Origin of the sequence: Deinococcus malanensis, assembly GCF_014647655.1 — a bacterium.
Lineage (GTDB): Bacteria > Deinococcota > Deinococci > Deinococcales > Deinococcaceae > Deinococcus > Deinococcus malanensis.
Map to the genome: position 1 here is coordinate 1 of NZ_BMPP01000007.1, position 219,304 is coordinate 219,304.

A 219,304-nucleotide genomic window follows, 5' to 3' on the forward strand; every position below is an offset into this window, starting at 1 on the left:
TCGACCTGATCAAGCCCATCGCCATGGAAGAAGGTCTGCGCTTCGCCATCCGCGAAGGTGGCCGTACCGTCGGCGCCGGCGTCGTCTCCAAGGTCCTGGAGTAAAAACCCACGTTTCAAGGGGAGGCCATCATGGCCTCCCTTTGTGCTGCCCTGGAAGTACCATCAGCCATGGCGAAACAGCTTCCGGCACTGTCCGATCATCTACGCAAGTTCATCGAACAGCAGCACATTTTCTTTGTCGGGACTGCGGCGCCAGAAGGACGCGTCAACGTCTCCCCCAAAGGTATGGACAGCCTGCGGGTGCTCACGCCCAATCAGCTGGCGTGGCTGAACGTGACCGGGAGCGGCAACGAAACAGCGGCCCATCTGCTGCGCTCGTCCCGCATGACCCTGATGTTCTGCTCGTTTGATGGTCCGCCACTGATTCTGCGTCTGTACGGTCGGGCCCGGATGGTCGAGCCGGGCAGTGAGGCCTGGCCGGCGCTGGTCTTCCTCTTTCCCCCGCTGCCCGGCGCACGCCAGATCTATGTCCTGGATATAGACCTTGTACAGACCTCCTGCGGCATGGCTGTTCCTTACATGGCGTACCAGACCGACCGGGAGGACCTGAACGGCGTGCACCGCCGGATGAGCCAGGACCAGATCACCGAGTACTGGCAACGCAAAAATACTCGTAGCATCGACGGATTCCCTACCGGTATGGCTACTGCAGTGGACACCTGAGGTCCAGGTGCCTATAATCGGAATGTTGCCCGCCAGAAGGCGGGCTTTTACCAGCGAAGGATCGTGCCGCAAAGGCGGACGCTGGGAGCAGGATTCCGCCCTGAGGCGGCCTGCGAAAGGAGCATCACATGGCTAAGGACGGCCCCCGCATCATCGTGAAAATGGAAAGCACCGCAGGCACGGGCTTCTACTACACCACCACCAAAAACCGCCGCAACACGCAGGCCAAGATGGAACTGCGCAAGTACGACCCCGTGGCCAAGAAGCACGTGGTCTTCAAAGAGAAGAAGGTCTGATTTCAGGCCAACGTGCTGCCCCCTGAGGGGCAGTGTGGCCCTGGCATCCAATCTCTCCTTCTCTTGATCCAGGTGACTTCATGAACTTGATTCAGTACTTCCGGGATTCCCGCGCGGAACTCTCGCGCGTGTCTTGGCCCAGCCGGCAGCAGGTGCTGGATGGCACGCAGGCCGTGCTGATCTTCGTCGTGGCCCTGACGCTGATCGTTTTCGCGCTGGACCTGATCTTCAGCAACCTGATCAAGGTGGTGCTGGCATGAGTATCGAATGGTATGCCGTGCACACGTACGTGGGTCAGGAAGACCGCGTGGAACAGCACCTGATGGAACGTGCCGGCAAGCTTGGCATGCGCGGCACCAAGATCTTTCAGGTGCTTCAGCCCACTGAGCAAGCGGTGGAACTGCGCGACGGCGGCAAAAAGGAAACCGTTCAGCGCAAGCTGTTTCCCGGATACGTCTTTGTGCAGATGGACGTCGAAGACGACGACGCGCCCGGCGAGCTGGGCGAGTCGTGGGAAGTGGTGCGCGGGACCAGCGGTGTCACCGGCTTTGTTGGCACAGCCACCCGTCCTGTTCCCCTGTCCACCCAGGAAGTCGACCGCCTGCTGGCTTCGGTTGGTGTAGCCACCCAGGCTCCGGTGGAAGAAGCTCCACGCGTGAAAATCGACCTCAAGGCCGGCGATATGGTGCGCGTCACCAGTGGTCCGTTTGCCGATTTCAGCGGCGTGGTCAGTGAGGTCAATCTGCCGCAGGCAAAGGTCAAGGTGCTGGTCAGCATCTTTGGCCGCGAAACGCCCGTGGAGCTGGACTTCTCGCAAGTCAGCAAGTAATTGCCTGCTGGTTCCTGCCCCGGGTTGTTACCTCTTGGCAAAGGGCCGGGCAGGCAGTACAGTAGAAAAGTTGCCGCTGCGACATGTGTCATGTCGTGATCGGAACTTAGCGTCAGCACCCCGCTCCGTACCCTGTGTACCGAGTTCCGGGGGAGCTAAGGAGGAAATGCATGAAGAAAGTAACCGGGATTGTCAAACTGCAACTCCCCGCCGGGAAGGCCACACCGGCCCCGCCCGTTGGTCCTGCGCTCGGTCAGTACGGCGCGAACATCATGGAGTTCACCAAGGCGTTCAACGCCCAGACCGCCGATAAGGGTGATGCGATTATTCCTGTGGAGATCACCATCTTCGCGGACCGCTCCTTTACCTTCATCACCAAGACGCCTCCCATGAGCTACCTGATCCGCAAGGCCGCTGGCCTTTCGAAGGGCAGCGCCACGCCGAACAAGGCCAAAGTGGGCAAGCTGAACTGGGACCAGGTTCTGGAAATCGCCCGGACCAAAATGCCTGACCTGAACGCCGGCAGTGTGGAAGCCGCCGCCAACACCGTGGCGGGCACTGCGCGCAGCATGGGCGTCACCATCGAGGGGGCCCCCAATGCCTAAGCACGGCAAGCGCTACCGCGCACTGATTGACAAAGTCGACCGTAACAAGCAGTACACCATTGACGAAGCCGCCGCTCTGGTCAAGGACCTCGCCACCGCGAAGTTCGACGAGACCGTGGAAGTGCACTTCCGTCTGGGCATCGACCCCCGCAAGAGCGACCAGAACGTCCGTGGGACCGTTGCGCTGCCTCACGGCACCGGCCGCACTGTGCGCGTGGCTGTGATCACTAAGGGTGACAACGTTACTGCCGCCGAAGCAGCTGGCGCTGATGTGGTCGGCAGCGACGAGCTGATCGAGCGCATCGCCGGCGGCTTCATGGAGTTCGACGCCGTGGTGGCTACCCCCGACATGATGGCGGCCGTGGGCCAGAAGCTCGCGCGTCTGCTCGGGCCCCGTGGCCTCCTGCCCAACCCCAAGAGCGGCACCGTCGGCCCCGACGTGACCGGCATGGTTCGTGGTCTCAAGGCTGGCCGCATTGAATTCCGTAATGACAAGACCGGCGTCGTTCACGCCCCTATCGGCAAGGCCAGCTTTGATCCCAGCAACCTGAGCGCCAACTACGGCGCGCTGATCAGTGCGCTGGAAGCTGCCAAGCCCGGCAATGCCAAGGGTGTGTTTCTGCGCAGCGCATACCTGACCACCACCATGGGTCCCAGCATTCCGCTGACCCTGAGTGGCGGCGCGCTGGCCTAAGGGCCTTCGGGGTCCGGGAAAGACAACCGTTCCCGGACCCACTTAACATCAGCACCCCGGTGCACCTCGCACCTTCTCAATAGGCCCCAATTCCGGCACCCAAGACAGCGGGGACCCTTGCCAGGTTTAAACATCCCGCCGAGTTGTCAGGCTGCGAACGTGCACCTGGACTTGTCCACCAGCAAAGGAGGTTCACTGCATGGCGAACGAAAAGAACCAGCAGACCCTCAGCGCCCTCACGGGCAGCCTTCAGGGCATTGAGACGTTTTACGTCGTCAATTACCAGGGCCTGACCGCCGGCCAGCTGAGCGAACTGCGCAAGAGCATCCGCGAGAAGGGTGGGCAGCTGATTGTTGCCAAGAACACCCTGATCAACCTCGCCCTTCAGGAAGGTGGCCGTGACTTCGGCGACGCCCTGAAAGGCCCCAGCGCCCTCGTGCTGGCCCAGGAGGACCCCGCCGGGGTCGCCAAGGCCCTGAGCGACGCGGCCAAGGGCAACGACAAAGGCATTCCTGCTATCAAGGGCGGCTTTGTCGAAGGCAACAAGGTCGACGTGAAAGTCGTCGAGCGCCTGGCCAGCCTGGGCAGCAAGCAGAGCCTGCAGGCCGAACTGGTCGGCGTGCTCAGCGCGCACCTCAGCAACTTCGTCGGAGTTCTCGAAGCGTACCGCGAGAAGCTTGAAGGCGAGAGCGCCTAATCCAAAGCACTGTCTGGCGCGCCCCAGGTGCGCCACCCACAAATTCAATTTCGGAGGAAACAATCATGGCTTACGACAAACAGGCTCTTATCGACCAGCTCGGCCAGCTCACCATCATGGAACTCGCGGACCTCATTGACGGTCTGAAGGACACCTGGGGCGTGACCGCTGCTGTCGCTGCCGGCCCCGCCGCTGCCGCCGCTGCTCCCGTTGAAGAGAAGACCGAGTTCGACGTCGTTCTGGTTGACGCCGGTGCCAGCAAGATCAACGTCATTAAGGAAATCCGCGCCATCACCGGCCTGGGCCTGAAAGAAGCCAAGGACATGAGCGAGAAGGGCGGCGTCCTGAAGGAAGGCATCAGCAAGGACGATGCCGAGAAGATCAAGGCCCAGCTCGAAGGCGCTGGAGCCAAGGTCGAGCTGAAGTAAGCCAGCCCCGGCTCCCTGAAGCCGACGGCCTGCTTTTTCACTACACCGGAGTGCACCCCTGACCTGAACAGTCAGGGGCTTTTTTAATGCCCGGGGTACAGCTCCCCTAGTAAAGCGGCAGGGACACCGAACAGCCTGTCTTTTGGTCTCAGTAAAGGCTTACTGAGAAGACTCTGGGAAGGCGTCTGCTGCTAGCCGCTGCGTATGCTGCCGGATATCTTCAGGCCAGGAGTTCAAGATGGTCTTGAATTTCGGCTCGTCACCTGCGTAGAGAGCTCGGCTGGCCTCCTCCGCTCCAGGGAGGTCGCCGGCCATGACCATCAGGAAACGGTCGGCCCGTGTACGTGAGAGCCTCATCCGTTCAGCGGCTGGGGCGGCCCTGCGCGCCTCGTCGACCAGACGGCGCAGGGCCGCCGACACTCCGGCAGGCTGGCTTTCAAGCCATTCCCAGTGACGGGGGAGCAGGGTGACTTCCCTTGCCACAACGCCCAGTCTGGGACGTCCTGGGCCTGGCCGGGCTGGAAGGGGCGCCTCACGCTCAAGCATCTCCGCCAGCGAACCGTGCAGGCTGAGATCCACGCTGCGTCCTGTCTGGTCACTGAAAACCAGCAGGGAGGCATGAGGATCAGGGGACAGCTTCCAGAGCTGGGTCAGCAGTTCCCGCAGAGAGCCATTGCCCACCCGACGGTTACCACGAAATGCTGTGTAGGTCTCGTTTTCGTCCATGCCTGATATTACCCGGGGCAAAATGATTCTGGCAATATCACCCGGATAATACAAATGGCTGAGAAGAGATCCGCACTACTTCAGGTCACGGCGCAGGCCTGCGGCCAGCTGAAACCACTCCCGCTCCTGGCGACGGTAGAACGCCGTCGCGCGCTGTTCAGTCCGGGCCAGTCCATCGAGCACAGGCCGGGCCTCCTCTACCCTGCCCTGCCGGACCAGATACGCTGCGTAGCGGGCACGAGGTTCCTCGGTGGTGGCGCCCTGAATGGCTTGTTGATAGGTCTCAGCAGTTTCCGGTTTGCCCTGGGCCTCCTGCGCCCGGGCCAGCAGGGTCAAACTGCGGGTGCGGGTGGCCGCGCTGGTCCGCAGGTCTACCCGGTTCAGCTTGGCCTCCGCGTCGGCCGCCTGACCGCGCTGAAGGTCCAGTTCTGCGCTGGTCAGCAGCACCACCGGGTCGTCGGCATAGATACCCCGCAGCAGAGGGTCAAGCACGTTCTGAGCCTCTGCCTGGCGCCCGGCACGGGAGAGCAGGGCAGCCAGGTCGGCCCTGTTCTGCAGGGTGTCGCTTTCGTCCAGCCGCGCCTGCGCTTCCCGGATCCGAGTGTCGAGCGGCTTGATAGCCTCGACGCCGCGCTGCACCGCGACACCTGCCGCGCGCCGGCTGCCACGGAGGCCGGGCAGGAACTCCATGAAGAAGTACAGCAGGGTGGCCAGAAAGCCGCCAAACATCAGGTTGATCCCCAGAAAGACGATCCACAGTACGCCGCGCCGGGTCGCGACCGCGTGAATCAGACAGATGATGTTCAGGACGTAGAACAGCGTGAATAGCCACGGCGCCTGCGCGAAGATGGACCCAGGAGTCATGCCCTGAGAGTACGTGAAGACAGATGGGGAGCACCTGTCGTGTCCAGCGTGTGTACTCTGCTATGCTCCACTCCAGCATTCAGCGACCTGCACCGCCAGCCGCGTTTGACGGGCCACGCCTTTCAGATGTAGACTGGTCTGTGGCCGACCATGATGGGTTGGGCAGGAGTTCCTTGCAGGAAGCTGGACTTCACAACTGAGTCTGAACAAGCGGAACGCGACCGGAGAGGTTGCGTTCCCAGCCGCGTCTTTTTCAGCCCCGGAGAGACGCGAGTGCATGTAGGGAGCACGCAAGCGAGGTGTGCATGAGTTTCAACGGTATCGAACCCCGCATTGAGCGTTTCGGTGACATCAAGGAAGTCATCCCGCTCCCCAATCTGACCGAAGTACAGGTGAACTCCTTCCGGGCGTTCCTGCAGGCTGACCGCGCCCCGGACCGCCGTGAAGACGCCGGACTCCAGAGTGCCTTCAAAGAAGTCTTCCCGATTGACGAAACCGAGAAGGGGCGCTCGACCGGTCTGGTGCTCGACTACCTGGAGTACCGCTTGGGCGATCCGCCCTACAGCCCCGAAGAGTGCCGCGAGAAGGATCTGACCTATCAGGCCCCCATGTACGCCAAGCTCCAGCTGATCCACAAGGACAGCGGTCTGATCAAGGAAGACCAGGTGTTCCTGGGCGACCTGCCGCTGATGACCGAGGATGGCTCCTTCGTGATCAACGGTGCCGACCGCGTGGTGATTTCTCAGATCCACCGCAGCCCCGGCGTGTACTTCACGAGCTCCTACAAGGGCATCAAGAAGATGTACACCGGCGCGATCATCCCCATGCCCAAGCGCGGCCCCTGGATCGAACTGGAGTTCGCCGGCGGCGTGCTGGAAATGAAAGTCAACAAGCGCAAGTTCCCCGTGGCGCTGCTGCTGCGTGTGCTGGGCTACGACGACGCCCAATTGCGCGCCCTGTTCACCGAGTTCGAGCCCGACGTGGAACTGCCCGAGGACAAGAGCGCCGGCATGGGCGCCGACGAGGCGCTCCTGCGCCTGTTCACGGTGCTGCGTCCCGGTGATCCGCCCAAGCGCGACAAGGCGACCCAGTACCTCTACGGCCTGCTGGCCGACCCCCGCCGCTACGACCTGGGCGAGCCCGGCCGCTTCAAGATGAACACCAAGCTGGGCGTCAACCGCCCCGAGCGCACCCTGCTGAAGTTCGAGGACGGCAAATTCAGCGACGCCGGTCTGGTGGACACCATCCGCTACCTGATGGCACTGCAGCAGGGTCTTGAGACCGTGCAGATGGTCGACGAGGACGGTGTGGTGACCGACGTGCCAGTGGGCGAGGACGACATCGACCACCTCGGCAACCGCCGCGTGCGCACCGTGGGCGAGCTGCTCGCCGACCAGCTGCGCGTGGGCATGGGCCGTATGGCGCGTGGCGTGCGCGAGCGCATGCTGCTGGGTAACCCCGACGCCGCGACCCCCACCAAGCTGGTCAACAACCGTCCCATCGTGGCGGCCATGCGTGAGTTCTTCGGCCGCAGCCAGCTCTCACAGTTCAAGGACCAGACCAACCCCCTGTCGGACTTGCGTCACAAGCGCCGTATCTCCGCGCTGGGGCCGGGCGGTCTGACCCGCGAGCGCGCCGGCTTCGACGTGCGTGACGTGCACCGTACCCACTACGGCCGCATCTGCCCAATCGAAACGCCCGAAGGCGCCAACATCGGTCTGATCTCCTCGCTGTCCTCGTACTCCAAGGTCAACGACCTGGGCTTTATCGAGGCGCCCTACCGCCGCGTCGAGAACGGCCGCGTGACCGACGACGTGGTGTACATGACGGCCGACATTGAGGACCGCTACACCATCGCCCAGGCCAACAGCCCGCTGAACGACGACAACACCTTCGCCGACGAGCGTGTGCTGGCCCGCCGCAAGGGTGACCCGCTGTGGTACACCCCCGAAGAAGTGGACTTCATGGACGTGAGTCCGAAGCAGATCGTCTCGATCAACACCTCCCTGATTCCCTTCCTGGAGCACGACGACGCCAACCGCGCGCTGATGGGTTCCAACATGCAGTCGCAGGCCGTGCCGCTGGTGCGCGCCGACAGCCCCGCCGTGGGCACCGGTGTGGAGCGCCGCGTGGTGACCGACTCGGGCACCAGCGTGGTCAGCGACGTGACCGGCCGCGTGACCTACGTGGACGCCCGCGCCATTCAGATCACCCTCAGCGAGGACAGCGCCGAGGCCGGTATGGTCCGGGGCAACGTCCGCACCTTCGAGCTGGTGCGCTTCACCCGCTCCAACCAGGGCACCAATCTCGACCAGGCGCCTATTGTGAACGTGGGTGACGAAGTGGTGGCCGGACAGGTCATCGCCGATGGTCCCGCCTCCGACCTGGGCCGCCTCGCGCTGGGCCAGAACATCACCATCGCGATCATGCCCTTCGACGGCTTCAATTTCGAAGACGCGATCTGCATCAGCGAGGGCCTGGTTCAGAAGGACTTCTACACCAGCGTCCACATCGAAAAAGACGAGATCGACGCGCGCGACACCAAGCTCGGGCCGGAGAAGATCACCCGCGACATCCCGGGCCTCAGCGAAGCCGCGCTGCGCGACCTCGACGAGGACGGCATCGTGCGCGTGGGCGCCGAGGTCAAGCCCGGCGACATCCTGGTCGGCAAGACCAGCTTCAAGGGCGAGTCTGAACCCACCCCCGAAGAGCGTCTGCTGCGCTCGATCTTCGGTGAGAAGGCCCGCGAAGTGAAGGACACCAGCCTGCGCGTCATGTCGGGCCAGGGCGGCATTGTCGTGAAGACCGTGCGCTTCCGCCGCGGCGACGAGGGCGTGGACCTCAAACCCGGTGTGCGTGAAATGGTGCGCGTGTACGTGGCTCAGAAGCGACAGCTGCAGGTGGGCGACAAGGTCGCCAACCGCCACGGGAACAAGGGCGTGGTCTCCAAGATCATGCGCCCCGAGGACATGCCCTACCTGGAAGACGGCACCCCCGTGGACTTGGTGTTCAACCCGCTCGGCGTCCCCAGCCGCATGAACCTGGGCCAGATTCTCGAAACCCACCTCGGTGAAGTGGCCCGCCTGACCGGCCAGAAGTTCGAGACCCCGGTGTTTGACTCGGTTACTGAGGCGACCATCAAGGAAATGCTGGAAGTGGCGGCTGCCGAGAGGCTGCAGGCCCGCAAGGACGAGGGCTTCGAGCTCGACAAGCGCGAGCAGGAAGTGCTGGACCGCGCCGGCAAGCTGGGCGTCATCGACACTCCGGGCAGTGACTACGAGCGCGCCCAGATGCAGTTGGCCCGCACCGGCAAGAGCATCCTGTACGACGGCCGCAGTGGCGAGCCCATCAGTGGGCCTGTGGTCGTGGGCACCATGTACGTCATGAAGCTCTACCACATGGTGGAAGACAAGCTGCACGCCCGCTCCACTGGCCCGTACAGCCTGATTACCCAGCAGCCGCTGGGTGGTAAGGCCCAGAACGGTGGTCAGCGCTTCGGGGAAATGGAAGTGTGGGCGCTTGAGGCTTACGGCGCGGCGCACACCCTGCAGGAAATGCTGACGATCAAGTCCGATGATATCGATGGCCGCGACGCCGCGTACCAGAGCATCGTCAAGGGCGAGGAAGTCTCGGGCAGCACCATCCCCGAAAGCTTCAAGGTGCTGCTCAAGGAGCTGCACTCGCTGGGCCTGGACGTCGAGGTGCTCGACAATGGCGACCGCGCCGTCGACATCTTCGAAGGCATGATGCCCAAGCGCTAAAGCGCTCAGGGGAGGATATTCGCCCTCCCCTGCCCCCGGCTCAGCCCGCTTTGACCCCGACAACAAGCCTCTCTCACAGGAGAAGCCGTGAAAGATTTCAGCAAAGTCCGTATCGCCATTGCCAGCCCGGAGAAAATCCGCGAGTGGAGCTTTGGCGAGGTCGAGAAACCCGAGACCATCAACTACCGCACCCTGAAGCCCGAGCGTGAAGGTCTGTTCGACGAGCGCATCTTCGGGCCGATCAAGGACTACGAGTGCGCCTGCGGCAAGTACAAGCGCCAGCGCTACGAGGGCAAGGTCTGCGAGCGCTGTGGTGTGGAAGTCACCTCCAGCAAGGTGCGCCGCTACCGCATGGGCCACATTGACCTGGCCACGCCCGCCGCGCACATCTGGTACGTCAAGGACACGCCCAGCAAGATCGGCACGCTGCTTGACCTGTCGGCCGGCCAGCTGGAGAAGGTGCTGTATTTCAGCTCCTTCCTGGTTACCCAGCCGCTGAACGCCCAGAAGGACGGCCGCCCACTCAAGCGCGGTGAACTGCTGAGCGACGACGAGTACCGCGAGTTGCGCTACGGGCGTCAGGAAACCTACGCCCTGCCCAGCGGCACCGAAGCCGTGATCCGTGACGGCGAGTACGTCACGCGTGGTCAGATTCTGGGCGGCAACGTCGTGGCCAAGATGGACGGCCTGGCGCAGTACCGTTTCCCCCGCCGCGCCGAGATCGCCTACGCCGAACAGGTCGAGGCCAGCCTGCCTGTGCCGGCCGACGCCCTGGTGCAGCAGGACACCTTCCGCGCCGGTGAGATCCTGGCCGAGCTGGAAGCCGACGTGCAGATCACCGCTCCGGTGGACGGCACCGCCTTCCTGCACGACATGGGCGAGGACAGCGTGATGGTCGAGTTGCGCGAGTCTGTAACCAGCGACAGCGAAGACGAGACCCCCGCCCTGGGTGAAGTGCTCGCGCGGGTGTACATCCCGCACGGCATGAACGTGCAGGTTGCCCACGGCGAGATCGTGGAAGCCGGCGCGGTGCTGGCTGACGCCAGTGCGGGCGACCGCCTGCGCCTGAGCCGCGACAGCCGCCTGTCGGGCGTGACCTTCCCCAAAAAGGGCGACGTGAAGGTCACGGCCCACTGGACCCGCCGCGCCGAGTACCCCATCAACCCCACCATGCACGTGCTGGTTGGGGACGGCTCTGAAGTCCGCAAGGGCCAGAAGGTCGTGGGGGCCATCGACAAGGAAGAGGAGATCATCGCGGAAGCTGACGGTGTGATCACGTTGCACACCCCAGCTAGCATCATCGTCTCCAAAGCCAAGGTCTACCCCTACCAGGACGAGCCTCTGGTGGTCATCGGTGACCGCGTCGAACCCGGCGACGAGCTGGCAGACAGCGGCAATGTCCGCAGCGAGATCAGTGGCCGCATCGAGATCGACCTGGTGCGCAAACAGGTCCGTGTTATCGAGTCCTACGACTTCGAGGCCAAGATGGGCGCCGAAGCTGTCAAGGAACTGCTCGACGAGCTGAACCTCGACGAACTGGCGGCCGAACTGGGCGAGCAGATGAAGGACTCCTCACGCCACAAGCGCGCCAAGGCCCGCAAGCGGCTGGAAGTCACCCGCAGCTTCAAGCGCAGCGGCAACAACCCCAGCTGGATGATCCTCAACACCGTGCCGGTGATGCCACCGGATCTGCGTCCCATGGTGCAGGTGGACGGCGGACGCTTCGCGACCTCGGACCTCAACGACCTGTACCGCCGCCTGATCAACCGCAACAACCGCCTCAAGAAGCTGATGAACCAGGGCGCGCCCGACATGATCATCCGCAACGAGAAGCGCATGCTGCAGGAAGCGGTGGACGCGTTGATCGACAACGGCCGCCGGGGCAGCCCCGTGACCAACCCCGGTTCGGACCGCAGCCTGCGCAGCCTTACCGACCTGCTGGGCGGCAAGCAGGGCCGGTTCCGCCAGAACCTGCTCGGTAAGCGCGTGGACTACTCCGGCCGCTCGGTGATCGTGGTCGGTCCACAGCTCAAGCTGCACCAGTGTGGTGTGCCCAAGCGGATGGCGCTCGAACTCTTCAAGCCGTTCCTGTTCAAGGTGCTCGAAGAGAAGGGCGAAGTCACCAACATCAAGCAGGCCCGCAAGATGCTCGAGCGCTACCGCGACACCCGCGACAGTGTGTGGGACGCTCTGGAAGAAGTGATCGAGGACAAGGTCGTGCTGCTCAACCGCGCGCCCACCCTGCACCGACTGGGCATCCAGGCTTTCGAGCCGGTGCTGGTCGAGGGTCAGTCCATCCAGCTGCACCCGCTGGTCTGTGAAGCCTTCAACGCCGACTTCGACGGCGACCAGATGGCCATTCACGTCCCCCTCTCCGCGCAGGCGCAGGCCGAAGCCCGCATCCAGATGCTGGCCTCGCACAACCTGCTGTCGCCCGCCAACGGTGAGCCGAACGTCAAGCCCAGCCGCGACATCATCCTGGGGATCTTCACCCTGACCCAGCTGCGCAAGGACAACCTGGGCGCCGGCACTGCGTTCACCAGCGAGCAGGACGTGCTGGCCGCGCTGGAAAACGGCACCATCGCCCTGAACAGCGCTGTGACGCTGGGCGGCGAAAGCATCACCCCCGGCCTGATTAAGTACGTCTTCTCCAACCCCGACGAGGCCATCATGGCTGTCGAGCGCGGCGAGATCGACTATCAGGACCATGTGCGCATCCGTCTGAACGGCGTGACCCACAACACCAGCGCCGGCCGCGTGATGTTCCGCCGGATCGTGCAGGAGGCCCTGGGTGCCCAGGCCAACCTGGTCGACACGCTGATGAACCTCGACACCGCCTACGAGAAGGACAACCTCAAGGACATGGTTATGGCCTGCTTCAAGGAGCTGGGCATTGAGGCGACCGCCGGTCTGCTCGACGCGCTGAAATCCAGCGGCTTCAAGCTGTCCACTTCCTCGGGCATCACCATCGGCATCGACGACATCGTCATTCCGCCAAACAAGCCCGAGATCCTGGCGGCGGCCGACGAGAAGCAGCGGTCCATCGAACAGAACTACGAGTTCGGCTTCATGACCGAAGACGAGCGCTACAAGCAGATCGTGCAGCTGTGGAACGACACCACCGACGAGGTCAAGAGCGCGGTGTTCGAGAACTTCAGCCAGAACTACCCCTTCAACCCGCTGTGGATTATGAGCCAGTCGGGTGCCCGTGGTAACCCGCAGCAGGTGCGTCAGCTGGCCGGTATGCGCGGCCTGATGGCCCGCCCGGACGGCAGCACCATCGAGGTGCCGATCCGCGCGAACTTCCGTGAAGGCCTGACCGTGCTGGAGTACTTCATCTCCACCCACGGCGCCCGTAAGGGTGGGGCCGACACCGCGCTGCGTACCGCCGACTCCGGCTACCTGACCCGTAAGCTGGTCGACGTGGCCCACGAAGTCGTCGTGCGCGACGTGGATTGCGGCAGCACCGACTACACGGTGATGGCGCTGGGCGCGACCGACGAGCGCACCGGCGAGTGGCGCACCCGCAAGGGCAGCGAGATCGAGACCAGCATCTACGGCCGGACCCTGACCGCCGATGTGGAGCTCAGTGACGGACGCACCATCCGCGAAGGCGAGATGCTGAGCCTGGAAGATGTCAAGGCCATCACCAAAGACGCCAAGGCGCTGGGAGAAGTCTTTGTCCGCACCCCGCTGAACTGCCGCGTCAAGAGTGGCGTGTGTCAGAAGTGCTACGGCTACGACCTGTCGCAGGCCAAGCCAGTCAGCATGGGTGAAGCCGTGGGCGTTGTGGCAGCCGAGTCCATCGGTGAGCCCGGTACCCAGCTGACCATGCGTACCTTCCACACCGGCGGGATCGCCGGCGGCGGCGACATCACCATGGGTCTGCCCCGCGTGATCGAGCTGTTCGAGGCCCGCAAGCCCAAGGTGCCCGCACTGATCGCCGACACCACCGGCACCATCCACATCACCGAAGAGGAAGAGCGTTACCTCATCAAGGTGGAAGCGGACGACGCGCAGTACAGCGGCAAGCTCCACAAGGTGAGCCGCGCGACCCGCCTGCTGCCCGAGATCAAGGACGGCGCACGCGTGGAAGCTGGTCAGCAGCTGACCCGCGGGGCCGTCAACCCCCACGACCTGCTGGAACACAAGGACAACGAGTCCGCCCAGAAGTACCTGGTGGACGAAGTGCAGCGCGTGTACCGCAGCCAGGGCGTGAAGGTCCACGACAAGCACATCGAGGTTATCATCCGCCAGATGCTGCGCTACGTGGAAATCGTGGACGGCGGCGACACTGACCTGCTTGAAGGCCAGACCGTCGAGCGCTGGGAAGTGGACCAGGCCAACAGCGCCCTGGCTGAAGGCCAGACCCCCTCGAGTTGGAAGCCGGTGCTGCTGGGCATCACCAAGAGCAGCCTGACCACCAAGTCCTGGCTGTCAGCCGCGAGCTTCCAGCACACCACCCACGTGCTGACCGAGGCCAGCATGAAGGGTCAGGTCGACGACCTGATCGGTCTGAAGGAAAACGTCATCCTCGGGAAGCTGATTCCCGCCGGCACCGGCCTGCAGACCGTGCGCGACATGCAGGTTGCTGACGACCGCACGCTGGAGAAGTACGGCGAGGGCAGCACCAGCACCGATTCGGTGACGGGCAACCGCTCCTACGACGACACCCGCCCCGGCGTGGTGAACGACAACGTGACGTATACCAGCTAAAGCCCCCTTCTGTTTCCCTCTGCCTGTGTACAGGCAGAGGGATTTTCTTTGGCTTCTAACGAGTGGCTTTGGTGGCGGTTGATTTGTGTTTCAGGGTGTTTGCCCCACCCCCAACTCCCTACCCCAGAGTGGCAGGGGGAGCTTTTCCGCTGCGCTCGGCAAGAGAGTTGACTGAGGTCGTGGTACTGCTGATCCCGTTCTCCATTCCTGCCTCGACGCCATCCTCCGAGTACGCAGAATGGCCCGCCCGCTTCGCACACGACGGCCCGGGTTGCTACAACGGTAGAGGGGCCAGCCAGCTTGGAGCGAGCGGCAAGGTTACTTTGAACTTGGCTTATGCATAAGCCAAAAAATCTGGGCCTCTTTGATTGGTCAAGTTGGCTTGCCCGTATACAAGCCGGGCAACGGAAGCCGTCGTGCCCGCAGGGCGCGGGCTCTTCCACCGCTGCGGGAAGGGCGACCCGACCCGACGCGCGACGGAGATCAGCCACCCTTACAACGCCCGCCACCTCCTTGCCCAGTGCCAACGGAAGCTCCCCCTGCCCCTGTGGGGTAGGGGGCTGGGGGGCGGGGCATAAGAGCCAATACCCAGACCTATTGCCCAGCTCAGGCATCTGGCCTCTCCTTTCAGCGCCCCTGCCGAAACTCCAGGCGCAGGGTCACCTGATCTCCTTCCTGCACACCCTCCGCCTTACGAACACTGGCACGGATGGGCACAATGTAGCGGCCGCCTTTCTCAAACAGCGAGGTGGGCCAGACGGTATTGCCGAGCTGTACCCGTACGGGAATCATGCCCCAGCCATACGTCACCAAGCTGGCAAGGGCTTTCAATTCTTCGGATTCGCGTTCCGGCACGGTGACGAAGTGGTGTGGTGCCGGACCACGCCAGGTCCAGATATCGCCGCTAAATTCCAGAGTCATGCCGGGCAACCTCCTTCCCGTCTCTTTCGGTGTACAGCCCGGCGTAATGTTCGCCCAGGCCCACCAGAAACTGCATCTCCTCCCGCGTGGTGCGGGCACTCAGGCGCGTCTCGAAACTCAGCAGGAGCGCCCCGTAGGCCAGCGAAGCCGCGCCGGCAATGGCGAGCAGCACCGGGGCCGGGCCAGGGGGCCGGTCGAGCAGCGCGGCACTACCGATCAGGATGCTGGTCAATACCAGCAGGGCCACTGCCAGATACAGCGCGGTCATGGCGCGCACGATCATGCGGCTGCGCCGGGCCAGCTTGGGCAGCTGCTGAACGATCATGCGTTTTTCCTCACGAGCCAGCGGCTCGAGCTGACCTTCCGGCGTGACCAGCACCTTGAAGCGGGCGGTCAGGTGCCGCACCCGGTCTGTGACACGGCCAAGGCGGCTGCTGGTGCTCATCAGCAGGGTGCCCGCCCCGCTGATCAGCACGGCGGGCGTGATCATGGCGGTCAGAACCTGCAAGCTGGCGTCGGCCATATCTTTCAGGGTACGCGCTGCCACACTGGCCTAGTGGCCCCTGCCCACTCAGGTCACAGGCGACTCGCGGTTGCTAGGCTGAGCAGCATGTGGGCTTCACAGCGGGCAGCAGCGGTGCCGGGAAGCGTCTTTGCCTTGATGGACGCCGCGAAGGGCCGGGCACGGGCGACCGGACTGCAGATTATCGACCTTAGCATCGGCAGCAGCGACCTGTCGCCGCCAGAAGTCGTCCTGGCCGAGTTGCGCGAGGCGACCCGTGATCGGGCTACTTACCGCTATCCGCTGTTTTCCGACACGGCCCCGCTGCGCGAGGCGGCTGCCGCGTATCTGCACCGGCGCTTCGGGGTGCAGGTCGACCCCCAGACCGAGGTGCTGCCACTGATCGGGGCGCAGGAGGGTCTGGCTCACCTGTTGCTGGCCGTCACGGACCCAGGCGATACGTTGCTGCTGCCTGATCCCGGGTACCCGCCCTATCTGGGCGCGGCAGCGGTGGCCGGGCTTCAAGTGGAACCGCTGCCGCTGCGTTCCGAGCGCGGCTTTCTGCCGGACCTGGAGGCGCTGCCGCAGGATCTGGCGGTGCGGGCGCTGCTGCTGAACTATCCGAACAACCCGACCTCCGCCGTGGCGGACCGGGCCTTTTTCAAGCACGCGGCAAACTGGTGCCGCTCCATGGGCGCCCTGCTGATTCACGACCATCCGTATGCCGAGCTGACCTTCGGGAGCTACCGCGCACCCAGCGCACTGGAAGCCGGACTGAGCGGCGTGGTCGAACTGCACTCACTCAGCAAGACCCACCATATGGGTGGCTTCCGCGTGGGCTTTGCCGCCGGGGACGCAGCCGTCATTGCTGCGCTGGCACGGGTGAAGGGCGCGGTGGACTTTCACCCCTACCTGGGAATCCAGCGTGCAGCAGCACTGGCGCTGAGCCTGCCCGACGAAGTGGGACGTGCTGGAGCGGCCGAGTTCCAGTCACGGCGCGACGCGCTGGTCCCATCTCTGCGTGATCTGGGGTGGGAGGTCGCGATGCCTCAGGCGAGCATGTACACCTGGGCACGCGTGCCGGGGCTGACCGACAGCGGGGCGTTCGCAGTCCGGGCCGCGGAGCAGACCGGCGTGGCGCTCAGCCCGGGGCGCGCCTTCGGGAAGCTGGGCGAGGGCTTCGTGCGCTTCGCCCTGGTGCAGCCGCCTGAGGTGCTGCGCGAGGCCGCCCGCCTGCTGGGTACAGTGGCCACCGCGTGACACACGATTGAAACAGCCCGGCTTGCAGCCTTCGAACCGGAAACGAGGCCATCCCAGGTTCCTTTCGTACGGAGTCATGCAGAGCAGAGCTGGCTCTACTTAGGCAGCCAGTCACGACAAGCCATACAGCACCAGCGCCGTCCTCACTCCAGAGGACGGCGCCAGCCTGTTGCGATGCTACCCGAGTGACTTACGGGTCCTCCCTCAGGCCGGAGGTGTAGCCGCCAGCCTCTCCAGGACCCCCGGATCTTCGAGGGTGCTGGTGTCACCCTGAATTTCCTGCCCTGCGGCGATCTGACGCAGGAAGCGGCGCATGATCTTGCCGCTGCGGGTCTTGGGCAGGGCGTCGGACACAATAATGGCGTCCGGACGGGCCAGGGCGCCGATTTCCCGGGTGACGTGCGCGCGCAACTCGGTAGGGTCCACCGTATAGCCGTCCTGCACCAGCACGAACGCCACCACGCTCTCGCCCTTGACCGCGTCGGGCTTGCCGACCACGGCGGCCTCGGACACGCTGGGATGGGCCACCAGGGCCGACTCGATCTCCATGGTGCCCAGGCGGTGGCCGCTGACATTCAGCACGTCATCCACGCGTCCGACGATGGTGTAGTACCCATCGGCGTCACGGCGCGCCCCGTCACCAGCGAAGTACACGCCCTTGATTTCACCCCAGTAGCTCTTTCGGTAGCGCTCGTCGTCTCCGTAAACCGTGCGCAGCATGCTGGGCCAGGGCCGCTTGATGACCAGCAGGCCGCCGTCGTCCGCTCCCAGTTCCTCGCCGTCGTGGGTCATCAGGGCCGGTTCCACCCCATACATCGGCAGGCCTGCACTGCCGGGCTTGCTGGGAAAGGCGCCGGGCAGTGTGGTCAGCATGATTGAGCCGGTCTCGGTCTGCCACCAGGTATCCACCACCGGGCAGCGCCCGCCGCCGATGACCCGCCAGTACCACATCCAGGCCTCGGGGTTGATCGGTTCACCCACCGAGCCCAGCAGGCGCAGGCTGCTCAGGTCGTAACGCCCTGGGATCTCGTCACCGTGCTGCATAAACGCCCGGATGGCGGTGGGCGCGGTGTACAGGATGGTCACGCGGTGCTTCTGGATAATTTCCCAGAAACGGCCCCAGTCCGGCTGGTTGGGCGCACCCTCGTACATCACCACGGTCGCGCCGTTAAGCAGCGGCCCGTAAACGCTATAGCTGTGCCCGGTAACCCAGCCCACGTCGGCGGTGCACCAGTAGACATCGTCGTCGCGCAGATCGAAGACGGCCTGGGTGGTCAGATAGGTGCCGACCATATAGCCGCCAGTGGTGTGCTGCACCCCCTTGGGCTTGCCTGTGCTGCCGGACGTGTACAGGATGAACAGCGGGTGCTCGCTGTCCAGCGGTGCGGCCTCGTGCTCGCCGCTGGCGGCCTCGACGGCCTCGTGCCACCACACGTCGCGCTCCGGCTGCCAGTCCACCGGGGTGCCGACCCGGCGCACCACCAGCATCTTCTCCAGGGTGGGGGTCTTCTGCGCGGCCTCGTCGGCATTTTTCTTCAGGGGGACCGGCTGGCCCCGGCGGTAGCCGCCGTCCGCGGTGATCAGCACCTTGCTCTGGGCGTCGTTGATACGGTCTGACAGCGCCGACACCGAGAAACCACCGAACACTACACTGTGTACCGCACCGATCCGGGCGCAGGCCAGCATGGCGACGGCCGCCTCGGGGATCAGAGGCATGTACAGGGTCACCCGGTCGCCCGGCTGTACACCCAGACCCAGCAGCGCGTTGGCGGCCTTCTTGACCTCGCGCAGCAGCTCGGCATACGTGTAGGTGCGGACCTCGCCGTCCTCTCCTTCCCAGACGATGGCGCGCTTCTCGCCCAGGCCGTGCTGCACGTTACGGTCCAGCGCGTTGTAGGCCACATTAGTCTGTCCTCCCACGAACCACTGGGCGTGTGGCTCCTGCCAGTCCAGCACCTGCTCCCAGCGTTTCATCCAGTACAGTTCACCAGCCACCTCACTCCAGAACTCGTCGGGATGCTCCAGGCTCTGGCGGTACCGCCGCTCATACTCCTCGCGCGTCACGCGCGCGCGCGCCTGAAATTCCTCGCTGGGAGCGATGACGCGGGTCTCGTGCAGCATCGCGTCGATGTGATCTTGCTGGTTCGTGTGGGGCATAGGATGACCTCCGGGAGAACAGGGCCGGACCTGCCGGACGCAGGACGAGGGGATCACGCTGGGGTGTGGCACGGATTTTACGCCTCCGGCAGCCAGGCGCGGGTGTCGTTACCAGAGAGGTACTGAACCGGGTTCAAGGTTCAGGGCTGCTTCCGACAGCCAGGACGCCGCGCAGACGCATGGATTTCGCTTCCTCTTCCCTACCGCGGCGTGGGCCTTGCCTGTACAGATGGTCGCTGCGGGGTCGGCTGGCTTACCCTAGGCCACTCCCCTTTTCGACTGGAGGCCACGCCATGCTCGGACACGCCAGTCAGGCTGGGCTGCATGACCACGAGCGTTTTCTGCGCGCCTATCCGCCCTACGGCACGCTGGACCGGGTTGCAGGCACTGGTGGGTGCCTGCCTCTTTCTGGTCCTGGCACATGAGCTTGAAGCCCGCGGGCCAGGGCGCATGCTGCGGGATCTGGTCCGGCGCAGCAGGCACAGGAGACTACTCGGGCTGTTCGGCTCAGGAGCTTTCTTGCAGGCAGGACCGTGCGCCCATTGTTTCTTACCGGGCTCGGGTCACGGCAGAAAAATCCCCGGCGCCAGAAGCTGCCGGGGGATTCGGGCCCAAATGACTCAGTCGTGTGCGGCGACAGTGCCGTCCACACCGGCGCCGGTGTAGGCACGGTACTGCATTTCCTCGAAGTCGCGCTCGTCCTGCTCGCGGCGGCGGCCCAGCAGGGTGCCCAGTGCCGCCAGCGCGAAGCCGGCGGGAATGCTGATGATGCCAGGGTTTTCCAGCGGGAAGATCGCGTTGGCCTGAATGGGACGGCGGGCCGTGGTTTTCTCCGGCGGATCGATGCCCATGATGTTGGGACTGATGGCGATCAGGGCGAGGGTGACCGTCAGACCGCCGATAATGCCCCACACCGCACCGGTGGCGTTGAAGCGGCGCCAGAACAGCGTGAACAGGATCACCGGCAGGTTGGCGCTGGCGGCGATAGCAAAGGCTAGGGCGACCAGGAAGGCCACGTTCTGATTCTTGGCCAGCAGACCCAGCAGGATGGATACCATGCCCACCGCCACGGTCGCCAGACGGGCCACGCGGAACTGCTGCGCCTCGCTGGCCTGTCCGCCCCGCATCACACCGTTGTAGATGTCGTGGGTGAAGCTGGTGCTGGCCGCAATGGTCAGGCCCGCCACTACCGCCAGAATGGTGGCGAAGGCCACGGCCGTGACGAAGGCCAGCCCGAACTCACCGCCGGTGGTCCCCGGTCCACCAAAGAGGTACTGCGCCAGCATAGGTGCGGCCATGTTGCCGGCGGCGTTCGCCTCGACAATACGCTCCTTGCCGACCAGCACGTTGGCGGCATTGCCCATGAAGGCAGTCATCACGTAGAAGGCCCCGATCAGGACCATGGCCCATACCACGCTCTTGCGGGCGTCCTGCGCGGTGGGTACGGTGAAGAAGCGCACCAGGATGTGCGGCAGGCCGGCCGTGCCCAGCACCAGCGCCAGGCCCAGGCTGATCAGGTCCAGCGGGTTCTTGTACTTCACGCCTGCGCCCAGGTACTCCACGCCGTTGCGGGCCTCGACCTGACCCAGCAGGTTGCTGAACGAGAACCCAAAGCGCGCCAGGATGAACACGGTCATCACGATGGTGGCAAACATCAGCAACACGGCCTTGATGATCTGCACCCAGGTGGTGGCCAGCATACCGCCCACCACGACGTAGATGATCATCAGTACACCGACCAGCGGAATGGCCACTTCGGCTCTCAGAGCGCCGCCCGACAGCAGACTGATCAGGCTGCCGGCGCCCACGACCTGAGCGATCATGTAGAAGGTGCTGACCGTGATGGTCGAGAGCGCCGCGTAGAAGCGGACCTTGGGGTCCTTGAGACGGTAGACCAGCATGTCGGCCAGGGTGTACTTGCCCAGGTTGCGCAGCGGCTCGGCCACGATAAAGAGCACGGTCAGGTAGGCGATGAACCAGCCCACCGAGTACATGAAGCCGTCGTAGCCGTTCAGGGCAATCAGGCCGGTAATGCCGAGGAAACTGGCGGCGCTCATGTAGTCGCCGGCGATGGCAATGCCGTTCTGGGTGGCGCTGATCTTGCCCCCCGCAACGTAGAAGTCCGAGGCGCTGGTGTTGCGCTTGCTGGCCCAGAAGGTGACGCCCAGGGTAATGGCGACTATCACAGCCGCGAGCAGAAGGGTCATTGCTGGGCCTCCAGTGCGAGTCGGTCAAAGGTACGCGCCTTGACGACATAGATATAGGCCATAACCCAGCCCATCACGAATTCCAGGAACGCCAGGATGTACCCGAACGTCACGTTCCCCAGCACCTTCTGTGCCATCAGAGGCTTGTTGTAGCCGGCCAGCACAGGCAGCAGAAAATACAACACCAGGAAGGTCAGGGTCATGGTGATGGTAAAGCGGGTCCGCTGCGCCACCAGTTCCTTGTATGCGGCATTGCGGACATGGGGCGGAGAGCCTGCAGGCGCTCGGGACGCGGTCATACGAACCTCCGGGGCAGGTCAGCTGAAGAACAGCTGAATGCGGGCGCGGGGACAGACAGGAGGTCTGTCGGGACGGACGGTCAGCACTGAACTGGGGTTGGGCCAGATGCAGAGTAGAAGCGCTTCCGGACAAAATCAATAAACCCGGTGCAACGCTTGCGTTCCTGACGCGCAGACGCCTAGACGCGCGCCTCAGCCCCCAACCGGTGGTCACGGTGTGTTGCGTGGCTAAGGCGTATGCTGCGGCCCATGCTGGTGGACCAACTGGGACGACCCCTGCGTGACCTGCGCATCAGCGTGACGGACCGCTGCAATCTGCGCTGCACGTACTGCATGCCGGCCTCGGTCTTTGGTCCGGATTATGCCTTCGTGCCGCGCTCGGACCTGTTGACCTTCGAGGAAATCGAGCGGCTGGCGCGCCTGTTCGTCTCGCTGGGAGTGCGCAAGTTGCGGCTGACTGGCGGCGAGCCCACCCTGAGGCGCGACCTGAGCGACCTGGTTGCCCGCCTCGCCAGGCTTGAGGGTGTACAGGACCTCGCCATGACCACCAATGGCCTGCTGCTGCCCCGTCTGGCCCCGGACCTCAAGGCCGCCGGACTGCGCCGAGTCACGGTCAGTTTGGACAGTCTCGACCCCCAGGTATTCGGACAGATGAATGGGCTGGGGATTCACCCACAGCAGGTTCTGGACGGCATCGAGGCGGCGCTGCAGGCAGGTCTGGGTGTGAAGATCAACACGGTGGTGCAGCGCGGAGTCAACGACCAGGGCCTGCGCGAGCTGTGGCTGGCCCTGCGTGCGCAGGCACCAGTGCGGTTTATCGAGTTTATGGATGTAGGTAACCACAACGGCTGGAATATGGACAGTGTGGTGCCGTCGAGTGAGGTGCTGGCCCGTCTGGGTGCAGACAGTGAAACGCCGGTCTTCGATTCCCTTGTCCCCGACTACCGCGGCGAGGTGGCTGCCCGTCACCGTGACGCGCAGGGACACGAGGTGGGGCTGATCTCTTCGGTGACGGCTCCGTTCTGCGGCGACTGCTCACGGGCACGGATCTCGGCGGTAGGAGCTCTGTACACCTGCCTGTTTGCCTCCTCGGGGACCGATTTGCGCGCGCCCCTGCGTGGTGGGGCCAGCGACGCCGAGTTGCTGACCCTACTGTCAGGAGTGTGGGGCAGACGGACCGACCGTTACAGCGAGGAGCGCGGAGAGCAGACCCGCCAGACCAAGGTGGAGATGTCCTATATCGGGGGGTAACGGCCCGCCGACCTTCTCATATCTAGATTGCTGGGTGCCCTGTTTGGACAGGGACGTTTAAACTTTTTTCACCAAATTCAGGGCCTTTTCGTGGCATTTCTCGTTGTCTCGCACCAGGAGGCAGCGGACATCAGCTTGTGTGCCGCGTACACAAACCCCTAAGATGAGCCCACAGCGGCCCCTGCCCGCCAGCGGGACCGTTTGGAGGGATGCATGGCGAAGTACCCGCTCATCAAGACCACCCTGAAAGACCGCCTGCTCGGTGGGCATTACACCGAAGGGTTACCGCTGCCCAGCGAACCTCAACTCGCCCGTGAATTTGAAGTTTCGCGCATGACTGCCCGGCGTGCCATCGACGAGCTGGAACGCGAAGGTTATGTCTACCGTGTGCAGGGCGCAGGCACTTTTCCTACAGGCAAACGCTTCCGACAGGGAATGTTCCGGGTCCGGCCGTTCAAGGAGTGGGCCCGCCACCCCGACCACCGCACCACCGTGCTGCGTGCCATGGAAATTGAAGCCACCCCGGAAATTGCTATCGTGCTGCAGATTCAACCGGGCGACCCGGTGATTTTCATTCACCGTCTGCGTATGGCCGGAGACGAAGCCCTGGTGATCGAGAAGCGCTATATCAATGCGGCGCTGGTTCCTACCCTGCTCGACCACAACCTCAGCACCGAGAGCATCCATGAAACGATGGTCAGTCTGGGCGTTCCGCTGGCCCGGGTCGAACAGAATCTTGAAGCTGTGAACCTGCGCCAGGAGGAATCCGATCTGCTGCGGGTCCCGCTGGGCACGGCCGCCTTCCTGCTGCGCCGCACCACCTACAGCGGTCAGAAGCGTGCCAGCTATGTGAACTACTGGGTACGCGGGGACCGCTATGCCTTTCAGGACACCTTCGAGCCCTGATTCTGCCTTTGTCACAGGGGCCAGAGCGCAGAATGCTCTGGCCCCTGTGTTTTCCTGCCACTGTTCCGCCTTCCATCTGCAACGATGACAACCAAAAAAACCGCCCTCACTTGGGAGGGCGGCCTGAATAGTGGATCTGTCCGGCTTACTTGCCGTTCTTGGCGGCGTCCACCAGGGCCTTGAAGGCCTCGGGCTCGCGCGCGGCGATGTCGGCCAGTACCTTGCGGTTAAGGTCGACTCCGGCACGCTTGAGGCCACCGATGAAGGTGCTGTAGTTCATGCCGTGCAGGCGGGCGCCGGCATTGATGCGCTGAATCCACAGGCGACGGAAGTCACGCTTCTTGTTGCGACGGTCGCGGTACTCGTAGGTGGCGGCGTTCAGCAGCGTCTGGAAGGCGTTGCGGTACTGCCTGCTGCGGCTGCCCCAGAAACCCTTGGCGCGCTTCAGGACCTTCTTGTGACGACGACGACGGACGGTGCCGGTCTTAACGCGTGGCATCTATCTCACTTCCCCTTCGGCAGCATGAGTTTCATGCGGGCCCATTCGCTCTTGGCGAGCACGAAGCCCTTGCCTTTGCCGCGGATCTCGTCGCCGCTCTTGCCAGTGTTCTGGTGGCGCTTGCCACTCTTGAACGCCATCACCTTGCCCGTGCCGGTGATCTTGATCCGGCGCGAGGCGCTTTTCAGAGTCTTCATCTTGGGCATGGAGCCCTCCTTCGTAGTCCAGTCACACGCCTGTGGCGGCTTCTGTCTGGGATGCGGGCCGCCTGCTGGAGGCTGTTGGTCGCCCTGCCCCACTTGACCAAGCAGAAATTGTACGCGCAGTGAGGGGTCCAGGTCAAGGCCGGCAGCGGTTGTGCCCTCCATACCCGGGCTTCAGCGCCGCCGCCTCAGAGTTCGGTGAGCCACATCGCCCGGTAGGGCTCCAGACGCACCGTCGGGCGCGCGAAGGTCAGGCGCCCGCCGCTGAGGCGGTCCTCAGCCTGCTCGCCCAGGTGCTCTCTCAGGGCTGAGGTGGGGAAGCTCACGTCCTCGTGGCTGAAGTTGTATATGCCCAGCATGGTCCCCAGCGGGTGGTCGCGGCGCAGCATCAACACGCGGTTGTCGGGACTGTGAACGGCGCGGCTTTCGACGCTGGCATGCAGGTGGGGCGTGGCTGCACGCGCCTGCACCAGCTTCTGCAGCCACGCATACATGCGCCCAGCCGGACTGTTGACGTCGTGGCGGGCCTGCTCGGCCAGGGTCCAGTTCATCTGCGGGCGATGCACCCAGCGGTTGTCGGGGGCGTGCTCAGGCTCGGTCTCGAAGCCATAGTCATTGAGCATGGCCAGTTCGTCGCCCATGTACAGCAGCGGCACGCCCCCGAAACCCAGCACCACGGCGTGCAGCAGGCGCAAGCGGGCAATCGAGGTGCTGATGCCCACCTCGTCCCCGGTCTCCAGCGCCGCTTCCAGCCCGGCGAGGCTGGCGGCCATGCCACTGATGCGGCGGTCGCCGGTGGCCGGGTTGTACTGGAACACCAGCCCGCGTGCAAAGGTCCCCGGGAACGTGCCGCTGTAGAAGTCGCTCAGAAAGCGGCGGTGCGCGTCTCCATTCAGACCCGCGCGGGCAGCGTCCTCATCGCTGATGGCCCAGCCGATGTCGTCGTGACAGCGGGCGTACAGGCCCCAGGTGGCGGTCGCCGGCTTGGGTGGGAAGGCCTGCAGCGCCTCCCGGAACAGCGTGGTGTCGCGCGAGGCGAGGCTGCTCCACAGCTGCACCATCAGGCTGTTGTGGTAGGCCATGTCGCTGACCTTGCCGTGATGCACCCGGCTGCCCAGGTAGTGAATGAGCTGCGCAGGAGCCACGATGGCCTCGGCCTTGAAAGCCACAGCGGGTGCCACGATCCGGGTGGCGGCGCGCAGGGCGCGGGTCAGCCAGTGCACTTCCGGCTGGTTCTGGCTGTCGGTGCCCAGGCGCTTCCAGATAAAGGCGATGGCATCCAGGCGGAATACCTCCACCCCACGGTTGGCGAGGTACAGGATGATGTCCAGAAACTCCTGGAAGACCTGCGGATTAGACCAGTTCACGTCCCACTGATAGGTATTGAAGGTGGTCCACACCCAGCCACCTGCTCCATTCTCCCCGGCCGCGTCGTCCCAGGTAAAGTTGCCGGGCGCGAAGTCCGGGAAGACCTCGGGAAGCGTGGCCTCAAAGGCGTCGGGCTGCGTGCGGTCCGGGTAGATATGAAAGTAGGCGCGGTAGCGGGGGTCACCGGCGCGCGCCTTTTCGGCCCACTCGTGCTCGCGGGCCACGTGGTTGAGCACGAGGTCCAGCACCAGGCTGATGCCCTGGCCGCGCAGGTCACGGGCCAGCGCGGAAAGGTCATCCATGCTGCCCAGGTCAGGTCGCACCGCGCGGTAGTCCTGAACCGCGTAACCGCCGTCGTTCTCGCCTTCGCGGGGCTTGAGCAGCGGCATCAGGTGCAGGTACTTCACGCTTAGGCCACGCAGATAGTCGAGCTTGCCGCGTACTCCTTGCAGGTTCCCGGCGAAGCGGTCCGTGTAGGCGACATACCCAATCATGTCCGGGGACTGTAACCAGTCCGGGCGCAGCAGCCGTGCCTCGTCAAGCCGGCGCAGGTCCGGGGGCCGGTTGTGGAACGCATGCAGCATGACCTCGATCAGCCCGTCAAGCAGCGCGGGAGCCTGATCGCCGTAGACCTGCGTAAGGCTCTCGACCAGGTCGGGGCCGTACCGTTCCAGGCGTAGCAGGAAGGTATCCGCGTCACGGTCGTCATCAAAAGCGGTGCGCAGATGCGAGGCCAGTTCCGTGTGCAGCATGTCTCCCAGAATAGGCCAGATGCAGATGCTGGAACCGTTTCCAAGGTCCGTATCTAGATTCACATGTCAGGAGGTTTCTGACAACCTTAACCCGGTGCGCCTGAAAGAGCCTCGTCTATCAGGCGCCGCAGGGTACTGGTCTCCCCTGCTTCCAGGCCCAGCCGAACCCGGCGAATAAAGTCGCCGGAGACTCTCGGCAGGGCCCCCGCTCGCAGCAGGGCACCCTTTTCGTTCAGCAGCCAGACCCGGTGGCGGGCACACAGAACCTGCACACAGGCCATCACCGCCTGATAGGCACACCCCTGCGCGTAATGCCGGTCTCCACGGCGCAGCCCCTTGTCGGTCGCGTCCAACCAGAAGCCGGGCTGCCAGCTGTAGTGCGCCTCCAGGGCCTGTGCCAGAGCTTCCGGATAGGGCTGAATCTGGGCCTGGAGCCGTTCCAGTTCGCCTTGCGGGTCTGCCAGCAACCAGCATGAGGCCAGTTCAGCCGCGTAGTGATGCGCGTGAATGCCATGTGGGTGGCCTGTCTGGGTAAACAGCTCCACCCGCCCTGCACACGCGTCCTGAACGCTGCGGGCCACGCGGCCCATCTCGCGGTAGATCACGTCGACCTGCTGGCCCTCTACAGTCAGCCAGGCGCCGCCATCCACCCAGGGTCCCCATCCACCCGGTGGGCATGCCTGCGCCTGGCCTGAGTCGTCTAACTTCCGGCACAGGGCATTCAGAGCGTCCAGATCAAAGGGCCGCCGGGCGTCATAAGCCAGGCACAGGTCTATATCCGAACCAGCCACGGCGGTGCCCGTCACATGCGACCCGCCCAGAGCCACGCCGAGCACACCCGGCACTTCCATCAGGCGGGCGGCCACCACTGAAGCCAGTTCGGGAACAGACATGAGGCCCATTGTGCGGCCAGAACAGCGCCTATCGTCCACCCGGCCTAGCTCCCGGTGCAGAAGTGGCCCATAGCCCCGGGTGTCCAAGCGGGGCTATCCTGCCGGGGATGACTCAAGACAGCGGGAAAAAGGACAAAGGGGCGGCGCAGGGCAAGGCTGCACAGTACGGCGTGACGCCCCAGAGCGTGGATTTCAACGACTGGTACAACGAGGTCGTAAAAAAGGCTGACCTGGCCGACAACAGTCCCGTGGCGGGCGCCATGGTCGTGCGGCCGTACGGCTCGGCTCTGTGGGAGAACATCGTGCGATGGCTCGACGACCGCTTCAAGGCCACCGGCCACGAGTCGCTGGTCTTCCCCACCCTGATTCCCATGGGCTTCATCATGAAAGAGGCTGATCACGTCGAGGGCTTCGCGCCCGAGCTGTTTACGGTCAGCAAGATCGGCACCGAGGAACTCGCCGAGCCCTACGTGATGCGCCCCACCAGCGAGACCATCATCGGGCACATGTGGAGCGGCTGGCTCAACAGCTACCGCGACCTGCCCTTCCTGCACTACCAGTGGGGCAGCGTGTTCCGCGCCGAGCTGCGCACCAAGGCATTCCTGCGCACCAGTGAGTTCTTCTGGCACGAGGGCCACACCGCCCACGCCGATGAGCCCGAGGCCAGGGGCGAGGTACGCCAGATGCTCGACATCTACCACGAGTTCTGCCGTGACGTGCTGGCCCTGCCGGTGGTGCGCGGCGAGAAGACCGCCAGCGAGCGCTTTGCCGGTGCGGTCGCCACCTACTCCATCGAGGGCATGATGCGCGACGGCAAGGCGCTGCAGTCGGGGACCTCGCACTACCTGGGCCAGAACTTCAGCCGGGCTTTCGACGTGAAGTTCCAGACCCGCGAGCAGAAGGAAGAGTACGCGCACACCACGTCCTGGGCCATTTCCAGCCGTATCATCGGGGCGATCATCATGACGCACGGCGACGACTTCGGGCTGATCATGCCGCCCCGCATCGCGCCCGTTCAGGTGGTCGTCATTCCCGTGGGTCGCAAGGACAACTTCGACGCCATGGTGAAGGAAGGCGAGGGGCTGGCCGCCGAACTGCGGGCGCTTGGACTGCGCGTCAAGGTCGACAGGCGCGACGGGGTGACCAACGGCTTCAAGTACAACGACTGGGAACTCAAGGGCGTGCCGGTGCGCATCGAACTTGGCCCTCGGGATCTGGAGCAGGGCGTGGTCGTGGTCAAGAACCGCAACAGCGAAGCGAAGGAGACTCTGCAACGCGCTGAAGCGGTCACCGGGATGCCCACGCGCCTTGACGGTATTCACCACTGGCTGCTGGAACGTGCAACCAGCTTCATGCTGGAACGCACCCTGAACGTGGACACCTACGACGCCTTTCAGGAAGCCATCGAGGCAGGCAACTGGGTGCGCGCCTATCACTGCGCCCAGGCCGACTGCGAGAAGGCCATCAAGGATGACACCAAGGCCACCACGCGCAATGTGCCCCTGGACGACGCCGAGTTCTTCAACGAGCGCGGCGAGGGCCAGTGCGTGAAGTGCGGCCAGCCCAGTGCCTACGGCAAGCGTGTGATTTTCGGACGACAGTACTGAGGTAAAGAAGGGGGGCCGCCTATTTAGCAAAGGCGGCCCCCCTTCTTCGATTCCGAAAGGCAGCACAAAAAACCCCGCTTATCGCGGGGCCTTTCTTGGTGGCGATGCGCGGACTTGAACCGCGGACCTAACGATTATGAGTCGTTCGCTCTAACCAGCTGAGCTACATCGCCATATAAGTTGCCCCGGTTTGACCCGGGGCTTATGCTTGGTGGAGCTGAGGGGATTCGAACCCCTGACCTTCTGAATGCCATTCAGACGCGCTCCCAACTGCGCCACAGCCCCTTTTTTCCTTGGTGCGCCTCTTTCAAGGCTCAGCTAGGTTACCAGCGACCTTCAGGGATGTCAACGGGGGGCCGAAAGATGCTTCGAGGCCAGGTCGACATACCCCTCAATGAGGTGAATGATGACGGGATTGTGTGTGTGAACGCCGTGCGCCTCTCCACTGCCTCCCTCCTCGATAAAGTGAGCAATCAGCGCGGCTTCGCCGTCGCGGGCCAGCAGGAAAGCGCGCTGTCCCTGTGCAGCAATAGCCGGCAGATCGGTAAGGTGGGTGCGGTGCAGCGTGACCCCCCTGGGCGTGAGCCGTTCGAGCATGTCGCCGACTGCTGGCTCGCCCGCCATATAGATATGCTGGCGGGCATTCAGCGTGAGGTCTTCGCACAGACTGCGGATGGCTGCTTCCCCGTACAGGTGATAGACCGCCTCCGGCGCCGGGTCAGGGGCTAGGCGCGAGAGGTCACGGTCCAGGGCGCCCAGCCGGTCGTCAAAGGAGCGGCGGGCCCGCGCCAGATACTCACGCGCACTCAGCGGGGCGTATTCAAGGGGGTTCTGGCCTACTTTGGCCGCCAGGCCACGACCTTCCAGACGCTCAAGCGTCTCGTAGATCTTGGGGCGGGGAATGCCGGCCTGACGGGCCACGCGGGCCGGCACGGCGCGTCCCAGAGCCAGCAAGGCAGTGTAGGCGCGGGCTTCATACTCGGTGAGGCCCAGCGCTTGAAGGTGAATCACGGCACTCATCTGCTGTCCAGCATAAGGGATGAACCGAACACAGCCTGGGAGTGGCATCTCTTTGGCACCGCACTCTGTCTCCAGCGCAAGACGACATTGATCCCATTTGTGAGCACCAATGGCGCCGACGACACCAAGTTGCTGCACCATAAATACACCTTCAGGCGCACTCCAGCCCCGGCTTACCCTGTCTGACTATGCTGTACCGGGGCACCTATGGCAGAGCTCACCAGCCAGCAACGCGATGACCTGAGCGACAGCAAATTTGCGTACATCGACACGAAAGGCGGCCGTCACCTTCCCATTCACGATGAGGAGCACATTCGGAATGCCGCCGCCCGCTTCAACCAGACCCATTTTGAAAGCGCCAAGGCAAGGCAGCAGGCCGCGCGACAGATTCAGGTTGCAGCCACGAAGCACGGGGTACACCTTGATGACGATGACGCTGTGATTGAGGCAACCAGGTAGACCACTGGGGAGCAGATATCTGGCTCCGATTCACGACAGATACCGCTCTACCCTCAGGGAACTCATCCTTAGGCAGCCTTCATCCCGACCCAGGCCACGTCCTCTCAGGCCATAACGATCATTAAGTTAAAAGAAAGGATTTTGGAGTAGATTTCACATACGACCATGCTGACTGTGAAACTGCACTTAGCCGGCGGCGACATCATCGCCTTGGACATCACCCCATCGCAAAAAGACCGCCTGAGCAGGACCATCAATCAGGCACATTTGCCTACCCTGCCTTTCACAGCCAGCATCGGTGGCGTAGACGTGGAAATTCCCTGGCGTTCCATTTCGTACATCTCTTCGTATCCACAGGTTCAGGTTGCTGCGGTGCTCCGCGAAGCCGCTGTCTGATTTTTCGTTGATGCGGCCCCGCCTGGTGCGGGGTTTTTGTTGTTTAATTTGTCCTCCTGCTCTTCTGGCAGAGCCAACATACATCCCTGACCACTCGAAGGGGGCGACAAACAGAACACCCGGCACGAAACCGGGTGTTCTGTCTTCCTGCATGTGGTGGAGGCTTGGGGATTCGAACCCCAGACCCTCCGCTTGCAAAGACGTGCTGGCACTTCTAACGCATTCCAGTACTCTCCACCGCGCTACGGATGAATGCCGTCCCAAAAGATAAATAACACCCAGATTCGTCCATGCGACCCCATGCGATTCCAGGGTAATAGTCAGTCCTACTACACTGCTACTACACCGCGCTAACCGACTGGAAAACCAATGTCAACCGCTCTTTTCTGGCGCGAGTGCTTTTGGCGACAGCCCACTGAACACGTGCGAGCGCCCCTGCGTTTCTCCATTGGCTTACCGCACACCTGGCACTGCCGCACCGGGTCAACTGCAAATAGCTCGGCGAGTTCGTGAAAGCCCCAGGCCATCGCCCCACAACGGAGATAAGCCCCTACGCTCTCCCTTGACCGTATTCCCTTCGCAACCTGGCGCGGCGCGTACCCAAAGTCCCCCTCCACATGTTCTTGTCTCAGGAAATCGGCAAGTTCCCGCCGAAGGGTGCGCAAAGGGAAGGCGGAATACTTGGCCAGACTGGCTGCTACAGCGACAAAATGGGCTGCTGGGAGCGAGGGAGTGCCCATCACGAGGGCGGCGCTTCTGTAAATCTTCGACTGGCAATATGCTTCGTTCCACTGGGCGACCAGGGACTCAGGATCTCGAAATTCCTTATCCTTAGGGCTTACTCCATGCAGGTGCCGGTAGGTCTCTCGCAGGTAGTGAAACCCCAGGCTGCATTTCTGCCACTCAAACAGCGTGTCCCCCCACTTAGGATTGAGCATGGCGTACCGATGGGCGAGGTCAATGACGCCGCTTCGAAAAGCCGCCTCATCTGGAATCTTGCGTGCGAGATTCGCAATGTCTGCGTAAACCTTGAGGTTCTTTGGAGGCCATGACTCCTCAACCAGTGAGGGTTTCCCAGGATCATCAGCGAGTGGTCGCACGGCCCTTGAGTCGCCGGGCCAAGCTCTGACCAAGCGTGGGAAGGGAGGGCCGTCGTCAAACACACTCTCTTGGCCGGAGCGGTTCTCTTGAACCAGCGTGCGCCAGAGCGGCCCACGCTGCTGCCAACTTGACCCGTAGCCACCCCACTGCCGAGCCACTTGTTCCCATCGTTCCCGATCTTGAGTCGGCAGGTCGGCCATATCCTCAAGAATCGGAAAGTCAGGGTGTTCTTCACGTGGGCCGAACTCGGGAAGCTTGACCAATTCACCGGTATGCCACACGTCCCAAAGCGGAACTTCCTTTTCACACTCAGCCCAACGAACCGCAAAACGACGGGGACGCCATGTCACATTTATCGTCACATTTAAGGGCTTAGACACATGGGCAGGTTAACAGCATTCTTGAGGCATGACGAATCAAAAAAGCCTTCTTGGAATCGGGCAGATACGCGAGGAATACTCTCTGGGGCGTGAGCTTGCCACACGCTTGGCTGCCGCGATGCCCCACATTGTCGTGGGGCGTACCGGGACCGGGCCCCGGCGGCTTGTACACCGCACCGACCTGGAGAACGTGCTCATGCAAGCAAGCACGACCCAGACAGACCTTTGGCAGTTGGTAAGACAGGAGAATGCGGGAACCGTCATACGGTCCTGGCTCCATACCAACCAGAAGGAGACCAACTGATGAGCGTTCTCGGACTGCTGCACGCCGATGGAACGCCCATTACGGTGGAGTGCTGCGTGCGCCTGGCGCATCAACTGACCATCGAGTACACAGGGTTGCTCTCCGAGAGGAACGAACTCCGCAAGTCCTGCGCGGATGACCAGAGAGAAGCCGCCCTCCTCCGAGAGATCGAGAGGGATCTGGATCGTACTTGGGCAGTTGTCGAAGCGTGGATGGCGCTTGCTCGTGCTGGTGGGCTGGAGACGCAATGAATGGGCGTGAACTGCTGAGAGCCGTGAATCTCCCGGACCTGATTTCCATGCTGGCTGGGTCTGACGCAATGCGAGGTCTGACACGTGAACGGGGAGGCTTGATCTGTGATCCACGGCCCGGCTTCACCGAGCGGCACCCCTCCTTCAGCGTGTACCGGCAGGGCCTAGTCTGGCTCTGGAAGCGACACGGGGGCGATGAGGGCAGCGGCTCTGCCTATGACCTCCTGCTGGCCTATGGCTACTCGCCTGCAGCTGCCTGGGAGGAACTGGCGAGACTGGCCGGCGTTCCCCTCAATGCCTGGACACCTGATGCACCGCGGCACACTGCCACAGCCCGTGACCCGCTGGCCAACGTGCGGTCAGCGTTGGAACGGTGCGCACCGTTTGCCGACAACGAAGTCTGGCGGGCAACGTCGCTGGTGTCCTCCATTCAAGAAGGCGACAGTGCCGCCTGTGAACTCATGACGCGGGGCCTGTACGGCTGGGATGGACTGGAAGCCGGGAAGTTGCGCCGCTCCGTTTCCAGATCAGACGGGAAGCGGCTGGCCCATCCCGGAGCATTGGTATTCACCGTGCGGGGACCGGATGGCCGGCCCTGGGGGCTAAAGGTGCGGAATGCGGGAAGTGCTGACCGGCTGAAGGACCTAGGTCTCGACCGATACGTGTATGCAGTCTGGGGGCATGGTTCCCCGGCATGGTGCTCGCCGGGGTACGGCAGCGGGGAAGCGGTACTGATCGTGGAAGGCGAACTCAACGGGGCTGCAGCATCACGCGCCTTGATGCTGGCCGGCTTACAGCTGGATGTACAGGGGCTGGCCGGGGCTGGTGGTGCTCCATTCCTCGACGGTCTGACGGGGAAAGTCGTGTACCTGTATGCCGACCCGGATGAAGCTGGTACAGCCTGTCTGGAACGGCTGGCAAGGATCGCCAGGGGTGCAGGCGCGGCCGCTGTCCGAATCCTGGCGCCGCTGCCTGATGGGGACTTCTGCGATATCGCCGGAACGGAAGGACTGGCGAGGCTTGGCCGGGTGCTCAAGGACCTCTTGGCACATTCCACCATTCACCACACCGTTTCACCATCTGGTGAAAGCGTGGTGCCGGTTACACCACACCACCATTTCCCTAGAGGTGGTGTGGTGGTGGAAGCAGGGCTGAGCAAGTATCGGGCCAAACTCGACAAGAAATTGGGCGGTTCACGATGACGGGCCCCACTGGACCTCGACCTCTGCAGGTCTTCACTGGACTCAATGCACCTGACGTCAAGCCAGTGGAGTGGTTGGTGGAAAAGTTCCTGGCGCGCGGTGCCGGCACTTTGCTCTTCGGTCAACCTGGTGTAAGCAAGACCGTCCATGCCGCGCATCTCATGGCATGCCTCATTGCCGGGGTTCCCTTCGCCCACCTGAAGACTGTGCGGCGTGGTCTGCGAGTGCTGTACCTGGACTTCGACGGCTCGTGGGAATGGAACCGGGAATTGTTCGTGGCAGCTTTCCGAGGTGTAGGCGTTGAAGGTATCCCGGAGAGTTTTATCTACTACAGCCCAAACACCGAGGAATGCACCCGGCACGGGGAAGAAGCGGGGCTTCAAACGCTCGAATCCCTGGGACCGTCCCTCGCCGCCACGGTGAAGGAAATGCGCGTGGATGTGGTGGTGTGTGACTCCCTGGGGCAGATGATGGTGGGTGACACGAACAGCGGTCAGGACGTGGCACTGGCGCTGCGACTGGGGCTCAACCCAGCCCGCAAAGCAGGCGCGGCGGTCCTCGTCATCGATCACGCCACCAAGTCGGCCGCTGGTGGCTTTGGAGTCCCTACGCCGATGGGCAGCCAGCAGAAACGGGCCTGGGCACGCGTGTCTGTAGCTCTGGAACGCGACGAAAACGAGGACGGGCTTGTGACCCGCTGGAGTGTGGACAAGAGCAACACGGCACCCTTTGAGCCCTTCCTGACTCGCACCACTTTCACCAACGATGGTGAGGTGTTGAGCACGGTGGAACTCGACTTCATTGGAGAGGCTGGGCCACGTGTGCCGCCCCGTGAACGCCTCGACCGTGGGGCCGAAGCACAGCGCGACATTCTGGACGCTTTGCAGGATGGCCCGCTGCCACGCGCCAAACTGGGGAAAGGCGGCACGTTCGACCGGGCGCTGAAGTCATTGGAACAGACCGGCCACGTGGTGCGACTCGACCGGGGACTGTACGCCCTGCCGGACCCGGAATCCATTGCACCACCACACCAACCCCTGGGAAGTGGTGGTGTGGTGAAAGTGGTAGCAGTCGTTCGGGGGGCAGACGGGGAGGAGTTGGGCGCATGGTGACCCACGAACTGCTACGGGAACTGGAAGGCCGAGGAGTCCGCCTGGTGGTGCAGGGAGACCGGTTGGTGGCCCGGGGTCCTGCGGGCGCCATCACCCCTGACCTGTCGGAGAAAATCAAGGCGCAGAAAGCCGAACTCTTGCGGCAGTTGAAGAAGGGGGGCCGTGCGCCCCTCTCTGCTTTGCCTGAACCCCTGGTCCGGTTGGTGGCAGCGGCGGCTGGAGACCACCTGAACCGCCCCGCTTTTCTCCCTGGTGGAATGGTGAGCAATCTGGGCAGCTACGTTCTGGCTTGTGCCGCCCTGTACGCCTGTGGACGTGAGCCTGACAGGCAGCTGGCTGATTTGTGGAACGCGCATGCGGTCTGGGCTCATTGAAGTGCTTGAGGCCCCTTGCGCGCGTGAGGGTGAAAAGAGCAGAGCCCCCACACTCCCCATCCGTCCCAGTCGTGTCGTGCGCACGCGTTGCCCCTTTGCAAACTATGCGCTTCCAGACCTCAAATGGTCGGGCTCAACAAAGGTTGGTCGATACGCACAGATGATGGCCAAGGTAGGAACAGCCTATTTGCCGGAACGCTGTGAGCAACCGTGGCGTACCAGCAGCATGGGCCTGTTCTCGCAACCTCAACCTGAACCTGTGGAGATTAACAGCATTCAACTCCGCTGCCATCATTGCCAGCATGACTCCTTTTGGGAGCGAGAAGGACAATTGAATACGATGGGTGCGACGCTCCTCAATCTTGATTGGATGAACAGAAGTGCCAGAGTGTTCGTCTGCGCTTCGTGTGGGCACCTGCACTGGTTCCTCGAACCTTGAGGCGATCAACCCACTGTCATCTTTATCAGAGCGAGGTGGACCGTGGATCAGGAGTCATCAGCGTCTATCGTGCGCTCTCTCAGCTGCCGTAATTTCTGCTGCTGCAGGTTCCTGTGCCGATCACGGTCTGCGTTGACCACTTGGACCATGTGATTCACGGTCTGAGTGGTCTCGACCTTCTGAAAATCACCGTACTGCGGCCGGTCCCAGGCCTTCATTAGGAACTCGTTCGCACGTACAGAAGCCATGGCCATTTTGGGGTCTGTGCTGTTCGCGATCCGGTACATGTTTTCTTCGAGCTTGGCCACGCGGGTCTGGTTCATGAACCTGGTTACAGCTTCCTCAAACACTGGGTACTGTTCACGCCACCGCCATACGGTGGTGATGTTCACGCCACTCGCGGTGCAGGCGGCCAGCAGCATGCCTTCGTCCTGTAGGGCTCGCAGGAAGGCACACATGCGCTCGTGACGGGTCTTCTGCGCGGGAGTCCAGTCGGCAGGGTCGCCGGGCAGTAGAGGGGCCTGGGCCTGTTCGTCAATGGTCAGGGCAGTCATACCCTCACCTTGTCAGAGCGTACGCAGGGAGATGGCACGCTTATTCCAGTAACGTCGGTTATCGTTGGAAAGACCCAAAATCTGCCCTTTGGATCAGGGCATCTCGGTCAAGGTAAGAAGTGAATCCGAGCAACCGCTTGTATCGTTCAGGGCATGATCTCTGAGTTCTGGCTTCGCTTCCTGGTCCTTCTCGCGCTGGCTATTCCATTCGGACTCTGGCTGAGAACACGTGACTTCCAGAAGTGGGAACGCAGATTTCTGGAATTTGTGTTTATGCTGGCTGTCTTCGTCCTTTTTGATGCGCTGCGCGGCAACTTGTCCTAAAGCCTCCTCGTGCGCAGGGCCAGTGGTCTGAAACGTCTGATGTACAGGAATTGAGCGTTCTACCGTCTATAACGTCGGCCATCACCGCTTACGCCTGTGGAGGCCAGTTGCCCTGGCGATATATAGACCTACCAGACCACTCACAACACCAACGATGGAAGTAACCCAATCAATGTCAAATTCAGTGTCACCCCTCCATAGGTACTGAATCCCTTCAAGCAGGAACCAGATTCCAAAAAAAGCGACAACAAAGGTGGCAATCCTCTTCAGCATGCAGCCAGCAGACCACAGCTACAGGGTTGACATGGACGCATATCAGCCTTGACCACAACGGGATGACTGACGGCATGCTGGTGCACTCCTATGAGGTCGGCAGACAGCACGGCGTGAACCTCAATGCGAAAACATAATCTAGGACATGGAGCCACGAAGAAAGCTGACCTTTTTAATCCACACCTTGAAGACCTCTGGCGGTATGGAACGTGTGGCAGCGACGGTTGCGGGCGGCCTGACAACACGCGGTTTTGACGTGGAGATTCTGACCCTGTGGGGGGACACGAGTGCCTATCCGCTCCCCTCGGAGGTGCGGCTGACCACACTGGGACTCTCCACAGACGTCCTCGAGGTGAGGAAGAAGATGCCACAAGTCATCCGAGCCATCCGTCAGCACCTCAAACGCCGCCGGCCGGACACACTGATCGTCACTGACACCTTTCTCAGCCTCTTCGCCACTCCTGCCGCGTTCGGCCTGCGGGTACGGCAGGTCGCCTGGGAGCATTTCAACTTTCATTTCTCCTTCGGGATGCGCTCGCGGCAGCTTGCCCGGGGGATAGCTGCCCATCTGGCGCAGGATGTGGTGACGCTGACCCAGCGCGACGTGGCGCAGTGGCGCAGTGCCTTCCCCCGAGCCCGCGCCAGGTTGCAGAGCATTACCAACCCGATGCCGTTTCCCTCCCTGACCGACAATCCCTACGCACTGGACAGTCGGACCGTGCTGGCAGTGGGCTGGCTGGACCGCCGCAAAGGCTTTGACCTGCTGCTGGAAGCGTGGGCGCGGGTGCAGGGAGACTTCCCTGGATGGTCGCTGAAGATCATCGGCACGGGCGAAGAAGAGGAGGCACTGCGAGCGCAGGCCGCGAGTCTGGGCCTGGAGCGTTGGGCATTGGCGCCGCAGACCTCTCACATTGAGCAGGAGTACCGGAATGCAGGCGTATTTGTCCTGCCCTCGCGTTTCGAGGGATTACCAATGGTACTGATCGAGTCGCAGGCGCACGGGGTGCCAGCAGTGGCCTTTGACTGCCTGACTGGACCGGCAGAGATATTCGAGACCGGGGGAGGAGTGCTGGTGCCACTGGAGGACGTGGAGGGCTTTGCGCGGGAACTGGGAGGCCTGATGGCGGACACAGCCGCCCGACAGGGTTTGAGCGAGCGGGCCTTCCAAGGCACGAAAAGGTACGAGCGGGAGCGTGTGCTCGACCACTGGATGACTTTGCTGGGAGCACGGTAGGCACGAATCAAGGCGGCCTTCGGGTCGCCTTCTTCGTTGCCAAGCGAACCTTACACGGGATTTTCGGCGGTGAAAAAAGAAGAGGGTACAGGGTAGTAGTAGACCCCCCATACCCCCAAAGGCCACCCCTGGGATGGTGACTATCCGAGACACCGAATTGCTGTCTGGCCGGAAAGTGCACCAGCCCACTGATGATTCGGAGCCCGGCCGCGCCACTGAACTCCTCCATTACCTGCCGATTGGAGAGTGGGCACCAGGTGCCTCACACTGCTGGACATCACTGAGTGCTACTCGTACAGGAGTTTCATTCTTCAGCTTGGAGTAGATGGAGGTATCGTGAAAGCGCAGGATCAACGGTTATGTACCGACCTCATAGTCCAGATTTACCATTGAATATGGTACGGATTATCTTACTATTGGCCTCTCTGGTCACTATGACCGGATGCACGACTTCTTCTCCAACTGCCAATGTCTTGAGTAACTGCGTCAACGAAACGACTACTGACCTTCATACAGGTGGCACGCCACCGAGCGGCTTGCAAACGCACATGGTGTGGACCCACTGTCAAGATCGACACGTGGAGGAGGACAAGTAGGTCAAGGACGGCGATACGCCATCAGGCTATTGCAGCCGGGCTGATGTTCTTACATTTTAGCCCGGAGGGGTAGGGCGAAGGGAAGTCGACATGAGGCGCCACGGTCATTCAGCGGAGTCGGTATCTGGCGACTGCTTGGGCCATGTATGCCCGGTACTCATTGATCATGCCCGAGGTGAAGGTAGCGTCAATACGTGGTGACCAGCCGGCAGGCCGGATCCAGATGGTGGCCTGATCAACCGTCTGATTCACTGTGTTGGTGGCCTCTGCTTCCAGGAGGAGGAGGGTCTTGTTGGCAGTCTTCAGCGCGTAGCCTCTGGTGTTCAGGAAGGCGAGCGACTGGTCGTACAGGTACTCTGACGGGACGTGATCCCATGTGATAATCCGCACGGTCACTGGCGCGCAGGAAGCAATGAGCAGTCCGGTCGCAACAAACAGGAACGGGTGCTGTTTCATGGCCCTAGAGTGACATGACTGCTGTCGGAGATGTTGGAATCAGTAGGATCGAAGGGAGCTGCCATTCTCAGAGGTTCTTGCAGGCCACACGCAAGACGTTCGGGCTCTCACACGGAGCAGACCGAGGCTGGCGCTGACTCCACCATGTCTAATGGCAAAACCCCCAGGACACACCTTGGGGGCAGACGGGCAGGTGGTCTTAGTGCGCTTCAGTAAACAGGCCTTCCACGAATTGCTGGTGCCGGCTTTTGCCTCCCCCGTTCAGCTCCTCAAAGACAGATTCCATAACATCTGCCAGTTCATCAACGAGAAGCTGTGATGCCCAGTGCATCACCCACGGCTTCATCGCTTCGCGCATCAGCACCTCCAGGTGATCGTGTGCGGCGTCAAGCCGAATGGAGTCTCCAAAGCATTTGGTGCACAGCAGTTCGTGTGAGCTCCTGTGGGGCATGGCGGGTGTCGCACCGCAACTGGTGCAGGACTGAGCGAAAAGTTGGGTCTGCATGGTAGTTCTCCTTTGGAGTGGGGGCCAGGTGGCCCCCGTAGATCAGGCGGCGTGGGTGTGGCGCTGTTGCTGTGCGTAGGCCAGTACGTCGCGGGTTTCCTGTCGGCAGAGTTCGGTGAGGCTTGTGACAGGGACGCCACAGATGAACGAGGCAAATGCGTAGTGGTCCTGGACGCCTGCATGGGCCAGGGCTTTGTGGAGGTCGTGGGCTTCTGTCTTGCTGATCGTCACCGAGGGGGTGAAGATCACTCCTTCCAGGTAGGTCAGTTCGTGGGCCACGTGGGCAGCTGCCAGGGATGTAACGTGCTGGGCTTCACCGGAGTGAGTGAGGCTGACCATACGGCCGTCTTTCCAGTGGGTCACGATTTCCGCGCCTGTCATGGGTGCGGGGTAGATGTAGAAGCCGTCTGCGGGAATACTGTTCATGCTTTCACCTGTAGGGGAGGAAGTCAGTCGGGGACGCGGAAACTTGCCGGTCGAAGCGCCCCTTTCTGCTGTCGCTAGTTTACCGGATTCCGGTTAGATTGGCAACCGTATTCCGGTAATAACCGGAATATGTTAAGGTGCTTGTATGAACGATGAAATACGAGCCGCCGTGGACGCCCGACTGCAGGACAAGGGGTTGAGCAGGTCAGACCTTGCCCGTGCCATAGGGAAAACGCCACAGGCCATAACCCGTGCTCTTAACGGCGGAAAGGATGGGGGCGGGCAGGTGCCCGGTATCTGGGCTGCAATTCTCGAAACCTTGGATCTGGAACTCGTGGCGCAACCCAAGCAGGACGGCTGACATGACGGGTGAGCGTACGAAGAAAGCGGAGAAGAAGACGAAGGCGCGTGGCAACGGTGAGGGCACAGTCTGGAAAGAAGGCGACGTGTACCGCTGGCAAGTCACTCTCGGGTACAAGACGGACGGCAAGCGAATCACCCGGTCAGGTCGTGCAGCCAGTAAGAAGGCGGCCCACGACGCCATGAACAAAGTTCAGGCGGACTACTCGCGCGGGCTGATTGGGGAACCTGCAAAAGTGACGGTGGCCGAGTACGCAGGCCGCTGGCAACGGCGACAATTACAAGTCACGCCCAGAACGGCGAACCAGTACGGGGAGGAGCTGGCCTATGCGCTGGAATACATCGGAGACATGCGTCTTCAGGATGTGCGTCCCCATCACATGAAAGACCTCATGGTGACGCTCTCCAAACGCCAGATGCATGGGGGCACGGTCATGTCTCCCCGCACTCAGGCGCGCGTGCTGACCCGGCTGCGCTCTGTCTTTCGGGAAGCGGTCACGGATCAGATCATCTACGTCAACCCGATGGAGGGCGTGCGGCAGGTCAAGGCGACACGGGCAGCTTCAGCAGGAGAGGCGCTGGACTTTGACCAGGCGTCACGACTGCACACCATTGGGACAGCCCTGCATGCGGCTGGGCTGTGTCGCCAGTGGCCCGCCATTTTCACGGCGGTCAGCATCGGTCTGAGGCGTGGCGAAGTCATGGGCCTGACCTGGCAGGACATAGACCTTGAGCGGGGCGTGTTGCGCATCAGGCAAACGCGGGTTATGGGCCTGGAAGAAATCGAGATGGGCGACCCCAAGACGGTCAACTCACGGCGGGACGTTCACCTTCCCCCGTCACTGGTGGCCGTGCTGCTGGACCACCGGGCTGCACAGGAGAAGGAGCGTCAGGCAGCAGGCAGCGCGTGGGCCGGAACGGGCGCGGTCTTCGCGACGGCACTAGGCGACTGGACCCACCCAGCCAATATGGAACGGGGCGTCAAGCTGCTGGTGGACTGGTCAGACCCGGAGCGGCTGGATCAGCAGTCGGGGAAGCGCACTGTCTGGCAGGGAGTCCCACGTGAGAAGCGGGCCGCTCTGATGGCAGCTGTGCAGGCGGGAGAGAAGTTGCCCAGTATTTCGCCCCATGACCTGCGCCACACCTATGCCACGCTGGCCCTGCGTCGGGGTGTGCCGGTGGAAGTAGTGTCGAAGGTGCTGGGACATGCGCGGGTGTCGATCACCCTGGATGTGTACCGGCATGTGATGGACAACGAGAGGCGGGCGCTGGTGGTGGACCTCTTCGATGCGTTACCCACCACGCCAGCCATCACCCTCCCCGCGCTGAATTGAGCGCCTATTACACTGCTACTACACCGGGGAGTGAAAAAATGGACACTCTCAGATCGCAAGCAAAAAAGAAACACCGTACTAGACGGTGTTTTCTTTGGTGGAGGCTTGGGGATTCGAACCCCAGACCCTCCGCTTGCAAAGCGGATGCTCTCCCGCTGAGCTAAGCCCCCTCAGCGCTGGGAAGCTTAGCAGAGCACGGCGCATCTGGCAAGGCTTGATAGCCTATATAAGGCTGCGCCCAGGAAAAACCACGGTCCAGCAGCGAGCCGGGCCTCTCCGGCAGTACTTCCCTGCCTGCCGCACGGCTCGTGAAACTGTCCAGAAGCCGGCGCAGCTTTTAGGCCACAAGGCGCACGGAAGGCAGCCATCGGGGCCGCTAGCATAGGCTCATGTTCCGCTGTCGCCCGCCGCTTCCATCGTTTCCACCCGGTGCGCTGCTGGTCGGTGGTGCAGCACGTGACTGGCTGCGTGGGGTGGCGCCCAAGGATTTTGACTGGGCCACGCCGGACCCGGCCGGGGCCGCAGCGCAGCTTGCTCAGGCAACGGGCGGAGCCGTTTTCCCGCTGGATGAAGCCCGCGGCTACTGGCGGGTGCATACTCCAGACGGGGTACAGCACGACTTTGTGCCTCTTCCAGCTGAGGTGGCGTCGGACCTGCTCCGGCGCGATTTCACAGTCAATGCATTGGCCCTCACGTCCGACCGGCAGGTGCTCGACCTGGCACAGGGCCAGAAGGATCTGCGTGCCAAGCGGCTGAGGATGGTGTCGGCAGCAAACCTGTGGGATGACCCCTTGCGGGCCTGGCGTGCAGCGCGGTTTGAAGTCACCCTAGGGTTCCGCCTGGACTCCATGACCGAAAGCGTGGTCCGTGAGGTGGCAGGTGCTCTCGCCTCCAGTGACCTTGCGCTCCCAGCCTCCGAGCGGGTCCGCGACGAACTACACGCCTTGCTGGCTCACCCAAATGCTGCACGCGGCATTGGGCGCCTGGAAGACCTGGGGCTGCTGAGCCTGACTGTTCCTGAGTTGCGCGAAGGACGCGGTCTGGAGCAGGGCGGATTTCACCATCTGGACGTCTTTGACCACGGCGTAGAAGCCCTGCATCAGCTGCTGGCCCGTCGCCCGGAGGCGGAGCTGCCGCTGCGGTGGGCCGCCCTGCTGCACGACGTGGGCAAGCCACGCACCCGGGCCACTGATCCCGACACCGGACGCACCACGTTCTATGGACATGACCGGCAGGGCGCTGAGCTCACAAATGGGATTCTGACGCGGCTAAAGCTACCGGGAGAGGACGTGCGGCGGGCCGCCGCCCTGGTAGGTGCACACATGGTGCCGCTCCCGTCCACAGAGCGTGAAGCGAGGCGCTTTGTCCACTGGCGGCGCGAGTTGCTGCCTGACCTGCTGAGTCTCATGCTTGCTGACCGCGAGGCAGCGCGGGGCCCCATGAGCAGTCCAGCCAGCCGTCGGGCCTACGCGCAGGGCATGGACCGGGTGCTCGCCGCCCTGGAGGAGCAACCAGCGCCACCGCCACCCCTGCTGACCGGCCAGGAGGTCATGGTCCTGCTGGGTGCAGGACCCGGACCCCGCGTGGGGGAGGCCCTGCGTGCCGTGGCCGAAGCCGCAGCCATGGGAGAGGTACGCACTGCCCAGGAAGCGCGGGACTTTGTGGCGGCCTGGAACACGCACTCGCCGTGACATTCCTGTAGGCGGTTCCCGCTATGCTGCCGCCCGATGACCCCGCAGGACCATACGCATGATGCCCACCCCCTGACACCCGACTGGGTCAAGGACGCCGTGTTCTACCAGATCTTCCCGGACCGTTTCGCGCGAAGTGGCCGCGTTACAGGACTTAACCTCCAGTCCTGGGGAGATGCGCCTCATTTCAACAAATACATGGGGGGCGACCTGTGGGGCGTGCTGGAGCGGCTGGACTACATCCAGAGCCTGGGCGTCAATGCCATCTACTTCTGCCCGGTGTTTCAGTCGGCCAGCAACCACCGCTACCACACGCACGACTACTATCAGGTGGACCCCATGCTGGGGGGTAACGAGGCGCTGCGGGCCCTGATCGACGCGGCTCATGCACGCGGTATCCGGGTGGTGCTCGACGGCGTGTTTAACCATGCCAGTCGTGGTTTTTTCCAGTTCAACGACCTGCTGGAACAGGGCGACGCCAGCGCCTACCGCGACTGGTTCCATGTGGAGGGCTGGCCGCTGCGTCCCTACGACGATTCCCGGCCGGCCAACTACGCGGCGTGGTGGGGCAACCCGGCGCTTCCCAAGTTCAACACCAACAATGTGGCAGTGCGGAACTTCCTGTGGAACGTGGCCGAGCACTGGATCCGCTTCGGGATCGACGGCTGGCGCCTGGACGTGCCCAACGAGATCGACGACGACAGCTTCTGGCAGGAGTTCCGCCGGCGTGTCAAGGCCCTGAATCCTGACGCCTACATCGTTGGAGAGATCTGGGGCGACGCCCACCGCTGGCTGGCTGGCGACCAGTTCGACGCGGTCATGAACTACCACTTCACGCGGCCGTGCCTGGCATTTTTTGGCGCCGGCACCCTGGATCACGCGATGAATGAACGCAGTGGGACCGGTCTGGTCGCCCCTATGACCGCCGAAGCTTTTGCAGCGCGCATGGACGAGGTCACGCGGATGTACCACCCAGAGGTGGTGCGGGCACAGCTGAACCTGCTCGACTCCCACGACACGGCCCGCTACCTGAGCGCCGTGGGCGGCGACGCCAGCGCCCACCGGCTGGCCCTGATCTTCCTGATGACCTATGTGGGAGCCCCATGCCTGTACTACGGCGACGAGATCGGCCTGCCCGGGGGTCCTGACCCGGACTGCCGGCGGGCGTTCCCCTGGAACGAGGGTACCTGGGACCACGTCACGCTGAATCTGACGCGCCGGCTGACGGCCGCGCGCCACGCCAGCACGGCCCTGCAACGCGGCGACTTCCGGGTCACCCACGCCTGCGGCCAGCATCTGGTGTTTGCCCGCGAGCATGCCTCCGGCAGCGCGTACGTGGCGTTGAACTGCGCTTCCTTGCCCGCTCGCCTGCCGGTTCAGGCGCAGCCTGGTGACTACCGTGATGCCCTCAGCGGCCAGATCTGCACGCTTGACGCCCAGGGTGAAGTCAATATTCCGGCGCGCGGCGCCGTGGTGCTCCTGCCTGTCTAAAGCTATTTCGGGCAGCCGCTGCCCTGGAGCGTCCGCTAAAGCAGAATCACATCCACGTCGTCGCCGGCTTTGACCGTTTGACCTTCTGGAACCACCACCAAGGCGTTGGCCTCGCTGAGAGACCGCAGCATGCCGCTGCCCTGGGCACCGTAATCCCGCACTTCGCCGGAGTCGATCACGCCGCGCCAGAAGGCAGTCTTGTCGGGCAGGGTCCGGAAGGTGGTTGCGGCCCGCAGGCGCAAGGTCCGCACTGCCTGACCAGTCAGGGCCGGGCGCACGATCACGTGGAAGACCACCAGGCTGCTGACCGGGTTGCCAGGAAGTCCGAAAATGGGCAGGCCATGCCAGCCCCCCAGAATCGCCGGACCCCCTGGCCGCATGCGCACCTTCCAGAAGGCGACCTGCCCTTCCCCGATCAGCAGGTCACGCAGCAGGTCGTAGCGTCCCATACTGACCCCACCTGACGTCAGCAGCAGGTCCGCGCCTCCCGCCTGGTCCAGGGCACCTTGCAGGGCTGCCGGGGTATCTGCCGCATGGTCCAGCGCAATGACCTCACAGCCGCATTCGAGCAACATGGCGTGCAGGCCGACCCGGTTGCTGTCATAGACCTGCCCCCGCGCCAGGGGCAGGCCCGGCGCGACCAGCTCGTCTCCGGTGCTCAGCAGCGCCACTCGCAGCGCACGCCGGACGGTAACCTCCGCGTGGCCCAGGGCAGCAGCCAGCGCAAGTCTCGGTGCGGTCAACCTCAGCCCAGCGGGCAGGACTGTCTCGCCGGTCATAAAATCGCCGCCTTCATGACGTACGTCCTCGGGGCGGGCCGGGCGGCGCAGCCACACGTGGTCTGGTCCGCCGTCATCGAGCTGTTCGACCGGGCAGATCGCATCTGTCCCGGGCGGCAGAGGCGCACCGGTGTAGATCCGCACGCATTCGCCGGCATTTACCTGGGCCGAATGGGTCAGGCCGGCCCGACTCTCTCCTACCACGCGCAGCCGCACCGGGGTTTCAGAGGAAGCGGACCGCGTATCTGCCTCGCGACAGGCAATGCCGTCCAGGGCACTCTCGGTGGCACTGGGATGACTGACACGCGCTTCCAGGGTCTGTACCAGGGTCCGGCCATATGCCGCAGCCAGCGGCAGGGTCTCGGTTCCGGGGTCCGGCAGCAGGGCACGCAACAGGTCACGCGCTTCCGGCACGCCAACAAACATGGGAAACCCGCCTTGCGGATGGGTGGTGGTCATAAAGGCAGCATAGAGGCCGCCTTGACCCAGCCGCTGGCCAGGCCCTCTTAAGCTGTGCACATGATGTGGAGCCGGGCCTTGCGGGCGGTGGGCTGGACAGCAGGACTGCTTCTGATCGGTGTGCTGGCAATGGGCTGGGCTGGCTGGCTGCCGCACATTCCCTTATTCGCGTCGTGGGGCGCAGCAGGGTCTGCACCGCCGCACAATCAACACGGTCCGGCGGCTGATCCAGCGCCTCAACCTGCAGATATCGTTTCGCCCGACCCTTCCGGGGTGGCTCCTGGGCCGGAGGCTACCTCCCCCATCTCCCCTGCGCCATCGACGCTCCCGGATCAGCCGTCAGTCCCCGAACCCACCCCGGATCTCCCGTCCGCTCCGCGGGCGGCCACGTCTCCTCTTCCCCCGCAGCAGCACCCGTCCGCGGCCCTGGCCAGCCTGAACGCGGTCCGCGCCCTGGCGCAGTTGCCTGCCGTGGGCTGGCAGGACGACTGGGCCGCGCAATGCGCCGCACACGCCCGGTATCTGGTGCGTGCAGACCGTGCCGAGCACCGCCAGGATCGGTCCAGCCCCCATCACTCGGAGGCCGGCGAAGCCTGCGCCCATGGCCACTACTTCGTGTCGTCACAGCCTCCCTCCGGGCCGGAGCGCGCCATGGGCTACTGGGCCACCGGACCGTTTCACCTGCCGCAGCTGCTTGACCCCCGCCTGAAGGTGGTTGCTTTTGGAGAGGCCCATGACCCCGCCGGGGCCATGAGGTCGGCAGGGGTGCTCGACGTGCGCCGAGGGCTGTTGGGACAGGCGGCGTACCCGGTACGATTCCCGGCACCCGGCACCGTCACACCGTACCGGGAGGCTGCCCGGTACGAGTGGCCCGACCCGCTGCCCGGCTGCCGGTACCGTGCGCCAGCCGGCGCGCCGGTGGCCCTGCTCGCCGGTTCCGACGTCACCGTGTCGGCCGCGGCCCTCAAGGTCAACGGACAGGCTGTGGACGCATGCCTGCTGACCGCGCAGACTTTCCAGGGCACTTCTCCAGGCGACACCCAGGCCGGGCGTGGGGTGCTGGCGGCCCAGGGGGGTGCCGTCCTGCTGCCACGCGAACCGCTTCCCGCTGGAGCCCACGTGCAGGTCAGTCTGCGGACGTCGCAGGGGCGCCAGAACTGGTCGTTCCAGGTGGGCGGCGCGGAGGCAGACTGAGGCGACAGCTCCAGCAGCGCTCCTGCGCGTGGGGTCACAGGGTAGACTTCTGTGGCACCAGCCGCGCGGCCTCACCTTTCACCCCGGCTTTGCCGGGCGCGCGGGGAACGGAGACTGCCATGAACATTACCCAGGACAAGGTTGTTGAACTCGATTACAAGCTCACTGTGGACGGCGAGGTTATCGACCAGAGCGAGCCCGGTGAACCACTGACCTACCTGCACGGTCACAGCAACATCATTCCCGGGCTGGAAAAGGCGCTGGAAGGCAAGTCTGCCGGCGACGCCCTGCAGGTGACCGTGCAGCCCGAGGAAGGCTACGGCGAGCGTGACGAGGACAATACCGACGAACTCGACCGCGCCGACTTCGACGACGACATTGAAGTTGGTGCCACCTACTACGCACAGTCAGAGGACGGCAGCGTGATTCCCTTCACGGTGCTGACCGTCGACGGCGAGAAAGTCACCGTGGACTTCAACCCCCCATTGGCCGGCATGACCCTGAACTTCGACGTGAAGGTTCTGAACGTCCGTGATGCCACCGGCGAGGAACTTGATCATGGGCACGCGCACGCCGCCGGCGCACACGACCACGAGTAGGCGCTGAAGAAAAATCAGGGCTGCCCCTGTCACGCTTGGGCGGCCCTGGTTTTTTGCCTTCAGGCAGATTCCCGTGAGCCATTCTCCAGACCACTCTGGGCAAGGCTCCGTCACAGCGGCCTGACACAACTGGCCACCCCATCCAGTTGCCAGAAGAACCAGCCACCTGTCAGACCCACTACTCCAGGTCGTCGTAATGATGCAGCAGGGTTGCCTCTGGATCGCCTACCGGATGGTGGTGCCGGGCCACGAGCCGGGCCACCCGCGGACGCGCGCCGGCATGGGCCAGCAGCCTCGCCCCGAGTTCAGGATGGCTGGCACGGATGCCGATTGCCCCTACCGGAGGCAGCAGCCTGGTCAGCCGGTTGGGAATCAGGCCCACCAGCACCCGCTCTATCAGGTAATAACGCCGCACACTTTTGCCACAGTCGTGCAGCAGCGCGGCTGCAATCAGTTCTGGTTCCGAGCCGGGGTAATCGCGCAGCAGGTGCCGGGCGACGCGGCAGGCGTGCTCCCGGTCGCGGGCATCCATGCTGTCGTACACGCGGCGTTCCTCAGGCGTCAGAAACGTGCCGGCCCAGGTGTCATCGGGATGGGCGTCGGTTTCCCGCAGGCTGCGCAGCAGTCGGCCCACCTTGCCCAGGTAGCTGCGTGCCTTGCGCAGGACGCGGGCCGGTGGAGACAGGTGCAGCATGCCCCGAGCATACGAAAAGAACGCCGGCCCTCGGGTAGGGGCGCGGCGTTCCTCAAGAATTGCTGAGTGACCGGAATTTCAGGCTGAGCCGGCGGGGGTCTGATTCTCGCACTCAGTCGGCAGCGGTTTCGGTCTCGACTTCAAGGGCGGCAAGCGAACGCTCTACGGTCATGGCCGCCCGGGTGCCCGCCCCGACGCTGGTCGCCAGCTGACGGTAGACGTAGTCGCTGATGTCACCAGCGGCAAACAGCATGGGCACGCTGGTGTAAATCTCTTCAGTCACGTCCACGTAGCCGTCGGGACGGAGCTTAACAGTGTCCTTGACAAACTCCGTGTTCGGCACGTGACCGATAAAGACGAAGACCCCATCGGTGGCCATCTCGCTGGCCTCTCCGGTCTTGAGGTTGATCAGGCGCACGCCAGTCACATGGTCCTCGCCCTGAATCTCATCCACGGCCGTGTCCCAGATGAACTTCATCTTGGGGTTGGAAAACGCACGCGCCTGGGCCACCTTGTTGGCGCGCAGGGTGTCACGGCGGTGAATCAGGGTGACCTCTTCGGCGAACTTGGTCAGGAAAAGGCCCTCTTCGACAGCCGCGTCACCGCCGCCAACCACCACCACCTTCTTACCACGGTAAAAGAAGCCGTCACACGTGGCGCAGGTGCTGACCCCCTTGCCCCAGAACAGTTCCTCGCCGGGAATGCCCAGCCGCTTGGGGTTGGCTCCGGTGGCCAGAATCACGGCCTTGGCGCGGTAACTTCCGCCGTAGCCCTGCACGGTAAAGGGATAGTGGTGGTCGTGCTCGTTGCGGGTGATGCCCTGCACTTCTTCCATCTCGATCCTGGCACCGAACTTTTCGGCCTGCTGCTGCATCCGGCTGGCCAGTTCCATGCCGGGAATAGGCTCGGGGAAGCCCGGGTAGTTTTCGACTTCCTCGGTCTGGGCGATCTGGCCACCGGGCAGCCCTTTTTCGAGGATCAGGGTACTCAGACTGGCGCGGCCGGTATAGATCGCAGCGGTCAATCCGGCGGGGCCGCCGCCGACGATCACGACGTCATAGTCCTGGGTCTGGGGGGTGTGGGCCGTCATGAACCAAGCGTACCACTGCACACGTTTGCCGAAAGTCAGGCAGGCACGCTTTACTTTCTAAAGCAGGAGTGCCGGCAATCCGCATCCTGCCAACCAACGAAAAACACCCCCACAGAATGTGAAGGTGTTTGACTGGCTGGGGCACTAGGACTCGAACCTAGATTAACGGTGTCAGAGACCGTCGTCCTGCCATTAGACGATGCCCCAACGCGTACTCTGACTGCTTCCACAGGGGAAGCGTGAGGGAGTATAGCGGTCACCCCCATGTCCGTCAACACCTCCCCCCCGACGCGCTTGAGGACAAAAACCGCATCACATGGAATGAACTGCGTTTACAGCGCGCTCTTTACGCTTGCCCCCGCTTGTCCCAGGGTGCTACAGTGTGGTGTTGCCACGCCGCAGCCACCCCCGGCCACGCAGAGCGAGAGACTGGGGGTGGCGTGCGAGCAGGTATCAGGCAGGCGAAGCGGTATGCCAAGTGCCGCGCGCCAGGAGGACAGGAGTTCATGGAAGACAACACCCAGACCCCCGCCCAGATGGACGGGATTCAGCCCACGACGGGCACCGACACGATCAAGCCGGTCGCCGCCCCCGCCCCTGCTGCTCAGCCCGAGGAGCGCGAGTACCCCGAGATGACCATGGAAGACATCCTCGCCAGTGAAGCGGCGCAGGAGCACCAGAGCGTTTCGCGCGGGGACATCGTGGACGGCACCATCGTCTTCATCGGCCAGGACGGCATTGCCGTGGACATCGGCGCCAAGGTCGAGGGCGTTATTCCCCTCAACCAGATCGGCGACGAGCCCGTCACGCTGGAACAGGCCCAGGAGATGTACAAGGCCGGCGATACCATTGAGGCGTACGTCGTGCGCGTTGACCTGCCCAACAGCCAGATCGTGCTGAGCAAGAAGCGCGCCGATCAGGACAAGGGCTGGCGCGTCCTGGAGAAGATGCAGGAAGCCGACGAAGCCTTCGAGGTGGACGTGCTGGAAAAAGTGCGTGGCGGTCTCGTCGCGCAGGTCGAGGGCATCCGTGCCTTCCTGCCCGCCTCCCAGGTGGACACCCGCCGGGTCAACGACCTGGATCCCTATGTGGGCAAGCCGCTGCAGGTCAAGCTGATCGAGCTCAACCGCAAGCGCAACCGCGTGATCATCAGCCACCGCGCGATCATGGAAGCCCAGAAGGCCAAGGCCCGCGAGGCCACTGTCGGTCAGCTGGAAGCCGGCGCGCAGTTTGAAGGTGAGGTCGTGGAAATCACCGACTTCGGCGTGTTCGTGAACCTGGGCGGCATCGACGGTCTGGTTCACCGCAGTGAGCTGACCTACGGCCGCTTCAACCACCCCCGCGACGTGGTCAAGGTGGGCGACAAGGTTCAGGTGCAGGTTCTCGACGTGGATGACGGCCGCGAGCGCATCAACCTGAGCATGAAGGCCCTGACCCAGGATCCCTGGGAAGGTGCCACCGAGCGTTACAGCATCGGCCAGAAGGTTACCGGTAAGGTCACCAATCTCACCAACTTCGGCGCTTTCGTGGAGCTCGAAAGCGGCCTGGAAGGTCTGGTCCATGTCAGCGAGATGAGCTGGACCAAGCGCGTGCGTCACCCCAACGAAGTCATGAAGGAAGGCGACGAGGTCGAGGCCGTCATCCTGCGCATAGACCCGAAGGACCGCCGCATCAGCCTCGGAATTCGTCAGACCACCGACGATCCCTGGAGCGCGCTGCCTGACCGTTACCCGCCTGGCACCCAGGTCAAGGGCAAGATCACCGGCATGACCGATTTCGGCGTGTTCATGGAGATCGAAGAGGGCATCGAGGGCCTGATCCACATCAGCGAACTCGACACGCAGCGCGTGAACAATCCCGCCGACCTGTTCAAGAAGGGTGACGAGATCGAAGCCGTCATCCTGAACATCGACCCCGTGGAGCAGCGCGCCAGCCTGAGCCGTCGCCGCTTCCTGGGCGGTGGCCCGGTGCCCACACAGGGCGGCGGCAACCGTGACTTTGTCAGCCAGGGCGGCGGCAGCCGCAGCGACCGCTACAGCAGCGGTGGCGGTGGCGGACGCCCCGGTGGACGCGGTGGACGTGGCGGCGGTGCGGATTACGCCTACAACGCCAAGGACGCCAGCCAGGGTGGCAAGATCAGCACCAAGCTGGGTGACGTGTACGCCGATCTGTTCGCGCAGTTCGGCCTGGGTGGCGACAAGAAGGACGACGCCGCTGAAACCACCGAAACCAAGTCGGAATAATTTCCGCTCGCCCCACATGGGGTCAGACAGAACGCCCGGACTATGCATCCGGGCGTTCTGTCATGTCGCCTGTCGGTGCTGCTTTACAAAGCGAACGCTCTGATCCTGCTTTCAACCGGTATGTCACTTCACGGAGAGACGAACCGCCGCAACCCGGCGTGAATGGATGGTCCCTGTGTCCGGTGAGGGTGCAGCTCCCAACCCTAAAGGCATCCCCAACCTGCCATCAGGAGCGGAATGCGCCTGCTGGCTCATGGGGATCAGCCAGGGTGCCGGGCGCTGGCAAATGCCTCCTGGGCGCTGAAGTCTCCTGTGATCTTTTCGTACTCGCCGTCGGTACACAGTTCCCATGAACCCCGGGTATCTGCCCACTCGGTGTCCATGATGGCCAGGACCTGCTCACGGTGGCGGTCATCCATCAGCGGAGCAACCACTTCCACCCGGCGGTCCAGATTGCGGCTCATCCAGTCGGCGCTGCCAAAATATACCTCCGGACTCCCGGCGTTCCCGAAGGCAAACACGCGGGCATGCTCCAGGTAGCGCCCCAGCAGGCTCCGCACACGCACGCTTTCCGACAGCCCGGGCACGCCGGGACGCAGGCAGCACACTCCACGCAGGACCAGCTCAATCCGCACGCCGGCTGCCGCCGCACGGTAGAGGGCCTCGATCATGTGCGGGTCGGTCAAGGAGTTCACCTTGATCCTTGCCCAGGCATCACGTCCGGCGCGGGCGTGGTCTGCCTCGCGGTCGAGCAGAGCTTCAAAGCCCCGGCGGGCGGTGTCGGGCGCCACCAGCAGATGCTCATACTGGGCCTCAGCGTACCCCGTCAGATGATTGAACAGTTCGGCCACATCGGCACCCAGGCCCGCGTCGGCACTCAGCAGGCTCAGGTCGGTATACAGCCGCGCGGTTTTGGGGTTGTAGTTTCCGGTGCCGATATGCACGTAGCGGCGCAACCCTCCTACCTCCCGGCGTACGATCAGGGTCACTTTTGCGTGGGTCTTGAGGCCAGGCACGCCGTACACCACGTGGGCGCCAGCTCGCTCCAGCTTGCGGGCCCAGGAGATGTTGCTCTGCTCGTCAAAGCGGGCCTTGAGCTCAATCAGGGCCACCACCTGTTTGCCGTTTTCGGCAGCCGCGCGCAGAGCACCCAGCAGACGAGGGTCATCGCCAGTCCGGTACAGCGTCTGCTTGATGGCCAGAACCTGGGGGTCGCGGCTGGCCTCCTCCAGAAAGTTCAGTACGTTGGCAAACGAGTCGTAGGGATGATGCAGGATGACATCGCCGTGGCGCAGCGTCTCGAAGAGGCCGTCCTCATCGTCGCCGTCCAGATCGGGCATGCCGGGGGTGAACTCCGGAAAACTCAGGTCCGGACGCTGAACCGGCAGGTTCATCAGGTTCGCGGTTCCCAGCGGACCGTCCAGCAGGAAGACGTCCTCGGCCGCCAGCCGCAACTTCTCCTGCAGGAAGGTGATGATCTCCTGCGGAGTTCCGCGCATCACCTCCAGGCGAACCGCAGAACCGAAGCGCCGCCGACGTAGCCCATCCTCGATGGTGGCGAGCAGGTCCTCGGCTTCCTCTTCCTCAAACTCGTAATCGGTGTTACGGGTCACGCGGAAGGTGTGGGTGGCAATCACCTGCCGGCCCTTGAACAGATCCCCGATATGCGCGGCAATCACGTCCTCAAGCATCAGCAGGGACTCCCCTACCACCACCACCCTTGGAAGCACGCCCACCGGCACCTTCACCCGGGCGAAGTCCGGCTCTTCACCCTCTCCGGCATGCAGCAGCACTGCCAGGTTCAGGCTGAGGTTGCTCAGATATGGAAACGGATGGCTGGGGTCAACGATCAGCGGGGTAAGCACCGGCTGGATTTCGGTCAGGTAGTGCTCACGCAGCTGGGCGCGGGCCCGCTTGCCCAGTTCGCTGACCGGAATCAGCTTCACCCCTTCTTCGGCCAGATCGCGCAGAATTCTGCGGGTGGCCTTTTCGATTCCGCGCAGCATGCCGTGGGTGCGCTGGCGCACCAGCGTCAGCGTTTCCCGTGGCAACAGCCCGTCAGGACTGGGAATATTGACGTGGGCCGCGATCTGGCGGTGGACTCCAGCAACACGGACCATAAAAAACTCGTCAAGGTTGCTCCCGCAGATCGCCGCGTACTTCAGCCGTTCCAGTGGTGGGTTCCGCCGGTCCCGGGCCTCAGCCAGCACCCGTTCGTTAAATGCCAGCCAGGACAGTTCGCGGTTCAGAAAGCGGCTCTGTGGATTGGCGACCGTGCTGTGTGTCCGCAGCCGCCCTTCCTTCTGCGGCACCTCATCTTTCACTTGAGGGCGCGGCTCTGTCGTGCTCTGCCCTTTCGGCGCCGATGAATGGGCAACATGGTCAGCAGGCTGTTCGAGGTTCACAGGCATGGCTCCTTGACATGAAACGCGGAGGCAGTCACCGCTATGTCAGTCCGTGCCTGACGGCCGCAGGGCCGCTACAAAGGAGGTCAGTCTGTGGCTGCCCACCTCTGCCCGCTTGAAGTGACGCTCAGGATACTCCTGTGGGCTCCGCTTTCTCCTCCAGGGTGGCAAGCATTACTTCACGAAAGGCCCGGACTGCCTCCTGCACAAAGGCAAGGTACCGGGGCAATTGCGCCACGAAAGCTTCCGGGGAGGCGTGCAGGGCTTCAACACCCGCCCAGACGTCTGTGTCGGCTGTATACAGCTTGACCAGCTTTGCCTCGCGGTTGACCGCGTCACAGGCAAAAAGCGCGCGGCCATACTCCTCGTCCGATTCCAGCGCCCAGAAGTTGGGAAACAGCAGATGGTAGAACTCCTGATCGTTGCCCTGCGGCGGAAGGTGATACTGCCCGCCCTCAAACATGAAGCTCAGGCCCACTTCAGGGTCTTCCCGGACTGAAAATCCATGATCTGCCAGCAGCGTTTTCAGGACAGCCAGTGGGGAGAGGGGTTCCCTGATGACTGCAGGCTTGGGACGCGGACGGGCCACTTTGGCTGATTTCTTCTCGGTCATGGATTCACCTTCAAGTGGGCCGGTTTAGTTCATCTGAGTAGAGGTCGTCCGAAAGCTCTTCTGCCAGGAAGGTCATGAACTTCACGTTCAGCATCTGGGCACCGGTCACACGGTCAAAAGCGGCGCCATTTCTGTCGGTGTCAATATTGCCGAAGCCATACTCGCCGACCACGAATGTGCCGTCCGGCTGGAAGTAGGCCACCGCAGAGCGTTCCGGGTCCCGGAAGTTCCAGGCCAGATCGCTGGCCGGCTCTGTGCCCTGGACCGGCCGGGCCAGCCGTTCCTGGAGACGCACATAGCGCTCGTCATGCTGATAGGCATGTTTGAATTCCCGCGTCGCGGTGGTCACCATGTAACCGAAGCGCCATCCGAAGAACCTGACGTCATACTGCACGGGCCCGGATTTCAGCAGGATTGAGGTCGCGTCGCGCGTCACCTCACGGCACTGATACTTCTTTTCCAGAAACCGGGCAAAAGCCTCGGTGGCTGTGGGAAAGGTCTTGAAGCCCTCGCCGTAGTGGAAGCCGCCCTGCCACTGGGTCACGCGGGGCCGCTCTGCGTCCGTAAAAGGGAGCCCCAGGTACCTGCGGGCTTCCATCACGCCTTCTTCCAGCATGAACAGGGCGACGTCAATCAGGGTGTCGGCACGGTACTGCTCGTCGAAGCCAGCCGACTGCACACCAATGGTCAGGGCACCGGAATCGGGGTCGAAAAAGGCGCGGACGCCCGCACAGGTGTTGCAGACGTGATCAATACACCGGTACGCAAAAGCTTTCTCGGTAACTGTGCCGCATTGGTGGATATTGCACTGGTCGAGTGAGGTGTAAAGACGTAAACCCAGCAGGTTCAAAACAATGGGCACCTGAATATTCAGGTCTTTATAGCGGACCTCAGCCAAATTGCTTTCTTTTTGCTGGAATGAATGGATCTCACCGCCAAGATCCGCCAGCCTGACCACTGTAGTCAGTGCATTCTCCCGCATCTCGCCTATCTCGACACCCCGGCGAAGCTGTGGCTCGGGCTTTCTCTTGTTGAAGACGCCAAACACTACTCGCCACCTTTCATATTCATCTTCTTGGCAATGTCGCTTTCGACTTCCTCCAGGGTGTAGGGTGCAAACAGTTCTTTGAGGGTTTCGTCCAGCACGGATGCCAGAGCTGAGCCGTCTTTCTCTGTGGCTTTCTTGGGCTTCTTCTCGCTTCCCGTGCCCTTGAGGTCATTAACCTTGTCCTTCAGCTGATTTTCCAGGTTGGTCTGAATGCCCTTAGCGAGGGTCTCATTCACCGTTTCTACGCCGACCAGTGCCGTAGAGGCCAGCGGCGTGCTGCCACGCATGGCCTGCGCAATCTTGGTGTATCTCTCCAGCCGCTCGTTGATGGGCGCCCGGGCAGGTGCAGTCAGAGCCAGCCCTGTTCTTTCGAGCAAACCCTTACCAGCAGCATTCTTACCAAAAAAGTGTTCTGTGGCCTTGGTAGCTTCTTCCAGTGCATGGGTCTTGAGCGCAGCCTCTTCCAACAGCGTGGATGGATGACGAGCCACGAAGGTCTCAGCCTGCCGTGTGAGGCGCTCACTCGCCTGAGATACCGCATTCTGTGCAGCCTGTCTGGCCTGCTCGCGGACAGCTTCGATATCGACTTGGACACCGGGGACAGGCCTCTGAGCCAGCAGAGCTCTTTCTGTATCCTGCTCGATTTTCCGCCGCAGACGGTCGGTTGCCAGTGTCCGCGCTGCTGCGACTTCCTGTTCATACAGCGCCCGGTTGCCCTGTTCTGCCAGATGCCTGAAGTCAGCCTGCACACTTCCGTGGCGTCCCAGCAGACGCGACAGATCCTTATTCAGACCTTGACTCGCCTCACCCCAGACCTTGTTCAGGTGGGTCCGAATCGCCGTGCCACTGCTGCGGAATTCCAGAATCGCTTTGCTGAAGTGTCCATCCGGATTGCGCGCCACGATATCGTCCAGGTGGCTCGACATTTTTCCGGCTGAACTGCGGACATGCGGGGCAATGCTGGTCCGGCTGACCTTCTCCCCAACCCGGGCCTTTAAAGCGTCAAAGCCGTCTGCCAGCGCCATCTTTCCCTTGACCAGCACGTTTTTGCTCAGATGGTTGCCCAGGGTATCGACCGCGTTCTTGAAGGTCCGGGCCAGTTTGACCGTTGGGCTGCGGCGTACCTGCATTTTCCAGCGCGTCAGCAGCCGGTGGTCCACGCGGCGCGCTGCGGTGACCCGCTTCTGCACAAAGTCGCGGACAGCTGTGGGCGTCTGCCGGGCAATTCTGCGCAGGTTGGGCGTCTCACGTACCAGGAAACGGACTGCCTTGCGCTGGGCAGCGGAGAGGGCGGCATGTGGCTGCGCAGTGACGCTGGTCAGGCGCTGGACAGCACTGTTTTTGACCTTCATCAGGCCTGCCCCCGCCTTGCTGGCCATCTTGCGCGCTCCAGCAGCGAGGCCCCTGCCAGTCTTCAGGATGGGCTGAGCAACGTTCCTGCTGACCAGCCGGCCCACCTGAGCAAAAATCTTCTGCACATTGCGGGGAATGACCCTGGCAGCCAGTCTGGCGGTGGCTCGTCCGCTTCCCCGGGCAGCGGCCGCTCCCAGTTGCGCGAGGCCACGTGCTGCGGGCAGGGCGCCCTTGCCCAGCGCAGCGGCGGTTCCGACCAGCGCCTTGCCCGCGAACTTGAAGACCGGGCCACCCACGCTGCCGACCACGGCGTCAATGGCCATGCTTTTGGCCGTGACTCCCCCGAAGGTTGATTTCGCCTTGTACTGGTACTTGCGGTCGTTTTTCTGCTTGGCGGCTGCCGCCGCGTTGAAGACCTTATTCTCGACCACCCGCGCGGCCACGCCGCCACCGGCACTGATCCCGGCCGCCAGGGCCAGCGCAGGAGCCGTGAGTGCGCCGCCGGACGCGACGGTGGCTACACCCACGGCAGTCAACGCCACTCCCTTCCAGAATTTGGCCTTGCCCTCCGGTGTGGCATACCACTTCTTGAACTGCGTAACTTTGCCACTCGCATAACGGCCGATGGCCGAGGTCCCATCCGCGACGCCCTTAACCGGATTGCGCGCGAAATTCGCGGCAGCCGCCACCGTCTTTCCGGCACTGTTCATCACGCTGGTCAGGCGCTTCCCGGCATCCGACCTGTGCAATTCCGTCAGCCTACTGCGAAACCGGCCCATGATGCCCTGAGCTGCTGGTGGGGTGACGCCGGGCTGTGGCGCCAGATTCAGCCGGGGTGAGCTGACCGGCCTGACAGGCAGCTGCGGACCCAGCGCAGCTGGAGCACCCTGCGCCGGGCAGCCAACAGTCCTGACCGGCCGGGGCGTCACCATACCTGACGCCGGCCGGGGCTTCACGCTGTTGCCGGCTGGCCTGACTCCTGCTTTGCGTGACAGCGGCGCCGCCGTCTTACCCTGGACTGGTTCCTTCCGAGCGGACTTCCTGGGCCTGATCTGGGGAGCTTCGAGCATGAACGCACCTGCCTGGTCGGAACGCGCAAATCCGGATGGGGCGCTGGAGTGAGAGGACTGGCACTGCCGGGGGCGGTGCCGGGGGGTGGCCGCCAGTCTAGAGGTCACCCGGCCTCGCTCCTAGCGAAGTTGAGCAGGGCGGGAAAAGACTCCCAAAGGAACCTTTTCCCGCCCTCTGTTGATATTCGCCGTTAAACGCGCTTGAACAGCAGGGCAGCGTTCTGGCCACCGAACGCGAAGGAGTTGCTCAGGGCGTACTCCACCTGCTGTTCCCGGGCACCTTCCGGAATGTAGTCCAGGTCCAGCTCCGGGTCGGGATCTGTCAGGTTGATGGTGGGAGGCAGCACACCGTCTTTCAGCGCCTGCGCTACCGCAATCGCTTCGATGGCGCCGGCAGCACCCAGCAGATGCCCGGTCATCGACTTGGTGCTGCTGACCGCCAGCTTCGACGCGTGCTCTCCAAACACCTGCTTGATGCCCTGGGTCTCGTGCAGGTCATTGAAGTGGGTGCTGGTCCCGTGGGCGTTGATATAGCCCACCTGCTCGGGGTTAACGCCGGCAGTGGCCAGGGCCATACGCATGGCCACCTGGGCGCCCCGCCCCTCAGGGGCCGGCATGGTGATGTGGTGTGCGTCAGCACTGGTGCCGTAACCGACCACCTCGGCATAGATCGTCGCCCCACGGGCCACGGCGTGCTCGTACTCTTCCAGGATGACCACCCCGGCGCCCTCACCCAGGACAAAACCGTCGCGGGTAGCGCTGAAAGGCCGGCTGGCCGTTTCGGGGCTATCGTTGCGGGTGGACAGGGCTTTCATGTTGGCAAAGCCGCCCATGGCCAGCTCCGTGACTGCAGCCTCGGTGCCCCCAGCGATCATCAGGTCAGCCAGCCCCAGCTGGATGTAGCGCGCCGCGTCCCCTACAGCGCCCGAGCCGGTGGCACAGGCGGTCACGACGGTGCTGCTGGGCCCGGTAGCCCCATAGCGCATGGCCACATGCCCGGTCGCCATGTTGGCGATCATCATGGGCACGAACATCGGACTGACGCGGCTGGCGTCACGCTCGAACATCACGCGCGACTGGTCCTCGAAGGTCTTGATGCCTCCGATTCCGCTGCCAATCAACGTGCCGGTCCGGTCCCCGCGCAGCTCTTCCTCACTCAGACCGCTGTCCTTAACGGCCAGATCAGACGCCACCAGGGCAAGCTGTACGTAACGGTCAAGCTTGCGGGCTTCCCGCACGTCAATCCAGGGGGTCAGGTCATCGTTGACCTGGCCGGCAATCTTGCTGGCCACATTCTTGGGGTCGTAGTGGGTCACGGGGCTTATGCCACTGCGGCCCGCGCGCTGCGCCTCGGCGTACGCCTGCGCGCCCGTCCCGATGGGCGTGACCGGACCCAGGCCGGTAATCACCACCCGTTTCAAGCCTGCAACGCTCATGTGTTCTCCTTACCGCGCAGGCAGGGGTGGGGCGCGGCCTTCACCGCATCCCACCCCCCGCCTTCAGTGTCCTGCGACAGGCGCAGGGTGCGCGATTACTGCTTGCTTTCGATGTAGTCGATGGCGGCCTGAACGGTACGGATGTTCTCGGCGTCCTCATCGCTGATGGTGATGCCGAACTTGTCTTCCAGACCCATGATCAGCTCAACGGTCTCCAGGCTGTCGGCACCCAGGTCTTCCACGAAACGGGCCTCGGGCATCACCTTGTCGCCGTCCACGCCCAGCTTGTCCACAATCACGTCTTTTACATCATCAAAAGTTGCCATGCTCGGTACCTCCTGCTTTGAAGTCTGCGCCAGTCTACACGTGTGGCGCGCTGACGCGACGCCAGAGTGGACAGGGTTCAATTCCTGAGCATGCCGGTGCCCTGCTTCCAGGAGGCGCAGGCACGTTGAATATGGCGCTCCAGCTGCCGTTCTGATCCGGCGCCGGTCCTCAGTGCGGGTGCAGCCCGCCGTCCACACCGATGGTCTGGCCGGTGATGTACCCTGCCGCGTCACTGGCGAGAAAAACCACCAGGGCCGCCACGTCTTCTGGGTGACCGAAACGGGCCAGGGGAATGCCGGCGAGGTAGGTCTTGCGGGTGTCCTCGTTCAGCTCCGCCGTCATGTCCGACTGGATAAAGCCCGGGGCTACAGCGTTCACGGTGATGCCGCGCCCGCCGTACTCCTTGGCCAGCGCCTTAGTCAGGCCAATCAGGCCGGCCTTGCTGGCCACGTAATTGGCCTGCCCGGGGTTGCCCATCAGGCCCACCACCGACGCAATGTTGATGATCCGGCCTGACCGCGCCCGCATCATGTGCCGGATCGCGGCGCGGCTGGCCGTAAAGGCGCTGGAGAGGTTGGTCTGCAGCACCGCGTCCCAGTCCTCGTCCTTCATGCGGATGGCCAGGGTGTCACGGGTGATACCGGCATTGTTGACCAGCACGTCCAGGCGACCCATCCGGGCAATGACCTCATCGACCAGGGCCGAGGCGTTGGCCGGCGCGGTGAGGTCGGCGCCGAAGACTTCGGCCCGCACGCCAAGGCTCTGTGCTTCGGCGGCTACTTTTTCGGCTTCCGCCTGATTGCGTCCGTAATGAATGGCGACCGAGAAGCCGCTGCGGGCCAGCTGGAGGGCCATGGCTCGGCCCAGGCCACGGCTGCTGCCGGTCACGAGGGCAACCTTGCCCGTTGAGGTCGTGCTCTGTTGCGGTTCAGTCATGAATGCTCCAATCGGGCCTGCATCCCCCGGAGGTGATGAAGGTTGTGCTCAATGGTGAAGTAAAGCATCTCGCGTACCGTCAGCATATCCAGCACCGGATGCGGCATGCTCCGGGCGTCGAGTTCGTGGTCCGGCCAGCCCTGCACCTGCCCATGCAGGGCCTCCAGAGTGCCACGGTAGCGTTGCAACTGCGTGCCCATATCATTCGTGGGCTCCGGCAGAAAGCGGCCACTGGCCCGGGCGCCCCCGGCCAGCCGGGCCCGGTAGGCAGCCTGCACCTGCTCGAAAGACCTCTTCGGCTGTTCCCGGGGCGCGAGCGGCAGACGCTCACGCAGGCCCAGGCCTGCGGCGACCGGAGCATTGGAGCGTTCCAGATGATCCAAATGGTGCGCCGGAGACCAGCGCTGATCCGTGCCGGCCGTGAACTGGGCCACGCTCAGGCCACGCACGTAATCGCTGACTGTATCCCGGACCTCCAGCAGACTGGCTAACAGTTCCGGGGTGGTGCCTGGATTCACAGCGAGAAATTCCTGATCTGCTCGGCTGTCCCTACGTTCAGGGTCCGGGCTTCCGGCAGGATGCGCTTGACCAGTCCGGTCAGGACCGTTCCAGGGCCAAACTCGATAAAGACGTCCACTCCCATGTCGTCCAGAGCCCGGATGGTGTCTACCCAGCGGACCGCGCCCGTGATCTGTTCTTCCAGCAACGCTGCCGTGGACGCAGGGTCCTGCCCCGGCTCGGCGGTGACATTGGCCACCACCGGGAAAGCATAGGCGCCATAGGTCGCCGAGCGCAGGGCAGGCGCCAGGCCCTCGGCGGCCGGGCCCATCAGGGCACAGTGGAAAGGCGCGCTGACTTTCAACGGAATGGCTTTCAGGCCGCGGGTCTTGAGTTCCGCAGAAGCGGCCTCAACCGCTGCCTTGTCCCCGGAAATAACAGTCTGGGTGGGCGCGTTGAAGTTGGCTGGCTGCACGACCTGCTCGGTCTGGGCAGCCACCGAAGCACAGACTTCCTGCACGGCTGCCGGGTCGCCCATCACCGCACTCATGGCGCCCACTCCGACCGGCACCGCCTGCTGCATCAGTTCCCCACGCTGCCGGGTCAGGCGCAACGCGTCGTGCAGGTCAAGCACGCCAGCGGCCACCAGGGCGCTGTACTCCCCCAAGCTGTGCCCGGCAGCCACCACCGGGGTCAGACCGGTCTGTGCGTGCCAGGCACGGTAGGAGGCAACGCTGGCGGCCACCAGGGCCGGTTGCTGGTTGGCCGTCAGGGTCAGGTCTTCAAGGGGGCCCAGCTCGATCAGGGTGCGCAGGCCGGGCAGGGTCCCGTCCAGACTGCTGTAGATCTCCTGGGCGGCTGGAAAGTTCGCGGCAATATCGGCGCCCATGCCTACCGAGTGGGAGTTCTGTCCAGGAAACAGGGCCGCAATTCTGGGTCCTGCGCTCATCCCTGCACCCCGGCGATGTGCTCTGCGGCGCGGTCCGGCTGGAGGCTTGGCGTCCCACCCCACCACTTCATGGTGCCGGCCACCCAGCTCAGGCCACCGCCGAACGCAATCAGCAGCAGCTGCTGTCCATCGCGGATGCGGCTGTCGTCCACACCCTCGCGCAGCACCAGCGGCACGGTCGCACTGGAGGTATTGCCATAGCGGTCGAGGTTGATGATCGTTTTGCTCATGGGCAGCCTGAACCGCTCCATGGCTGCCTCGATGATGCGCACATTGGCCTGATGCGGAATGACCCAGTCGACGTCTGCGGTGGTCAGACCGCTTTTTTCCAGGGCCTGGGTTCCGCTCTCTCCCAGCACGCGCACCGCGAACTTGAAAACTTCACGGCCGTTCATGCCGGTGAAATCGCCCATGGCAAAGCCGCCGGGCAGCGTCTTGGCCACGCTGCGCATGTACAGGCTCGATCCTCCGTTGCCATCGGCTCCCAGCACAAAGTCCTGGAACCCATAGCCTTCCGGCACCGGCCCCACCACGGCGACTCCGGCGCCATCGCCGAACAGAATGGCGGTGTTGCGGTCGTCGTGATCCACGATCTTACTCAGGACTTCGGCACCGACGACCAGAACCCGGCGGGCCGTGCCGGCATAGATCAGCCCGGACGCCACGCTCAGGCCGTAAACAAAACCGCTGCAGGCGGTCGACAGGTCAAAGGCCGCCGCGCCGACCAGCCCAACCTGCATGCCGATCAGTGCAGCGGTCGAGGGCATCAGCGCGTCGGGGCTGACGGTCGCACAGATGATGGCGTCCACATCGGTCAGGGCCTGCGGGTCACGCCGCAGCATGTCCTGAACCGCGCGCACTCCCATGTCGGAGGTGTACTCATGTTCGGCGGCAAAGCGCCGTTCACGGATGCCGGTGCGGCTCTCGATCCAGGCGGCATTGGTGTCCATACGTGCCTCGAAGTCCTCGTTGCGCACGATGCGTTCGGGGGTATAGGCGCCCATGGCCACAATGCCCAGGGACAGACGGGAGGTCGGAGGTGCAGTCATATCCGCAAGCTAACATTCTTTGAACGTCCGTTCAATGAATCGAGTCCAGATTCCTGCCGGCAACCTGGTTGACCGCAGCCGGGGCTGCGTGCATGAGGTGCAATATCGTGCCCCGCAGAACAGTCAGGAGACTTCCCACGTCCTCTGGCAGATGGAGGACCGGTCATCCGGAATGGGTGCACTCGGTGAGGCCCCTGAGCAGAGTAAGCAGCACGCCACCGACATCAATAAAAAAAGGTGGGCCCCTCAGGACCCACCCCCGTCAGAACGGTCTTACTCTTCGCTCTTCGCGGCCACTTCTCCCTGGTCTTCTGCCTGCTGCTCACCCTGCTCAGCCTCTGCTCCGCCCTGGGGAGCGGCCAGCTGCGCGATGGCCTGCTGCAGGGCGCGCTCACGCACGATGCTAGCGTAGTAGGAGTTGATGCCGTTGGGCCCGAGCTGCTTGCTCAGCTGCTCCGGGCTGAGGCCGTTGGCCTGGGCCAGCATGGTCATGGTCTGGTTGAACTCGGCGTCACTGACCTGCACCTTCAGGTCCTCGGCCAGCTTTTCCAGAGCCAGATCACGCTTGACGCGCGTCTCGGCGTTCTTGGACAGGTCGGCCATGAACTCGTCGAGCTTGCCCTGCTCCTTCATGAAGGTCTCGTACTCGCTCCACTTGACGCCCTGGCGGCTCAGGTCATCCTGAATCTCCTGCATCATCGCTTCGCGGCGGCGCTCCAGCAGGGCCTGGGGGATATCGGCCTGCATGCGCCCCGTCAGGTGGGTGACGAATTCTTCGCGGCGGGCGTTGTCGCCTTCCTGCTGGGCGCGGCGCTGCAGCTCGGAACGCAGATCCGCACGCAGGCGCTCGAGCGACTCGAAGTTCAGGCTGCTGGCGAACTCGTCATTCAGCTCCTGCAGCTGCTTGGTCTTCACGTCCATGATCGTGACGGTGACGGTGTGCTCGGCGTGCTCGTGGGCACCGTGCTGGTGGGCTGGCACGGTGATTTCCACGGTGTCTCCCTTGTTCTTGCCCAGCAGCGCGTCACGGACGTGAGCTTCGGCCACGTCGAGGTACACCGGGTAGGTGCCGCCGTCTTCGCCCTGCTCCTCGATGGTCACCTGATCGCTGGCCTCGATGGGACGGTCCACGCTCTCGAAGGTGGCGTTGCGCTCCTGCAGGTCACTGAGGGTGCGGCTCAGCACGTCCTCGGTGATTTCGGGGGAGGCTGCTTCAAGCTTCAGGTCGCTCCAGTCGCCCAGGGTGACCTCGGGGTACGTCTCGCCGCGCACGTTGAAGGTAAAGTCCTTGCCGCTGTTCAGGTCCTGGGGATCGATGGTCGCGTCTACCAGGCTCAGCTTCAGCTCGCGGGCAGCCTGGGGGTAGTGAACCTGCAACAGGCGGTCACGCACTTCCTGCTCCACGTAGCCCTTGCCCACGCGGCCCTCGATGACCTTGCGCGGGGCCTTGCCGGGGCGGAACCCGGGAACGCGCACGTCGCGGGCCAGACCGGCCCAGACCTGCTCATACGCGCGGTTTACTTCGGCAGCGGGCACCGCCACCTTGAATTCCACCTTGTTGCCTTCTCTACTGATCAGCTCTGCCATTGCGTCTCGTCTCCCGTCCGTGCCTGCCGAAAGGCGCTTGCTCCTGTGCGGAGCGGCCCCCGGCGGGCAATCCGTGTTGATTGTTGCCGTGCCGTCCGCATCCCGCCTCATTCCCCACGGTGGAGCAAAGAGGCGCGCGCGCGGCATGCCGCCAAGCATCATACGGCATTTGCCGCATGTGCCGTATGGCACAGGAAGTGAGTACACACGGCTGCGGCCCGCACCCAGTGACATCGGGTGCGGGCCGCATATAGCTGCTGATGCTGGTGCGAGGAAAGGGACTTGAACCCTCACTCCCTATGGGAACTAGATCCTAAGTCTAGTGCGTCTACCAATTCCGCCATCCCCGCAAGAAAAAGCCCGACCTCACCTGACGGCGGGCCGGGACTTGTTGGGGTGGATTATGGGATTTGAACCCACGACCTCCGCTTCCACAGAGCGGCGCTCTAACCGGCTGAGCTAAACCCACCATGCCCTGATCCGAAACCTTCACAGGCCCACACATCCTAGGGGGTGATGCGCAGGGTGTCAATGCCTGCTCTCAGACGTGCCAGGGGCCACCCGGCCCCCTCTGATTTGGCCGATCTCTGCCGGAGCGGGTAGCTGAACCTCCGACCCCTGTTTGTTCAGAACAGTTTGTTGCCCAGCCCTCGCCCTGTGATGCGCGGCAACCGGGCCAAAGTCAGGGAGAAGCCATCCCGCATGGTTGCATCTGCCTGCGGCCAAGCAGGAAGGCCTGATCAGCGTCTGCTGCCGATGCATCCTCCTGTCCAGGTTCTGGATACGCCTGTCGCCGCACTCACCAGGGCATGCGCTAATTTACTTCACGTCCAAACGTTCTTCGGTGTCCACGCGTCCCGCGCGTGTGGGAACAGATGCCGGTACCGCGCGGGGTGGGATGGAGGTTGCCTATGAATTTCGAGTTGCCCGAAGACCTGCGGGAAATGCAGACCATCATTCGTGACTTCATGCTGTCGCGTGTGGAGCCGCGGGCTCATGAGATCGAGGACACCAATGCCGTGCCGCCGGAACTGCTGCGCGAAGCCGCCGGATTGGGCCTGTTCGGGCTGAGCATTCCCGAGGAATACGGTGGCGTGGGGCTGGGCGCACTGGGCCGCTGCGCCGTGTACGAGGCGCTGGGTCAGGGCCACATGGGCTTTGGCGGCGTGATCAGTGCGCACGCCAGTATCGGGACCTCGGGGCTGGTCAAACTGGGCAATGAGGACCAGAAGCAGCGTTTCCTCCCACGCATGGCCAGTGGGGAGTGCATTGCCGGCTTCGCGATCACCGAGCCCAGCAGCGGCTCGGACGCCGCCAATATCCGCACGCGCGCAGAGAAACGCGGCGACATGTATATCCTCAACGGCACCAAGCACTACATCAGCAACGCCCCGATTGCCGGGCTGCTGACCGTGATTGCCATCACCGACCCGGGCAAGGGCACCCGCGGCATGAGCGCTTTTCTGGTCGAGCCGCAGAACACCCCCGGCCTGAGCATCGGGAAGGTGGACGAGAAGATGGGCCAGAAGGGCGCCCTGTCCTCAGAGGTCATTTTTCAGGACGCCGAGGTGCCGGCCGCCAACCTGCTGGGCCCCGAACATCTGGGCTACCGCGAGGCCCTGGGCATCCTGACCAACGGCCGGGTGGGAATTGCGGCGCGCTCGACCGGCGCTATGCAGCGGCTGCTGGACCTCAGCGTGGCGCATGCCAAGACCCGCGAGCAGTTCGGACAGCCGATTGCCGAGTTCCAGGCGGTGCAGTTCATGCTGGCCGAGATGGAGATTGCCATTCAGACCAGCCGTCTGCTGTGGCAGAAGGTCGCCTGGATGGTGGACCAGAACCAGGACGTGCGCCGCATGGCCAGTGTGGCGAAATACCACGCCACCGAAGCGCTCTCACAGGTCGCCGACAAGGCGGTCCAGGTGGCCGGCGGCATGGGCTATATGAAGGACTCGCCGGTCGAGCGGTACTACCGTGACCAGCGCCTGCTGCGCATCTACGAGGGCACCAGCGAGATCCAGAAGCTGATCATCGCGCGTGACCTGCTGGCCTGAGGCCAGGGGTGGATAACCCGGAGGGTGAATGTTCCGTCAGCCGGAGGTGAGTGTCCTGTCATGCCGGGGGTCGTAGACTTTTGGCGTGGTAGACACTCTTTAAGCCTCCTGGCAGAGTGGGATTACATGCTTGCCCCAACTGCCCAAACTTGATATATTCACGCTCAAGTTTCCTGGCATCAGGAGCGCCGGAGACCCGCCTCTCAGAGCAAGACCCTCACGGGCCAAAGGAGCACCTCAATGCCCACCGAACATGTTCTTCCCAAGAATGTTCCCGTTTGCCCGGTCCGTGGCAGCGTGATCTACCCCACGATGGTGCAGCATATTGACGCCAGCCGCGCCATTTCCATCAATGCCATCGAGGCCGCCATGCAGGGCGAGAAGGTCATCCTGATCGTGTCCCAGAAGGACAAGGACGTGGATGATCCGCAGGGCAGTGACCTCTACGAAATTGGAACCGCCTGCAACGTGCTGCGCGTGCGCAAGAATCCCGACGGCACGGTGCAGATGCTGGTCTCGGCAGTGGCCCGGGTGCGTGCGAGCAACTACCGCCGCGACGAGCACCTGACAGCCGACATTCAGCCCCTGCCGGTGCAGAGCGGCCCCACTGTGGAGTTGCAGGCCCTGACCCGCGAATTGCGCGAGAAGTTTGAAAGCATTGCCGCAGGCGGCAAGGTCAGCGCCGAGAGTGTCCAGACCATCCAGGGCAAGGATGACGCCGGCGAGATGGCCGACCACATCGCCTTCAACCTGGATTTCAAGCTGGAAGACAAGCAGGCCCTGCTGGAAACCGCCACCGTTACCGAGCGCATTCGCCGCCTGCTGACGCTGCTGGACACCGAGCAGGAAGTCCAGGCCGTGCAGGCCCGCATCCGCGCCCAGGTGAAAGAAGAGATCGACAAGAACCAGCGCGAGTACTACCTGCGCGAGCAGATGAAGGTCATCCAGAAGGAACTCCACGGCGGCGAGGACGGCGAGGACGCCGACGAGGCAGAAGCCTTCCGCACCAAGATCGAGGCGCTGGAGCTCAAGCCTGACGTGAAAAAGGAGATTGATCGCGAGGTCAACCGCCTGGCCCGCATGCACCCGGACGCTGCCGAGGCGTCGGTGATCCGCACCTACCTCACCTGGGTCACGGAACTGCCCTGGAATGCACGCAGCGAAGATCGTCTGGACGTCGAGGAAGCCGCGCAGGTGCTCGACGAGGATCACTACGGTCTGGAGAAGGTCAAGGACCGCGTGCTGGAATTCCTGGCCGTGCGCCGGCTGCGCAAGGAACGCGCTGATCGCGGTGAGCTGAGCGCCGAGGACGTCAACAAGGGCCCGATTCTGGTGTTCACCGGCCCTCCTGGCGTCGGGAAGACCAGCATCGCGCAGAGCATTGCCCGGGCGCTGGGACGCAAGTACGTGCGTATCGCGCTGGGCGGCGCGCGTGACGAGTCGGACATCCGTGGTCACCGCCGCACCTATATCGGCGCCATGCCCGGCCGCCTGATCCAGGGCATCCGCACTGCCGGCACCAAGAACCCGGTGATTCTGCTCGATGAGGTCGACAAGCTGGGCACCAGCTACCAGGGTGACCCCTCCAGCGCGCTGCTGGAAGTGCTGGACCCGGCGCAGAACCAGCACTTCACCGATCACTACCTGGGCGTGCCGTTTGACCTTAGCGAAGTGATGTTCATTGCGACCGCCAACTACCCCGAGCAGATTCCGCCGGCGCTGATGGACCGCATGGAAGTCATCGACTTCTCCAGCTATATCGAGCAGGAGAAGCTGGAAATCGCCAAGCGTTACCTGATGCCCCGCCAGCTGACCCAGAACGGCCTCAAGGCCAACCAGATCAGCTTTACCGACGCGGCCCTGGAAAAACTGATCAGCTACTACACCCGTGAAGCCGGCGTGCGCAATCTGGAGCGCGAGATCGGCACGGTGGCCCGCAAGGTCGCCCGCCGCATCGCCACCGGAGAGGTCAAGCGCGTCAAGGTCACCGACAAGGAACTCGACCGCTATCTGGGACAGGCCCGTCACACTCCGGAATCCGAAGGCAAGGAAGATATGGTCGGCGTCTCGACCGGGATGTTCTACACGCCCGTCGGCGGAGACATCCTGTTCGTGGAGACCAGCATCATGCCCGGCAAGGGACTGGTCCTGACCGGACAGCTCGGCGATGTAATGAAGGAGTCGGCCCGCGCCGCCCTGAGCTACGCCAAGAGCCACGCCGAACGCTTCCACATCGACAAGGAGCGGCTGGACAACAGCGAGATCCACGTGCATGTCCCCGCCGGAGCCATTCCCAAGGAAGGCCCCAGCGCAGGCGGCGCCATGGCCACCAGCCTGATCAGTGCCCTGACCGGCATCCCGGCCCGTCACGACGTGGCGATGACCGGTGAAATGACCCTGACGGGCCGTTACCTGCCCATCGGTGGCCTGAAGGAAAAGGTTCTGGGTGCGCGGCGTGCGGGGATCAAGCATGTGATCATGCCCAAAGCCAACGAACCCGACCTGCGTGACATCCCGCTGCACCTGCGCAGCTCGATGCGCTTCCACCCCTGCGAGACAGTCGATCAGGTGCTGGACGTGGCCCTCGTGGGCGGCCTGAAGGCGCTGGAAACCCCCCGCGAGGCCGGGGTCGCAGTTCCAGCCACCACAAGCAAGCGCAAGACCAGCCGCCGCAGCGGAGCCGGTGGCGCGCGCGCCTGAACCCAGCTTCAGCCTTTCTCAATGGCCCCCACCGGTTAACGGTGGGGGCTTTCCCTGTTTCTGGACCCAAGGCCCGGTATTCTGAAGCCAATGTCTGCACCGTTGACTTTCCTGGTGGCCAGCCCGCACCTGCAGGGCGAGGTATTCGAGGGGACCGTGATTCTGCTGCTGGAACACGACCGCAAGGGCGCAATGGGCCTGATCGTGAACGCTCCGACCCCTCAGACGGTAGCCGAGCTGATGGCAGACGCGCCCGGCCAGACCCGGCGGGCGTGGCTGGGCGGCCCGGTGGACCCCACCTTGGGCTGGTGCCTGTACCACCACCCGGTGGGTCTGGACGGCGAAGTCAAACTGGTAGATGACCTGCACCTGTCCAGCAGCCTGGATGTCCTGCGCGCCGTGATGGCCAGCGGTCAGGAGTACATGCTGGTGCTGGGGTACGCCGGCTGGACCGCCGGACAGCTTGAGGAGGAGGCGCGCGAAGGTGCCTGGATCTGGGTAGAGCAGACCACCCCTGAACTGCTCTGGGAGGTTCCGGCGCCGCAGCGCTGGGCCGAAGCGTTGAAACGTCTGGGGGTCACTCCTGGCACCCTGATGCCCGGTGGCGCGCAGGCCTGAGCAGGACTTGCGCGGCTGGGAGACGCATGCTACTATCCCTCTCGCGCTGGAAACAGTGCGCCACACGCGCCTCAGGCGCAGGATTCGGCAGTAGCTCAGTGGCAGAGCGTTCGACTGTTAATCGAATGGTCGCTGGTTCGACCCCAGCCTGCCGAGCCAGAAGAAAGCCCCGCTTAACGGCGGGGCTATTCCTTGTCACGGTGGGGAAAATCCTGACAGGACGCAGCCCCTTGAAAACGACCCTGAAGCCTTCTGACTGTCGTGGTTTCGTTGAATCGGAGCAGAAGCTACGACAAGCCCCGTCCTGAGACGGGGCGGAGGTCAGTCAGCAGCTTCAAGCGCCGCGTGTTGAATGTGAGGATAAGACGTTAGGTACGCTATGGACCGCCACGGAATTTCTACGGTCGTGCCATTGACTGAGGCAACGAATGGCAGGGTTGGAAGTGTGGCCTGATTAATGGTCCGGCTGAGCCGGTCTTTCTGAGAGGGGGACATCTCCAGAGCTATTGTGTCGCCGCCAGCTAGATGCAGATGCACGGTGAGCATATGGCCTCCGAAAGAGAAAGGGTTGATGTGCGATGGAGATATGTTGAAGTTAACTCCTCTCGCCTGACCCATTTCTTTCTTGTGCAAGGAAGTTTCGCTGTCGTTTCGTGAACTACATTTGCGTGTGCTGGCCGTGTTCTGTTCCGGCTGCTTGTCCTGACCCGGCACATGCAGACTGGCAGCTTCATCACAAAGGCCGCGTCCCGACCACAGCACCCGCCACAGGGCCTGGATCTCTTCAACGGCGGGCATCCAGAGCTGTCTCAGCCTGTGTCGGCTGCCAGGTCCTGCCCACCTGTCGGGCTCACCGTGTTTGGAGTTATGTGTGCTCTCGACGGCCCAGGGCAATTGCGCCTTCCCAGGATGCGACCGTAGCGAAGTCATGCTGCATTTGCCTGTCGACTCTGGGCCGTCTCGCGCAAGTTTTCAAGGCTCTGTTCCACCGCTGAAAGTCTCATCGCAATGGACTTTTCTCAACTGCAGAGCCTTTTGTAGGAGTTTCGTAAGAGAAGCTGTGTTACGGTCTCGCGGTATGCGATTTTCTCACACTGCTCTCGTAAATCTCACGGTTGGGGCTCTGCTCGTATCTGCTCCCGCGTATGCGGAAGGAACATCCATGGCCGCCATGCTCAATGGCGACGCAGTCGGGTCTTCCACCCTCACCATCGATCTGCGCCCTGACGTGGAAGCGCTGGTCAAGCGAGAGTTCGACCAGTCCCCGGCCCACCAGCGCGCCGCTGCGCGCGCTGCTCTGGTCCTGCAGACCATGGGCGACAATTCTGATGTCACCCCGGCTGAGCTGACCCGCCATCTGCAGCTGCACCTCATCACCTCCTTCTGTCTTAAACGGGCCAGCCAGGGCAGCGACGCGGTCCGCGACAGCCTGCTCAAGAAGCTCAAGGACAAGGTGCTGAATACCGACGCCCGCGAGAAGAATTACCAGCGATATCAGGCTGCGGCAAAAACCGCCAAACTGAAGCTGGCCACCGACAACGACTGCGCCGAACTCGACAAATAGCCTGAGGCCTCAGCACAGCCGTACCCAGGGCCACCCCGTCGCCGGCAGCTGATCGGCCTGGGCCACAGATGCTCCAGCAGCGAACCTGCCAGTCTGTGCGGCCGGGTGGTCCGTTCCACGGTCTGTAGCCTGGCGTGCGCGCTACCGTGAGCAGGATGTCGGCCTCCATGTCTCTGAGCACAGGTGGCAGCCTGTACGAACGCATCGGTCCCCAGGCCCTGCACGCCCTGGTGGACCGCTTCTATTCCCTGGTCGCTTCCCATCCGGACCTGGCACCGATCTTCCCAGCCGACCTGAGGCACACGGCCGAGAAGCAACTGGCCTTTCTGACCGGATTTCTCGGGGGACCACCGCTGTACCACCAGCGTTACGGACATCCGCGTCTGCGGGCCCGGCATCTGCCCTTTCCCATTACGGTCGAGCTTGCTCAGGCGTGGCTGGCCTGCATGAAAGCCGCCCTGCACCAGACGCCTGACATTACTCCTGACGACGCCCGGGAACTGTACGCCGCGCTGAGCAGGGTGGCCATTCATATGGTGAATACGCCGGACAGCACACCCAGCTGAAGGGGCCGGCACCCTGCTGGCCAGGTAGCCTGGACAGGACCTGGACAACTCTTGTCAATTGACTAGCAGTGCGAGTGAAAGGCTCCGGCCGAGGCTCCTACACTGCGGGCCATGACCCCGGTACAACGCAGCATTGACGATCTCCGCGCCGAGATCGACCAGATCAATCGAGAACTCCTGACTCTCATGTCCAAACGCGGCGAAGTGGTTGCCCAGATTGGCCACGCCAAGACCCAGGAAGGTCGGCCACAACACTATGATCCTGCGCGCGAGGAGCAGCAGTTGCGAGACCTGGAGGCGCTGAATCCTGGGCCCTTCCCGGCCTCGACCGTCAAGGCCATCTTTAAGGAAATTTTCAAGGCCAGCTTGGCGCTCGAGGAAAGCAACGACAAGAAGCAGCTGCTGGTCTCGCGCAAGGTCAAGCAGGACGACACAGTGCTGGATATCGATGGCGTCCGAATCGGTGGCAACGAGCCGCCCATCATCATCGCCGGGCCCTGCAGCATCGAGAGCGAAGAGCAGATGGAGCTGACGGCCGCCTTCCTGAAAAGTAAGGGGGTGAAAATCCTGCGCGGCGGCGCCTACAAACCCCGCACCAGCCCGTATGGCTTCCAGGGCATGGGCGTGGACGGCCTGATCCTGGGCAGCAGCGTGGCCCGTGAGCATGGCCAGCTGTTTATCACCGAGGTGATGGACACCCGCGACGTGGAGGTCGTGGCCGAGTACGCCGACATCCTGCAGATCGGCGCGCGAAACATGCACAACTTCGCCCTGCTGCGCGAGGTGGGCCGTGCCCGCCGTCCGGTGCTGCTTAAGCGTGGCCTGTCGGCCACCATCGAGGAGTGGCTGTACGCCGCCGAGTACATCCTGTCTGAAGGCAACAACGAGGTCATCCTGTGCGAGCGCGGCATCCGCACCTATGAGAAATGGACCCGCAATACCCTGGACCTCAGCGCCGTGGCACTGGCCAAACAGGAAACTCACCTGCCCGTCATTGTGGACGTGACGCACGCTGCCGGCCGCCGCGACCTGCTGATTCCACTGGCCAGGGCCGCGCTGGCCGTGGGCGCCGACGGCATTCACGTCGAGGTGCACCCCAGCCCCGCGACGGCGCTGTCGGACAACGAGCAGCAGCTGGACTTCGCCGGCTACGAGCAGTTCAGCGCCGCCCTGAGCAGCCTGATGCGTGTAGCGACGCCTGCCTGAGCTTCAGGATCACAGCGAGGGGGGCCGGGATTACCTTCCCCGCCCCCCCTCATGTGCAGCTGCCCTGTGGCCGAGCAATTAGAAACCCCTGATCCCTCCGCGACACCTCGGGGCTGTGGCATCCAGGGGCATCATCACAGTCAACTGGTTGGGGCAGCAGGCCTGAACTGCGGTCTCAGGTCAGCACGTCGCCGGTTTTCTCTGGCCTGCCGAACCTGAGAGCAGTGACCTGAGGCGACCGCCTGAGCCATTCCAGCCAATATGGCCCTTCGAAGGAGGCAGCTCTCCTCGCTGCATGGGGATGCGAGTCAGCTGGGTTCGGCGTCGTGGGTCATCAGCACCGGGCAGGCATCCGGCGCAGCTTCAAGCGGAAAGGTGTGCAGTTCCTGGACCTCGCCACGTTCCTCCCGGGTGAGGCTCAGCGCGTGCACGGTAAAGCGGTCTATCGGGGGCCTCATGGGCTGAACGGCCTCCCACAGCAGCGGCTCGGCCCAGGGCAACACCCCCAGCGCAAGCGTCAGATGCGGGCGGTACAGCTCACCATCGTGGACCGCACGGCTGGACGGGCCCACCTCCAGCAGGTGATCGTGCAGGCGCCGCAATGTTGAGTCAAGTTCGCATTCCAGAAAAATGACATTGGGAAGCTGCTTCCAACCCTTGATCCTCACCTCGAATTCGGGCTCGCCGCGCAGCACAGACCGGAAAGCCGCCACCAGCTCGCTGCTGCGCAGTGAGGTCTGGAACGGCGCGCGCAGGTTCAGGTGCGGTAGACCAAATCCACGGACGCCCAGCTGTTCCTGGCGTCGCCGCATCCAGGTGTCCAGCGGCTCGGGAGGCCAGGCAACGATGCTGTACAGGGGTTTGCGGGGCTCCAGATCCAGCACAAGCTGTGACGGGCCGGGTAGGCTCATGGCCCAGCCGCGCCGATACGGTAGCGGCAACACCCCTGCCCACAGGCAATACGGGTCTCACGGCTCACCGGGACACCAAACAGATTTCGGTAAAGGGTGAGTTCCGAGACGCACAGTTCGTGATACTGGCGGGCCACCGACAGATTGGGGCAGTGCCGCTGCGTGATGTACCACACCTCTTCCCCACCCGCTCCTACTGACTCCCGGTGAGCCACAGCATCGAAGCCCAGTTCGGTGAGATGAGCCGCGAGGCCCTCGGCCCGCTCACCCAGGGTGGCGGCTCCTGCCAGTTCCGTACGCAGCCGCTCTGCCAGGGCCAGACTGCGGGCGTCGAGCACCTTGAGCACCGCACCCTGACCGAACAGGTCGCGTAAGTGATGCAGCACATCAACGCACAGCCCGGAGTACGTATTGGGAAAGGCCGCCTCCCCCCGCTCCGTCAGTGCAAACACATGCTGAGGCCGGCCCCGGCCACCCGGTTTCTCGACCTTGGCTTCCAGCATTCCCTGTTCCAGCAGGTCACCCAGGTGACGGCGGGCCGCCGGGACGCTGACATCCAGCCGCGACGCCAGATCCTGCGCGGTCTGCGGGCCAAACCGCTTGACCAGGTCCAGCAGGCGCGTCTTCGTCCGCTCCGGAGACACGCTGGACGCCGAGGAAGCAGGCAGGGGCAGGCTCATACGACGGTCAGCTGATCCGGCAGGTCCGCAAGGCTTTGGCTAAGGGCCCGCACACTGACCTGCCCGGCCAGATTGCGGGCGACCTGGATCAGGGCCTGGGCAGCAGCGGTCTCGGGGTGTGCCAGCACGGCCGGGATCCCCTGATCCGCGTCCTGGCGCACCTCCACGTTCAGGGGCACCTCGCCCAGCAGGGGGTACTGCTCGCCCAGCTTGCGGCTGCCCCCGCGCCCGAACAGGTCGTAGGTGTGCCCGGTATCGGGCGCCACGAAGTAGCTCATATTCTCCACGATGCCCAGCACCGGAACACTGGCCTTACGGAACATATCGATGGCACGGGCCGCATCGATCAATGCCACGTCCTGAGGGGTGGTCACGATCACGGCCCCCGTGACCTGCACAGTCTGGGTCAGGCTGAGCTGCACGTCCCCGGTCCCAGGCGGGAGGTCCACAATCAGGTAATCGAGTTCGCCCCAGGCCGCGTCCTTGATGAACTGCTGGATGGCCGAGTGCAGCATCGGCCCGCGCCATACCAGGGCCTGCCCGGCCGGCGAGAGATTGGCCATGCTCAGAAAGCGCAGGCCGTGTGCCTCGATGGGCTGCATCTTGCGCTGCTCGTTGGCGGTGACCCGCGCGGCACCCTGGCCCATCATGTGCGCCACGCTGGGGCCGTACACATCGGCGTCCAGCAGCCCGACCCGCGCGCCGTCGCGGGCCAGAGACGCAGCCAGGTTCACGGCGACGCTGCTCTTGCCCACGCCTCCCTTTCCGCTGCCAATCAACACGACGTGCTTGACTCCGGGCAGCGCGGGCTGGGCTGCCTGGCGCACCGTCGCGCCAAAGGTCACCTGCACGTCCTGCACGCCCGGAACCTCCAGTACCGCAGCGCGCACATCGGCCTCGATCCGGCCCTTAAGGGGGCAGGCGGGCGTGGTGAGGTTCACCTTGACGTGCGCGACCCCGCTGAGCAGTTCAGCCCGCTCAATCATGCCCAGCGAAACCAGGTCACGGTGCAGTTCCGGGTCATTCACGGTGCTCAGGGCGCTGAGTAGGGCGTCATGCATATCCTTTCAGTAGTAGCGCAAAGCCGCGCACGCGGCAAGACAACATCTCACACTGCCGGCCCGGAAGGCGCCTGCACGCCGGTATACTGGCCCCCGTGAAGCCCATCGGTCCCTACGTGGCGGCGCGCGAGCTCTCTGGCAATCAGCAGACGGTGCGCACGCTGCGCGCCACCGACCGCCTGACGGGCATGCCGGTTTTGCTGCACCTGCTGCCTGGCCCCGTGGCAGTGCCCGACCTTCCGGACCATCCGGCGCTGCTGCCCTTTACCGACCATGGCATGGATGGCGGGCAGGCCTACGTGGTTTCTGAGCTGCCGCTGCATGCCCAGCCGGCTGCCGATCCCCTGCTGGCCGCGCGAGGGGCACTTCAGGCCCTCGACGCTCTGCACAGCGCTGGACTGGTCCACGGCGGTGTCGCACCAGCGCAACTGTGGAGCGTGGACGGCGAGGTCATGCTGGCCGGGGCCGGTCTCGCCTGGGGCGCGCGTGAAGCCAGCGCCCAGGCCGACCTGCGTGATCTGGCCCAGACCCTGGACACGCTGGGCGGCCTGCCTGCCAGACTGGCCCCCCTGAAGGACGCCCCCGGGACCCTGAGCGCACGCGGCGCCCTGGAACGCCTGAAGCAACCCGCTGGAGCGGGGGCCGCCACAGTGACGGTCAAGGAGGCAGCTACCGCCGCGGCTCCCTCTGATCGAGCGCATGTCCCACCGGCACCCAAGACGCCGCTTCAGCCGCTCAGTGCTTCTGGCCCTGCTCCAGCAGAGCCACGCCTGCCACAACCACCCCTGCACGACGGTTCGCCAATCGTGCTGGGTGATCCGCGACCAGCAGCGGATCACCCCACCGAAGACGATCCGGCGACCGCAGAGGCGCCCGCCGCTGTGGAAACCATCGTGATCGCGGCCAGTCCTCCAGCATCCACTCTGGCAGCTTCCACTCTGGCCGCTGATCCGGCGGGGCGTGAGTCTCCACAGGAGCGCCGGCGCAGGGAAAACGAGGCCCGGCGGGCCCAGGCCATTCAGGACGCCCAAGCCGGTGCGCGGCGCAAAGCCGAGCGTCTGCGCGCCCAGGCCGAGGAGCAGCGCGCCGCGGTGCCGGAGCCGATCCGGATTGGCTTTACAGAAGGCGCGGCTGCTGACGACACCGACCTCCCCGACTGGACCCCAGAGGCTGGCGACAGCACCCCCCCAGCCGCCCGGCTGCAGATGCGAACGGTGGAGCGGCTGCCGGCCTCGCTGCGCCGGGCCACGGAGCCTGTGGTGCCAGAAGCGCCAGAGCCCGAGGCCCAGACCAGACACGAGCCCCAGGACTTTCTTCAGCCCGCCGAACCGGGCCGGCTGCCGGGGCGGCGCCTGAAAAGTGAACCGATCCGCATCGGCTGGGACGAGGACGAGTCCTGGCGTGTGGTGCGCGAACCGCAGCCTGAGCCCGCCATGACCCGGCCGAGCCTGCCACGCTGGCTGCTTGCGCTGATGGCCGCGCTGCTGCTGATTGTGGCAGGCGTGTGGATTGCCCGGGTCATGGCGGGCCGGACAGCGTCGGCGAAGACCGGCACGGAACAGACAGCCAGTACGGCGGCCAGTTGCTGCGAGGTGCGCTTTGTCGTCCAGGGCGCCGCCGGAAGGGGAGCTGAGCTGTTTGTGCTGGACGCCCCGGACGGCGCCAACCTGACGCCTGGCCAGGACCTGGGGCGCGCGCCGGGAGTGGTTCGCTTTCCGATGCGCGGGCGCTACCGGCTGCGGGTCGTGGCCGACGGGTACAGCCCGGCGACCCTCAACCTGACCGTGCCACGCGCCTCGGCAGTCAACATCGCCCTGGGCCAGTAGCTGTTTAGCGGCTGGCGGCTTTATCCGGGGTCGTCTGTCCGGGCCGGACGCCCACGCGGGCAGGGCATGAGACAATCAAAGGTGTGAGCGTCGTCATTCTGGATTTCGGCAGTCAGTTCACGCGCCTGATCGCGCGTCGGTTCCGCGAACTGGGCGCGTATTCGGTGATCCTGCCCGGTACCGCGTCTCTGGAACGCATCGCGCAGGAAAACCCGCAGGGCATCGTGCTGTCCGGTGGCCCCAGCAGCGTGTATGACGACCTGGCACCCAGACCTGCTGCAGGGGTGCTGGACCTGGACCTGCCGATCCTGGGCGTGTGCTATGGCATGCAGTTTCTGGCCCATGAAGCCGGCGGTGACGTTAAACGTGCCGGAAAGCGCGAATACGGCAAGGCTGACCTGACCCGCTACGGGGGGCAGCTGTTTGAAGGCATTCAGGGCGAGTTCGTGGCCTGGATGAGTCACAGCGACAGCGTCACGCAGCTGCCGGCCGGGTACGAGGTCGTTGCCGAGACCGAAGATACCCCCGTCACGGCCATCGAGAACCCGGTGTCCCGGCGCTACGGGGTGCAGTTTCACCCCGAGGTCGTGCACACGCCCAAGGGTGGACAGCTGCTGGCCAATTTTCTGGAGATCTGTGAGGTCAGGCGCGACTGGAATGCGGCGCACATCGTCGAGGAGCTGATCGCGGGCGTGCAGGCGCAGGTGGGCGACAGCGGGCGGGTGCTGCTGGGCATCAGCGGTGGGGTGGACAGTTCCACGCTGGCCCTTCTGCTGGCCCGTGCGGTCGGCGACCGTCTGACGGCCGTATTTATCGACCACGGCCTGCTGCGGCTGGGCGAGCGCGAGCAGGTGGAAGCGGCCCTGCGCCCGCTGGGTGTCAATCTGGTGACGGTGGACGCCCGTGACGAGTTCCTGGGCGCCCTGCGGGGGGTCAGCGACCCCGAGCAGAAGCGCAAGGTCATCGGCCGCGAATTTATCCGGGCCTTCGAGCGCGAGACCGCCAAGCTGGGTGACTTCGACTTCCTGGCGCAGGGCACGCTGTACCCCGACGTCATCGAGTCCGCAGGCGGGCATCACGGAGACAAGTCGGGGGCGGCCAACATCAAGAGCCACCACAATGTCGGCGGCCTGCCCGAGGACCTGAAGTTCAAGCTGGTCGAGCCCTTCCGCACCCTGTTCAAGGACGAGGTGCGTGAGATTGCCCAGCTGCTGGGTTTGCCGGACCACATCCGTATGCGCCACCCCTTCCCTGGCCCGGGGCTGGCCATCCGCTGCCTGGGAGAAGTCACCGAGGAAAAGCTGGAGATTCTCAAGCGGGTGGACGACATCTTTATCTCCGGCTTGCGCGAGTTCGGCCTGTACGACGGCTGCTCGCAGGCGCTGGCGGTTCTGACACCCATCCAGTCGGTGGGCGTGATGGGCGACGAGCGTACCTACAGCTACACCACCGCGCTGCGGGCCGTGACCACCGACGACTACATGACCGCCGAGTGGGCCCGGCTGCCGTACGAGTTCCTGGCGACCATGAGCAACCGGATCGTGAATCAGGTGCACGAGATCAACCGCGTGGTGTACGACATCACCGGCAAGCCGCCAGCGACCATCGAGTGGGAATGACCTCTAGCTGAGCTTGAGAGCCTCTTCCGATTGGGAAGGGGCCTTCTTTTTGCCTTTGAGACCGAACAGCCCCAGGCCAAAACTGACGCTTGGACCTATGCCCAGTGCATAGACCAGGGTGCCCCACCCGAGTGGACCCCCCAGCAACACACCGGCAGCCAGCACCACCAGTTCCACGCCGGTGCGGATATGCGCCACGGACCAGCCACGCTGGCGGTGCAGCCCCAGCATCAGGCTGTCGCGGGGGCCGGCGCCCAGGCCAGCACCTACATACGCTCCGGTGGCCAGCCCGATCAGCAGCACACCCAGCAGAAACTGTGTCCACTGCGCCAGCGGCTGCTGCGGCTGGGGAACAACCCCGCCGAGCAGGTCCATCACCAGCCCGATCAGCACGACGTTCAGCAGGGTGCCGGGGCCAAAACGCTCGCGCAGACTCAGCGAGGTGTACAGCACCAGCAACATCCCGCTGGCGATGCTGACCTGTCCGACTGTCAGTGGCAGCCAGTGCGTAACGCCCACATGAAACACATCCCAGGGTGCCACCCCGACCCCGGCGTTGAGCATCAGACGCAGGCTCAGGCCGTACAGGCCCAGGCCCAGCAGCAGCAGGGTGTACTGCCCGGCAGGCTGAAGGCGGGTCAGAAAAATCAGGGGCGCAGGCCGAAGCACACAGCGGAGCCTACCACCGTCTTTGGACAGCCCTCCGGCCACTGAGTAAGCATGAGCCTGCATGGTTCAGGTCATGCCTCCTAGGGGTGTCCGGCTTCCTCTCAACCGTGGAAGGTGCAGGTCAAGTGCGGCACCTCCCTGCCGGCCTGGCTTCTGAATCGTGCCGGGCAGATATGAACCATGTACGCCTCCGCTCTATTGCTGCTGCCCCTTCGTGCAGACCCCTGACCCGAACCGGTGACCAGCGCCTATGCCTATTTCGTTTTGAAGGTGCGGGCCAAAATCCCTGCCCAGAGGCAGAACATTCAGTGCGGACTGAACGCCGTGTCGGCCATCTCCGGTGAGGCCAGCAGCGCGCCAGACCACCGGAGCGGGCAGTATTGCTGAGCCCATCCACTAGAATGCAAGGGTTGCCGCGACCGCGCGGAAAGAGAGGGTGCTATGGGACTTGGAATTGGAATCGTCGGACTGCCGAACGTTGGAAAAAGCACGCTGTTTAACGCCATCACGCGCGCCGGGGCGCTGGCCGCCAACTACCCGTTTGCGACCATCGAACCCAACGTGGGCCGCGTGACGGTGCCGGATGAACGCCTCAGCGCCCTGAGCAAGGTCTTTACCAAGGGCGAGCGCGTGCCGCCGATTATCCCGACCTTCGTGGAATTCGTGGATATCGCCGGGCTGGTCAAGGGCGCGAGCCAGGGTGAAGGCCTGGGCAACCAGTTCCTCGCCAATATCCGCGAGGTGGACGCCATTGCGCACGTGGTCCGCTGCTTTGAGGACGGCAATGTCGTGCACGTGGCGGGTAAGGTCGATCCGCTGGACGACATCGAGACCATCAACACCGAGCTGATCCTGGCGGACCTGTCGGGCCTGGAAAAGCGCCTGCAGAATCTGCAGAAAAAAGCCAAGGGCAACGACAAGGAAGCCCGTGAGCAGGCTGAACTGGCCGAGCAGATCATCGCCGTGCTGGGAGAAGGGAAACCTGCCCGCGCCGGCCAGTACGACGCCCCCATCCCCAAGGAATTCGGGCTGATCACCACCAAGCCGGTCATCTATGTGGCCAATGTGGGCGAGAACGACCTGACCGAGGACAACGAATACGTCCGGCTGGTCCGCGAGTACGCCGCGAAGGAAGGCGCGCAGGTCGTGAAGATCAGCGCCCAGATCGAAGGCGAACTGGCCGAGATGCCCGAGGACGAGGCCCGTGAATTCCTGGCCGACCTCGGGGTGCAGGAAAGCGGCCTTGACCAGCTGGTCAAGGTCGGCTACGAGACGCTGGGGCTGATCACCTTTATCACCAGCGGCGAAAAGGAGGTCCGGGCCTGGACCATCCGGCGTGGCGAGAAGGCCCCCGAGGCGGCCGGCGAAATCCATAGCGATCTGGAACGCGGTTTTATCCGCGCCGAAGTGATCGAGTGGGACAAGATGGTCGAAGCCGGTGGCTGGTCCCCCGCCAAGGCCAAGGGCTGGGTGCGGACCGAAGGCAAGGAGTACGTCATGAAGGACGGCGACATCATGAACGTGCTGCATAACATGTAACCGCGCTCGCCCAGCACGCCCGTAGAACTGGCGACAACCGGCGGGCGAAGTCCTCCCCTCGCTCGCTGATAAGTGATCAGTGCACACTGAATTGCCGAGCATCTCCAGCCGTGGCTAAATCCGACAATGAAGAGGCTCCCGGTATCCATAAAAGGAACCGGGAGCCTGCTCGACTCTGAGGCATGGAATGGGTGCCCAGAAAATCTTGGACCCCTCGTCACCTATTGCCAGCGAGTACTCCGGAGGGACTTCAGTCGCTGCCAGCCGGTGCAGCATTGCCAATAGGCAGCTCGTCGGGGTGCTCGGCCGGCAGGTGGGCACGGACCTCGCGCATGGCGCTATGAATAACCGCCAGCGCCAGACTCATGGTCAGCAGGCTGGAAAACCCATAGCTGACCAGCGGTAAAGGCACGCCAGTTACGGGAAACATACCGGCCGCCACCGCCAGGTTTACGAAGGCCTGCCCCACGATCATGAACATGGCACCGGTCGCCATGGTGCTGGCCCCGTGAATTTCCGGGGTCATGGGCCGCACGCGGGCCGCCAGCTGACTGACCTGCAGGGCCGTCGAGACGATCAGCCAGTAGGCGAACAGCAGCATGCCCACGCCCAGCAGGCCGCTGGTAAAGCCCACGCTGGCCACGATCATGTCGGTGTGGGCCGCAAAGTACCAGTAGCGCGGACCGTCCGGACCCAGTCCCCACAGGCCGCCGTTGCTGAGGTCGCGGTGCGCGAATCCGATCTGGTCGAGCCCCACGCTCAGTTCGGTGTCGCGGTTCTGGTGACCGGCGATGCGTTCGCGGATGTACTGATTCTTGTTGAGGTAGACCCCGACAAACGGAATGGAGACCAGCCCCAGCGCCAGCATGAAGCCCGCGATGTTGCTGATCCGGACCCCGGCGGCGTACATCAGGATGATCCCCAGGCCGAAGGTCAGGACGCTGGTGCCCAGATCAGATTCCAGAATGACCAGCAGTGTGGTCATGATGATCATTCCGGTGGCACTGATCAGCTTGTGCTCTACGCCACGCCGCGAGAAGAAAGACGCCAGCTGCAGCACCAGTCCCAGCTTGGCCAGCTCACTGGGCTGGAAGCGCACCGGGCCGAAGTCCAGCCACCTTTTCGTGCCGCTGCTGGTCTCGGTCCCCACCCCGATAACGAGTACCAGCGCCAGCAGGACCAGCGTGACGAGCCAGACCGGCGTCGCCATTTTCAGAAAGGTGCGGGGCCTCAGCCGGGCCACCGCAAACGTGAGCATCAGGCCCAGCAGCGCCTTGACACCGTGATCGACAATCAGGTCAGGTCGGACCGTGGATACGGCCAGCAGGCCCAGGGCCAGCAGGATCAGCTGCGCCAGCACCAGCTGAATGCTCACGCTGTGACCTCAGGAGTCTGCTGTGCCAGCCTGCGCGCCGCGCGGGCGAAACTCTCACCTCGTGCTTTGTAGTCGCGGAACAGGTCGAAGCTGGTGCCGATCGGAGCCAGCAGCACCGTGCCTTCACCGTCCAGAGCCTGCAAGCCAGCCCGCGCCGCGTTGAGCATCACCTCGTCGCCGTCTCTGCCTTCTACCCGGTCATAGGGCAGGCCCAGACCACGGGCCAGCGCCTCGCCGTCTTCCCCAAAGGCGATCACCCGGGTCACCCGGCCAGCCGCAGCGTTCCGCAGAGGCTCCAGCTCCGCACCCTTGTCGCGTCCCCCCACCAGCCAGGCAATCGGTGGCTGGGCACGCTCCAGCGCCGCCTGGACCGCCAGCGTCCGCGTCGCGATGCTGTCTTCGATAAAACGGACCTCCCCCAGGCGGGCCACGGTCTCGAATCGGCCACCCACCGGACGGGCACGGCACAGCCCCTGAGCCAGCATCCCTATATCCACCTGGCGGCCCAGGTGCTCCAGCAGGGCCTCGGTGGCCAGCAGGGCAGCAGCCGCATTGGCCGGATGAACTCCTTCGGGCAGCTCAGCGGCGGGCAGCACCTCGGTACCACCGCGGAGAGTCAGCCGAGTGGCACTAAAGGTACGGACCTGCGCGCGGGTGGGCAGGTCCAGCCCGGCTGGCAGCACCAGCACATCTCCAGGTTCCTGCCCGGCCGTGATATGGCGTTTTGCAGCGTGATAGGCCTCGATGGTCCGGTGGCGGTCCAGGTGATCCACACCCAGGTTGGTGATTACCGCCACCGGCAGACGCAGCCCAGGCACCCGCTCCAGCTGAAAGCTGGACAGCTCGACCACGGCCACCTCGGCCTGATCCACCACGTCCAGCAGGGGCGGATCGATGTTGCCGCCCTCCTGGGCATTCAGCCCGCATTCGCGCAGCAGCTGGGCAATCAGGACGGTGGTGCTGCCCTTTCCGGCAGTTCCGGTGATGCCCACCATCGGCAGCTGTGGACGGGCCCGCGCCGCCAGCACGACTTCACCGATCACCTCTGCGCCCCGGGACTGCAGCGCCAGAAGGTCCGGGTGGTCGATGGGTACGCCGGGGGCAGCCACGACCGTCTGGTAGGTGCGGCCGACGTCGCCACGCCCGAAGCCCAGTTCGGCGGCCAGAGCCTCATCCTCGGGGGTCGGGCGCGCGTCCACCCACTCGGCCATGCCCCCTTCGCGTGCCAGGAAACGCATGACCCCCCGCCCACTGCGGCCCAGACCGTAGATCAATACCCCACCCGCTGCGTTCACACGCACACCATAAGGGATTGCCGGCCCGCGCGGCTGAGTGTCAGAGGGCCTCAGGCAGGCGCTGTCAGCGGGCGCAGGTGACGGCTTCGGGCTCGGGTACAGGCAGCGCAGGCGGAGTGATCTGCAACCCGGCCTCGTCGCGTGCCCAGATCATGAACGCCTCCAGGCCACGCCGGAACAGAATGGGCCGTTTTTCGTGCTTGCCCCATTTGCGTTTGCCTTCCGGCACGGGCAATTCCGGCACCAGGGCCCAGTTGACGTTCATGGGCTGGAACCCCTTCGGGTTGGCGCTGGCCAGGTAACGGGTCAGGCCGCCCAGCATGCTCTCGGCCGGTGGGGTCAGCGGTGACAGGCCCAGCGCCAGGCGGGCCGCATTGGTGCCGGCCAGCCAGCCGGTTCCCGCGCTTTCCAGGTAGCCCTCGGTGCCGGCCAGCACGCCGGCGACCAGCTTGGTGGGGTCCGCGCGAAGTTGCAGGGTGGCGTTCAGGACTTCCGGGGCATTGAGGTAGGTGTTGCGGTGCATCACGCCGTAGCGGACGATCTCGGCGTTCTCCAGCCCCGGAATCAGCCCCACGACCGCCTTCTGATCCCCCCACTTCAGGCCGGTCTGGAAGCCGACCAGGGACCACAGGCGGCCTTCACGGTCTTCCTGGCGCAGCTGGGCGACCGCGTAGGGCCAGCGCCCGGTGCGGGGGTTGTCCAGGCCCTTGGGCGACATGGGCCCGAAGCGCGGCGTGTCCACGCCCCGGCGGGCGATTTCCTCGATGGGCATGCATCCCTCGAAGAACTCCAGCTTCTCCCAGTCGTGCGGGGTGTGCGCGCGGGCCTGTTCCAGCGCCTCGAAAAACGCCAGATACTCCTCTTTGGTGAAGGGGCAGTTGAGGTAATCGGCAGTCTGGTCGTAGCGCCCGGCACGCCAGGCGATGTCCATGTTGATGGTCGAGGCGTCAATTACAGGTGCAGCGGCGTCATAGAAGCTGAGGCGGTCACTGCCGGTCAGCCGCGCGACATCGGCCGCTAGGACGTCGGAGGTCAAAGGTCCCGAGGCGATGACGGTGATGCCTTCGGGGACCGCCTCGACCTCGCCTTCGATGACCTCGATCAGGGGGTGTTCGCGGATGGTGCGGGTCACCCGGGCGCTGAACTCGTCACGTTCCACGGCGAGTGCGTTGCCCGCCGGGAGGCGCGAGGCATCGGCAGCTGTGACCACCGCGCCGCCCACGCTGCGCAGTTCAGCCTGGAGCAGGCCCTTGCTCTGCTTCTCCCCCTCGCCTCCCAGTGAATTGCTGCACACCAGCTCTGCAAAGTTGGCGCTGCGGTGTGCCGGGGTCATGCGCTGGGGACGCATTTCGTGCAGGCGGACGCGGACGCCCAATCTCGCGGCGGCCAGCGCCGCCTCCGAGCCTGCCAGGCCCGCTCCGATTACCGTAATAGCTGCGTCCGTCCCACTCATCAGAGGGTCAGTGTAGGGGAAGGCTGAACCCGGGTTTGTGGTCTCAGCGCTCCGGCGTGCCTCCCAGCCGGGCCTTGACACGCGAAAGGCCCTCGTACAGCAGCACCCGCAGGGCGTAAAGGCGGTCACTGGGCAGCGGCAGGGTGGTATCGAACAGGGGTTCGCTTGCCGGCACGCTGGCCACGTTCAGGCCATAGGACCGGAACAGCCCCGCAGCGCGGCGCGAATGGCTGGGCGAGGTCACGAGCAGGACCCGCTCCCAGCTGCGTGCCTCCGCCAGCCGCCGCACGCGCGCCGCCTCGTCACGGGTGGTGGTCACGCGGAGCAACGTCAGGACCTCCGGACCGCCGCGAGGGTACAGCGCCGTGATCTGGTCACGCTGCAGGGCGCTGAGCCGGGGGCAATCCGCCGGCCCGATCAGGCCCGAGGGCTCAGATACGGTGACAACCTTCGCGTATCCGGCGCGCCACAGTTCCAGGCCACGCATCAGTCGAGCCGCGCTGCCAGGTGCCTGGGTGCGTGTGCCACACTGCACCCCGCCGCCCAGGACCACGATCGCGTCTGCCGGCACAGGCGACTCGGCCAGGATCAGGGCCCTGAGGGGTGCGCGCAGGACCGGAGTGAGCAGGCACAGGGCCAGCACCCCAGCCAGCAGGACACAGCCGACCTGCATCACGCGCCAGGTCAGCGGAAACCACGCCGCCACCGCACCGGCAATGATCAGCAGCAGGACCAGCGGCGCAGGCATACGCACCTCGCCCAGAAACGCCGCCAGGGTGGCCAGGGCACAGCCCAGAGCAGCCCCCTGCAGCAGTGGGCGCAGCTTTGTGGGTGTGATGCGTGATGTCCCGGACACGCCGGGCAGTATAGAAAGCCCATACACTGCCGGGGATGCTTCGCCTTGCCCGCTCCAGAGTTCTCGTCCCTCTTGTGCTGATGCTGGCCGTGATCGGGGCCGCCCTGGTCTACGGTCTTCAGCTGCGTAGGCCGGGCGAGGCCAGCACCGAGGTCCGGTTTGTGCGTGAGATGATTCAGCACCACACTCAGGCCGTGGACCTGTCCCTGCGCGTGCGCGAGCGCAGCGACGACCGGACCGTGCGAACGCTGGCGCTGGACATTCTGCTGTCACAGCAAGAACAGATCGGGCAGATGCGGGGCTGGCTGACCCTGTGGGGCCGGCCCTGGGGTGGACCTGGCATGAGCGCGGAACACGCCCGGACAATGGGCATGGCCACCCCAGCCGAGGTGGCCGCGCTGGACACGCTGCCCCCCGCGCAGGCCGACAGGCATTTCCTGAAACTGATGATCCGGCACCACGACGGGGCCCTGGCCATGGTCGAACCTGCCCTGAAAGGCGGCGTGCGCCCGGAGGTCCAGGCCCTGGCCCGACAGATTCAGGCGACCCAGGCCGCCGAGATCAAGGTCATGACTGACCTTCTGCGCGCCCGTGGCGCCCAACCCCTGCCGGAGACTGCTGGGGATGAGGCCCCTGCCGGGCATCAGCACTAGAGCAGTTCTCCGAACTCTGCCGCCGGGAAGGCAGACTCCCGATGGTTCGATTCCCTGTCCGCTGCGCCTGGTTAGAAAGAGGCCACCTTTTCGACAAACCAACCAAGGTGGCCTGAACGCCCGGCGGTCCTACTCGTCCAGATCCGAGATCCGCCCGGAGCGGCGCTCCTTGCGCCGGGCCTCCTTGCCCCGTTTACGTGCCGGGCGCGGAGGCAGCGTCAGCACATAGCGCCGCTGCGGGTCACAGGAAGCCGGATGTTCGCCCAGGGTATCAGCAGGGTCAGCACTGCGCAGGTTCCCGGCCGGGTGAAGGTGCTGAGCCCCGCAGTAAGGACAGTCACCGACCAGCCAGAACATCACGCGGGTGCCCGGCAGGTCACGCAGCGTCACGAAGGCGGTGCGGGGCGTATGGCGGTCTTTCTTGCCCATGTGGGGGACGGTAGCGTGCCCGCTGCCGGTCAACTGTGCCTCATACGGGGCGCCTGAGCAGCCGCCTGTCAGGCTTCCTCGTCGCCTTCCTTGAGGTAACTCATCACCGAGCGGCAGTGGGTCATGCCCGCATGGGCGTACAGCGCACGTGCGGCGCGCATGTGGTCATGGGCGCGCACCCGCAGGTTCCGGATTTCCGGATGCGTCTCGGCTTCTGCCGCGGCCAGGGCCAGCAGCGCCCGCCCGTAGCCCTGACCACGCTCGGCCGGGTGAACCGCCAGATAGGTCAGGTCAGCCCGTGCGTCGTCGGGGTGCAGTTCGAGCTCTGCAAAGCCGACGGTCCGGTCCTCGCGGCGCAACACCACCAGCCGCACGTCGTCCCGCGCGAAGTGGGCATCATACTGCTCGGGGCCCCAGTCCAACCGGCCAGCCCAGGCGTCTTCAGAATCCCGGTACAGCGCGCGGTATTCCGCGATAGGCAGGCGGCGCGCCAGGGAGTGCCCATCGGGCACCCGGGCCCTGGAGGTCAGTTTGGGCAGCGGCGCAGAGTAAAAGTCAGTGGTATGCAGCGGGCTCAGGCCGGCCTGTTCAAGCGCGTCACGCACTGGCAGGTTGTCGCGGGCGCAGAAGGCATACACGGGCAGGCCCTCGGCCTCCTCAATGGCGCGGGTGATCAGAGGCGCCAGGGCACCTGACGTTCCCGGTTCACTAACTGGGCCTTCAAGCACCATGCCGTCACGAAACTGGCCGATGGCGCAGTAGGCGACCACCCCTTCGTTGCCGTCGAGCACGAAACAGGTGTTGTCCTCGCATTCAAGTTGCAGTTCGCGGGCGTCGCGGGAGTCCGGGGCGAACACCTCGCGTTCCGGGGCGTCATCCATCCAGTTCAGGAGCGCGAGAACGTCTGGGGTGTCGGTGGCCTGCATCGGACGGATCATGGGTGAACCTCCAGCGAAAGCAAGAAATGAGGCGGTAACCGGTGTGCCCTCAGGGTAGGAGGGCTGCTCCCTCTGTGTCTGCCTCCCGCGTCACGCCGCGTGCAGGTGCTGGCGTGCTATTCTCCCCGCATGCCCTGAATCAGGGTACGTCAGCCGCCTCCCCACGAACACCACCGCGTGTTTGAGGGGCCTTTTCTATTTTGGGGCCGCGCAGCAGCCTTCAAAAGGACAGGAGCAGCCGGGCGGAGGACTTTTCCGGGAGGTGCTTTCGCCGTGACCAAACCGTCCAGCAAAACACGCCGGGGCTCGTCGGCACCGGCCGAGCCGCGACCTGCTTCACTGCAGACGTCGCTGCAGGCCGGAACCGATCTGCTTGCCCTGCGCGCCCAGCTCTCCCGCGCCGAGAAAGCCGCCAGGCGGGCCCCCACACCGCCCCCGGCGCCTCGTCCGGCACGTCCGACTCCGATCAATCCCCAGCGGGAAGTAGAACTGGCAGGAATTGCCACCGATGATTTCAGCCTGTCACGCGCCCATGCCCGGCTGCGTGACGCCGTGTACGACGGGCGGTACCACGTCTGCCCGCATGCCATCGGTCACGCGCGCGCCGAGGGCTTTCTGGAACACGACATCATGAATGTGCTGCTGTCCGGCCGGGTGCGCGCGGTCTACCCCGACGACCGGCGTTGGCTGGTCTGCGGAGCCTTTGAGGCCTGCGGGGTGTCGCTTCCCCTGCATGTGGTGGTGCAGCACTACCGCGACGGGCATGTGGACATCGTGACCGCCTTCGTGCCCAAGCACCCCTACCACATCATCAGCCGCGCGCGCCTGGCCGTGATGCTGCGCTACGACGACGAACGCATTCGCGTGCGCACCGCCCAGGCCGGCAACAGGGTGGGATACCGCAGCAAGGGCAAGTGGAAGAAAAGCGCCTGAACCGGGGCACATGAGTATCAAACTGCGGCTGGACTCAGGAGGATGCACGGTTGGGCCAGCGTGGCTGCGGTGGCACAGGCAGCCGGCTTCATAGCCTGCGTTCCCCTGAACATGGGGATGAGTGAGACCTGACGAATGGCCGCCCGTCCTCGTCGCTTAACAGATCAGCCACGACAGGAAGCGCCGCGCAGGCTTCCAGCAGAGCGGCTTCATACGTCGCCTGTTGGTGATCCGTATACGTCTTAGCAAAGGAGGCTGGAATGAACTCCAGCCCCTTCATTTCCATCTGCAACGCACCCCTACTTTCAGCCCTGACCCTCGAAGACGCACAAACCTCAGGGTGCGGGCAGGCCAGCGCTTTCAGGTTTGTGCGCTGGCCTCCGCAAAGCTGGTCGGTGTGTGGCTGGCATCAAAAGTCCCGTGCTGCCGGATCAGAGCCTGGTTTCAGCAGCCGATTTTCTTGCCAAAGTAGGACTGGCCCAGGGCGTTGATGCTGCCCTCGCGCTGCATGCTTTTCAGCGTCGTGTTGATGGCATCACGCAGGGCGGTGTTTTTGCGGCCCACTGCCAGCACCAGCTGCTCGCGGGCGAGGGTCTGCCCGATGACCAGATTGGCCTTGGGATAGGTTTTCATCGCGCTGAGCGCGGTGTACTGGTCGGTGGCCACGGCCGCCACCCGTCCCGTGGCCGCCGCCAGGATGGCATCGGTAGAGCTGGGGTAGACCTGCACAATTTTCTGGAAAGGCATTTTCTTAAGGTAAGTCAGGTAGGGACGCCCCTCCTCAGCACCCAGGGTCTTACCGGAGAGCGCTTTCTGCGACGTAGGACCGCCCCTGCGGGTCAGCAGCACGGTGTTGGTGCAGCCGTACGCGGCCGAGGTCAGCACGCTCTGGTTCTGGGTGGTGCTGGTCGTGGCGAAGACCACATCCACCTCGTCACCGGTATTGAGCTTCCCCAACAGGCCGTCATAGGGCAGGGTCACCCACTCGACGTGCAGGCCCATACGCAGAGCCAGCTCATTGCCCAGATCTATGTCGAAGCCGGTGAACATGCCGGCCTGCATAAAGCTGTAGGGAGCGAAGTCAGCGCTGGTGGCAATACGCAGGGTGCCGCTGTTTCGAATCTCAGCGAGGGTGCGGGCTTCGCTGTGGCCGCCCAGCAGGGCAGCAGACAGAAGCGACAGAACAGCAGTTCGTTTCACAGGAACCTCCGGTCGAACAGAATCTGTTTGAATTATCACAAAGTTGCCTCACGCGCGCCTCACAGAAGCGACGGCATTTGTACAAAACCTCACATCCGTCGGGTGCGCCTTGGCCTGCTACCCTGCGGCGGTGACCCGATCCGGACTGACCGACACTATTGCCGCCATTGCCACCGCTCCGGGCAGCGCTGGGGTGGGCATCGTGCGGGTCAGTGGTCCGCAGGCCCTGACCGTGGCCGACGGGATGTTTGCAGGGAAACGCAAGCCCACGCGGACCCCGGGCGGCCGGTTTCTCTTCGGTCAGCTGATCGCGGCCGATGGTGAGGTGCTGGACGAGGGCCTGTGTCTGGTCTTCCGTGGCCCCCACAGCTATACCGGTGAGGATGTGGCCGAGTTGCAGGCCCACGGCAGCCCGGCGGTGCTGGGGCGGGTGCTGTCCCGGGTACTGGAACTGGGTGCGCGGCCGGCCCGACCCGGTGAATTTACGCTGCGGGCCTACCTCTCGGGGCGTCTAGATCTGGCGCAGGCCGAGGCAGTGCTGGGTCTGGTCGAAGCGCAGACCGACGCCGCGCGCCGGCAGGCCAGCCTGGGGCTGTCTGGCGCACTGGGATCGCGAATCGCTCGGATCGGGGGCAACATCACCCGCACGCTGGCCGCCCTGCAGGCCATGCTGGACTACCCGGAGGAAGGCGTGCCCGAGGAGGACCGGGAGGCGCCCCTTCAGGCGGCCGAGCACGACCTGAGTGAGCTGGTCCAGAGTGCCCGCGCCGGTCAGGTGGCGACGCGGGGCGCCCGGCTGGCCCTGATCGGCCGGCCCAACGCCGGGAAAAGCAGCCTGCTCAATGCCCTGCTGGGATATGAACGCAGCATTGTCACGCCCATCCCTGGTACCACACGCGACTATCTGGAAGCTGGCGTGGAACTGGCCGGCGTGCCGGTCACGCTGGTGGACACTGCCGGCATCCGTCACACCACGGATCAGGTGGAAGCCGCCGGAGTGAAACAGGCCGTGGCGCTGGCGGGGGCTGCGGATCTGGTCCTGGTGCTTGAGGACGGCCAGCAGCCCCGCGAAGCATTGCCCACCGACCTGCCTGAAGGCGCCCGCATGATCCGTGTGCAGACCAAGGCTGACCTGGACGCTGCCTGGAGCGACGCTGCGGCCCTGCGCGTGAGTGCCGTGACCGGTGAGGGGCTGCCCCAGCTTCGGGACGCCATCCATGCGGCGCTGATGGGAGACGCAGCGCGCGGCGAAGCCTGGCTGACCACCGAACGTCAGGCGGACGCCGCGCGCCGCGCCCTGGCCCATGTGCAGGCGGCCCGTCACCTGCCCGACGACCTGGCGAGCTGGGAACTGGAAGAAGCGCTGCGTGCCCTGTCGGACCTGACCGGACGCGACGTGCAAGAGGACGTCGTCGACGCCGTCTTCCGCAACTTCTGCGTGGGCAAGTAGGCCCGAGAGACTTTGCCTGTCTTCGGGCGATCGTCACGGCTGGCAGACCGCTGAGCGCTTCTCCGGATGACGGCATCTGGAAAAGCACCTCTCGGTGACCCGATTGCGCGTTCTGCTCATCAACAGCTCCTCGCTTCGGTGGGTCGAACAGACGCCAGCTGTTTGACACCTGCTCCAGACATGAGGAGCAGACAGGCGAACCCAGCTTGACCGTCACTGCCGGGCCAGGGCGGCTCTGCCCCTGTCCAGGGGGCCAAAATTCAGGTCTATGAGCCTAAAATGAAGTCGTCAGGGCGTCGTTTCATCCTTCCGCCCCTCCTGACAGGCATTGACCTGCACGTTCTATCCGGTCACCTGACGTGCAGCGAGCCAGTGGTGAGACCGACCAGGAGAACCCATGAAGAAGACCCATCTGTTGTCCGCCCTGCTGGCCCTCGTTCTCGGTGCTGCCAGCGCCCAGAGCGCGGCCCCCACCCTTCCCGATAGCACCTTTGCCAGCAGCCTCAAGCAGCTGGCCGCCAGCGGTGTCAAGATCACCCTGCTGAACGCAGCAGGTCAGACGGTCGCCACCATCAGTGCCGACGGCACGCTGAGCCTCGTGAAAGGCTTTACTCTGGCCGACGCCACCACCGTGAAGGCAGGCAGCGTCACCTACACGCTGGCCACCCGCGCCACCGCCAGCGGAACCCTGTTTGTCAGCTACCAGGGCACGAACGGACCAAAAGTCACTCTTCCCCTGATCGCCGCGGTTAACCGCGACGCCGCCGCCGCCCGCGCAGCTGCAGCTCGTCAGAACGCGGCAAAGGCCAGCAGCGCCGCCAGCAAGCCTGCTGCCAGTACCGCTAAGCCTGCTGCCACTGCTCCTGATACCGCCGGCAAACCCAGCACGACGGGTGCCGGTGCTGCCCAGAACGGCCTGACCAACCCCAGCGCCGCCACTGGCGCGACCAACTCGGAAACAGGTGTGGCCGCTGCTGCCGCCGGCGCGGGCAACGCCCAGGTCTCCACGCAGCCGGCCCAAGTCTCCACACAGCCGGCTCAGACCCCAGCGCAGCCGGCCCAGGTACAGGCGCCATCTGTGCCAGCGCCCGCACAGCCCCCCGTGACGCCCGGCCGCCGCTGATCCCACCAGGCCACAGGGGGCGCCCGCACACTTCGCACGTGCGAGCGCCCCCTGTGGCCTGTTCGCATTCAAACCCCACTGTACCGATCGGTCGTGCCTGAACTTTGCAGGAGACCATAGCGGCGAAAGAGACTCGGCAAAGTGTCCGGTAGAAAGCGGGGAAAATGATTGGCGCCGTCTTCCGCTATGGCTGGGCGGGCAAAGAACGCCACAGGCAACCGGCCGGCGTCGGCGGACGTACCGGGATTATGCCCCGCCCCGGTTCTGTATTCACCGAACCCCTCGTCTGTTCGGCGCCCGAACTCCGCTCTTCCGTGCTCGCTCCCCTGCTGGACGTGCAGAATCTGCAGATATCACCTGGCCGCCGCGTATCTGTTCAGCTGCCATCCTTACAACTCAACACTGGAGACCTGCTGCATCTGCGCGGGTCCAATGGTGCAGGGAAAACCACGTTACTGCGTGCTCTGGCCGGTGACCAGCCGTACCAGGGGCAGATCCGGATCGCGGGCTCCAGACCAGGAAGCGTCCAGGCCCGCCGGCACACCGCTTTTGTGCCCACCGATCCCGAACTGCCGGGTGACCTGACCGTCCGTGAATGGCTAGAGTTCCTGGCCGCAGCCTGGAGCCAGCCGGCTCGACCGCTGCTGAGTCACGCCCAGCAGTTCGGTCTGAACGACTGGCTGGAAGACTGGCCGACCAGCCTGTCACGTGGAACCCGGCAGAAGGTCGCCCTGGCTGCGGCGCTGGGGCTGCGCTGCGGGCTGACCCTGCTCGACGAACCGTTCGGAACTCTGGACGCGGCTTCCAGAGAAGCGCTGCGTCGGGCCATAGGTCGTCACGTCGCCCAGGGTGGAGCCGTAATTGTCGTGACCCACGGCGACGAACTGGAGGGTCTGGATCCACGCAGGCTGGACCTGTCCCTGCTGCCTGAGATCTCGTGACGCCTTCGTCTGTGGTCTGGGCCCTTCACCGACTGACCTGGAAGCGAGCGCTGATCCGAGCCTGGATTTCATGGACCCACCCGGATATCTGGCCGATGGTGCTGTTTCTTGCTGCCTGCGCGGCTGTGGCGCTGGTGAGTGTATGGCAGATCTTCCAGGTGGCCCTGCCCTACCCGGCCGGCCGGGTAGGGGCCGGCGTGGTGAGCCTCCTGCTCCCGGCGCTGCTCACGCGCCGGCCACCGGTAGGAGTACAGGGTGCAGGCGTGGCGCTGCTGCGTGCTCCGGTCCCGGGTTGGGTGGTGCTGTGTGGAGCACTGCTGCCACAGCTGGCTGTCCAGGCGATCCTGGGGCTTGCTGCAGGAGGACTACTGGCCGCATGGTTGCCAAACTGGGCGCCACTCGCGCTGGCCCTGCCCATGGTGGCCGTGGCTCACCTTCTGCTGCGTGCTGTCGCTCATGACGCCCGCCTGGCTGGCCGCCGGGGCACCCTGCAGGGTGCGGTGGGCAGTCTTGCGCTGCCTTTGCTGTCCATCTGGGCCCCCACGATGCTGCCGCTGCTGGTGACGGGAACAGCTCTGGTCCTGGCGCTCCTGTGGCAGCAGCTTTGGCTGAGGGATCTTCCTCCGCAGGCCATCCGGCGACTGCAGGTCGAGGCCATCCGGCAGGGCGCCCGGCGACTGAACCTGCCGCCAGTTGATGTGACGCCCGATGGTGAGCCCTGGCCCAGACGCTGGACCCCCATTCTGCGCGGTCATGGTCCATTCGCTGCCATGTGGTGGCGCGGCACCCTGCATCTGGGGCGCCGTCCGGCGCTCCTCTGGCCGGCCCTGCTGCTCGGCGGCGGCGCCCTGGCCCTGACCTGGGCTCCCGCCATGCCCGTTCCCCTGGCGGTCCTGCTGAGTCTGCTCCTGCCGCTGCTGCCGCCGGCCGTGCCACTGGCGCTGCCCCTGCCCGGCCACCTCAGGCCACTGGTCAGGACAGCACCAGCCGGCGTAATGCTGGGCCTGCTGGCGTTGCCGGGCGCACTGGTCGGGATAGTCCTGGGGCTGCCCGTGGCCCTGGGAGCAGCCACAGCCCTGATGCCCTGGGCCGCCCTGAACACCCTGGCCTGGCTGCAGCGGTCAGGTCATACCGGCACACCGCAAGGAGAGCTGCGGTTCGGGGCGGCCCTGCTGCCGGTCCTGGCGGCCGTGCTGTGCGTCCATCTGGGCGCCACCGCCTGGGCGCCGCTGGCCGTCGCGCTGGCCGGCGGACTTCCTTTGCTGAGCCGCGCAGGCTGAAGACGGGAGACAGCTCAAAACCCCACAGCAAAACAGGGAGAGGCGGCCGCCTCTCCCTGTCCCCTCCTTCCAAACTCAGATGGTCTGCACAGCGAAGTTGAGGCCCAGTTCCTTGACGTCCTCGTTCGGATCACGGCCGGCGACCAGACCGTAGGCCGCACGCTCAGGCGTCAGGTAGGTGTCCATGACGCGCCTCAGGTCATCAAGGGCCACCTGCAGCAGGCGGTCCTTGTAGGCCTCCTGTACCTCGGGCGTGTAGCCGGCCTGATCACCGAAGAAGCGCAGGCGGCCGGCCGTGTCGGGGCTGGTCAGGGGATCGAGCAGCTTGCTGGAGGCCAGGATCGCCTCGGTCAGTTCACGCTCGCCCAGAGGCGTATCCAGGAACGCGCGGGCGTCACGGAATACCTGCAGGGTGCGGGAGATGTGCGGGTCGCGGTAGCTGCTCATGGAAAACAGGCCCTGCTGCGGCTCGAAGCTGGCACCACCACCGTAGGCGCCGCCCTTCTCGCGGATTTCCGACAACAGGTACTCGCTGCGCAGCAGCCGCGACAACACCAGCAGGGCCGGGCTGTCGGCGTGGGTATAGGGGACGGTCTGGAAGGCCACCGCATTGAAAGCCACCGGGGAGTCGGTCAGGCGGGCCTGCGGGCCTCCCCGCAGCAGGGCCGGAGCAGGATGCCCTACCGGCTCCGGCGTTCCAAAGACCCCGGTCAGCGGAGTGAGATCCAGGGCAATGTCATCCGGGGTCGTGGTCAGGCACAGCAGTGGCGTTCCGCGGGTCAACAATTCCCGGACCCGTTCGAAGCGGGCCAGCAGCTCGTCGAGCCCGCCTTCCTCCACGATGGTCTTCAGGGCCGCCAGAGCCGACAGTCCGCTGAAGCGTTCGTGCAGCACCCCGGCCGGGCTGACCTGGGCCAGCGCCAGCCGCTCGGCGTACATGTTGCCGCTCTGGACCACGCTGGCTTTCATGCCGGCCAGACGCTGCTTGAGCAGCTGCTCCAGGCGATCCCGGGTAAATTCAGGAGCCACCAGCAGGTCACGCATGACCTCGACCAGCGCCGGGGCGTTGCGTGACAGGGCCTTGCCGCTGAAGCTGAGGGTCAGCCGCAGGGCCCCCAGGTTGTCCGGCCGGCTGCCGACGTTCACACTGGCCGTGACGCCGCCGGTGACCGCTTCCAGCCGGCGGGACAGGGCCACGTAATCCTGCCCGGCCGCGCCGCTGCGCGTGACCGCAAAGGCGTACAGCGGCAGGGTACCCAGCAGGTCTTCGGGAACGTCCGGCAGACGCACCTGGACGTCCAGATAGCTCAGCCCGCCAGTCGGGAGCGGCACGCGGCCCACGGTGGCGCTGCCCGTTTCCTCCGCGCGGTACCCGACGCGGGGAACCTCGGTCGGGACGTCGCTCAGGGCCAGGGTCGGCAGGATAGTGGGGTCACTTTCCTGGCCCTGCAACTCCTTGAGACGCAGGCTCTCGGCCACCACCCGCTGGCGGTCCTCGTCGGTAAAGTCGGCGCTCAGGCGCTGGACCAGGGCTTTCTCGTCGGCCTCGGCGCGGGTTGCCAGTTCCGGATCGGGGGCGACTTCCAGCGTGACGCGGTGGGGGTTGTTCAGCAGTTCCTGCTCGATCATGGTCTCGAACACCCGGCCGCGCTGCAGGTCGGCGCGCAGGCGCTCGAGTTCGGCATCCAGGCGCAGCCCGGTCACGGGATCACCGCCATACAGCCAGGGGCCCAGCAGCCGGAACATCACCTGCAGGCCGTAAGGGTAGCCCGCGTTGCTGACCTCCTTCTGCCCGATCTCGAACTGGTGCAGGCTGCTCTCGATCAGCTCCGGGGCAATCCCCTCCTGCACGATGCTGCGCATGGTGTCCAGGACCAGGGTCTCGACCTCCTGAGCCTTGCCAGCGGGCAGCCCCTTGAGGCCAGCGGCAAAGGCGCCTTCGCGGAAGGAATCGCGGTAGCCGCTCAGGTCAGCCAGGGCGCTGCCCAGGCCGGAGTCGATCAGCGGCCGGGTCAGCGGCGCAGCCGGGTTGCCCAGCAGCACGTCGCTCAGCACGCTCCAGCGCAGGTTGCTGTCCGCGTGGCTGGTCAGGCCCAGCTTCCAGCCCACCAGCACCTGTGCGCCGCGTTCCACGTCACTGCCCGGGTAGGTGACCCGCTCGGTGCGGGGCTCAGGGAAAGGGGTCTGGTCCGGAATGCTGACATCGAGGTCCTGCCGCGTGAAGTGCGACATGACGTGTTCCTCGACGACCTCCAGAATGCGCTCAAGTGGCAGCTTGCCGTAGGTGAAGAAAAAAGCGTTGCTGGGGTGGTAGTGCGCGGCGTGGAAGGCCCGCAGGTTCTCGTAGGTCAGACCCGGGATGTTTTCGGGAGCACCGCCGCTGTTGTTGGCATAGGTCAGCTCCGGGAACAGCGCCTTGCCGAACGCCCGCCAGATCACCGAACCCGGCGAGGCCATGGCCCCTTTCATCTCGTTGTACACCACGCCCTGCAGTTTCAGCTCACTGGTGGGGTCGTCGGGGGTCGCGAACTCGAAGCGGTGACCGTCCTGGCGGAAGCTCTCGTAGCGCATCAGCGGGAAGAAGGTCGCGTCCAGGTACACGCCCAGCAGGTTGAAAAAATCCTTTTCGTTACGGGTGGAAAAAGGATAGGTCGTCCAGTCGTTGCTGGTCATGGCATTCATGAACGTGTTCAGGCTGCGCGGCAGCATGCTGAAAAATGGGTCCGGCACCGGGTAGCGCTGGCTGCCCATCAGCACGATGTGCTCCAGGATGTGCGCCACGCCCGTGCTGTCTTTCGGGACGGTGGGAAAGGTCACGCCGAAGGCCGCGTTGTCGTCATCACGGACCACGTGGGCATGTCGCGCACCGTTGTCGTGGCGCAACAGGATCAGCTGACCCTGCATTTCCGGCAGGGCCTCGACACGTTCCACGAGGTATTGGCCCAGCCGCTCCCCGGCGGTGGGCAGGGCAGGCAGTGTGTTGGTGGTCACGCCCCGAAGTCTAGCGTGCGGCGCTGCGCGGCCTCCTTTCTCTGGGCAGGAATCATGCGTCGCTCACCGTCGCACGATATGTGGCGGGTACACTTCAGAGCATGTCAAGCAAACCCAGCGACCGCCGTCCGGCGCGGGCGGCCCTCCTGACTCTTGCGCTGCTGGGCGGCGCAGCGCTCAGCGGCTGTGGGCAGGAGATCACCGGCACCTCGACCACCTCCGGGCGGGACGCCCTGTACTTTGCCGATAGCGCCGCCGGCCTGCCGCCGGTGTACGCCAACGAGACGTACACCGGTAACCTCACGGTGCTGGGAGGCGCGGGTCCCTACACGCTGCGTGTCACCAACGGCACGCTGCCTCCGGGACTTAAACTCAGCGGCCAGACGCTCAGCGGCACGCCCACCAAGACTGGCACCTACAAGTTCACTGTGGAAGCCACCGACTCCACACTGAGCACCAAAGTCAAGGAATACACCCTGAACGTCAATGAGCTGCCGCCGCTGTCGTTGCAGCCGGTGCTGCCCTCCGGACAGGTCCGGGGTGAAACCCGCATTCCCGTGACCATCACGGCGCCCCGGGGGGTACGTGCCGTCCGCCTGAACTGGACCCTGCCGGCAGGCGCGACCGTGACTGGCGTGCAGCCTGCCGAGACCGGCGGCGTGCTGTTCTGGCGTGTGGAGGGTCAGACTGTGACGGTGGACGTGGGCTTCAAGACCATCCCCCGCAACGGGAACCGGGTGGCCCTGATCGCTGTGAAACCTGCCCGGCCGGTCACCCTGGAGGCCAAGATGACCTACGAGGCCCGCGACGGCCAGGGCAAGCTGCTGACCCCGGCTCCTGCGGCGGCGGCCCCTGCGACGGCTCCAGCCACCGCACCCAAGGACGGCACTGCACCCGCTGCTCCTCAGACCACGGACCCCGTGCGGTCCACCCAGCCCCCTGCATCTGCTCCTGCCGCAGCCCCTACGGCGCCCACTGCACCTGCAACGCCTGCCGTCCCCACAGCCCCAACCAGTCCGGTAACACCGCCACCACCGACCACCCCAACTCCCCCGACCACTCCTGGCACCGGAGGCAAACCATGACCCGTCCGCTGCTCGGACTGAGTCTGGTGGGTCTCCTGCTGGCCGGCGGGCTGGCTGCTGCCACCACTGCTCCCACCCTGACCCTGGCCCAGCAGGCGAAGAAGGCCGAGGTCATCGTGCGCGCCACGCTGGGTGCGCCTGCGACGGTCAAGGACGGGGACGTTACCTACGTCGTCTACCCACTCGCCGTAACCGAAACCGTGCTGGGCGACGCCGCGCGACTGCCGCAGCATGAGGGCCGGCCCGCACTGATGTTCCTGCAGGGGTTGCAGGACCTGCCGGCGCTCACAAGCGGCCAGGAGGTGATCGCGCTGCTCTACGCCCGCCGTCTCGACAGTCCGCTGGTGGGCTTCAACCAGGGGCTGTATGCCGTGACTGACGGCAAGGTCAACGCCGGGGACATTACCGATCCCGTGAAACTGCGTGACGCCATCCGCGCCGCGCGGGAGGCCCAGTGAAACCGCGCGGCATGGTCGGGCGCCGTATGCTGCTGGTTGCGGCGCTGCTGTGTGCCTCCGGCCAAGCAGGGGCAGCAACGCTCAAGTTCCGTCCGCAGGGTGCAGAAATGTTGCGGCTGGTGCAGGCTGCCATCGCCACGCTGAACACCAAGGACCTGCCGGTGACGCTGGATACCGCCAGCGGTCCCATCCTGGCCCTTGGCAGCAGCGGCGCCCCCTTCAATCCGGATGTCGCCGCGCGGGTCGTGGTGGTGGGCACCGAGCGACGCATCGAGTTCAACCCTCAGGGTCCCCTGCCGCTGGCCGATGCACTGCGCGCCGAGCTGAGCCGTGAGCTGGGCCTGACCGAGTGGTCGCCCGCCGCAGCCCGTACCCGCCTGAGCGGAGCAGATCTCAACGGCGACGGTAAGATCGACCTGAGCGACCTGGCCCTGCTGATGAACAACTATGGCAAGACCAACGCCACGGTCGGGGACCTGAACCAGGACCGCAAGGTGGACGACGCCGACCTGAGGCTCTTCAGCAGCCAGTACCGGCCCTGAACAATCCATTCTGACCCTGCTGTTCCGCCCCTGATCCCGGCACCGGGCTTACCGGTCCCGGATCAGGGGCGTACACTGCCCGCATGACCGACGACCGTTTCCAGGACACCATAGACCTTCAGGACTTCCTGAAATTGCGCGGCCTGGTCGAGACCGGCGGCGAGGCAAAGTTCCGCGTCCAGGGCGGCGAGGTCCGGCTGAACGGTGAAGTCGAGACCCGCCGCCGCAAGAAGCTCCGCCGGGGCGACATCGTGGAATATGCCGGGCACCGCCTCAAGGTGGACTGGTGACCAGCAACGCGGACCCCTATAGCCAGGCAGTGCAGGAATTTCGCAGCCGCAAGGATGCGCACTTCAAAGCGGGACAGGGTCCGCTTGAACCCGCCGCGCTGCCGGACTTTACGGGTCTGTCCTATTTCGCGCCAGACCCGGCCTGGACGTTTACCGTTCCACTTGAACCTCTCCCGCAGGACGCCAGCGCCGAGTTCATCCTGCAGACCAATACCGGGGAAACACGGACCATGGCCCGCTACGGCCGCGTACAGGTTCCGCTCCCTGGCGGAGAGCACAGCCTCAGCGTCTTCACGCCCCTGGGTGAGGAGGCCCCGGCCCGGGTCTTTATTCCGTTCCGGGACGCCACCAGTGGCCAGGAAACCTACGGGGCAGGGCGCTACCTGGACGCTCCCGTGGGCCGCGACTCTGACGGCGGGCTCCTGGTCAATGTGGACTTCAACATGGCCTATCACCCCTACTGCGCCTATGGCGACGGCTGGACCTGTCCGCTGCCCCCCCGCGAGAACGTGCTGCCTGAAGTGGTGCGCGCCGGCGAGAAGTTGCCCACGGCTCCCGCCTAAGCGCTCAGCGCGCGACCACGGCGTAATACAGCCTGTTTACGCCAGCGTCCTGCAGGGCATCGCGACAGGCCAGTAACGTGCGCCCACTCGTCAGGACGTCGTCAAGCAGCAGGACCCCCCCTGGCGGCAAATGCCGGAAATCCGCCTGAAAGTGGCCATGGAAGTTCTGCCGCTGTGCTCCCTGCTGGCGCGCCTGTGATACACCCGCACGCCGGCGCGTCAGGGCCTGGGGCACACAGGGCACACCCAACTCCTGCGCCAGCCCGCAGGCCAGCAGCTCGGCCTGATTAAACCCCCGCTCACGCAGCCGTGACACGTGCAGCGGCACCGGCACCACGGCCGTCACGCCCCATTCCAGTGGCACGCCCCGCGCCAGGGCCGGGCCCAGAATGCCCGCCAGGTCGCGGGCGCCCCCGTACTTCAGCGCCCGCACCGACCGTCGCAGCACTCCCCGGTACGCACCCAGCGTGACCAGATGTGGCTCGACCCGGCTGCACAGGGGACTATGAACCTGCACCTGCGGTCTCAGGGCGGCGCGGCAGCCTGGGCACAGTCCGGCCTCCGGGCCCAGTTGCTGCCCACACCCGGGGCAGGCACGCGGCAACAGCGTGCGGGTCAGCGCTGCCCACCATTCGCAAGCCATGCCGGAATTGTAAAGCGGTCCCCACTTCTGTTTACGCCGGTTTAACACGGGCATGGAACCCTGACCAGAACGCCAGGAAGCACCAGATCAACAGCTCTTTTTGCCGCTGGTCAGGAACACGCCGTCATCAGTCTTATCAGGGAGGTCAGAATTGCAGTTGCTCAGGCACGCCCACCGGTTCGAATACCGCAACGGCCAGGGACACGACCAGCTGGCCGCGGTCGACGTGTGGGCCGCTTCTTCCGGCCAGCGGGCCCTGCTGGTTCTGCGCGACGTCCCGTCCAACCAGGCGCCACATGCCCTGCACGCCCTGCACGCTGACCACCTGTGCTACCTGCTGCGTCCAGAAGCGTCGGTCCAGGTCATGACCCTGGGCTGTCAGTCAGGAAATCCCACACGCCAGCCCCGACTGCTGGTCGGGTCCCCAGCCAGAGATGGAGTCCACGTCGGCATGCCCCTGTACTCCTGCGACGTTTATCGTTGGCATCCAGCGGCCTGGGTCAGCCTCCGCATCACTCCAGGATGAACTTCACGCCTTCTTCGAAGGTGACCTGCCCGGCCATGGTGCGCGGCAGCACGGCATTGCGCCGCCAGGGCATCCACTCGGTCTGCCCGGTGGCGCTGCGCAGGAAGCCGCGGACTCCGACCTCGATATAGCGGGCTGGGCCCTGCAGCAATGCCGACAGACCCGCCCGCACCGTGTCAGGGTCGCGCAGCGGACCGTTCAGCCGGGCCGAAGGCACTTCGGCCGGCGCCTTCATGGCCGGAGCCTCGTGGGCTGGACGGGTGGGGGACGGATGCGGGCGGTACAGCTCGACCCGGAATCCCTCCAGGGCCAGCAGAACAGAAAGGGCTTCAGCCTCTGGCAGCGGCCGGGTGAAAGTCACATGCAGGTCGAGTTCAAAACCGCGCACGCCCTTGTCGGTTCTGGTCTGTGCGGGTGCATGGTCCGGGCCGGTCACGCGCCCGCACTCCGTTTCAGCAGCCGGCGGTGACTGTCCAGGTGACCGGCCACCATCCGCATCCAGTTCAGGGCGTCCAGTTCGCCATAGAAGGGGTGCCACATGGTGCGCTCCGGGACATCGCGAAGCTGCGCGGCCGCCGCTTCAAGTCGCGTGCGGTGCTCTGCCCAGCGGCCTTCCAGGTCTGCCCAGGCCAGCCCGTGAGGACTGGGCAAGGTGTGCGCCGGCGCCTGACGCCTGCCCTCTTTCAGCACGCCCGGTGTCTGGGGAAGAGGCCGCAGTTCCCGGTCGGACATCAGCAGACCCACCAGACGGGTAATCCCCTCGTTGATCAGCAGCACGTGCTCCGCTTCCTGGGCAGGCGACCACTCACGCCCCGGCTGGGTCACGGACCAGTCGGCCTGGCGGGTCCGCAACTCGGCCTCGAAGGCGTCGAGTTCAGCTGCCAGGCGTGCGCGCACCTCGTCGGGGGTACGGCCCATGATCAGCAGCACAGTCGGGTCTTGAAGGGATTGGGTCATGACGGCAGTGTACGCGGTGCTGTGCAGGGGAAGAATCCCCGTCCGCGACGGGCCGTACTTCTCACAGAGGGTCTGCCATTTGTTTCGAGCTCAGGGCAAGGTACGTAGAGGGGCAGAGAGCTTGGCAGCAGCACATCTGCGTCGTGCTCTGCCTCCGCAATTCCACATGAGCGCCCGTTCATGTCCGGAAGTACGTTTCCTTTTCCGTAGTCTGCCAGTCTCTTCCGCCGGACCGGATCCTGGGAGAATCAGGGTTCAGGGCATATTCCTGTCAGCCGTCCAGAGATCAGCGAAGGACCAGGATCATCCGACCCTGGGGCCCGCAGTTCCCACCCGTCCAGCTCTTCTCAAGGGCTCAGCCCTGTGTCAGACCCGGGTCTGGCGCTCCCTGTCAGCGCACCGGCTGGCCGATCACTTCTTTGCCGCCCAGGTAGGGACGCAGCGCCTGGGGAATTCGGATACGGCCGTCGGCCAGCTGATGGTTTTCCAGCAGGGGCACGAGAATGCGCGGCGCGGCAATTCCTGTGTTGTTCAGCGTGTGGGCGTAGACCAGCCTGCCGTCCTCGTCGCGGTAGCGCAGCCCTGTGCGGCGGGCCTGCCAGTCACCCAGGTACGAGCAGGAATGCGTCTCTCGGTACTTCTCCTCACTGGGTACCCAGGTCTCGATGTCGTACATCAGGACCTTGCCGGCACCCATGTCGCCGGTACAGTTCTGAACGACGCGGTAGGGCAGTTCCAGCGCCTGCAGCAGCCCCTCGGCATTGGTCAGCAGGGTGTCGAACCACCGCAGGGCCTCGTGCTCGTCGGCGCGGCACATCACGTACTGCTCGACCTTGCGGAATTCATGGACACGGATCAGCCCACGCACGTCTCGCCCGGCGCTGCCCGCCTCGCTGCGGAAGGCGGCGCTGATGGCGGCATAGGTCACCGGCAGGGTATCGAGCGGCAGCTGCTCCCCGGCGAACAGGCTGTTGACCGGCACTTCGGCCGTGCCCGCCAGCATGAGCTCGTCACCCTCGATCTTGTAGACCTGATCTTCCCCACCGGGGAAATGTCCGCTGCCGACAAAAGCCTCGGGCCGGGCCAGGGCGGTAGTGGACAGCGGCGTAAAGCCGCGTGCACTCAGGAAGTCCAGCGCAAAGGTCAGCACGGCCATCTCCAGCATGACCGCCTCGCCCTTAAGCAGGTAGCTGCGGCTGCCCGAGACCCGCGCGACACGCTCTGGGTCGCTCCAGCCCTGTTTTTCCAGCAGTTCGACGTGATCCAGCGGCGCCACGCTGAAGGTGGGCAGCTGGCCTTCGCGGCGCAGTTCCACGTTCTCGGTGTCGTCCTTCCCGACCGGCACTCCGGCATGCGGAATGTTCGGCACGCGCAGCAGCAGCTGACGCAGTTGCTCCTCCTGCGCACGCAGGGCCGGTTCCTGGGCCTTGAGTTCGTCGCCCAGATCCTTGCCCTTCTGAATCAGGGCCGGGCGCTCCTCGGGGGTGGCTTTGGGCACCAGCTTGGCATTCGCGTTGCGCTCGGCCTGCATGGCCTCGACCTGCTGCTTCCGGGCGGTCAGTTCACGGTCGAGGCTCAGCAGATCGTCCAGGTCTAGGTTCACGCCCTTGACCTCGATGGCGCGGCGGACGGTTTCTGGATTGTCGCGGATAAAGCGCAGGTCGAGCATCAGTCGGCCTCGACCGTGCGGGGCACGCGGATCTGTCCGCCCTGCATCTCGGGGGCCAGGGCCTCGATCACCTCGGGGGCAAACACCTCACCGGGCACGTCGTCACGCAGCACGTTGACCAGATCCACCGGCCGCTGCATTTCCTCGACACCGTCGGTATTCACTTCCCGGAGTTGTTCGAAGTACCCCAGGATGCTGTTCAGGTCGGCGGTCATCGATTCGCGCTCTTCAGGTTCGAGGTGCAGCCGCGCGAGCTGCGCGAGGTGGTCCAACTGGGCCGCGTCAATCATGCCCCGAAGTATAGGGCGGCGCTGCGAAGAGGTTTTAGGGCCTGCAGAGACCTGAGGGCCACAGGGATTCAGGTGTCGAGTGCAGGTTGTGGCGACCGACGCCCGTGACCCGTTCCAACAAACGAGTGGACCAGCGCTGAAAGTTCCTGAGCGGCGTCCAGCTGGAGATAGGTCCAGCCGTGGTCCAGCACGTGCAGGTCGGCATGAGGCAGGTCACGGGCCAGCCGCGCAGCCAACCTGACCGGAAACACCTGGTCATCGCGCCCCCAGACGATTCGGACCGGCGCGCCAACCGTGCCGAACAGCGCCGCCGCCCCCAGGGTATGACGGCGGTGAAAGCCCCGGATCATGGAGCGGACATCACGGCGCACCCCTGGATTCGTGGTCAGGCCGGCGCTCCAGCGCTCAGCCTGCTCTGTGCTCATGCCGGTGGTACTCAGGCGTCCGAAGGCCCAGCGCTGACGCCCGAGTCTGGGGTGGCGCATCACCCGCCCCAGCATCTGCAGTCCCCCAGGAACATAGGGCAGCACTTTGAGAGAAGCGAACACGGGGGGCAGAAAGTGCTCGTAGGCATCACCACTGGTCAGCACCGCAGCGCCTGTGACAGTGGGATGCCGGGTCAGCACAAGCTGCATCACTGCTGTTGCGGTGTCGTTGCTGATGATGGTCGCGGGGGCCAGTTCCAGTGCCGTGATCAGATCCGCCACGAGATCTGCCAGACCAGACGGCGAGAGGTCGGCGTGCTGCGGCATCGGCTGTCGGTGCGAGCCCAGCGGCAGGTCAGGAACGACACAGCGGTAACCCAGTACTACCATCCGCGTCACCAGGTCGTTCCAGATGGTGTGGTCCGTAAAAGCTCCATGCAGCAATACCAGCGGAGTTCCTTCCCCAGCCTCGTGCACCTCGAGATCACCCTGCCGAAGACGGACCACACGAGACTTGTACTGAACCATAACTCCCTCCGTAACGAATGTCACATTCAAACTATGGGGTCAGTGGGTGCGGAACCATGGCAGATGTCCTGTACACCTTTCCTGCTGTCTCGGCACGAACAGAAAGAATCCCCGACCCTGGCGGGCGGGGGAAGAGAAGTCTCCGGAGCAGAACGGAATGTCGGGGAGCCGCCGAGAGGCCTTCAGAGCGGCTGAAAGCTGACCGAATCCACCAGCATGTAGACCCGGCCGGGTTTGACCTGACCGCCCCAGTTGGGGTCCATGGTGGGCCAGACATTGAGCATCAGGTGCCCGGGCTGCTGGGGCACGTGCTGGCGGGTCTCCCAAACCTTCACGCCGTCAATGCTGAAGGCCAGGCGGTGAGGCTGCCAGTCCCAGGTGTAGGTGTGGAAATCACGCGCCAGATCGGTACGCTGGGGCGAGGGCACCAGGGCGGCGGTCTTGGTCTTCAGGCTGGTCCAGGCCGCCGCGTTCATGAAACTGGTGCGGTGACCCTCGATCTCCACGTCGATTTCGGTGGCGCTGTTGTTGAAGAAGCTGAAGGCACCGCTGATATTACCGGGGCGTGCGCGTCCGGGCGTACGGGCCTCGGGAGTGTGGCTGGCAGCGCGCATCCGCACGCTGTAGCGACCGAACCCGAACCGGCGGTGGGTCTGGACCTCAGCCGCCTGGGCACACAGACCCTGGGGGCAGGCCTTGACGTCCAGCATCAGAACGAGGTGACCGCGGCCATCGGTATAGACGTTCTGCTTCTGAAAAGCGCCCTTGACCTGATCGTTCTGCCAGAAGCCGTTCCAGGTGGACACGCCCCAGGTGGAGGTATCCAGGCGATCAAAGTTCTCGGTCCAGCGTGTAGGGGCGTTCGACTGGGTCTGCGCTCCCGTCACGAGTGTCAGCATCAAAGCACAGCCTGCCAATTTGACCCTATTCGCCCACTTCATCACGCTTCTCCTTTCGGTGGTCCGGCTGACCTCATGGGTCCCGTGACTTTGCGTCCCCGCTTCGCAGCGGGTTTGCCGTTATCGGTGGAAAAGCTGCTTCTGCGGGCTTCCCTCTTTGTCGCAAGATTAACGCATCAAAAATATCACTCCCGGCCCAGCACCCCCCCGTGAAGGGGTGTGGTTAGCTTCAGTGAGCTGGGACGGACCCAGGAACAACCAGAACCAGACATAAAAAAAGACCGCCTGTCACGGCGGTCAGTACGATCTTTCTATCTCAGGATTGTTTACGGATACAGGCCTTAAAGGCGTCCAGGGCTGCCTGGCTGGTGGTCAGACGCCAGTCCACGTTCCGGTCTACCACATGAAACCAGAACACCTTGCGGACCTGAGGGTAACTGGGCAGCACCTGACACATATTGCGGATCCAGGCCGCCTTGTTTCCACCCTTCTCCACGCTGGACAGCTCGCCAAGCTGCATAGGCTTGTTCGTGATCTTCTTGACTGCGCGGTAGGACTGGTCAAAGGTCTGGGCAAACGTCTTCCAGCGGTTCCAGGGATTGGTCGTGCCCCAGTTGTACCCGTCCAGACCGACCTCGTCGACATACGCGTCACCCGGGTACAGCGCGCGGTAGTTCGACCGCATGGTGGGATAGATGATGTTGGGGCTCCAGACCCACCGGACGTTGGCCTTTTCCTCGCGGAAAATGCGGTGCAGACGCAGCCAGGCCCGCTTGAAGTCCTGTGGAGTGTTCCTGGCACTCAGCTGGTACGCGCCCCAGTCGCCATTCATCTCCGGGGCAAACGTGATCGGGATGGTGCGGCCGGTGGTCCGGATACTGCGGGCGAACCCCCGGATATAAGCGTCGTGCTCGCCAGCCGCAATAGCGCGGTAGGTCACGCCCTTGTATTTGTTTTCCCCCAGCCGGATGCGTGGCTGCCAGGACAGCTCAAGCTGCCGGCCCGGCGTCTTGAAGAACTGGAGCGCGGCCTGCCCTGGAAATGGCCGTTTCCAGTCAACGAACCAGCGGGTGGAGGTGAAGGTGCAGCCTACCTTCTGCTCCACAGCGCCCAGAACGGACGGCGAATTCACCGTCAGGCCGAACATTCCGCAGGAGGCCGCTTGCGCTGTGCCAACCAGGGCCCAGACTCCCATCGCGGCGCACATTCGTGTCCACCTCAACTCAGTCTCCCGATCAAGATGCGCGCTCCTCGGGGCCGGTCCCGACGGGCATAGGCAGCGGAAGGGTGGCTGGAGCTATGGCAGCGGCAGGAGACATTGCCGGGGTCCTAGCGGCCGGGTTGGTCATGGCCATATTCAGGCCTACCCGGGGCAGTTTGTTCCAGTGTACGTTGCGGCGGCGAAGGAAGGTCCAGCAGGTCATCATCACTACGATAGCGACGAAAGGCCGCAGGAAGAAGCGCTGGGTTGGCGTGTAGATCAGCATGCGCCACGAAGCTCCACCAAGCGCCAGGGCCGCACCTACGATCACAAAGTCCACCAGAACGTGCGCAATGATGGGCCACACGGCGTCGAAAGTGGAGTACTGCACCAGAATCGAAACGGCAGCGATATCGATCAGCGGACCCACACCGCCCAGCACCAGTCCGTAGAGCAGCATGTAGGGCAGCGTCAGCAGACCTACCTTCCCGGCGCGGGGGTTGAACATCAGATGACGGTATTTGATCATCGTCTGGAAGGTGCCGTACATCCAGCGCATCCGCTGACGCCACAGATGCTTCAGCGCCTGGGGCGGCTCGGTGAAGCTCAGGGCCCGGGGCTCGAAGCGCACCTCGTAACCGGCGGCGGCGATGGCGATGGTCAGATCCATGTCTTCCGTGAGGGTGTCGCGGCTGTAGCCACCGAGTTCCCTCAGCAGTTCAGTACGGAAGGCCCCGGCAGCTCCCGGCACCACCGACACGGTGCCCAGCATGCACTGCGCGCGCTTTTCCATATGCTGCCCGACGGTGTACTCCATGTCCTGAACGTGGGTAATCAGCTTGGCGTCACCGGCCACGCGTACGTCACCAGCCACCGCACCTACCCGGGGGTCGTGGAAGTGGCGGGCCAGGGCAGCCAGGGTGCCCGGGGCGATGGCCGAGTCGGCGTCCACGCTGACGGCCACCGGATAGCGCACGTACTGCAGGGCGTGATTGAGCGCTCCGGCCTTCCCGGTGTTGTCCTGCCGGATCAGCTGAACCCGGGGGTCAAGCTGGGCAGTGCGCTCGACAGCTGCAGCGGTACCGTCGCTCGATCCGTCGTCGACGACCAGCACCTGCAGCTCATCCAGAGCCTCGGACAGCACTGAAGTCAGGGTGCCGGTGATGCCCACCTCTTCGTTGTAGGCTGCGATCATCACCGTAACGCCCAGCGGCGTAGCGGGCAATTCCGCCCACTGCCGCTGGGCCCGGCGCCGGTGCGCAACGGCCAGTACTACGGTCAGGATGGCCTTGATCAGCAGCAGGACGATCACCACGGTCAGCACGACAATCATCGCCGCCCCCGGCCGCAGCGTTCATGCTGGTGGCCCACGAGGATCTGAGTAGTCTGGAGGGGCATTTCCTGAAACTCAGAGGAAAATGGATTGTGGTGAGAATAAACGTCCCGACGCATGAAGCTCTCCTTACTTGGGGCGGTATCACCACTGGCTCCGCTCGTCCCAGGTGACCTGGTTAAAGGACGAATTTCTCAGCCTCCCATGTTATGTTTGGTTCCAAATGCACCAGCTGCTCGCACACTTGTGGCGATGATTGTCTCTGCTGAGCTGCTGTAATGCACTTACGCAAGGTTTAATCTGCTATGCCCCCCCAAACTTATTAAGTATAAATCAGTCTGACGTAATCATTACGGCCCGTCTGATCAAACCCTGATCTGGCCGTGTACCTGTATGACCCTGACTTTAACTGTCCTCACCCGTCGTCAGCTGCCGCGCCTCAGGCTGGAGGTATGACCAAACGACTGTTCCTGACAGCCGCCCTCCTGGCAGCGGGCCTGGGCTCGGCGCAGACCGGTATTCCGGCCCTGCCTCCCGGTGCGGCCGCACCCACGACCACGGACCGGCTTTTTCCTTCGGGCTTCCGCCTTTCACAGCTCCAGGCCGTCCAGCCCCTACTGCAGGGTCTGAACACCGTTCAGACAAGCAGGATCGACGAACAGCAGGGCCGCGTCGTGGTGACGGGTCTCAATGCGGTTGACCGCCTGGAACTGCTCAAGCGGCTGCGCACGGCGAACCTGCCCGCTGGAATTGTGACCTTTACAACTTCCGCGACGGGGACCACCACCGGAAATGGAAGCACCGGAACCGTGACTCAGACGCCCATGACCCAGACGCCAGTCACCCAGGCACCGGTCGCACAGACACCCTCTACCCAGGCGCCCACAACTCCTGTTGCTCCGGTGACTCCTCCAGCTGCTACCACACCTGTGCGGCCAGGTGTCACGACGCTTCCGGCGCGCGCCCGGCCTCTGAGCCTGCCTCACCGTGCTGTCCTGACCGGACCGGCCAGCGTCCGTGCCGGAGAGGCCAACACCTGGTCGTTCAACCTGACCAACACGGGGACACAGGCCATCAACCTGCAGCATGGGGCCTGCGATGTGCGCTTCGAGGTGCTGAATGCTGCTGGCGAGGTCGTGCGCCCTGATCCCAAAGACACGGTCTGCACCATGCAGATCATCATGACCAACGTGGCGCCCGGCCAGACGCGCGAGGTGCAGAAAATCCGCTGGGAAGGCAAGAATGCCCAGGGTCAGCCTGTGCGTCCGGGAACCTATACCATCCGCGCTGTATTTGACGGTCCGGTCCTGATTCGTGCGCAGGAACTGAAAGTCACTGTCCGCTAAGGCAACCCACACCCTCTTGCCGCCCGCGTTGCCGGGCGGTTTTTGGCTTGCCAGCGTGACTCTGGTACACCTTTCTTACCGTTCGGTACGGGACTTTCAGGTGTGGGGTCACGCGTTAGGGTAACAGAAGAGCGATTTTTTGTTTCTTTACCCAGGAGTTGCCGTGACCCAATCCCCATCCCCCCGCCCTGCCACCGAACGTCCCTCCAATCCCGCCGTCCACGACTCTGCCTTCCTGAAGGCCCTGCGCGGCGAACCCGCCTCGCATACGCCGGTATGGTTTATGCGCCAGGCCGGGCGCTATATGCCTGAGTACCGCGCGCTGCGCGCCGGGCGTTCCATGCTGGACTGCATCCGCACCCCTGAGCTGGCCGCCGAGATTACCCTGCAGCCTATCAAGGCGATGCCGCTGGACGCCGCCATCCTGTTCAACGACATCCTGACGCCGCTGCCGACCATGGGCCTCGATCTGGACTTTGTAGGTGGCGTAGGCCCGCAGATTGCCAACCCGGTGAGCACCACGGCAGACGTCGACCGCCTGGGCGTGCCTTCCACTGCCGAAACGATGCCCTACACCGCCGAGAGCATCCGCCTGCTGGTCCCGGAGCTCAACGCCCGTGGCATACCGCTGATCGGTTTTGTGGGTGCACCGTTCACGCTGGCCAGCTACGCCATCGAAGGCAAGGGCTCGCGCAATTACGAGCGCACCAAGCGCTTCATGTACGCCGAGCCCGCCGCCTGGGAGCGCCTGATGGGCAAGTTCGAGGCGATCCTGGCCGACTACCTGACCGAACAGGTCAAGGCCGGGGCAAGCGCCGTGCAGATCTTCGATTCGTGGGTCGGCGCCCTGAGCATCTACGACTACCGGACCTTCGTGAAGCCGGCCACCAGCCGCCTGATCGAGCGCGTGAAGAAGCTGGGCGTCCCGGTGATCTATTTCGGAACCGGAACCACCCATCTGCTGCCGGACATGGCCTCGCTGGGCACCAACATCGTGGGAGCCGACTGGAGATTGCCCCTGAATCAGGCCTGGGATCTGCTGGAACCGGGGCAGGGCATTCAGGGCAACCTCGATCCGCTGCTGCTGCAGGCGCCCTGGCGTGAACTCAGACACCAGACCGACCGCATTCTGGGAGAAGCTGCCGGGCGTCCGGGGCATGTCTTCAACGTCGGACACGGCATTCTGCCCGAAACGTCTCAGGCGATGGTGCACCGGCTGACCGACTACGTTCACGAGCAGTCCCAGCGCTGAGCTGCAAGGAGAACCGATGACCACCCCCACCTCCACGGTTTCGCCCGATACGGTCGGCATCCTGTTCATGGCCTACGGCGGACCCGAAACGCTTGCTGACATGCCCGGCTACCTCGCAGATATCCGTGCCGGACGTGTGACGCCCGACACCGTTCTGGAAGAGATCACCAACAACTACCGCCAGATTGGCGGCAGGAGCCCCCTACCCGAATTTACGCGCGCCCAGGTGGACGCGACCATGCAGGCCCTCGCTGCCACGGACCGTCCCCTGAAGGCCTATATCGGCATGCGTCACTGGACACCATGGATTGAGGACACGGTGCGTCAGATGCTGGACGACGGTATCCGGAAAGCCGTGGCGATTGTGCTGGCCCCGCACTTTTCCAGCATGAGCGTGGCAAAGTACCAGAAGAAGATCAAGGCGGGCCTGGAGATGCACCACGGCCACATCGACTTCGAATTCGTCAACCAGTACCATACCGAGCCCGGGTACATCACGGCCCTGGCGCAGCGCGTTCGCGAAGGTATCCAGAGCTTTCCCCAGTCCGAGCAGGATGAGGTGCACGTGGTGCTCAGCGCCCACAGCCTGCCGGTGCGCATCACCCGGGAAGGTGACCCTTACGCCGACCAGCTGCTCGAGTCTGCCCGGCTGGTGACCCAGCAGGCCGGTCTGAGCGAGGAGCAGTGGAGCTGGAGCTTCCAGTCGGCGGGCCGCAGCCCGGAGCCCTGGCTGGGCCCGCAACTCGACGAGCACCTCCGTGCGCTGGCCGAGAAGGGCGTGAGCAGGGTCGTCAGCGTTCCGGTGGGCTTTGTATCCGACCACGTGGAGATCCTGTTTGACATAGATATTGCGGCGCAGGAAGTGGCCCACGAGCTGGGCATGACCCTGGTCCGCCCGCCGGCCCTGAATACCGACCCGCTGTTTATCGGCACGCTGGCCAGCGTGATTGAACGGAAGGTCGCCTCGCTGTGAGCTCCGGGGCGCTTCCGGTCATTGTCGTGGGCGGGGGCATCACGGGCCTGAGCGCCGCCTGGGAACTGCAGCAGCGGGGTCTTCCCTACGTGCTGCTGGAAGCCGGTGACCGCCTGGGCGGCAAGGTGCAGACTGAGCATACCGACGACGGCTTTCTGGTGGAGCACGCCGCCGACGCCTTTATTCTCGGCAAACCCTACGCCGCGCAGCTGGCCCGGGAAGTTGGACTGGAGCCGGACATCATCCATCCACGGGATGACACCAAGCGGCTGTACTTCCTGAAGGGCGGCCGGTTGCTGGACTTCCCGCAGAACATGAAGATGTTCGTGCCGCTGGATGACCAGTCGTTCCTGGACAGCGGCGTGCTGTCTCCCGAAGGTGCGCGGCGCTTTCTGGATGAGGTCAACGTCCCGCCGAAGGCCCCCGGTGACGAGGACGAGTCGCTGGCCGCCTTCATTACGCGGCGCTTTGGAGAAGAGGCGCTGAATTTCATCGTGCCTCTGGCTGCTGGCATCTATGTCGCCAACCCGTTTGAGCTGAGCATGAAAGCGGCTTTCCCGCAGTTTCTGGCACTGGAACAGAAATATGGCAGCGTGATTCGCGGCAGCCGCGCCACCGTACGTGCACCGGGGCCGGTGTTCGCTTCGTTCCGCGGCGGTATGGACGCCCTGGCACAGGCCATAGCTGCCCGGCTGACCGGGGAGGTGCGCCTGAATACTCAGGTTCAGCAGGTGCAGGCGGACGGCGTCGTCCTTAAAGGTGGCCAGCACCTGCGCGGAAGCGGCGTGATCGTCACCACGCCGTCGTGGTCCGCGGCGCCGATGTTCAGCCAGAATTTTGGGCGGGCAGCAGCGCTGATCGGTGAACTCAAGGCCAACGGGTCGGTGGCCGTGGTGCTGGCCTACCGCGCCGACCAGTTCCCGGGAGACATGCACCTTCACGGCCTGCAGGTCGACGCCTCCGAGGGTATCCACCTCAAAGCCGTGACCGTTCACTCGGCCAAACTGCATGGGCGTGCGCCCGAAGGCCATGTGCTGCTGCGGGTGTTCTTCAAGGACCTGGACCCCGGGTTTGCCCTGGAGGAAGCCCGGCGCGAGGTAGAACGGCTGTTCGGTGCCCACGGGGAGCCTCTGTGGCACATCTGTGCCGACTGGCGTGGCAGGAACCCGGCGTATCAGGTCGGACACCTCGATCACCTTGAGCGGATTCGCGCCGCTTTGCCTGCGCACATCCAGGTTGCCGGAGCGAGTTACACCGGTGTGGGCCTGCCCGACTGCGTCAATGCCGGGCGCAGCGCAGCGCAGGTGCTCACCGAGCAACTTTCAGTGGCCTGAGCAGCGTTAGATCAAGAGGAGGGCGCCCCATCCGAGTATCCTCCGCCTTTTGCCGGATGCAACCCTTCATGAGGCGGGAGCGTAATAGGAGACATGAGCGATGAGCGCGCCCCACTGACCCCGCCCGAATCCCTGCTTAAGGCGCCGGAGGCCGTGACGCCTGTGCAGGCCCAGGAAGCTCCGGAAATGGTGCCACTGTCCCCTGAGGACCGCACCCGCCTGGACGAGATGGCCCGCGCTTTTGCCCAGGATGTCCTGAGGGCCGGCGCGCACACCCCGGAATTCAAGCGCAAGCTCACAGCCGTGCATGAACTGGGCATGCCCGAGCAGCGCGCGGCGGCCCAGAGCAGCAACCGCATGCTGGAACGGCCCCTGCGCGCCACCCGCACGGGTGCCCTGGCTGAGGGCAGTGATATCCTGCGCGGCCTGACGGATCTGCGCCGCACGGTGGAAGACCTGGATCCCAGCCGCACGCCGACGCCGCGGCGGCTGTTCGGCATGCTGCCCGGAGCCAAAAAGGTGCAGAATCATCTGGACCGCTACCAGAGCGCCCAGAGCCATCTGAACGGCATTCTGGAAGCGCTCTACCGGGGTCAGGACGAGCTGCGGCGCGACAACGCGACCATCGAGACCGAGAAGGTGCACCTGTGGGACACCATGCAGAAACTGCGGCAGTACGCCCATGTCGGCAAGGCGGTGGACCAGGCCCTCACCGAGCGGCTTGCCGAACTGCAGACCACCGATCCGGAGAAGGCCCGCATGGTCAGCGAGGAACTGCTGTTCGCCGTACGCCAGCGCGTGACCGACCTGCTGACGCAGCTGGCCGTCAGCATCCAGGGGTACCTGGCACTGGATCTGGTGCGGCGCAACAACTTGGAGCTGATCAAGGGTGTGGACCGGGCCACGACCACCACGGTCAGTGCCCTGAAAACTGCCCTGATGGTCTCGCAGGCCCTGGGCACCCAGCAGGCCGTGCTGGGACAGGTCACGGCCCTGAACGACACCACCGGCAAGATGATCGGCTCGACCGCCAGTCTGCTCAAGCAGCAGAGCACGGAGATTCAGCGTCAGGCGGGCAGCGCAACAGTGGACCCGCAGATCATCCAGGCGGCCTTCCGTGACGTGTACAGCGCCCTGGACTCCATCAGTGCCTACCGGTCCCAGGCACTGGACCGGTTCCGCGAGACGATGCAGGTCCTTGACCGGGAGGTCACGCAGGCCCAGACCTACCTGGACCGCGAACGCCAGCAGGCCTCACGCGAGCTGGCGCAGGAGCTGAACGTCACCCCACAGGGCGACCTGAAGATTTGACCGGTTTGAACCTGCGGCGTGAAGTCCTGGGTGAGCTGACCCGGCATCTGTGTGCCCGGACGGTTCATCCGGTGCTGCGCTCGGAACTCCCAGGGTTCACTCCTGCCCCGTCGTAAGCGCAGGCCGAGAACTGGCGAACAACCGGGCTCTGGCGGGAGAACGTCGATCAGATGGCACCAAAAAAACGTGGAGCAGCCATTCCGGCTGCTCCACGCCCACAAGGCTTTCTAGCGCTCGCTCAGAGCGTGCGGGGCACGCGGAATAAGCGGTTACGGGTTGCCGCGCAGCCCGAGGAGAAGTTCGACGGTGAGCTGATCGAGCTGCTCGAGGCCCGGCCCGCGACGACCGAGCGCCTGACGATCGAAGGTGCGGTTCTTGAGGGCCTGCGCGTTCTCCTGGCTGAAGGCGGTGAGCTGCGCGAGTTCCTCGTCCTCGACACGGTACGCGGCGAGCGCCGCCTGGATTTCCGCGTCCTCGCTCCACTGGCGGGCCTTCTCCCGCAGCATCAGGTACGTGCGCATGCACCCGCGCGCAAACGCCCACACTCCGGCTTCATCTTCGGTGCGCAGCGCGTGCGCATCGAAGTGACGGGGACCGTCGTATCCGCTGTCCTCCAGCAGTTTCACCAGGAAGAACGCGCTCTTGAGGTTCTCCGCGCCGAAACGCAGGTCCTGGTCGAAGCGGCTCATCTTCTGGTCGTTCAGGTCGATGTGGTAGAGCTTGCCTGCGTCGATGGCCTGCGCGACCGCGTGAACGAAGTTCAGGCCCGCCATGGTCTCGTGTGCGAACTCGGGGTTCACGCCGAACAGCTCAGGCCGGTCGAGCGTGTGAATGAAGCCGAGCGCGCTGCCGACCGTGGGCAGGAAGATGTCGCCACGCGGTTCGTTGGGTTTGGGTTCCAGCGCGAAGCGGTACCCGTACCCCTGGTGCTCGCTGTACTCGGCGAGGTAGTTCAGGCCCTCACGGTACCACTGGAGGGCGTCGAGGAGCTTTCCGCTCGCGTCGACTTCCGTGCCCTCGCGGCCACCCCAGAAGACGTAGGTTTTCGCGCCGAGTTCCGCGCCGAGGTCCATGCTGTGCATGGTCTTCTGCAGCGCGAACGCGCGGACGCGCGCGTCGGCGCTGGTGAACGCCCCGTCCTTGAAGGCGGGGTCGGTAAAGAGGTTGGTGGTGGCCATAGGTACGACCAGGCCGTGGTCACTGAGGGCCTGCTTGAACTCCGTGACGATGCGGTCCCTTTCGCTGGGGGTCGCGTCGATGGGAACGAGGTCGTTGTCGTGGAGGTTCACACCATACGCGCCGAGCTCCGCGAGCTTCTGAACGATGTACGGCGCGGTGAGCGCGTTCCGGGTGGATTCGCCAAAGGGGTCGCGGCCAGTGTTCCCGACCGTCCAGAGACCGAACGTGAACTTGTCAGCGGGTGTGGGCGTGAAATCAGGCATGGGTGTTCTCCTTGTCTTGTGGACCGTTCGGGTCCTGGCTGGTGGCGGGAGTGGGGTACAGGGTGGCGCGGGCGTGCTCGTACGCGCGAAGCGCACCGTGCATCTCCTGCGTTTGCACGGGCTCCTGAACGTCGGGTCGGGTGGCCTGCATGGCCGTTTGCAGGTCCGGGTGGAGCCCGGCGGCGGGCATGGCCAGAATCGCGGCACCGTTCGCCGCTCCGGGCCGCGCGCGCGTCGGCTGGACGGGTACGTTCAGGGCGCCGCTGACCAGCCCGAGCCACAGGTCGCTACGCGCCCCGCCGCCCGTGGACAGCAGGGTGCGAAGTGGCGCGAGCGGTCGGATGACGTCGAACGCGTCGGCGAGCGCCCCGGCGGTGCCTTCCAGCACGGCGCGGACCAGGTGGGCGCGGCCATGCGCGAGGGACAGGCCCGTGAACGCGCCGCGCGCGTCCGGGTTCATGAGCGGGCTGCGTTCGCCCGCGAGGTACGGAAGGAACGTCACGCCCTGCGCCCCCGGTGGGACGGTCGCGGCTTCATCGACGAGCGCGTCGATGCTGGTGTCGGGCGCGAGCTTGTCGTGCAGCCACTGAAGGGCGCCCGCGCAGGCGAGGGTCACGCCAAGCAGGTGATACCCGCCGTCGGCGTGAGCGAACAGGTGCACGCGGCCCTCCGGGTCGGGCGTGGGCTGCGTGAGCGGCGCGAAGATCACGCCCGACGTGCCCAGGCTCAGGCTGCCCACGTCCGGCCGGGCGCTGGTCAGACCCAGGGCAATGCCCGCGGCGGCGTTGTCTCCGCCGCCAGCCACGACCGGTAGTCCCTCGGGCAGGCCGGTGCGGGCCGCCCACTCAGAAGTGACCCGACCGGTGACGTCCGTGGACGCGCGAACCGCGGGGAAGATTGCCGGATCGATGCCGAGCTCACCGAGGATGTCTGCGTCCCAGTCATTTCGCATGAGGTTCAGGGCGCCCACGCCGGACGCGTCCGACGGTTCGGTGGCGAGTTCACCCGTGAGGACGTACCCCAGGTAGTCCTTGGGAAGGAGGGCGTGGCGGGTGCGCGCGAACACGTCTGGTTCAGCGTCACGCAGCCACAGGAGCTTCGGCAGCTGAAAGCCCGTGACGGCGCGGTTACCCGTGCGGGCGACCAGTTCGGCGCGGGGAATGCGCTGCTCGATGTCGCTCACCTGCGCGGCGGTGCGCTGGTCATTCCAGAGGGGCGCGGGCCGCAGGGGCTCGCCGTGCGCGTCCAGCGGAACCAGACCGTGCATCTGGCCGCTGAGTCCCAGGGCCACGGGCCGTGCGCCCTGAGCGGTGAGGGTGGCGCTGAGCGCCTGGAGGGCTCCGCTCATGGCGTCCAACCAGTCGTCCGGACGCTGTTCCGTCCAGCCGGGTTGTGGCGTCAGGAGCGGGTAGTGGCGCGTTTCTTCCGCCACGACTGTGCCCGACGCGTCGAGCGCGACGACTTTCAGGCCGCTGGTGCCCAAGTCGAGTCCGAGGGTCACGGGGTTCGTCATTGGATGGCTCCTGTGGTGTGTACCACGTTCGCGAGGACTTGCGCGGCGGCACCCCGGGCGGGAAGAAAGAGGCTGTCGGGGATGACGCGGATGGGCACTTCCCGCTGCGCGCTCAGCAGGCGGTTGTGGTGGGTGCCGAAGTAGTCCAGGGCGGGTTGCAGCAGCGGTTCGCCGAGGCGCGTGAGGGACCCGCCGATGACGATCTTGGCGGGGTTGAAGGTGTGGTGGACGTTGAGGAGCAGCATGCCGAGCGCTTCGCCGGCGCGCTTGAGGGTAAGATGCACGGCCGGTTCGTTGAGTCGGGGGACGAGTGCGTCCGCGAGGGGAAGGTCTTCAGAAATGTTCAGGGCCGCGCGGATGGACCAGCTGCTGGTGAGGGTTTCGGCGCAGCCGCGATTCCCGCAGTGGCAGTACGGCCCGCCAGGCTGCAGGACGGTGTGTCCGATCTCGCTGGCGAGGCCGTGCGCGCCGCGCAGAATGCTGGGTGGGCTGCCACTCTGAATGAAGCCGCTGCCGATGCCGGTGCCGAGGCTGATGTAGGCAAGGGAGTCGGGCGCGTTGTACTTGTGGAAGAAGAATTCACCGAATGCCGCGGCTTTTGCTTCGTTCTCGAGGAGCCACGGGCCGTCGAGGTCGTGAAGGTGAGGACGGAGGAGGTCGAGGAAGGGCACGTCCCGCCATCCCAAGTTCGGGGCGGAGAGCACACGCGCTTCCGTGAACGCGACGGGCCCGGGAACGGCCACGCCCAGTCCGAGCAGCGAGCGGCCAGTGACTTGCGGGGCGCGCAGGAGTTGCGTGATGAGGTTCGCAAGTTGCTCGCTGGTCGCGGCGGGGGTGCCGGGAGCCGACGTGGAACTCAGCGCGTGGATGATGGTGCCGTTGAGGGTGCAGGCGACGGCGCGCAGTCCGTGGACGCCGACTTCCGCGCCGATGAGGGCGTGGGTGTGTTCGTTGAGGTGCAGGGCGCGGCCGGGCCGTCCGCCACCCCCCTGCTGCAGTTCACCCTCGGCGAGCCAGCCGTGGTCGAGGAGTTCCTGCACGACGGCGCTGACGGTGGGTTTGGTCAGGCCGGCGCGAGCGGCGATTTCGGAGCGCGACACGCCGGGTTCGTGGCGGATCACGTCGATCACAGCGGCCCGGTTGAGTTGCTTGAGGAAGCCGAGGTCCCCGGCCCTGTACTCTTTGAACGTTGTCGCCATACGGTTACGCCTTCAGCCTTTCAGCTGGTGAGTGTGCTGCCTGGGCCACGCAGTGATCGTTAGAGGATTTAACAAAGTCAGCCTAAAAGGTCCACGCGCTGACGTCAAGCGTCTTCCCAAAAAGCCTTCAGGCGCAGGAATGGGGTAGCGCTTTCAGACGCGCGGGTCCGGCAGGCTGCCAGCCCTTCGGTAAGAGGCTGAACAAACTATGGGAGATCAACAGGCTGCCGTGGAGGTGCGGTGGAACGGCGAACGACCACCTGGGTTCCCAGTTCCAGGCGATTTACGGACGGAGCGATTCCCGCCAGCAGCGTGATCAGCAAATTCGCGGCGGCAGCGCCCATCTCGTACAGGGGCTGGCGCACGGTGGTCAGCGACGGGTGAACCTGAGACGCCATGGGAATGTCATCGAACCCGATCACCGAAACGTCCACTGGCACGCGCAGCCCGGCGTCCTTGACTGCCTCCATCGCGCCGAACGCCATCACGTCGTTCGACGCGAAGATGGCCGTCGGCGCCACGGGAAGTTCCAGAAGCGCTCTGGCCGCCTGAAATCCCCCTGGCTGCAGGAAATCCCCACCGCACACAAGCGTTTCGTCCACTCCGAGACCGTGAACGAGCAGCCCCTCGCGGTAGCCGCGCAGGCGCTCGAGGCTGGCGTGCGTGTCCATGCGGCCGGTAATGAAGCCGATGCGCCGGTGCCCCAGGCTGACGAGGTGATCCACCGCCTCACGCGCGCCGGAATAATTGTCCGCAGTGACCGCCGGTACATCGCGTGCTTCACCGCGATGGTCGATGACAACGCAGCGCTGCCCCGTTCTCTGGAGGAACGCCGGGAACTCCTGCGACGCCGGGGGAAGCACGATGAGCAGCCCGTCAGTGACGCCGCGGGTAAGGGCGTTGATTCGCTCGAAAGCTCTGGCACCGTGGGTGCTGGTGTACAGCACCAGATCGTACTCGTGCCGGGCGGCCGCTTCACCCGCGCCACGGACAATCTCAGCGATGTACTGGGTGCTGAGGTCCGGGACCACCATCCCCAGCACCTGCGTGCGGCTGCGGGCGAGTCCGCGCGCTCCGAGATTCGGAACGTAACCCGCAGTCCGGATGGCTTCGAGAACGCGCTCGCGAGTGTCCTGACCAACGCCCGGCCGGTCGTTCAGGACGCGGGAAACGGTCATGGCCGAAACCCCGCACAGGCGGGCAATATCGTTCAGCGTCGGTTCGTGGTCACTCACGGATGCTCCATTTCCTCAGCGTGTCAGGCCATGTCGTCACTTCCCTTTGAGGTTCGAGCCTCAGCGTGGAACTAGCGGGCTGTGCAGGTGACGGGTTACGTCGGATCCCTCGTGGTGTCGGGGAAGCGTCGTTTGACAGGGCCTTTCAACTGCAATTAGCATAACCGCACCAGTTGAGTTAGCGTTAACGTCCACTCGTAACATCGGCTCTGTTCCAGAGTCTTTCGAGAGCGGCATCCCAGAACCTCCGGTTTACCAGCCCCTGCCAGAAAAACACGCCGCCATCCTCCACACCGCACGTCACGCGAACACCTCCAAAAGGATCACCATGCCAGACACGTATCTCAGCCACCACGCCCCCTGGGGCGCGTACGCCTCGTTCGTCCTCGGTGCAACTGGAAAGGGCGGCGGATTTGCCCTCTCGGACGTTCATTCCCCGAATCGAAGCGTCTACGTCGCGTACCGCACGAAAAGCCAACCAGTACGGGTCCTGCCGTTCCTCAGCGCGCCCCTCGGCATGGGCGAACTCGCGTACCAAGCGGACGCGGACGGACAGCAGCGCGCAGCCCCCGCTGTTCAGATGGTGCCCGAGGAGGAACTCCAGCGGCAACTGCGCTGGGCCACGGACGAGTGGCGTCACGGCCCCTTCCAGTTGCGTCTGCTCAGCCCCTTCGGTGACGTCGCCCCGCCCGGCGTGAACGACGACGCCATGAAACTCGCCGTGTGTCCGGCCATCCTGGCGGAGCTCGAACTCGACAACCGCGACAGCGACGAGGACGCGGAGGTGCTCTTCGCCATCGAGGGTGTCAACCGCCCCCTGTCCGACGCCACGGGCGGCCAGCTGCTGGGCATCGCTGCCGGCCGTGAGTGGGCCATCGCCGCGCTCCCCGGCGAGGGCGTGGAGGAAGTGCAGGACTTCGACGTGATCGGCGCGACCTTCGGCGAGCGCCGGCCCCGCGTTCGTCGCCTCGGCAATACCGGCGGCGTGATGCTCACCGTGCCCGCCGGGCAGACCGGGCGGCTCGTGCTTGCCCTCGGCACCTACCAGGCCGGCAGCGTCACCAGCGGCCTGGACACCAGCTTCTACTACACCAGGTACTTCGGCAAACTCGAAGAAGCCCTCACCTTCGCTCTCCAGAACGCCGGTCATTACCAGCAGCTGGCCGCGGAGCGTGACGCGGAACTCCTGGCCAGCGGCCTGAGCGACGACCGGAAATTCCTGCTTGCGCACGCCGCCCACGGGTACCTGGCGAGCACGCAACTCCTCGTACGCCCGGACGGACGGCCCCTGTGGGTGGTGAACGAAGGCGAGTACCGCATGATCAACACCCTCGACCTGACCGTCGATCAGCTGTTCTGGGAACTGCGATACCACCCCTGGACGACCGGGAACGTCCTTGATCTGTTCAGCGAACGATACTCGTTCACCGACGAGGTGAAATACCGCAGGGAGCGCCATCCCGGCGGCCTGAGCTTCACACACGACATGGGCGTCGCGAACGTCTTTGCGCCCGCCGGTACGTCCTCCTACGAGACGGAGAACCTCGACGGATGCTTCTCGCACATGACCTTCGAGGAACTCACCAACTGGGTGCTGACCTCCACCACGTACGGGCTCCTCGCGGACCGCTCCTGGCTGCGCGATCAGGCGCCGCAGCTCGAAGCGGGCCTGGACTCCCTGCTCGCACGGGACGTGGACGGGGACGGCGTGATGGACGCGGACAGCGCCCGCACCGAGAACGGCGCGGAAATCACCACGTACGACAGTCTCGACGCGAGCCTCGGGCAGGCGCGCGCAAACCTCTACCTCGCCGTAAAGACCTGGGCGTCCTTCGTGTGCCTCGATCATGCCCTTACTACCCTCGGACGGGACGGCAGCCGGGCCGCAGAGCGTGCCGGGCGCGCCGCGCAGACCATCACGAGTGCCTTCGACCAGCAGCGCGGCTACATTCCCGCGCTGCTGGAGGGCGGCAGTGACGCATGCATCATCCCGGCCATCGAGGCACTCGCGTATCCGCACCTGCTGGGACTCGCGGACGCCGTGAACGAACAAGGCCCGTACGGCACGTTCGTGCGCACGCTCCGGACGCACCTTATGACGGCCCTGCAGCCCGGCGTGTGCCTCGACGCCACGTCGGGCGGGTGGAAGCTGTCGAGCACCAGCTCCAACACCTGGCTCTCGAAAATCTTCCTCTGCCAGTTCGTCGCAGAGGATGTGTTCGGCGTGCCAGGCGACGCCGCGTGCGACGCGGCGCACGTCCGCTGGCAGCAGGTCGGTTCCGCCGCGCACGGGCCGACCGATCAGGTGCATTCCAGCGACGGGCGTGACCTGGGCAGCCGCCTGTACCCGCGGCTCGTGACAAATGTGCTGTGGCTGCCGCGTGTGGTCGCTGCCGCCCAGCCCAGCAGGGCCTGACCAGCACAGGTGAGCGGTAGATGCAGTTCGCATCTGCCGCTCACGGTTTTGAGCCGTGCTCTCAATTCGCGGCTATGGGGTTGGCTCTGGCTGGCGCATGCTGCGGTGCAGCCATGCGTAGTTCGCGGTGACGCTCTCCAAAGGGTCGCGCTGGCAGTGGTCCTGCTCGGCGATGAACCACTCGACGCCCGTTTCACGCGCCGCAGCGAGCATCCCGGTGAGGTCCACCTCGCCCTCACCCAGTTCCTCCGTGACCCACTTCCCATCGCGGAGGGCGACGTCCTTGACGTGCAGGAGAGGCGTACGCTGCGCGTACCGGCGCAGGTACCCGACGGGCGAGACTCCCCCGGCATGCGCCCACGCGGCGTCCAGTTCCACCAGCACGCCCGGCGCATCCTGAAACAGCGTATCGAAGGCGTACTGGCCGCCGTGCTGAGCTTCGAATTCGAAGACATGGTTGTGGTACGCGAACTTCAGGCCACGCTCCGCGCACGCGCGCGCCCACTGCTCGAGTTCCCGCGTGAAGGCCGACCAGCCCGCCGCGTCATGAACGAGGCCCGGTTCGATCCACGGGCACACGATGTACGGCGCGCCGACCTCCAGCACGCCCGCCGCGGCCTGCTCGAAGTCTTCACGCATGGCTGCGGCGCTCACGTGGCAGGCGACGGCACTTAACCCCTCACTGTCGAGCACGAGGCGCACCTCACGCGCCGGCACCCCCCCGAACCCGGCGAATTCCACGCCACGGTACCCGATGCCCGCGACGTGCTGCAGTACGCCGACCATATCCGCGGCGACCTCATCACGCAGGGTGTACAGCTGCAACGCAATGCGCTCATGACTCATGCCAGAACCTCCTCTCCCTCGGCGACGGGCAGCGCATCCGGGCGTGGCGGGCGAGTCTGAATCTCCACGTGCCTCCCGACATCCGAGGCGTGCAGGCACGCGTGCATCACTTCCAGCACGTGAAGGCCCAGCTCACCGCCCGCGCGGTGCGGACGCCCCGTCCGCAGGGCCACTGCCATGTCGGCCAGGCCGATTCCGCGGCTGTTCTCGCGGAACGGATGCGACAGCGGCAACTCCAGCCACTCGTCCGTGAGCATCCTCCGCACCATGACCGGGCCGCCGAAGGTGTTCGGGTCGGGCAGGCTCAGCGTCCCTTCCGTCCCGTAGATTTCGATTCGCGGCGTCTGGCTGCCCCACACGTCGAAACTCGTCACGAGCGTCGCCACCGGCCCCGCCTGGAACTCCAGGACGCTCGCGATGTGCGTGGGGGTGGTCACCGGAATGCGCCGCCCGGACGGGTCCTCACCGACGACCCTCTCGGGAAACGACGCTCGCGTCGCGGACGTCGCGCGCCGCACCGGACCGAGCATGTTCACCAGCGCGGTCAGGTAGTACGGTCCCATGTCGAACAGGGGTCCCGCGCCCGGCTGGTAGAAGAAGTCCGGGTTGGGGTGCCAGCGTTCCGGCCCATGACTCAGCATGAACGCCGTCGCCGCGACGGGCTCGCCGATCAGGCCGTCATCCAGGGCCTTGCGCGCCGTCTGCAGGCCCGCGCCGAGGAAGGTGTCGGGCGCGCATCCTACCCTCAGGGACCGCTCGGCTGCGAGCGCGAGCACGCGGCGGCCCGCGTCGAGGTCGGTGGCGAGGGGCTTCTCGACGTACACGTGCCGGCCCGCCTCGAGCGCCGCGAGGGTCACGTCCGCGTGCGCGGCGGGCACTGTAAGGTTCAGCACCACGTCCACGTCGTCCGCAGCGAGGAGTTCATCCAGCGGCACGGCGCGGGCCACGCCGAACTCCGTGGCCCGTGAGCGTGCCCGGTCGAGGTCCAGGTCACTGATGGCGGTGACTTCCAGCGTGGAGAACTTCGTGGGGGCGTTCAGGTAGATCGGGCTGATGTTACCGGCGCCGACCACGCCAACTCGTAATTTCATCAGTTCAGCTCCTCTGTGCGTCAGCGCGGGCGTCACTGCGGCCCGTGGGGCGTTTCACCCCGCGCGACGCGCCTTTGTGGTGACGTTTCATCGAGTTGCATCAGTTCGACGGCGTTCCCATCCGGGTCCGTCACCCACGCCTGCCAGTTGCGGTCCAGCCCGACTTTTGGCTGCACGTCAATAGGCACACCCTGCTGCTCGAGGGTCTCCACGGTGGCGTGCAGGTCGTCCACGCGCAGGCACAGGTGCATGAAACTCCCCTGCCGGGGACTCCCAGCGGGCGCCTCACCGCCAGGGAAGAGTTCCACGAAGCGGTCCCCACCGGCATGCAGGTACACCAGCATCAGGGAACCGTCATCGTGATGCAGGCGGAATGCTTCGCGCAGCCCGAGGCGCGTGTAGAAGTCGAGGGACTGCTGGAGATCGTGAACTTTCAGGGCGACGTGCGCCAGGTCGAGCAGCATGAGAACCTCCAGGAAAGGCGATGGCGTGGGGCGCGGGCGGTGCGAGGGGGCGTTCGCGCGGGTCAGCGAGCGACCGGGCGGGCGGCGCGCCGCCCCGTCACGAAGTCGCGGTACCATTTCGCGCTGTCCTTGAGGGTGCGCTGCTGCGTGTCGTAATCCACGTGCACGATTCCGAAGCGCTTGCTGTACCCGAACGCCCACTCGAAGTTGTCCATCAGGCTCCACGCGAAGTACCCGGCGACGGGCACGCCCGCGTGCATGGCCCGGCGCAGCTCGCTCAGGTGAGTGCGCAGGTAACGCACGCGAGCCTCGTCGCGCACCTCACCACCAACGATCTGATCGTCGAAGGCCGCGCCGTTCTCGGTGATGTAGTACTTCTTCACCGGGTAGTCGCGGTGCAGGTCCGTGAGGAGGCGGTACAGGCCTTCCGGGTACACCTCCCAGCCCATGGCCGTGCGTTCCGTGCCGGGCGTGGGCGGTCCGGCGCGGCTCACACCATCCCGGCTCACCCACTGCCGGAAGTAGTAGTTCACGCCCAGGAAATCCAGGGGTTGCCGCGCCACGGCGAGCGCAGCCAGATCCACGTCCGGCATGGCCGCGCCATAATGCTCGACCGCCAGCGAGGGAAAGACGCCGCGAAAGACGGGATCGAGGTACCAGCGGTTGATTTTCGCGTCCGCCAGCCGGGCGGCCGCCTCGTCCTCGGGATCGTCACTCGCCGCGTCCACCGGGTAGAGGTTGAGGACCGTGCCGAGTTCCGCGGTGGTGTTCTGCTCGCGGAGCGCCTGAACGGCGCGGCCGTGCGCGAGCTGAATGTGATACGACGCGAGCAGCGAGGTGCGCAGGTCCTGGATTCCGGGCGCGTGACGGCCCACATGGTACCCGAGTTCCGCCGTGCACCACGGCTCGTTGAAGGTGGCGTAACTGGCCACGCGGTCCCCCAGCCGCCCGTACACGGTCAGGGCGTACTCGGCAAACCAGTGCTGGACGTCGGGGTTCGCCCATCCCCCCTGATCCTGCAGGGCCTGCGGCAGGTCCCAGTGGTACAGCGTCACGTGGGGCTGCATTCCGCGAGCGAGAATCCCGTCGACCAGCCGGTCGTAGAAATCCAGTCCCGCCTTGTTGACCGGCCCTCGCCCCTGAGGCACGACGCGCGGCCAGGCCACCGAGAAGCGGTAGGCGTTCAGGTTCAGACTCTGAATCAGGTCTAGGTCTGCGGCCCAGCGGTGGTAGTGGTCGCAGGCGACGTCGCCCGTCTCCCCTCCCAGGACCTTGCCAGGTGTGCGGCAATACGTATCCCAGATGCTCGGGCCGCGGCCGTCCTCGAAGGCGGCACCTTCGATCTGGTACGCGCTGGTCGCGACGCCCCACGTGAAGTCCGCCGGGAACGGCGGGATGGGCGCGGACTGTGGACCGGTGTGCGTCATGCGGTTCCATTCCTTTCCAGGTCGCATCCACTGGATGGTGTCGTGATGTGGGTCCACTCCGCGTTTGAGGGTGCGGTTTGGGTGTCAATCGATGGTGGTGGCGTGCAGGTCACCCACGTGGATGCTCACGTTCGGGGCGGGCAAACGACCGAGCGGCAGGGCGAGCGTCAGAACGCGGGACTCGCCGGGTTGCAGCACGACACGCCCGAACGTGACGAGACGCGCGGGCGACGTGCTTCCCTGGGGCCGCGCGAAGGCGAGGACACTGTGCGACCCCGCCACCCGCCCGGTGTTCGCGACGGTAACCGTCACGGCGTCACGCGTCGCCCGCAGGTCACGGTACGCGAAGGTCGTGTAGCTCAGCCCGTGCCCGAAGGCGTAGAGCGGCGCGCCGCTCCGGCCCGGCTCGTCGTACGGAGCGGGAACGTGCGCGGCGGCCATCGGCCACGTGAACGGCAGGCGACCGCTGGGGCTGGTGTTGCCGTACAGGACGTCCGCGACGGCCCGCCCGCCTTCACTGCCGGGCAGATACGCCATCACGAACGCGGCAAGGCGCGTTCGGACATCATCGGGAATGACGATGGGCCGCCCGGCCAGCAGCACCGCCACGACGGGCTTGCCGCTTGCGGTGGCTTCTCGCAGGAGCGCGAGGTCCGCCGCGGGCAGGGCGAGCGTGGGGTTGTCCGCCTCGCCTTCCGCGTGTGGGGGTTCGCCAACCACGACGACCAGTGCGTCCGCGTCGGGCTGACCGGGCACGCCTGCGCTGTACCGAAGCTGTGTGCCTTTCGGCACCACCTGCTTCATCCCGTCGAGAATGGTGATGGCGCGGGTGTCCTCGTTCTTCGGCAGGCCCTGCCAGCCGATGGTCCAGCCGCCCAGCTGCGAGCGCGGGTCGCGCGCCCGCTCACCGACGACGAGGACGCGCCTGGCCCTCTCACCGAGCGGCAGCGTCCGGCCGTCACTTGCCAGCAGGGTGATGGACTGCCGGGCCGCACGAAGGGCCAGGTCGGTGCCGGCCGTGACGGCCGCGCTGGCTTTCTGAGCATCCGCAAAGGGCTGCTCGAACAGGCCGAGCCTGAACTTGAGGGCAAGAACACGCGCGGCAGCCTCGTCCACACGCCCGGCGGGCAGGTCCCCGCTCTTTACGAGGTCGAGGACGGCGCTCGTGAAGCCTTCCGCGTCATGTGGGACCATGGAGACGTCCACCCCGGCTGCGAGTGCCATTCGCACGGCGTCACGGTACGTGGGCGCGACCTTGTGGACCGTCTGGAGTTTCCTGACGTCCTCCCAGTCGGATACCGTGATGCCACGAAAGCCGAGGTCGCCGCGCAGGAGGTTCGTGAGGAGTTCACCGGACGCGTGGGCGGGCACGCCGTTCACGGACCCGCTGTTGACCATCACCGTCGCCGCGCCTGCGGTGAGGCCCGCCTGGAAGGGCGGCAGGTGAACGCCGCGCAATTGCGCGCTGGTGATGCGCGCGTCGGCGCGGTCCTTGCCACCCACCGGTGAACCGTACCCGATGAAGTGCTTGACGGTGGCGGCGACGGAATCCGGACCGAGGGCCGGTCCCTGCAGGCCACGCACGTTGGCCGCGACCATCTCGGACGCGAGTACGGGGTCCTCCCCCCACGTTTCGTAGAACCGACCCCAGCGCGGGTCGCGGCCCATGTCCGCGTCGGGAGCGAAGTTCCAGGTGATGCCCGTGGCGCGCAGCGCCCGCGCGGTGACTTCCCCAATCTGGTGCGGAAACTTCGTGTCAAAGGTCGCGCCCAGACCGATGTTGTGCGGGAACATCGTCGCGCCAATAACGTTGTTGTGCCCGTGTACAGCGTCCACGCCGTAGAGGATGGGAATCTTGAGGCGCGAGTGCGTAAGCGCGTAGCGCTGCAGGTCGTTGGTCATGCGCGCCCACGCCTCGGGTGTGTTCGGCTGGGGCGCCGCGCCGCCGCCACTGAGGAGCGAGCCGACGTGCTGCTTCGCAAGGATGCGGTCGAGCCATTCGGGATTGAGGGGGCCACGGTCCCACTCGTCGCGGCCCATCAGGCGTTGCACGTTGATCTGCGTGAGCTGCCCGACCTTCTCTTCGAGGGTCATGCGGTTCAGCAGGTCCTGCACGCGCTGTTCCACGGGAAGTCGGGTATCAAGGTACGGGTGCGTCTGCGCGAGTGCCGTGGAGGCGGCAAGGAGCAGGGCCATCAGGAGGGTTTTACGCATCAGGCTCCCTTCAGGGGTAATGGACGGTGGCGGGTCAGTCAGCAGCAGTACGCACGGTGGTGATTCCCGCGCCAAGGTCCCAGAGGCTTGCACTGGCGTCCGTACGGGGCAGGTCCGCGTGAGTGCGGGGCCAGTCCACGCTGAGCGTGCCCGTGAATGGCGCGCGTCCCAGCAGCACGTCGGTCACACCGTCCCCTTCCGTGCCGGGCAGCCACGCAGCGACGAATGCGTCCCACTGGGGAAGCTCGTCGGTGATGATCAGCGGACGCCCCGACAGCAGCACCACCACGAGACGGTCGCACTGTTCGCGCACGCGCGCGAGCATCCTGAGTTGCTGCGCGTCGAGGCGAAGTTCTGCCCGGTCGCCCATGCCTTCGGCGTACGGTTCTTCCGCAACGACCGCAATGCCCACCGGGTAGCGCGCGTCCACCTGTCCGTCGGCGCTGTAGTTCACCCTTCCGGGGAGGGCACGCTGGAAGCCTTCGAGAATGCTGGTGCCGGGCGTGATGGGACCGTGACCGCCCATCCAGGTGATCGTCCACCCGCCGCATTGCGCGCCCATGTCGTCTGCGGCGCTGCCCGCTACCAGGACAGTGGGTGTGTTGTCACTGAGTGGGAGGACATTTCCTTCGTTCCTGAGCAGCACCAGGGACTTGCGAACCGCTTCCCGCGCGAGCGCACGGTGCTCTGCGCAGCCCACCACGTTCAGCAGCGCCGGGTCCGTTTCCGGTATGTCGAACAATCCCAGCACGACCTTGGCGGTGAGAATGCGGCGAACCGCGTCGTCAATGCGCTCCTGCGTGACGTCGCCACACTGTACGGCCGCGACGAGTGTGCCGATAAACTTCTCGTAGTCGAAAGGGACCATGACCATGTCGACGCCCGCGTTGATGGCGTCGGCGACGCAACGGTGGTAATCACCGGGGTGCAGCTGGTCGATGGCTTCCCAGTCGCTCACCACGAACCCCTCAAAGCCCAGCTCACCCTTGAGGACGTCGGTGAGCAGGTAGCGGTGCCCGTGCATCTTCAGGCCGTTCCAGGAGCTGAACGACGCCATGACGTTCAGCGCGCCCGCCTCAATGGCCGCCCGGTACGGCGGGAGGTGCACGGCCCGCAGCGTTGCCTCGTCGATGCGGCTGTCCCCCTGATCGAGCTGCCACGCGCCCTGATCGAGCAGCTCCATGAACCCCTCACCCATCTGCGCAATGGCGAGGGTGCGGTCCACGTCCAGCGCGTTCCGGTCCACGCGGGTGGACGATCCCCAGCTGGTGTGACCGTCGGCGATGAAGTGCTTCACGCTGGGCAGCACGGCCGTGGGGTCGTTCCACGCTGCACCGCGCAGGCCCTGCACGTACGCGCTGGCGAGTTCACTCACGAGTTGGGGGTCCTGGCCGTAGCCTTCGTACGTGCGGCCCCAGCGGAGGTCGTGGGGCATGCTCACGGCGGGCGCAAAGTTCCATCTGACGTTGGTGGCGGCGACTTCCAGGGCGGTGGCGCGGCCGATGCGGCGCACCAGATCGGCGTCGCGGGTGGCGCCCAGGGCGATGTTGTGGGGGAAGATGGTCGTGCCGACAACGTTGTTGTGGCCGTGCACAGCGTCCACGCCGTACAGCAGGGGGATGCCCAGTCGGGAGGAGCGGGCTTCGTGGAGGTAGGCGCCGACCATCTCCCGCCAGGCGTGGGGGGTGTTGGGGTCGGGATTGCCGCCGCCGCCGCTAAGGACCGAGCCGAGAGAGAGGCGAGTGACGTCGCCTTGTTTGACGCTGTTCTTCTCCGGCTGCGTCATCTGCCCGGCCTTCTCGCTCAGCGTCATATCGCGCAGCAGACGCTCGACGAGCGCCCGACCTTCTTCGTTCAGGGGATGTGGCTGGGTCATGGCCCCTCCTTCAATGTGGAGCCGGGGGCCCGCGCCGGAACGCCTTGTTCATTCGCGGGCCCCCGGCACGGAGTGGTCAGTCGTCGGCGGGCAGCGCGACGCCCGCATCCTGCCGGGTCACGAGCGTCTGGTACCATTTCGCGCTGTCCTTGAGAATGCGCTGCTGGTTGCCGTAATCGACGTACACCATCCCGAACCGGCGGCTGTACCCGAACGCCCACTCAAAGTTGTCCATCAGACTCCACGCGAAGTATCCGGCGACGTTCACGCCCTGCTGCACCGCGTCTGAAGTTGCCTGCACGTGCGCTTTGAAATACTCCACGCGCTGCGCGTCGTGCACGCGGCCACCTTCGAGTTCGTCGGGGTAGGCGGCGCCGTTCTCGGTGATGTAGACCGGCGGGACGGTGTAGTCGTGGTTGATGCGCACAAGCAGGTCCGTCAGGCCCTGCGGGTACACTTCCCAGCCCATGTGCGTGTAGCTCGACTCACTGGGCCGGACGTTCCCGGTGGCGCCGTTGACGCTGCGGCTGTAGTAATTCACGCCCAGGAAGTCGATGGGCTGCGAGGTCGCCGCAAAATCCCCGTCCTGCACGGTCGGCACGTCCTCACCGTACGCGTCCCAGATATCTGCGGGGTACTCGCCGCGGAAGATGGGATCCAGGAACCAGCGATTGAACGTCCCGTCTGCGAACCGCGCGGCCGCCACGTCCTCTTCCCTGTCCGACGCGGGGTAGGCGGGCTGCAGGTTCAGGACGATGCCCAGGCTGCTGCCGGGCACGATGTCGCGCATGACCTTGACGGCCTCGCCGTGACCGAGGAGCAGATGGTGCGCGGCGGCGAGGGCGGCGCGGCGGTCCTGCAGGCCCGGTGCGTGCTCACCGATCTGGTAGCTGAGGATGCTGCTGCACCATGGCTCATTCAGGGTGGCGTAGCTTCTCACGCGCCCGCCGAGGCGCTCGGCGACAACGCGCGCGTACTCCGCGAAGCGGTACGCCGTCTCACGGTTGACCCAGCCACCCTCGTCCTGCAGGGTCTGCGGGAGGTCCCAGTGGTACAGGGTCAGGTACGGTTGCAGGCCTCGTTCGAGCATGCCGTCCACCAGACGCTCGTAGAAGTCCAGCCCCTTCTGGTTGACGGGGCCTTTCCCGTCGGGCTGAATGCGCGGCCAGGCGACGCTGAAGCGGTACGCGTCGACGCCCAGGGACTGGATCAGATCGAGGTCCTGCGGCCACAGGTGGTAGTGGTCGCAGGCGACGTCGCCGCCCGTGCCGTCCTGGATGCGGCCAGGCTCACGGCAGAAGGTGTCCCAGATGCTGTCACCGCGTCCGTCCTCGTTGGTGGCCCCTTCGATCTGGTACGAGGATGTGGCCACGCCGAAGATGAAGTTGTCTGGGAAGTCTGTTCGTTTGATGGTCATGATGATGTTCCTCGGGTGATGAAGTCAGCGTTACGGGAGGCGTTTGTAGGCGAGTCGCGTGAGGGAACGTCCAGGCAGATCGGCTGCCGGGCCGAGCTTCAGGCGGATGAAGTCCGCTTCGTCCGCCACTGTCTGCTGCGTGAAGGTCTTCGCGCCGATCAGCTGGTAGCCGGGAAGCTCGGTCGCGACGGGCCGCGGCGCGGTGCTGGTGTTGGTGATCAGCAGCTGCACGGTGTTCGCGTGGCGCGCCGCGTGTACCCACAGGGCAGGGTCACTGGAACGGATGGTGAGCGCTTCTCCACGGTAGTGCCTGAGCTGCTGAAAGGCGTACAGCGTCGGGCGGGGAATGCCGGCCAGGTCGACCAGGCCATGGTTGCCGGCGGCGATGATGGCGAAGTAGCTGCTGACGTCCGCGCCCGCGTCCGCGAGGCGCAGGGTCGTCTCGGCGGCCCACAGTGCGGCGACCTGATCGGCGAGGTGGGGGCCCTGCGAGCGCCATGAGAGGCTGTACTCGGTCACGCCCAGCTGATAGTCGCGCTGGTGCCCGAGGGGGTTGCGCTGCGGGTCGCGCAGGAGTTCGCGAACCTGGTCCACGCGCGCGCTCACGTCGGGCGCGGTCGCGAGAGCCACTTCGTCGGCCGCGGACCCGTCGGTGGGGTACTCGTGCCAGGTGACGAGATCCACGACGTCCCCACACGCGCGGATGAACCGCTCAAGGTAGTTCATGGCGGAGCCAGTCCCCTTGGACGTGGCGGGCCCGGCGATTTTTGCGCCGGGGTCGGCTTTCAGGATGGCTTCGCGCTGGGCGCGGAACACCTGGCAGTACTTCTCGGGAGTCCAGCTGGGGTCGCCGCGGTTGGTGGCGTACAGGTCGGGTTCGTTGCCGATCTCCCAGTATGCGACGTTCAGGCCGATGTCCCTGGCGGTTCGGGCGGCCTGCCCGGCGTCTTCCGGGCGGTTGCGCGCTTCGGCGCGGGTGGCGAACACGCGCGTCTGCACGATGGCTTTGGTATTCGTGCCCGTGAGGGCGAGGCTGACTTTGTAGTTGCGCAGGCTCTGCTCGGTCAGGTCGTGGTCGTCGCCGACGTTCCCCCCGGGAAAACGGATGGATGTGGGCGCCACGGAACGCACGGCGTCAAGCGCCTCGACGAGCGGCATCTGCCAGCTGGTGTTGAAGCCGTTTACCGCCAGGGCCGCGATGGGCCTCGCCTCGCCGGTGAGGGTGAGGGTAGCGGGCGCCGTGCTCGTGGCGCCGGCCATGCCGAGCATGAGGAGGAGCGCGAGGCGTTTCACGTCACCCTTTGAGTGACCCGGAAGTGAGCCCCTCGATCAACTGTCGTGAGGCGAACGCGAAGATCACCAGCAGCGGCAGCACGGTCAGGGCCACGCCGACCATCAGTGCGCCCCAGTCGGTGTTCGCGACGGCCTGAAGACTGCGGATCAGGAGCGGCGCGGTGTAGGTTTCCGCGGAACGGAAGATGATGAGCGGTCCGACGAAGCTGTTCCACGAGCCGATGAAGGTGATCATCCCGAGCGTGCCGAGGGCCGGACCGCACAGGGGCAAAATGATGCGGCGGTAGATACCGAATTCACTGGCCCCGTCGATACGGCCTGCCTCCATCAGTTCTTTCGGTATGGCACTCCCGATGTACTGGCGCATCAGGAAGATGCCGAATGCGCCGGCCATGCCAGGCACCCACAGTGCACGGGGCGTGTCGATCCAGCCGATCGCCTGCATGATCAGCGCGAACGGCACGATATTCAGCGCAGTGGGGATCAGCAGCGTCGCCAGCACGATCGCGAACAGGAACTCGCGGCCCTTGAAGGTGTACATCGCGAAGGCGAGCCCGGCGAGGGAGCAGAAGAATAGGGTCGTGACGGTGGTCATGATGGCCAGGTACAGGCTGTTCCAGAGTCCTCGCCAGAACGGGACGCGTTCAATGAGGTTGTTGTAGTTGATGGTGGCGTTGTCCCCGAACCAGATGGGCGGTGGGATGTGGAAGATTTCGGAGCGGTCGTGCGTGGCGAACACGAACATGAAGTAGAAGGGCGCGAGGGTGAGGAGCGCGCCGAGCGCGAGGAGCAGGTACGCGCCGCCGCGGGTGAGCGGGCGGGTGCCGCTGACGCGCCTGCGGTGACGGGTCGTGGCATTGGTCTTGGCGTTGGGCGTGGATATGGCCATTTCAGTCCTTCCCGGCGAGGCCGCTGCGGCCGAAGATGCGGTTGTTGATCAGGGTCAGGACCAGGATGACGATGAAGAGCAGCCACGCCATGGCGGCGGCGAGTCCGGCTTCACTGTAGTTGGTGTAGGTGCGCAGCATGTACATCACCGCAGTCGTGCCTTCCTGGCCGGGCCCGCCGGTGCCGTTGGTGAGAATGAACGGCTCCTCGAACAGCTGCAGGTTGCCGATCAAGGTCAGGGTCATGGCGAGGAACATCATGGGGCGCAGCAGGGGCAGGGTAATGAACCGGAACTGCTGGATTTTGGTGGCGCCGTCCACGCTGGCCGCTTCGTACAGTTCCTTGGGAATGGCCTGCAGCCCCGCGAGGTACAGCACGACGTTCCAGCCGGTGAAGCGCCAGATGACGACGGCGGCAATGGCGGGCTGGATGAAGTCGCGTGAGCCCAGCCAGTTGACCTTCTCGGCCGGGAAGAGCCCGCCGATCAGGGGGAGATTGTGCAGGCTGCCGAGGACGGCGTTCACCACGCCGTACTGCCAGCTGAACAGCGTGAAGAAGGTGACGCTGATGGCCACGACGCTGGTGATGTAGGGCAGGAAGTAAATGGACGTGAGCGGACCCTGCAGGCGTTTGAGGCCCGTGTTGATGGCAAATGCCAGGGGGATGGCAATCAGGTGCTGTGGAACGCCGGACATGATGCCAATGGCGAGGGTGTTCTTCAGCGAGTCCCAGAACATCGGGTCGGTGAGGTTATCGCGGTAATTTTCGAGTCCCACGTACTCCATGGCGCCCAGACCCGCGGCGGGCGCCCAGTACTGGAAGGAGAGGTAGAACATGAACACGATCGGGAAGAGTCCGAACGCCAGGAACAGGATGAAGAACGGGCTGATGAAGATGTAGGGCGCGTATTTGCGCTGGAAGTTGTCCCAGCGGGCGGCGAGGGGCAGGCGTTCGCGGGATGTGGGTGCGTGAGCTTGCACGGGAACTCCTAAAAAAACACCCGGGGGGCGAACCCCCGCGGGTGTTGGGGTGGGGATTCAGGCCCCGCGCGTGGCGAGATCATGAATCCGGTGCCTGGCTAAGATTTACCGGCGGGCGCGGCGCTCGATGAGCTGCTTGGCTTCCGCGAGGGCAGCGTTGCAGTCACGCGAGCCGTCGAGGACGCTGCCGATGGCGGTGTTGACGATCTCCTCGGCGATGGGGTCCTGCCTGTGCACTTCAAGCGGCTGGATTCTGGTGGCCGCGTTGCGCCACAGGACGCGGGCTTTCTGGTTCGCGAGGTACGGGACGCCCTCATTGAAGAGGGGTGCGTTGTTCGCGGCCTTGAGGGCGGGGAACGCGCCGGTCGTCTTGAACGCAAGGACCTGCTGGTCGCGGTTGGTGGTCATGTAGTTGATGAACTGCCACGCGGCGGCCTTGTTCTTGCTTTGGGTGGGGATGGCGTAGAAGCTGCCGCCCCATGACGCGAAGGTGCCGCCGGGAAGCTGCTGGACGTTCCACTTGCCCGCAAAGTCCTTGGCGAGCCAGTTCTGCAGGTGACCGGCGAGCCAGGCGCCGCTGAATTCGGTGGCGAGGTTGCCTTTCTGGAAGGCGGTGATCCACTCGGGGGAGAAGGCGCCGCCGGCGCGGGCGTCGAGTTTGGCGTCACGGACCTTCTTGGCGGTAGTGCAGGCGTCCATGAAGCGCTTGTTCTCGGGGCCGACGAGGACCTTGTTCGCTTTGTCGAAGTAGACGCCCTGCCCGGCGGGGATGTTCGTGCGGATGATGATGCTGGCAACGGTAGATGCGTCGGGGATCAGGAAGCTGCCGGGGTTGGCGGCGACGACTTTCCTGCCGTTCGTGATGTACGAGTCCCAGCTGCGGTTCAGGTCGGCCGGAGTCACGCCAGCTTTTTTCAGCATGTCGGTGCGGTAGTACATGGTGCCGGGGCCGATGTCGGTGGGAATGGCGACCAGGCGGCCCTGGTGGGTGGCCTGTGGGAAGGTGTAGGTGACGAACCGGTTTTTGAGGGTGTTGCCGTTGTAGGGGGCCCTGGCGAGGTTCTCGAGCCCGGCGCCCTCGGCAAACTTCGCAACGTAGCCGAAGTCGACGGCAACGACGTCCTGCGCGCCGGCGCCGGTGGCGAGGGCCGTGGTGAGGGCGTTGTGGTGGTCGGCCCATTCGAGGACGACGAGCTTCACGTCGATGTTGGGGTTCGCCTTGACAAAGCCGGGGATAGCGGCTTTCACAACGTCGTCAAGGTTGGGGTAGACGCCGACGGTGATCGTCTGCTTCTGGGCGAGCGCACTGGAGGCGAGGGCAAGGGTGGCGAGGAACATCAGACCTTTTTTCATGATTCACTCCTGAAGTGAAAGGATGACTGGGTTTTGAAAGCGCTTTCAGATGCGAGACTAATTGCTTTGGTCATCAATAGGTTCCCTTACCTCCTATGTGTGCTGGCGGAATACCGCAACATCACGGTGGACTCGCGGATCACGAGTTGTGGTTTGATATCCGGAAGATTAGCACGCTCACCTGAAAGCATTCTTAACATGCTCTGGGCAAGGGTGATCCCCAGTTCGTAGGTGGGCTGGCGTACTGTCGTGAGCGGTGGGGTGGTGTAGGTGGAACTGGGCAGGTCATCGAAACCGACCAGGGAAATGTCGTCTGGAACGCGGACTCCCTTGCGGTACAGGGCGAGTCGTGCACCATACGCCATCTGGTCGTTCGCGGCAAAAATGGCGCTGAACATCTCGCGGCCCTCGAACAGCCGCGTAGCGGCCACGAACCCCGACGTTTCCAGGAAGTCCCCTTCCAGGACGAGTTCAGGAATGAACGGGAGTCCTGCTTCTTCGAGAGCAGTCTTGTACCCGCTCAGCCGGTCGCGGGCATCCCGGTGCGCGGACGGCCCGGCAATGTGCGCAATCCGCTGATGACCGAATTCGATCAGGTGCCTGGTGAGAAGGTAGGCGCCCTGCTCGTTGTCGATCTTCAGGCACTGGCCAGGCAGCTGATGAATATCGCGCCCGAAGACGATCAGCGGAACCTGCGCCGCTACCTCGATCAGCCGCTGGTCGGGAATGGCTCCGCCAAGGACGATCATGGCGTCGGTCTTGTGACTGAGGAGCACGTCGATGGCCGCATTTTCCTCCTCGGCGTGCCAGTGGCCGTCGGCGAAGATGGGAAGGTAACCACTTCCCGCCAGGCCCTGCTCAATGCCGCGCAGCATATCGCCGTAGAACGGACTGGAGATGTCCTGCGTGAGCACGCCGATGTTCATGGTTCGCCCGCGGGCGAGGTTGCGGGCAAGGACGTTCGGTTTGTAATTCAGCGCGGTAATGGCCCGTTCGACGGCTTCCCGTTTGGCGTGACTGACGTTAGTCGTGCCATTGAGGATCCTGGACACCGTGCTGGAGGAAACCCCCGCCTGGCGCGCAACTTCTGCGAGCGTCACACTTGATTCCATACTGGTTACACTGGCAGATTAATCCCCTATGAAAGCGGTGTCAAGCTCCCATGGCGAGAAGGCTGAAAGTGGAACGAACGCAGCTTATTTTTCCGCGCGTCTTTACCGCAATTCCCTGACATTTGTGGCCTCCTGGCACCCTGGCCTGAGCGGCCTGCACTTTTGAAAGCCCATTCAGAATGTGGTACAACCCTGTCTGTAACGATTCAGTGCACGAGGACCCGCTGCTCTTCATTCGCGCGCCCAAACCACGGAGGTCGCATGCAATACCGCACTCTCGGCAAGACTGGCTATCAGATTTCGACCATCAGCTTCGGCGCGTGGGCCATCGGAGGAACCTGGGGTGAAACGCGCGACGAGGACAGCATGCACGCCCTACACCGCGCACTCGACCTTGGCGTCAACTTTATCGACACGGCCGACGTGTATGGTGACGGACACAGCGAACGCCTGATCGCCAGGCTCCGCCGTGAGCGATCCGATTCCTTCTACGTCGCCACCAAAGCCGGACGACGCCTCAACCCTCACACTGCGGCCGGGTACAACCGCGAGAACCTCCGCAGCTTCATCGAGCGGAGCCTGCGCAACCTCGAAGCCGAGACCGTCGACCTGCTGCAACTCCACTGCCCACCGTCAGAAGTGTACGAACGCGACGAGGTCTACGGCATTCTCGACGACTTCGTGCGCGAAGGACTGCTACGCGCGTACGGCGTGAGTGTCGAAACGGTGGACGAGGCCCTCACGGCCATCGAGCACTCGAACGTCGCGAGCGTTCAGATCATCTTCAATGCCTTCCGCATGAAACCCGCCGAGCAGTTCTTCGCTGCCGCTCGAGAACGTGAAGTGGGCATCATCGCGCGCGTCCCCCTCGCCAGTGGACTGCTCACCGGCAAACTGACGGGCAAGACCACCTTTGAACAGGATGACCACCGCAACTTCAACCGCAACGGTGAAGCCTTCGACCGGGGCGAGACATTCTCCGGCGTGGACTACGAAACAGGACTCGCGGCTGTACAGCGCCTGCGCCCCCTGGTCGCGGATGGCGCCACCCTCGCGCAGTTCGCCCTCCGCTGGATCCTGATGTTCCCGGACGTCACCTGCGCCATTCCCGGCGCGAGGAACCCGCGTCAGGTGGAAGACAACGTGGCCGCCGCAGACCTCCCGGCCCTCAGCGAGGAGCAGATGCGCCGCGTCCAGCAGGTGTACGACGAACTGATCCGTGAACAGGTGCACGCACTCTGGTGACCCTGCAGGCCACACGCACGTCTCAGTCCGGGCCCGTCTCGCACGGCGCCCCCCTGTCCGCGAGCCGCCCCTCCACCGCAGAGCACATGAACTGGCTGACCTCCAACGACCTGCACCCTGAGCGGCACGGCGACGCCACGCCCCTGCGCGTTCACGCCCGCCTGCTCGACCTTCTGACCGAACTGTACCCGAACGCCCGGCCGAAATCCCCCGTCGCGCGAGGACGCGCACAGCCGTCATCCCAGCGCCGCTCAGACGCGTCTGACGCCAGCGGCCCACGGGCGGTCCGGCACCACTCCAGAAACTTCAAGCATCCACCCTCCACATACGCGTTCCCGTTTCCTCCAACCACCCCTTCTGCTTTACGACAGCGCCCCCATTAGGTCGGGCACCGCCCTGCGCCGCGTGGCTGCCGTGCTGCCGCGCTTCCGGAGTTCGCTTGAATCACCCCGACGCCCTACGCAGCATCGCCCGGATTGCCGTCCCTACCAGCCTGGAGATGGTCTTTCAACTGGTCTTGACCTTCGCGGTGCAACTCGCTGTTGGCGTACTCGGCACGCTTGCCCTTGCAGCCGCCGGTCTCGTCAACAGTCTCGTTCTGGTGATCCTGGTCAGCTTCAGCACTATCGGCGCGGCCGCCGCAATTCTCGTGGCCCGCGCCCACGGCGCGCACGACCATGACCGCGTCGCCCGTGTCACCACCACTGCCGAAGCACTCGCGTTCGCCTGCACGCTCGCCCTCTGCCTGCCCGCCGCGCTCCTGGCGGGGTCGGTGCTCAAGACTCTGGGTGCTCCCCTTGACGTCGCGCAGGCGGGCGCCGCGTACTTTCAGCTGACCGTCCTGTCACTCCCGTTCATGGTTCACGCTGCCGTGACCAGCGGAGCCTTCCGTTCGCTCGGGCACGCCCGCACGCCGATGGTCGTGTCGATGCTCGCGGTCCTCCTGAACGGCACGCTCGCGTACGCCCTCCTGCTGGGCGTCGGCCCAATCCCGGAACTGGGCCTGCCGGGCGCTGCCCTCGCGAACGTGATTGCTCAGGCCGTCCGTGCGGCCCTGCTGTTCTGGCTGCTGCACCGCCCGCACGGCCTCGTACCGTTCAAATGGACGCCCTCGCTCACCGCGTGGCGGATAACGTCCGCTCACCTCCTGACGCTGGCGTTCCCGCTGGCGATGACGCAGCTGTCCTGGAGTGGCGCGTCCTTCCTGTACGCCCTGCTTTTCGGGCGGATCGGCACGTCCGCGCTCGCGGCAAGTCAGATCGTCCTGTCGCTGGAAGGGGTGTTCATTGTCGCATCCTACGGCCTGATGTCCGCCGCGACGACCCTGATCGGCCACGCCGTCGGCAGTGGCGAACCCGAGCGAGCCAGGTGGTGGGCGCAGACCGTCCAGCGGATCGGCGTGACCACCGGGCTGTGCTTCGGAGCGCTCTTCACGCTCAGCGCGTTCGTCCTGCCCGTTCTGTACCCGAACGTGAGCCCCCAGACGCTGCACGTCGCCTTCTGGGGTGTGCTGATCAACGCCGCGTTCCAGGTGGTGAAGGTCCGCAACATGATCCTCGGTGGGGGCGTACTGCCCAGCGGGGGCGACGCTCGCGGCGTCGTCATCGGCGATCTCATCGGACCGTTCCTGGTGGGTCTGCCCCTCGCGTGGCTGCTGGCCTTCCCACTCGAACTGGGCGTGTGGGGCGTGTTCTGGGGACGCATCGCGGACGAAGTCGTGAAAGCCTCCTTCTTCACGCGGAGAGTCACGCACGTGCGGTGGGAGACGCTCAGTCCCCCGCAGGGCGAACCGGCGAAGGCCGCCTGAACCTGCTTGAAACCCCACCTGCCCGCCAGGCCCGGCCGCGCGTGCACCCCTGCATGGCGGTGCCAGCAGAACGTGAAGTCGGCGCGTGGCGAACGCTACGATCAGCGTTCACCATGCTTGCCCGGCCGCTGACATCGCGTCAGGTCAGCGGCGTCCGCGGGACGACCTCGAGCAGGAACCTCAATTTCTCGAGGTCCTGATGGGCCTGGCCGCCCTCGTGCCGGTTGAACGGATACTCCACCATGCGTTTCGGTCCGCTGTAATGATTGAACGCCGCAAAGACCGTACTGGGCGGGCAGATGTCGTCCATCAGGGCGACGCTGAACAGTGCCGTGGCACGCGCACGCGTCGCGAAGTGCATGCCGTCGAAATACGCCAGGGTGGTCATGACATCCGCCGTGGCCTGGCGCTGCACGCGCAGGTACTGGGCAATTTCACCGTACGGGTAACTGTCCGTGATGCGCAGGGCCCGCTCGAAGTGACAGAGGAACGGCACGTCCGGCAGGCACGCGCTCACGTCAGGGACGAGCCCCGCGACGGCAATGGCGATGCCCCCCCCCTGACTGCCGCCCGTCACGGCCACGCGAGCAGCGTCCACAGCGGGATGCTCACGTGCGGTGATCACGGCACGGACGGCGTCGGTGAACACGCGGCGGTAATAGTACGTTCTCGGGTCACGAATTCCAAGGGTCATGAAACCGGGCAGGTGGGGCTCTCCCCCGCTGCCCGCGTCAGCCGTGTCCCCACTGCGCCAGCCGCTCCCCTGACCTCGCGTGTCCATCACGAAATGCGCGTACCCGGCGCTTGCGTACAGCAGCCACTCGTGCGGCAACCCGCGCCCGCCCCCGTACCCGATGAACTCGACCACGCACGGTAACGGGCCCTCACGGTCGCGCGGCAGGATCAGCCAGCCGCGCACCGGGTCGCCGTTCGCGCCGCTGAACACCACATCAAGGACCTCGACACTGGTGAGCGGGACGGGCACACGCTCGAACGTCGCCGCGCTGGCATGATCCTGCGCTTCCTGCAGCGTCCACGTCCAGAAGGTATCGAAATCCCCTGGCTCACGCCGCTCGGGACGGTACGTGCGCAGTTCATGTTCCGGCAGGTCAAAGTAGGCCATTGATTCTCTCCCCGCAAGTGACGGTCACCCTACGAGCTTACCCGAGGCGCGCCCACAGAGCCTGAAACGATACGAACGCGCGGTGTTCCACATGCTCCTCGCGGGAGAAAACCAGTGTGTTGCCCGCAACCGTTGCGGCAGGATCAGAAGAAAACGACCTGGGTACCACCACGATGCCACTATCCGTGACCGTCAGGCCCTGCTCCTGATCTTCCTGGAGGTTCACGCCAACCTGAACGCCCGGCGGAACCTTCACATTCTTGTCGATGATGGCACGGCGAATGGTGTGCCGGGAGCTGTCCAGGCTCGTGGGCCGGGAGCACAACTGCGGCGAGACGGCCTGCGCTGGGCCTCTCCGGAACCGGGCGCCGAACCAGCGGCCGAAGATTACGGGGAGCTGCCTGACCATGACAAGACGGTGGTTACCCGCCCTTTGCCTCAACCTCGGCTTGGCTGGCACTCCAGGCTTCCATCTTCGCTTCGAGCTGGACCTCCAGATCATGCGCCGCCTGTCCCAGAGTCACGAAATCCGCATCGGCGGGCGCGGTGGCCAGGGCAGCCTGGGCGGTTTCGAGCTGCTGTTCCAGCCGGGCAATATCGGCCTCGATAGCCTCGACCTCGCGCTTGAGGTGCCACAGGCCCTTGCCCTTTGCAGCGGGCGCAGGGGCCCGCCTGAGTTCCGGTTTCGGAGCACTCCGCTCGGCCTGCGCCGCCAGGAAGGTCGGATGCTTGTCTCGGTAGTCTGCCCAGCCCGGATATTCGAAGAACTGCCCGTCCTCGACCAGCCAGATGCGGTCAGCCAGACCCTCGATAAAGGCGCGGTCGTGGCTGACCATGATCAGCGTGCCGGTAAAGGCACTCAGCGCCTCTTCCAGGGCCTCAACCATCTCCATGTCCAGGTGGTTGGTTGGCTCGTCCAGAACCAGCAGGTTGTGATCTTCCTGCGCCAGCTTGAGCAGGGCCAGACGGGCCCGCTCACCACCCGACAGGATGCGGGCGGGCTTGTCGTGCTGGTCGTAGGGAAACATGAAGGTGCCCAGCAGGTCGTGGGCTTCATGGTCCTTTTGCACATACTCGCGGGCCACGTCATACAGCGTTTGCTGGGGCTCGACGCCGCGCAGCGCCTGATCGTAGTAGCCGACCGTGACGCGGGCGCCAGTCAGTATCCGGGCACGGGCCTCGTCGCCGCGGTCCAGGCCCAGCAGGGTGCGCAGCAGGGTGGTCTTCCCCGCCCCGTTGCGACCGATGATGGCAATCCGTTCGCCGCGACGGACCTGCACGTTGACATCAGAAAACAGGGTCCTCTCTCCCAGGCGGCGGGTGAGGTGGCGCGCGTCCAGCACGATCTCTCCACTTTCCGGGGCGTGAAAGGTGATGCGGGTGGTGCGTTCCTCGGCAGGCGGCGCGGCCGTGGCACGTGCCTGCATGCGGTCCACCCTGGCCTGCATGGCCTTGGCGCGGCGGGCGAGCTTGCTCATGCCGAGGCCCCAGATCTTCATGCGGTCGGCACTGGACTGCAAAGAGGCAATCTGTTTGCTTTCTACCGCGTGGCGCGCGGCCTGCTGTTCCTGCTCCTGCTCCAGCATCTCGCGGAATTTGCTGTAGTTGCCGGCATACACGCGCAGGGTTCCGCCCCGGATATAGGCGGTCTCATTGGTCACGTTGTCCAGAAAGGTCCGGTCGTGGCTGATGACCAGTACCGCGCCGGGATACCGGCTAAGGAAGCCCTCAAGCCACTCAACCATCACAATGTCCAGGTGGTTGGTCGGCTCGTCGAGCAGCAGCACGTCCGGGTTCTCGACCAGCAGCGCCGCCAGCCCGAGTCGGGTCCGCTCTCCACCACTGAGGCTGGACGCCAGATCATGCTCCCGGCCCCGGAATCCGAAGGCCAGCAGCACCGCGTCCTTGCGGCTGCGCCGCTCGAATCCGCCCCGGCGGACATAGTGCTCCAGAACTTCTTCATGGTGCAGCACGCTTTCCGGGGTCCCGCTGGCCATGGCCTCGGCTGCCTGCTGCAGTTCGGTTTCCAGCTCGTCCAGGTCCTTGAAGGCCGCGTTCAGCACACTGTCGATGCTGGCTCCTTCAGGAAACACCGGGTCCTGCTGCAGGTTCCGCACCCGCACACCTGGCCCCCGCTTGACCACGCCGCCGTCCGGCACGATCTCACCGGTCAGCAGTTTCAGCAGCGTGCTTTTCCCGGCCCCGTTGCGGCCCACCAGACCCACCCGGTCACCGGGCTGAACGGCGAAGGTCACGTCACTCAGCACCGTCAGCGGGCCGTAATCTTTGATGGCGTCCTGAACGGCAACAAGCACGCCCCGCAGTATACGGCCCCCCTGGGTCAGGATATCGGTACAGCCTTACGTGCGCTGGCTTACACTGAGGCGATGGTGGTCTGTTCGCCAGTTATTCCCGCCCTGTGGCTCAATCAGGCCCTTGGGACCCCGGCGCATTCAGTAATGATCCGGCACACCACTGTCACCTCAGAGGCGCATGACGCCCGGTAGGTGGCTACCCGGACGGACGCCGCAGACGTTCACGCTGCCCGCAGGGATCGGTCTGGCCCTGATGGTGTCCCTGCTGCTCCCTCAGCTGGGCAATGGCCGGCTGTGGGACGCGCTGAACCGTACCCTGCCCACTTCCACGAGGCCACAGGTGGTCGTGGTAGGCATAGACGACGCGTCTGTGGCGGATTACGGACCCGTCAGCAGCTGGCCCAGGGGGCTGTACACCCAGGCTGTGGATACCCTGGAAGCTGGGGGGGCCAGGGCTGTAGGGATTGACCTGCCTTTCGCTGACCAGTCGAGCGCCAGTGCTCTACTCGGCGCGGCACAGGGGCGAAAAAACGTGGTGCTGGCCACGGTGCCTGGCCAATCACCCGCGCCTGCTGGACAGGTCAGCACCGGCGCGGACACCCTGGTTCTCAGCCGGGACAACATTGTTCGCAGTTACCAAACAGCCTTCTCAGGGGGCAACACACTGCAGCCTGCATTTTCATGGCAGCTGGCGCGGGCTGCGGGTGCCCAGGTGCCACTGGACACCACCCGGCGCCTGATCCGCCTGACACGTCCGGACCCGGGACGCCTGCCGGCCATTCCCTTCCGGAATGTCGTGAATGGTGAGGTGCCACGCAGTGAACTGCAAGGTCGGGTGGTCCTGATCGGCCTGACCGGCCCGGGTCGCCGCGAGGTGCGCGGGCCCTACCACGTTCCGATTCCCAGCGTCCACATGCAGGCGCGGCTGGTCACCAGCCAGCTCGCTGCTCCCTTCGTGACCTTCCCACGGTGGCTGCGGGCATTGCTGGGTGTGCTGACGCTGGTTGCCGCGGTGCGGTTGCGCGGACTGTGGGGCTATGGGCTGGCGTTCGCGCTGCTGGCTTTGAGCGTGCCGCTGTGGCTGCTGGGTGTGCTGCTCCCGGCCGTGACGCTGTCGCTGTGTGCAGTGCTGGGCGCGGCGCTGGTGGCTGCCGAACGCATCTGGAACCTGCGGCAGCTGAACACTCACGATCCGTTGACTGGCTGCGGCAACCGCCTGGCCTTCACCCGTGCCGCCGAGCAGCGCTGGCCCGCGCGGTCCCAGCGTCCCCTGGGACTGGTGCTGGTGGAGATCAATGGGTTCCGGCAGGTCACCGACCTGTACGGGCGGGAAGCCGGGCACGAGTTGCTGCGTGAAGTGGCCAGCCGTCTGGGTCGGGCCAGGCGCCGCCACGGCCTGCTGTTCCGCTGGGGTTCCGACGAATTCGCGGTGCTGCTGGACAACATGACTGCACCGGAACTCCAGCGCCAGCGCGAGCGGCTCGGGGCAGCACTGAGCGGGCTTACCTACCGGGAGGTCCCCGTGCAGGCCAACGTAGGCTCGGCCCTGAGCACACCTGAGATGGATTCGGCGGCGCAGCTGGTGGAAGCGGCGAGTCGCGACCACTTCCGGGCCCGGCTGACAGGTAGTCAGCGAAGCTGAACCGGAACACCGGATTAGGGATGTCTTCTGAGCAAAGAAGGCAGGGGCCCGGCATAGTCATGCCGGGCCCCTGCTGCTGATAAAGACTGCCCTGCCTATTGACCTGCAAGCCTCTGCCAGATCGCCGGATTGGCCACCCAGCCATACCACAGGTTGGGCAGAATACCCAGCAGAACCACACCAGCAACCCCCAGCCCCACCGTGAAGTTGGTGGGAGGCCGCTGACCGTGGGCATACTCGCGCGCCGGGGTGCGGTCGGGCATGAACAGCAGCATGGCCGGGCGCAGGTAGTACACCAGGGCTGCCACGCTGGTCAGCGCAGCCAGCACGCTCAGCCACATGTAGCCGTTCTGGAAGGCGGCCTGAAACGCCAGATATTTCCCGAAGAAGCCGGCAAAGGGAGGCAGACCCGCCAGTGAGGCCAGACAGACCGCCAGCGCCACGGCGTACGCGGGGTGCCGGTAGTAGAGCCCGCGCAGGTCGCTGATCTCCATGCCGGTTTCACTGCGCTGGAGCGCGGCCACGATGGCCAGCGCGGCGGCGGTGGTCAGGGTGTAGATCAGCAGGTAGTAGCCCAGCGCGGCCCCGCCCAGCTGCGGCGTGCCCAGCAGCGCCATGGCCAGGAAGCCGGTGTGCGCCACGGCAGAGTACGCCAGCAGCCGCTTGAAGTTGGTCTGCAGCAGCGCGGCCATGTTTCCGACGATCAGGGTCGCGGCCGTCAGGATCTGCAGGGTGCTGGCCCAACCCGGTGCGTCGGCCAGCGCGCCGCCGAAGACACGCAGCATGCCTGCGAAGGCCGCGACCTTCACCACGGTGCTCAGGAACAGACTGATGCTGGTGGGCGCGCCACTGTAGACGTCCGGCGTCCACTGGTGAAAGGGAGCCAGCGCCACCTTGAAGGCGAATCCGGCCAGCAGCAGCAGTCCGCCGCCCACCAGGATGCCCACATTCGCTGGCGTGAGGTTACTGACCGTGCCGACCCGCAGGGCGATCTCGGCGTAGTTGAAGCTGCCGGTCGCGCCGTACACCAGCGCCATGCCGTAGATCAGGATGGCGCTGCCCACCGAGCCCAGCAAGAAGTACTTCAGGCCGGATTCCTCGGAGCGGCGAGAGTCCTGCAGGGTGGCCAGGACGTATCCGCTGAGGCTCATGATTTCCAGCCCGATCAGCATGACGATCAGGTCGCCGGAAAAGGCGATCAGCAGGCAGCCGGTCACCGCATACATCAGCATGGCATCGAGTTCGGGAAACGATACCCGGGCACGCCAGGCCGTGTCCAGTGATACCAGCAGGGTCATGAAAGTGCCGACCAGAATGACCAGCCCCAGCAGCAGTGCGGCGTTGTCGGCCTGCAGCCCGCCGTTGAACGAGCGTGCGCCACTGTTCCACAGGGTGCCCATGCTGATACCCGAAAGCACCACCAGCACGAGGTTGATAATGGTCAGGTTCCGCCGGGGCATGTGAAATCCCAGGATGGTGCTTGCCAGGGCGCCCGCCAGGACAATCAGGATCGGCAGGATCGGCGCGAGGGCGACTTCGGGGGTGGGGAGCATTTATTGGCCTCCCAGGGCACTCAGCACGGCCTTGACCGCCGGCTGCATGAGGTTGAGGGCCGGAGCGCTGTAGATGCCGAAGAAGATCGCCACTGCCAGCGGCAATCCCAGCACCAGCCATTCGACATGCTGCAGGTCGGCGACCCGCACGCCTCCCAGCGGCCGGGCCTGCCAGAAGGTGGTTTGAAAGGCAGTCAGCGCGTAAGCGGCGGCTGCGATGGTGGTAATCCCGGCGATGAAGGTCAGCCACGGCGAGATCTGGTAGGCACCCAGCAGGATGCTGAACTCACCGATAAAGCCAGCCATCCCCGGCACCGCGATGCTGGCAAACCACAGCGCCATGGTGAGCCCGCCCAGGGCGCCCGCCTGGGTCATCACGCCGCCCACCCGGGTATCCAGGCTGCCGATACGTTCCTGCAGCATGCCCACCGACAGGAACAGCGCCCCGGTATACAGGTTCTGGAAGGCCAGCAGATACATCGCGCCGATCACGGCCGTTTCGTTCAGGGAAAAGACGCCCAGCGCCACGAAGCCCATGTGCGAGAGCCCCGCATAGGCCAGCAAACGCTTCCAGTCAGTCTGGTGAAAGGCGATCCAGGCGGCATACAGGGCCGTGAAGGCCGCCAGTCCCATCAGGATCGGGCGCAGTTCCAGACTGGCATCGGGAAACAGCGTGATGCCGAACTGGAAGATGCCGTACCCCCCCACCTTGTACAGGGTGCCCATCACATCCGGAATGCCGCTGTCGTGGTTCTGCTCGTGGAAATCCGGTAACCAGGCATGCAGCGGCCACAGCGGCAGCTTGACCGCCATGGCCAGCAGGAAGCCGATATACAGCCAGGTCTGCATGGCCCCCTGGACCGGGTTGGCCCGCAGATCGGACAGGGCGAAGGTGGGGCTGCCACCCAGGTACTTGATGCCGATAAAGCTGACCAGCATCAGCAGGCTGCCGAACAACGTGTAGGCCGCGAACTTGACCAGAGCCTTCATGCGACGGTCCTTGCCGTAGATGGCCAGCATCAGCAGCGCCGGAATCAGGGCGTCCTCGAAGAAGACGTAGAACAGAATCAGGTCACGCGCCGCAAAAATACCGAGCAGGCCCGTTTCCATCCCCAGAATCAGCGCCAGCATCGTGCCGGGGTTGGGAATGCGCCGCGCCGTGTACAGACAGGCGATGAAGGACATGAAGGCCGTGACCAGCGCCAGGGCGAGGCTCACGCCGTCGAGCTGCACGCTGTAGGTCACCCCCAGCGCACCGATCCAGGGAATGCTGAACAGCTCGGTGCCGCCGGCGCGCCAGATAAGCAGGCCCAGGCCCAGCGTGAGGGCCGCGATGAAGCCCGCGACCTCCTCGCGCCAGCGCCGGGGCGTGGCCATCAGCAGCAGCGAGCCCAGCACCGGGAGGAAAATCATTAAGTGGATCATGAAAGCTCCGATGACAAGGCGTGGCACAGGCCTTGGAATCCGACTGAAAGGAGAGGGAGAGAGTCAGCTTCCGGTCGTGAAGCACTCCATCCGGTGCCGTGCCGGGTGGAGGACGGAACAGACGGAAGCTGTCTCACGCGCCGCCCCCCATGCCGATGGTCTTGATGGCCCAGTACCCGATGATCAGCGCGGTGCCCAGCAGCATGCTGACCGCGTAGGAGCGCACAAAGCCGCTCTGCCACCAGGTAAACAGGCCGCCCGGCGAACTGGCGGTACTGGCTACGCCACCAATGGTGCCGTCCACACCGCGGTCCACGGCGTCCAGGCTGGCGGCCAGGGCACGGCTGGGCGTGCCCACCACACCGTTGTACAGGTCATCCAGGTACAGGGCGCGGGTGCTGGCTTCTCCCAGCGGACCGTCGAACAGGCTGCGGCGCTTGTGCTCCACGTAGGCCCAGGCCAGTCCGCCCAGTCCGGCGGCCACCGCCAGAACCGTCAGCAGAATCTCGGTGGAGACCGCGATCTCGTGCCCATGGACCGGCACAGCGCGGCCCAGGTACGTGTCGAAGGCGTGCGAGCCACCCAGGAAGGTGGGAATGTTGAGCAGGCCGCCCAGCGTGGCCAGGGCCGCCAGGATGCCCAGCGGCACTTTCATCAGGGTGTCGGCCTCATGCGGGTGCGAGGTGTGACCACGGTACTCGCCGCGCCACACCAGAAAGTACCAGCGGCCCATGTAAAAGGCGGTCAGCAGTGCCACGCCCAGCCCGATCACGTACAACAGAGGGTTGGCCTCGTACGCGGAGGCGAGGATGGCGTCCTTGGAGAAGAACCCGCTCCAGATCGGAATGCCGGCAATGGCCAGCACCCCCATCAGCGCCACGATGTGGGTAAAGGGCATGAAACGCCGCATGCCGCCCATGGCCCGCACATCCTGCTCCTCGTGCAGGGCATGAATTACCGCGCCGGCCGAGAGGAACAGCAGCGCCTTGAAAAACGCGTGCGTCAGCAGGTGAAAGACACCCGCCGAGTAGGCATGCAGACCCACTGCCATGAACATGTACCCCAGCTGTGAGACGGTGGAGTACGCCAGGATCTTCTTGATGTCGTGCTGGTTCAGGGCCGACAGCGCGCCGTACAGCGCGGTCAGCCCACCCACCCACGCGACCCACAGGCTGGCACTGGGCGCCAAGTCATACAGAAAGTGGCTGCGGGCGACCAGATACACGCCGGCCGTCACCATGGTGGCCGCGTGAATAAGGGCCGAGACCGGCGTGGGGCCGGCCATGGCGTCGGGCAGCCAGGTCGTCAGCGGCAGCTGGCCGCTCTTGCCCACGGCGCCCACCAGCAGGAACAGACAGGCCAGTTCGATGCCGGCGCGAGCGACGTTCGCGCCCTCGACCCGCTCGGTCAGCTCCGGAATGGACAGGGTGCCGTACAGCTTGTACAGCAGGAACATGCCCAGCATGAAGCCCAGGTCCCCGATGCGGTTCATGATGAAGGCTTTGCGCGCGGCGTTGCTGTTGGAGATGCCTTCGCGGTGGCCGGCCTCACGCAGGTCCTGATCACTGGCCTCGCTGTTGCGCCCGGAGAACCAGAAGCCGATCAGCAGGTACGAGGCCATGCCCACGCCTTCCCAGCCCACAAACATCAGCGGGTAGGAGTCGGCCAGCACCAGAATCAGCATCATGGCCACGAAGAAGTTCAGGAACGCGAAAAAGCGCGTGAACTGCCGGTCATGGCCCATGTACGAGATGGAGTACAGGTGAATCAGGAAGCCCACGCCGGTGATGATCAGGGCCATCAGGGCCGAGAGCTGGTCGAACCAAAAACCCACTGCCAGGTTGGCGTTGAGGGCCATGTTGGGCAGCCAGGTCCAGAGCACTTCGTGGGTGGGCGTGTCGGTCTGGCCCAGGAAGCGCATGACGGCGACCAGGAACGAGGCCAGCACGGCGCCCGACGCCACCCAGCCGCCCGTCTTGCCGGGAAAGGCGCGGGGAAAGAGCATCAGCGCGGCAAAGCCGATCAGCGGAAACAGCGGAAGCAGATACAGGGGCATCAGGGGAGCCACTCAGCCTTTCAGACCCGCGAGGTCGTCCACGTTGGTGGTCTCGCGCTTGCGGAAGATGGCGACGATGATGGCCAGGCCGATAGCGACCTCGGCGGCAGCCAGCGTCATAACGATAAACACGGCCGTCTGCCCGGTCAGGTCGCCCCACGCGCGGGAGAAGGCCACCAGGCTGAGGTTTGCGGCATTCAGCATCAGTTCCACGCTGAGAAACACCATGATCGCCGTGCGTCTTGTGAGGACTCCGATCATGCCCAGGGCGAATAGCAGCCCGGAAAGCGCCAGGTAATAGGTGGTCGGGACCATCAGGCACGCACCTCCTGGGTCTGTGACTGGGCCTGCGAATGGGGCTGCGGGGTCAGCGGCAGGGTCTCGGCGTCACTGTCGGGCAGGCCGTCCGTCTGGGATTCAGGCCGCTGCACCAGGGCCACAGCCCCCACAATGGCCACCAGCAGCAGAATACTAACGGCCTCGAACGGCAGCAGGAAGCGGGTCAGCAGGGTCTCCCCCACCGGCCCGGCGCCGCCGCCGCGCAGCGCTCCGGCGCCTTCGACGAGCGGCCGGGGGTCACGGTAGGTAAAGGCCAGCACCACGAAGGCTCCGGCCAGCAGCACCCCGCCGATGCCGGCAAGCTCCCGCACGAAAGGCACCGGGTCGCGGCCGGTGACCGGCGCGTTGGCGTTGAGCATCATGATCACGAACAGAAACAGCACCATGATCGCCCCGGCGTACACGATGACCTGGATGGCCGCCAGAAAGGACGCGTTCATGGTGGCGAACAGCCCGGCGACGCACAGCAGCGTACCGACCAGGCCCAGGGCGGCATGCACCGCGTTGCGCGCAGCGATGGTCAGCACGCCGCCCACCAGGGCCAGCGCGCCCAGCAGAATAAAAGCCAGCATCATTGCGGGTACGTCACCCCCTCCAGTTCGTCGCGGGCGCCGCCGTCGACCCGGAAGCCCACCCGGACGGGTTTGCCGGCGTTGGCGGCGTCACGCCGCTGCGCGCGGCTGCCCTCCACACCCACCAGCATGTCTTCCTTGCCGTAGATGATGTCGTTGTAGCGGTAGTCGGCCATCTCGAACTCGTTGCCCAGCACGACAGCGCCGGTGGGGCAGGCTTCCTCGCACATGCCGCAGAAGATGCAGCGCAGCATGTTGATCTCGTAGACCTTGGCGTAGCGCTCGCCGGGGCTCACCGGGTCACGCGGGTCGTTCTCGCCGGCCTCCACGTAGATCGCGTAGGCCGGGCAGGCCGCCGCGCACAGCGAACAGCCTATGCATTTCTCGAGCCCGGTCCCGGGGTGCCGGGTCAGGACGTGCCGCCCACGAAAGCGGGGCTTGAGTGTGGCTCGTTCCTCCGGATAGCTGACGGTGACGGGCTTCTGGAACAGCTTGCCGAGGGTCAGGCCCATGCCCTTGGCGATTTCAAGCACACCCATGGGGGCCTCCTTGTGCGGGACGGGAAGAAAGGTGCATCAGTCGCCTCCGGCAGAGCGGGAGGGAACGCGGGGAAGCTCGCTTTCACGCCGGGGCGGGGTCCACAGCTGACGAACGGTGTCGCTCAGGGCCAGCAGGGCTATCAACCCCAGCAGGCTGAGCAGCGCCAGTGGCCACCAGCCCCAGGCGCTGAAAAATGCGACGTAACCGGCCACCAGCACGGTATTGAACAGGGCCAGCGGCAGCAGCAGCTTCCAGCCGAAACGCATCAGCTGGTCGTAGCGCAGCCGCGGCAGGGTGGCGCGCACCCAGATGAACACGAACAGGAAAAAGCCGATCTTTACGACCAGCCACACAATCGGCAGGTCGGCAATGCCGGGAATGATGCCGTTCAGGAACCCGGGGCCACGCCAGCCACCGAAGAACAGCGTGGCCATGAGGGCCGAGGCAGTGATCATGTTGACGTACTCGGCCATCTGGAACAGCGCCCACTTGATCGCGGAGTATTCGGTCAGGTAACCGGCCACCAGTTCCTGCTCGGCCTCCACCAGGTCGAAGGGGGTGCGGTTGGTCTCGGCAAAGGAGCTGATCATAAAGAGCGCGAAGCCCAGCGACTGGAACAGGATCATCCAGCCGTTGGCGCCCTGCCACAGGACGATGTCGGTAAAGCGGGTGCTGCCCACCAGCATCAGCAGGCCCAGGATGCTCAGGCCCATGCCCAGCTCGTAGCTGATCATCTGGGCGCTGCTTCGCAGGCCGCCCAGCATGGGGTACTTGCTGCCCGAGGCCCAGCCACCCAGAAAAATGCCGTACACTCCCATGCTGGTCAGCGCCAGCAGGGCCAGCACTCCGGCGTCCAGGTTGTAGACCCAGGGGTTTTCCCCGAACAGGCTGCCGGCCGGCCCGGCGGGAATGCCACCGAACGCGGTCAGCGCCATGCCGATGGCGATAATCGGCGCCAGGGTGTAGACCAGCTTGTCGGCCATCGTGACCTGCAGGTCTTCCTTGAAAATGCTCTTGATGGCGTCGGCTGCCGGCTGCAGCAGGCCCATCGGGCCCACCCGGTTGGGGCCGACCCGGATCTGAAAGCGGCCCAGCAGCTTGCGCTCCACCAGGGTCATGTATGCGAAGGTGGTGAGCAGCGCCAGGATGACCGCCACCGCCTTGACCACGGTAATCAGCAGGGTCAGAAGCCAGTCGGGCATCAGTCGTCACCTCCGGGCGTTGGGACGGACCCCGGGGCCGACCTGGGAGCCGAAGAGCTCGTGCCGTGCATGGGCAGCTCCCAGCGGTTGTCCACCAGGGAAGAAATGTGCTCCGCCCAGTCCGAAGCGGTTTCACGGTGGGTCAGAGGCATGTCCCACAGCCTGGGCGTATGGGTCAGGCCCGAAGCCGGGGCGGCCGGACGCGGCAGGGACGTCACAACCGTGCCGCCCTGTGGCAGGCTGTCCACCGGTTGACCGAGCCGCTGCGCGACCAGTGCCTGAGCGCTGCGCTGACCACGGACGGTGGTCCGGACACGCAGGGCTTCAGCCAGCGCGCTCAGGGCGCGGATCAGGTCGGCGGCCTCACCGCTGCTCACGGCGGCCTGTTGCAGCGGTAGCAGACGACCTTCGAGGTTGACGGTGGTGCCGCGCTTCTCGTAGTTGGTCACGGCTGGCAGCACAACGTCGGCCTGACGGGCAGTCGCGGTCAGGTGGGTATCGTGCACCACCGTGAAGCCGCGTGCCCGGGCCGGCAGCCCCTGAGCCGCCGGGTCCAGTCGGCTGATGAACGCGGCAGGCGCCTGGGCCAGCTGCGCATAACTGCGGCCTCCGTCGCGGGGCACCAGCCCCAGCGCGCCCAGACCCAGACTGTTGGGTCCGGCGGGCAGGGCCAGCACGCGGGTCCCGAGGCTGCCCGCGAAGGCCTGCACAGCCGCCAGGAGTGGAGCGTCCATGCCGGCCAGAGCCTCGGCACCCAGAATCAGGATGCCCTTGGCTCCGGCTCCGGCCAGCAGGTTGGTCGCGGCGATCAGCAGGGGGTCGCTCGGAGAAGCCAGGCCGATCAGGCCACGCAGGGCTTCCGGACCGGGAGTGGGCGAGTTGATGCGCGCCTGCCGGGCCAGATCGGTGTCCTGGGCACCAATGACCGCCAGCTTTTCAGGCTTGCGGCCGGGGCGCTCGACCAGACGCAGGTCGGCAATGGCGGTGCCGTGGGCGAACTCGGGGGGAATCAGCCCGCCGCGCAGCATTTCGAGCACGCGCAGCTGCACGACCGGCGCTTCCTTCATCAGGTCCGCGCCCACGATCACGACCGCGTCGGCGGTCGCGATGTCCGTCAGGGTGGGGGCCCCGCCCACGCCGGGCTGGCGGGGCCAGTGGTCCACACTGCGCGTGTTCAGGGTACCGGCCAGGGCCTCCAGGGCCACGCCTTCTTCCAGGGTGCTGTCGGCGCTGAGGTACAGGCCCAGTTCCGCCGGGTTCACGGCCGCGAGTCCGCGGTTCATCCGCTCGATGGCCTCGTCCCAGGTCGCGTCCCTGAGCTGCCCGTCCTCCCCCCGCACCAGCGGGGTGTACAGACGGCCGTCCGAGGCCGAGACGTGCCCGAAACGGCCGGCGTCGCAGATCCACATCTCGTTCACGTCGCGGTTCTCGCCGGCCACGATGCGCTCGATGCGGCCGTTGCGCGCGTCCACCGTGATCGAGCAGCCTACCGGGCACAGCGTGCAGGTGGTCGGCGTGTGGTCGTATTCCCAGTTGCGCCCGCGGAACCGCGCCACGTTGTCCAGCAGCGCGCCTACCGGGCAGATATCGGTGATGTTGCCCTGGAAGCCCACCGGCAGCCCGCCTTCCTCGGTGTCGATGAAGGTGTGGCCACCGCGCTCGATAAAGTCCAGCACCTCCTGGCCCGGGACTTCCTCGAAGTAGCGCACGCAGCGTTTGCAGTGAATACAGCGTTCCTGATCCAGCACCACGAAATCCGACAGCGGGTAGTGCTTCTCGGCGTGGCGGCGGTCAAAGCCGTAGCGGCTGGCCCCGTAGCCGTACTCGAAGGCGCGGTCCTGCAGTTCGCAGGCGCCGCCCTTGTCGCAGGTGGGGCAGTCGAGCGGGTGGTTGAGCAGCGTGAATTCCATCATGCCGGCCTGCGCCTTGGCCACCACCTCGGAGGTCCGGGCGGTGCGCACGTGCATGCCCTCGGTGGCCTGCATGGTGCACGAGGCCATGGGCTTGGGCAGCCAGAAGATCTTGGTCTGGCCGGTGGCCTCGTCCAGGGCCCAGTTGCCGTCGGGGTTCTTGCGTGGTGTCCCGGCTTCCACCAGACACATGCGGCAGGCACCGACCGGCGAGAGGTAGCTGTGCGCACAGAAGTACGGCACATCCCGCCCGGCGTGGAACACCGCGTCGATGGCGCTGGTTCCGGCCGGGAGGTCGAGTTCGATTCCGTCTACGGTCACTTTCATTCGGCTTTCCACCTGCTTCTTGACGGATATACCGGCTGACCCGTGGTGGCCAGCTGGTCGTACTCGTCACGGAAAAGACTGATTGAGCTCAGCACCGGGCCCAGGCAGGCGTCGGCCAGCGCGCAGAAACTGCGCCCGCCGATGTTCTCGCTCATGTCCAGGATCAACTGCACGTCGCCCGGCTGGCCATGGCCGCGCACGAGCTTCTCGTACATCTTGACCATCCACCCCGAGATGCCCTCGCGGCAGGGTGTGCATTTGCCGCAGGACTCATGGGCGTAGAACCGCACCAGATTCCAGGTGACGTTCACGATGCAGTCGGCGCGCGGGATCAGGGTCACGCCCCCGGTGCCCAGCATGCTGCCTGCTGCCGCGATGGCCTCGTAATCCATGGGCGTGTCCAGCGTCTGTTCGCTCCAAAGCATCATTGGGCAGCTCGACCCGCCGGGGATGATGGCTTTGATGTCTTCCAGCGGTCCGCCGGACCAGTCGTAGATCAGTTCACGGAAGGTGGTCCCCAGCGGCAGCTCGTACACGCCAGGACGGGCCACTGGCCCTGAGATCTGGAACAGCTTCATGCCCTTGCTGCGTTCGGTGCCCATGCCCGCATGCCACTCGGCTCCGAACTTCAGGATCTGGGTGGCGGCGCAGAAGGTTTCCACGTTGTTGATGGTGGTAGGCAGGCCATACAGACCGGCGGCGGCTGGAAATGGCGGCTTGAGACGCGGATTGGCCCGCAGGCCTTCGAGGGAGTTCATCAGCGCGGTTTCCTCGCCGCAGATATAGGCCCCGGCACCGCGATGCACGTGCAGGTCGAAATCGAAGCCGCTGCCCAGCACGTTGCGGCCCAGCAGCCCGGCCGCGCGGGCCTCGTGGATGGCCTGCCAGACGCGCTCGGCGGCATGCACGTACTCGCCACGGATGTAGATGAAGCCGACCGTGGCGCGCATCGCGTACCCGGCGATGAGCATGCCCTCGATCAGCTGGTGAGGATCCTCGGACAGCAGGTAACGGTCCTTGAAGGAGCCGGGCTCGGACTCGTCGGCGTTGCAGATGACGTAGTGCTGCCGGCCGTCGTTCAGTGGCATGAACGACCACTTCAGGCCGGTGGCGAAACCCGCGCCGCCGCGTCCGCGCAGGCCCGACTTCTTGACCTCGTCAATGACCGCGTCCGGTCCCATTTCAAAGGCCCGGCGCACCGCCTCGTAGCCGCCATTGTCGCGGTAGTAGTCCAGGGTCCAGCTGCCTGCCTGACCCACGTGGGCGTACAGGGTGGGCGCAAAGCGGGGGTCCTTGGCACTGGTGATGGGTTTGGGGGCGGGCTCGGCCGCAGTCATGCGCGTCCTCCCGGCAGTTTGGCGAGGCCGGTGATGCTGGCCCCCACGGCGTCGCCGCTGGCCAGCACCTGACAGCCCTCGGCGTTCACGGTGACCGGCACGGGGTTGTCGGGCGTCGGGGTCTCGCCGCGCCGCATGCTGGCCAGCAGACGGTCACACTTGGCGCGCGCGACATTCTCGTAGTAGCCCAGATCGTTGACCTGCATCATCGGCGCGGTGCCGCACGAGCCCAGGCACTCGACCTTCTGCACGCTGAACGCGCCGTCAGGCGTGACCTCGCCGGGCTGCACGTCCAGCTCCGAGACCAGGTGGTCCCACAGCTCGTCGCTGCCAGCCAGGGCGCACATCAGCGTGGAGCACACCTGCAGGTGATGCCGGCCGGTAGGCACGGTGTGGTAGGTGGAATAGAAGCTCAGCACCGAGCGCACTTCCGTGGCGGTGGTGCCGCACAGCGCGCCGATCTCGGCCATGCGCGCCTCGCTGATGAAGCCCTCGGCGTTCTGCACTTCGCGCAGCAGCGGCATCAATGCCGAGCGGCGGCCCTGGGGCGAATCCGGGTAGCGGCGCATGATCTCCGCGACCAGGCTCTGTTTATCTGCGAAATAACTCAAGTGACGCTCCCTTACCGGTCCACGTCCCCCAGGACAGGGTCGATGGTGGCGAGAATGGTGATCAGATCGGCAAACTGCGCGCCGACACAGGCGTATTCCAGGGCCTGCAGGTTGACGAAGCTGGGCGCACGGATCTTGACCCGGTACGGCACGCTGCCGCCGTCCGAGACGATGTAATACCCGACCTCGCCACGCGCACCTTCCACCGGCACGTAGACCTCGCCGGTCGGCGGATGAAAGCCCTCGGTGACCAGCTTGAAGTGGTGGATGACCGCTTCCATGCTGGTTTCCAGCTCCTGGCGCGGCGGCAGGCTGATCTTACGGTTGGGGTCCTTGATCAAGCCCGGCTTCAGGCGCGCGAGAGCCTGGCGGATGATTTTGATGCTCTCGCGGAACTCCAGCAGCCGCATGGTGAAGCGGGCCAGCGAGTCACCGTCCGTGCTGCTGATCACGTCGAAGTCGTAGGCCTCATAGCCGCAGTAGGGATGGGCCTTGCGGACATCCAGCGGCACCCCGCTGGCGCGAAGGTTCGGGCCGGTCAGGCCAAGATCCAGCGCCACATCGGCGGGAATGACGCCCACGCCGCGGGCACGGTCCACGAAGATGGGGTTGTTGGCAAACAGGTTGGTGTACTCGTCGACCCCGCGCTCCATCTGATCGAGAAATTGTGCGACATGCCCGGGCCAGTCCTCGGGCACGTCACGCGACAGACCGCCGACCCGGAAGTACCCCTGGTTCATGCGGTAGCCGGTGGCCTCCTCGAAGAGGTCCACGCACGACTCCTTCTCGCGGAAGGCGTAGAAGAAGGGGGTCAGGGCGCCGAGGTCGAGCAGGCCCGTGCCCACGAAGACCAGATGGCTGTGGATGCGGCCCAGTTCGTGCAGAATCACGCGGATCACGCTGGCACGGTCGGGCACCTGCGCCTGCATCAGTTTTTCCACGCTGAGCACGTAGGCAAGCTCATGCCCGAAACAGTGCAGGTAATCCGTGCGCGGCGCGTAGGTCACGCCCTGCTGGTAGGTGCGGTGCTCGAAGGTCTTCTCGAAGCCGGTGTGCAGGTAGCCCATGTGGGGCACGACCTTCCGGACGTACTCGCCGTCCATGTCCACCACCAGACGCAGCACGCCGTGGGTCGAGGGGTGCTGCGGCCCGACGTTGAGCGACATGACCTCGGTATGCATCAGCGTACCGCCCGAACTGCCCGTGGTACCGGGGCCAGACTCCTGGGGACGTGTGGGCACGCTCGTCATTTCGGGCCTCCTGCCGGCATCACCGGCGGCTCTCGGTCGCCGCTCTGACCACGGCGGTACTCGCCCCGGTAGCCGGTCAGGCCGCCCTGTTGCCCGTTGAGGCCCGCACGAAACGTCGCCGGGTCCAGAAAGCGCCCCTCGCGGAACAGCGTGGGCGTCTCTCCGAGCGGAAAGTCCTTGCGCAGCGGGTTGCCTTCGAGGTCGTCAGGCGTCAGCACCTTGCGCAGGTCCGGATGTCCGGTGAACTCCACGCCCACCAGGTCGTAGACCTCGCGCTCCAGGTAGTTGGCCGAGCGCCATACCGGGTACAGACTGTCCAGCGGCTGCCCGTCGTCCAGCCACACGCGCAGGAACACGCGGCGGTGGTCGTGCGGGTGGTAGACGTTGTGCAGCACACAGAAGCGGGCAGGACGGGCCTCGGGGTATTTCAGGTAGTCGACGCCCACGGTGTCCATCAGCATGAAGCCGCGGTCCTTTAAGGCCTGGGCCACCCGCCGCAGGTCAGCTGCGGGGACAACGGCGGTGGGCTCGGCCGCGTGTTCCTCGGTCAGGCCCAGTTCGCCCAGCAACGCCGTGACGTCCCTGGTGGAGTCGGTCACGCCTGAACCCGTCACGGTGGTCGCCACAACCGGGGTCAGCGGGTCCATGCGTCCACCATCGGCAGCTGGTGACCCAGCTGGTCAAATGCCTCGCCACGGACCTTCTTCTGCAGCTGCATCACGGCGTAGATCAGCGCTTCGGGACGCGGCGGGCAGCCCGGGACGTAGATATCCACCGGCACCACGCTGTCGACGTTCTGCACGATAGCGTAGTTGTTGAACATCCCCCCGCTGCTGGCGCACGCGCCCATGGCGATGACCCACTTGGGGTCGGGCATCTGGTCATAGACCCGGCGCATCACCGGGGCCATCTTCTTGCTCAGGCGCCCGGCCACGATCATCACGTCAGCCTGCCGGGGGGAGGCGCGGAACACCTCACTGCCGAAGCGGCTCATGTCGTTGCGGGCGTTGGTGCTGCTCATCATCTCGATGGCGCAGCACGCCAGCCCGAAGGTCGCAGGCCACAGCGAGTTGCTGCGGCCCCAGGCCACCAGCTTTTCCAGGTTGGAAAACAGGATGCCTTCTGATTCGAGTTCCTGCCAGTCGCGGTCAAACAGTTCCTTCAGTGCCATAAGGGTACTCTCCCGGCCCGACCGTCGCGGGGCAGGCCGATGTGGGTAAGAGGCGGCGGGCACGCAGCCCGTGTGAAATGTGGTGACGGCTCTGCCTTCACGGTGCCCGGCTCAGCGGCAGCGCTTCGGAGGTGGCCCCTCAGCTTTCTTGCCGTAGGCAACATAGGAGTAGTTGCTCTCAGGTCCATTCCAGGACCCGCTTTTTCAGCACGTAGTAGTACCCGACCAGCAGCAGCAGCACAAAGGTGATCGCTTCGAAGAACGCGAAGGGAATCAGCTTCTGGTAGGCCACCGCCAGCGGAAAGAAGAACGCGGTCTCGATGTCGAAAATGATGAACAGCATGGCCACCAGGTAGAAGTGCACCGGGAAGCGCTGACCGGTGCCCACGCCGCCGCCTTCCGGGTCGTTGCCGCTCTCGTAGGCCATCAGTTTGGTTCGGCTGGACTTCTTGGGGCCCAGGATGGCACTGACCAGAACAGCGAGAATGCCGATGCTCAAAGCAACCAGCAGCATAATCACGAAGTTGGCGTATTCGATAAGGTCTCCCCTTTTGCCTCTTGCTCCTTCCTCTTTTCACTTGCACGTGAAAAACCGCACGAGCGATCAGAAAAAAAGAGAGGAGGCCTACAATCTCAAGCTTCAAAAACGGTTGTCGAACACTCCTGTTCTATCACGGCTGCGTGCTGCACGGCTGCATTCCGGCCAAGTCGGATGGACAAGAGTCCGCGCCTCTGGAAGGTGTGTTCCAGAGGCGCGTACAGAACAGGGCTGACTATGGATTCGGGTACATCCATTACCGCCCCGTCGCTGCTGCACTTTCAGTCGCAACCGTCATCCGGCTTCCTTCTCAAGTTGGAAGACGCAGCCGTTGCGTAACTGTTTCTCTGGAATCAGAATCACACCAGCAGGTCGGCGGAATCATCTTCATCCGTGTCGCGCGAGAGAGGCAGGGTGAACCTGAAAGTGGCGCCGAGACCACGCTCAGACTCCACGCCGATGGTCCCGCCATGTTCCTCGACCGCCATCTTGCAGAACGCCAGTCCCATGCCGGTGTCGAAGCGGCCATGCAGCGTCAGACGGCTTTGCTCAAAGGCCGCGAACAGGTTGGGAATGTCTTCCTCGGGGATGCCCTCGCCGTTGTCCTGCACGACGACGTGCACAGCGTCCTCCAGCATGGACACAGAGATACCGATCATGCCCCCGTTGGTGGTGTGTTTCAACGCGTTGCTTATCAGATTGGCCATGATGCGCCGCACGATCTCGGGGTCGGCGTCGGCGGGGCTCATGTCCTGCTGGACCTCCACCCGGACGTTGCGCTCGCGCAGGCCGCTGCCGATGTCCCCGCGCGCCTGCTCGATCACCTCGGCAAACATGGGGCTGAACATCAGTTCGCGGCGCAGGTTCATCTTGCCGGCCTGAATCTTGCGGACATCCAGCATGTTGGCCGCCAGATGCAGCAGGTGCTGGGTCTCGTCACGTGCTATCCGTACCAGATCCCGGGCGTCGTCGGGCACGCGATTATCGTCCTGAACAATTTCCAGCAGGCCCATGACGGCCGCGATGGGATTTTTCAGGTCATGTACCAGCATGTGGACCAGCTGGTCGCGGACCCGTTCCTCATGCTCCCAGGTGTCCATGCGCCGCTGCAGCTGACCCACCCGCTCAGACGCGATGCGGGCCTGGCCGACCCGCCTCAGCATGGTCTGCACCTGCAGGCTCAGTGCCTCGACAGGAGAGGCGTCACTGATCAGGGCGTCGGCACCGGCCGCGAGCAGTTCGCCCAGACCATGGGTACCCACAGCCAGCCACCAGGTGTTGCTCAGTTCCTGACGCTGACGCAGCATGGGCAGCACCTGCGAAAGCGGCACGCCGGGGGTATCGCTGTACAGCAGCACGACGTCCGGCACGCGCACATGAGCCTCGCGCAGCAGCGTCTCGGCGTCCTGGATAAACAGCACGTCGGTCTGCGCGAGCGTGGATGCCAGCTGCACGGCGCGCGGGCGCTCCGCCGTGACGACGAAAACAGTAGGAGCAGGGCTTGTCATGTGTTGCGCGGAAGTCTAGCGCCTGCAAGGAGGGACGGAGGCATGCACGTACATGCCTCCGTCCCAGGTGGGTGCGCGTCAGAGCTTCAGCCTTTGACGCTTCCGGCCAGCAGACCGCGCACGAAGTAGCGGCCCAGCAGAATGTAGACCAGCAGGGTGGGCAGCGCGGCCAGGATAGCCCCGGCCATCGGCAGGTTCCACGACACGGCCTGTCCTCCCGCCAGCTGCGACAGTGCGTAGGTCACCGGCTGCGAACTGGTGTTGGTCAGCGTCGCGGCGAACAGGAACTCGTTCCACACCTGCGTGAACTCCCAGATCACGACCACCACGAAGCCGGGAATGCTGATCGGGAAGATGACCTTGCGGTAGATGGCCCAGAAGCCCGCCCCGTCGATGGTGGCGGCCTCAACCAGGGCGTCGGGCACGTCGGCGTAGAAGTTCCGGAAGATCAGCGTGGTGATCGGCAGACCGTACACCACGTGCGCCAGGATCAGACCCCAGATGCTGCCGTACAGCCCCAGCGACTTGATGAACTGGAACAGCGGGATCAGGACCGCCTGATACGGAATGAACATCCCGAACAGCATCAGGGCGAACAGGGTGTTGGCTCCGCGAAATTTCCACTTGGCCAGCGCGTAGCCGTTGATGCTGCCCATCAGGGCGGCCAGCACGGTCGCCACCACCGCCAGGAACAGGCTGTTGCCCATGTTGCCGCCGATCTTGGCCCAGGCCTCCTGGAAGCTGGCCCAGTTCAGCGCGGCCGGCCAGTGCCAGGTGGTGGTCAGGCTGATGGCGTCGGGGCTCTTGAGTGCCGTGGCCAGCAGCAGGTAGACCGGCACCAGGAAGAACAGGGCCGCCAGCAGCAGCAGGACGTATGTCCCCGCCCGGCCCGGCGTGAATTGGGTCGTCGGATTCATCAGTGGCTCTCCTCGGTGCGGAAGGCGCTGGCCAGGTACGGCACGATCACGAAGGCGACCAGCAGCAGCAGGATCGTGCCGATGGCGGCGCCCAGCGCGAACTGGTTCTGACGGAAGCTGGTCAGGTACATGTTCAGGGCCGGAACGCTGGTAAAGGTGTTGTCCGGCCCCGACATGGCGTACACCAGATCGAAGATCTTGAGGCTGATGTGCCCCAGGATGATCATGGCGCTCAGGGTAATGGGCGCCAGCAGGGGGAAAATCACCCGGCGGTACATCTGGGCGTCGGTGGCGCCGTCCACGCGCGCCGCCTCGCGAATCTCCTCGGGAATGCCGCGCAGGCCGGCCAGGTACAGGGCCATGGTGTAGCCGCTCATCTGCCATACGGCCGCGATGATGATGCCGATCAGGGCCAGGTTGAAGCCGTGCAGCTCAGGGGCCGCCAGCAGCTTCAGATTCGGTCCGACAAACAGTGCCCAGGCCAGCAGCATCAGGGCGCACAGCCCGGCGACCAGCGCGCGGGGGCGCTGCGCTACCCTCAGCGCCCGCAGGGCGATGACGCCCAGCACCACGGCGACCACCACGGCCGTCATCAGCGGCAGCCTGTTCCAGTCGAACTTCCAGATGGCCTCGGTGCTGCTCAGCCAGCTGAAGGTGCCTGGCTGCCCTCCCACTACCGTGGGGATCTGATTAACTCCGCCCTGCGGCTGCAGCATCCAGCGCCAGATGGTGCCGGTCACGATAAACGACAGGCTCATTGGAAACAGGAAGATGGTGCGCCACAGTCCCTCCCCTTTCGGGTTGCGGTCCAGGATCATGGCCAGGCCCAGACCCAGACCCAGGCAGCCCAGAATGAAAAACAGGGTAAAGAAGATGGTGCTGACCAGTTCCTGGCGGAAGCGGCCCTGCAGGAAGCCGGAAAACAATTCCTGATAGTTGGCCAGTCCCACCCACTGAATCACCGGGTTTGCGGCCAGGGCCTGCGCCGGGTCATTGCCCCAGTCGGTCAGGCTGACATACACCGTACGGCCGATAAAGCCGTACACAAACACGCCCAGCAGAATGACGCTGGGCAGCAGCACCGCGATGGCCCACAGGCGGTCTCTTGTTAAGCCTCTCAATCTGGCGCCTCCTCTCTTGGCCTTCAAAGAGGAGGGCGCGGGCCGGCAGTGCGGCGCTGACCGCAAGCTGCCTCCCGTGCCCCTCCCCCAGAAATGGAGCCTTACTTGCCGATGCCGGCCCGTGTGGCGAGCTGCTGCGCGGCGTTGGCGGCGCCTCGGGCGTCGCGACCGGCCACGAACTGATCGATGATGGCCCCGAACGCGCTCATGAAGCTTTCCGGAGCCACGGCACCGTGCGCCATGCTGCCCACGATCTTGTTGCTCTTCCAGTCAGCCGCCGCACTCTTGCTGTAGGTGTTGTACTTGCTCAGGTCGCTGTCGATACGCGCGGCAATCGAGCCCTTGAGCGGGTTGAAGGCGTCCTGGCCCTGCTTACTTCCCATCACCTTGAGCCAGTTCATGGCCTCGGTGCGGTTCTTGGCGCCCTTGGGCAGACCGAAGGAGTCGGCCAGCATCACGAAGACCTTGTTCGTCCCGGGGCTGGGAGCCCAGCCGAAGTCCTTGCCAGGGGCCAGCTTCTTGGTGGTGGTGTAGTAGCCAGCTGCCCAGTCTCCCATGATGTTGAACGCACTGGTGCCGGCGGCGATGCGGTCACTGGCCTGCTGCCAGCTGAGGCCCGAGGCGTCCTTGTTGGTGCAGTCCATAACTTTGCCGAAGGTGGTGAAGGCGCCCACCACCTTGGGGTCGGTGAACTTCAGCTTGCCGGTCCAGAGGTTCTCCCAGCCTTGCGCGCCCAGCGTGCCGATCATGACGTTTTCCCAGAGGTGCTGCTGGGTCCAGTTCTCGCCGACCACCAGCGGAGCGGTTACGCCCTTGGCCTTGAGTTTGGCACAGGTGGACAGGAACTCGGGCCAGGTCTTGGGCGCGGTTACGCCCCAGGCCTTGAGTTTGGCGGGGTTGTACCACATTACGTTGCTGCGGTGCACGTTGACGGGCACGCTCCAGATGCCGCCCTTGGCGCTGATCAGTTTGATGAGGTCCTGCGGGAATGCTTTGGTCCAGCCCTCGCTTTTGAACAGCGGGGTCAGGTCTTCCATGCGGTTGGCCACCACCCAGGTGCCGATCAGTTCCTGGCCGGCGTGCGCCTGGAAGCTGTCGGGTGGGGTCCCGCCCAACATGCGGGTCTTCAGGACCGCCTTGGCGTTGGTCCCGGCGCCACCAGAAACGGTCGCGTTATCGACCTTCACGGTGCGGTACTTCTGCTCGTACAGCTTGATCAGCGCCTGCAGGGCGGGGCCTTCGTCACCGGACCACCAGGAGAAGATCTCGACTTTCCCGGCGGCAGAGGCGCTGCCGGCAGTGGCGAGGGCAAGGGCGAGCATCAGGGCTTTTTTCATAGTGTTCCTCCAGGGGAGAGTGCGGTCAGATAGGGACAGGCTCAGTGGTGACGGGGGTCGGGCTGGGGGGTCCGCGGCTCCCGTTGGCATGGACGGCGGCCATGGAGGTGCGTGAGACGGAGTACAGGTGTGGCAGCCCAAGCGGAGTCAGGAGCTGGTCGAGCATCATGGCTCCAGCACCCAGGACCCCGGCCTCTGCGCCCAGGGTGCTCAGGTCTATCCGGGTGCGCTCGGCGTTGATCTGCATGGTGCGGCTCAGGGCGCTGGTGCGCACAGCATTCAGGAGCACCGGGCCAGCCTCGGCCATCCGCCCGCCAATCACCACTGCAGTCGGATTGAACAGGTTCAGGGCGGTGCTGATCGCCACCCCCAGGTGATGGCCAGCGTCTTCCCAGAGTTCGCGGGCCAGCGGATCGGTCTCCGCGTGCCTCACCAGGGCGGGCAGGGTGACCGGGCCACTGAGGCTGGTGGGGGCCCCGGCAGCGCGGCGTGCCTCCGCAGTCGCCACCAGCACCTGTGCCGCCGCGTAACTTTCCAGGCTGCCCGGATTGCCGCTGCGGCCCACCGGCCCCTGCTCGTTGATGCTGATGTGCCCGATTTCCCCAGCGCCACCCCGCACTCCCCGGTGCAGTCGCCCGCCCAGCAGGACACCCGCCCCGATGCCGGTGGCCGCCTTGACGTAGATCAGGTCCGGGACGCCGCGGTGTGGCCCGAAGCGGGCTTCTGCCTGTGCCCCCAGATTGGCGTCGTTGTCCACCAGCACTTCCAGGCCCAGTCGCTCCCGCAGCGCGGCACGTACCGGCTCGCCGTCCCAGCCGGGCATGTTGGGTGGGTGGATCACGCGTCCCGTATCGTAGTCGACTGGTCCCGGTACACCTACGCCGGCCAGGGCTACCCGGCTCGCCGGGATGTTGGCTTCACGCTGCACGGCGTCCGCCAGACGCAGCAGCAGGTGATAGGTTCTGGCCGGTCCGGAGATCACCTCGTGCGGCACCGTGCGCGAGGCCAGGGTGCGGCAGCGCAGGTCCATCAGATCCATGCGCACGTGACTGGCACCGAGGTCAATGGCCAGCAGAGCCGCGGCCCGTGCATTGAGTGACAGCAGCGTCGCCCGGCGACCGGCGCGCCCACTCCCCCGGGTATTGCCTTCCTGTACCAGCCCGACGCCGATCAGTTCGCTGACAATGCTGCTGATCGCGCTGCGTGACATTCCCAGGTCCCGAGCAATGTCCACGCGCGCCCGGTCCCTTTCCCAGAGCAGCTGCAGCAGCAGGGTGGTATGCCGTGCCCGGATGGCAGCCAGGTCGAGCGGAACGGGTGTAGGAACAGACATACGATCTCCGACAGGGACAACGCTACGGACGGCTTCACCATGTGGTGAACAGCAGAATTAGCAGAGCTTTTCTCAATCTTGCGCTCACGATATTTTGTTTGTCAAACGAACGAATTAATCAGATTCGGTTGTAAAAAGAGGCCGGGATTGAATCCCGGCCCTGTTTTGCTGCGCGTTTAACCCGGCTGATCGCTTGCCTCGGTGCCTGTACCCTCCGGACGCAGCAGGGGGAACAGCAGCACGTCACGGATGGAATCGCTGTCGGTCAGAAGCATGGCCAGCCGGTCCATGCCCATGCCCATCCCGGCGGCTGGAGGCATACCGTATTCCAGCGCCAGCAGGAAGTCCTCGTCCTGCTCGTGGGCCTCGTCGTCACCGGCGTCGCGTCTCTGCGTCTGTGCTTCGAAGCGGGCGCGCTGATCCAAGGCGTCGTTCAGCTCACTGTAGATGGGAGCCAGCTCAAAGCCAGCCACGAACAGGTCGGCGCGCTCGGCCAGTCCCTCGCGGCTGCGGTGGGCCTTGACCAGCGGACTGATCGCCAGCGGCACGTCGGTTACAAAAGTCGGATTGACCAGCGATGGCTCCACGTACTCGCCGAACAGCTTGTCCAGCAGCTTGTAGTCGGGGACCTTACGCATCTCCGGGTGTTTCTCGTCGGTCCAGGCGCGCAGGCGGGTCAGATCGGTGGCCTCGAAGTCCAGGCCGGCGGCCTCCTTGAGTGCCGTCACGAAATCCAGACGACGGAACGGCAGGCTGAAATCCACGGTCTGCCCCTGGTAGGTCAGCTGCGGCTCACCCTTGATCTCGGTGACCAGTCCGTGCAGCATGTCCTCGACCAACCGCATCATGTCGTTGTAGTCGCCGTAGGCGAAGTAGGCCTCCAGCATGGTGAATTCAGGATTATGCGTGCGGTCTATGCCCTCGTTGCGGTAGTTGCGCCCGATCTCATAGACCTTCTCAAAGCCGCCCACCAGCAGCCGCTTGAGGTACAGCTCCAGGCTGATGCGCAGGCTGAAGTCATGCGACAGCGCGTTGTGGTGGGTGGTGAAGGGCTTGGCCTCGGTCCCGCCGGCGACCACCTGCAGGGTCGGCCCCTCGACCTCCATGAACTCGCGGGTGTCCAGGAAGCTGCGGATGTACCGGATGGCCCGCGAGCGCGTGCGGAAAGCCTCGCGCCGCTCGGGATTGATCATCAGGTCCAGGTAGCGGCGCCGGGCACGCAGTTCCTCGTCCTGAAGGCCGTGAAACTTGCTGGGCAACGGATGCAGGCTCTTGACCAGCGGCTGCCAGGAGGTCACGCGCAGGGTCAGCTGACCGGTCTTGGTGACGAAGGGAAACCCCCGGACGCCGACGATGTCGCCCAGGTCAATCTTCTTGGTGGCGTCGAAGTTCGCGGTGTCCTGTTTCGAGAAATGCAGCTGCAGCGCGCCGTGCTCGTCCTGCAGGTCGGCAAAGGCAGCCTTGCCCATGTGCCGCATCAGGGTGATGCGGCCCGCCAGGGCGTATTCCTTTTCAGGCCACTCCTGGCCCGGCTCGCGCACGCCCTCAAGGTTGGCCGGGTGGGCGGCGAGCACTTCGCGCGCATGATGGGTGCGGGCATAGCTGTAGGGGTGGGCTTCGAACCCGGCGGCGACCTGTGCGTCCAGGTTGTTCAGGCGGGCGACCGTCTGCTCGTGCAGACCTTCCCGGTGCGCCCCAGCGGTGGCAGAAACTTCCGACATAGCGGCAAGTATAGGGCGCAGGGCCTACACGACCGATGCCAGAGGGAGATGGACGCCGAGAAGTTCTCAGCGTCCATCTCCTCTCTGCGCCAAGTCACCCAGGTTGTGGCTTCCGCCCAGGCAGCCACGGACCTTCGCTTCGCCCCAGCCCCAGCACATCCCGGCCTGCACCCCTTGCCGCCCGCTCAGAGCGCCCAAGGCGCTTCAGGCTCAGTACTCGATGCTCTTGACCTTGTACTTGACCTGCTTACCGCCTTCCAGGTTGACCACGAACGAGTCACCGGTCTTGCGCCCCATCAGTTCCTTGCCCACCGGGCTGTCCTCGCTGATGCGCGGCAGCGAGCCGCCCAGGACGGCCGCCTCCGGAGCGCTGACGACCTGCACCTTCATGTCCTTCTTGGTGGTCTCGTTGGACAGCAGCACGATGGCGCCCAGTTCCACCCGGCCATCGTTCTCGTGGTCCTCGATGATGGTCGCGCGGGCCAGGGTATCTTCCAGCTCGTCAAGCCGCGCCTCGATGGCCATCTTCTCGCGCTTGGCATCTTCCAGGCCGGTGTCTTCGGTATCGGCGCTGGTTTCCATCTGCTCCTGCAGAATGCGGGTGGCTTCCGCCAGGCGCTGCTGTTCCTGCTCCAGGGTTTTCTGAAGGCGCTCGAAGCCTTCGCGCGTGAGTCTCACCTGTCTGATTGCTTGGGTCACTGTGAAGCCTCCAATTCCATGCAGGGCCAGGGGCCTGCGAATGCCACGGGCGGGTCGACTGGCTGTGAATCAGGGCGCATTCTGACATAGGCCCGCCAGGACGGCAATGAGCAGGATTGCGTTTGCGGCCGGGCCTGTCCGTTCAGGCTGCTCCGGTCCGCCGCAGGGTGAATACCGACAGCAGGAACAGCACGGTGCCCAGCATGGCCAACGTAACCGGCACGGCCAGATGCCCGAAGCCCGCCACTCCCTGCCCCATCAGAAAGGGAAGCAGCACGCCTCCTGCCGAACCTGCCGTCAGCAGGAACGGCACCTGCCGCGCCGGCATCAGCTGTGAGGCCCAGGCCAGCATGCTGCCGAACACCGGTCCCAGCGCCAGCCCGGCCAGAATGCTTGCCCCGGGGGCGAACAGCGGAACCACAGCCGCCACAGCGCAGGCGGTGACCAGGGCCGCGCTTCCAATCACCAACGACGCCGGGTGCACCCTGGGCCCGAACATGCCAGTCAGCACACGCCCCAGGGTAATGCCACCCCAGAACCCGCTCAGCACCAGCGCCGCCCCAGGCAGCCCACGGCTGTCCAGGTAACGCACCGTCCAGGCACCGTACCCGGCCTCCAGGCCCACATACACAGCAAGCATGAGGGCAAAGACCAGCATCAGGCCAGGGGCTACAGCGGTGACTGCATCCTGACTTCCAGCGGTTCCACCCGCTGACGCAATGTCCGGCACGCCCCACACCCGCGCCACCGCCAGCGTGAGGACCGCCGTGAGCGCCACTGCCAGAAACGGCCCCTCCAACCCGGCCTGCCCCAGGGACACCACCAGCAGGGGCGAGACCATACTTCCCACCCCAAAGACCGCATTGACCAGATTGACCGGCCGCGTGCCCCGCGCCGCATACGCCGCATTCAGGCAGGCGCTGACCCCTCCCAGCCCCAGACCGCCCACCAACGCTGCCGTGACAGCGAGCGGCCAGGAAGGTGCCAGACCGACCCCGCTCACCCCAGCGGCCAGGATCAGCAGACTGACCACAACCGCGCGCCTGACACTGACCCGCCTCAGCGCCAGTCCTACGAGAAAAGGGGCCAGAGCCGAGCCCAGAAAATGCACGCTGGCAATCAGGCCCACGGCACCCGTATCCACCCCGAACCGGGCCTGAAACAGCGGAAAAGCCGGGCCATACATCGCCTGAATCAGGCCCAGCGTAAAAAAAGCCGCCACGCCCACTGCCAGCATGGGCAGCAGACGTGGTGGGGTGGAAAGTTCAGTCACGCCCGCGAACGTAACACACTCAGCTTTTCCTGGCAGCTTTCAGGAAAAGCTTTTATTTGGGCAGCGCTACCAGAGAGATAAGCCAGGCACCTTCAGTGTTGCCAGGGCCGAAGCGGTAGCCGATGCTTGGGCCAACCATGGCCGGCAGCAGATCGGTGCGCAGGAACAGGTCCCCGTGAACGTAGGTGTAGTCGTTCGTCCAGTCCCGCGACACCCGGGTCCGGACAGCGCCCAGCCCCAGCGTGGACGAGGGCCAGCCCGCCGAGAGGCGGTAGGTAGCACTCAGCGTGGAGCCCTCATAGCGGCCCACACCGAAGTCAGGGATGAAGACGGATCCGGTTACAAAACGTTCAAAGTGGGAGGCTTCCAGCAGCAGCCCCTTCACTGGGGAGACGTTGACCGCAGCATAAAGGTCCACGCTGGCCTGTCCTTCCTGCTGCATGGGAAACAGGTAGTAGCGTCCCGTGGCGGCCACATAGGTGTTGAATTTTCCGAAGGCCCGCCCATAGCCGGCACTGATCTCACTCTGGCTGTACGGGGCAGCCTTATCGCCCTTGTACGCCACGCCCACGTTGTTCAGCACGCGCACCCGGTCCTGCAACAGGGTAAAGGCGTAACCACCGGAAAAATTTGACAGTCCACCGTTGCCACGCACCACACCACCGAACTGGAGGCCCTTATAGGGATTCCGGGTAATTTCAAAGGTCGGGGTGTTGTAAAACCGGCCAATGGCGAACGAGGTGTCGTTGACGCGGGTGGTCAGACCAACATCCACATAGGTGGGCGCCCTGACCACACTTAGGCGGATGTCCTGAGAGAACGGAAGGGGAAAGTACCGCACTCCATACCCTTCGGTGTTGGAAATCACCGGCTGCAGACCGCCGAACCGAGAGAAGTAGTCTGAAGGAAGCTGCAGACGGTTGGCCACCGACTCCAGTTGAGCGGAGGCCGTGGACATTAGACCCAGGACAGACCCAAGCAGGGCTGGAGCAACAAGACGCCGAAGGTTCAACACCCTCGTATGATGCACGACCGGTGCTCAGGAACGATGTGAAAGCGCCGTACCCCCACCGAATTCCCCTACCGCCGCAGATTCACGATCGTGACCCCGTGGCCGCCCTGGTTGGCCTCGGCGTCGTGGAAGGACTCAACCTTCTTGTCAGTCTTGAGGTACTCGCGCAGCAGCCGGCGCAGTACGCCCTGCCCCTTGCCGTGCACCACCCGCAACGGGCTTTCCTTGAGGGCATGGGCTTCCAGAATGGCCGTGCGCAATTCCTCAACTGCTTCTTCCACACCCAGGCCCCGCAGTTGCAGTTCGTTCTGGAAGTTGCTGGGGGCGGTACCCGCGAAAGCCACGGCGCGGCCGTTTCTGCCCTTGGCCGCCGGTACTTTCACTTCCTGCTTGAGACGCACGTCCCGGCGTTTAACCCCAACCTTCATGACGCCCAGCTGCACGACCAGATCATCGCCGCGCAGTTCCAGTACCTGACCGCTGGCGTTGTAGGCCGGCACTTCCACCTGGCTGCCCACCCGGATGGGATCGCCGCGTTCCTCGCGGATCGGAGGTGCAGGACGGGCCTTCTGGGCGGCAGCACGCAGCTCGCGCAGCTCCTGCATGACGCGGGGGCGCGCACTTTCCTCCTGGGCCCGGGCACGCAGCGTGCGGACCCGCTCGACGGCGTCGGCATACAGCGTCTCGGCTTTCTGGGCTGCCTCGGCCAGCATCTCGTTGCGACGCGCTTCAAGGGTTTCACGTTCCTGACGGACGCGGGCCAGTTCGGCCTCGGCATCCCGGCGGGCGACGACAGCCGTCTCCAGCTGGCCAGCCAGCTCGGCACGCTCAGTTTCGAGGCCCTCAAGCATGCGCTCCATCAGGCCCGCTTCGGGACCCAGCAGGGTCTGGGCACGCTCCAGCACCCCTGGAGGCAGGCCCATGCGCTGCGCAATGGCCAGTGCGTAGCTGCGCCCCGGCTGACCCACCTGCAGGTGGTAGGTGGGCGCCAGGGTGCTGACCTCGAAACCCATGCTGGCGTTCTTCAGTCCGGGCGTTTCAAGGGCGAACAGCTTGAGCGGCGAGAGGTGGCTGGTAATAATCCCGCGCGCGTCCTGGGACAGCAGGGTCTCGATCAGTGACTGCGCCAGGGCTGCGCCCTCGTCAGGATCAGTGCCGGAGCCCAACTCGTCGATCAGGACCAGGGTGTCGGGCGCGGCGTGGCGCAGCACATAGCGCAGGTGCTTGAGGTGCGAGGCAAATGTGGACAGGCTGGCTTCGATGCTCTGCTCGTCACCGATATCCACCAGCACGTCGCGCACCACCGGAAGGCGGGCCGTGGCCGCCGCCACGTACAGCCCACACTGGTGCATCAGCACCGCCAGCCCCAGCGTCTTGAGGGTGGCGGTCTTACCACCCATGTTGGGTCCGGTGATCAGCAGCAGCCGTGTCTCGCCCAGACCAATGTCGTTGGGGACCGGGTTCTCGATCAGGGGGTGACGGGCCTCGCGCAGGTCGTAGGTGTGGTCCTGCACCGGCTCGGGGCGGTTAAGGCGCCAGTCACGCGCCAGCCGGGCCTTGGCCGCGATCAGGTCCAGTTCGCCCACGGTGGCCAGCGTCATCGGCACGGCCGAGTCCCCCGCCAGTAGTCCGGTCAGCTCGGTCAGGATACGCCGGACCTCGGCCTCCTCATCCAGGATCAGGCGGGTGAGCTCGTTGTTGAGCTGTGTCACGGCAGCCGGTTCGACAAAGTAGGTCTGTCCGGTCGCGGAGGCGTCCACGATGATGCCCTGCACCTGCCCGACACGGCTGGCCTGCACCGGCAGCACGTAGCGGTCACGGCGGATGGTGACGATGTGTTCCTGCAGCACATCGGCCCAGCGTTCCAGGGTAGCCGAGAGCTTCTCGCGGATGCGGCCCCGCAGCGGATCAATTCGTTTGCGCAGGTCCCGCAGGCGGGGCGAGGCGTCGTCGCGTACGCCGCCGTCGCGGTCCAGGGCCGACAGAAAGCGGCGCACCAGTTCGCTGTGGTCGCCCAGACCCTGCCCCACCTCACGCAAGGGTCCGCGCGAATTGGCGTCGATGGCCCGGCGCACGGTCATGGCCCCGTCGAGCGAGTAGGCAGCGTTCAGCAGTTCCTGGCCAGACAGCACCCGCCCCTCTGCAGCGCGGGCGTGCAGCTCACGGATGTCCTGAATGCCGCCCAGGGACAGGCTGACGCCAAACAGGGCGTCTTCGACTTCATCAAGCTCGCGTGCAATACGTCCGGCATCGTCCGAAGGCAGGAGGGCCCGCGCGCGCTCGGCGCCCAGCGTCGTGCTGCTGCGCTGCTCGAGGGCGTCTCGGACGCGGGGGAAATCCAGGGCGGACAGGGCGCGGGAATCAAACGGCATCTCCAGGGGAGCATAACAATGCCTGCCAGACGAATGGTGCGCCGAGTGGCTTAGCCACTATCGCCACCTTTACCCTGCGCCGGCCAGACCGGGCGACTCACAGTCCGGTTGTGCACAACGTGATGACATGCACAGCATGACAAACGTGCTGGTGACGGGGGCGACAGGGTTCGTGGGCCGGGCCGTGGTGAAAGAGCTGCTGGAGCGGGAGCACCGGGTGTTCGCAGGATCACGCCAGGGGGAAGCGGTGGGCGGTGCCCGCGGTCTGAAGCTGGACGCAACCGACCTGAGCAGCGTCATGCGCGCCGTGGGTGAGGCCAGTCCCGAAGCAGTGATTCATCTGGTTGGCATCATTCAGGAGCAGGGAGACCAGACCTTCGCCCGGGTGCATGTCGAGGGGACCCGGCATGTGCTGGCTGCCACCCCCCGCGGCGCACGCTACCTGCACATGAGTGCCCTGGGCGCCGGGGACATTCCGGACAGCCGCTACAGCGTGACGAAAGCTGAAGCCGAGGCGCTGGTGCAGGGCAGCGGTCTGAACTGGACGATTTTCCGGCCCAGCCTGATTTTCGGAGTGGGCGACGACTTTTTCGGGCGGGTCCTCAAGGATCTGGTGTCGGCCGCGCCGGTGGTGCCACAGATCGGCGACGGCCGCTTTCCTTTCCGGCCCGTCAGTGTGGAGGACGTCGCGCAGGCCTTTGTCACGGCGCTGGACCGTCCGGAGACCGCCGGCCATATTTATCCCCTGACCGGCCCGCAGGAATTCACCTTCCGCGAACTGCTGGACCTGGAACTGGCAGCTCTGGGCAAGAAAAAACCCGTCGTACCGGTGCCACTGGCGCTGATGAACCTGGGCGTGCCGCTGATGCAGATGCTGCCCAGTCCACCAATTACCCGGGACCAGTACGCCATGCTGAAGGCCGGCAACACCGCCCCGAACGACGAGGCCCGTCAGGCGTTCGGGCTGCCGATGCACCGCCTGCAGGATCGCCTGGGGCAGATCGTGCAGGGCCGTTAGGACCCGGAAGGCTCCTCCTCAGCGCGGACTTCCCCATGCGCCTCGCGCAGCTTGCGCCAGCGTTCGGCCATGCGCGCCTCCCAGCCCTCGCCGGTGGGGCGTAGAGGTCGAGCTGCACCCCTTCAGGCAGGTAAAACTGCTCGAACGAGCCCTGGGGGTCATCGAAATAGTAGGCGTAGCCCTTGCCGTAGCCCTGCGCGCGCATCAATGCCGTGGGGGCGTTGCGCAGGTGAACCGGCACCGGCAGGCTCTCCCCTTCCCTCACTGCCCGCAGCGCGTCCCTCCAGGCGTTGTAGACGCTGTTGCTTTTGGGTGCCAGCGCCAGGTACACCACCGCCTGGGCCAGCGCGAGGTCGCCTTCGGGACTGCCCAGAAACTCCACGCTGTCGCGCGCGGCAATGGCCAGCCTCAGCGCCTGGGGATCGGCCAGACCGATGTCCTCGGACGCCATGCGGACCACACGCCGGGCAACATAACCGGTATCGGCGCCCCCCTTGATCATGCGGGCCAGCCAGTAGAGGCTGGCGTCCACGTGCGAGCCACGCACGCTCTTGTGAAGCGCACTGATCAGGTTGTAGAAGTCCTCCCCGTTCTTGTCCATGGCCGGCAGGTGACGTCCGAACGCTTCGGTGACCGCCTCGGGCGTGACTGGATCAGCCAGCGTGGCTGCCACCTCCAGGGTGCTCAGGGCGCGCCGGGCGTCACCGTCCGCGCGCCGGGCGTCACCGTCCGCCAGCCGCGCGAGCAGGTCCATGGCTTCGGGCTCGATGCTCACGCCCGGCAGACCGCGTTCGTCGGACAGGGCACGTTCCAGCAGCCCTCTGATGTCCTCCTGCGTCAACGCTTCCAAAACCAGCGTGCGGGCCCGTGAGCGCAATGCCGGGTTGACCTCGAAACTGGGGTTCTCGGTGGTCGCCCCGATCAGGGTCAGCAGTCCGGACTTCCCCATGCGGCAGCAGGGCGTCCTGCTGGGCCTTATTAAAACGGTGAATCTCGTCGAGAAACAGGATGGTGCGGGTGCCACGGGCGCGCAGCCGCTCGGCTTCCGTGACGGCCTCGCGCACGTCCTTGACGCCTGCCGAAACGGCCGACAGGGCAATGAAATGCGCGCCGACCTCGCCGGCGAGCAGCCGCGCCAGGGTGGTCTTGCCGACGCCGGGTGGTCCCCACAGGATCAGGCTGCCCAGCCGGCCGGACTGCAGCACGCGGGTCAGCGGCCGGCCCGGGCCAAGCAGATGTGTCTGTCCCACCACTTCGGCCACCGTATGGGGGCGCAGGCGTTCGGCCAGAGGCGCGGGCGGGTCGAACAGGGTCACGCGGCGAGCATAGGCCGCGCCCGGGGAAGCTGGCATGAGGGTTTTTTTCATGTGCGGGCCTGACAGGGTCACGCGCGCTTACCCTGACCCCATGGAGTTTCAGGAGCAGGTACGCGCGGCCGGTTTTCCCGACGGCATGGAAGTGACCCGGCGCGAGGATGACGACAACCGTATCTTCCGGGTGCTGCAGGGCGCCTACGGCGTGGAACTGGTCCTGACGGCCGAAGCCTGCCGGATGTACGGCGAAGGCCCCAGCACCGCCCTGGCACTGACCGAGCTGAGAAAAGCGGTGGACGCGGGTCTGCCGCAGGTGCATCTGGACGGCACCCTGGAGCGCCTGACACTGGTCGGCGACTGAGGCCTGAAACGTCCAGGCGGGCCGGACATGAGCAGCCCCAGTCCGGTACAGTTTTGCCGTGACCCAGACCCCAGAAACAGCGCTCAAGCGGACCCCGCTGCATGCCGCCCATCTCCGTGCAGGGGCCCGGATGGTGCCGTTCGGCGGCTGGGACATGCCTGTCCAGTACAGCGGTCTCAAGGCCGAGCATCAGGCGGTGCGTGGGGCGGCCGGGGTGTTCGACGTCTCGCACATGGGCGAGTTCCGTATCCAGGGTGAGGGCGCCCTGGCTTTCCTGCAGCACGTCACCCCCAACGACGTGAGCAAGCTGCGCCCCGGCCGCGCCCAGTACAACTGGCTGCCCAACGACCGGGGCGGCCTGGTGGACGACATCTATATCTACATGGCCCGCGAAAACGAGTACCTGATGGTCGTGAACGCCAGCAATATCGACAAGGACTGGGCGCATCTGCAGACCCTGGCGGCCGGCTTCGACGTCACGCTGACCAACGAGTCCGACCGCTGGGCGCTGCTGGCGGTTCAGGGCCCCAAAGCAGCCGAGACGCTGCAACCTCACGTGGACGTGGACCTGGGCAGCAGGAAGAAGAACGCCTACTTCCCGGCCCGCCTGTTCGGCTTCGACGTGCATCTGGCCCGCACCGGCTATACCGGTGAGGACGGCTTCGAGGTGTTTATCGACGCCAGCGAGGCCGAGACCGTGTGGGACAAACTGATGGCGATAGGCGTAACACCGGCCGGGCTGGGTGCGCGCGACACCCTGCGCCTGGAAGCGGGCTTTCCCCTGTACGGCCATGAATTCGCCGACGACATTCACCCCCTGAGCAGCCACTACACCTGGGTGGTCAAGGACAAATCCCACCACGGCCGCGACGCCCTGCGACTGCCGGCCCAGCAGAAACTGATCGGCCTGAAGCTGGACAAGGTACCGGTGCGCGAGGGCTACCCGGTGCTACAGAGCGGGCAGGTGGTTGGGCACGTCACCAGTGGAACCAGCAGCCCCACCCTGGGCCACCCCATCGCCCTGGCACTGGTGCAGGCGAGTGCCGCTTCATCCACCGACTTCGAGGTGGAAGTCCGTGGCAAGGCGCACCCGGCCACCCGGACCGACGTTCCTTTCTACAAGGCCCCCTAACCAGTAGCCTGGGGCCTGAAGTCTTGGCACCCGGCCCAACCGGACATTCCTTTCCCTGCCCACTCATCCCCAGGAGCGACCACCATGACCACCCCCACCACCCTGAAATACGCGGCTTCCCACGAATGGCTCTCCGACGACGGCACGGTCGGCATAACCGATCACGCGCAGGAACAGCTGGGCGATGTGGTGTACGTCGAACTGCCTGAAGTGGGCCGCGAAGTGACCGCTGGCGAGGCCGTGGCCGTCGTGGAAAGCGTCAAAACCGCCTCGGACATCTATGCACCGGCCAGTGGCCGCATCGTGGCCGTCAACGATGAACTCAGCGGCAACCCCGAACTCGTCAACAGTGCTCCCTATGAAGGTGGCTGGCTGTTCAAGCTGGAAGTCACTGAGGAAGGCACGGACCTGCTCGACGCCGCCGCCTACGACGCCCAGGCCCACTAAAGACCCCCGCAGGCAGCCGGTCACGGGTTCGGGGGCGACCCGCAGCCCGTGATTGCTGTACCTGTGCCACGACTCTTCCACTTCTGCAAGGAGTTCCATGAAACCGCTGTCTGACCTGCTTCAAACCCACGACTTCACTGCCCGTCACCTTGGCCCCAGCGAGGCGGAACAGGCAGAGATGCTGGCCGAACTGGGCGTTTCCAGCCTGGACGAGCTGACCGAAACCACCCTGCCTGAAGCCATTCAGTTCCACGGAGAGCTCAAGGCCGGCGAGGGTGTCACCGAGGCCCAGGCCCTGGCCGATCTGAAGCGCGTCGCCCAGAAGAACAAGGTGTTCCGCAGCTACATCGGCATGGGGTACCACGGCACCCACACGCCTCCCGTGATTCTGCGCAACATGCTGGAAAACCCTGGCTGGTACACCGCCTACACGCCCTACCAGGCCGAGATCAGCCAGGGGCGCCTGGAGATGCTGCTGAACTTCCAGCAGGTCGTGATGGACCTGACCGGCATGCCCATCTCCAACGCCTCGCTGCTGGATGAAGGCACCGCCGCCGCCGAGGCCATGACCCTGGCCAAGCGTCAGGCCAAGAGCAAGGGCAACGTGTTCTTCATGGCCGACGATGTGCACCCGCAGACCGTGGACGTGGTCAAAACCCGCGCCGAGTACTTCGGCTTCGACGTCGTGACCGGCGACCCGACCGCCGAGCTGCCCGAAGGCGTCTTTGGCATGCTGGTCCAGTACCCCGGCACCTACGGCGACCTGCGCGACCTCTCCCCCATGGCCGAGAGAGTGCACGCGGCCGGTGGGGCGCTGATCGTCGCGGCCGACCTGCTGGCCTGTGCGCTGGTTACGCCGCCCGGCGAGCAGGGCGCCGACATCGTGGTGGGCAGCGCCCAGCGCCTGGGCGTCCCGATGGGCTTCGGCGGGCCGCACGCCGCGTTCCTGGCCTGTAAGGAGGCCTACCAGCGCTCCATGCCCGGCCGCGTGATCGGCGTGAGCAGGGACGTGCGCGGCAAGACTGCTCTGCGTATGGCCATGCAGACCCGTGAGCAGCACATCCGCCGCGAGAAGGCCACCAGCAATATCTGCACCGCGCAGGCGCTGCTGGCCAACATGGCCGCCGCCTACGCCGTCTATCACGGCGCCGAGGGCCTGCGTACCATCGCCAGCCGCGTGCACCGCCTGACCGGCATCCTGGCTAAAGCGCTCCAGAATGCGGGCCTGACCCCCGGTGCAACCTTCTTCGACACCCTGACCTTCGAGGGTGACTCGGTCTCTATCCGCCAGCGCGCCGAGGCTCAGGGCATCAACTTCCGTTATGAAGGCAACAGGGTCAGCGTGAGTCTGGACGAGACCGTGACACCTGCTGATCTGGTGGACGTGGCGCAGGCCATCACCGGACAGGGCGTGGATGTGCTGGCGCTGGACGCCCAGGCCGTGGACGGTGTTCCTGAGAGCCTCAGGCGCACGACTGAATTCCTGACCCACCCCGGCTTCCAGAACCACCGCAGTGAGCACGGCATGCTGCGTTACCTGAAGATGCTGGAAAACCGCGACTACAGCCTGGTGCACGGCATGATTCCGCTGGGATCGTGCACCATGAAGCTGAATTCCACCACCGAGATGATTCCGGTGACCTGGCCGGAGTTCGGCGCGCTACACCCCTTTGCCCCAGCCGACCAGACCGAGGGCTACGCCGAGCTGCTGGCAGAACTGGAAGCGTGGCTGGCTGACATCACCGGCTACGACGCCATCTCCATGCAGCCCAACAGCGGGGCGCAGGGCGAGTACGCCGGGCTGCTGGTCATCCGCAAGTACTTCGAGAGCCGCGGCGAGCACCACCGCAACGTCTGCCTGATTCCGGCCAGCGCGCACGGCACCAACCCGGCCAGCGCCGCCATGATGGGCATGCAGGTGGTGGTCGTGAAAACCGACGCGAACGGCAACATTGACTTTGACGACCTGAAAGTTCAGGCCGAGAAGCACAGCGAGAACCTCGCCGCCCTGATGATCACCTACCCCAGCACCCACGGCGTGTACGAGGACAACGTCATGGACGTGTGCGACCTGATCCACCAGCACGGCGGTCAGGTATATCTGGACGGCGCGAACATGAACGCACAGGTGGGTGTGGCCAAGCCGGGGCTGATCGGCAGTGACGTGTCGCACCTGAACCTGCACAAGACCTTCGCGATCCCGCACGGCGGCGGTGGCCCTGGCATGGGCCCAATTGGCGTCAAAGCTCACCTTGCCCCGTTCCTGCCCAACCACGTGGTGCGCGACGTCAGCGGCAGCCAGACCGGCGCCGTGAGTGCCGCGCCCTATGGCAGCGCCAGCATCCTGCCGATCAGTTACCTGTACATCAAGCTGCTGGGCGCTCATGGTCTGCGCAAGGCCACCCAGGTGGCGCTGCTGAACGCCAACTACATCGCCAGCAGGCTCGCGGGCGCCTACCCCATCCTGTACAAGGGCAAGGGCAACCGTGTAGCGCACGAGTGCATTATCGACATCCGGCCCCTGAAGCAGGCGTGTGGCGTCACCGAAGAGGACATCGCCAAGCGGCTGATGGACTACGGCTTCCACGCCCCTACCATGAGTTTCCCGGTGCCCGGCACCCTGATGATCGAGCCCACCGAATCCGAGCCCAAGGCCGAACTCGACCGCTTCGTGGACGCCATGCTGCAGATCCGCCGCGAGATCCAGGAAGTGCAGGACGGTTTGCTTAAGGCCGAGGACAGCCCCCTGAAGCACGCGCCCCACACCCAGGACGACCTGATGGCGGAGGTGTGGAACCGCGCCTACAGCCGCGAAACGGCAGCCTACCCCAGCAAGCACCAGAGGGGCTGGAAGTACTGGCCGGCCGTTAACCGCGTGGACAACGTGTACGGCGACCGCAACTTCGTGTGCTCCTGCCCGCCCGTCGAGGACTACATCGGCGCATAAGCCAGCAGAAGTAAAGAAGACGGCGCCCTGACAACGGGGCGCCGTCTTCTTTCACAGTCAGCCCACACCCCTACCGCCCCATACCCCCGAAGGCTGTCGTGCGCGCAGCGCGCGGGCCATTTCAGCTGTGCGGCAGTATGGCGTCGAGGCCGGACACGGAAACAGGGCTGGCAAAGCCACGACCTCAGTCAAATCTCTTGCCCAGTGCCAACGAAAACTCCCCCTGCCCCAAAGGGACAGTGGGCCGGGGGTGGGGTAACCAGCCAGCGGAACCAACAGCCTCCCTCGCTTCACTTGACAGTGACCGAGATACGCCCGGCCGTCTCCAACACCAGAAAATCCACGTCACTGAATGTCTCGTGCCCTTAGGCCAGGACGGCTGACAGCAGGTCTGCCCTGCTCAATTGCTCGCTACGTAACGCCTTTTCCGAAAAAGTGCAGTCGCCGTACAGGATCACCGGCGCAGAAGAAACGATCTGGGTCCCGTACGGGCTCGCTTGTAGATAGAAGCTGTAACCCAGGCCAAAAGCTGCTCTCACATGGGTCTTGCCCAGGTCATTCTCTCTTCCCGGCGCGCTTTTCAACGCCCCTTCACCCGTCCTCCACAACGTGCTCCGGCTAACGCTTCTGGTCCGCTCATCATGGTGCAGTACCCCCATGACGACTACGGACAGCTTCATGCAGGCCCTACAGCAGGCAGAACAGACCGGAAACGTGGACGCCCTGGTCGCCCTGCATGCCCCCGACGTTACCCTACGGAATCTGACGGCTCAGACCTGGGAAGGGCAGGACGGCGCGCGGGCCTTCTGGGAGGCGTATCTGGGCGCCTTTGACCGGATTCGCAGCGAGTTCACCCGCAGTCAGGAAAATGATGGTCTGGGCGTCATGGAATGGGAAGCCACCGGTCAGGTCAGGGGCGGGCACGAGCTGGCTTACCGGGGAGTCAGCCTGATCGATATAGAAGGTGAGCAGGTCAAGGCTTTCCGTACGTATTACGACAGCGCCGCGTTCGTGACCCCAGTCAGTTCCTGAACCGGGACAGCTTCTACAGTCAGCGCCTGAAGAGACCGCAGAACCAGGCCCACCGCAACTTCGCGGTGGGCCCAGAATTTGTTCTGCTTCAGCGGTTCGCAGCCGGGGTGGTGACCTCCACCGCGGTCAGGGTCTCCAGCACCCGGTAGACATGCTCGGCGCCTGAGGGAACGCGGTAGCTGTCCCCGGCCTCCAGCATGACCGACTGTCCGTCCACTGTCAGTTCCACCCGGCCGCTGATGACATAGCCCAGCGTCTCATAGTCATTACGGCTGGGTTGTTTTTCTGCCGTGTCCGCAGGCTGCTCGTTGTGCCACAGGCGCATGCTGCTGCTTTCACCGCGAATCAGCTGGTGCTCACCATGCTGGCCATGAGTGGTCTCACTGCGGCTGACTTTATAGGTGCTGGACTGGGTCATGCGGGAACCTCCTTGAGGAAGAAAAAAGGGTTTACTTGCGCCGACTGTTGTGGTCACCCTCAGCGAATTCCTCAATCAGCTTGGCATTGAACGCCGGCAGGTCTCCGGGGTTGCGGCTGGTGACCACGCCCTTGTCCGTCACGACCTCCTCGTCGACCCACTCGGCACCGGCCATGGTCAGTTCGTGGCGCAGGCTGGGCCAGCTGGTCATACGCAGGCCCCGGGCAATGCCGGTCTCGCTGAGGCTCCAGGGGCCGTGGCAGATGGCCCCGATCGGTTTGCCCTCGTCATAGAAGGCGCGCACCATCCGCATGGCGTCGGGGCTGAGGCGCAGTTTGTCGGGATTCACGGTGCCGCCGGGCAGAATCAGGCCGTCGTACTCGTTGACATTGACCTCCTCGGCGGTCTTGTCCACCGGGTAGCGGCCCTGAGGCTCCATGTCGTTTTTCATGGTCTGGATCTCGCCGTCCTGCAAGCTAACCAGGTGGGTCACGGCACCAGCCTGCTCGACGGCTTCACGGGGGCTGGTCAACTCGATTTCCTCGACACCGTCGGCGGCGAGAATGGCGATGGTCTTGCCTTGCAGGGACGGAGCAGTCATGCGCTCAAGCTGACCTGCGGGCATGGCCCCGGGGTGACGGGGACCTAAGCCCGGGTTTAAGGGGAGTTACGTCAGACTTCATGTCCTTTGGGGGAACTGGGGGTGGCCGCCCACAAGCGGTCCGCGCTGGCACGGCTTCCAGCTGTTCCATCCTGCTTTATGACGTGTCAGACGGCTTTTGCGCCCTCTAGCCGCCCGGCCGTGCCGGGGCGTACACTGGGGCACTGCCGCCCTAGTTATTCCCAGTCTGGTGAGATCGGGCGTGCCCAGCAGAAAGGAGGTGAGGCACACATGGGGACCAAGGAAGACGTTCGTTCGCGGCTCAATATTGCGGATGTGATTGGCGAGCATGTGCGCCTCACCCCTGCCGGCAAGGGCCGGCTCAAGGGTCTGTGCCCCTTTCACAAGGAAAAGAGCCCCAGTTTCCAGGTGGACACCGAGCAGGGTTATTACTATTGCTTTGGCTGCAAGGCCGGCGGCGACATCTTTTCCTTCGTGCAGCGCACCGAGAACCTGAGTTTCGGGGATGCCATGCGCAAGCTGGCCGAACAGGCCGGCATTCAGGTAGAAGCCAAATACGGTGAGAAAAGCAGCCGGGACCTGTACGACGTCAACGCCTTTGCGCTGGAGTACTTCAGGGAGCACCTCACGGGACCGGCCCTGGACTACCTGCGCCGGCGTGGCCTGAGTGACGAGACCATTGCGGCCTTCGAGCTGGGCTACGCCCCGGACGGCTGGGATGGGCTGCTCAAGCGGGCGCGTACCAAGGGCCTTAGTGAACGGCAACTGCTGGAAGCTGGCCTGCTGATCGAGAACCCGGAATCGGGGCGGGTGTATGACCGCTTCCGGGGCCGCGTCATGTTTCCTATCCGCGACCACCTCGGCCGGCTGGTCGGCTACGGCGGCCGGGTCCTTGACGACACCAAACCCAAGTACCTGAACACCCCGGAAACCGAGGCGTTCCGCAAGGGCGAGCTGCTGTACGGCCTGGACAAGGCCCGCACCCAGCTCAGAGGCGGCTCGGAGCTGGTCGTCGTGGAAGGGTATATGGACGTCATTACCATGCACCAGCACGGCTTTACCGGCGCCGTGGCCTCTCTGGGCACCGCGCTGACCGCCGAGCACGCCGCGCTGCTCGAACGCCTGGGCGCGCAGAAGCTGACCCTGATGTTCGACCAGGACGAGGCCGGGCTCAAAGCGACCCTGTCGGGGCTGGATCAGGTGCTGGGAGCCAAGTTCCGGGTGCGGGCCACCAGCGTCCCCAGCGGCAAGGACCCTGCCGACGCCCTGCTGGCCGGCGATGACGCGGGGATCCGTCAGGCCCTGGCCGGCGGACTGGATGAAGTGCATTATCGCGTGCAGGCCGCCGTGGAAGCCCACGGCCTGGGGACCAGCGAGGGCAAACGGCGCGTGCTGATGCAGCTGCTGCCACGCATGCAGAACCTCGATCCCTTAGACGAGGGCGCCGAGCAGATGCGCACCATCGCCTGCGAGCAGCTGGGCATCAAGCCCGAGGCGCTGCTGGAGTGGATCGCGTCCAAGGCCAAACGCCGCCAGCTGACCGACACGCACCTGGCCGGTATGAGCACCCACCGCACCGAGGAAGACCGCGAGCTGGCCCTGCTGCGTCAGCTGCTGGTCGACCCCAGCCTGCTGTCCAAGCTGGACGGCAGCACCCCGTGGCGCAACGAGAGCGTCCGCAAGGTCATGCTGGCCGCCCAGGGTGCGCCGAGCCCCGACGCCATTCTGGACGTTTTCCGCGGCCAGCCCGAAGAGCAGCTGCTGATCCGCCTGCTGTTCGAGGGCCGCGACGCCGGCACCATCAGCCGCGCGAATTCCCAGCAGTACGAGCAGAACGTCAATGCTTACGCTGCTGCCGCCGTGGACGACATTCAGGTCAGCATGAGTATCGATTCGCTACGGGCAGAGGTGGAGGCGCTGAAAAAGCAGGTTACGGCGGCGGCGCCGGCTGAGCAGCTGAGTATGCTCAAGCAGATTCAGGAGTTGCAGCGGGCTATTGAGGCGGAGAAGCGGGCAAGGAGGAGTTCGGCGTAAGTCGTTTGCCCCGCCCCCCAGCCCCCTACCCCAGAGGGGCAGGGGGAGCTTTCGTTGGCACTCGGCAAGGTGAGACAGGAGATGGTAGGGATGCTGGTGCCTTCTGGCGTTCCTGCTTCGACGCCATGCTCGACATTCGCGTCATGGCCCGCGCGCTCCGCGCACGACGGCCCGGGTTGCTATGACGGTACAGGGGCAAGGTGTCCTGGTGAATGCCGCAGGGTTCTACTGAAAAAGCAGGAAAAGTTTTTGCTCTTCACTTCCCAGCCTGCCCCCATCACGAGACAGCCACGAAAGCCGTCGTGCGCGGAGCGCGCGGGCGCTTCCAACGGGCACGAAAGATGGCGTCGAGGCCGGAAACGAAAATGGGCTTAGCAACTCCGCGACTCCAGCCCAATCTCTTGCCGAGTGCGAACGAAAGCTCCCCCTGCCCCTCTGGGGTAGGGGGCCGGGGGGCGGGGCAAACCAGAGAAAAAACCAAAATCACTCCCCCACCCGAGCCTCCCGCAACATCTCCGAAAGCCTCGACAGACACCGGCTGTACTTCTTGGCATACGCCCCATGCCGGTACGTCTCGTCAAACAGGGTTCCCAGCGGCACCCCAGTAAACGCCGCACCAAGACCCAGGTCGTACAGCTTGTCGATAAAGTGCACGAACCGCAGGGCGACGTTCTGGTCGGTCATGGGGCACAAACCCTCGACCCCCAGCGCCCCGATGCCCTCAAGCAGGCGGGGAAAGTGACTGGGGTGAACCCGGAGCAGGTGCCGGTTCAGATCCCGGTGCTGCACGACACTGAGGGTGTCCGGGTTCTGCTGGACCTGCCAGGCCGCGAATTCAGCGGGCTGAAGCGTATCTTCCGGCCGGGTGCCGCGCTGGCGGTAATCCGGGCCGTCGATGGTATGCGCCGCGAACCGGCTGGCGATGCCCTGAATCTGCCGTTCGAAGTCACGGGCGTTAAAGCGGCCCTGGCCCAGGGCACCAGGTTCGGTGTTGCTGGTGGCCACCACGTGCGTGCCACCCGGCATCAGCTGACCCAGAAACGTATTGGCCATGTGGGTATTGCCGGGATCATCCAGCTCGAACTCGTCGATCAGCAACAGGTCGTGGTTGCGGAAGGCCTCCACGGCGCGGTTCATGCCCAGAACCCCGATGATGTACATCAGATCCTGGAAGCTCATCAGGGCGGCGCGGCCCGGGGCGGCGTGCCACGCACTGGCCAGCAGGTGGGTCTTCCCTACCCCAAAGCCGCCGTCCAGATAGATACCCTGTCCTTCCGGACGTGCAGGACGACGGAACAGACGGAAGCCGCCAGGTTTCGGCGCCGGCTCCTGCACGAAAGCTTCCAGCGCGTCCCTTGCCTCACCCTGGCTGAGGTAGCCGGGATTGGGCTGGTAACTGTCAAAGCGCACCCGGTCGTAACGCGGACTGGGCGTCAGGTGCGCGGTCAGCTCATCGGGGGTCACGCTGGGCATGCGGGCCAGTAGGTCAATCATGGCTGCTCAGCGATGCACATCGAGTTCAACCTTGAAGTTGCCGCGCCGCGTCTCGTTCACCACGCGCTTGAAGTCGATCCGGCCCAGCCCCTCGGCCGCCAGGCTGTCACCCTCGCGGATTTCGCTGCTGGCGCGGGCTGGCTGACCGTTCAGGCGCACTTTGCCCCCGTCAATGCCCTGCTGGAAGTAGGCGCGGCTCACGCCGAACCCCTTGGCACCCACCACGTCCACCCGCATGCTGGGCACCACCACCTCGCGGACCTTGCTGCTCTTTCCGGCGCTTTCTCCGACTTCCTCGACATCCACGTGCCGGCCGCCGAGTTCGGTCAGGGCGGCCAGGGTCTGGGCGGCCTTGCCGGTGGCCGCCAGCAGAAAGCCGCCACGGTCCTCGCGCAGGTCGCCGAGCTGGTCCTCGTTGAGTTCCAGCCGGCGCAGCTGCACATGAAAATCCTGCAGGTCCCAGGCGGGTGCCGCGTCCTCCGGTGTCAGGCGCAGCACCGTCACGGCACTGTCCACCTCGGGGATGTGTTCGGGATGCAGGGTCAGGATCACGCGCCGGGCATCCGGAAAGCCGCCGGCAATCTTGTGACGGACCTCGTCGTCCTGCAGCAGGCGCCGGTCGATCTCGTCACCGTCCACAAAGGGCGTGCGGACCACGCGGCCACCCCGGGCCTGGTTGATCAGGGTACTGAGCTTGAGCTTCATGCCCGCAGGATAGCCCCGGGCACCTGCCCGGCTGCGGGGCATAAGGACTCTGGAAATGTGGAGCGCCACCCCTGACTGCCCCCTGGATGCGTGCCGTACGGCACAACACGGCTGCCGTACACTCGGGACATGCCAAACCTTGATCCGCTGGGCGTGCCGGGCGCCCCCCTGGAGACCCTGAATGCTGCGCTGTCCGGCGCCCAGACACTGGACCTGAGCGGAGGCTGGCTGCTGCTGGTCACCGACTGGCAGGGGCACCGCCCCATGGCCCGGTACGGCGCGGTGGTGCTGCCGGCAGCCGGCGAGCCATTGGTGCTGACCGCCGCGTTCGGCCCGCGCTTCGGACCGGCAGGCGCCGAGGCCCTGGCACAGCTGGTGACCTGGGCGCAGGAGCAGGGGCTGACGCTGCGCGAAACGGTGCTCAGTCCCAGCGCCTTTATGCAGGTGCTCGAGGAGCCTGACCACGAGGAAATCCGGCATCTGGTCGCCGCCAGCAACCCGACTGATCCGGGCATCTATACCCGGCCCGACCTCCGGGCCGATCAGAAAGACGAGGACGGCTGGGACGACTGAGCTGGGCTGCCTGAGCCCCGGTCAGATGAAAAGCGGGGCCCGTTACCCACAGGCGCGCCCGGCACCTGCATGATTCGCGTAAGAGTTGGCGTGGCACGATGCCCTCACTTCAGGCATGCCTGCTCCCTGCACCCAACTCAAGGCCTGAACCGAGGTTGCCCCTTCCATGACGCCGGTCCACACGAATCCTGCCCTGCACACTGCCCTGCGCGACGTTCTGCGCCTGCATTCCCCGCTCTCGACGCTGCTGGCACCGGTGGGGGGTGAAGTGCTGTGCGTCACGGCCCAGGAGGTCACTTCGCAACCCGGCGCCGACCTGGTGCCCCCCGACGCCTGGCTCGACCGCGGTGAGATGACCTGGCTGACCCGTGAAGGGACGCTGTTGGGCCTGCTGTGGGGTGAGGGGGGGCCGGTCCCACCGGACGCCGTGCAGGTTCTGACCCTGCTGCTGTCTGCGGCCCGCCAGGACGGCCCCAGCCGCGAGACCGACGTCCTGATTACCCAGCTGCCGGTGCCGGCCCTGTGGCTCTCGCCGGATCTCAAGATCCGCCAGGTGAGCCGCCCCTTTCTGGAATGGTTCGGTCTCACCGACGCTGCCGTGATGGACCGGGCACTGGCCGAGATCGTGCCTGGACAGCCGGAGCTGGTGCGCGCCCTGGAGCAGGCCGCCGCCGGGCGGGCCGCCCGCCTGCCGGAGATGGTCTTCCAGCTTCCGGACGGGCCCCGGCCAGTGCGCGGCGAAACCCGGCCTTTTTTCGGTGCAGGTCTGGCTGGGGTCATGGCCCTGTGGCAGGACACCACGGCCGAACATGTTCAGGCCCAGCAGATTCAGGCCCTGCTCGACACGGATGTCCCGACGGCCCTCCTGAAGGAGGACGGCGCGGTCCTGCAGGCCAGCACCGGGCTGCTGGAACTGGCCCCACCCACGGCGGTGGCGGTTCCCGGGGCGCCCCTGTGGGCCTGGCCCTGCTTTGCCGACGTGCCTTCAGAAGCGGTGCAGCAGCTCGTCAGCGTGGCCTCGGGTGGAGGCGCGGCGCAGGCGGACGTCCCGCTGGCCCTGGGCGGCACTCTGGCCCTCAGCGTGCGGCGCACTTCGGTGCCGGGACTGATGATTGCCAGCAGCACGCCGCGCGGGTCTCGTGCCAGCGCGGCTCCGGCGGGTCTGGTAGCCCAGATGCTGTCGCATCTGGAGGATGCGGCGGTGGCACTGGACCACAGCGGACGCGTGCAGTTCGTCAGTGACCCGGCGGCCACCCTGCTGGGCGTCGACGCCGCGCGGCTGCTGGGCCTGGGCTTCGCTCGGGTGCTGGCGGACCTGGGCGTACACGCCTTCACGCCTCAGGGAGAGCCGCTGCCCCTGCCGGACTGGAAAGACCAGCACAAGAACTTCGAGCGCGAAATCCAGCTGGCCCTGCCCAGCGGCACGGTCCGCACCATGCAGCTTCGCGGCTCCATGCTGGACCTGGAAGGCAGTCAGGGCGGCAAGCCGGGGCTGCTGCTCAGCGCCCGCGACGTCACGGCGCTGCGCCACGCCCAGGCCAAGATGCGTCACGACGCCCGTCATGACGCCCTGACCGGCCTGCTCAACCGCGCTGGCCTGCGCGAGGTCCTGTCCCGTCCCCCATCCGCCCCGGAGGCGGTCGCCTGCCTGGGGGTCGAGGATTTCGCTTCACTGACCGCGGCACTGGGGCGCACCGCCTTCGATCACCTGCTGATTCAACTGGCCGCGCGCCTCAATGACCTCGCGGCGGCCTACGGGGGCGAGGCTGCCCGGCTGGCCGATACGGTGTTCGCCGTTCAGCTGCCCGGAATGGGAGCTGCCGAGGCTGCCGGGCGCCTGCGCAGCATGCTGGCCGCCCCGCTGCGCGCCGGCCGGCGCGATGTGCCGCTGGGCTGTGCACTGGGCGTCACCGATCAGGCTGCCGAGGACCGTCTGGCAGATGCCGAGATCGCCATGCAGCACGCCCGGCAGAGGGGACGCACCCAGGTCAGCCTGTTTGAACCGGGGATGCGCGCCGAGGTGGCACGGACCTTTGAGCTGGAAGACGCCCTGACCCAGGCGCTGGGCGGCGAGCAGTTCACGCTGCTGTACCAGCCCTCGGTCCGCCTGTCGGATGGCCGGCCACTCGGCGCCGAGGCGCTGCTGCGCTGGAACCACCCGACCATGGGCGTGCTGAGCCCAGGGGCCTTCCTGCCGGTGGCCAGCCGCATGGACCTGCTGACCGGGGTCAGCGAGTGGGTCGTCAAGGCGGCGCTGCGGGGCCGGCGCGAGGTGCGCAGCGCCCAGCCCGGAGCTTTCGCCGACTGGCAGGTCAGCGTGAACCTCAGCCTGGCGGAGCTGCAGGGCAGTGCCGGTCTGGGCGGCCTGTTGCCGCTGCTGCGCGCAGAGGGTGCCCCGGATATCGAGGTCACTGCCGGCAGCCTGCTGGACCACAGCCAGGACACCCTGGGCCTGCTCGAGCAGCTGCGTTCGCTGGGAGCGCACCTCAGCGTGGACGATTTCGGTGACAGCTCCACCAATCTGGCAGCGCTGACCCGCTTTCCCCTGAGTGCCGTCAAGCTGCACCCGACGCTGACGGCCCGCGTGCCGGAAGATGCCCGCAGCGTGACCCTGGTGCAGGGCACCGTGGACCTGGCGCACCGCCTGGGCCTGAATGTCACGGCCGTGGGGGTGGAGACGCCTGAGCAACTCGCCATGCTGCGGGACCTGGGCTGTGACGCGGCGCAGGGGTACGCCATCGCGCCGCCCCTGTCCACGCCGGACCTGCTGACCTGGCTCAAAAGCTACGAGAGGTGAACCCAGTCTGAGCCGCTGACTCCGCCCGGGTCGGGCCCTGCGGTGGGGGGCTGCTCTAGACTGCCTGACATGTTGCTGTACGGGCGGAATCCGGTGATGGAAGCACTCAGGGACGGGCGGGTGTCTGAAGTGCTGCTGGCACGCGGCGTGGAAGACGCCTTCGTGCGCGAAATCAAGGCCCTAGCCGAGGGCGTGGGCGGCGTGCGCGTACGCTTCTCGCCGCGCATTGAGCTCGATCAGCTGGCCGGGACCACCCAGCATCAGGGCATCCTGGCCGATGTCGAGGATCTGGCCTGGGCCAGCGTGGACGACATCCTGGACCGCGCCGAGTCGCGCGGCGAGGACCTGGTGGTGGTCCTGCTCGACGGCATCACCGATCCGCGCAACTTCGGGGCGATTATCCGCAGCGCCGAGGTGCTGGGTGCGCACGGCGTGGTGGTCGAGGAACGTCGCAGCGCGCCACTCTCGCCGGTGGTCGCCAAGACTGCCGCCGGGGCCACGAGCTACCTGCCGGTGGCCCAGACCAAGAACCTGCCGCGCCTGATGGACCAGCTCAAGGCCGACGGAGTCTGGGTGTATGGCGCGGCCGGCGAGGCAGCGCAGGAACTGAGCCGGGTGGATTTCAGTGGCAAGGTGGCGCTGGTCATCGGCGCCGAGGGCGAGGGGATGCGCCGGCTGGTGCGCGAGAAGTGTGATGCCCTGGTCAGCATTCCGGTGCGCGGCAAGGTGCAGAGTCTGAACGCTTCGGTGGCGGCTGGCATCCTGCTGTACGAGGCCACCCGGGGCCGGAAGTGAACCCGCCAGACAGCCTGAAGGTACAGACCATCTCCAGCCCGGCCATGACGCTCGACATCCTGCCGGATGTGGGTGCCAGCGTGCTGAACCTGCGCTCAGCGTCGGGGCGGCCGGTGCTGCGCGCGGTGAACCCAGGCAACGTGCAGAGCAGCAGCCAGTGTGCCTCGTTTACCCTGCTGCCCTTCAGCAACCGGGTCCGGGACGCCCGCTTCGTGTTCGGGGGCCGCGAGGTTCAGCTGCAGGTGACCACCAAAGATGGGCTGACCCAGCATGGGGACGTGCGCAACCGGCCCTGGCAGGTGAGCCGGCCTTCGGCAACCGGGCTGGTGTGCGACTTCGACAGCCGCCACTTTGCCAACATCAACTGGCCCTGGGCCTTCACCGCGCGCGTGGAATACCTGCTGCATGGGCCCCATCTGGACACCAGCGTGACGCTGACGAACGTGGACACCTTACCTATGCCTGCCGGACTGGGGTTGCATCCTTACTTCACACGCCTGCACGACGGGGTGGACCCGGCCCTTGAACTGCCCGCCGCCCTGATCTATGACACCGATGAACGTTCGCTGCCCCTGGCAGAAGCACGGCCGGTTCGCGCCAATGAGGATTTTCGCCGCCCGACGCCGCTGGGAGAGCGGCAGCCGGATCAGGTGTATACCGCCTGGGACGGTGTCGCGCGCCTTGACTGGGGCGCGCGGGCACTGACCATCACGGCGGACAACGTCTACTCGCATGTGGTGCTGTTTGCTGCCCCGGACGGCAGCCTGGCACTGGAGCCAGTGTCCCACGCGACCGACGCCCTGAATCTGGCCAACCAGGGGGTAGTGGGGGCGGACCTGCGGGTGCTGGCCCCAGGGCAGAGTCTGGCCGGTGCGGTGCGGTTCACCCTGCAAGGACGCTGGTAGGCATCCGCGGCGGCGCTTCAGGCCACGGTGGCCAGCAGCACGCCGGAGCGGTCACGCAATTCGAAGCCCGGACGGTCACGACCGGCCAGCCAGTGCAGCGCGTCAAGCAGGTCATTGGTCTCGCGCAGCACTTCCGGCTGCGGCCCAGCGGTCCAGATCAGGCGATAAGTGGACGGCGCGGCCGGCGGGGTCCAGCGTTCGCCGGCATCTTCCTTGACGAAAGCACGTGACATGCGTCCAGTGTGGGCTCAGCGCGTGAAGCGGGCATGGGCGCGGGCTCAGCAGACCTTGGGAGGTCCAGCTGTGCTATTCGCGCAGGTCCGGCACGCTGGACCGGGCCACCAGAGTGACCTCGACCTGGGCGCTCTGACCGGCGCGAACATAGCCCAGAGTCACCCGCTCACCCACCTGGGCCTCGCGGATGGCGCGGATGACCGCGTCGGCATTCGGGGTGGCCTGTCCGTTGACGGTCGTGATGATGTCGCCCAGCTTACTCAGGTTGCCGTCGCCATCGAGCTCACTGCCGCGCAGCCCGGCGCGTGCGGCCGGACTGTTGCGCGCCACGCGGCCCACCACCGCGCCCGGGGGATCGGTCATACCGCTGTGGACCATGTCGAAGATCAGCCCGGCCACGCCGACATCCCGCCTCTCGCCCCGGCGCAGGGCCTCGATCAGCTGATTGCCTTCCACCACCGGAACGGCGTAACTGCGCCGGGTCAGACCGCTGTCGTCGATGCGGATGTAGCTGATCACGCCGATGGCCTGTCCATTGCCGTCGATGACGGGGCCGCCGCTGTCGCCCGGGGCCAGCGGGGCGTCCATTTCCAGGGTGCCCTGCGGAAAATCCGCACGTCCGGCTTCCACGTTCAGGCCCAGCAGCTGGCCCCGGCGCGGCTGCAGAAAGTCCCCACCGCTGTTGCCGATGCCCAGCACCGTCTCCCCGACCCGTGGCGGCCGGGTGGCCAGCTTCAGGTGGGAAAAGGGCCCTTTTCCCTGCACGGTCAGCAGGGCCACGTCCGCCTGTTCGTCAAAGGCGGTGACCCGGGCGCGGTAGGTCCGGCCCGACAGGGTCGTCACCTGGAACAGGCTTCCGCCTGAAACCACGTGGTACGCGGTAAGAAGCTGGCCGTCATCGCTGATAAAAAATCCGGTGCCGATGCCGCCTTCCTGGGTCGTCAGGTCAAGGCTTTCGACCCGCACGGTGGCGGGGCGCGCCTGACGGAAGACCGTACGGGTGGTTTCCGGCAGGGTGCCCGGCAGCTCGGCACTTGGCGCTGCGGTTTCAGTCTGCGCTGGCCGGTCGCCCGGGACCGGCCTCAAGGGCGACCGCTGCTCGGGCAGCAGGTAGGCTCCCAGGGCCAGGATCAGAAGGACAGGAAGCCAGGGCGAGGCACGCACCCCGGCAGTCTAAAGCGCAGCCGGGTCTTTAACGGTGGTGATGGCACCAGCACCCAGCCCTGCTCTGCTGCATGTGGTCTACCTTAAGGACATGCGGTTTTGGTTGATCAAGTCCGAGCCGGACGTGTTCGGGTTTGCCGAGCTCATGCGCCGGGCCCGGGAGCCCTGGAACGGCGTGCGCAACTATCAGGCGCGCAATTTCCTACGGGACATGCGTGAAGGGGACCTGTGCCTCTTCTACCATTCCAACGCCAGGCCGCCCGGTGTGGCAGGGATCGCGCGCGTATGCCGCTCCGCCTATCCGGACGACCTGCAGTTCGATCCTGCCAGCCCCTACTTCGACCCGAAGTCCGACCCCTCCCAGCCACGCTGGAGCATGGTGGATGTCGAACCGCTGGTGGCCTTTCCGGCCCTGGTCGCGTTGGAGACCCTGCGGCGTCTGCCGGACTGGGCCGACTCTCCCCTGACCCGCAAAGGCGCGCGCCTGAGCGTGCTGCCCGTCACCGGCGAGCAGTTCTGGGCCGTCCTGGACGCCGCCGGCTTGAGCCTGGAGGACCTGAACGGCATTCCGGCATGACTGGAACAGCCGTGCGGGTGACCTTTGAGCCACTGCGCCCGCAGCACCTGCAACTGCTGACCCGCTGGCTGCAGGCACCCCATGTGCGGGCCTTCTGGGATGATGGCGAGCGCGACGAGGGCGCCGTTCAGAGCCACTATTTCGAGGACCGGGACAGGGTGCCTGGGTTCATTTTTTCTGAAGGCGGTTCACCGGCCGGGTTTCTGCAGTGCGAGCATCTGACGCCGGAGCACGGGTTCTGGCCGTATGCCACGCCGGACGGGGAAACCTGGGCCGTGGACCTGCTGATCGGGGAAGAAGAGCTGATGGGCCGGGGTCTGGGACCCCGCGTGATCTGCGCTTTTCTGGCCCGGCTGGCTGCCCGGCCACCAGGCTGGCAGCGCATCCTGATTGACCCGGATGTTCGCAATGTGCGCGCCATCCGGGCCTATACCAAGGCAGAATTCGTGCCGGTGGCCCTTTTAGGCAGTCTGCAGTTGATGGCCCTGGACCGGGCCCCTTCCTTTCCCACAGCTGTTTGAGAAGAACCTCACTGCGCAGCTGATGGCTGTCACATTAACGTCAGCTAAAGGAAGTGAAACTATGGTTATGGAACTTCTCCTGGCTGGACTGACCATTCTGGGGTCCCTGGTACTGGCGTCCTTGCAGCACAGACCGCGGCAGAACCGCGTATCTCTGCGCACCTTTCGCAAAGACTGAGCACGGCTGAAGGGCCAGGCTTTCTTTGAGATTGGAGGTCATCGTGGCTGGGGCATGCTCCAACCATGAGGACCTTTGCCATGCTGCGCTCATAAAGGCGTCCTAAGGGATGGCCCGTCATTTGAAGACTCGTCCGTCTTCAGATGTGCGGCTTTCTCTGCAGGGTGCGGCATAGTTCCCGGCCCCTATACTCCCGGAGATGTCCGACACCTGGCCCAATCGTCCCCATACCCTTGGGTCACGCCTGACTGTGCGGGCGCTGCGCCTGGCAGGTTGGACGCCGGTGCTGGTCGCGCCGCCCACGCCGAAAGTGGTGGCCTGCGTGGCGCCTCACACCAGTAACCATGACTTCCTGCTGGGAGTCATGTGGAAGTGGGCCACCCGGAGTCCGGTGCATTTCGTGGCGAAGCACAGCCTGTTCGTGTTTCCGGTGGGAATCTTCATGCGCGCGGTGGGTGGCATTGCCATCGACCGGCGCCGCGCCGGGGGAAACTTCGTCGATGCGGTGGTCGAGCGCATCCACCGCGACCCGGAGATCATGCTGACGGTCGCGCCTGAAGGCACCCGGTCGCGCACCGAATACTGGAAGACCGGGTTTTACTACATGGCGCTGGGCGCCGGCGTGCCCATCGCCGTGACGGTTTTCGACTGGGGACGCCGGCAGGTGGGCATCATCGGTTATGTGCAGCCTACCGGAGACATTGAGGCCGACTTCGCGCAGATCCGGCAGCTGATGCAGGGCGTGCACGGTCACACCCCGGCCGACGCTGGACCTGTCCGGCCGCGCCCTGGCCCGGCGCCCTGAGATCACCCCCCTGACGTTGTAACCACGCTGTAACGCGCAGGCTCTATCCTTCTTCCGTACCACAACACGAAGGGAGGAAGATGCTGACAGACGCATCCTGCCGCCGCCTATGACGGCGACCAGCCATATTCAGGAGGGCACCCCGGCACCTGGGGCGCACGCGGGCGTGGCGCTCGAGGCCAGGAATCTGGTCAAGGATTTCCGGGGCTTCAAGGCCACCAACGACGTGAGCCTGCAGATTCGGGAAGGTGAGATCCACGCCATCATCGGCCCGAACGGCGCCGGCAAAACCACCCTCTTTAACCTGCTCTCCGGGTTTCTGAGCCCCACGTCCGGAGAGGTTCATCTGTTTGGGGAGCGGGTGGATCACCTCCGGCCGTTCGAGATTGTCCGCCGGGGCCTGTCCCGCTCCTTTCAGATCAGCAGTGTCTTTCCGTCTATGACGGTGCGGCAAAACGTGCTGGTGGCCCTGCAGTCGCCTACTACCCTGCCGCATCAGTTCTGGACCCCGGTCTCACGGCTCGAATCGCTGGGCGCACAGGCGGACCAGATTCTGGAGGACGTGGGGCTGGGTGCTTTCCACAGCCGCCTGGCGGCTGACCTGTCGCACGGCGAGAAACGGCAGCTGGAGATCGGCATCTCGCTGACCCAGCACCCCAGGGTCCTGCTACTGGACGAACCGACCTCCGGCATGGGCGGCGAAGGTGTGGCGCGCGTGATCGCCCTGGTGCGTCAGGTTGCGCGCGGCCGGACGGTGGTGCTGGTCGAGCACAACATGAGCGTGGTAGCGGAGCTGGCCAACCGCATCACGGTGCTGCAGTACGGGGCGGTGCTGGCCAGTGGTCAGTACGACGAGGTCCGGCGCGACCCACGCGTCATCGAGGCCTACCTGGGCGAGGAGACGCACTGAGATGACCGCTTCCTCCCTTGCCCCTGCCCAGGCGCCGCACGCCGCGCCCCATCCGCTGCTTCAGGTCCGTGACCTGCACGCCTATTACGGGCAGAGCCACGTGCTGCACGGCATCAACCTGCATGTCAACCCCGGCGAGGTCGTCAGCCTGATCGGGCGCAACGGCGCCGGCAAGACCACCACGCTCAAAAGCATCATGGGCGTGCTGCGCAGCCGCACCGGCCAGATCAGTTTCGAGGGCCAGGACATTACCCGCCTGCCGAGCAACCGCATCGCCGCACGCGGCATGGCCTGGGTTCCGGAAGAGCGCGCGATCTTGAGCACTCTTTCGGTGCGCGAGAACCTGGAACTGCCGCCCGCCCGGCCCGGCGGCTGGAGCGCCGAGCGCACCTATGAGGCCTTCCCGGTGCTGCGTGAACGCGGCCATCACCCGGGCAGCAAGCTCTCGGGCGGCGAGCAGCAGATGCTGGCCATGGTGCGTGTGCTGCGCAGCGGGCCCAAACTGCTGCTGCTCGACGAACCCAGTGAAGGTCTGGCACCGGTGATCGTCCAGAGCATCGGCCGGATCATCCGCGAACTCCAGCAGGAAGGTCTAAGCGTCCTGCTGGTCGAACAGAACCTGAATTTCGCCACCCGCCTCGCCGACCGCCACTACGTGTTCGTGGACGGCGAGATCGTCGATGAGGTTCGCCGTGACGAGGTTGAGGCCCGCCGCGACGAACTTCTAACCTACCTGAGCGTTTAACCCCCTTTCCCGGAGGAAACCCATGAAAAAAGCAAAACTGTCCGCCCTGATCGCCACCGCCACCCTCGCCAGCCTGACTGTTGCCCTGGCCCAGGCCCGCCTGAGTGACAACGTCATCCGGGTCGGCGTGCTGACCGACCTGTCCGGCGTGTACTCCGAGCTCTCGGGCCCGGGCAGCGTGAAGGCTGCCCAGATGGCCGCCGCCGACTTTATGGCGAAAAACCCCAGTTACCGCAACAAGGTGCAGGTCGTCGGGGTGGACCACCAGAACAAGGCCGACGTGGCCAGCAACAAGGCCGCCGAGATGATCGACCGCCAGAACGTGGACGTGCTGATGGACCTGCCCACCAGCAGCGCCGCGCTGGCCGCCAGCGAGATCGCCAAGGGCAAGAAAATCCCCGTGATGGTCGTCACCGGCGGCACCACGGCGCTGACCAACGACAAGTGCAACAAGTACACCTTCCACTACGCCTACGACAACTACATGCTGGCCAACGGCACCGGCACCGCCGTGACCAAGCGCGGCGGCAACAGCTGGTACATCATCTACCCCAATTACGCCTTCGGCCAGGACCTTAACCGTCAGATGACGGCTGCCATCCAGGAAAACAAGGGCAAGCTGGTGACCGCCAGCGATGCCACCCCGTTCCCCAACACCGACTTCAGCTCCTACCTGCTCAAGGCCCAGAGCCTCAAGCCCAAGGTGTTCGGCACCATGCAGGCCGGCAACGACCTGGTGAACGTGGTCAAGCAGTACAACGAGTTCGGCCTGAAGCAGCAGGGCATCGGCCTGGGTATCGGGCTGCTGTTCGAGACCGACGTGGCCGCGCTGGGTCAGGACGCCTTCGCCGGCGCGCTGGCCACCGTGCCGTGGTACTGGAACATGGACGCCCGCAGCCGCGCGTGGAGCGCACAGTTCGAGAAGGCCTTCGGCAAGAAGCCCACCTGGGCCCAGGCCGGCGTGTACAGCGCCACCATGACCTACCTGAACGCCGTGGCGCGCGCCAAGAGCGACAACGGCGACGCAGTGGTCAAGGCGCTCGAAGGGCACCGCTTCAGCGACTTCTTTGCCCGCAGCGCCCAGATCCGCGCCCAGGACCACCGCGTGACCCTGGACGTGTACACGGTGCAGGTCAAGCCCAAGGCCCAGGCTAAGGAAGCCGGCGACATCTTCACCAAGGTCGCCACCATCCCGGCCTCCAAGGCCTTCACGCCCCTGGCTGAAAGCAAGTGCAAGTTCTGAACATGGTCTGAGTTTCCGGGCTGGGGATGGCACGTCCGTCTCCGGCCCGGGACACCCGACTTCTGGAAACCACTGAATGACACTGCAATATTTTCTGATCCAGGTGTTCAACGGGCTGGTCAACGGCGCGTTCTACGCCCTGCTTTCGCTGGGGCTGGCGGTCATTTTCGGCATGCTGCGCATCGTGAACTTCGCTCACGGGGCGCTGTACATGCTCGGCGCCTTCGCGGCCTTTGCACTGGGGCAGCTGTTCGGGCTGGGCTTCTGGCCCTCGCTGATCATTGCTCCGATCATTGTGGCCCTGGTCGGCATGGTCATCGAACGGGGCCTGCTCTCACGGCTGTACGGTCTGGAACCCAGCTATAACCTGCTGCTGACCTTCGGCCTGACGTTGCTGACGCAGGATCTGGTCAAGCAGGTCATGCTCAGCCGTTTCGCGGTGTCCAGCGCGCCGTACACCCCACCTGCCGAGCTGTCCGGGGTGGTGAATCTGGGCTTCACGATGTTTCCCAAGTACCGCCTATTCGTGATCGGGCTGGCGCTGCTGGTGTGCCTGATCACCTGGTTTGTCATCGAGAAGACCCGGGTGGGCGCCATCATACGGGCCAGCACCGAGAACCCGACCGTCACGCGCGCCTTCGGGATTGACGTGAGCAAGTGGGTGACCGGCGTCTTCGCGGTGGGCGTAGGACTGGCGGGGCTGGCCGGCGTGCTCGCTGCGCCGATCTACTCGGTGGAGCCCTACATGGGCGCCGAGCTGATCATCACGACCTTCGCGGTGGTGGTCATCGGCGGAATGGGCAGCATTCTGGGCAGTGTCGTGACCGGCTTCGCGGTGGGGGTGCTCGCGGCCATCGGCTCGGCGCTGTACCCGCCGATCGCCAACACGCTGGTCTTTATCCTGATGGCCGTGGTGCTGCTGATCCGGCCCAGCGGGCTGTTCGGTCTGCCGGAGGGCGCGCGATGACGGTCCTGCCACGTACCGCCGCCCGGACCGACCGCGAACGGTCGACCCGCGCTGCCTGGCTGATCGGCCTGGGGCTGTTGCTGCTGATCCTGCCCAAGCTGATCTACCCGGTGCTGGCGCTGGACATTCTGGCCTGGGGCCTGTTCGCAGTGGCCTTCGACCTGCTGTTCGGCTTCTCGGGAATGCTGTCGTTCGGACACGCAGCCTTCTGGGGCAGCAGCGCCTATGCCACGGCCTACCTGCTCTCCAACGGCCAGAGCGTCCCGGTGGCCATGCTGGGCGGTACCCTGACCGCGCTGACACTGGCCGTGCCGGTCGCGTACCTCAGCGTCCGCTCGGCCGGCATCTACTTTTCCATGATCACCCTGGCCTTCGCGCAGATGCTGTCGTTCCTGGCCCTGCAGTGGACCGATGTGACCGGCGGCGAGAACGGGCTGCAGGGCTTCGCGCGCCCGAGCTTTCTGGGTCTCGACTTCAGCAACTCCACCACCCGTTACTACTTCTGTCTGGCGGTGTTTGCAGTGGGCTTTTACATCGCCTACCGCACCGTGCGCAGTCCCTTCGGGCAGGCGCAGCAGGCCGTGCGAGACAGCGAGCAGCGTGCCCAGAGCATCGGCTACAACCCGGTGCGCTTCAAGTTCACCGCCTTCCTGATCAGTGCCACGCTGGCCGGACTGGCGGGCAGCATGTACAGCTTCGGCCACGGTGTGGTCAGCCTGGAAGTCGTCAACTGGCGCACCTCCGGCGAGGTCGTGATGATGACCCTGCTGGGCGGCACCACCACGCTCTTCGGACCGGTTATCGGCGCCGGGCTGGTGCTGCTGCTGCGCGATGTGCTCACCACCGCCAACCTGCCGGTCGGGATCGTGACCGGGCTGGTCTTCGTGCTGGTGGTGCTGTTCTTCCGCCGTGGGGTGGTCGGGACCGTTCAGTACTGGATGCGCCGGAAGTAGACCGGACTCAGACAGGTCGCGCCGCATGGACCGGGCACGGCCTGTTCTCTTATGGGCAGGGAGGCTGAAGTGACAAGCATAAGAAGGCCTGCTGCGTGCTGTTGAGATCTGGAGAATAGTCAGTCTGCTGGCCCCCGCTGGTAATGGAAACAGCGGGGGCCAGCATCAGTTTTGAGCCAACGGCGTGGAGGCAGCCCTTCGCCTTGCCCTTCCGTTTGACCTGGGCCGGGAGCGGCTCCTAGCCCTGATCCTTCAGTCCGCGGATCTCCTCGATAAAACGCTCCAGACTGTCGAAGTCGCGGTAGACGCTCGCGAACCGGATGTAGGCGACGTCGTCAAGCGGCCGCAGAAAGGTCATGGCCCGTTTGCCGATCTCCTCGCTGTGGATCTCGCTGGCCTGCACGTCGTCCTCGAACCCGTAGGCAAAAGCGCGCAGGGCTGCTGCGTCCACCGGGCGCTTCTCGGTGGCTAAGGTCAGGCCTCGCAGCAGCTTGTCAGGGTTGAAGGCCTCGCGCGGGCCGCTGCGTTTGACCACCATCAGCGGCTCGAGCTGAGCACGTTCATAGGTGGTAAAGCGACGTGCGCAGTTCAGGCACTCGCGCCGGCGGCGGATGCTGGCTCCGTCGTCGCTGGGCCGCGAGTTCACGACCTTGCTGTCGGGCGCTGAGCAGTACGGACACTTCACAGCAGCTGGGGGTCTGTGACCCGGAGTTTCGGGGCTGGGGGCAGCGGAACCTCGATCACGTTGCCGCGCAGGTGGTTCATGACCGGCAGGGCCAGGCTCAGGACGGTCTGGCCGACCGGCGCATCGAGCAGTTCATCCCCACTGCTGGCCCGCGAGGGCAGCAGCAGGTTGACCCGCAGGTCCTCGGCGTAGGCTTCGGTGACCAGACCCCTCAGGGCTCCGCGCTGTGGGTGCACCTGCAGGCCGTGATCGTCGAGGTGAGGACCAATCAGGGTCAGCCAGGTCCCCGGCAGGCGGCGGCGCAGGATCTGGGCCACGGCCACGCTGCTTTTGACGTTGCAGTTGAACAGGTCCATCCACTCGTTCTCGCTGAGCGACGTAAAGTTGGTCTGAGACCGTTTGTCCGCCACGTGGACGACCCCCGCCAGCGCCCCGAAGATTTCCAGGATTCGCGTCTGGGCACTCAGCCAGTCCAGGGGCACGGTCACATCGGCCTTGATCGGCACCGCGATGCCGCCGGCCAGTTCCAGCTGACTGGCGACCGCAGCGAGCGTTTCACTGTTGTTGCCGGTCAGGATCACGCTGGCTCCAGCATGGGCCAGGGTCGAGGCCACCAGCCGGCCATAGCCCTGGTCAGCGCCAGTCACGGCAATGACCTGCCCCGCGAGGGCCTGCGGGGCAAGAACGGGTCGGCGCTCGGTGGTCATACGCCCCTTAGCATAGCGCCCCTGCCCCGGGCGGGCGTCCCTGTAAGCAGTTTCGGGCTGACTCCTGAACCACTCAGGAGTCAGCCCGGCCGAAGGAACGACACACGTTCCGGAGGAGAAGGGCACCAACCACTGCTCAATCCTGGATTGAGTACGAAACAAATCGGCATGTGGGCTAGCTGGCGTCGGGAAGAGGCTGCAGGGCCTGCGGAGGTGGATCACTGGCGCGGTGGCCCCTGCCGCAGGGGTCACACCAGTAGGCCTGATCCCCGTCGCGCAGGTCGTAGAGGGTCAAACCCTCTCCACAGCCGGGGCAGACGTGCCGGTAACCACGCCCACTTTCTGGAAGGGTGGCGGCGGGCTCGACTCCCGCACGGCGCATACGGAATGAGCGGTTCATATTCTGATATTAGCAGAATACAGATGTGGATTTCAGGGGTCCGCGGGCCCCTCCGTCTTTCTTACAGGTCGGCTTCCTCGACCGGATCGTTCGGCATGTCTGGCTCCACGGCGCCCACTCCTACCCGGCGGCGTTTGCGCAGCATGGCCGGCTCCTTGTCCAGATTGAAGACAAAGTGACGCGGCCGGCGTTCGCGCAGCCACGTTTCCAGGGCCACCAGACGGGGCCGGAAGCGGATGAACTCGCGCAGCTGGCGGATCGGTACGAAGCGGGCCTCCTGCACGTCGCGGTCCGGGTCGCGTGGCTGCAGGTTCCCGCCGACCTCACGGCCGGTGTAGAAGAACTGAAGGTGGTGGCCCCAGGTCTGCGCCTGGAATTCCACGATAAATGCGAGGTCACGCAGTTCCACGACCAGGCCGGTTTCCTCGTAGGTCTCGCGCCGGGCACCGTCCTGCACCAGCTCGCCGGTCTCCAGGCCACCCTTGGGCAGCGACCAGCGGCCCCGCTCGCGGACCAGCAGGATCTCGTCGCCGCGCAGCACGATGCAGCCCACGCCGATGCGCGGGGCAGCCAGCGGCCGTTTCTGACCACGCTTGCTGGGGGCGGCCACCACCGGCACAGCCGTCACGTTCGTAACCTGCCCGGGGGTCGGCGCCGGAGCTGGCCCACGTGGAGTACGGCGGCGGCGACGGCGACGCTGCGTCCCACCCTGCGATGCGCCCTTGAGCTGATCCTCGGCCATTACACGCCCTCCGGCGCAAGGTCGTTGAACCGCACGTGCGCACTGTGAAACTGCAACTTGACCGTTCCCACGGGGCCGTTGCGCTGCTTGCCGATAATGATCTCCGCGATGCCCTGCTGATCGGTTTCCTTGTTGTAGTACTCGTCGCGGTAGATAAACATCACGATATCCGCGTCCTGCTCGATGGCCCCCGACTCACGCAGGTCCGAGAGCATCGGGCGGTGGTTGGGCCGCTGCTCCACGGCGCGCGACAGCTGCGAGAGCACGATGATCGGCACTTCCAGCTCGCGTGCCAGACCCTTGAGCCCGCGCGAGATGGTACTGATCTCCTGCTGACGGTTGTCGCTGCCACCGCTGCTCTTGCCGCCCGACATCAGCTGCAGGTAATCGATGACGACCAGCCCCAGCTGACCATGCTGCGCGGCGATGCGCCGCAGCTTGCTGCGCAGACCGTTGAGGGTCAGGTCCGGCTCGTCGTCGATAATCATCGGGGCCTCGGCCAGCCGGCCCGCAGCGTGGGCCAGACGCTCGAAGTCACGTTCGTTGAGCTGTCCACTGCGGATGCGGTTCATGTCCACCCGCGCCTCGCTGCACAGCATGCGCAGGGCCAGCTGGACACTGGGCATTTCCAGGCTGAACACGGCGACCGTCTTCTCGCCCCGCAGCGCCACGTTCTGCGCGATGGACAGCGCAAACGCCGTCTTTCCCATCGAAGGTCGGGCCGCCAGCACATTCAGGCTGCCCTTCTGCAACCCCGAGATCTGCTCGTCCAGGTCACGAAAGCCGCTGCTCACGCCGTCGGGAATGCCCTTGTTGGCGTGCAGCAGGGTGATGTACTCAAAGGTGTCGTGAACGACCTCGCCCATCGCCTGGTAGGCCTCGCCCTTCTTCTTCTGCTCGGCCACCTCGAAGATCATCTTCTCGGCACGGTCCAGCAGGTCTTCCAGGGGCAGTTGCGCGTCATAGGCCAGCTGCATGGCCTTGCCGGAGGCGCTGATCAGCTGCCTCAGGGTGTGCTTTTCCTGCACGATCCGGGCGTAGTGCTCGGCATACGCGGCGGTGGGCACCTGATCCGACAGACCGATCAGGTAGGTCAGGCCACCCACCTCGTCAAGCTGGCCCTTGACCCGCAGGTCCTCGCTGAGGGTGACCAGATCGACCGGCTCGCCGCGCTCCTGCAGGGTCCGCATGGCGGTAAAAATCTTGCGATGGCCTTCCCGGTAGAACATCTCCGGGGCCACCGAATCTCCCAGTTGCGACAGGGTGTCGTTGTCCAGCAGGACACTGCCCAGCACGCTGATTTCGGCGTCATTGCTGTGCGGGGGGACGCGTGGCGTGAGTTCCAAACAGGGCTCTCCTCAGGTGCACGCCCCGGCGACGGCCAGATTGCCGGCCTGTGCGCGGGACGGACCAAGATGAAATAAAACTGGGGCGCTCGGCACCCATTCGCCCGGAGAGGCAAGCTGCTCCAGACTGAACTGCCTGAAAGCATATCACCCTGACCTGTCCCCTTTGAGGGGAGAGGCCCCCCAAATATGAAGACCCGGCTGCCCGACTCCGGCCTGCCGGGCCAGACACCGGTAGGTGGCCGACCACATCGGTCCCTGGCGCCGGGGCTATGCTCTGTTCATGCCCCTGTCTGCCCTCAAGGAATGGGACGCCCAGAGCCAGTTGCTCTCCCAGGGCCGCGTGTCTGTGCTGATCCGCAAGGGCGGCATCATGGAAACCCACGACGGCTTCGAGGTCGAGCACCGGCAGTTTCTCCTGTACCCGACCTTCCTGCACCAGAACGTGGCCGAATTGCAGCCGCAATACCATGGTCTGCTGCGCGCGGACCCCTCACCCGGCACCATTCACTTTCCCGCGCTGGCCGAGGTGGTTGCGGTCCACAGGGTGGATTCGCTGGACCAGGCCCTGGCCTTGGAACCCCGGCAGGCCCTCACCGCCGCAGCCATCGAGCGCCGCTTCCACTACCGGGGCCGCCCCTGGGTGCACGCCCTGCTGCTGCGGGTACGGCCACTGTCCCAGCCCCTGTCCCTGCCGGAAACCCCCGGCATGCTGGGCTGCGTGAGCTGGGTGCCCCTGGGAGAACTCAGCCCGGTGGTGCGAGAGGCGGCCGTGCCCGAGGACCTGCTGGAAGTCCAGAGGGCCGAACTGGCCGCCCTGCTGCAGTAAGGCAAAGGATGTCCATAAAAGAAGGGGAAGCCGGCGGCCTCCCCTTTTCTGCTGCCCTTTCAGCGTTACAGCGCTTCGAGGTCGTAGTTGTCGAGCGTCAGGGTCTGCGCCGTGCGGTTGGTGGGGTTGTAGATGTTCCAGCCCCGGGTGGTGCCCTGGAAGAACTGGTTGTCGTAGCGGCTGTAGACCAGACGCTTGCCGTTGTCGCGGCTGAGGACCACGTCTCCGGTGCTGAAACGCCCGTCGTTGTTGGCGTCACGGAACGCCACCACGCGGTAGGTGCCGTAGGCCAGGTTGGTGGGCAGGTCCAGCGCAAAGCCGCCGGTCAGGTATTTGTCGATGATCTGGCTCTGGGTGCCGTCGGCGGTGTACTGACCCGCGCTGCTGAAGCCCACGATGGCCAGGCGGATGTTCTGGTTAGGGTTGAAGCCCTTGAGGTTGCCGGTCACGTCCTTGCGCAGAGGGTTTCCTGCCAGGGTGCAGGCGCTGAGGGTCAGGGTGCCGAGGGCGGCGAGAGCAAGCATGCGTTTCATGGGTAGACCTCCTGAAAGCGGGCGGGTTATAGGAAATGTTGCCTGTTGCCCATTCACGGTAGCCGCGCCGGGACCTCAGGGCCAGGGTCCTTCTCTTCCCAGAGAACTCAGAAGCAGCTCATTTCACCGTTGGTACCTGACGGGACCTTTAGGGGCGGGGCCTATACTTGCCCGCATGCAAAGGCCGCCTTTTACTGCGCTTGCTGCGGTGTACGACGCAATCATGGCGGATGTGGAATACGACCACTGGGCAGATTTCGTTCTGTCCTACGCCCGCGACGGTGGACTGCGGGTGCCAGATGTCACGGTGCTGGACCTGGCCTGCGGTACCGGCGGCTTTACCCGGGAGTTGCTGAAAGCTGGCCTGCAGGTGACCGGGCTGGACGGCAGTGCCGAGATGCTGCGCGAGGCCCGTGTGCGGCTGCCGGACGTGCCTTTCGTGCAGGGTGATCTGCGGACTTTCGAGCTGCCGGACCGCTTCGGAATGATCACCTGCGTCTTCGACAGCCTCAACAATCTGCTGACGCCAGGGGACCTGGGCGCTGCCCTGGAGCGCGCCTGGACGCACCTGAGTCCGGGCGGCCTGCTGGCCTTCGATGTGAATACCCGTCTGGGCGTACGCGAGCTGTGGGAGGGAGACGCCATCGAGGGGCTGGCGCCGCTGCCCGGAGGCGAGGAGGTGCACTACCACTGGTCGCACCATTACGACGCGGAGGCCGATCTGGGCGTGGTACAGGCGTTCTGCCGCCTGGGCGATCAGGAGTTCGTGGAAACCCACCGGGAACGCGGCTACGACCCGCAGGACCTCGAGCCGCTGCTGCGCGCCGCTGGTTTTACTCGCTTTGAGATCGTGGAATACCCGGATTACGCTGACCCGGCTCCCGACGTGGCAAGGGTCTGGGTGTTCGCCTGGAAGGAGGTGCTGTGAGCACGCCACTGCACCTGCCAGTCCTGGGAGCCGGGGGGTGGGGCACTGCCCTGGCGATCAATGCAGCCCGCTCGGGGCCGGTGTGCCTGTGGGCGCGGCGACCCGAATTTGCCCGGTATTTGACCCAGACCCGCGTGAACGCAGAGTACCTGCCCGGCGTCACCCTGCCTGAGGCCGTGAAGGTCACGGCGGAGCTGGAAGAGGCGGTTCAGAATGCACCGTTTGCCCTGGTGGTGGTGCCCAGCGTGGGGGTCCCGGAACTGCTCTCGGCGCTGCCGCGCGACCTGGGTGTGGTGCTGTGCGCCAAGGGGCTCGCCCCGGACGGCGGGCGCCTGACCGAACTGGCCCGCGACCTGGACTTTACACGGGTGGCCGTCCTGAGCGGTCCCAACCATGCCGAAGAAATTGCCCGTGGCCTGCCGGGGGCCACGGTGGTGGCCAGCCAGGACGAAGCGCTGGCCCTGGCAGTCCAGGCAGCCCTGATGACGCCCGGCCTGCGGGTCTACACCAGCACCGACGAGATAGGCGTGGAACTGGGAGGCGTGCTTAAAAACGTGATCGCACTGGCCGCCGGCATGGTGGACGGCATGAACCTGGGGGATAACGCCAAGGCGGCCCTGATCACCCGGGGGCTGCGCGAGATGCAGCGGTATCTGGTGGCTCTGGGGGCCCACGAGGACACGGTGTACGGCCTGAGTGGTCTGGGCGATCTGGTGGCCACCGCCACCAGCCGTCACAGTCGCAACCGGGCAGCCGGCGAGTCCATTGCGCGCGGCGAGCATCCCGGTCAGGGCGGTAAGGTCGTCGAAGGGTTGCGCACGGCAGGTCTGCTGGACGCCTGGGCCAGCGCCCACGGCCACGATCTGCCCATCGTGCGGGCAGTCGCGCAGGTGACCCGGGGCGAGTGGACCCCCCAGGCGGGGATAGCCAGCCTGATGGAACGTGAGGCCAAATCTGAGCGGCATGGCTGAGGTCCGGGTCTTTATTTTCTCTTAAAGCTGTCCAGGACGCCTGTTTTCCAAGAATGCTCCAGAGGCCGTATCTTGTACCCCAATCCCCCCTAAAGTACAAGTCCTTGTAGGGTATCCGGCAGTCTGTTACATTCGGTTCACACCAGCCGGTGTCTGATCCGCCTTCCTGACGCCTCCGCCTGCGCGGGGCGCGGGAGTTCTGTTGCCATTTTTAGTCCGTCTCTCCAAGGAGCCCTGCTGCCATGACCACTCTTTCCCCCCAGCCCCTGACCAACTTCGACGAGAACGCCCAGCACATCGCCAAGCGGCAGTACCTGCAGCCCACGGACGGTGACGTGGGTGGGATGTTCCGCCGTATTGCCAACTGGGTCGCGGGGGCGGAGCAGGAAAGCGTGCGTGAGCACTGGGCCCAGGCCTACTTCGACCTGATGGCCGAGAAGAAGTTCTGCCCCGGCGGGCGCGTGCTGGCTGGAGCCGGTACCCAGCATGGCAACGTGTTGAACTGCTTCGTTCAGGGCGCCACCGAGCACGATCCCAGCAGCTTCGAGGGTGTGATGGAAGTGGCCCGCAAGCTGGCACTGGTCACCAAGGTCGGCGGCGGCAACGGCGTGAACCTGGACGTGTATCGCCCGCGCAGCGAGGGCAGCCGCCCCGACGCCGGGGTGCGCGGCTGGGCCTACATGAGCGCCGCGCATGCGGACGTGCAGGACTTTATCGAGGGCCTGATGCGCCCGCCTACCCAGCCCGACGGCGACAAGCAGCCGGTCGCGGTACGCAACTGGTCGCGGGTGGTGTACGGACAGGTGGTCAGCCCGGAACTGGTGGCCCTGGCGCGCGCCAACGGTGTGGCCGTGGTCCGCGCCCTGCCCGAAGGTGTCCAGCCGGTTCCCGACGACATGGCCGGCATCATCGGTGCGGCGCGCAAGGTCGCCGAGGACGCCAAGCTGAGCCTGGAGCCCCGGATCGACCTGAGCAGCATGCGGCCTGAGGGCGCGCCCATCAAGGGGTCGGGCGGCACCAGCAGCGGTCCGGTCAGCTTCCTGCTGGAAATCTTTGACAACTTCCTGGAGTGGGCCAACCGCGGCGCCGAGGCCAGCGGGCCCATCAACACGCTACGCTTCGTGTACGCCCCGGTGCTGCGTGTGGTGCGCCAGGGCGGAACGAGGCGCGGCGCCGGTATGGCGACCATCAGCATCGAGCACCCGGACGTGCTGGACTTCCTGACTGCCAAGGACCTGGACCGCGAGGCTGCCGAGGGCGACATCAGCACCTTCAACATCTCCATTCTGGTCAGCACGGCGTTCTGGGACACGCTGCAGTCGGGCGGCGTGTGGCCGGTGGCCGCGCAGGAAGTGCCCGGCAAGTACTACCTGGCCCGTCAGGAAGGCAAGTTCAGCGGCACCCTGCCCGAACTGCCGGTGCGCGCCGAGGACGACGCCCGCGGCGTGCCGGTGTACACCCTGCGTGGCGGCAAAGCAGGCATTCCGGCGCAGTGGCTGTGGAACGAGATCGCCCAGCACGCCTGGAGCACCGGTGAGCCGGGGCTGATCTTCAACGACCGCGTCAATGAGTTCAGCGCCCTGAAGAATCTCGGCGCGCGCTACGAGATCCGCAGCACCAACCCGTGCGGCGAGATTCCACTGACCGTGGGCGAACCCTGCGACCTGGGCGCCATCAACCTCGCGGCCTATGTGAAGGGCAGCGACTTCGACTACCCTACCTTCCGGGCCGATGTCCGCACCTGCGTGCGCTTCCTGGACGACGTGCTGGACGTGAACGTGTTCGCGCTGGAAGACAACCGTGTGGCCTCGCAGGACCTGCGCCGCCTGGGGCTGGGCGTCATGGGGCTGGCCGACGCCCTGATCAAGATGGGGCTGCGCTACGACAACGAGGCCGGCCGTCAGGCCATCTTCGAAATCATGAGCGCCCTGCGTGAGGAAGCCATCGCCGAAAGCGAGCGCCTGGGACAGGAGCGCGGCGTGTACCCGGTGTTCGAACGTCACCCCGGCAAGGTGCCCCACGCACCCCGCCGCAACGTGGCGGTCCTGACCGTGGCTCCTACCGGCACCACCAGCATGCTGATGGGCGTATCCAGCGGCATCGAGCCGGTCTTCTCCCCGTTCATCTGGCGCAAGATCGGCAGTGAGTACCGCGCGCTGCTGCACCCGCTGTTCGTGGAACTGCTCTCCAGCTACCCGCCTGCCAGCGGCATGGCCCAGGGTGACAACGGCGCCGGGGACGAAGCGCGCCCCGGATGGGACTGGGACAAGGTGACCGAGGCGGTCTCCGAGAACCACGGCTCGGTGGTCGGTCTCCCGTTCATTCCTGACGCGCTGCAGCAGGTGTTCGTGTGCGCCCACGACATCAAGCCCCTGGATCACGTGCGCATGCAGGGCGCCGTGCAGCAGGCCTTCGACGCCGACGGCTTTGCGGCCAACAGCCTGTCCAAGACCATCAACCTGCCCAACAACGCCACCGTGCAGGACGTGCAGGACGCCTACACCGAAGCCTACCGGACCGGCTGCAAGGGCATCACGGTCTACCGCGACGGCTCGCGCCAGTTCCAGGTCCTGAGCACCAGCAAGAAGAAAGACCAGAAAACAGAGGAGCAGCCTGCCCAGGCTGCCGCCGAAGTCATGGGCGAGCAGACCACCGAAACGCCCCAGGCCCCGCAAGCCGCTGCCCAGCCGGCGGCCCCGGTGGCGCCCGCTCCTGCACCCGCCGCGGCTCCTGCCCGCCCACAGTACGAGCGGCCCACCCGCCTGAGCGGCATCACCGACATGGTCAAGCTGACCGACCCCACCAGCGGCCACCGCCGCAGCTTCTTGGTCACGGTCAACCAGCTGGGCGGCAAGCCCGTGGAGGTCATGGTGATCAGCGGACGCGCCGGTGACGAAGCGAACGCCGACAGCGAGGCCCTGGGCCGCGTGGTCAGCATCGCCCTGCAGCACGGTGTGCCTGCCCAAGCCATCGTCAAGACCCTGCGAGGCATCAACGGTGGCCTGTACGGCAGCTACAATGGGCGTCTGGTGGGCAGTAAGGCTGACCTGATCGCCGTGGCGCTCGAAACCTTCCAGAAAGACATGGACGCCGCGCAGCTCCCGCGCCTGGCCGGAGGCAGCACCGACACCGCGCCCACTGCCAGCACTGCCCAGGGCGTGAGTGTGGACGGCATGGCCCGCGAGCGCTGCCCGGTGTGCGAGGAGAAAGCCGTGATCCGCGAGGAAGGCTGCCTGAAGTGCCAGGCCTGCGGCTACAGCAAGTGCGGGTAAACCGACTCTATTTGGGCTTTTAACCTGAACAAGCAAGGAGCGCGGACCAGCGAAGTCCGCGCTCCTGCTGTTTGCTTCTTACCGCCCCAGCTTCAGCACGCGGCCACTGCCGTACTCGGCGACGTACAGCTCGCCCGCCTCGTCCTCACCGAAGGCGGACGGGTTCTGGACCTCGCCGATTTTCACCTTGTTCCAGGTGGTGCCGGCTGCGCGCGCGGTCCACACCGTACCGCTGGCGAAATCCCCGAACACGTACTGGCCTTTCAGAGCGGTAATGGCGTTGCCCCGGTACACGTAACCACCGGTAATGCTCTGGCCCTCGTTGCGGCCGTAGGCCAGCACCGGGTCGACCAGTCCCTGGGTGCGGCAGCCGTTGGACGGCTCGAAACAGCTGCGGGCCTCGCGCACCCGCCAGCCGTAGTTCTCGCCGCCCTTGCTGGAGCGGGGCTGGCGGTTGACTTCCTCGAAGGCGTTCTGGCCCACGTCGGCAATGATCAGGTCACCGGTCTGGCGGTCAAAGGAAAAGCGCCACGGGTTGCGCAGGCCGTAAGCCCAGATGTTCGGGTTGGCACCCTGGCGGTTCAGGAACGGGTTGCCGGGCGCGGGCTTGGAGTCGTCTCCCCGCACGTCGAAGCGCAGGATCTTGCCCAGCGGGGAGGCGAGGTTCTGCCCGTTGTTCTGCGGGTCGCCGCCCGAGCCTCCGTCTCCCAGTGCCAGATACAGGAAACCGTCGGGTCCGAAATCCAGCTGACCACCATTGTGGTTGGCGTAGGGCTGTTTGGTCGTGAACAGGGTCTTTGCACTCTGCGGGTCGGCGCGGCTGAAGTCGGCGGTGGCGGTGTAGCGCGCCACGACCGTATCCCCGTTGCGGTCGGTGTAGTGAACGTACAGGCGACGGTTCTGTTTGTATTTCGGATCAAAGGTGAGGCCCAGCAGCCCACGCTCGCCGCCCGCACGGGTCAGGGAACTCAGGTCCAGAAACACCTGGGGACGCAGCCGGCCGCCCTGAATCACCCGGATCTGACCTTCCTGCAGCGTGGCGTACATCCGGCCCGAGCCGTCCCCAGCATGGGTTAGCGTGGTCACACTGCGCAGTCCACTCACATAGGGAGTGAAGCGAACCTGAGGCGCTCCCTGGGCGCAGGCGAGGGTCGTCAGCAGAGCGGCACCCAGCAGGGCCGCGCGGGAGGAAGGCCTGAACATGAGTCAGTCTGCCCACACGCGGGGCTGTATGACTGTGACCCAGACCGGCAGCCATGGTTACAGCAGGTACGCTGGGTCATGCCAATCCTGGACTCCCTGGAGAAGTACCGGACCCCGGGCGCAGACCGGCTTCAGCTCTACGCGGTGTTGTTCGGGCTGCTGGTGGTATCGGCAGTCGCAGGGCGCGGAAGGCCCGGCGACCTGAGCCCTGCCCACACCCTGAAACGCAGCCCCTTCGCCCGCGTAATGTTTATGGATATCGGTGTCCTCAGCACGCTCGGTGCGGTGTATCTGGTGCTCAAGGGCCGCACCCCGGTCCGTGTGCCGGCAGCACTGGCTTCCCTGTTCGCCGGCAGTTTTGCCCTCCTGCCGGCACTGGCCTACGAGGACTGGCTGGCCATGCAGGAGCAGCGGAAGAAGGAGCCTCTTCGCAACGGCTGATCCCTGAGCACACGTGATGATCCTGTTCATGCCCCTGCCGACAGCGTGGTGGAGCATCCCGTTCCGCGACGCAAAGCAGGGACACCTCAGCCCCGCAGTGCAGGAGATGAAGCCCGGACTTCAGAAATTGGACAGCCACTCATTTCAACGAGATTTTCTCAAGATCTGCGTCAGGGCGCCGCAGTACAGTCAGGGTATGAGTGCTGCCCCTCCACCTGCTCGCCTTGACCTTCAGGGGACAGCCACCCTGATCTTCAATACGAATGCAGGAGGCAGCGAAGCCTGCACGCCGGATCATCTGGTCGAGGAGTTGCACAGGCTGGGCTTCCGTCCGGTCTACCGCGCCACCGATTCCGAGGACGATCTGGAACATGCGCTTGCGGACGCCCACGGCACGGTGTTTGTTGCGGGCGGAGACGGAACCATTCGCGCCGCCGCCCTTCATCTTGCGGGCAGGCCGGGCATCACCCTGGGCGTCATCCCGATGGGCACCGCGAACAATATCGGCCGGATGCTGGGGGTGCAGGGTCCCCCGCTGGAGGTGGTCGCGTCTTACCGTGACGCCCTGGTTCAGCCTTTTGACATGGGACGCGTCACTGCGCCGTGGGGTGAGGATCTGTTTCTGGAGGCCTGCGGCTGCGGGGCCTTCGCGGACGTGATGGCCGAGTATGACCCGGAGGAAGGCAAGAGTCCGGTGCGTGCTGCCCAGGCACTGAGCACCGCGCTGAGGGACTTCGAACCCGTGACGGTGACACTATCGCTTGACGGGGAAGTCCTGCCGGAAACGTCCTATGTGCTGCTGGAAGTCATGAACACCAAGGCCACCGGGCCCCGACTGCGCATGGCAACCAGCGCCGACACCCATGACGGGCTGCTGGACGTGATCCGGATCGACGCCCACGAACGCGAGGGGGTGCTGGCCTACCTGGCAGCCCTGGCCCGCGATGATTTCGAGCACCTGCCCAGTGTTCAGGCGGACCAGGCGCGCGTGGTCGACATTCCGTACCACGGTCAGGCCTTCCATATTGACGGGCAGGTCCGTCCACCCGAGCAGGGTGGCATGGGCAATGTGCGGATCGAGGTCTGGCCCGGAGCCTTGCAGGTGCTGGTGCCACCCTCCGTGATCGTCGGTACCGAAGCAGAAGATCAGGTGCCCGCGTGACCGGGCCCGCCCCTCACCATCTACCTCCGCCTGACCCGAATGCCCGGCGCCAGAAGCCCCTGCCGGTCAGCGTGGTGCATCAGCTGCAGGACGCTGTTGGCAGGCTATTGGGCCGCCCGCCCGCGACCATCCGGGCGCTGAGCAACAACCTGGTATTCCGCGAGGGTGTACAGGTCATGCGCATGGACCTGCACTGCCACACCGAAGTCAGCCATGACTGCCGTACGGCCCTGCGCAATATTCCCGGCTGGATGCTGCGGACCAATACCCGTGTGATCGCCGTGACGGACCATGACCAGCAGCGCGGAGGCCCGGAATTGCAGCAGATCATCCGCGACATGGGGCTGGATGACCGCCTCAGCGTCATTGCCGGAGAGGAAGTCACGACGGCCGAGGGCGAGCTGATCGGTCTGTTTCTTCAGGAGCGCATTCCTCCGGGGCTGACGCCGGAGGAAACGGCAAGCCAGATCAAGGCGCAGGGTGGGCTGGTCATGCTTCAGCACGGCTTCGATCCGCTGAAACGCTATCGTCTGCGGCCCGAGGCGATTTCAAGAATTGCCGATCAGGTGGATATCGTCGAGACCTTCAATTCCCGATTATCGCGGCACCACTGGAACCGGGTGGCGGACGACTGGGCCGATACCCGGGGTCTGCCGGTCTGTGCAGGCAGCGATGCCCACACCCTGCGTGATATCGGGGAAGCCTGGGTCGAAACACCGTTCCGGGTCATCCATACACCGGGCAACCTGCTTGAAAGCCTGCGGGAAGGCCAACTGGCCGGGAACTGGACCCATCCGGTGTATGCCTACGGGCGCAAGCAGTGGCGCAATTTCAACGATCAGTTCCGCCGCGAATAGCGTGAGATCGCCGGTCTTTAAATGAAAATGTGTCTGTCCTCAGCTGGCGGTCAGCTGAGCCTGATACACTTCTTGAGCTGAAGCGATTCAGCCATCCTTGGGGGTGACCCGGTTTCGACAGGGGAACTGCAGGTGATGCTGCGTGTCGAGGTGCCGTGGGCCTCGTAAAAAAACGGCAAAGCCATTAACTGGCAACAATAACAGCTACGCTCTCGCTGCTTAAGTGAGACAGTGACCACGAAGCCCGGCCTTTGGCGTCGTGCAAGCTAACAAAAGAAGGCTAGCCGAAGCGAGACCTCATAGCAGCAGGCGAAACTTAATGGGGATAAGGTCGCAGGAAACCCGCCCGCTGGTGGCCGACGACCCGACAATTAAACAGCGGGATACACACGTAGACGCACGCTGAACGAACTCTTGGACGGCGGTTCGACTCCGCCCACCTCCACCACCGGAACCTCGCACTTTGTGCGGGGTTTTTCTTTAATGCCTCCGCACAGGTCATAAAGCACCGTGGAATGCCGATTGCGCCGGACCGGTCAACCGATCTGCTCTATACTGCCGGAGCCTCTGGCCGGGATGGCGGAATGGTAGACGCATTCGACTTAAAATCGAACGCCGCAAGGCTTACGGGTTCAAGTCCCGTTCTCGGCACCACCTGCCCCACCACGTGTGGGGCTTTTTTATGGCCAGAGCATTCGTAGCGGATCGGATATTTGAGGATCCAGCCTGAGCAGGACTTGGCTGCGCACATGGCGGTTGGACTCGTACCTATGGCCCGTGTGGTATCTCTCCCATCTCAATGGCGTAGAGAGTTCCACAACAAGGCAGCTATCCCCAGGCCAAGCAGTCCGGCCGCCATCCCCCTGAAGCTGGACCGGGACACTGCCTCGGTATAGAGGCTGACCTCCCGCACATGCCCAGGGTAGTCTCCGCGCTCCCGGAGGGATTCGGAAGGCCGCCTCAGTACGCTCTCCTGCTGCGGTAACGGCGGACGGCTGCTGAAAGTTTGGGGGATGACAGTGGAGGCCATGGTGCGCTCGGTTGACCCCGGAGCTAGCAAACCCAGTGTCGCCATGGCTTTGGGCCCGGCACCCACAAACACCTCCCGTTCCGGTCGTGTGGCCGCCTGCACGATCGCCTGAGCAACGGTTCCAGGAGCATAGACGGGTGGCACATGCTTTGGCTCCCGGTTCAGCTCGTTATGGGCATGCATTGGAAAAGGCGTGTCGATAGGCCCAGGCTTGATCAATGTGACTGAAACCGGGCTATGGGCATGTTCCAGTTCCATACGCAGGGCATCGGTATAAGCCTTCACCGCATGCTTGGAAGCGGAATACAGGCCCTGCAGTGGGATGGCCTGTTCAGAGGCTACGCTCCCCACATTGATCAGGGCGCCGCCCTTATGTTTCAGGTGACCCACAGCGACCCTGGACCCATAAACGACTCCCCAGAAATTGACGTCGAAAAGGCGGCGCATGTCATCCAGTTTCAGCTCTTCAAGGGGCCCGTAGAGACCAATCCCAGCGTTATTGACCCAGGTGTCAAACCCGCCAAAGCACTCAAGAGCCACCTCAGCAATATGTTCGACGTCCTCCGGATAGCTCACGTCCGCCACAACCTCAACAGCCTGAGTACCAGCATCGCTGAGCTCATGAACCAACTGACGCAAAGCCTGGGCACTGCGAGCAGCCAGTACCAGCCTGGCGCCCTTTGACGCCGCCAATCGCGCGGTGCTCAACCCTATACCGCTGGACGCCCCAGTAATAACCATGACCTGCTCAGAAACCGGCTTCAGCACTATCGGGCTCGACATTCCTCAGATTGATCAGACCAATCGGATTTTTGGTGCCAGACAGCTAAAGGGTCAATGACCCAACACAAGAAAGCCCCCTCTTTCGAGGGGACTAATGAAATGGAGCGGGAGACGAGATTCGAACTCGCGACATCTACCTTGGCAAGGTAGTGCTCTACCAGCTGAGCTACT

At 65.0% G+C, this 219,304-nt stretch carries 197 protein-coding genes, 8 tRNA genes, 1 other RNA gene, 1 pseudogene and 3 riboswitches; of the genes and pseudogenes, 89 read left to right on the forward strand and 118 right to left on the reverse strand.

Translation table 11 applies throughout. The annotated features are described in order from the left end of the window. The 9 genes from IEY49_RS09415 to rplL form a co-directional block, all read left to right on the forward strand. Positions 1-104: EF-Tu C-terminal domain-related protein (locus IEY49_RS09415; protein WP_189007335.1), on the forward strand; the 104-nt coding region annotated here is incomplete at its 5' end. Between the two features lie 66 nt (positions 105-170). Beyond that, the gene (locus tag IEY49_RS09420) at positions 171-725 is read left to right on the forward strand and encodes a pyridoxamine 5'-phosphate oxidase family protein (RefSeq protein WP_189007338.1); all 555 of its coding nucleotides are present in this window, start codon (positions 171-173) and stop codon (positions 723-725) included. Between the two features lie 128 nt (positions 726-853). After that, entirely contained in the window at positions 854-1,021 is a 168-nt protein-coding gene (gene rpmG, locus IEY49_RS09425) for a 50S ribosomal protein L33 (RefSeq protein WP_012692576.1), read from the forward strand. Between the two features lie 80 nt (positions 1,022-1,101). Next, entirely contained in the window at positions 1,102-1,281 is a 180-nt protein-coding gene (secE, locus tag IEY49_RS09430; RefSeq protein WP_189007344.1) for a preprotein translocase subunit SecE, read from the forward strand. Beyond that, entirely contained in the window at positions 1,278-1,850 is a 573-nt protein-coding gene (gene nusG / locus IEY49_RS09435; protein ID WP_189007347.1) for a transcription termination/antitermination protein NusG, read from the forward strand. The genes secE and nusG overlap by 4 nt, the downstream gene beginning before the upstream one ends. A 170-nt stretch (positions 1,851-2,020) precedes the next feature. Beyond that, positions 2,021-2,455, forward strand: a complete 435-nt coding sequence (rplK, locus tag IEY49_RS09440; protein WP_189007349.1) for a 50S ribosomal protein L11 — start codon at positions 2,021-2,023, stop codon at positions 2,453-2,455. Beyond that, complete coding sequence (gene rplA, locus IEY49_RS09445; protein ID WP_189007351.1) at positions 2,448-3,149, forward strand: 50S ribosomal protein L1; 702 nt, start codon at positions 2,448-2,450, stop codon at positions 3,147-3,149. Before rplK ends, rplA begins: the two co-directional genes overlap by 8 nt. A 199-nt stretch (positions 3,150-3,348) precedes the next feature. Beyond that, positions 3,349-3,846: a 50S ribosomal protein L10 gene (gene rplJ, locus IEY49_RS09450; protein ID WP_189007353.1), complete on the forward strand. Its 498-nt coding sequence runs from the start codon at positions 3,349-3,351 to the stop codon at positions 3,844-3,846. A 65-nt stretch (positions 3,847-3,911) separates the two neighbouring features. Further along, positions 3,912-4,274: a 50S ribosomal protein L7/L12 gene (gene rplL / locus IEY49_RS09455; RefSeq protein ID WP_189007355.1), complete on the forward strand. Its 363-nt coding sequence runs from the start codon at positions 3,912-3,914 to the stop codon at positions 4,272-4,274. Positions 4,275-4,433: 159 nt separating this feature from the next. Here the strand turns inward: rplL and IEY49_RS09460 are convergent, their stop codons facing one another. Together IEY49_RS09460 and IEY49_RS09465 are read right to left on the reverse strand one after the other, a co-directional pair. Continuing rightward, positions 4,434-5,000, reverse strand: coding sequence for a DUF2239 family protein (locus IEY49_RS09460; RefSeq protein ID WP_189007357.1), 567 nt, complete (start codon positions 4,998-5,000; stop codon positions 4,434-4,436). Between the two features lie 75 nt (positions 5,001-5,075). Then, on the reverse strand, positions 5,076-5,864 hold the full coding sequence (locus IEY49_RS09465; protein WP_189007359.1) for a tetratricopeptide repeat protein: 789 nt from the start codon (positions 5,862-5,864) through the stop codon (positions 5,076-5,078). Between the two features lie 305 nt (positions 5,865-6,169). Here IEY49_RS09465 and rpoB point away from each other — a divergent pair, with 305 nt between their 5' ends. Continuing rightward, entirely contained in the window at positions 6,170-9,625 is a 3,456-nt protein-coding gene (gene rpoB / locus IEY49_RS09470; protein ID WP_189007362.1) for a DNA-directed RNA polymerase subunit beta, read from the forward strand. A gap of 87 nt (positions 9,626-9,712) precedes the next feature. After that, positions 9,713-14,341 carry a DNA-directed RNA polymerase subunit beta' gene (rpoC, locus tag IEY49_RS09475; protein WP_189007365.1) on the forward strand — a complete coding sequence of 1,543 codons (4,629 nt, stop codon included), beginning with the start codon at positions 9,713-9,715 and terminating at the stop codon, positions 14,339-14,341. 627 nt (positions 14,342-14,968) lie between these two features. On the opposite strand, the gene IEY49_RS09480 is transcribed toward rpoC, so the two are convergent. Beyond that, positions 14,969-15,262 carry a DUF1905 domain-containing protein gene (locus IEY49_RS09480; RefSeq protein ID WP_189007368.1) on the reverse strand — a complete coding sequence of 98 codons (294 nt, stop codon included), beginning with the start codon at positions 15,260-15,262 and terminating at the stop codon, positions 14,969-14,971. Beyond that, entirely contained in the window at positions 15,246-15,785 is a 540-nt protein-coding gene (locus IEY49_RS09485) for a DUF2721 domain-containing protein (protein WP_189007370.1), read from the reverse strand. The genes IEY49_RS09480 and IEY49_RS09485 overlap by 17 nt, the downstream gene beginning before the upstream one ends. 87 nt (positions 15,786-15,872) lie before the next feature. Between IEY49_RS09485 and IEY49_RS09490 the strand changes: the two genes are divergently transcribed. Next, positions 15,873-17,024 carry an aminotransferase class I/II-fold pyridoxal phosphate-dependent enzyme gene (locus IEY49_RS09490; RefSeq protein ID WP_189007373.1) on the forward strand — a complete coding sequence of 384 codons (1,152 nt, stop codon included), beginning with the start codon at positions 15,873-15,875 and terminating at the stop codon, positions 17,022-17,024. Between the two features lie 204 nt (positions 17,025-17,228). Here IEY49_RS09490 and acs read toward each other — a convergent pair whose 3' ends face one another. Next, positions 17,229-19,181, reverse strand: a complete 1,953-nt coding sequence (gene acs / locus IEY49_RS09495; protein ID WP_189007376.1) for an acetate--CoA ligase — start codon at positions 19,179-19,181, stop codon at positions 17,229-17,231. A 293-nt stretch (positions 19,182-19,474) separates the two neighbouring features. Between acs and IEY49_RS21675 the strand changes: the two genes are divergently transcribed. After that, positions 19,475-19,606, forward strand: a complete 132-nt coding sequence (locus tag IEY49_RS21675) for a hypothetical protein (protein ID WP_268239028.1) — start codon at positions 19,475-19,477, stop codon at positions 19,604-19,606. 195 nt (positions 19,607-19,801) lie between these two features. Here IEY49_RS21675 and IEY49_RS09500 read toward each other — a convergent pair whose 3' ends face one another. Both IEY49_RS09500 and IEY49_RS09505 read right to left on the reverse strand, forming a co-directional pair. After that, a complete protein-coding gene (locus IEY49_RS09500) occupies positions 19,802-21,388 on the reverse strand; it encodes a solute symporter family protein (RefSeq protein WP_189007379.1) in 1,587 nt (528 codons plus the stop codon). Then, positions 21,385-21,687: a DUF485 domain-containing protein gene (locus IEY49_RS09505; RefSeq protein ID WP_189007382.1), complete on the reverse strand. Its 303-nt coding sequence runs from the start codon at positions 21,685-21,687 to the stop codon at positions 21,385-21,387. Before IEY49_RS09505 ends, IEY49_RS09500 begins: the two co-directional genes overlap by 4 nt. A gap of 249 nt (positions 21,688-21,936) precedes the next feature. Between IEY49_RS09505 and moaA the strand changes: the two genes are divergently transcribed. Both moaA and IEY49_RS09515 read left to right on the forward strand, forming a co-directional pair. Next, positions 21,937-22,938, forward strand: coding sequence for a GTP 3',8-cyclase MoaA (gene moaA / locus IEY49_RS09510; RefSeq protein ID WP_308424655.1), 1,002 nt, complete (start codon positions 21,937-21,939; stop codon positions 22,936-22,938). Positions 22,939-23,151: 213 nt separating this feature from the next. Beyond that, complete coding sequence (locus tag IEY49_RS09515) at positions 23,152-23,844, forward strand: GntR family transcriptional regulator (protein WP_189007385.1); 693 nt, start codon at positions 23,152-23,154, stop codon at positions 23,842-23,844. A 145-nt stretch (positions 23,845-23,989) separates the two neighbouring features. Here IEY49_RS09515 and rplT read toward each other — a convergent pair whose 3' ends face one another. From rplT to IEY49_RS09535, 4 genes are all read right to left on the reverse strand, one after another. Continuing rightward, entirely contained in the window at positions 23,990-24,343 is a 354-nt protein-coding gene (gene rplT / locus IEY49_RS09520) for a 50S ribosomal protein L20 (protein WP_189007390.1), read from the reverse strand. Between the two features lie 5 nt (positions 24,344-24,348). Then, positions 24,349-24,549 (reverse strand): 50S ribosomal protein L35, encoded by a 201-nt coding sequence (gene rpmI / locus IEY49_RS09525; protein WP_012692554.1) that lies wholly within the window; start codon positions 24,547-24,549, stop codon positions 24,349-24,351. A gap of 185 nt (positions 24,550-24,734) precedes the next feature. Continuing rightward, entirely contained in the window at positions 24,735-26,666 is a 1,932-nt protein-coding gene (locus IEY49_RS09530; protein ID WP_189007393.1) for an alpha-amylase family protein, read from the reverse strand. A gap of 86 nt (positions 26,667-26,752) precedes the next feature. Further along, on the reverse strand, positions 26,753-27,559 hold the full coding sequence (locus IEY49_RS09535; protein WP_189007396.1) for a nucleotidyltransferase domain-containing protein: 807 nt from the start codon (positions 27,557-27,559) through the stop codon (positions 26,753-26,755). Between the two features lie 107 nt (positions 27,560-27,666). On the opposite strand from IEY49_RS09535, the gene proS reads away from it, so the two are divergent. Then, positions 27,667-29,166 carry a proline--tRNA ligase gene (gene proS, locus IEY49_RS09540; protein ID WP_189007399.1) on the forward strand — a complete coding sequence of 500 codons (1,500 nt, stop codon included), beginning with the start codon at positions 27,667-27,669 and terminating at the stop codon, positions 29,164-29,166. 96 nt (positions 29,167-29,262) lie between these two features. On the opposite strand, the gene IEY49_RS09545 is transcribed toward proS, so the two are convergent. The 3 genes from IEY49_RS09545 to IEY49_RS09555 all read right to left on the reverse strand — a co-directional run bounded on the left by IEY49_RS09545 (position 29,263) and on the right by IEY49_RS09555 (position 30,186). Further along, positions 29,263-29,339, reverse strand: a tRNA-Met gene (locus IEY49_RS09545). Positions 29,340-29,375: 36 nt separating this feature from the next. Beyond that, positions 29,376-29,451, reverse strand: a tRNA-Ala gene (locus tag IEY49_RS09550). Positions 29,452-29,511: 60 nt separating this feature from the next. Continuing rightward, entirely contained in the window at positions 29,512-30,186 is a 675-nt protein-coding gene (locus IEY49_RS09555; RefSeq protein ID WP_189007402.1) for a TrmB family transcriptional regulator, read from the reverse strand. A gap of 207 nt (positions 30,187-30,393) precedes the next feature. Here IEY49_RS09555 and IEY49_RS09560 point away from each other — a divergent pair, with 207 nt between their 5' ends. Then, a complete protein-coding gene (locus IEY49_RS09560; protein ID WP_189007405.1) occupies positions 30,394-30,645 on the forward strand; it encodes a DUF6582 domain-containing protein in 252 nt (83 codons plus the stop codon). A gap of 186 nt (positions 30,646-30,831) precedes the next feature. On the opposite strand, the gene IEY49_RS09565 is transcribed toward IEY49_RS09560, so the two are convergent. Further along, positions 30,832-31,194, reverse strand: a complete 363-nt coding sequence (locus IEY49_RS09565) for a hypothetical protein (protein WP_189007408.1) — start codon at positions 31,192-31,194, stop codon at positions 30,832-30,834. Positions 31,195-32,825: 1,631 nt separating this feature from the next. Between IEY49_RS09565 and IEY49_RS09570 the strand changes: the two genes are divergently transcribed. The 4 genes from IEY49_RS09570 to IEY49_RS09585 are packed head-to-tail and all read left to right on the forward strand — an operon-like array spanning position 32,826 to position 35,765. Next, positions 32,826-33,077 (forward strand): hypothetical protein, encoded by a 252-nt coding sequence (locus tag IEY49_RS09570; RefSeq protein ID WP_189007411.1) that lies wholly within the window; start codon positions 32,826-32,828, stop codon positions 33,075-33,077. Further along, entirely contained in the window at positions 33,074-34,279 is a 1,206-nt protein-coding gene (locus IEY49_RS09575) for a hypothetical protein (protein ID WP_189007414.1), read from the forward strand. The genes IEY49_RS09570 and IEY49_RS09575 overlap by 4 nt, the downstream gene beginning before the upstream one ends. Next, positions 34,276-35,391, forward strand: coding sequence for an AAA family ATPase (locus tag IEY49_RS09580; RefSeq protein WP_229780723.1), 1,116 nt, complete (start codon positions 34,276-34,278; stop codon positions 35,389-35,391). The genes IEY49_RS09575 and IEY49_RS09580 overlap by 4 nt, the downstream gene beginning before the upstream one ends. Continuing rightward, on the forward strand, positions 35,385-35,765 hold the full coding sequence (locus tag IEY49_RS09585; RefSeq protein WP_189007421.1) for a TubC N-terminal docking domain-related protein: 381 nt from the start codon (positions 35,385-35,387) through the stop codon (positions 35,763-35,765). Before IEY49_RS09580 ends, IEY49_RS09585 begins: the two co-directional genes overlap by 7 nt. Before the next feature lie 486 nt (positions 35,766-36,251). On the opposite strand, the gene IEY49_RS09590 is transcribed toward IEY49_RS09585, so the two are convergent. Beyond that, a complete protein-coding gene (locus IEY49_RS09590) occupies positions 36,252-36,758 on the reverse strand; it encodes a hypothetical protein (RefSeq protein ID WP_189007424.1) in 507 nt (168 codons plus the stop codon). 153 nt (positions 36,759-36,911) lie between these two features. On the opposite strand from IEY49_RS09590, the gene IEY49_RS09595 reads away from it, so the two are divergent. Beyond that, positions 36,912-37,082: a hypothetical protein gene (locus IEY49_RS09595; RefSeq protein WP_189007427.1), complete on the forward strand. Its 171-nt coding sequence runs from the start codon at positions 36,912-36,914 to the stop codon at positions 37,080-37,082. Between the two features lie 418 nt (positions 37,083-37,500). After that, the gene (locus tag IEY49_RS09600; RefSeq protein WP_189007430.1) at positions 37,501-38,589 is read left to right on the forward strand and encodes a glycosyltransferase family 4 protein; all 1,089 of its coding nucleotides are present in this window, start codon (positions 37,501-37,503) and stop codon (positions 38,587-38,589) included. Between the two features lie 704 nt (positions 38,590-39,293). Here the strand turns inward: IEY49_RS09600 and IEY49_RS09605 are convergent. The 3 genes from IEY49_RS09605 to IEY49_RS09615 form a co-directional block, all read right to left on the reverse strand. Next, the gene (locus IEY49_RS09605) at positions 39,294-39,641 is read right to left on the reverse strand and encodes a hypothetical protein (protein ID WP_189007432.1); all 348 of its coding nucleotides are present in this window, start codon (positions 39,639-39,641) and stop codon (positions 39,294-39,296) included. A 199-nt stretch (positions 39,642-39,840) separates the two neighbouring features. Beyond that, positions 39,841-39,999: a hypothetical protein gene (locus tag IEY49_RS09610; RefSeq protein ID WP_189007436.1), complete on the reverse strand. Its 159-nt coding sequence runs from the start codon at positions 39,997-39,999 to the stop codon at positions 39,841-39,843. Between the two features lie 189 nt (positions 40,000-40,188). Then, the gene (locus IEY49_RS09615; RefSeq protein WP_189007438.1) at positions 40,189-40,572 is read right to left on the reverse strand and encodes a hypothetical protein; all 384 of its coding nucleotides are present in this window, start codon (positions 40,570-40,572) and stop codon (positions 40,189-40,191) included. Positions 40,573-40,717: 145 nt separating this feature from the next. Between IEY49_RS09615 and IEY49_RS09620 the strand changes: the two genes are divergently transcribed. Further along, positions 40,718-40,933 carry a helix-turn-helix domain-containing protein gene (locus IEY49_RS09620; RefSeq protein WP_189007441.1) on the forward strand — a complete coding sequence of 72 codons (216 nt, stop codon included), beginning with the start codon at positions 40,718-40,720 and terminating at the stop codon, positions 40,931-40,933. Position 40,934: 1 nt separating this feature from the next. Then, the gene (locus tag IEY49_RS09625) at positions 40,935-42,266 is read left to right on the forward strand and encodes a tyrosine-type recombinase/integrase (RefSeq protein ID WP_189007444.1); all 1,332 of its coding nucleotides are present in this window, start codon (positions 40,935-40,937) and stop codon (positions 42,264-42,266) included. Between the two features lie 95 nt (positions 42,267-42,361). On the opposite strand, the gene IEY49_RS09630 is transcribed toward IEY49_RS09625, so the two are convergent. Further along, positions 42,362-42,436: transfer RNA gene (locus tag IEY49_RS09630), tRNA-Ala, on the reverse strand. A gap of 219 nt (positions 42,437-42,655) precedes the next feature. On the opposite strand from IEY49_RS09630, the gene IEY49_RS09635 reads away from it, so the two are divergent. Next, positions 42,656-43,957, forward strand: a complete 1,302-nt coding sequence (locus IEY49_RS09635) for an HD domain-containing protein (RefSeq protein WP_189007447.1) — start codon at positions 42,656-42,658, stop codon at positions 43,955-43,957. Between the two features lie 36 nt (positions 43,958-43,993). Beyond that, positions 43,994-45,448, forward strand: a complete 1,455-nt coding sequence (locus IEY49_RS09640; protein WP_189007449.1) for a glycoside hydrolase family 13 protein — start codon at positions 43,994-43,996, stop codon at positions 45,446-45,448. Positions 45,449-45,483: 35 nt separating this feature from the next. Here the strand turns inward: IEY49_RS09640 and IEY49_RS09645 are convergent, their stop codons facing one another. Beyond that, positions 45,484-46,686 (reverse strand): molybdopterin molybdotransferase MoeA, encoded by a 1,203-nt coding sequence (locus IEY49_RS09645; protein ID WP_189007452.1) that lies wholly within the window; start codon positions 46,684-46,686, stop codon positions 45,484-45,486. Between the two features lie 60 nt (positions 46,687-46,746). Between IEY49_RS09645 and IEY49_RS09650 the strand changes: the two genes are divergently transcribed. After that, entirely contained in the window at positions 46,747-47,880 is a 1,134-nt protein-coding gene (locus IEY49_RS09650; RefSeq protein ID WP_189007455.1) for a CAP domain-containing protein, read from the forward strand. A gap of 119 nt (positions 47,881-47,999) precedes the next feature. Then, positions 48,000-48,479, forward strand: a complete 480-nt coding sequence (locus tag IEY49_RS09655) for an FKBP-type peptidyl-prolyl cis-trans isomerase (protein ID WP_189007458.1) — start codon at positions 48,000-48,002, stop codon at positions 48,477-48,479. Between the two features lie 178 nt (positions 48,480-48,657). Here the strand turns inward: IEY49_RS09655 and IEY49_RS09660 are convergent, their stop codons facing one another. From IEY49_RS09660 to IEY49_RS09670, 3 genes are all read right to left on the reverse strand, one after another. After that, complete coding sequence (locus IEY49_RS09660; protein ID WP_189007461.1) at positions 48,658-49,173, reverse strand: HD domain-containing protein; 516 nt, start codon at positions 49,171-49,173, stop codon at positions 48,658-48,660. A gap of 112 nt (positions 49,174-49,285) precedes the next feature. Then, positions 49,286-50,263, reverse strand: coding sequence for a thioredoxin-disulfide reductase (gene trxB / locus IEY49_RS09665; protein WP_189007464.1), 978 nt, complete (start codon positions 50,261-50,263; stop codon positions 49,286-49,288). Positions 50,264-50,396: 133 nt separating this feature from the next. Then, positions 50,397-50,470 (reverse strand) — tRNA-Gln (locus IEY49_RS09670). Positions 50,471-50,769: 299 nt separating this feature from the next. Here IEY49_RS09670 and IEY49_RS09675 point away from each other — a divergent pair. Further along, complete coding sequence (locus IEY49_RS09675; protein ID WP_189007467.1) at positions 50,770-52,506, forward strand: 30S ribosomal protein S1; 1,737 nt, start codon at positions 50,770-50,772, stop codon at positions 52,504-52,506. A 260-nt stretch (positions 52,507-52,766) separates the two neighbouring features. Here IEY49_RS09675 and ppk1 read toward each other — a convergent pair whose 3' ends face one another. From ppk1 to IEY49_RS09740, 13 genes are all read right to left on the reverse strand, one after another. Beyond that, on the reverse strand, positions 52,767-54,911 hold the full coding sequence (ppk1, locus tag IEY49_RS09680; RefSeq protein ID WP_373291883.1) for a polyphosphate kinase 1: 2,145 nt from the start codon (positions 54,909-54,911) through the stop codon (positions 52,767-52,769). A gap of 127 nt (positions 54,912-55,038) precedes the next feature. Further along, positions 55,039-55,524: a hypothetical protein gene (locus IEY49_RS09685; protein WP_189007470.1), complete on the reverse strand. Its 486-nt coding sequence runs from the start codon at positions 55,522-55,524 to the stop codon at positions 55,039-55,041. Between the two features lie 10 nt (positions 55,525-55,534). Beyond that, positions 55,535-56,572, reverse strand: coding sequence for a hypothetical protein (locus tag IEY49_RS09690; protein ID WP_189007473.1), 1,038 nt, complete (start codon positions 56,570-56,572; stop codon positions 55,535-55,537). Beyond that, positions 56,572-58,674, reverse strand: a complete 2,103-nt coding sequence (locus IEY49_RS09695; RefSeq protein WP_189007476.1) for a hypothetical protein — start codon at positions 58,672-58,674, stop codon at positions 56,572-56,574. Before IEY49_RS09695 ends, IEY49_RS09690 begins: the two co-directional genes overlap by 1 nt. Positions 58,675-59,186: 512 nt before the next feature. Beyond that, complete coding sequence (gene fabF / locus IEY49_RS09700; RefSeq protein WP_189007479.1) at positions 59,187-60,431, reverse strand: beta-ketoacyl-ACP synthase II; 1,245 nt, start codon at positions 60,429-60,431, stop codon at positions 59,187-59,189. Between the two features lie 95 nt (positions 60,432-60,526). Beyond that, on the reverse strand, positions 60,527-60,757 hold the full coding sequence (acpP, locus tag IEY49_RS09705) for an acyl carrier protein (protein WP_012692535.1): 231 nt from the start codon (positions 60,755-60,757) through the stop codon (positions 60,527-60,529). A gap of 169 nt (positions 60,758-60,926) precedes the next feature. Continuing rightward, positions 60,927-61,694 (reverse strand): 3-oxoacyl-[acyl-carrier-protein] reductase, encoded by a 768-nt coding sequence (gene fabG, locus IEY49_RS09710; RefSeq protein WP_189007482.1) that lies wholly within the window; start codon positions 61,692-61,694, stop codon positions 60,927-60,929. Next, a complete protein-coding gene (locus IEY49_RS09715) occupies positions 61,691-62,212 on the reverse strand; it encodes a DinB family protein (RefSeq protein WP_189007486.1) in 522 nt (173 codons plus the stop codon). Before IEY49_RS09715 ends, fabG begins: the two co-directional genes overlap by 4 nt. Continuing rightward, on the reverse strand, positions 62,209-63,141 hold the full coding sequence (gene fabD, locus IEY49_RS09720) for an ACP S-malonyltransferase (RefSeq protein ID WP_189007489.1): 933 nt from the start codon (positions 63,139-63,141) through the stop codon (positions 62,209-62,211). Before fabD ends, IEY49_RS09715 begins: the two co-directional genes overlap by 4 nt. Then, entirely contained in the window at positions 63,138-64,190 is a 1,053-nt protein-coding gene (locus IEY49_RS09725; protein ID WP_189007492.1) for a beta-ketoacyl-ACP synthase III, read from the reverse strand. The genes fabD and IEY49_RS09725 overlap by 4 nt, the downstream gene beginning before the upstream one ends. Positions 64,191-64,463: 273 nt before the next feature. Continuing rightward, entirely contained in the window at positions 64,464-65,777 is a 1,314-nt protein-coding gene (tig, locus tag IEY49_RS09730; RefSeq protein ID WP_189007495.1) for a trigger factor, read from the reverse strand. Between the two features lie 264 nt (positions 65,778-66,041). Beyond that, positions 66,042-66,127 (reverse strand) — tRNA-Leu (locus tag IEY49_RS09735). 42 nt (positions 66,128-66,169) lie between these two features. Then, a tRNA-His gene (locus IEY49_RS09740) sits at positions 66,170-66,246 on the reverse strand. 442 nt (positions 66,247-66,688) lie between these two features. On the opposite strand from IEY49_RS09740, the gene IEY49_RS09745 reads away from it, so the two are divergent. From IEY49_RS09745 to IEY49_RS09760, 4 genes are all read left to right on the forward strand, one after another. Beyond that, the gene (locus IEY49_RS09745; protein WP_189007498.1) at positions 66,689-67,831 is read left to right on the forward strand and encodes an acyl-CoA dehydrogenase family protein; all 1,143 of its coding nucleotides are present in this window, start codon (positions 66,689-66,691) and stop codon (positions 67,829-67,831) included. A gap of 240 nt (positions 67,832-68,071) precedes the next feature. Further along, a complete protein-coding gene (gene lon, locus IEY49_RS09750) occupies positions 68,072-70,531 on the forward strand; it encodes an endopeptidase La (protein ID WP_189007501.1) in 2,460 nt (819 codons plus the stop codon). A 90-nt stretch (positions 70,532-70,621) separates the two neighbouring features. Beyond that, positions 70,622-71,149, forward strand: coding sequence for a YqgE/AlgH family protein (locus IEY49_RS09755; RefSeq protein ID WP_189007503.1), 528 nt, complete (start codon positions 70,622-70,624; stop codon positions 71,147-71,149). 84 nt (positions 71,150-71,233) lie between these two features. Continuing rightward, positions 71,234-71,308, forward strand: a tRNA-Asn gene (locus IEY49_RS09760). Between the two features lie 162 nt (positions 71,309-71,470). Here the strand turns inward: IEY49_RS09760 and IEY49_RS21430 are convergent. Beyond that, positions 71,471-71,947 (reverse strand): hypothetical protein, encoded by a 477-nt coding sequence (locus tag IEY49_RS21430; RefSeq protein ID WP_229780724.1) that lies wholly within the window; start codon positions 71,945-71,947, stop codon positions 71,471-71,473. A 364-nt stretch (positions 71,948-72,311) separates the two neighbouring features. Here IEY49_RS21430 and IEY49_RS09770 point away from each other — a divergent pair, with 364 nt between their 5' ends. The 3 genes from IEY49_RS09770 to IEY49_RS09780 all read left to right on the forward strand — a co-directional run bounded on the left by IEY49_RS09770 (position 72,312) and on the right by IEY49_RS09780 (position 74,485). Next, complete coding sequence (locus IEY49_RS09770; protein ID WP_189007505.1) at positions 72,312-72,713, forward strand: hypothetical protein; 402 nt, start codon at positions 72,312-72,314, stop codon at positions 72,711-72,713. Between the two features lie 155 nt (positions 72,714-72,868). Next, complete coding sequence (locus IEY49_RS09775) at positions 72,869-73,279, forward strand: globin domain-containing protein (protein WP_189007507.1); 411 nt, start codon at positions 72,869-72,871, stop codon at positions 73,277-73,279. Between the two features lie 111 nt (positions 73,280-73,390). Then, positions 73,391-74,485, forward strand: a complete 1,095-nt coding sequence (locus IEY49_RS09780) for a bifunctional 3-deoxy-7-phosphoheptulonate synthase/chorismate mutase (protein WP_189007525.1) — start codon at positions 73,391-73,393, stop codon at positions 74,483-74,485. Positions 74,486-74,793: 308 nt separating this feature from the next. On the opposite strand, the gene IEY49_RS09785 is transcribed toward IEY49_RS09780, so the two are convergent. Genes IEY49_RS09785 through IEY49_RS09795 form a run of 3 tightly spaced genes read right to left on the reverse strand, consistent with a single transcriptional unit; the run spans position 74,794 to position 77,137 of the window. Next, positions 74,794-75,396, reverse strand: a complete 603-nt coding sequence (locus IEY49_RS09785; protein ID WP_189007528.1) for a 2'-5' RNA ligase family protein — start codon at positions 75,394-75,396, stop codon at positions 74,794-74,796. Then, positions 75,393-76,076, reverse strand: coding sequence for a helix-turn-helix transcriptional regulator (locus IEY49_RS09790; RefSeq protein ID WP_189007531.1), 684 nt, complete (start codon positions 76,074-76,076; stop codon positions 75,393-75,395). Before IEY49_RS09790 ends, IEY49_RS09785 begins: the two co-directional genes overlap by 4 nt. Then, the gene (locus IEY49_RS09795) at positions 76,073-77,137 is read right to left on the reverse strand and encodes an Mrp/NBP35 family ATP-binding protein (protein ID WP_189007534.1); all 1,065 of its coding nucleotides are present in this window, start codon (positions 77,135-77,137) and stop codon (positions 76,073-76,075) included. The genes IEY49_RS09790 and IEY49_RS09795 overlap by 4 nt, the downstream gene beginning before the upstream one ends. A gap of 95 nt (positions 77,138-77,232) precedes the next feature. On the opposite strand from IEY49_RS09795, the gene IEY49_RS09800 reads away from it, so the two are divergent. Continuing rightward, positions 77,233-78,963, forward strand: a complete 1,731-nt coding sequence (locus IEY49_RS09800) for a hypothetical protein (RefSeq protein WP_189007537.1) — start codon at positions 77,233-77,235, stop codon at positions 78,961-78,963. A gap of 83 nt (positions 78,964-79,046) precedes the next feature. After that, the gene (gene guaA / locus IEY49_RS09805; RefSeq protein ID WP_189007540.1) at positions 79,047-80,582 is read left to right on the forward strand and encodes a glutamine-hydrolyzing GMP synthase; all 1,536 of its coding nucleotides are present in this window, start codon (positions 79,047-79,049) and stop codon (positions 80,580-80,582) included. Positions 80,583-80,585: 3 nt separating this feature from the next. Here the strand turns inward: guaA and IEY49_RS09810 are convergent, their stop codons facing one another. Continuing rightward, a complete protein-coding gene (locus IEY49_RS09810; RefSeq protein ID WP_189007543.1) occupies positions 80,586-81,251 on the reverse strand; it encodes a YczE/YyaS/YitT family protein in 666 nt (221 codons plus the stop codon). 441 nt (positions 81,252-81,692) lie between these two features. On the opposite strand from IEY49_RS09810, the gene ychF reads away from it, so the two are divergent. Beyond that, complete coding sequence (gene ychF / locus IEY49_RS09815; protein ID WP_189007546.1) at positions 81,693-82,790, forward strand: redox-regulated ATPase YchF; 1,098 nt, start codon at positions 81,693-81,695, stop codon at positions 82,788-82,790. 250 nt (positions 82,791-83,040) lie between these two features. On the opposite strand, the gene IEY49_RS09820 is transcribed toward ychF, so the two are convergent. From IEY49_RS09820 to IEY49_RS09835, 4 genes are all read right to left on the reverse strand, one after another. After that, positions 83,041-84,165 (reverse strand): FtsW/RodA/SpoVE family cell cycle protein, encoded by a 1,125-nt coding sequence (locus IEY49_RS09820; RefSeq protein WP_189007549.1) that lies wholly within the window; start codon positions 84,163-84,165, stop codon positions 83,041-83,043. Beyond that, positions 84,162-85,460, reverse strand: coding sequence for a UDP-N-acetylmuramoyl-L-alanine--D-glutamate ligase (murD, locus tag IEY49_RS09825; protein WP_189007552.1), 1,299 nt, complete (start codon positions 85,458-85,460; stop codon positions 84,162-84,164). The genes IEY49_RS09820 and murD overlap by 4 nt, the downstream gene beginning before the upstream one ends. A gap of 64 nt (positions 85,461-85,524) precedes the next feature. After that, complete coding sequence (gene trmFO, locus IEY49_RS09830; protein WP_189007555.1) at positions 85,525-86,913, reverse strand: methylenetetrahydrofolate--tRNA-(uracil(54)-C(5))-methyltransferase (FADH(2)-oxidizing) TrmFO; 1,389 nt, start codon at positions 86,911-86,913, stop codon at positions 85,525-85,527. A gap of 43 nt (positions 86,914-86,956) precedes the next feature. Beyond that, positions 86,957-87,727 (reverse strand): YdcF family protein, encoded by a 771-nt coding sequence (locus tag IEY49_RS09835; RefSeq protein WP_189007938.1) that lies wholly within the window; start codon positions 87,725-87,727, stop codon positions 86,957-86,959. 77 nt (positions 87,728-87,804) lie between these two features. Between IEY49_RS09835 and IEY49_RS09840 the strand changes: the two genes are divergently transcribed. Then, positions 87,805-88,422 carry a DUF305 domain-containing protein gene (locus IEY49_RS09840; RefSeq protein ID WP_189007558.1) on the forward strand — a complete coding sequence of 206 codons (618 nt, stop codon included), beginning with the start codon at positions 87,805-87,807 and terminating at the stop codon, positions 88,420-88,422. A 129-nt stretch (positions 88,423-88,551) separates the two neighbouring features. On the opposite strand, the gene IEY49_RS09845 is transcribed toward IEY49_RS09840, so the two are convergent. After that, positions 88,552-88,851, reverse strand: coding sequence for a hypothetical protein (locus IEY49_RS09845; RefSeq protein WP_189007561.1), 300 nt, complete (start codon positions 88,849-88,851; stop codon positions 88,552-88,554). A gap of 68 nt (positions 88,852-88,919) precedes the next feature. Beyond that, positions 88,920-89,789: a GNAT family N-acetyltransferase gene (locus IEY49_RS09850; protein ID WP_189007564.1), complete on the reverse strand. Its 870-nt coding sequence runs from the start codon at positions 89,787-89,789 to the stop codon at positions 88,920-88,922. Between the two features lie 351 nt (positions 89,790-90,140). Here IEY49_RS09850 and IEY49_RS09855 point away from each other — a divergent pair, with 351 nt between their 5' ends. Next, entirely contained in the window at positions 90,141-90,722 is a 582-nt protein-coding gene (locus tag IEY49_RS09855; RefSeq protein ID WP_189007941.1) for a DUF4258 domain-containing protein, read from the forward strand. Positions 90,723-91,166: 444 nt separating this feature from the next. On the opposite strand, the gene IEY49_RS09860 is transcribed toward IEY49_RS09855, so the two are convergent. After that, complete coding sequence (locus IEY49_RS09860) at positions 91,167-91,922, reverse strand: substrate-binding periplasmic protein (RefSeq protein WP_229780726.1); 756 nt, start codon at positions 91,920-91,922, stop codon at positions 91,167-91,169. Positions 91,923-92,052: 130 nt separating this feature from the next. On the opposite strand from IEY49_RS09860, the gene mnmE reads away from it, so the two are divergent. From mnmE to IEY49_RS09880, 4 genes are all read left to right on the forward strand, one after another. Next, entirely contained in the window at positions 92,053-93,372 is a 1,320-nt protein-coding gene (mnmE, locus tag IEY49_RS09865) for a tRNA uridine-5-carboxymethylaminomethyl(34) synthesis GTPase MnmE (RefSeq protein ID WP_189007567.1), read from the forward strand. Positions 93,373-93,683: 311 nt separating this feature from the next. Further along, positions 93,684-93,768, forward strand: a riboswitch (cyclic di-GMP riboswitch). 1 nt (position 93,769) lies between these two features. Beyond that, positions 93,770-94,495, forward strand: coding sequence for a hypothetical protein (locus IEY49_RS09870; protein ID WP_189007572.1), 726 nt, complete (start codon positions 93,770-93,772; stop codon positions 94,493-94,495). A 314-nt stretch (positions 94,496-94,809) separates the two neighbouring features. Beyond that, positions 94,810-95,436, forward strand: a complete 627-nt coding sequence (locus IEY49_RS09875; RefSeq protein WP_189007588.1) for an ABC transporter ATP-binding protein — start codon at positions 94,810-94,812, stop codon at positions 95,434-95,436. Further along, a complete protein-coding gene (locus IEY49_RS09880; RefSeq protein WP_189007591.1) occupies positions 95,433-96,716 on the forward strand; it encodes a hypothetical protein in 1,284 nt (427 codons plus the stop codon). Before IEY49_RS09875 ends, IEY49_RS09880 begins: the two co-directional genes overlap by 4 nt. Positions 96,717-96,791: 75 nt before the next feature. On the opposite strand, the gene IEY49_RS09885 is transcribed toward IEY49_RS09880, so the two are convergent. Then, a complete protein-coding gene (locus IEY49_RS09885; protein ID WP_189007594.1) occupies positions 96,792-99,707 on the reverse strand; it encodes an insulinase family protein in 2,916 nt (971 codons plus the stop codon). Between the two features lie 101 nt (positions 99,708-99,808). Here IEY49_RS09885 and IEY49_RS09890 point away from each other — a divergent pair, with 101 nt between their 5' ends. The 5 genes from IEY49_RS09890 (at position 99,809) to IEY49_RS09910 (ending at position 102,645) form a co-directional block, all read left to right on the forward strand. Then, complete coding sequence (locus tag IEY49_RS09890; RefSeq protein ID WP_189007597.1) at positions 99,809-100,792, forward strand: Ig domain-containing protein; 984 nt, start codon at positions 99,809-99,811, stop codon at positions 100,790-100,792. Beyond that, positions 100,789-101,250: a hypothetical protein gene (locus IEY49_RS09895; RefSeq protein WP_189007600.1), complete on the forward strand. Its 462-nt coding sequence runs from the start codon at positions 100,789-100,791 to the stop codon at positions 101,248-101,250. The genes IEY49_RS09890 and IEY49_RS09895 overlap by 4 nt, the downstream gene beginning before the upstream one ends. Further along, entirely contained in the window at positions 101,247-101,792 is a 546-nt protein-coding gene (locus IEY49_RS09900) for a hypothetical protein (RefSeq protein WP_229780727.1), read from the forward strand. The genes IEY49_RS09895 and IEY49_RS09900 overlap by 4 nt, the downstream gene beginning before the upstream one ends. A gap of 83 nt (positions 101,793-101,875) precedes the next feature. After that, positions 101,876-102,082 (forward strand): RNA-binding S4 domain-containing protein, encoded by a 207-nt coding sequence (locus IEY49_RS09905; protein WP_189007603.1) that lies wholly within the window; start codon positions 101,876-101,878, stop codon positions 102,080-102,082. Then, positions 102,079-102,645, forward strand: coding sequence for a DUF1684 domain-containing protein (locus tag IEY49_RS09910; protein WP_189007606.1), 567 nt, complete (start codon positions 102,079-102,081; stop codon positions 102,643-102,645). The genes IEY49_RS09905 and IEY49_RS09910 overlap by 4 nt, the downstream gene beginning before the upstream one ends. A 4-nt stretch (positions 102,646-102,649) precedes the next feature. Here IEY49_RS09910 and IEY49_RS09915 read toward each other — a convergent pair whose 3' ends face one another. Continuing rightward, on the reverse strand, positions 102,650-103,288 hold the full coding sequence (locus IEY49_RS09915; RefSeq protein ID WP_189007608.1) for a ComF family protein: 639 nt from the start codon (positions 103,286-103,288) through the stop codon (positions 102,650-102,652). 151 nt (positions 103,289-103,439) lie between these two features. On the opposite strand from IEY49_RS09915, the gene IEY49_RS09920 reads away from it, so the two are divergent. Continuing rightward, positions 103,440-103,814, forward strand: coding sequence for a hypothetical protein (locus IEY49_RS09920; RefSeq protein ID WP_189007611.1), 375 nt, complete (start codon positions 103,440-103,442; stop codon positions 103,812-103,814). On the opposite strand, the gene IEY49_RS09925 is transcribed toward IEY49_RS09920, so the two are convergent. The 8 genes from IEY49_RS09925 to IEY49_RS09960 form a co-directional block, all read right to left on the reverse strand. Beyond that, entirely contained in the window at positions 103,801-104,250 is a 450-nt protein-coding gene (locus IEY49_RS09925; protein WP_189007614.1) for a hypothetical protein, read from the reverse strand. The genes IEY49_RS09920 and IEY49_RS09925 overlap by 14 nt on opposite strands. Further along, positions 104,247-104,771, reverse strand: coding sequence for a DinB family protein (locus IEY49_RS09930; RefSeq protein WP_189007617.1), 525 nt, complete (start codon positions 104,769-104,771; stop codon positions 104,247-104,249). Before IEY49_RS09930 ends, IEY49_RS09925 begins: the two co-directional genes overlap by 4 nt. A 391-nt stretch (positions 104,772-105,162) precedes the next feature. Next, positions 105,163-106,440 (reverse strand): serine--tRNA ligase, encoded by a 1,278-nt coding sequence (gene serS, locus IEY49_RS09935; protein WP_189007620.1) that lies wholly within the window; start codon positions 106,438-106,440, stop codon positions 105,163-105,165. Then, positions 106,440-106,730, reverse strand: a complete 291-nt coding sequence (gene gatC / locus IEY49_RS09940; RefSeq protein ID WP_189007623.1) for an Asp-tRNA(Asn)/Glu-tRNA(Gln) amidotransferase subunit GatC — start codon at positions 106,728-106,730, stop codon at positions 106,440-106,442. The genes serS and gatC overlap by 1 nt, the downstream gene beginning before the upstream one ends. Positions 106,731-106,798: 68 nt before the next feature. Continuing rightward, complete coding sequence (locus IEY49_RS09945; protein WP_189007626.1) at positions 106,799-107,683, reverse strand: alpha/beta fold hydrolase; 885 nt, start codon at positions 107,681-107,683, stop codon at positions 106,799-106,801. A gap of 182 nt (positions 107,684-107,865) precedes the next feature. Next, complete coding sequence (locus tag IEY49_RS09950; RefSeq protein ID WP_189007629.1) at positions 107,866-108,582, reverse strand: family 16 glycosylhydrolase; 717 nt, start codon at positions 108,580-108,582, stop codon at positions 107,866-107,868. Positions 108,583-108,636: 54 nt separating this feature from the next. Further along, positions 108,637-108,711: riboswitch (cyclic di-GMP riboswitch) on the reverse strand. A gap of 187 nt (positions 108,712-108,898) precedes the next feature. Further along, on the reverse strand, positions 108,899-109,789 hold the full coding sequence (locus IEY49_RS09955) for a glycoside hydrolase family 26 protein (protein WP_229780728.1): 891 nt from the start codon (positions 109,787-109,789) through the stop codon (positions 108,899-108,901). Positions 109,790-109,817: 28 nt separating this feature from the next. Beyond that, on the reverse strand, positions 109,818-111,116 hold the full coding sequence (locus tag IEY49_RS09960) for a glycosyltransferase family 2 protein (protein WP_189007635.1): 1,299 nt from the start codon (positions 111,114-111,116) through the stop codon (positions 109,818-109,820). Between the two features lie 127 nt (positions 111,117-111,243). Beyond that, positions 111,244-111,328, reverse strand: a riboswitch (cyclic di-GMP riboswitch). A gap of 240 nt (positions 111,329-111,568) precedes the next feature. On the opposite strand from IEY49_RS09960, the gene IEY49_RS09965 reads away from it, so the two are divergent. From IEY49_RS09965 to IEY49_RS09985, 5 genes are all read left to right on the forward strand, one after another. Continuing rightward, positions 111,569-112,462: a BsuPI-related putative proteinase inhibitor gene (locus IEY49_RS09965; protein WP_189007637.1), complete on the forward strand. Its 894-nt coding sequence runs from the start codon at positions 111,569-111,571 to the stop codon at positions 112,460-112,462. 163 nt (positions 112,463-112,625) lie between these two features. Beyond that, a complete protein-coding gene (gene hemE, locus IEY49_RS09970; protein ID WP_189007639.1) occupies positions 112,626-113,714 on the forward strand; it encodes a uroporphyrinogen decarboxylase in 1,089 nt (362 codons plus the stop codon). 16 nt (positions 113,715-113,730) lie between these two features. Continuing rightward, complete coding sequence (gene hemH / locus IEY49_RS09975) at positions 113,731-114,687, forward strand: ferrochelatase (protein WP_189007641.1); 957 nt, start codon at positions 113,731-113,733, stop codon at positions 114,685-114,687. After that, a complete protein-coding gene (gene hemG / locus IEY49_RS09980) occupies positions 114,684-116,021 on the forward strand; it encodes a protoporphyrinogen oxidase (RefSeq protein ID WP_189007643.1) in 1,338 nt (445 codons plus the stop codon). Before hemH ends, hemG begins: the two co-directional genes overlap by 4 nt. Positions 116,022-116,114: 93 nt before the next feature. After that, positions 116,115-117,332, forward strand: coding sequence for a toxic anion resistance protein (locus tag IEY49_RS09985; protein WP_189007645.1), 1,218 nt, complete (start codon positions 116,115-116,117; stop codon positions 117,330-117,332). A gap of 269 nt (positions 117,333-117,601) precedes the next feature. On the opposite strand, the gene xylA is transcribed toward IEY49_RS09985, so the two are convergent. From xylA to IEY49_RS10005, 4 genes are all read right to left on the reverse strand, one after another. Then, a complete protein-coding gene (gene xylA, locus IEY49_RS09990) occupies positions 117,602-118,774 on the reverse strand; it encodes a xylose isomerase (protein WP_189007647.1) in 1,173 nt (390 codons plus the stop codon). Next, entirely contained in the window at positions 118,767-120,287 is a 1,521-nt protein-coding gene (gene xylB / locus IEY49_RS09995) for a xylulokinase (protein WP_189007649.1), read from the reverse strand. The genes xylA and xylB overlap by 8 nt, the downstream gene beginning before the upstream one ends. Next, complete coding sequence (locus tag IEY49_RS10000; RefSeq protein ID WP_189007652.1) at positions 120,284-121,486, reverse strand: ROK family transcriptional regulator; 1,203 nt, start codon at positions 121,484-121,486, stop codon at positions 120,284-120,286. Before IEY49_RS10000 ends, xylB begins: the two co-directional genes overlap by 4 nt. 206 nt (positions 121,487-121,692) lie before the next feature. Beyond that, complete coding sequence (locus tag IEY49_RS10005; protein ID WP_189007655.1) at positions 121,693-122,721, reverse strand: LacI family DNA-binding transcriptional regulator; 1,029 nt, start codon at positions 122,719-122,721, stop codon at positions 121,693-121,695. Positions 122,722-123,049: 328 nt separating this feature from the next. Here IEY49_RS10005 and IEY49_RS10010 point away from each other — a divergent pair, with 328 nt between their 5' ends. After that, complete coding sequence (locus IEY49_RS10010; RefSeq protein ID WP_189007658.1) at positions 123,050-125,137, forward strand: glycoside hydrolase family 52 protein; 2,088 nt, start codon at positions 123,050-123,052, stop codon at positions 125,135-125,137. A 72-nt stretch (positions 125,138-125,209) separates the two neighbouring features. Here IEY49_RS10010 and IEY49_RS10015 read toward each other — a convergent pair whose 3' ends face one another. The 12 genes from IEY49_RS10015 to IEY49_RS10070 all read right to left on the reverse strand — a co-directional run bounded on the left by IEY49_RS10015 (position 125,210) and on the right by IEY49_RS10070 (position 140,086). After that, the gene (locus IEY49_RS10015; protein WP_189007661.1) at positions 125,210-125,983 is read right to left on the reverse strand and encodes a sugar phosphate isomerase/epimerase family protein; all 774 of its coding nucleotides are present in this window, start codon (positions 125,981-125,983) and stop codon (positions 125,210-125,212) included. Continuing rightward, complete coding sequence (locus tag IEY49_RS10020; protein WP_189007664.1) at positions 125,980-127,074, reverse strand: Gfo/Idh/MocA family protein; 1,095 nt, start codon at positions 127,072-127,074, stop codon at positions 125,980-125,982. Before IEY49_RS10020 ends, IEY49_RS10015 begins: the two co-directional genes overlap by 4 nt. Positions 127,075-127,106: 32 nt before the next feature. Next, positions 127,107-127,538: a VOC family protein gene (locus IEY49_RS10025; RefSeq protein ID WP_189007667.1), complete on the reverse strand. Its 432-nt coding sequence runs from the start codon at positions 127,536-127,538 to the stop codon at positions 127,107-127,109. A gap of 62 nt (positions 127,539-127,600) precedes the next feature. After that, on the reverse strand, positions 127,601-128,965 hold the full coding sequence (locus IEY49_RS10030; RefSeq protein WP_189007950.1) for a GH1 family beta-glucosidase: 1,365 nt from the start codon (positions 128,963-128,965) through the stop codon (positions 127,601-127,603). Positions 128,966-129,049: 84 nt separating this feature from the next. After that, positions 129,050-131,179, reverse strand: coding sequence for a glycoside hydrolase family 3 protein (locus IEY49_RS10035; protein ID WP_189007669.1), 2,130 nt, complete (start codon positions 131,177-131,179; stop codon positions 129,050-129,052). Positions 131,180-131,213: 34 nt separating this feature from the next. Continuing rightward, positions 131,214-133,055 carry a glycoside hydrolase family 3 protein gene (locus tag IEY49_RS10040; protein ID WP_189007672.1) on the reverse strand — a complete coding sequence of 614 codons (1,842 nt, stop codon included), beginning with the start codon at positions 133,053-133,055 and terminating at the stop codon, positions 131,214-131,216. Between the two features lie 76 nt (positions 133,056-133,131). Beyond that, complete coding sequence (locus IEY49_RS10045; protein WP_189007676.1) at positions 133,132-134,472, reverse strand: GH1 family beta-glucosidase; 1,341 nt, start codon at positions 134,470-134,472, stop codon at positions 133,132-133,134. 30 nt (positions 134,473-134,502) lie between these two features. Further along, complete coding sequence (locus tag IEY49_RS10050) at positions 134,503-135,765, reverse strand: GH39 family glycosyl hydrolase (protein ID WP_189007678.1); 1,263 nt, start codon at positions 135,763-135,765, stop codon at positions 134,503-134,505. 1 nt (position 135,766) lies between these two features. Continuing rightward, a complete protein-coding gene (locus IEY49_RS10055) occupies positions 135,767-136,654 on the reverse strand; it encodes a carbohydrate ABC transporter permease (RefSeq protein ID WP_189007681.1) in 888 nt (295 codons plus the stop codon). Position 136,655: 1 nt separating this feature from the next. Next, complete coding sequence (locus IEY49_RS10060) at positions 136,656-137,633, reverse strand: carbohydrate ABC transporter permease (RefSeq protein WP_189007684.1); 978 nt, start codon at positions 137,631-137,633, stop codon at positions 136,656-136,658. A gap of 105 nt (positions 137,634-137,738) precedes the next feature. After that, positions 137,739-138,986, reverse strand: a complete 1,248-nt coding sequence (locus tag IEY49_RS10065; RefSeq protein WP_189007687.1) for an ABC transporter substrate-binding protein — start codon at positions 138,984-138,986, stop codon at positions 137,739-137,741. An 86-nt stretch (positions 138,987-139,072) separates the two neighbouring features. Beyond that, positions 139,073-140,086, reverse strand: a complete 1,014-nt coding sequence (locus tag IEY49_RS10070; RefSeq protein WP_308424657.1) for a LacI family DNA-binding transcriptional regulator — start codon at positions 140,084-140,086, stop codon at positions 139,073-139,075. 273 nt (positions 140,087-140,359) lie between these two features. Here IEY49_RS10070 and IEY49_RS10075 point away from each other — a divergent pair, with 273 nt between their 5' ends. Further along, on the forward strand, positions 140,360-141,343 hold the full coding sequence (locus IEY49_RS10075; protein WP_189007693.1) for an aldo/keto reductase: 984 nt from the start codon (positions 140,360-140,362) through the stop codon (positions 141,341-141,343). A 439-nt stretch (positions 141,344-141,782) separates the two neighbouring features. Continuing rightward, positions 141,783-143,150, forward strand: a complete 1,368-nt coding sequence (locus IEY49_RS10080) for an MATE family efflux transporter (RefSeq protein WP_229780729.1) — start codon at positions 141,783-141,785, stop codon at positions 143,148-143,150. Positions 143,151-143,289: 139 nt separating this feature from the next. Here IEY49_RS10080 and IEY49_RS10085 read toward each other — a convergent pair whose 3' ends face one another. The 3 genes from IEY49_RS10085 to abc-f are packed head-to-tail and all read right to left on the reverse strand — an operon-like array spanning position 143,290 to position 146,588. Beyond that, positions 143,290-144,273: an acetylxylan esterase gene (locus IEY49_RS10085; protein WP_189007696.1), complete on the reverse strand. Its 984-nt coding sequence runs from the start codon at positions 144,271-144,273 to the stop codon at positions 143,290-143,292. A gap of 37 nt (positions 144,274-144,310) precedes the next feature. Further along, complete coding sequence (locus tag IEY49_RS10090) at positions 144,311-144,682, reverse strand: GlgC family sugar phosphate nucleotidyltransferase (protein WP_189007699.1); 372 nt, start codon at positions 144,680-144,682, stop codon at positions 144,311-144,313. 13 nt (positions 144,683-144,695) lie between these two features. Beyond that, complete coding sequence (gene abc-f, locus IEY49_RS10095; protein WP_189007701.1) at positions 144,696-146,588, reverse strand: ribosomal protection-like ABC-F family protein; 1,893 nt, start codon at positions 146,586-146,588, stop codon at positions 144,696-144,698. A 178-nt stretch (positions 146,589-146,766) separates the two neighbouring features. On the opposite strand from abc-f, the gene IEY49_RS10100 reads away from it, so the two are divergent. Continuing rightward, entirely contained in the window at positions 146,767-148,230 is a 1,464-nt protein-coding gene (locus IEY49_RS10100) for a CHASE2 domain-containing protein (RefSeq protein WP_189007704.1), read from the forward strand. Between the two features lie 95 nt (positions 148,231-148,325). Here the strand turns inward: IEY49_RS10100 and IEY49_RS10105 are convergent, their stop codons facing one another. The 24 genes from IEY49_RS10105 to IEY49_RS10220 all read right to left on the reverse strand — a co-directional run bounded on the left by IEY49_RS10105 (position 148,326) and on the right by IEY49_RS10220 (position 176,354). Then, positions 148,326-149,783 (reverse strand): NADH-quinone oxidoreductase subunit N, encoded by a 1,458-nt coding sequence (locus tag IEY49_RS10105; RefSeq protein WP_189007707.1) that lies wholly within the window; start codon positions 149,781-149,783, stop codon positions 148,326-148,328. After that, positions 149,784-151,208 carry an NADH-quinone oxidoreductase subunit M gene (locus IEY49_RS10110; protein ID WP_189007710.1) on the reverse strand — a complete coding sequence of 475 codons (1,425 nt, stop codon included), beginning with the start codon at positions 151,206-151,208 and terminating at the stop codon, positions 149,784-149,786. It abuts the gene before it with no gap. A 133-nt stretch (positions 151,209-151,341) separates the two neighbouring features. Further along, positions 151,342-153,264 (reverse strand): NADH-quinone oxidoreductase subunit L, encoded by a 1,923-nt coding sequence (gene nuoL, locus IEY49_RS10115; RefSeq protein ID WP_189007713.1) that lies wholly within the window; start codon positions 153,262-153,264, stop codon positions 151,342-151,344. A 12-nt stretch (positions 153,265-153,276) separates the two neighbouring features. Beyond that, positions 153,277-153,579: an NADH-quinone oxidoreductase subunit NuoK gene (gene nuoK / locus IEY49_RS10120; RefSeq protein WP_189007716.1), complete on the reverse strand. Its 303-nt coding sequence runs from the start codon at positions 153,577-153,579 to the stop codon at positions 153,277-153,279. Continuing rightward, positions 153,579-154,178 (reverse strand): NADH-quinone oxidoreductase subunit J family protein, encoded by a 600-nt coding sequence (locus IEY49_RS10125; protein WP_189007719.1) that lies wholly within the window; start codon positions 154,176-154,178, stop codon positions 153,579-153,581. Before IEY49_RS10125 ends, nuoK begins: the two co-directional genes overlap by 1 nt. Continuing rightward, a complete protein-coding gene (gene nuoI / locus IEY49_RS10130) occupies positions 154,175-154,714 on the reverse strand; it encodes an NADH-quinone oxidoreductase subunit NuoI (RefSeq protein ID WP_189007722.1) in 540 nt (179 codons plus the stop codon). Before nuoI ends, IEY49_RS10125 begins: the two co-directional genes overlap by 4 nt. Before the next feature lie 36 nt (positions 154,715-154,750). After that, positions 154,751-155,917 (reverse strand): NADH-quinone oxidoreductase subunit NuoH, encoded by a 1,167-nt coding sequence (gene nuoH / locus IEY49_RS10135; protein WP_189007725.1) that lies wholly within the window; start codon positions 155,915-155,917, stop codon positions 154,751-154,753. Then, positions 155,917-158,154, reverse strand: coding sequence for an NADH-quinone oxidoreductase subunit NuoG (nuoG, locus tag IEY49_RS10140; RefSeq protein WP_189007728.1), 2,238 nt, complete (start codon positions 158,152-158,154; stop codon positions 155,917-155,919). The genes nuoH and nuoG overlap by 1 nt, the downstream gene beginning before the upstream one ends. Then, positions 158,151-159,491: an NADH-quinone oxidoreductase subunit NuoF gene (nuoF, locus tag IEY49_RS10145; RefSeq protein WP_189007731.1), complete on the reverse strand. Its 1,341-nt coding sequence runs from the start codon at positions 159,489-159,491 to the stop codon at positions 158,151-158,153. The genes nuoG and nuoF overlap by 4 nt, the downstream gene beginning before the upstream one ends. After that, on the reverse strand, positions 159,488-160,102 hold the full coding sequence (gene nuoE, locus IEY49_RS10150) for an NADH-quinone oxidoreductase subunit NuoE (RefSeq protein ID WP_189007734.1): 615 nt from the start codon (positions 160,100-160,102) through the stop codon (positions 159,488-159,490). The genes nuoF and nuoE overlap by 4 nt, the downstream gene beginning before the upstream one ends. Positions 160,103-160,113: 11 nt before the next feature. After that, positions 160,114-161,352, reverse strand: a complete 1,239-nt coding sequence (gene nuoD, locus IEY49_RS10155; protein ID WP_373291889.1) for an NADH dehydrogenase (quinone) subunit D — start codon at positions 161,350-161,352, stop codon at positions 160,114-160,116. Further along, positions 161,349-161,999: an NADH-quinone oxidoreductase subunit C gene (locus IEY49_RS10160; RefSeq protein WP_189007737.1), complete on the reverse strand. Its 651-nt coding sequence runs from the start codon at positions 161,997-161,999 to the stop codon at positions 161,349-161,351. Before IEY49_RS10160 ends, nuoD begins: the two co-directional genes overlap by 4 nt. Further along, positions 161,987-162,523 carry a NuoB/complex I 20 kDa subunit family protein gene (locus IEY49_RS10165; RefSeq protein ID WP_189007739.1) on the reverse strand — a complete coding sequence of 179 codons (537 nt, stop codon included), beginning with the start codon at positions 162,521-162,523 and terminating at the stop codon, positions 161,987-161,989. Before IEY49_RS10165 ends, IEY49_RS10160 begins: the two co-directional genes overlap by 13 nt. A gap of 178 nt (positions 162,524-162,701) precedes the next feature. Next, complete coding sequence (locus tag IEY49_RS10170) at positions 162,702-163,037, reverse strand: NADH-quinone oxidoreductase subunit A (RefSeq protein ID WP_189007959.1); 336 nt, start codon at positions 163,035-163,037, stop codon at positions 162,702-162,704. A 383-nt stretch (positions 163,038-163,420) separates the two neighbouring features. Continuing rightward, positions 163,421-164,569, reverse strand: a complete 1,149-nt coding sequence (locus IEY49_RS10175; protein ID WP_189007742.1) for a sensor histidine kinase — start codon at positions 164,567-164,569, stop codon at positions 163,421-163,423. A gap of 86 nt (positions 164,570-164,655) precedes the next feature. After that, a complete protein-coding gene (locus tag IEY49_RS10180) occupies positions 164,656-165,486 on the reverse strand; it encodes a carbohydrate ABC transporter permease (RefSeq protein ID WP_189007745.1) in 831 nt (276 codons plus the stop codon). Then, positions 165,486-166,607 carry a carbohydrate ABC transporter permease gene (locus IEY49_RS10185; RefSeq protein ID WP_189007748.1) on the reverse strand — a complete coding sequence of 374 codons (1,122 nt, stop codon included), beginning with the start codon at positions 166,605-166,607 and terminating at the stop codon, positions 165,486-165,488. Before IEY49_RS10185 ends, IEY49_RS10180 begins: the two co-directional genes overlap by 1 nt. 101 nt (positions 166,608-166,708) lie before the next feature. Beyond that, positions 166,709-167,944 carry an ABC transporter substrate-binding protein gene (locus tag IEY49_RS10190; protein WP_189007764.1) on the reverse strand — a complete coding sequence of 412 codons (1,236 nt, stop codon included), beginning with the start codon at positions 167,942-167,944 and terminating at the stop codon, positions 166,709-166,711. A 25-nt stretch (positions 167,945-167,969) separates the two neighbouring features. After that, positions 167,970-169,277, reverse strand: coding sequence for an ROK family transcriptional regulator (locus IEY49_RS10195; protein ID WP_189007767.1), 1,308 nt, complete (start codon positions 169,275-169,277; stop codon positions 167,970-167,972). Positions 169,278-169,453: 176 nt separating this feature from the next. Beyond that, a complete protein-coding gene (lysS, locus tag IEY49_RS10200) occupies positions 169,454-170,998 on the reverse strand; it encodes a lysine--tRNA ligase (RefSeq protein WP_189007770.1) in 1,545 nt (514 codons plus the stop codon). Positions 170,999-171,208: 210 nt separating this feature from the next. After that, the gene (locus IEY49_RS10205) at positions 171,209-171,697 is read right to left on the reverse strand and encodes a GreA/GreB family elongation factor (RefSeq protein WP_189007773.1); all 489 of its coding nucleotides are present in this window, start codon (positions 171,695-171,697) and stop codon (positions 171,209-171,211) included. 142 nt (positions 171,698-171,839) lie between these two features. Beyond that, entirely contained in the window at positions 171,840-172,970 is a 1,131-nt protein-coding gene (locus tag IEY49_RS10210) for an MFS transporter (RefSeq protein ID WP_189007776.1), read from the reverse strand. Positions 172,971-173,022: 52 nt separating this feature from the next. Beyond that, positions 173,023-173,928 carry a hypothetical protein gene (locus IEY49_RS10215; protein WP_189007779.1) on the reverse strand — a complete coding sequence of 302 codons (906 nt, stop codon included), beginning with the start codon at positions 173,926-173,928 and terminating at the stop codon, positions 173,023-173,025. A gap of 122 nt (positions 173,929-174,050) precedes the next feature. Continuing rightward, positions 174,051-176,354: an endonuclease MutS2 gene (locus IEY49_RS10220; protein WP_189007782.1), complete on the reverse strand. Its 2,304-nt coding sequence runs from the start codon at positions 176,352-176,354 to the stop codon at positions 174,051-174,053. Between the two features lie 136 nt (positions 176,355-176,490). Between IEY49_RS10220 and IEY49_RS10225 the strand changes: the two genes are divergently transcribed. Further along, positions 176,491-177,372 carry a complex I NDUFA9 subunit family protein gene (locus IEY49_RS10225; protein ID WP_189007785.1) on the forward strand — a complete coding sequence of 294 codons (882 nt, stop codon included), beginning with the start codon at positions 176,491-176,493 and terminating at the stop codon, positions 177,370-177,372. A 148-nt stretch (positions 177,373-177,520) separates the two neighbouring features. On the opposite strand, the pseudogene IEY49_RS22125 reads toward IEY49_RS10225, so the two are convergent. After that, positions 177,521-178,126, reverse strand: a pseudogene (locus tag IEY49_RS22125) (AAA family ATPase); the annotation flags it as partial. Next, positions 178,095-178,739 (reverse strand): AAA family ATPase, encoded by a 645-nt coding sequence (locus IEY49_RS22130; RefSeq protein ID WP_505699367.1) that lies wholly within the window; start codon positions 178,737-178,739, stop codon positions 178,095-178,097. The pseudogene IEY49_RS22125 and the gene IEY49_RS22130, both read right to left, overlap by 32 nt. A 40-nt stretch (positions 178,740-178,779) precedes the next feature. On the opposite strand from IEY49_RS22130, the gene IEY49_RS10235 reads away from it, so the two are divergent. The 5 genes from IEY49_RS10235 to IEY49_RS10255 all read left to right on the forward strand — a co-directional run bounded on the left by IEY49_RS10235 (position 178,780) and on the right by IEY49_RS10255 (position 184,604). Continuing rightward, the gene (locus tag IEY49_RS10235; RefSeq protein WP_229780730.1) at positions 178,780-179,046 is read left to right on the forward strand and encodes a hypothetical protein; all 267 of its coding nucleotides are present in this window, start codon (positions 178,780-178,782) and stop codon (positions 179,044-179,046) included. A 58-nt stretch (positions 179,047-179,104) separates the two neighbouring features. After that, positions 179,105-180,178 carry a glycine cleavage system aminomethyltransferase GcvT gene (gene gcvT / locus IEY49_RS10240; RefSeq protein ID WP_189007790.1) on the forward strand — a complete coding sequence of 358 codons (1,074 nt, stop codon included), beginning with the start codon at positions 179,105-179,107 and terminating at the stop codon, positions 180,176-180,178. A gap of 84 nt (positions 180,179-180,262) precedes the next feature. Then, positions 180,263-180,625 carry a glycine cleavage system protein GcvH gene (gcvH, locus tag IEY49_RS10245; RefSeq protein ID WP_189007795.1) on the forward strand — a complete coding sequence of 121 codons (363 nt, stop codon included), beginning with the start codon at positions 180,263-180,265 and terminating at the stop codon, positions 180,623-180,625. Positions 180,626-180,722: 97 nt separating this feature from the next. Beyond that, on the forward strand, positions 180,723-183,572 hold the full coding sequence (gcvP, locus tag IEY49_RS10250; protein WP_189007798.1) for an aminomethyl-transferring glycine dehydrogenase: 2,850 nt from the start codon (positions 180,723-180,725) through the stop codon (positions 183,570-183,572). A gap of 657 nt (positions 183,573-184,229) precedes the next feature. Next, complete coding sequence (locus tag IEY49_RS10255) at positions 184,230-184,604, forward strand: nuclear transport factor 2 family protein (RefSeq protein WP_189007801.1); 375 nt, start codon at positions 184,230-184,232, stop codon at positions 184,602-184,604. Positions 184,605-184,692: 88 nt separating this feature from the next. Here the strand turns inward: IEY49_RS10255 and IEY49_RS10260 are convergent, their stop codons facing one another. Together IEY49_RS10260 and IEY49_RS10265 are read right to left on the reverse strand one after the other, a co-directional pair. Further along, positions 184,693-185,022 (reverse strand): cupin domain-containing protein, encoded by a 330-nt coding sequence (locus tag IEY49_RS10260; protein WP_189007804.1) that lies wholly within the window; start codon positions 185,020-185,022, stop codon positions 184,693-184,695. Between the two features lie 31 nt (positions 185,023-185,053). Then, positions 185,054-185,623 carry a type 1 glutamine amidotransferase domain-containing protein gene (locus IEY49_RS10265; protein WP_189007807.1) on the reverse strand — a complete coding sequence of 190 codons (570 nt, stop codon included), beginning with the start codon at positions 185,621-185,623 and terminating at the stop codon, positions 185,054-185,056. Positions 185,624-185,914: 291 nt separating this feature from the next. On the opposite strand from IEY49_RS10265, the gene dnaG reads away from it, so the two are divergent. After that, the gene (gene dnaG / locus IEY49_RS10270) at positions 185,915-187,678 is read left to right on the forward strand and encodes a DNA primase (RefSeq protein ID WP_189007810.1); all 1,764 of its coding nucleotides are present in this window, start codon (positions 185,915-185,917) and stop codon (positions 187,676-187,678) included. A gap of 483 nt (positions 187,679-188,161) precedes the next feature. On the opposite strand, the gene zapE is transcribed toward dnaG, so the two are convergent. Together zapE and IEY49_RS10280 are read right to left on the reverse strand one after the other, a co-directional pair. After that, positions 188,162-189,172: a cell division protein ZapE gene (gene zapE / locus IEY49_RS10275; RefSeq protein ID WP_189007825.1), complete on the reverse strand. Its 1,011-nt coding sequence runs from the start codon at positions 189,170-189,172 to the stop codon at positions 188,162-188,164. Between the two features lie 6 nt (positions 189,173-189,178). Next, complete coding sequence (locus tag IEY49_RS10280; protein WP_189007828.1) at positions 189,179-189,877, reverse strand: S4 domain-containing protein; 699 nt, start codon at positions 189,875-189,877, stop codon at positions 189,179-189,181. A 129-nt stretch (positions 189,878-190,006) separates the two neighbouring features. Here IEY49_RS10280 and IEY49_RS10285 point away from each other — a divergent pair, with 129 nt between their 5' ends. The 4 genes from IEY49_RS10285 (at position 190,007) to IEY49_RS10300 (ending at position 194,947) form a co-directional block, all read left to right on the forward strand. After that, complete coding sequence (locus tag IEY49_RS10285) at positions 190,007-190,450, forward strand: DUF3197 domain-containing protein (protein WP_189007831.1); 444 nt, start codon at positions 190,007-190,009, stop codon at positions 190,448-190,450. A gap of 166 nt (positions 190,451-190,616) precedes the next feature. Further along, on the forward strand, positions 190,617-193,247 hold the full coding sequence (locus tag IEY49_RS10290; protein ID WP_189007834.1) for a sensor domain-containing protein: 2,631 nt from the start codon (positions 190,617-190,619) through the stop codon (positions 193,245-193,247). 69 nt (positions 193,248-193,316) lie between these two features. Then, positions 193,317-194,042 carry a 23S rRNA (guanosine(2251)-2'-O)-methyltransferase RlmB gene (rlmB, locus tag IEY49_RS10295; protein WP_189007837.1) on the forward strand — a complete coding sequence of 242 codons (726 nt, stop codon included), beginning with the start codon at positions 193,317-193,319 and terminating at the stop codon, positions 194,040-194,042. After that, positions 194,039-194,947, forward strand: a complete 909-nt coding sequence (locus IEY49_RS10300; protein WP_189007840.1) for an aldose 1-epimerase — start codon at positions 194,039-194,041, stop codon at positions 194,945-194,947. The genes rlmB and IEY49_RS10300 overlap by 4 nt, the downstream gene beginning before the upstream one ends. A 17-nt stretch (positions 194,948-194,964) precedes the next feature. Here the strand turns inward: IEY49_RS10300 and IEY49_RS10305 are convergent, their stop codons facing one another. Together IEY49_RS10305 and IEY49_RS10310 are read right to left on the reverse strand one after the other, a co-directional pair. Beyond that, positions 194,965-195,180 carry a hypothetical protein gene (locus IEY49_RS10305; RefSeq protein WP_189007843.1) on the reverse strand — a complete coding sequence of 72 codons (216 nt, stop codon included), beginning with the start codon at positions 195,178-195,180 and terminating at the stop codon, positions 194,965-194,967. 73 nt (positions 195,181-195,253) lie between these two features. Next, a complete protein-coding gene (locus tag IEY49_RS10310) occupies positions 195,254-196,345 on the reverse strand; it encodes a S1C family serine protease (RefSeq protein ID WP_189007846.1) in 1,092 nt (363 codons plus the stop codon). Between the two features lie 91 nt (positions 196,346-196,436). On the opposite strand from IEY49_RS10310, the gene IEY49_RS10315 reads away from it, so the two are divergent. From IEY49_RS10315 to IEY49_RS10350, 8 genes are all read left to right on the forward strand, one after another. Next, entirely contained in the window at positions 196,437-196,922 is a 486-nt protein-coding gene (locus IEY49_RS10315; protein ID WP_189007863.1) for an EVE domain-containing protein, read from the forward strand. Beyond that, positions 196,919-197,443: a GNAT family N-acetyltransferase gene (locus tag IEY49_RS10320; RefSeq protein WP_189007865.1), complete on the forward strand. Its 525-nt coding sequence runs from the start codon at positions 196,919-196,921 to the stop codon at positions 197,441-197,443. The genes IEY49_RS10315 and IEY49_RS10320 overlap by 4 nt, the downstream gene beginning before the upstream one ends. A gap of 377 nt (positions 197,444-197,820) precedes the next feature. After that, positions 197,821-198,426 (forward strand): lysophospholipid acyltransferase family protein, encoded by a 606-nt coding sequence (locus IEY49_RS10325; RefSeq protein ID WP_189007868.1) that lies wholly within the window; start codon positions 197,821-197,823, stop codon positions 198,424-198,426. Positions 198,427-198,535: 109 nt separating this feature from the next. Then, entirely contained in the window at positions 198,536-199,336 is an 801-nt protein-coding gene (locus IEY49_RS10330) for an ABC transporter ATP-binding protein (protein WP_189007871.1), read from the forward strand. A 1-nt stretch (position 199,337) separates the two neighbouring features. Further along, on the forward strand, positions 199,338-200,081 hold the full coding sequence (locus IEY49_RS10335) for an ABC transporter ATP-binding protein (RefSeq protein WP_189007874.1): 744 nt from the start codon (positions 199,338-199,340) through the stop codon (positions 200,079-200,081). A 22-nt stretch (positions 200,082-200,103) separates the two neighbouring features. Further along, positions 200,104-201,324, forward strand: coding sequence for an ABC transporter substrate-binding protein (locus IEY49_RS10340; RefSeq protein ID WP_189007877.1), 1,221 nt, complete (start codon positions 200,104-200,106; stop codon positions 201,322-201,324). Positions 201,325-201,400: 76 nt separating this feature from the next. After that, a complete protein-coding gene (locus IEY49_RS10345) occupies positions 201,401-202,291 on the forward strand; it encodes a branched-chain amino acid ABC transporter permease (protein WP_189007879.1) in 891 nt (296 codons plus the stop codon). After that, positions 202,288-203,244, forward strand: a complete 957-nt coding sequence (locus tag IEY49_RS10350; protein WP_189007883.1) for a branched-chain amino acid ABC transporter permease — start codon at positions 202,288-202,290, stop codon at positions 203,242-203,244. Before IEY49_RS10345 ends, IEY49_RS10350 begins: the two co-directional genes overlap by 4 nt. Positions 203,245-203,482: 238 nt before the next feature. On the opposite strand, the gene nrdR is transcribed toward IEY49_RS10350, so the two are convergent. The 5 genes from nrdR to dnaB form a co-directional block, all read right to left on the reverse strand. Continuing rightward, complete coding sequence (nrdR, locus tag IEY49_RS10355; RefSeq protein ID WP_189007886.1) at positions 203,483-203,929, reverse strand: transcriptional regulator NrdR; 447 nt, start codon at positions 203,927-203,929, stop codon at positions 203,483-203,485. Beyond that, entirely contained in the window at positions 203,926-204,636 is a 711-nt protein-coding gene (locus IEY49_RS10360) for an SDR family NAD(P)-dependent oxidoreductase (protein WP_189007889.1), read from the reverse strand. Before IEY49_RS10360 ends, nrdR begins: the two co-directional genes overlap by 4 nt. 175 nt (positions 204,637-204,811) lie before the next feature. Continuing rightward, positions 204,812-205,036, reverse strand: coding sequence for a hypothetical protein (locus IEY49_RS10365; RefSeq protein ID WP_189007891.1), 225 nt, complete (start codon positions 205,034-205,036; stop codon positions 204,812-204,814). Between the two features lie 61 nt (positions 205,037-205,097). Beyond that, positions 205,098-205,778, reverse strand: coding sequence for an NUDIX domain-containing protein (locus tag IEY49_RS10370; protein ID WP_189007894.1), 681 nt, complete (start codon positions 205,776-205,778; stop codon positions 205,098-205,100). Then, positions 205,778-207,124: a replicative DNA helicase gene (gene dnaB / locus IEY49_RS10375; protein ID WP_189007896.1), complete on the reverse strand. Its 1,347-nt coding sequence runs from the start codon at positions 207,122-207,124 to the stop codon at positions 205,778-205,780. The genes IEY49_RS10370 and dnaB overlap by 1 nt, the downstream gene beginning before the upstream one ends. 283 nt (positions 207,125-207,407) lie before the next feature. Between dnaB and IEY49_RS10380 the strand changes: the two genes are divergently transcribed. Then, positions 207,408-207,953, forward strand: a complete 546-nt coding sequence (locus IEY49_RS10380) for a DUF1802 family protein (protein ID WP_189007899.1) — start codon at positions 207,408-207,410, stop codon at positions 207,951-207,953. A gap of 65 nt (positions 207,954-208,018) precedes the next feature. Here the strand turns inward: IEY49_RS10380 and IEY49_RS10385 are convergent, their stop codons facing one another. Beyond that, positions 208,019-208,486, reverse strand: a complete 468-nt coding sequence (locus tag IEY49_RS10385) for an acyl-CoA synthetase family protein (RefSeq protein ID WP_189007902.1) — start codon at positions 208,484-208,486, stop codon at positions 208,019-208,021. Between the two features lie 175 nt (positions 208,487-208,661). On the opposite strand from IEY49_RS10385, the gene IEY49_RS10390 reads away from it, so the two are divergent. From IEY49_RS10390 to IEY49_RS10400, 3 genes are all read left to right on the forward strand, one after another. After that, positions 208,662-209,414 (forward strand): class I SAM-dependent DNA methyltransferase, encoded by a 753-nt coding sequence (locus tag IEY49_RS10390; RefSeq protein WP_189007905.1) that lies wholly within the window; start codon positions 208,662-208,664, stop codon positions 209,412-209,414. Then, positions 209,411-210,385, forward strand: a complete 975-nt coding sequence (locus IEY49_RS10395) for an NAD(P)H-dependent glycerol-3-phosphate dehydrogenase (protein ID WP_189007908.1) — start codon at positions 209,411-209,413, stop codon at positions 210,383-210,385. The genes IEY49_RS10390 and IEY49_RS10395 overlap by 4 nt, the downstream gene beginning before the upstream one ends. Before the next feature lie 242 nt (positions 210,386-210,627). Then, positions 210,628-213,657, forward strand: coding sequence for an adenosylcobalamin-dependent ribonucleoside-diphosphate reductase (locus IEY49_RS10400; RefSeq protein WP_189007924.1), 3,030 nt, complete (start codon positions 210,628-210,630; stop codon positions 213,655-213,657). Between the two features lie 78 nt (positions 213,658-213,735). Here the strand turns inward: IEY49_RS10400 and IEY49_RS10405 are convergent, their stop codons facing one another. Then, on the reverse strand, positions 213,736-214,860 hold the full coding sequence (locus tag IEY49_RS10405; RefSeq protein WP_189007927.1) for a PQQ-dependent sugar dehydrogenase: 1,125 nt from the start codon (positions 214,858-214,860) through the stop codon (positions 213,736-213,738). A 78-nt stretch (positions 214,861-214,938) separates the two neighbouring features. Between IEY49_RS10405 and IEY49_RS10410 the strand changes: the two genes are divergently transcribed. From IEY49_RS10410 to IEY49_RS10430, 5 genes are all read left to right on the forward strand, one after another. Beyond that, a complete protein-coding gene (locus IEY49_RS10410) occupies positions 214,939-215,301 on the forward strand; it encodes a hypothetical protein (RefSeq protein WP_189007928.1) in 363 nt (120 codons plus the stop codon). Positions 215,302-215,497: 196 nt separating this feature from the next. Next, positions 215,498-216,463 (forward strand): diacylglycerol/lipid kinase family protein, encoded by a 966-nt coding sequence (locus IEY49_RS10415; RefSeq protein WP_189007929.1) that lies wholly within the window; start codon positions 215,498-215,500, stop codon positions 216,461-216,463. A 176-nt stretch (positions 216,464-216,639) separates the two neighbouring features. Beyond that, positions 216,640-217,320, forward strand: a complete 681-nt coding sequence (locus IEY49_RS10420; protein WP_189007962.1) for a PHP domain-containing protein — start codon at positions 216,640-216,642, stop codon at positions 217,318-217,320. Positions 217,321-217,419: 99 nt separating this feature from the next. Then, positions 217,420-217,768: a transfer-messenger RNA gene (ssrA, locus tag IEY49_RS10425) on the forward strand. A 122-nt stretch (positions 217,769-217,890) separates the two neighbouring features. Then, positions 217,891-217,974, forward strand: a tRNA-Leu gene (locus IEY49_RS10430). 142 nt (positions 217,975-218,116) lie between these two features. Here the strand turns inward: IEY49_RS10430 and IEY49_RS10435 are convergent. Beyond that, positions 218,117-219,133 (reverse strand): SDR family oxidoreductase, encoded by a 1,017-nt coding sequence (locus tag IEY49_RS10435; protein ID WP_189007930.1) that lies wholly within the window; start codon positions 219,131-219,133, stop codon positions 218,117-218,119. Positions 219,134-219,304 lie beyond the last annotated feature (171 nt).

What these genes read in the sequence shown, in the direction of transcription:
- IEY49_RS09420 (WP_189007338.1), top strand. Translation starts at nt 171, where the DNA reads ATGGCGAAACAGCTTCCGGCACTGTCCGATCATCTACGCAAGTTCATC.
- rpmG (WP_012692576.1), top strand. Translation starts at nt 854, where the DNA reads ATGGCTAAGGACGGCCCCCGCATCATCGTGAAAATGGAAAGCACCGCA.
- secE (WP_189007344.1), top strand. Translation starts at nt 1,102, where the DNA reads ATGAACTTGATTCAGTACTTCCGGGATTCCCGCGCGGAACTCTCGCGC.
- nusG (WP_189007347.1), top strand. Translation starts at nt 1,278, where the DNA reads ATGAGTATCGAATGGTATGCCGTGCACACGTACGTGGGTCAGGAAGAC.
- rplK (WP_189007349.1), top strand. Translation starts at nt 2,021, where the DNA reads ATGAAGAAAGTAACCGGGATTGTCAAACTGCAACTCCCCGCCGGGAAG.
- rplA (WP_189007351.1), top strand. Translation starts at nt 2,448, where the DNA reads ATGCCTAAGCACGGCAAGCGCTACCGCGCACTGATTGACAAAGTCGAC.
- rplJ (WP_189007353.1), top strand. Translation starts at nt 3,349, where the DNA reads ATGGCGAACGAAAAGAACCAGCAGACCCTCAGCGCCCTCACGGGCAGC.
- rplL (WP_189007355.1), top strand. Translation starts at nt 3,912, where the DNA reads ATGGCTTACGACAAACAGGCTCTTATCGACCAGCTCGGCCAGCTCACC.
- IEY49_RS09460 (WP_189007357.1), bottom strand. Translation starts at nt 5,000, where the DNA reads ATGGACGAAAACGAGACCTACACAGCATTTCGTGGTAACCGTCGGGTG.
- IEY49_RS09465 (WP_189007359.1), bottom strand. Translation starts at nt 5,864, where the DNA reads ATGACTCCTGGGTCCATCTTCGCGCAGGCGCCGTGGCTATTCACGCTG.
- rpoB (WP_189007362.1), top strand. Translation starts at nt 6,170, where the DNA reads ATGAGTTTCAACGGTATCGAACCCCGCATTGAGCGTTTCGGTGACATC.
- IEY49_RS09480 (WP_189007368.1), bottom strand. Translation starts at nt 15,262, where the DNA reads ATGACTCTGGAATTTAGCGGCGATATCTGGACCTGGCGTGGTCCGGCA.
- IEY49_RS09485 (WP_189007370.1), bottom strand. Translation starts at nt 15,785, where the DNA reads ATGGCCGACGCCAGCTTGCAGGTTCTGACCGCCATGATCACGCCCGCC.
- IEY49_RS09490 (WP_189007373.1), top strand. Translation starts at nt 15,873, where the DNA reads ATGTGGGCTTCACAGCGGGCAGCAGCGGTGCCGGGAAGCGTCTTTGCC.
- acs (WP_189007376.1), bottom strand. Translation starts at nt 19,181, where the DNA reads ATGCCCCACACGAACCAGCAAGATCACATCGACGCGATGCTGCACGAG.
- IEY49_RS21675 (WP_268239028.1), top strand. Translation starts at nt 19,475, where the DNA reads ATGCTCGGACACGCCAGTCAGGCTGGGCTGCATGACCACGAGCGTTTT.
- IEY49_RS09500 (WP_189007379.1), bottom strand. Translation starts at nt 21,388, where the DNA reads ATGACCCTTCTGCTCGCGGCTGTGATAGTCGCCATTACCCTGGGCGTC.
- IEY49_RS09505 (WP_189007382.1), bottom strand. Translation starts at nt 21,687, where the DNA reads ATGACCGCGTCCCGAGCGCCTGCAGGCTCTCCGCCCCATGTCCGCAAT.
- moaA (WP_308424655.1), top strand. Translation starts at nt 21,937, where the DNA reads ATGCTGGTGGACCAACTGGGACGACCCCTGCGTGACCTGCGCATCAGC.
- IEY49_RS09515 (WP_189007385.1), top strand. Translation starts at nt 23,152, where the DNA reads ATGGCGAAGTACCCGCTCATCAAGACCACCCTGAAAGACCGCCTGCTC.
- rplT (WP_189007390.1), bottom strand. Translation starts at nt 24,343, where the DNA reads ATGCCACGCGTTAAGACCGGCACCGTCCGTCGTCGTCGTCACAAGAAG.
- rpmI (WP_012692554.1), bottom strand. Translation starts at nt 24,549, where the DNA reads ATGCCCAAGATGAAGACTCTGAAAAGCGCCTCGCGCCGGATCAAGATC.
- IEY49_RS09530 (WP_189007393.1), bottom strand. Translation starts at nt 26,666, where the DNA reads ATGCTGCACACGGAACTGGCCTCGCATCTGCGCACCGCTTTTGATGAC.
- IEY49_RS09535 (WP_189007396.1), bottom strand. Translation starts at nt 27,559, where the DNA reads ATGTCTGTTCCCGAACTGGCTTCAGTGGTGGCCGCCCGCCTGATGGAA.
- proS (WP_189007399.1), top strand. Translation starts at nt 27,667, where the DNA reads ATGACTCAAGACAGCGGGAAAAAGGACAAAGGGGCGGCGCAGGGCAAG.
- IEY49_RS09555 (WP_189007402.1), bottom strand. Translation starts at nt 30,186, where the DNA reads ATGAGTGCCGTGATTCACCTTCAAGCGCTGGGCCTCACCGAGTATGAA.
- IEY49_RS09560 (WP_189007405.1), top strand. Translation starts at nt 30,394, where the DNA reads ATGGCAGAGCTCACCAGCCAGCAACGCGATGACCTGAGCGACAGCAAA.
- IEY49_RS09565 (WP_189007408.1), bottom strand. Translation starts at nt 31,194, where the DNA reads ATGCAGGAAGACAGAACACCCGGTTTCGTGCCGGGTGTTCTGTTTGTC.
- IEY49_RS09570 (WP_189007411.1), top strand. Translation starts at nt 32,826, where the DNA reads ATGAGCGTTCTCGGACTGCTGCACGCCGATGGAACGCCCATTACGGTG.
- IEY49_RS09575 (WP_189007414.1), top strand. Translation starts at nt 33,074, where the DNA reads ATGAATGGGCGTGAACTGCTGAGAGCCGTGAATCTCCCGGACCTGATT.
- IEY49_RS09580 (WP_229780723.1), top strand. Translation starts at nt 34,276, where the DNA reads ATGACGGGCCCCACTGGACCTCGACCTCTGCAGGTCTTCACTGGACTC.
- IEY49_RS09585 (WP_189007421.1), top strand. Translation starts at nt 35,385, where the DNA reads ATGGTGACCCACGAACTGCTACGGGAACTGGAAGGCCGAGGAGTCCGC.
- IEY49_RS09590 (WP_189007424.1), bottom strand. Translation starts at nt 36,758, where the DNA reads ATGACTGCCCTGACCATTGACGAACAGGCCCAGGCCCCTCTACTGCCC.
- IEY49_RS09595 (WP_189007427.1), top strand. Translation starts at nt 36,912, where the DNA reads ATGATCTCTGAGTTCTGGCTTCGCTTCCTGGTCCTTCTCGCGCTGGCT.
- IEY49_RS09600 (WP_189007430.1), top strand. Translation starts at nt 37,501, where the DNA reads ATGGAGCCACGAAGAAAGCTGACCTTTTTAATCCACACCTTGAAGACC.
- IEY49_RS09605 (WP_189007432.1), bottom strand. Translation starts at nt 39,641, where the DNA reads ATGAAACAGCACCCGTTCCTGTTTGTTGCGACCGGACTGCTCATTGCT.
- IEY49_RS09610 (WP_189007436.1), bottom strand. Translation starts at nt 39,999, where the DNA reads ATGCGCGAAGCGATGAAGCCGTGGGTGATGCACTGGGCATCACAGCTT.
- IEY49_RS09615 (WP_189007438.1), bottom strand. Translation starts at nt 40,572, where the DNA reads ATGAACAGTATTCCCGCAGACGGCTTCTACATCTACCCCGCACCCATG.
- IEY49_RS09620 (WP_189007441.1), top strand. Translation starts at nt 40,718, where the DNA reads ATGAACGATGAAATACGAGCCGCCGTGGACGCCCGACTGCAGGACAAG.
- IEY49_RS09625 (WP_189007444.1), top strand. Translation starts at nt 40,935, where the DNA reads ATGACGGGTGAGCGTACGAAGAAAGCGGAGAAGAAGACGAAGGCGCGT.
- IEY49_RS09635 (WP_189007447.1), top strand. Translation starts at nt 42,656, where the DNA reads ATGTTCCGCTGTCGCCCGCCGCTTCCATCGTTTCCACCCGGTGCGCTG.
- IEY49_RS09640 (WP_189007449.1), top strand. Translation starts at nt 43,994, where the DNA reads ATGACCCCGCAGGACCATACGCATGATGCCCACCCCCTGACACCCGAC.
- IEY49_RS09645 (WP_189007452.1), bottom strand. Translation starts at nt 46,686, where the DNA reads ATGACCACCACCCATCCGCAAGGCGGGTTTCCCATGTTTGTTGGCGTG.
- IEY49_RS09650 (WP_189007455.1), top strand. Translation starts at nt 46,747, where the DNA reads ATGATGTGGAGCCGGGCCTTGCGGGCGGTGGGCTGGACAGCAGGACTG.
- IEY49_RS09655 (WP_189007458.1), top strand. Translation starts at nt 48,000, where the DNA reads ATGAACATTACCCAGGACAAGGTTGTTGAACTCGATTACAAGCTCACT.
- IEY49_RS09660 (WP_189007461.1), bottom strand. Translation starts at nt 49,173, where the DNA reads ATGCTGCACCTGTCTCCACCGGCCCGCGTCCTGCGCAAGGCACGCAGC.
- trxB (WP_189007464.1), bottom strand. Translation starts at nt 50,263, where the DNA reads ATGACGGCCCACACCCCCCAGACCCAGGACTATGACGTCGTGATCGTC.
- IEY49_RS09675 (WP_189007467.1), top strand. Translation starts at nt 50,770, where the DNA reads ATGGAAGACAACACCCAGACCCCCGCCCAGATGGACGGGATTCAGCCC.
- IEY49_RS09685 (WP_189007470.1), bottom strand. Translation starts at nt 55,524, where the DNA reads ATGACCGAGAAGAAATCAGCCAAAGTGGCCCGTCCGCGTCCCAAGCCT.
- fabF (WP_189007479.1), bottom strand. Translation starts at nt 60,431, where the DNA reads ATGAGCGTTGCAGGCTTGAAACGGGTGGTGATTACCGGCCTGGGTCCG.
- acpP (WP_012692535.1), bottom strand. Translation starts at nt 60,757, where the DNA reads ATGGCAACTTTTGATGATGTAAAAGACGTGATTGTGGACAAGCTGGGC.
- fabG (WP_189007482.1), bottom strand. Translation starts at nt 61,694, where the DNA reads ATGACTGAACCGCAACAGAGCACGACCTCAACGGGCAAGGTTGCCCTC.
- fabD (WP_189007489.1), bottom strand. Translation starts at nt 63,141, where the DNA reads ATGAGCGCAGGACCCAGAATTGCGGCCCTGTTTCCTGGACAGAACTCC.
- IEY49_RS09725 (WP_189007492.1), bottom strand. Translation starts at nt 64,190, where the DNA reads ATGACTGCACCTCCGACCTCCCGTCTGTCCCTGGGCATTGTGGCCATG.
- tig (WP_189007495.1), bottom strand. Translation starts at nt 65,777, where the DNA reads ATGGCAGAGCTGATCAGTAGAGAAGGCAACAAGGTGGAATTCAAGGTG.
- IEY49_RS09745 (WP_189007498.1), top strand. Translation starts at nt 66,689, where the DNA reads ATGAATTTCGAGTTGCCCGAAGACCTGCGGGAAATGCAGACCATCATT.
- lon (WP_189007501.1), top strand. Translation starts at nt 68,072, where the DNA reads ATGCCCACCGAACATGTTCTTCCCAAGAATGTTCCCGTTTGCCCGGTC.
- IEY49_RS09755 (WP_189007503.1), top strand. Translation starts at nt 70,622, where the DNA reads ATGTCTGCACCGTTGACTTTCCTGGTGGCCAGCCCGCACCTGCAGGGC.
- IEY49_RS21430 (WP_229780724.1), bottom strand. Translation starts at nt 71,947, where the DNA reads ATGCCCGCCGTTGAAGAGATCCAGGCCCTGTGGCGGGTGCTGTGGTCG.
- IEY49_RS09770 (WP_189007505.1), top strand. Translation starts at nt 72,312, where the DNA reads ATGGCCGCCATGCTCAATGGCGACGCAGTCGGGTCTTCCACCCTCACC.
- IEY49_RS09775 (WP_189007507.1), top strand. Translation starts at nt 72,869, where the DNA reads ATGTCGGCCTCCATGTCTCTGAGCACAGGTGGCAGCCTGTACGAACGC.
- IEY49_RS09780 (WP_189007525.1), top strand. Translation starts at nt 73,391, where the DNA reads ATGACCCCGGTACAACGCAGCATTGACGATCTCCGCGCCGAGATCGAC.
- IEY49_RS09785 (WP_189007528.1), bottom strand. Translation starts at nt 75,396, where the DNA reads ATGAGCCTACCCGGCCCGTCACAGCTTGTGCTGGATCTGGAGCCCCGC.
- IEY49_RS09790 (WP_189007531.1), bottom strand. Translation starts at nt 76,076, where the DNA reads ATGAGCCTGCCCCTGCCTGCTTCCTCGGCGTCCAGCGTGTCTCCGGAG.
- IEY49_RS09795 (WP_189007534.1), bottom strand. Translation starts at nt 77,137, where the DNA reads ATGCATGACGCCCTACTCAGCGCCCTGAGCACCGTGAATGACCCGGAA.
- ychF (WP_189007546.1), top strand. Translation starts at nt 81,693, where the DNA reads ATGGGACTTGGAATTGGAATCGTCGGACTGCCGAACGTTGGAAAAAGC.
- trmFO (WP_189007555.1), bottom strand. Translation starts at nt 86,913, where the DNA reads ATGAGTGGGACGGACGCAGCTATTACGGTAATCGGAGCGGGCCTGGCA.
- IEY49_RS09840 (WP_189007558.1), top strand. Translation starts at nt 87,805, where the DNA reads ATGCTTCGCCTTGCCCGCTCCAGAGTTCTCGTCCCTCTTGTGCTGATG.
- IEY49_RS09845 (WP_189007561.1), bottom strand. Translation starts at nt 88,851, where the DNA reads ATGGGCAAGAAAGACCGCCATACGCCCCGCACCGCCTTCGTGACGCTG.
- IEY49_RS09850 (WP_189007564.1), bottom strand. Translation starts at nt 89,789, where the DNA reads ATGATCCGTCCGATGCAGGCCACCGACACCCCAGACGTTCTCGCGCTC.
- IEY49_RS09870 (WP_189007572.1), top strand. Translation starts at nt 93,770, where the DNA reads ATGAAGAAGACCCATCTGTTGTCCGCCCTGCTGGCCCTCGTTCTCGGT.
- IEY49_RS09890 (WP_189007597.1), top strand. Translation starts at nt 99,809, where the DNA reads ATGTCAAGCAAACCCAGCGACCGCCGTCCGGCGCGGGCGGCCCTCCTG.
- IEY49_RS09895 (WP_189007600.1), top strand. Translation starts at nt 100,789, where the DNA reads ATGACCCGTCCGCTGCTCGGACTGAGTCTGGTGGGTCTCCTGCTGGCC.
- IEY49_RS09905 (WP_189007603.1), top strand. Translation starts at nt 101,876, where the DNA reads ATGACCGACGACCGTTTCCAGGACACCATAGACCTTCAGGACTTCCTG.
- IEY49_RS09915 (WP_189007608.1), bottom strand. Translation starts at nt 103,288, where the DNA reads ATGGCTTGCGAATGGTGGGCAGCGCTGACCCGCACGCTGTTGCCGCGT.
- IEY49_RS09930 (WP_189007617.1), bottom strand. Translation starts at nt 104,771, where the DNA reads ATGACCCAATCCCTTCAAGACCCGACTGTGCTGCTGATCATGGGCCGT.
- serS (WP_189007620.1), bottom strand. Translation starts at nt 106,440, where the DNA reads ATGCTCGACCTGCGCTTTATCCGCGACAATCCAGAAACCGTCCGCCGC.
- gatC (WP_189007623.1), bottom strand. Translation starts at nt 106,730, where the DNA reads ATGATTGACGCGGCCCAGTTGGACCACCTCGCGCAGCTCGCGCGGCTG.
- IEY49_RS09945 (WP_189007626.1), bottom strand. Translation starts at nt 107,683, where the DNA reads ATGGTTCAGTACAAGTCTCGTGTGGTCCGTCTTCGGCAGGGTGATCTC.
- IEY49_RS09950 (WP_189007629.1), bottom strand. Translation starts at nt 108,582, where the DNA reads ATGCTGACACTCGTGACGGGAGCGCAGACCCAGTCGAACGCCCCTACA.
- IEY49_RS09955 (WP_229780728.1), bottom strand. Translation starts at nt 109,789, where the DNA reads ATGTGCGCCGCGATGGGAGTCTGGGCCCTGGTTGGCACAGCGCAAGCG.
- IEY49_RS09960 (WP_189007635.1), bottom strand. Translation starts at nt 111,116, where the DNA reads ATGATTGTCGTGCTGACCGTGGTGATCGTCCTGCTGCTGATCAAGGCC.
- IEY49_RS09965 (WP_189007637.1), top strand. Translation starts at nt 111,569, where the DNA reads ATGACCAAACGACTGTTCCTGACAGCCGCCCTCCTGGCAGCGGGCCTG.
- hemH (WP_189007641.1), top strand. Translation starts at nt 113,731, where the DNA reads ATGACCACCCCCACCTCCACGGTTTCGCCCGATACGGTCGGCATCCTG.
- IEY49_RS09985 (WP_189007645.1), top strand. Translation starts at nt 116,115, where the DNA reads ATGAGCGATGAGCGCGCCCCACTGACCCCGCCCGAATCCCTGCTTAAG.
- xylA (WP_189007647.1), bottom strand. Translation starts at nt 118,774, where the DNA reads ATGCCTGATTTCACGCCCACACCCGCTGACAAGTTCACGTTCGGTCTC.
- xylB (WP_189007649.1), bottom strand. Translation starts at nt 120,287, where the DNA reads ATGACGAACCCCGTGACCCTCGGACTCGACTTGGGCACCAGCGGCCTG.
- IEY49_RS10000 (WP_189007652.1), bottom strand. Translation starts at nt 121,486, where the DNA reads ATGGCGACAACGTTCAAAGAGTACAGGGCCGGGGACCTCGGCTTCCTC.
- IEY49_RS10010 (WP_189007658.1), top strand. Translation starts at nt 123,050, where the DNA reads ATGCCAGACACGTATCTCAGCCACCACGCCCCCTGGGGCGCGTACGCC.
- IEY49_RS10015 (WP_189007661.1), bottom strand. Translation starts at nt 125,983, where the DNA reads ATGAGTCATGAGCGCATTGCGTTGCAGCTGTACACCCTGCGTGATGAG.
- IEY49_RS10020 (WP_189007664.1), bottom strand. Translation starts at nt 127,074, where the DNA reads ATGAAATTACGAGTTGGCGTGGTCGGCGCCGGTAACATCAGCCCGATC.
- IEY49_RS10025 (WP_189007667.1), bottom strand. Translation starts at nt 127,538, where the DNA reads ATGCTGCTCGACCTGGCGCACGTCGCCCTGAAAGTTCACGATCTCCAG.
- IEY49_RS10030 (WP_189007950.1), bottom strand. Translation starts at nt 128,965, where the DNA reads ATGACGCACACCGGTCCACAGTCCGCGCCCATCCCGCCGTTCCCGGCG.
- IEY49_RS10035 (WP_189007669.1), bottom strand. Translation starts at nt 131,179, where the DNA reads ATGCGTAAAACCCTCCTGATGGCCCTGCTCCTTGCCGCCTCCACGGCA.
- IEY49_RS10040 (WP_189007672.1), bottom strand. Translation starts at nt 133,055, where the DNA reads ATGACCCAGCCACATCCCCTGAACGAAGAAGGTCGGGCGCTCGTCGAG.
- IEY49_RS10045 (WP_189007676.1), bottom strand. Translation starts at nt 134,472, where the DNA reads ATGACCATCAAACGAACAGACTTCCCAGACAACTTCATCTTCGGCGTG.
- IEY49_RS10055 (WP_189007681.1), bottom strand. Translation starts at nt 136,654, where the DNA reads ATGGCCATATCCACGCCCAACGCCAAGACCAATGCCACGACCCGTCAC.
- IEY49_RS10065 (WP_189007687.1), bottom strand. Translation starts at nt 138,986, where the DNA reads ATGAAAAAAGGTCTGATGTTCCTCGCCACCCTTGCCCTCGCCTCCAGT.
- IEY49_RS10075 (WP_189007693.1), top strand. Translation starts at nt 140,360, where the DNA reads ATGCAATACCGCACTCTCGGCAAGACTGGCTATCAGATTTCGACCATC.
- IEY49_RS10085 (WP_189007696.1), bottom strand. Translation starts at nt 144,273, where the DNA reads ATGGCCTACTTTGACCTGCCGGAACATGAACTGCGCACGTACCGTCCC.
- IEY49_RS10090 (WP_189007699.1), bottom strand. Translation starts at nt 144,682, where the DNA reads ATGGTCAGGCAGCTCCCCGTAATCTTCGGCCGCTGGTTCGGCGCCCGG.
- IEY49_RS10100 (WP_189007704.1), top strand. Translation starts at nt 146,767, where the DNA reads ATGACGCCCGGTAGGTGGCTACCCGGACGGACGCCGCAGACGTTCACG.
- IEY49_RS10105 (WP_189007707.1), bottom strand. Translation starts at nt 149,783, where the DNA reads ATGCTCCCCACCCCCGAAGTCGCCCTCGCGCCGATCCTGCCGATCCTG.
- IEY49_RS10110 (WP_189007710.1), bottom strand. Translation starts at nt 151,208, where the DNA reads ATGATCCACTTAATGATTTTCCTCCCGGTGCTGGGCTCGCTGCTGCTG.
- nuoL (WP_189007713.1), bottom strand. Translation starts at nt 153,264, where the DNA reads ATGCCCCTGTATCTGCTTCCGCTGTTTCCGCTGATCGGCTTTGCCGCG.
- nuoK (WP_189007716.1), bottom strand. Translation starts at nt 153,579, where the DNA reads ATGGTCCCGACCACCTATTACCTGGCGCTTTCCGGGCTGCTATTCGCC.
- IEY49_RS10125 (WP_189007719.1), bottom strand. Translation starts at nt 154,178, where the DNA reads ATGATGCTGGCTTTTATTCTGCTGGGCGCGCTGGCCCTGGTGGGCGGC.
- nuoI (WP_189007722.1), bottom strand. Translation starts at nt 154,714, where the DNA reads ATGGGTGTGCTTGAAATCGCCAAGGGCATGGGCCTGACCCTCGGCAAG.
- nuoH (WP_189007725.1), bottom strand. Translation starts at nt 155,917, where the DNA reads ATGCCCGACTGGCTTCTGACCCTGCTGATTACCGTGGTCAAGGCGGTG.
- nuoG (WP_189007728.1), bottom strand. Translation starts at nt 158,154, where the DNA reads ATGAAAGTGACCGTAGACGGAATCGAACTCGACCTCCCGGCCGGAACC.
- nuoF (WP_189007731.1), bottom strand. Translation starts at nt 159,491, where the DNA reads ATGACTGCGGCCGAGCCCGCCCCCAAACCCATCACCAGTGCCAAGGAC.
- nuoD (WP_373291889.1), bottom strand. Translation starts at nt 161,352, where the DNA reads ATGACGAGCGTGCCCACACGTCCCCAGGAGTCTGGCCCCGGTACCACG.
- IEY49_RS10160 (WP_189007737.1), bottom strand. Translation starts at nt 161,999, where the DNA reads ATGGACCCGCTGACCCCGGTTGTGGCGACCACCGTGACGGGTTCAGGC.
- IEY49_RS10165 (WP_189007739.1), bottom strand. Translation starts at nt 162,523, where the DNA reads ATGGCACTGAAGGAACTGTTTGACCGCGACTGGCAGGAACTCGAATCA.
- IEY49_RS10170 (WP_189007959.1), bottom strand. Translation starts at nt 163,037, where the DNA reads ATGCTGCTGGTTGCTTTGAGCATCGGCATTCTCGCTGTTCTGGTCAGT.
- IEY49_RS10175 (WP_189007742.1), bottom strand. Translation starts at nt 164,569, where the DNA reads ATGACAAGCCCTGCTCCTACTGTTTTCGTCGTCACGGCGGAGCGCCCG.
- IEY49_RS10180 (WP_189007745.1), bottom strand. Translation starts at nt 165,486, where the DNA reads ATGAATCCGACGACCCAATTCACGCCGGGCCGGGCGGGGACATACGTC.
- IEY49_RS10190 (WP_189007764.1), bottom strand. Translation starts at nt 167,944, where the DNA reads ATGAAAAAAGCCCTGATGCTCGCCCTTGCCCTCGCCACTGCCGGCAGC.
- IEY49_RS10195 (WP_189007767.1), bottom strand. Translation starts at nt 169,277, where the DNA reads ATGTCTGTTCCTACACCCGTTCCGCTCGACCTGGCTGCCATCCGGGCA.
- lysS (WP_189007770.1), bottom strand. Translation starts at nt 170,998, where the DNA reads ATGTCGGAAGTTTCTGCCACCGCTGGGGCGCACCGGGAAGGTCTGCAC.
- IEY49_RS10215 (WP_189007779.1), bottom strand. Translation starts at nt 173,928, where the DNA reads ATGTCCACGGCCTCCGCTCAACTGGAGTCGGTGGCCAACCGTCTGCAG.
- IEY49_RS10220 (WP_189007782.1), bottom strand. Translation starts at nt 176,354, where the DNA reads ATGCCGTTTGATTCCCGCGCCCTGTCCGCCCTGGATTTCCCCCGCGTC.
- IEY49_RS10225 (WP_189007785.1), top strand. Translation starts at nt 176,491, where the DNA reads ATGACAAACGTGCTGGTGACGGGGGCGACAGGGTTCGTGGGCCGGGCC.
- IEY49_RS22130 (WP_505699367.1), bottom strand. Translation starts at nt 178,739, where the DNA reads ATGAAAAAAACCCTCATGCCAGCTTCCCCGGGCGCGGCCTATGCTCGC.
- IEY49_RS10235 (WP_229780730.1), top strand. Translation starts at nt 178,780, where the DNA reads ATGGAGTTTCAGGAGCAGGTACGCGCGGCCGGTTTTCCCGACGGCATG.
- gcvH (WP_189007795.1), top strand. Translation starts at nt 180,263, where the DNA reads ATGACCACCCCCACCACCCTGAAATACGCGGCTTCCCACGAATGGCTC.
- gcvP (WP_189007798.1), top strand. Translation starts at nt 180,723, where the DNA reads ATGAAACCGCTGTCTGACCTGCTTCAAACCCACGACTTCACTGCCCGT.
- IEY49_RS10255 (WP_189007801.1), top strand. Translation starts at nt 184,230, where the DNA reads ATGACGACTACGGACAGCTTCATGCAGGCCCTACAGCAGGCAGAACAG.
- IEY49_RS10260 (WP_189007804.1), bottom strand. Translation starts at nt 185,022, where the DNA reads ATGACCCAGTCCAGCACCTATAAAGTCAGCCGCAGTGAGACCACTCAT.
- IEY49_RS10265 (WP_189007807.1), bottom strand. Translation starts at nt 185,623, where the DNA reads ATGACTGCTCCGTCCCTGCAAGGCAAGACCATCGCCATTCTCGCCGCC.
- dnaG (WP_189007810.1), top strand. Translation starts at nt 185,915, where the DNA reads ATGGGGACCAAGGAAGACGTTCGTTCGCGGCTCAATATTGCGGATGTG.
- zapE (WP_189007825.1), bottom strand. Translation starts at nt 189,172, where the DNA reads ATGATTGACCTACTGGCCCGCATGCCCAGCGTGACCCCCGATGAGCTG.
- IEY49_RS10280 (WP_189007828.1), bottom strand. Translation starts at nt 189,877, where the DNA reads ATGAAGCTCAAGCTCAGTACCCTGATCAACCAGGCCCGGGGTGGCCGC.
- IEY49_RS10285 (WP_189007831.1), top strand. Translation starts at nt 190,007, where the DNA reads ATGCCAAACCTTGATCCGCTGGGCGTGCCGGGCGCCCCCCTGGAGACC.
- IEY49_RS10290 (WP_189007834.1), top strand. Translation starts at nt 190,617, where the DNA reads ATGACGCCGGTCCACACGAATCCTGCCCTGCACACTGCCCTGCGCGAC.
- rlmB (WP_189007837.1), top strand. Translation starts at nt 193,317, where the DNA reads ATGTTGCTGTACGGGCGGAATCCGGTGATGGAAGCACTCAGGGACGGG.
- IEY49_RS10305 (WP_189007843.1), bottom strand. Translation starts at nt 195,180, where the DNA reads ATGTCACGTGCTTTCGTCAAGGAAGATGCCGGCGAACGCTGGACCCCG.
- IEY49_RS10315 (WP_189007863.1), top strand. Translation starts at nt 196,437, where the DNA reads ATGCGGTTTTGGTTGATCAAGTCCGAGCCGGACGTGTTCGGGTTTGCC.
- IEY49_RS10320 (WP_189007865.1), top strand. Translation starts at nt 196,919, where the DNA reads ATGACTGGAACAGCCGTGCGGGTGACCTTTGAGCCACTGCGCCCGCAG.
- IEY49_RS10325 (WP_189007868.1), top strand. Translation starts at nt 197,821, where the DNA reads ATGTCCGACACCTGGCCCAATCGTCCCCATACCCTTGGGTCACGCCTG.
- IEY49_RS10330 (WP_189007871.1), top strand. Translation starts at nt 198,536, where the DNA reads ATGACGGCGACCAGCCATATTCAGGAGGGCACCCCGGCACCTGGGGCG.
- IEY49_RS10335 (WP_189007874.1), top strand. Translation starts at nt 199,338, where the DNA reads ATGACCGCTTCCTCCCTTGCCCCTGCCCAGGCGCCGCACGCCGCGCCC.
- IEY49_RS10340 (WP_189007877.1), top strand. Translation starts at nt 200,104, where the DNA reads ATGAAAAAAGCAAAACTGTCCGCCCTGATCGCCACCGCCACCCTCGCC.
- IEY49_RS10345 (WP_189007879.1), top strand. Translation starts at nt 201,401, where the DNA reads ATGACACTGCAATATTTTCTGATCCAGGTGTTCAACGGGCTGGTCAAC.
- IEY49_RS10350 (WP_189007883.1), top strand. Translation starts at nt 202,288, where the DNA reads ATGACGGTCCTGCCACGTACCGCCGCCCGGACCGACCGCGAACGGTCG.
- IEY49_RS10360 (WP_189007889.1), bottom strand. Translation starts at nt 204,636, where the DNA reads ATGACCACCGAGCGCCGACCCGTTCTTGCCCCGCAGGCCCTCGCGGGG.
- IEY49_RS10365 (WP_189007891.1), bottom strand. Translation starts at nt 205,036, where the DNA reads ATGAACCGCTCATTCCGTATGCGCCGTGCGGGAGTCGAGCCCGCCGCC.
- IEY49_RS10370 (WP_189007894.1), bottom strand. Translation starts at nt 205,778, where the DNA reads ATGGCCGAGGATCAGCTCAAGGGCGCATCGCAGGGTGGGACGCAGCGT.
- IEY49_RS10380 (WP_189007899.1), top strand. Translation starts at nt 207,408, where the DNA reads ATGCCCCTGTCTGCCCTCAAGGAATGGGACGCCCAGAGCCAGTTGCTC.
- IEY49_RS10385 (WP_189007902.1), bottom strand. Translation starts at nt 208,486, where the DNA reads ATGAAACGCATGCTTGCTCTCGCCGCCCTCGGCACCCTGACCCTCAGC.
- IEY49_RS10390 (WP_189007905.1), top strand. Translation starts at nt 208,662, where the DNA reads ATGCAAAGGCCGCCTTTTACTGCGCTTGCTGCGGTGTACGACGCAATC.
- IEY49_RS10400 (WP_189007924.1), top strand. Translation starts at nt 210,628, where the DNA reads ATGACCACTCTTTCCCCCCAGCCCCTGACCAACTTCGACGAGAACGCC.
- IEY49_RS10405 (WP_189007927.1), bottom strand. Translation starts at nt 214,860, where the DNA reads ATGTTCAGGCCTTCCTCCCGCGCGGCCCTGCTGGGTGCCGCTCTGCTG.
- IEY49_RS10410 (WP_189007928.1), top strand. Translation starts at nt 214,939, where the DNA reads ATGCCAATCCTGGACTCCCTGGAGAAGTACCGGACCCCGGGCGCAGAC.
- IEY49_RS10415 (WP_189007929.1), top strand. Translation starts at nt 215,498, where the DNA reads ATGAGTGCTGCCCCTCCACCTGCTCGCCTTGACCTTCAGGGGACAGCC.
- IEY49_RS10420 (WP_189007962.1), top strand. Translation starts at nt 216,640, where the DNA reads ATGCGCATGGACCTGCACTGCCACACCGAAGTCAGCCATGACTGCCGT.
- IEY49_RS10435 (WP_189007930.1), bottom strand. Translation starts at nt 219,133, where the DNA reads ATGTCGAGCCCGATAGTGCTGAAGCCGGTTTCTGAGCAGGTCATGGTT.